A 224,908-nucleotide genomic window follows, 5' to 3' on the forward strand; every position below is an offset into this window, starting at 1 on the left:
CCGCAGCCCCCACCCCCCGCCGTCCCCCAGACCGGCAACGGCTACGAGCCCCTCACCAGCGGACTCGCACCCCAGCCTCCCGCCCCCAAGGGCAAGAACGTGGTCCGCTCCAGCCTCCTCATGGGCGCCGGATCGCTCGTCAGCCGCGTCACCGGATTCGGGCGCACCGTCGTCATCTCCGCCGCCATCGGCGCCGGCCTGCTCGGCAACTCCTACACGACCGCGCAGTACTTCCCCCAGATGATCTACGAACTCGTCCTCGGCGGCGTGTTCGCGAGCATCATCCTGCCGCTGTTCGTCAAGGCCCACAAGAACGACGCCGACGGCGGGAACGCGTTCGCGCAGCGGCTGCTGACCCTCGCGACCCTCATCCTCGGCGGCGCCGCGATCCTCGTCACCGCCTGCGCGCCGCTCATCGCCGCCGCCATCGCCGAACCCGAGCAGCGGGACCTGGTCACCCGGTTCTCCTACCTCATGCTCCCGGCACTGCTCTTCTACGGGCTCTTCGCGATCCTCTCGGGCGTGCTCAACTCCCGCGAGCGCTTCGGCGCCCCCATGTGGGTGCCGATCATCAACAACCTCGTCGTCATCGCCGTCGGCGCGATCTTCTTCGCCGTCTACACCTCCGACGCCGAAGGCGGCGACCGCCTGTTCGCCTCCGCCGACCAGGTCTCGACCGGCATGGTCCTGCTGCTCGGCGGCGGCACCACCGCCGGCGTGGTCATCCAGGTCCTGTGCCTCGCCCCCGCGCTGCGCCGGGCCGGGTTCCGCTGGCGCCCGCGCTTCGACTTCCGGCACCTGCCGCTGGGCCAGATCCGCCGCATGGCCGGATGGACCCTCCTGTTCGTGGCCGCCAACCAGATCGCGGTCATGGCCGTGCTCAAGGTCGCCAACACCGCCGCCGGCAACGGCGACGGCCAGTTCGTGCCCGGCACCACCGTCTACAACAACGCCTACCTCATGATGATGATGGCGCACGGCATCGTCGCCGTCTCCGTCATCACCGCGCTCATGCCCCGCATGACCCGCGCCGCCGACGACCGGCGCTGGCCCGAGCTCGCCGGCCACCTCTCCAGCGGCATCCGCCTCGCGAGCTTCCTGCTGGTGCCGATCGCCGCGGCGTTCATCGCCCTGCACGAGCCGATCGCCATGGCGATCTTCCAGTGGGGCGTCTACGACAACACGATGGCCCTCGCCACCGGGAACGCCCTCGCCTGGGCCGGGATCGTGCTGCTGGCCTTCTCCATCAGCCAGCTCCAGATCTACGCGTTCTACGCCCAGACCGACACCCGCACCCCCGCGATCTTCAACCTCCCCGTCATCGCCTTCCGCATCGGCGGCTACCTGCTCGCCTTCGCGTTCCTCCCTCCCGAGTGGGTGGTCGTGGGGCTCTTCGCCGCCAACGGCGTCTCCTACCTCGTGAGCCTGCTGCTGTCGATGAGCCTGCTGCGCAAGCGCATCGGTCTGCTCGACATGCGCCGGACCGCGAACGGCCTGGTGCGCACCGGCGCCGCGGCCCTCATCGCCGGCGCCGCCGCCTACGGCGGCTGGCTCGCCTGGCCCGACGTGTCCGGCTCGAAACTCGGCCAGCTCGGCGCCTCGCTCGTCCTCGGAACCGCCCTCCTGGGCGTGTATCTGGCGGCCTGCCTGGTATTGCGCGTCACGGAAATGGCGTCGCTCCAGGCAACGGTGCGGGCAAAGCTGCGACGATGAGACAAGTACCATCCATACGTGCACTCTGGTCGGACCGAACCCGTCCGGACCGCGAAACGGCCTGCCCGGCCCGCAAGGGCCGCGATCGCCGAGAGGCCCTCCACGGGGTCGCTTTGAGAGGGGAGGACCCCGCATCATGAGTTCCGCAGAAGTGCCGTCCGTGGGCGACCTGCTCGCGGAGCGGTACCGCCTCGAAGAGCACGTCGGAGGCGCGAACGGCCACCGCCAGCTCTGGCGGGGCGTCGACGTCCTCCTGCACCGCTCCGTCGCGGTCGTGCTCCGCTCCCCCGGCGGCGAGGACGCCGCCCCCACCATGACCGCCGCCGTCGCCGCCTCCCGCGCCCACGTCGACTCCATGGTCGACGTCTACGACGCGGTCGACGAGGGCCGCTTCGCCTACGTCGTGCGCGAATGGGTCAACGGCTCCTCGCTGCGCGGCGTCCTCGAACGCCAGACCCTCGACAGCACCCACGCGCTCGAACTGGTCGCCTCCGTCGCCGACTCCGTCGCCGCCCTCCACGACGGCGGCGTCACCCACGCCGACCTCCACCCCGGCACGATCCTCCTCTCCGAGGACGACCGCGTCATGGTCACCGAGCCGCGCAACGAACCGGGCAACACCGCCGTCGAGGACGTCCGCGCCCTCGGCGCGACCCTCTACGCCTGCCTCACCGGGACCTGGCCGCGCGTCGTCCCCGCCGAGAACACCGGCCTGCCCGACGCCGCCACCGACGAATGGGGCCGCGTCCTCGACGCCGCCGACGTCGTCCCCCGCGTCCCCGCCGCCCTCTCCACCCTCACCGCCGACCTGCTCGACCACACCCAGCCCCCGCCGTCCGCGGCGGAACTGGCCGTCGAACTGCGCCGCCTGAACGAGCCCGGCGCCGTCGAACCGGCCGCCGAGAGCCACACCCCCACCAGCGTCCTCAGCTCCATGAACCTCGGCCGGTTCAAACCCGAGACGCCCCCCGCCGGCATGAAGCGCCTCGCCGTCATCGCCGCGGTGATCGCCGGCGTCCTCCTCGCCAGCGTCATCACCAGCGCCGTCGTCCTCGGCGGCGGCGACGACCCCGCCGGAGCCGAGGAGCAGATCACCGGCTCCGACACCGGCGCCGACACCACCGACGAGGAACCCGAGGTCACCGCGCCCACCGAGGTCGAGCTCACCGCCGACTCCATCCGCGTGGTCGACCCGCCCACCGGCAGCCGCAACAACACCGAGGGCATCGAGACCGTCGTCGACGGCAACGCCTCCACCGGATGGTCCACCAGCACCTACTACAACGACCCGAAGTTCGGCAACCTCAAGCCGGGCATGGGCATCCTCATCGACCTCGGCGAAGCCCGCGAGGTCACCTCCGTCCGCGTCCAGATGACCAGCGCCGGCGCCACCGTCGGCCTGCTCGCCGGCGACGAGGACCCCGGCGACTCCTCGGACGGCGACCAGGCCATCGTCGACAACTTCACGGTCCTGGCCGAGCCGGTCACCGACGCCGACACCAACATCGAACTCCAGGTCGGCGGCGAGACCACCCGCTACATCGTGGTCTGGGTGACCGAGCTGCCGCCTTCCTCGGGCGGCTACAAGCTCACCGTCTCCGACATCAACGTCTTCGTCCGGTAGCGAAGCCGTGCCCGCCCCCCTCCCGCCCCGGACGGGCCCCGAACCGGACGGGGCCTTCCCCGGCCTCGCCGACGCCGAACTGCTGCGCCGCCACGTCGGCGGCGACCGGGAGGCCTTCGGTGAGCTCTTCCGCCGCCACCGCGGCCGACTCTGGGCCGTCGCGGTGCGCACCCTCGCCGACCCCGAGGACGCCGCCGAAGCCCTCCAGGACGCGATGATCAAGGCCTACCAGGCCGCGGGCTCCTTCCGCGGGGCCTCGGCGGTCACCACCTGGCTGCACCGCATCGTCGTCAACGCCTGCCTCGACCGCATCCGCGCCGCCGGCCGCCGCCCCACCGTCCCGCTCCCCGAAGAGGACGACCGCCTCGGCGAACGCGACCCGCGCCCGGACACGCCCGCCGACCCCCAGCACGCCGCACTCCGCTTGAGCGTCCACCAGGCCCTCGCGGAGCTGCCCTTCGACCAGCGCGCCGTGCTCGTCTACATCGACATGCTCGGCTACCCGGTCGAAGAGGTCGCCGCGATCCTCAAGGTGCGGCCGGGGACGGTCAAGTCCCGGGCCTCGCGCGCGCGCAAACGCCTCGCCCCGATGCTCGCCGAGTTCGGACCGGGCGAAGGCGGCCCCGGGAACCCGCCGGGGCAGCGGGGCGTCGAACCAGGAGCGGCGCACCGGACCGCGACCGGCCGAGAGGAGGGGAACCGATGAGCCAGCAGCGCCCAGAAGCGACAGGCCCGGGCGGCGAGAGCACCGAGAACGCCGTCAGCCGCGTCCTGTGGCAGGCCTCGCACGGCTACGACGACCTCCCCGACCCCGTAGCCGGCCGCCTCGACCGCGTCCTGGATTCCCTTCCCGCCGCCGACACCCTCCACAGCGCAGCCGACCCCGCCGCGCACCCGGCCCGCGAGAACCGCTTCGAACGCTGGGCCGAGCGCCTGCGCCCCAAGCGGGTCCGCTACGCCGTCCTGAGCGCCACCGCCGCCGTGGCGATCACCGTCGTCGCCGTCGCCGTCGCCCTCCAGTTCGTCACCGCCTCCGACCGGGACGCGACGGGCGCGGTCGAACAGGCCCAGTCCGAGGAGTACGGCGGGGCCGAGAAGGAACCCGCGCCCGGGGCCGCGCCCGAGACCGACATGGACGGCCAGGCGCTGGAGGACGACGGCGACGCGGGCGTCGGCGGGATCACCGGCATCGAGACCTTCGCGACGGGCGCCGACTACGAGGCGGGCGCCGACCTGCTCGCGGCCCTGCGCGGACTCGGCGACGGGGCCGCGACCGGCCCGGTCCCGGACGAGCTGGCGGTGCTGGCCGCCGGCGGCGACTTCTGGCGGGCCTGCGAGCGGGCGATCGCCGCCGAGTACGAGGGCGTGCTCATCGCGGTGGACTTCGCCCGGTACGAGTCGCAGCCGGCGATCATGGCGCTCCTGGTCTCCGACGGGGGCGACATGGCCGTGGCGCTGAGCCCGGCCTGCGCCGAGGGGATCATCGAGGCCCTGGCCGTCCAGCCCTGAGCGGGGCCCTTCGGCCCCGGCGGCGGGCTTCGCGCGCGTGAGCTTGCCCACGATCGGCGTCCTCGCCTGTCACACGCCCGCCACAGCGCACCGCGGCGGAATTTCGGGTCAATAGGATGGCGTTGTAGCAGTCAGTCCCAGGGGGCAGTCCCTGGAGCGCCGAACCATCTCAGGAGCGAACCCGGTGAGCGAAATCCGCGACGTCATCATCATCGGCTCGGGCCCGGCGGGGTACACCGCCGCGCTGTACACCGCCCGCGCCGACCTGCGCCCGCTCGTGTTCGAGGGCTTCCAGTTCGGCGGGGCGCTCATGCAGACCACCGAGGTCGAGAACTACCCCGGGTTCCCCGAGGGCATCATGGGCCCCGAGCTCATGGACCAGTGGCGCAAGCAGGCCGAGCGGTTCGGCGCCGAGCTCGTCTCCGACGACGTCACCCGCGTGGACTTCTCCGGCGACGTCAAGAAGGTCTGGGTCGGCGAGGACGAGTTCCAGGCCAGGGCCGTGATCCTCGCGACCGGGTCGGCGTTCCGCCCGCTGAACGTGCCCGGCGAGAACGAGCTCATGGGCCGCGGCGTCTCGGCGTGCGCCACCTGCGACGGATTCTTCTTCCGCGACCAGGAGATCGCGGTCGTCGGCGGCGGCGACTCGGCGATGGAGGAGGCCACGTTCCTCACCAAGTTCGCCTCGAAGGTGACCATCGTGCACCGGCGCGAGGAGTTCCGCGCCTCGAAGATCATGGCCGAGCGGGCCCTGGCGAACCCGAAGATCGAGGTCGCCTGGAACTCGGCGGTCGAGAAGATCAACGGCGAGGGCGGCAAGGTCGCGAGCGTCGGCCTGGTCGACACGGTCACGGGCGAGGCCCGCGAGCTGGCGGCGACGGGCCTGTTCATCGCGATCGGCCACGACCCGCGCTCGGAGCTGTTCAAGGGCCAGGTCGAGCTCGACGAGTCCGGGTACGTGAAGGTGGACGCGCCGTCGACGCGCACCAACGTCGCGGGCGTCTTCGCCGCGGGCGACCTCGTGGACCACACCTACCAGCAGGCGGTGACCGCGGCCGGGACCGGCTGCGCGGCCGCGCTCGACGCCGAGCGCTACCTCGCCGACCTCGACGACTGACTTCCCCGCACGCACATACACACACAGGAGGAACGCCCATGGGCGCCATCAAAGCAGTGAGCAGCGAAGCCGAGTTCCAGGCCGAGGTGCTGGAGTCCGACAAGCCCGTGCTCGTGGACTTCTGGGCCGAGTGGTGCGGCCCTTGCAAGAAGGTCGCCCCGGTCCTCGAAGAGCTGGCCGCCGAGATCGACGCGATCGAGATCCGCAAGCTCGACACGGACGCGAACCCGGAGATCACCCGCAAGTACCAGGTGATGAGCGTGCCGACCATGATCCTGTTCAAGGACGGTCAGCCCGCCGACCAGCTCATCGGCGCCCAGCCCAAGGCCGCCATCCGCAAGTTCTTGGGCCAGTAGCGACTGGGCCAGTAGCGCTTGGACCGGTAGCGCCGGGCCGGTAACGCCCGAAGTCGCGCTCCGCGCGTCAACGCCCGGGCCGGTGAGCGCCCGCGCAGGCAGGGAACGCGAACAAGTTTCACGGATCGGGGGACCGAGCTTCAGGCTCGGTCCCCCGATTCTTGTCGTACCCCCGCGCTACGTTGAAAACAAGGGGTCCCCCGGGCGGACAAATCGGGAATATCCGCTTTCACATTTCGCGGGCGCCGGTCAAGGGCGGTCGCAGGTCGACCGGCACGCTTGGGCGCCGCCGCCGTGGACGGCGCTGTCGGTCCCGTCGAAGATCTCGCCGCCGCGCTGCGTTCCGGGCCGTTCGATGCGGTTGCGGCTCGTGGTCGGCTCGCCGAAGAACTGCTCCAGTTCGAGGTCGTCGAGCTTGAACCACTCGACCGGGTCCTGGAACTCCATGGACTCCTCGGCCTCCACGCTCCGGTCGATCGCCGAGCGCAGGTCCAGGCGCAGCCGCGGATAGCGCGGGTCGAACCGCACCGTCTTGAACCCCACCGAGCGATAGAAGTCGGCCGGGACGAGGCACGCGTTGGACTCCCCGCGCGCGTCCCCGAAGGTCTCGATCGCGTAGATCCCCCGCCGCGCCACGTCGGCCGCGACGGTCTGCACGAGTTGGCGCCCCAGACCAGTCCCCGCGTAGGCGGGGCTGACATACGCGGTCATGAGCAGCGCCGCGTCCGGGGAGACCGGGCCGGAGGGGAACTCCACCGAGCGTGGCACGAACTTCGGCGAGGCGAAGGTGACGTACCCGGCGACGGCGTCGCCCTCGTAGGCGATCCGCCCGCACCCGCCCCATTCCAGCAGCGTGTGCGACAGCCACGCCTCCTTCTCCAAGGCGGGCTCGCCGACCTCGCGGGCCGCTTCGGCGCGCAGCGGGGACAGCTCCCAGAACACGCAGGCGCGGCAGCGCCCCGGAACGTCTTCCAAGGAGTCGAGTGTGAGGTTGACCATGCGCCGATGCACGGTTCCACACTACGTCGGCGAAGCGTCCACATGACGGAAAACACGCGCGGGCCGATGCCGGTGTGCTAGTAGAGTGGGTCGATCACGCCACAGGTCCCGTAGGCTGGTCGAGCGCCCTCCGCGCTCCCGGGCAACCGCGGCCCGCGGCCGGGCGTGGTACCTACGAGATCCCAGCGCGAGCTGAGACGCCGACGGCGCGGTGTCCCGACGACACGGCGCCTCCGGCGATCTGAGCCGCACGACCCGCGAGCACGGATCGCGGGCGACGAGGACCATCAGAGGAGGTCTCCGCGTGTCCGGTACAACACTCGACGATTACACCGGTCGCTACGCATCCCGGGTCTACGGGATGGCACAGTCGGAGATCCGCGCACTGTTCTCGGTCGCAGCCCGCCCCGAGGTCGTCTCGCTCGCAGGCGGGAACCCCTACACCGCCGCGCTCCCGATGGACGAGCTCGGCGAGATGTTCACCCGCCTGCTCTCCCAGGTCGGCGCCGAGGCGCTCGGCTACTGCCCCGGCCAGGGCAGCGTGGCGCTGCGCGAGGTCCTGTGCGGGGTCCTGGAGCTGTCGGGCATCCGCGCCTCGGCCGACGACCTCGTGCTGACCACCGGCGCGCAGCAGGGACTCGACCTGCTCGCCCGCACCTTCCTCGACCCCGGCGACATCGTCCTGGCCGAGGGCCCGACCTACGTCGGCGCGCTCGGCGCCTTCCAGGCCGCGCAGGCCGACGTGCGCCACCTCCCGATGGACGACGACGGGCTCATCCCCGCGGGACTCGAAGAGGGCCTGGCCGCGCTCGAACGCGAAGGCCGCCAGGCGAAGTTCCTGTACACGATCCCGACCTACCAGAACCCGGCCGGCGTGACGCTGACCGAGGGCCGCCGCGAGGAGATCCTCGCGATCGCCGAGCGGCACGGCCTGCTCATCATCGAGGACGACCCGTACTCGATGATCAGCTTCGACGGCGCCCCGCCCGCCCCGCTGCGGGCCCGCGCCGAGCGCGGCGTGATCTACCTCGGCACGGTCTCCAAGATCTTCGCCGCGGGCCTGCGCCTCGGCTGGGTCCTGGCCCCGCCGGCGGTGCGCGACAAGCTGCTGCTGGCGATCGAGGCGTCCATCCTGTGCCCCTCCGGGCTCGCCCAGGCGGCGACGCTGCGGTTCCTCACCGAGATGGAGTGGCGCCAGCAGGTGAAGGTCTTCACAACCCTCTACCGGGACCGGCGCGACGCGCTCCTGACGGCCCTGGGCGACTACATGCCCGAGGGCATGACGTGGACGGTGCCGGGCGGCGGCCTGTTCATCTGGGCGACCCTCCCCGAGGGGCTCGACTCGAAGGCGATGCTGCCGCGCGCGCTGCAAGAGCGCGTGGCGTACGTCCCGGGCACCGGTTTCTACGCCGACGGCAACGGCCGCAGGGAGATGCGCTTGAACTTCTCGACTCAGAAGGCGGAGGCGATCCGCGAGGGCGTGCGCCGCCTCGCGGGCGTCGTCGCCAGCGACATCGAACTGCGCGACACGTTCGCCGGAGGCGGCGCATGAGGGACGGCGCCGCGGCCGCGGACATCCGGGTCCTCATCCTCGCCGGGGGCATGTCCTACGAGCACGAGGTGTCCCTGAAGTCGGGCCGCCGCGCCGCGGACGCGCTCCAGCGTCTCGGTTACGCCTGCGAGGTCCGCGATCTCGACGGTGAGCTGCTGCCCGCGCTCCAGGAGTTCCCGCCCGACGTGGTGCTGCCGCTCGTGCACGGCTCCCCGGGCGAGGACGGCTCGCTTCAGGCGGTGCTGGAGCTCTCGGACATCCCGATCGTGGGCACCGGTTCGATCGGCGCTCGCCGCGCGTGGAACAAGATCACCGCGAAGGACCTGCTGCGGTCGGCGGGGATTCCCACCCCGGACTGGACTTCGATGCCGCGCCAGGCGTTCTCGGACTTCGGGGCGCGCAAGCTCCTGGACCGGATCGCCGCGAAGATGGGCCTGCCGCTGGTGGTCAAGCCGAACCAGGGCGGTTCGGGCCTGGGCGTGCACGCGGTGCACAAGGAGGACGACTTCCCCTCGGCGATGATGGGCTGCTTCTCGTACAGCGACGAGGCGCTCATCGAGTCGTTCGTGGAGGGCCGGGACATCGCGGTCGGCGTGGTCGACCTCGGCGACGGGCCGACGGCGCTGCCGCCGGTCGAGATCGCGCCGCTCCACGGCGACTACGACTACGCGGCCCGCTACAACCCGGGGGCGACCCGCTGGACGGTGCCGGCCAAGCTCGACGAAGCGGCCGCCGCGCGGGCGGCGGCGCTCGCGGTGGAGGTCCACCGGACGCTCGGCCTGGGCGACATGTCGCGGGTGGACCTCATCGTGGACGACGCGGGCGAGATCCAGGTCCTGGAGGCGAACGTGGCCCCGGGGACGACCGAGACCTCCCTGTTGCCCATGGCGATCGAGGCCGCGGGCCTCGACTTCGGCGAGGTGCTGGCGACCCTGGTCCGCAGGGCCAAGGCCCGGGCCTGACCGAGCCGAGAACCACGCAACACAAACGACTGAGGGTGCCGATGTTTCACGTGAAACATCGGCACCCTCAGTCGTCGCGGTCTTCGGTCAGTCGTCGCTGAGCCAGGCCGAGATGTACTCCAGGTTCATCTGCCATTCGTGCTCTTCGACCGGCGGCAGGATCTCGTCCCACATGGTCATGAACGGCCCGCGCAGTTGCAGGTAGCCGTGCGGTCGGGCCAGGAACCACTGCTGGAGGTGCGCGGTCCCGTCCCCCCAGCGGTTCACGTGGACCTGCGCGACCGATTCGAGGGACCGGATCGCCCGCTCCAGGCGCACGGTGAGCACGCCGAGTTCGGCCGCGTGCATCGTCGAGAGGTCGCCGAGGTCGAGGTGCGCCCGCGGCTCCAGGATCACGACCACCGGCAGCCCGCTCGGCGCCGGGGGGCTCTTGAGCCGCCACCGCTCGTTCGACCACAGGTAGGCCGAGTCGGGCGTGTGGCAGGCCGCGCACTGCTCCTGTCGGTCCCCGCGGCGGGGCGGCTCGGAGGCGACCGGGTCCTGCAACGGCTTGATGCGCAGGTCCCCTTCGAAGGGGAAGGCGGGCCAATCGACGAATGCGGGAAGCGCCGGCCGCGCGTCGTTCGCGCGCCGGTTCAGGTGATGTCGGCTTGGATTCGTCAGGTCGGGCTTTGGACTCGGGCCGGGGGTACTCGCTGCTGCCACCATCGAAAAATACCCCATGTGAGCGAGCCTGGAAACCACCGGAATCGACCTTTTGACAGATTTCACCTGGGTTACGGAGACCTCTCCTCGCCACACCTCCGACATTGGACGGCGCATAGGCCGCGAACCAGGCGAATCGTTACCGGACAAGAGGTTTGCGTGCTCTTAGTGACATGCGCCCATATGGCGGGAAGCCCCTGTCGGCAGGGGCCGTCGGTAGGGCAAGCTGGAAGGCGTGCAAGCAACAGTGACTGACAGTTCCACGCCGGAGGCGACGCCCGCTACGGGCGAGGCGATCGCCGTCCTGATGGACCCACCGGTCACCGCCGCGCTCGTTGACGAACTCAGCCACCTCTGGGTGAGAGTGACGAACGCCGGCGGTTCCGTCGGGTTCGTCCCGCCGGTCGACATCGAAGAGGTTCGCCCTCACACCGTTTCCATTCTCGCGCGAGTGATCGACCAGACTGACACGCTGGTCGCTCTAAAGGAAGGAGCCGCCATTGTCGCTTGGTGTGTTCTCACATCAAACGACAGCCCGCCGCGGCAGGGCTGGCGGACCATGCGCCACGTCCAGGTCGACCCCGCCAGGCAAGGCGGCGGTCTCGGCGGCAAGCTCCTGGCGGCAGTCGATCAGGTCGCTCGCGAAGAGCTGAAGCTCGAGGCGCTGAGCCTCAAGGTTCGCTCGGGCACGGGCGCCGACGCCTTCTATCGGCGACACGGATTCACTGAGGTCGGCCGTCTGCCGCGCGCGGTGCGCATGGCGGACAACGACTACCGGGACGACATCATCATGTGGCGCGAGCTCTCCTAGCGGACCGCTCGGCTCGCCCGCGAGGGCGGGCCGCCACGACACCTGAAGATCTGTAGGCCTGACAAAGCAAAGCAGCGGGGCGATGTTTCACGTGAAACATCGCCCCGCTGCTTTGTCATTTCGGCGCTTGATTCACTCGTTCGAGTGAGGCCTGAGGCCCGGTTTCTGTCGTACCCCCGCGCTACTTTTAAGCCAAGGGGTCCCCCGGGGGGACAAATCGGGAATATCCGCTTTCATGTTCGGTGGAGCATTGGGTCGAGGCTCGGGTTTCGTTGGGGCGCAAGGGTTTTCGAGGGTGCCGTTAGGTGGGCCTCGGTTCGCGTCTTGTTGTCGGTCGTGGTGGTTGGGATCTTGGCCGAAGGGTCGACCTTGTGGGGTGCCGAGGCCTCGTGGGCGGCGTTCGGCCGACGGGCGTTCGGCCGCCTGGGCGGTCGCTGCGACTATCGCGGGCGCGGTGGCCGGTCCGGGCTAGTCGATGCCGATCTGCTCGACTATGCGGTCGAGGTCGGCCAGCGAGCCGAACTCGATCACGATCTTTCCCTTCTTGCGACCCCACGAGATCGACACCTGCGTCTCGAAGTGGTCCGACAGCCGCTCCTTCAACTCCTCCAGGCCCGGCGCCTTGATCCGGTCCTTCGGGGCCCGCGAGGACGATCCGCGGGGCTCGTCGAGCTCCGGCTTCTCCTCCAGGCGGTTCGCCGTCACCAACTCCTCGGTGCTCCGCACCGACAGGCCCTCGCTGATGATCCGCTCGGCGATGTGCTCCTGGGTGTCAGAGCTGTCGAGCCCGAGGAGCGCGCGGGCGTGGCCCGCCGTCAGCACGCCGGCGGCCACCTTCGTCTGCACCGTCGGCGGCAGGCTCAAGAGCCGGATCGTGTTCGAGATCTGCGGGCGGCTGCGGCCGATCTTCTTGGCCAGCTCCTCCTGCGTCACGTTGAACTCTTCGAGCAGTTGCTGATAGGCCGCGCCCTCTTCGAGCGGGTTCAGCTGCACGCGGTGAATGTTCTCCAGGAGCGCCTCCCGGAGCAGCTCCTCGTCGGCCGTACGGCGCACGATCGCCGGGACGCTCTCCCAGCCGAGCGCCGTGGCGGCCCGGAGCCGCCGCTCTCCCATCACGAGTTCGAAGCGGGCGCCGTCCTCGCGCGGCTCCTCGACGCTGCGCTCGCGCACCGCGATCGGCTGGAGCATCCCGACCTCCGTAAGAGAGGTCTGGAGTTCGAGCAGATGGTCGTCGTCGAAGATCTGGCGCGGCTGCTTCGGGTTCGTGCCGATGTCGCCGATCGGGATCAGCTGGAAGCTCGCCCCGGGCACCGGCACGAGTTCCGGGCCGGTCGATGTTTCACGTGAAACCTCCGCCACCGCGACCGCCGATGTTTCACGTGAAACATCGCGCTCGACCGGAGCCTTCTGGCGCGGGGCCGCCGCCTTGACCGCGGAGGGGGCGGGGGTCTCCTCACCCTCGTCCTCATCCGTGGTCGTGGTCTCGGCCAGACCGGTCGGGATGAGCGCGCCCAGTCCGCGACCGAGGCCTCCACGTTTCGCCGCCGCCATCGACTAGTTCCCGCCCTTCTGGTTCTTGCCGCGTCGCGGTGAGAGCTTCGCGCCGCGAAGCGCGATCTCCTCGGCCGCTTCGAAATAACTCGTCGCACCCCGCGAACCGGGGTCGTACGTCATGATCGACTGCCCGTAGCCGGGAGCCTCGGAGACGCGGACGCTGCGCGGGACCACCGCGTCGAGCACGATCTCGCTGAAGTGCCCGCGCACCTCCTGCTCGACCTGGTCGGCCAGCTTGGTCCGCTTGTCGTACATCGTCAGCAGGATGGTCGAGACCCGCAGGCGCGAGTTCAGGTGCGCCTTGATCAGCTCGATGTTCCGCAGCAGCTGCCCCAGCCCTTCGAGCGCGTAGTACTCGCACTGGATCGGGATCAGCACCTCCTCGGCGGCCACGAGGGCGTTCACGGTGAGCAGACCGAGCGAGGGCGGGCAGTCGATGAGGATGTAGTCGAGCTCGCCGCTGAAGGTGTCGATGCTCTTCTGGAGCCGCGCCTCGCGGGCGACCACGTTGACGAGTTCGACCTCCGCGCCGGCCAGATCGATCGTCGCCGGGATGCAGTAGAGCGAGGGAATGCCGTCCACCTTCGTGGCGATCTCGTCGAGCGACATGCCCTCCACGACGGCCTCGTACACGCTCGGCGTGCCGGCGCCGTGCTCGACGCCCAGACCGGTCGAGGCGTTCCCCTGCGGGTCGAGGTCGATGACCATCACCCGGTTCCCGTGGAGCGCCAACGCCACCGCGAGATTCACGGTGCTGGTGGTCTTGCCGACCCCGCCCTTCTGGTTGGCGACGGCGATGACCCTGCGCCGCGGCGGGCGCGGCATGGTGACCGACCCGGAGGGATTGAGCACCCGCACCGCCCGCTGCGCCTCGCGCGCCAGCGGCAGGTCGTCGTCGAGCGGCTCCGGTTGCTGCGGCACCGAACCGGTCTTCTCGCTCGGCTGCTTCGCCGATCCCGCCTTCGTGGCGTCCGGCGCCAGATGCCGCCCGGACCTACCTCGCTGCGATGTGGATCTCGCCATGCCGCCCCGTTCCCCGCCGTTGTCCGATCGTCCCTCGGGCAGCCGGCTCGGCGCGTCCGCGCTCGCACCCGACTCCCTCGCAACCGATTCTGGCCCAACCTGAGCAGTGCCCGGGGCTGCGCCACCCGGCGCCGGGGAAGTTTCTCGATAACGGTGCCGCCGGGCAGGGGGCGCCTCCTCGCTCACCGCGGCGTCGAGGAGATTCCTGATGCGCCGTTCGGCAGGGGTATCGCCGCCAAGGGAGTTCGAGTGTTCACGATCTTCGGAGGGAAGGGGGTCGCGCACGTTCACCGCCACAGACTACGGGCCGAATGTTTCACGTGAAACATCGCCCTGCTCGGAGAAGCTTACGAGCCTTACACTATCCGACCCCCGCGCAGTCCGCCGAATGCAAAGTGCCGCGATGAGGTCCTCATCGCGGCTCTGCTTGGGGTACAAGGCTATTCGTCTATGAACTTCCGATTGCTGTTGGGAGGCTTGGTCAGTGGATGCGCTCGACCTTGACCACCGTTGCGGGAACGGTGAACACGGGGTCGACGAGTTTCGACTCGCCGCAGACCAGGATCTCGGCCTTGCCGCCGCCGGCCCACTTGAGGAAGTCCTTGTCCCGCTTGACCTCTTCGGCGGCGCTCTGACCCTTGATCGCCAGCATCGCCCCGCCCAGGCGCGCCAGCGGCAGGCACCAGCCCGCGAGCTTGCCCAGCGGCGCCACCGCCCGCGAGACCACCACGTCGGCCTGCCCCTGCGGGTCGACCTCCTCGGCGCGCGACCGCAGCACCTCCACGTTCGGGATGCCGAGGGCCTCGATCACCTCGTTGAGGAAGTCCACCCGCCGCTGCATGGGCTCCACGAGGGTCACCCAGAGGTCGGGGCGGGCGATCGCCAGCGGGATGCCCGGCAGTCCCCCGCCGGAGCCGACGTCGAGCACGTCGGCCTTCTCGGGGATGAGCTCCTCGACCACGGCGCTGGAGAGCACGTGCCGCCCCCACAGCCGCGGCACCTCGCGCGGCCCGATGAGGCCGCGCTCGATGCCGATGGTCGAGAGCAGTCCGACATAGCCCTCGGCCAGGTCGATGCGCTCCGCTTCGGTTCCGAACACAGAGGCCAATGTTTCACGTGAAACATTGGCCTCGGCGGTGTCAGAGCTCTGGGGCTCTTCAGTCACGTACCACTCCGTCTTGCATCGCTCTTCGGACTTGCGGAAGCGCTGCGCCTCCGCTCGGGCCTGTGGAGCTACTCGGGCTTCACCACGACCCGGCGGCGCGGCTCGGCGCCCTCCGACTCGCTCTGCACGCCGTCGGTGGCGTTGATGACGTCGTGAACGCACTTGCGCTCGAAGGCGCTCATCGGGTCGAGCTTGGCCACGTTCCCGGATTCGATGACCTGCTTGGCGGTCTTCTCGGCCAGTTCCGCGAGCTTCTTGCGACGCCCGGCGCGGTAGCCCCCGATGTCGAGCATCAGACGCGAGTGGTCACCGGTCTTGCGGTACACCGCCAACCGGGCCAGTTCCTGAAGGGCTTCCAAGGTCTGGCCCTTCGGGCCGACCAGACCGCCGAGGTCCTCGCCGACGATCTCGACCTGGGGCCGGTCGCCGACCACGAGTTCGTCGATGTCCCCGTCAAGGTCGAGGATGTCGAGCAGGCCTTCCAAGTAGTCGGCCGCCACTTCGCTCTGCTCAAAGAGGTCGTCTTCGGAGGCCACCTCGTCCTCCCGCACCGTTGCTCCCATAATTGCCAACTCGTCCTATCGCTCGTTATAAGCCTAGTTTGCACCATTGTGGCTGATCCGGCGGCGCCTGCGCAGCCCCGGACCGTCCCCCTAGCCTTTTTTCTTCTTAGAGGCCTGCTGGGCACCGCTGACCTTCTTGGCCCGCGCGATGCGTTCCGCCCGTGAGAGGTTCTTGCCCGAGCCCGGTCCCGCGGGCTTCGCGCCGGCGGAGCCGTTCACCGCGCCGCCGTCGACCTCCGTGCCGTTGACGGGCTTCTTCGGGGCCTCCGCCGCGGGCTTGGGCCGCTTGCCCGGCTTGGGGGCCAGGTCCTTGCGGCGCTGCTCGGCCTCGCGCTGCTCCTCGAGCATCTTCTCGTGCGCCTTGCTGCCGGGCTTGGGCGGCTTGTTCGCCGAGTTCTGCTGGGGCGGCGGATATTTTCGGAGCACGAACTGCTGCTGCGCGAGCGAGAAGAGGTTGTTGATCGTCCAGTAGATGACCACGCCGATCGGGAAGGCGCCGGCGGAGAAGATCATGATCACCGGGATGCCGTAGAGCATCACCTTCTGGATCATCCGCTGGTTCGGGTCCTCGTTCCAGCCGGTCTTGAGGATCATCTGACGGGTCGTCAGGAAGGTCGTGACGATCATCGCGGCGCCGAGGACGGCGGCGGCGATCTTGACGGGCACCGGGGAGGCGTTGACCTGTTCGAGCTGGTCCGAGCCGGTCATGAACGAGGCCCAGAACGGGGCGCCGAACAGCTTCGCGTGGACGTAGGTGTTCCAGTCCGAGAACTCCCCGGCCAGGGCGCCGGACCATCCGTAGAGGTTGGTGTTCAGCGTCTGCTCGGGGTCGGGGCGGCGGAGCACGTGGAACAGCGCCAGGAACACCGGCATCTGGATGAGGATGGGAAGGCAGCCCATGAGCGGGTTGGCCTTCTCCTTGCGGTACAGCTCCATCGTCTCTTTTTGGAGCGTCTCGCGGTCGCCCTTGTAGCGCGCCTGGAGCGCCTTGAGCTCAGGGGCGATCTTCTGCATCGCGCGCTGGGACTGGATCTGCTTGACGAACAGCGGGAAGAGGAGGAGCCGCAGGGTCAGCACGACGCCGAGGATGGCGAGCACCCACGCCCAGTCGGTCTGTAGGAAGCCGTTCTCGTGGCCGAAGACCCTCGCCCAGAGGTCATGCCAGAACAGCAGTACCCACGACACGCCGTTGTAGGCCCACTCCATCACTTGCGGACTCCAGTCATCTCGGTCTCCGAATTCATCACGTGCTCATGCCGTGGGGGTACGGGGTCATGACCCCCCGGATGAAAGGGGTGGCATCGTCCCAGCCGTCGCAGGCTCAACCATATGCCACGGACGGCACCGTGCTCGGACAGCGCCTCAAGGGTATATGCGCTGCAACTGGGGTAGAAGCGGCAGCGAGCCGGCAGGGCCGGGCTTATCCATCGACGGTACGCGATCACGGGGGCGGCGACCACTCGGACCAGCGGCCCCTCGCCCGCTCCCGCAAGGGTTTCGGCGACGGCTCCAGCGGGATGCGCCGACTCGGCGGCCGGACGGCTCATGCCGGGCTCCGGCGCTCGCGGGAGCGTCCGCTCCTGCCGCCCGTCGCGCTGCGGGCCGCCTGCACGGCCTCGGTAAGGTCTCGCCGCAGTTCGGCGAAGTCGCGCTCGGCGGCGCGGGGGGTGGCCCGCACGACCACGTCCGTCCCGGCGGGCCAGTGCGGCAGTTCGGCGGCGGCGGCGTGGCGGAGGCGGCGCTTGACCTTGTTGCGCACCACCGCGTTCCCGACGGCCTTGGAGACGACGAAACCCGCCCGCGCCGTGCGGTTCGCTCCGGCTTCGGACGGTGTCGCCGGCGCTGCCTGCGCCGGAGGTGATTCGGTGTGCCGCTCGGGTGCCCAGTGCACGACGACGCCGCCGCGTGCGGCGCGGCGGCCCCGCTTGAGCGCCGAACCGAAGTCCCGGCTGCTGCGAATGCGCGCGTCGGCTGGTAGCACCTGGATCACGTCCTCATCGGGGCCCCTGGGTCACGGCGTCGGACGCTGAGCGACCGGGACGCCGTCCTCGCGGGCCCGCGTGCCCCCTGTCCGGGGACGGGAGGCGAGCGCTCAGACGGTCAGCTTCTTGCGACCCTTGTTGCGGCGCGCGTTGACGATGGCGCGCCCGGCACGGGTGCGCATGCGCAGCCGGAAACCGTGGGTGCGGTGACGACGGCGGTTGTTCGGCTGGTAGGTGCGCTTGCTCACGACGGATGTCTCCCATTACGAATCAAAATGCCTTTGCGCCGCCCGGTCTCGGAGGCTCCTGCCCCGGCCCGAAGGCTCCAGGGACGCGGAGAACAGCCTAGCAGGGCATTCATGCGGCGCCCCGGCCGCGGACGGCGGGTGTGGCATGCCCCTCCGGTTCGAGCGGGCAACTCGCTCATGTTACTCGCCGCCTCGGCCGAGCCGCCACCGCGGCGGGCTCGCGCGCGGGCCCCGGAGGGTTCGCGACCGTCCTCCTCAGAACCGCCCGAGGGCCGCGGACCGCGCCTGTGCAGGGCGGCCGCGCCCGGTGCGGGCGGCCTGTGGATAACTTCGCCCGAATGGTGGACGAGTTCGTCGGCCCTGAAACGACATCGTCATCGGACTCACATGAAAGTCCAGGTCATGACCGTGATTCAGGAAACATTGTCACAAGGCGCGCATGTGCACAGGCCAACTGTAGGCCTGTGGATAACCTGTGGAAAACTTGCTGGGACGCACTGGGGACGACCGGGTGCGGCGGTGCGAATCGCCAGTATCGGAGCCTACCTGGTGCGGCCTCTGAACTTCGCGAAACGGCCCGTTCGAGGACACAGCACACGAATGCAGAGGGATGGCGAAGGTGACCGACCAAGATCTGTCGGCAGTCTGGTCGGCGGTGACCGCCGAACTGGCCGACGCGTCGGCGCTGACCCGCCAGCAGCAGGCGTGGATGCGGCTGACCCGGCCGGTCCTGGCGGTGGGCGGCACGTTCATCATCGCCGCTCCCGACAAGTTCGCCCGCTCGGCGTTCGAGTCGAAGCTGCGCCTGCCGATCAGCGAGGCGCTGACCCGCCTCATGGGCCAGCCGACCCAGATCGCCGTCACCTTGCAGGAGAAGCAGGCCGAGCCCTCGGGCCAGGAGCAGGCGACGCCTCCGGCCGCCGAACCGGCCGCCCCCGCAGCGGACGCGACCATCGTCTTCGAGCGGCCGGCCTCTTTCGAAGGGGCTCAGTCTTTCGAGGGAACGCAGTCGTTCGAAAGCACACAGCCGTTTGAGACACAGTCGTTTGACGGGGAGTCTTCCTTCGACGGGGCCTCGCAGGCCGAGCCGCCGCCGTTCGAGCAGCCTTCCGTGCTCGACCAGGCGCCCCCGTTCGAACCCGAGCCCTCTCCCCCGGCCCGCAATCCGGTCCCCTCGCAGAACCCGCCGAGCCTGTTCGACACCGCGGCGTTCCGCCGCGGGGCCGCCGAGGGCCGCCGCGTCTCCGAGCAGTCCGAGGCCCCGGCGCCGGAGGCCGACCGCGCCGAGCCCGCGGAGCGGTCCACCGAGATCCCGCACCAGCCGAACCGCCCTGCCGAGCCGCCCGCCGACGAACTCGAACGGGTGCTCTCCGAGACCGCGGCCCATCGCGGCGCGATCGACCGGACCGCGCACGACCGCCCGGCGAACGAGCGCGCCCACCACGACCACGGCTCCAAGGACAACGGGGCCTCGCCGCCGGTCGCGCCGCCGCCCTCCGACGACCCCGACCCCGCGCGGCGCGGCGGGATCACCAAGCCCGGCCGGGACGCCGCGCCGGTGAAGGCGATCGACGGGGTCGGCCGTCTCAACCCGCGCTACAACTTCGACACCTTCGTCATCGGCTCCTCCAACCGCTTCGCCCACGCGGCCGCGTTCGCCGTGGCCGAGGCGCCCGCGAAGGCCTACAACCCGCTGTTCATCTACGGCGGCTCGGGGCTCGGCAAGACCCACCTGCTCCACGCCGTCGGGCACTACGCCCACGACCTGGGCACGGCCCACTCGGTGCGCTACGTGACCACCGAGGAGTTCACGAACGACTTCATCAACTCGCTGTCGGACCGGCGCCAGCAGGCCTTCCAGCGCCGCTACCGGGACGTCGACATCCTCCTCATCGACGACATCCAGTTCCTCATGGACCGCGAGCGCACGCAGGAGGAGTTCTTCCACACCTTCAACGCGCTGCACAACGCCAACAAGCAGCTGGTGATCTCCTCCGACCGCTCGCCCAAGCAGCTCCAGACCCTGGAGGACCGCCTCCGCACCCGCTTCGAGTGGGGCCTGCTCGCCGACATCCAGCCGCCGGACCTGGAGACGCGGATCGCGATCCTGCGCAAGAAGGCCGTCCAGGACGAGCTGAACATCCCCACCGACGCGGTGGAGTTCATCGCCTCGCAGATCCACCACTCGATCCGCGAGCTCGAAGGCGCGCTCATCCGCGTCACCGCCTACGCGAGCCTCAACCGCAAACCGGTGGACCTGGGCCTGGCCGAGGAGGTGCTGCACGACATCATCCCCGAGGCCGGCAAGAACACCGAGGTCACGGTGGACCAGATCATGCAGGCCACCGCCGACTACTTCGGGGTGCAGGCGGCCGACCTCAAGGGGAACTCGCGCTCGCGGGTGCTCGTGAACGCCCGCCAGGTCGCCATGTACCTGTGCCGGGAGCTGACGGACATGTCGCTGCCGCGGATCGGTCAGGCATTCGGCGGCCGCGACCACACGACGGTCATGCACGCGAACAAGAAGATCCGAAAGCAGATGGCCGAGCGCCGGGCCCTTTACAACCAGATAGCGGAATTGACGAACCGTTTGAAACACACGGACGCATGAGCGGGCCTGTGGACAAGGTTGTGGAAAAGCTGTGGATAAGCCGGGATTTCTGTGGAAAGCCTGTGGACGGACTGTGGATAACAGGCGGGAACGCGAAATCGGATCGCGTATTTCCTGTGCACAACCCTGTGCATAACCTGTGGAAAAGCTGTGGACAAGCCTGTGGATGAGATGTGGAAAACTCGGCGTGTGTCGGAGGCTGTGGATAAGCTCCTGATTCATCCACAGGTTATGCACAGTCCGTCCACAACCCGAAACCCCGGGCGAGCTGCGAAAAGGCGGGTTTTCCACAGTATCCACAGCACCGACGACTACGACGACAGTTATATCTATAGAGAGATCATTAGTAATAGCGCTGTGCACAACCCAGAACAGCCGCGAAGGAGCGACCATGAAGTTCCAAGTTGATCGAGACACGTTCGCGGACGCCGTCTCCTGGACCGCAAAGAGCCTCCCGGCCCGCCCGTCGGTTCCCGTCCTCGCGGGCGCGCGCCTGTCGGTCGACGAGGGCGAGTTGACGATCTCGGGGTTCGACTACGAGATCTCGACCCGCGTCACCGTGGACGTCACCGGCGAGTCCGCCGGCACCGCCCTGGTCTCCGGCAAGCTCCTGTCCGAGATCGTCAAGGCCCTCCCGAACAAGCCCGTCGACTTCGTCGTCGACGGCCCCCACGCCGAACTCACCTGCGGGTCGGCGCGCTTCACCCTGCCGACCATGCCCCTGGAGGACTACCCGAGCCTGCCGCAGATGCCCGAGGCGATCGGCACCATCGACGCCGACGAGTTCGCCAAGGCCGTCGCCCAGACCGCCGTCGCCGCGGGCAAGGACGAGACCCTGCCGACGATGACCGGCGTGCAGCTCGAACTGACCGGCGGCGGCATCGGGATGCTCGCCACCGACCGCTACCGCATGGCCATCCGCGACTCCTCCTGGGAGCCGGGGGCCTCCGACGTGGCCGTCACGGTCCTGGTGCCCGCCAAGGCCCTCGCCGACACCGCCCGCACCTTCGGATCCCACTCGGGCCCGGTGACCATCGCGGTCCCGGCCGGCACCGAGGGCGCGCCGGGCATGATCGGGTTCATCTCCGGCGGGCGCCAGACCACCTCGCGGGTGCTCGACGGCCAGCTGCCGCCGTTGCGCAGCCTCCTGGCCACCTCGTACGCGACCACGCTGCGGGTCAAGACCTCCGAGCTCATCGAGGTGGCGCGCCGCGTCGCCCTGGTGGGCGACCGCAACTCGCCGATCCGCCTCTCGTTCGACGAGGACGGCCTCGTGGTCGAGGCCGGCGGCGCCGAGGACGCCAAGGCCTCCGAGGGCATGGACTGCTCGCTCGACGGCGAGCCGGGCAAGATCGCGTTCAACCCGACCTACCTGCTCGACGGCCTGGCCGCCATGGACGCCCCCTACAGCGCGTTCAAGATGAACGAGCTCGGGAAGCCGGTCGTGATGACCGGGCAGGGCGCGCCCGAAGATGAGGATTCCGACACAAACCACGACGGCTACCTGTACATGCTGCAACCATTGCGTTGGGACGCCTGACCGCACAACGACGTGAGTGATCCTGGCGCGATCACCGATGACCGTCGGTGAGCTGGACGCATTGCTGAAAGGGGGCGCGACATGCAACTGGGCATGATCGGGCTCGGCAAGATGGGCGGCAACATGAAGTTGCGGCTCGAGAAGGCGGGACACCAGGTCGTCGGCTACGACCGCGACCCGTCCGTGGCCGACGTGGGGTCGCTCGCCGAACTGGTGGCGGCCCTCGACGGCCCGCGGGCGGTGTGGGCCATGGTCCCCGCGGGCGAGGCCACCCGGTCCACCGTGGCCGAACTGGCCGGCCTCCTGTCCGAAGGCGACATCGTCGTCGACGGCGGCAACTCGCGGTTCAGCGACGACGCGGTCAACGCCGCACTCCTGGCCGAGCACGGCATCGGCTACGTCGACGCCGGCGTCTCCGGCGGCGTCTGGGGCCTCACCGAGGGCTACGCGCTCATGGTCGGCGGCGCCGCGGCCGACGTCGAGCGGCTCGGCCCGATCTTCGACGCGCTCAAGCCCGAGGGCGAGTTCGGCTTCGTCCACGCCGGCGGCGTCGGCGCGGGCCACTACGCCAAGATGGTCCACAACGGCATCGAGTACGCCATGATGCAGGCCTACGCCGAGGGCTACGAGCTGCTCGAGGCGAGCGAGTACGTCGACAACGTGCCGGAGGTCTTCAAGTCCTGGCGCTCGGGCACGGTCGTCCGCTCCTGGCTGCTCGACCTGCTCGACCGGGCCCTGGACGAGGACCCGGACCTCTCGCGGCTCAAGGGCTACGTCGAGGACTCCGGCGAGGGCCGCTGGACGGTGGACGAGGGCATCCGCCTGCGCGTCCCGCTCCCGGCGATCACCGAGTCGCTGTTCGCCCGCTTCACCTCCCGCCAGGACGACTCCCCCGCGATGAAGGCGGTCGCGGCCCTGCGCAACCAGTTCGGCGGCCACGCCGTGAAACCAGAGTAGCGGTGGCCGCGGGCCGCGAAGCGACCGGTGACGCGAGGGCCTCGCGTCACCGCGCCGAGCCGGCGTCGCGGCGCCCGCCGGCCGGGACGGCGATCGCATCACGTCATCCGGTGCGACCCGAGCGAACCCGAGCGGCACAATAGAGGCGTGCGTGTACGACAGCTTCACCTGAGCGACTTCCGTTCCTACGCGCACGCCCAGGTCATGTTCGACGAGGGCCCATCGATCCTGGTGGGCCCCAACGGACACGGTAAGACCAACCTGGTCGAGGCGCTGGTCTACCTGGCGAACCTCCGCTCCCACCGCGTCTCCTCCGACGCGCCCCTGGTCCGCCAGGGCTGCGAGCAGGCGATCATCCGGGCCGAGATCCTCCACGACTCCCGCCGCCTCCTGGCCGAGCTGGCGATCATCCCCGGCCGGTCGAACAAGGCCCGGCTCAACAAGACCCAGCTCTCGCGCCCGCGCGAGATCGTCGGCGCGCTCAAGGCCATCGCCTTCGCCCCCGAGGACCTCGCCCTGGTGCGCGGCGAGCCGGCGACCCGGCGCCGCTACCTCGACGAGCTGCTGTGCGCGCGCTTCCCGCGCTTCGCGGGGGTCCGCGCCGACTACGAGCGGGTCCTCAAGCAGCGCAACACGCTCCTGCGCACGGCCTACCTCGCGAAGAAGACCGGCGGGCGCGGTCCCGGCGGCGCCGAGATGGCCACGCTCGACGCCTGGGACGCCCACCTCGCCTCGCACGGCGCCGAGCTCCTGGCCGGGCGCCTGGCGCTCCTGGAGGACCTGGCCGAGCCGGTCGCCAAGGCCCATTCGCGCATCGCCGACGGCCGCTCGGAGGTCCAGCTCGCCTACGAGTCCGAGCTCGGCGACGATCTGACCCCCGACCAGGACGTGCTCACCGCGCGCCTGGCCGCCGCGCTCGCCGGCGCCCGGTCCAAGGAGGTCGAGCGCGGCTCGACCCTCGTCGGGCCCCACCGCGACGACCTCGACCTCGTGCTCGGTTCGCTCCCGGTCAAGGGCTACGCCTCCCACGGCGAGACCTGGTCGGTCGCGCTCGCGCTGCGCCTGGGCGCGTTCGAGCTGCTGCGCTCGGACGGGACGGCCCCGATCCTCATCCTCGACGACGTCTTCGCCGAGCTCGACACCACGCGGCGCGAGCGGCTGGCCGAGTACGCTGAAGCGGCACCGCAGACGCTCATCACCTGCGCCGTGGCGGGGGACGTCCCCGAGCGGCTCACCGGCGCCCGCTACGACGTGTGGGAAGGGGAGGTCAAACGTGTCCTATAGCGGCTCAGGCGGTTTCGACTACCGGCCCCGCCCCAGACAGCGCCGCGGGGGCAAGTCCGACGACCCGCGCTTCCGCAAGGAGTGGTCCGGCCCCGGGCCCGACAAGCGCGACCCCGAACTGCTCGCCAGCCTGCTCCCCCAGGTCGTCCGCAAGAACGGGTGGACCCGCAAGGTCGCCGATGCCTCGGTCTTCGGCCGCTGGGAGGCCATCGTCGGCCCCGAGATCGCCGGCCACTGCCGGCCCGAGCAGCTCGAGCACGGGGAGCTGCTCGTCGTCGCCGAGTCCACCGCCTGGGCCACCCAGCTGCGGTTGTTCTCGCGCCAGATCCACGGCAAGCTCGCCGCGGCGCTCGGTCCCAGCGTCGTCAAACGCCTGAAGATCGTCGGCCCCAAGCAGCCGACTCGTTCCTTCGGCCCGCGGCGAGTACGGTTTAATGGCTCCCGTGACACGTTCTGAAGCCACGCACCCCTAGGTCCGTAGGGGGGTTCATGTCCTCCGCTCCCGATGCGACTGTGACGACAACGGGACGTACAGACGCGGACTGCGAGGCGTGGTCGCAGTAGACTTGGAGCATGTTGCGGCGGTGCTGCGCGAAGCGCGTGAACCGCCGCCACCGGTGAGAGGGCGGCGTTCCGGCAGGGGCGCCGCGGGCGAAGCCGCTTCCAGCGGGTGCGCGCACGGGCACCGACGGGCGCGGCGGCGCAGCGGGCGCGGGGGTCGAAACGGTCATCCGGAGCGACCGCGGCCAGACGGCTGCAAGTGTCACACCCATGGACTAGCTTTCTCACTACTGACCGTGTACGACGACAGAAGGAGTTGCCGGTGGCGGCGAAGCAGCAGGACGACTACAGCGCCAGTTCGCTGCAGGTCCTCGAAGGCCTTGAGGCCGTCAGGAAGCGTCCGGGCATGTACATCGGTTCGACCGGTGAGCGCGGCCTGCACCACCTCATCCAGGAGGTCGTCGACAACTCGGTCGACGAGGCCATGGCCGGCCACGCCACGGACATCCTGGTGACCCTCACCGACGACGGCGGCGTGAGCGTCCGCGACGACGGCCGCGGCTTCCCCGTCGACCTCCACCCCAAGCTCAAGAAGCCCGGCGTCGAGGTGGCCCTCACCGTCCTCCACGCGGGCGGCAAGTTCAACTCCGACTCCTACGCCGTCTCCGGCGGCCTCCACGGCGTCGGCGTCTCGGTCGTCAACGCCCTGTCCACGCGCGTGTCGGTCGAGATCCGCCGCGACGGCTTCGTATGGCGCCAGGACTACAAGCACGCCCAGCCCGGGCCGCTGGAGAAGGGCGAGACGGCCGACACCACCGGCACGATCCTCACCTTCTGGCCCGACGGGGAGATCTTCGAGACCCTCGAGTTCGACTACAAGACGATCTACCGCCGCCTCCAGGAGATGGCCTTCCTCAACAAGGGCCTGGCGATCACGCTGCGCGACGAGCGCCCCGACCACCTCGACGAGGAGGGCGCGGTCCGGCAGGTCACCTTCAAGTACGACGAGGGCATCGCCGACTTCGTGCGCCACCTCAACGCCTCCAAGAGCGCCATCCACCCCACGGTCATCGCCTTCTCCGCCGAGGAGGACAGCCAGGCCATCGAGGTCGCGATGCAGTGGAACGAGTCCTACGGCGAGTCGGTCTACACGTTCGCGAACACCATCAACACCCACGAGGGCGGCACCCACGAGGAGGGCTTCAGGTCGGCGCTGACCAACGCGGTCAACAAGTACGGCCTGGAGAAGAAGATCATCAAGTCCGAGAAGGACCGCCTCTCCGGCGACGACATCCGCGAGGGCCTGGCCGCGATCATCTCCGTGAAGCTGCGCGAGCCCCAGTTCGAGGGCCAGACCAAGACCAAGCTCGGCAACACCGAGGTCAAGGGCTTCGTCCAGCGCGTGTGCAACGAGTGGCTGCCCGACTGGCTCGACCGCCACCCCAAAGAGGCGCGCGTCATCGTCCAGAAGGCCTCCAGCGCCGCGAACGCCCGCAAGGCCGCCGCGCAGGCCCGCAAGCTCGCCCGCCGCAAGAGCCTGCTCGAGAGCTCCTCGATGCCCGGCAAGCTGGCCGACTGCCAGTCGACCAACCCCGAGGAGTGCGAGATCTTCGTGGTCGAGGGCGACTCGGCCGGCGGCTCGGCCAAGCAGGGCCGCAACCCGCGCACGCAGGCGATCATGCCCATCCGCGGCAAGATCCTCAACGTGGAGAAGGCTCGTCTCGACAAGATCCTCAAGAACAACGAGGTCCAGGGCATGATCACCGCCCTGGGCACCGGCATCCACGAGGAGTTCGACGCCGAGAAGCTCCGCTACCACAAGGTCATCCTGATGTCGGACGCCGACGTCGACGGCCACCACATCAACACCCTGCTCTTGACGCTGCTGTTCCGCTTCATGCGCCCGCTGGTCGAGCTCGGCCACGTGTACATGAGCCAGCCGCCGCTGTACAAGATCAAGTGGAACAAGAAGGGCGACCTGGTCGACTACGCCTACTCCGACGCCGAGCGCGACCGGATCATCGAGGCGGGCCTCGCCTCGGGCAAGTCCGACCCGCGCCGCTCCGACGGCGTCCAGCGCTACAAGGGTCTCGGTGAGATGAACTACACCGAGCTGTGGGAGACGACCATGGACCCCGCCCAGCGCAACCTGCTCCAGGTTCAACTCGACGACGCGGCAACCGCGGACGAGCTGTTCAGCGTCCTGATGGGTGAGGACGTGGAGAGCCGCCGCCGCTTCATCCAGGAGAACGCCAAGGATGTCCGGTTCCTGGACATCTAAGGCCCGCCGACCACGATCCGACTGACAGAGCAAGGAAGCACTGGTGCCTGAGAACAACCAAGACCAGCTTGAGATCCCGGAGGGCCACGGCCGCATCGAGCCGGTCGGCATCGAAGTGGAGATGTCGCGCTCCTACCTCGACTACGCCATGAGCGTCATCGTCGGGCGCGCGCTGCCCGACGTGCGCGACGGCCTCAAGCCGGTCCACCGCAAGATCCTCTACGCCATGTACGACGGCGGCTACCGCCCCGACCGCGGCTACGTCAAGTGCTCGCGCGTCATCGGCGACGTCATGGGCCAGTTCCACCCGCACGGCGACGGCGCGATCTACGACTCGCTGGTGCGCATGGCCCAGCCGTGGAGCCTGCGCTACCCGCTCATCGACGGCCAGGGCAACTTCGGCTCCCCGGGCAACGACCCGGCCGCAGCGCACCGCTACACCGAGTCGCGCCTCGAGCCGCTCGCGATGGAGATGCTGCGCGACATCGACGAGGAGTCGGTCGACTTCGAGCCGAACTACGACGGCAAGACCACCGAGCCGATGATCCTGCCCTCGCGGATCCCGAACCTGCTCGTCAACGGCTCCGAGGGCATCGCGGTCGGCATGGCCACCAAGATCCCGCCGCACAACCTCCGCGAGGTCGCCGCGGCGGTCGACTGGTGCCTGGACCACCCCGAGTCCGAGGAGGCCGAGGCCCTGGAGGCGATCCTCGGGATCATCACCGGCCCCGACTTCCCGACCGGCGCCACCATCCTCGGGCGCGCCGCGATCGAGGACGCCTACCGGACCGGCCGCGGCTCGATCAAGATGCGCGCGGTCATCGAGGTCGAGGAGGACGCCAAGGGCCGCGCCTGCCTCGTCGTCACCGAACTGCCCTACCAGGTCAACCCCGACAACCTGGCCGAGCGCATCGCCGACCTCGTCAAGGAGGGCAAGCTCGGCGGCATCGCCGACATCCGCGACGAGTCCTCCGGGCGCACCGGGATGCGGATCGTCGTCGTCCTCAAACGCGACGCCGTCCCCAAGGTCGTGCTCAACAACCTCTACAAGCACACCCAGCTCCAGGACACCTTCGGCGCGAACATGCTCGCCCTGGTCGACGGGGTGCCGCGGACGCTGAACATCGCGCAGATGGTCCGCTACTACGTGGCCCACCAGATCGACGTGATCGTGCGGCGCACCCAGTACCGGATGCGCAAGGCCGAGGAGCGCGCCCACATCCTCCGCGGCCTCGCCAAGGCCCTCGACCTGCTCGACGAGACGATCGCGCTCATCCGCCGCTCGCCCTCGGCCGAGGAGTCGAAGCAGGGCCTGATGACCCTCCTGGACGTCGACGAGATCCAGGCCGTGGCGATCCTCGACATGCAGCTGCGCCGCCTCGCGGCCCTGGAGCGCCAGCGGATCATCGACGAGCTGACCGAGATCGAGGCGAAGATCGCCGACCTGGCCGACATCCTCGCCAGGCCCGAGCGCCAGCGCCAGATCGTGCGCGACGAGCTCGGCGCGGTCGTGGCCCGCTGGGGCGACGAGCGCCGCACGCAGATCATGCCCGACGCCGGCGAGGTGTCCATGGAGGACCTCATCGCCCGCGAGGACGTGGTCGTCACCATCACCCGCGGCGGCTACGTCAAGCGCACCAAGACCGACTCCTTCCGCTCCCAGAAGCGCGGCGGCAAGGGCGTCCAGGGCGCGCAGCTCAAGCAGGACGACATCGTCAGCCACTTCTTCGTGTGCACCACGCACGACTGGATCCTGTTCTTCACCAACAAGGGCCGCGTCTACCGCGCGAAGGCCTACGAGCTGCCCGAGGCCAGCCGCACCGCCCGCGGCCAGCATGTGGCGAACATCCTGGCGTTCACGCCCGACGAGACGATCGCCCAGGTCATCCAGCTCGCCCACTACGAGGTCGCGCCGTACCTGGTGCTCGCCACGCGCGGCGGCCTGGTCAAGAAGTCGAAGCTCACCGACTTCGACTCCCCGCGCACCGGCGGCATCGTCGGGATCAACCTGCGCGACGGCGACGAACTGGTCGGCGCCGCGCTGGTCGAGCCCAGCGACGACCTGCTGCTGGTCTCGCGCAAGGCGCAGTCGATCCGGTTCGAGGCCACCGACGAGGCGCTGCGGCCGATGGGCCGGGCGACCAGCGGCGTGATCGGGATGCGGTTCGTCGGCGACGATGAATTGCTCACCATGATCGTGCTGCGCGATAATATGGACATCCTCGTGGCCACCAGCCGCGGCTACGCTAAGCGGACTCCGGTCGACGCGTACCCGCCGCAGGGCCGCGGCGGCAAGGGCGTCCTGACCGCGAAGATCACGGAACGGCGCGGCGACTTGGTGGGTGCGCTGTCGGTGACGCCGGACGACGAGCTGTTCGCGATCACCTCGGAGGGAGGCGTCATCAGGACACCGGTGCAGCCGGTCCGCAAGACTTCGGACCGCAACACCATGGGCGTCAAGCTGATCGACCTGCCCGACGAGGTCTCGCTGCTCGCCATCACCAGGAGCGCCGAGGAACCGGAACCCGATGAGGGGCAGGACGAGTAAATGACCGACGCGAAGGCTACCGCTGCGGAGACCGAGCGCGAAAACGACGTCCCCGAGTTCTCGGAGACGCCTGAGGCGGACGAGCGGCCGAAGCCCGACGACACGGTGTCGGCGGGCGCATCGACGGCGGGCTCCTCGGCGGCGTCCACCGCCCCCGCTCAGGACCAGACGCTCACGCTGCGCAGACCGCCGGGCATGACCCCGCCGCCGGTGACGCCCGAGGCGATTCCTCCGCTCTCGACGGGCAACACCGCCGCCCAGCAGGCCGCGGGCGTGGCCTCCTCGGCCCGCGTGGCCGACGCCGTGCGCGCCGCCCGCGCCGCCGTGAGCCAGGCGACCGCGCGCGGTCCGCGCCGGGCCCGGCTGCGGCTCAAGCGGATCGACCCGTGGTCGGTGATGAAGTTCGCGTTCGCCGTCTCGATCGTGCTGTTCATCGTGATGGTGGTGGCCACCACCGTGCTCTACATCGCGCTCGACGCGATGGGCGTGTTCGACACCGTCAACGACATGCTCCAGATGCTCATGGGCACCAACGCCGACTCCGGGGCGGCCACGGCCGACTTCCGGATCACCGCCAAGGGCGTCATCGGGGCCGCGGCCCTGCTCGGCGTGGTGAACATGGTCCTGTTCACCGCCCTGGCGACGTTGGGCTCCTTCATCTACAACGTGTGCGCCGACCTCGTCGGCGGCGTCGAGGTCACCCTCGCCGAGCGCGACTAGCGACCACGAGTCGAGTGCCCGCGGCCGACGCCGCGGGCACTCGCGCGTTTCCGCCTCGACTTCCCGCGCGGGCACCGGAAACGACCGTGACGGCCGTCCCTTCGGGAAGGGGGCCGGTTTCGCGGATCGGCCGGTGGTGGGGTAACCTTTCTCAGCGCTGGCGATCTTCCGTCGCGAACCTGGCAAGGGCGTATAGCTCAGGTGGTTAGAGCGTTGAGCTGATAACTCAAAGGTCCCAAGTTCGAGTCTTGGTACGCCCACCAGTAAAATCCCAGCTCAGGCCATGTGCCGAGCTGGGATTTCTGTCTGCTCAGGACCTTGAGAGCCTGGATTTGAGGCAGATATGAGGCATCTCCCCGAGGAAAATCCCAGGTCACGAATATCCTCGTGCTCCAAGGAAGAACAACTCCAAAGTCACAGGATTTACAACCATCTCCCGTATGCCGGGAGGGCCTGGGCATTAATGTCTCGAATACTGGGATGGTCGGGGCGTGACAGGTTTCTCTTTCGTTCGGACTCGTGGGATTCTTCTGCTGGTGACCCTGGCTCGAAGCACTGATCCAGGTTTGCGGCTGGCATAGCGGTCGATGGAGCGCTAGGACGGCAGGGTCGCTGAGAGGGTTGTGCTGGCGACGGCTATTACGGTGTTGTCCCCGACGGAATCCGTCGGCTGGCGGATTTGTAGGTCGCTGGGAGTGCTGTGGGGTGGGTTAGTGGATTCGGGACGGCTTGCCCTAGCGAAGGCCGGCCCTGCGGCGCACGGCCCCTGCCAGACGGTCTACTGGATGATTCGCACTTGGTAGCTGCTTGACGTCAGGCTCTGATGGCCAAGATGATCCTTGACCGCCGAGGCCGCTTGACTTGGACGGTCAGTGTCGGTTCCGTCCGCGTCTGCCAGACTGCTGACAGAGTTGCTCGCTGCAGCTCGCTCCGGTGCTGCCCCCCGAGTCGGGTCGGGAAGAGTCTTGGCCGACGATGCCCTATGCGAGCCGGGACAACCGTGCCCACCGAACCGCAGTGGCATCCAGTCCGTGATTTACGTGAAGAACGACCACAGCGTCGGTTCGCCAAGGCCGCTCCGGCGGGCGGGCTCCCTCGCTTGACTGTGAGGCCACAAAGTGCGTAACACCGTCGAGTGGATCATTGACTGGCTTAATTGTTACGATACAAGACTATCCCGACTAAATACAACAAGCCCGTCATCCGAACGCGAAGCCGCCATGCAGGTCGTGATCCTGCTCGACCGAACCCAGCATTCTTGAACGTGTCCTGGTGATCGATAGTATCGAACAAATGTTCTATATGGCTAATTTCGCACAAGTTGCAGTTTGCAAAGGCCTTCCGCTTCTCCGGGTCGAACCGTTTCAGCGGCATCAACCTAAACACGTAGGAGGGAGGGGCAAGTCCACGATCCCCGCGACGGCTGAAGATACGATAGCCTAATCAAGCTTCTCTGCCGAGCCGCTAAGCAAAATATAGATCGAATAGCCCCTTATGTCCCAATAGACGACTGCCTAAAGTATGCTGGCGACTGGATTAAGGTCCAAATCTGAAATGAATGGCTCGACGGCCAAATGGGCCGCTTCGGGTTATCGAAATAAAGACTAAACTTCGTATTCCTATATGGGAAATGTCGGAAAGGAGAATATGCATTGGCCGTACAAGATGATTCTCGAGAGAAGCAGATGCGCGACCGATTCAACTTGAAGATCGCGAACGATCGTACGAGAGACGAAATAGATGCATTCCTCAAGATTGATGGCAAGATTGTCAATTTCGAGCTGAAGTCCACTACAAGTGGGAGTGTTTCAACCGTTCGCGACTTCGGAGTTTCCCACATCGAAAAATGGCGAGATTTGCATTGGATTATTGCAATTTATGACAAGAATGGGGATTCAATAATTAGGTGTCACTACGCTTCGCCCGTAGATATGGCACCATGGATTGAGAGCAAGCATCAGTACATCCTTCCCGACATAGTTCTTGGAAACGAAGTTGCGGCAAAGGTGACATCGGATACGGTTATAAGAATATTCGGAGGAAGATCAGGCCCATACTCGCGGGAGGACGCAAAATGGGTAATGAAGAAACAGTGGATAAATGCTCAGTATCAGGACCAAATGGATCTTCCGGGAAAGTATTCTCTTGAGCGGATGACAGAGATACTCCAACATCGCTGTGCATACGTTATGGCCCGTGGGTCGACTCTGAATAATCCGCACATTGAGAACAGTTTTGTCAAAGCACTCCCTGTTCTCGATGAAGAAGAACCAGCAATCAGCCTGCGGCAGTATGTAAGAAGTTACTTGATGAGCGCAGCCGCGACGGAAGAGGCTACTTTGTAGGCGAGCGGCGGGGGAACTGCGTTTCCAATTTGCCCCAACTTCATGTATGTCGCGCCTGCAAATGGCCAGTCTTCGGGAAAACCCTGGATTAGGGAGACATCAGGAACTGATAGCCGGAAATGCTGGTTTTTCGCAACGAATGCTCTGGCGGCTTCACGGTTAGGGGCGACGCCGTTTGGCCAGATTTCCATGTACTCGAACTTTTTCTGAGCCGCAACACTGTTCAGAATTGAAGTAGTGTGGCGTGGGCCCGTAAGGCTACTGCGAATTGTTGGAGACAGGTCATCTTTACCGATGTCCGGCAAGCCTAGCGCTTCGCGCAAGCCAACGCACCGTAGAAGGGCTTTCGAAAGCGTTGCGTCTCCCCATGAATGCGTAGGCTCTGGCCGCTTCCAGCGATTAGCGTTCTTCTTGTTCCTAAAGCCCACAAAGAAGATTCGACGTCGCACTTGCGGAATGCCAAAGTCACTTGCTTGCAAGACAATTTGTGAGATGTGGTAGTGCCTGGAGAGGGGCTTGGTGATATTCTCTGAAACGTACTCCGAAAACTTCGTGCTCCCTAGTGCCGGAACGTTTTCGCCAATGAAGGCCATTGGTTTGATTTCCTTCACAGCTCTAACGAACTCAGGCCACATATCGCGTTCGTCAAGATGACCTTTCTGTCGACCTGCATTCGAAAATGGTTGGCATGGCGGACCTCCATGGACTACGTCTATGAGACCGCGCCATTCCTTAAAATCTATGTTTCGGACGTCGCCTTTTTCGCCTCCATAGACCTTGCATTCCGGAAATGCTTGACTCAAGGTTAGTCCGGCTTCTTCCATGATTTCATAAGAGGCGACATGAGCAAACCCGGCTCGCTCAAATCCGAGATCAAGCCCTCCTCCACCACTGAAAAGCGATAGTGTGCGCAACCCCGTCGAGTCGAGTTGAGGCATCAAAGCTATCGGATCAAAATTCGGTACATTGATCTCATGGATCGGCGCAGGTCCATTTCCTTCCAGGGCTGATCGTCGAGCATTGCGAGATTCCGTCGCAATTAGTCGAAATCGATCACGTTCAGCGGTGGTGAGTGAACGTGGTTGGTGGAAAGGCGAGGTCGAAGGAATCCGGCTCGCCACTACGGCATCATCTTCGGGGGCCCCATCCACGGGAATCATCTGGTGTGTGTTGCGGTTTGCCATGCTTGGTAGTCTACTGGATTCTCCTGAGCGCTTTCAACTGGGAAGCCTTGCACTCGCTGCTCCTGGGATTCATTGCGATCGTTGTATTGTCCGGCGCCTGACGGACCGGTTTGAACCCTGATCACTGCGAGTATGCGAGGTTTGCCACCTCGGTTGACGGATAGTGACATAGGAGATCTGAAGCTGTGTCCTTATCCCGGCTGTTTGCCGCTTCCTAAGAGATTCTTGGAGTTCCTGAGTTTGCGCGTCAGAGCATGTATGTCTATAGTGGTCTGATATCGCGGCAGATTTGAGGCAACTGCCTGTACTGGTATGTCGCAGCATGCTCTGTGCTGAGCGATGCCTTCGGATGCAAAGCCCGTTCACGGGTGTTTGACCTGGTAGCGGAACGTAAGATTTTAGTTCTGATAACTCAAAGGTCCCAAGTTCGAGTCTTGGTACGCCCACCAAACACCCGCCGCGAGTCGGCGGGTTTTTTCTTGCCCGGGTCCGCGAGGCCCTTTCGCGGCCGCCGGCGGCCGCGCCCGGGTAGGGCGCGGACCGCCGCCCGACCGGTTCGGGCCCGCACAGTTCGCTATGCTGAGGCGCATCGTGCGGTGCCGATCTCGGCATCGCTGTACACGGCAATCTCTGATATGGGGGGCCTGGGTCCATGTGGAAGAAGATCTTGGTGGTCGCCGGAGTGGCGACGATCGCGTTCGTGGTCGCCAAGAAGGTCAAGTCGATCAACGACGACCGCACCCTGTGGCACGAGGCCACCACCTCAGCGGAGGACGTGCGCTGACGCATCGCGTTAGCCAACTCACTGCGCTCCGGGTATCCTCGCTGTTGCGATGAGCACGGCGGGGATACTCGTACCGTCGCGTCGATCGCGATCGACCGAGGGGCCATAGCTCAATTGGCAGAGCACCGCCTTTGCAAGGCGGGGGTTAGGAGTTCGATTCTCCTTGGCTCCACAGATCCACATGGAACCGCAGTTCAAGCGGTACATAGAAAGCATAGCGGCCGGGCGTTCGCCCGGCCGTTGCTGTTTCTCGTACTCCCCGACTGGTCGCCGGCCCTGCGTCAGCGGCCGGCGAGGCCTCTGTGGAGGAGGTCGGTGAGGGTGTCGATCACCGTCTCGTCGTCGAAGTCGCGTCCCTGCGCTGAGTTGACCGCGTAGCCGAGCATGGACAGCATCGCGCCCATGGCGGCGGCGACCAGCTCCGGCTCGCCGGGGAGGTCGCGGCCCTGCTCGGCGCTGTACTCCAGGTGACTGCGCAGGTAGGCCGTGTCCTTCACGAGCGCCTCCCAGGCCCGCCCGGAGCCCGGCTCGGCCGCGACCATCGCCTGGAAGAGCGCCGAGACGACGGGGGCGTGCTCGCGGAAGACCGTCCAGGAGACCTCGAGGTGGTGCCGCAGCTGCGCGCGGTCGGTGAGGTCGTGCTCCCTGGGGTGGACGGTGGTGGTGTCGACGAGTTCGTCGGCGCGGTCCTCCATGCCCTGGAGCAGAGACTGGAGGAGTTCTTCCTTGTCGGCGAAGTGCTCGTAGAACGAGCCGGTCGCGCGTCCGGCCGCTTTGGTGATGTCGGTGATCTTGGTGTTCAGGTAGCCGCGCTCGGCGAAGACCCGCCGGGCCGCGTCGAGCAGCGCGGCCCGGGTCTCGGCCGCTCTGGCCTTGCGTACGCCCACGTCGTCCTTCTTTCGGCGGCACGGTTGACAAAGCGCCAGTGTACCGAATATAGTTTCACTGAATTAAAGTTCAGTGAATCTATGTTCAGGGAGTTTGCGATGCGCATCATCGTCATCGGCGGCGGCGTCGCCGGAGCGGCCTCAGCACTGGCATTGCGGCGCATCGGCGCCGAGGTCGCGGTCTACGAGGCCTACCCGGACCCGGCCGGGGACGTCGGCTCCTTCGTGAGCCTCGCCGCGAACGGCCTGCGCGGCCTGGAGCTCCTGGGGTGCCTGCCCGCCGTCCAGGAAGCGGGCCTGCGCGTGCCCCGGCTGCGGATGTGGTCGGCGGGCGGCCACCTCCTCGGCGACGTCGCCCGAGGGCGGCGATCGGAGGACCCGCTGCACTCGGTCACCCTCCTGCGCGGGAGCCTGGTCGAGACCCTGCGCGCCGCGGCCGTCGCGGCCGGAGCCGAACTGCGCCTCGGCGAGCGCATGACCGGCGCGACCCCGACCGAGCGGGGAGCGCGCGTCGAGTTCGCGAGCGGACGCACCGACAGCGCCGACCTGGTCGTCGCCGCCGACGGCATCTGGTCCTCCCTGCGAGGCGCGGTCGACCCGGCCGCGGGCCGACCCGAGTACGCCGGCCTCTACACCGTCTCCGGTGTCTCCCACGGCATCGAGGTCGAGCCGGGGACGTTCAACCTCACCTTCGCGCGCCGCGGCGCGTTCTTCCACCTCGCCGCAGAGAACGGCGAAGTGTGGTGGGGCGCCCAGATCGACGAACCGGTCGCGCCCGAACGCGACGGCGTCGAGGACGCCGCATGGCTGCGCCGCGTCGCCGAGGCCTACCGGCGCGAGGCCGAGCCCTCCCGCGTCATCGCCGCGACCGCGCGGCTGCACCACCCGGTGCTCATGCACGTCCTCGAACCCGTCCGGACCTGGCACCGGGGGCGCATCGTCCTCACCGGCGACGCCGCGCACCCCGTCGGCGCCGGCCAGGGCGCCTCGATGGCGATCGAGGACGCGATCGCCCTCGCCGAAGCGCTCCGCACCGCCGCGACTCCCAAAGCGGCACTGGAAACCTATGCCGCGCAAAGGAACCCGCGCATCGCGAAGGTGCTCGAGACGGCCGAGGACAACCGCGACGCGAAACGCGCCGGACCGGTCGCCCGCCGCGCGAAGGCCGTCATGATGCGGCTCTTCATCCCCCTGATGTACGAGAAGGCCTCCGGCTGGCTCTACGACTACCGCCCGGAACTGGGCGCCTCGGACGCGCAGGTCCACTGAGGCGACCGGGCCCGAAAACCGCGCGACCGCCGCGGGAACCGCTCGGTACCCTTCGGCGGTGACCTCCCCCGACCCCTCCCTCGCCGCCGGGACCGCCGCGATCGCCCGCGCCTACGGGCTCGGGGAGATCCGCTCGACCCGGTACCTCGAATCCGGGGTCCTCAACCGCAACTGGCGCCTCGACACCGCACACGGGCGGTACGCGTTGAAGGAACTCGACGCGCTCGCCCCCGACGAGGCCCGCCGCAGCCTCGGCCTGCTGCCGGTCCTCGCCGCCGCGGGCGTGCCGGTGGCCGAGGCGGTCCCGTCCCCCTCCGGCGAAGCGGTCGTCCAGATCGGCGGGCACCACTACTACCTCACCGCCTGGATCGACGGGACCCATCCGAGAGGCGCCGAGATGGACCGCGACCGGTCCTTCCACCTGGGGACCGTCCTCGGCCGCGTCCACCGCGCGCTCGCCGACCCCGCGACCGGCCTGGCCGTGCCCGCGCGGCCCGAACTCAAGGTGACGACCTTCGCGGCGGCCCGGGAGCGGATCGGCCACCACCTCGGGCGGATCGCTGTGCGGGAGGAACCCGACGCGTTCGACCGGGCCGTCGAGCCGATGCTCCGCGAACGCCCCGAACTCCTCGCCGCGCACGAGCACCGGCGGCCCTCCGAGGACGATTCGCCCGAGCCGTTCGGGTGGATCCACGGCGACTGCCAGAACTGGAACCTGCTGTGGCGCGGGGACCGGATCGCGGCGGTGATCGATTGGGACCGGTTGCGCGTCAACCCGTACGGCGAGGAGATCGTGCGCGCCGCCATGTACCAGTTCGCTCTGCCGGACGGCAGTGTGGACTCCGGCAACGTGGCCGCGCTCGTCGCCGGGTACCGCACCGAGGCCGCGATCGGCCCGCTCGCCTTGGCGGTCGCCGCCCGGCACCGGTGGCGCCGGCTGCTCACCAGCGTGTGGCACCTGAAGCACCACTACGATCGGGGCGACGGTGCCAGTGACGGGTTGTTCTTCGCCGACGAGCGCCTGCTGCGCTGGTGGACCGCGCACCTGGACGAGGTCGAGGCCGCCTTCGCGGCCTGAAGGCCTCAGCCCGCCCCGCGACGGGCGGCGTCCTGGCGGGACACGGGCAGAATGGGAGGCCCCATTCGCCCCGGGAGGCCCGTATGAGCGCACCGACTTCCGCGTCCTCGCCCGCCGTGGCCTGGGCCCGCGAACGGCCGAAACGGCGCGGCGTCTCCTGGGAGACCCTCGAAGCGCACCTCTTCTGCGCCCACCCGGAAGTGCAACTGCTGCTTCGCATCCGCGGCCGGGTGCTGCCGCACAAGGGCGTCTGGTTCCGCACCGCCTGGGTCGTGGTGCTCGCCGCCGTCCTGCCCGTGCTCTGGTGGGGCCCTTCGCGCCCGATGCTCGGCTGGGCGGTCGCGGGCGCAATGCTGCTCGCGGCCGCCGTCTGCGAGCTGATCGGCCTGGCGCGCGCGGCACGCGGCTACGGCACCACCGAGGACGCCCATTGGAGCGTCGCGGTCATGGTCACCAGCCTGGCGCCGATCGTCGGCGTCGGGGTCCTGGAAAGCCGCATCGGCGCCTTGGACGAACCGTCGGTCCTGTTCCTGGGTTCCTTGGCGGCGTTCGCGTTCGGCGTCCTCGGGCTGGCCTGCCCGACGCTGACGCCGAGGCGGATGAGCGCCCGGTACTACCGCACGCTCGAAACGGTTGCCGCCCTGCCCGAAGAGGAGCGGGAGCGGATTCGGCGCGACCTCACGGCGGCCCTCGACGTGCTCCTCGAACGCGGACTGATCCGAACGAGGGAGCTGAAGTACTCGAAGGCGGCGCCGCTGGGAGGCCTCACCGCCTGCCACCACAACCTCTCGCCGACCTGAAACACCGGTCTAACCGGAGGACGGCCTTCTGGAGCGACTCGGCCGGGCCGTTCGCGAAGCGCCGCAACCACAGCCGCGACCCGGCGAGCAGCACCGCGCTGATCGCAAGCCACAGTCCCGCGACGAACCACGGGTCGGCGCCGAACCTCGCGGCCAGGCCCAGGCCCCAGCCGTAGCAGACCGCCGAGGCGAGCAGGTTCTGGAGAATGTAGCCGCTCAATGCGGTGCGGCCCAGGCTCTCCAGTGCGGCGGTGAGCGGGCCGCGGCGGACGCGTTCGACGATGAGGCCGGTGAGCCCGAGGTAGCCGAGCATGACGACCGGCGCGGCCGCGTACCGCTCCAGGAAGAACAACGCGTCCGGCCCGAACATGAGCGCCAGGTTCAGCGGCAGGCCGATCCCCAAGCCCCACAACAGGAGACGGCTCCGAATCCGGGCGCCGTGCTCGTCGCCGCCGAAGGCCCCGGCGCGAAACAGCCTGACGCCCAGCAGGAACAGGAACACCAGCAGCGGGAAGGTCACGATCGGTTCGATCCGCAGCATCAAGGCGTTGTCGAGGCGGAACTGGACCTGCTCGATCCACGAACCGGAGGCGTAGAGCGCCTCGATCGCGGGGTCGGACTCGTCCCCGCCGACAGGGCCGAGGAACAGCGCGGCGGTGATCAGTCCCATGAGCGCCAAGTGCAATCCCCCGCTGGCCCACATGACCGCGTGCTGCGCCCGCCGCGAGCGGGTGAGCAGCCAGGCCACGACGACCGCCGTCACCGCGTAGCCCATGAGCACGTCCCAGGCGAACACGAGCGTGAAGTGGATCGTGCCTTCGGCGAACAGGAACAGCGCCCGCCAGTGGTAGCGGCCGGGCCAGCGGCGGCCGCGCTTCTCGCTGGAGCGGAACTGGATGGCGAGGCCCACGCCGAACAGGACGGTGAGCATCGACAGGAACTTGCCGTTGGTGAGCAGCTCGAAGACCGCGCCGATCACGGTGTCGTCGGTGGTCGCGCCCGAACTGCCCAGCAGCGGGCCCGCTTCGCCCGCAGGGGAGGCGAAGATCCAGATGTTGGTGCCGAGCGTCCCGAGGATGGCGACGCCGCGGAGGACATCGAGCAGCGGCAGTCGCTTCGACGGCGCCGCCTCGGCGGGCCGGTCGGCGGCGCGCTCTCGCGCGGAGGTGGTGTCCATGCACCCAGCTTCACCGGCATCGGCCGGGCGAACCTCATGCTGCGGCACGGGTTTTCGCCTCGATCGGGCGCGACCGTCGGTGGAGCGGGGCGTGCGGCGAAGGTGGCATCCGCTTTGGCCCCGTGCGACTTTGGTGGCAGGCCGAGACAGCGGGCAGCAGGCGGGCGTGGTGCCCCAGCGCCCGCCCGGTCCGACTCAGGCCGCCGTCGTGTTCTCCTCGATCCGCTTGCGGGGCTGCGCGTTCCGGCGCTTCGGCCGGCGGTCGAGCCACCACTGGGCGATCATGAGGTTGACGATCCAGCTGAGCCAGATCGAGGCCACGGCGACGTCCTCGATCATGGCGTCGAAGTCCCCGCCGTAGTAGCCCTCCTCGAACGGCATCAGGATGAGCATCAGGACCACGATCCACACCCGGTTGACCACGATCGACCAGCAGAGGGCGAAGCTGCGGATCATCCAGCGGCGGTGGAGCTTGAAGTCCCGCCGCAGGGCCGCGCGGAACCCGAAGAACGTGGTCGCCAGCCACAGCACCGTGAGGAGCACGTTCCCGATGCGCCCGGCCGGGTCCTGGACGGCGATCACGCCGACCACCCCGGCGAGCAGGCCCGAGGGCAGCACGCCCGCGAACACGTAGAGCCGCCCGCTGGCCCGGTGGATCCGCGGGTGGTGCTTGACCAGCCACGGCCACACCTGGAGCGAGCAGGTGATCAGCGCGACCGACCCGAAGAGGATGTGGCCGGTCAAGAGCAGGAAGTGCAGCTCCGGGTAGCCCTCCTGGAGCGGCAGGAGCGCGTTCCCGGTGTCGAAGCTGAGGTAGGCGGGGAGTCTGAAGAGGACGAACAGGACCGCGACCGCCAGGAGCGGGACGATCCACGGGCGGCGGTACCAGGGGCGCCCGGCGGTGCGGGCCGCCGCGGGTTCGATGCGGTCGAGGGTCTCGGGGCGGGTCACGGCGGTCTCCGATCGCGTTGGGGAACAGCGGCTTCAGATTATGCGTATGAGATACGCTAATTAGCGTATCTCATACGCACGATTGGCGGGGGAAGCCGCCGCGCCGCACGCCGTAACCTGCACACCGAGGCCGGATCGAAAGGAGCGCCCATGAGCGGGGACGCGTACGCACTGCTGTGGGAGGACGGACCGCACACCGGACGGACCCGGCGCGGCCCCGGACGCCCCTCCGGACTCAGCCGCGAACGGATCGTCGCCGAAGCCGTCGCCATCGCCGACGCCGAAGGCCTCCAACACGTCTCTATGAAACGCGTAGCCGAACGACTCGACAGCGGCGCCATGTCCCTCTACCGCCACGTCCCCGGCAAGGACGAACTCGTCGCCCTCATGTACGACGCGACCATGACCGAACCGCCGCACCTGCCCGAAAGCGAAGGCTGGCGCGCCGCCATGATCGCCTGGTCCCGGCAGGTGCGCGCCCTCTTCCGCGCCCACCCGTGGGCGCTGGCCCTCGCCACCCGCAACCACGCGATCGGCCCCGGCGAGGCCGGCTGGCTCGACGCCGCGCTCGGCGTCTTCCTCCGCGAAGGCCTCGCCGCCGACGTGAGCCTCGCGGCAGTGCTCGCCGTCAACGGCTACATCGGCGGCGCGCTGCGCCCCGAACTCCAGGGCCAGAACGACCCGCAGTGGTTCCGATTCCTCGAACACGACCTCGCACCCCTCAAGTACCCCAACGCGTTCCGACTGGCCTCCGCAGGCGGGCTCGCCGGGTCGGCGATCCTGCGCGACACCTTCGAGTTCGGCCTCCAACGGGTCCTCGACGGCCTGGAGCAGTACATCGACGACCAGCGCTGAACCGCCGATCCGCCTCCCGCCGTTCATGACCGGACGCGAAACAGGGGGCCGACCCTGACCGGCCGGCCCCCCGTCTTTCAGGAGAGAGGAAAGTAACGAACCCCCAAGGGGATCAAGCGGGTTGAAGCGCGGGCTCCCCCTTGCCCGAAGCGGCCTCGGGCTCCGAGTCGAACGCGGACTCGGCGTCGAACGGCTGCGGCGGCGCGTCATAGGCCTCGCGGTTGAGGATCTTCTCCGACTTCGCCACGATCACCGGCACCACCATCTGCCCCGTCACGTTCGCGGCCGTGCGGATCATGTCCATGATCGGGTCGATCGCCAGCAGCAGGCCCACGCCCTCCAGCGGCAGGCCCAGCGTCGACAGCGTCAAGGTCAGCATCACCGTCGCGCCGGTCAGGCCCGCCGTCGCCGCCGAACCGATCACCGACACGAACGCGATCAGCAGGTAGTCCTGCACGCCCAGACTCACCCCGTACACCTGCGCCACGAAGATCGCGGCGATCGCCGGGTAGATCGCGGCGCAACCGTCCATCTTGGTCGTCGCCCCGAACGGCGACGCGAACGACGCGTAGTCGCGCGGCACCCCCAGCCGGTCGGTCACGATCTTCTGCGCCAACGGCAACGTGCCCACCGACGAACGCGACACGAACGCGAACTGGATCGCCGGCCACGCCTTGCGGAAGAACTGCACCGGCGACACCTTCGCGACGAAGCGCAGCAGCACCGGGTAGACCACCAGCATCACCACGAGCGCGCCCGCGTAGATGTCGATGCTGAAGACCGCCAACGGCTCCAGCAGATCCCAGCCGTACGCGTACACCGACTTCCCGATCAGCGCCGCGGTACCGATCGGCGCCAGGCGGATCACCCACCACAGGGCCTTCTGGATCAGCGCCAGCGCCGAGGCGTTGAACCTCAGGAACGGATCGGCCTTCGGGCCGATCTTCGCCGCCGCCGCGCCGACCACGATCGCGACGAACACGATCTGGAGCACGTTGACGTTCACGAACGCGTCCGCCACGTTCGTCGGGACGATCCCGGTGAGGAAGTCCGTCCACGAACCGGTCTTCTCCGGCGCGGCGGCCGCGCTCGTGAGGCTCACCCCTTCGCCGGGGTTCGTCGTCAGGCCGATCGCCAGGCCGATCGCCACGGCGATGAGCGAGGTGATCGCGAACCAGCCGAGGGTCTTGGCGACCAGGCGCCCGGCGTTGGCGAGGCCCTTGAGGTTCGCGATCGAGGCGACGATCGCGGTGAACACCAGGAACGGGACGATGAGGAACAGCAGCTGCACGAACAGCGTCCCGACCGTCTCGAGGGTGGTGCCGAGCCAGCCGACCGACCATTGGCGGGCGGCGAAGCCGAGGACGAGGCCGAGCACGAGGCCGATGAGCAATTGCGCGGCGAACGGGATCTTCTTGAGGCGACGGCGCGGTTCGGCGTCGGTCGCGGTGGTTTCGGGGGCACTGGTCATGGTGAACCTCTGCGAAATCGGGTGCACGGCAGCGCGCGGTGGCGCGCGGCCGCGTCGAGAAAGGGAGGTCGCCGAGTCGGACTCGAACTCGGCGGGGAGGCGATACGTCGGCGAGTCGCCGGTGGGACGATCGGGGCTAACGACAGAGCACGGTCGACACGCGGCAGAAGTCGAGGTGACGCCTGCGTGTCAGGTACTGGTTCGTGACTGTGTAGCTCATCGCCCGTCAACGGTAATACTTTTCGCATATCCGGCGCAAGTGCCGTGAGCGAACGCATACCGTCACCGCTTCCGGCGGTCCTTCCGTATGCAGCGGCCCGGCACGCCCGCCCCGAGACGGGCCGGCTCCCCGCGTCCCTCCAAACCCGACACGCCTCCGGCCGGGCAGGCAAATGCGCGGTTCCGCCGCCGCGATGCCCCACGATCGAGGTCCTGCCATAGCCGCCGGCCAGGGCCGCTCGGCCACTCGCGCGACCCCGGCCGGCACGAGCCGAAGGGACCCCGATGCCGGCCTTCTGCGCGCTCCCGCGCCCCAATCCGAACCGCCGAGCCGCGCCGACCGCCGACAGCGCCGCCGCGCGGCGACCTCGGCCCGGCCGCGAGCGATGGCGGCCCGCCGCCTGGCTCGCCGCCGCGCTGGCGCTGCCGCTCCTCGCCTCCTCCTCCCCTGCCGCCCAGGCGAATCCTGACGACGGGCCCACGCAGGTCTGGCTGGTCGAACTCGTGGACGGCGCGGGCGTTTCGGGACTCAACGCGGCGGGTCACGATCTCGACTTCACCGTCCGGCACGATTTCGCGCGCGTCTGGACCGGCGTCTCGGTCGAGGCCGACCCGGCCACGGCCCGCCGGATCGAACGCCTCGACCTGGTCGAGCGGGTCTGGTCCGACGTGGTCTTCACCGGCCCCGTGCGGGTCGGCGCGGACCCGGGCGCCCCACTGGAGTCAGGCGGTGTCCCGGAATCGCAGCCTGAGCTGGCCCAGGCGATCGCGACGACCCGCGCCTCTGGCGCGCACGACCGCGGGATCACCGGCGAGGGCGTCAAGGTCGGGGTCATCGACACTGGCATCGACTACACCCACCCCGACCTCGGCGGGTGCTTCGGGCCCGGCTGCCGCGTCGTGGCCGGCACCGATTTCGTCGGCGACGAGTTCGACTCCGACGACCCCGATCACGCCGAACCCGTCCCCGACGAGGACCCAACGGACTGCGGCGGGCACGGCACGCACGTCGCCGGGATCGTCGGCGCCAGTGGCGAGGTCACCGGGGTCGCCCCCGACGTGACCTTCGGCGCCTACAAGGTCTTCGGCTGCGAGGGCTCGACCAGCGCCGAGGTGATCTTGCAGGCCCTGGAGGCCGCGCTGGACGACGGCATGGACATCGTGAACCTCTCGCTCGGCCAGTCGTTCCAGTGGCCCGGCTACCCGACGGCGAAGGCCGCCGACCGGCTCACCGAGGAAGGCGTCGTCGTCGTGGCGTCGATGGGCAACGACGGCGAAGCCGGGGTCTTCTCCGGCTCGGCCCCCGGCATCGGCGAGGACGTGATCGCCGTGGCCTCCACCGACAATCCGTCCCAGCGGATGGACGCCGCGTTCGTCCCGGCGCTCGACCGCCACATCGGCTACCGGGCGATCGGCGACACGGTCGAACCCGAAGCCGGCACTGTCACCGACCCGCTGGTGTGGTTCGGCCGGGCCTGCGCCGACGACCCCGCCGAAGGGGACATCGAAGGCAAGGCGGCCTTGATCGTCCGCGGCACCTGCACGTTCAAGGAGAAGTACGAGCGGGCCGTCGAGGAGGGCGCCACGGCGGTCGTGGTCTACAACGACCGGTCGGGGCCGTTCGGCGGGGCCGGGGTCGACGACCTCGGGGTCCCGATGGTCGGCGTGACCGACGCCGACGGCGAGGACCTGCGCGACCTGGCCGCGATCGGCAGGGAGACGGTCCTGGAGTTCGGCGGCCGCACGGTCCTGGTCGAGCTGCCGCGCGGCGGGTTCGCCTCCTCGTTCACCGCCTACGGCCCCGCCCCCGACCTGGCGTTCAAACCGGACCTGACCGCGCCCGGCGGCGGGATCTGGTCGACGGTGCCGGTGGCGGACGGCTCGTACGAGTCGCTGTCGGGCACGTCGATGTCCTCCCCGCATGTCGCGGGGGCGGCCGCGCTCCTGCTCCAGGCCGAGCCGAGGCTGGGTCCCGGCGAGGTCCGCACCCGGCTCGCGAACTCCGCAAAGCCGGTCGCGTGGGGCGACAACCCCGACCTCGGCGAGTCCGAAGCGGCCCACCGGCAGGGCACGGGCGTCATCGACGTCCTGGCCGCGCTCGACGCCCGGGCGAGCCTGCAACCCACGGGCGTCAACGTCGGCGACGGCACGGGCCCGCGCACGTTCGCGCTGACCCTGACCTCGCACGACACCACCACGCGCGTGTACGACCTGACCCACAGGGCCACGATCGCCACCACCGGGGACGTGCGCGACCCGGGCTTCCACGCGGCCGAGCCCGCGGTGACGTTCGAGCCGCAGCAGCTCAGGCTCTACCCGGGCCAGTCGGCGACCGTGCAGGTCACCGTCGAGCCCAGCGGTGAACTCCCCGAAGGCAGCGTCTTCGGCGGGCACATCAGCGCGACCCCCGCGGGCGGCGGGGAGCCGCTGACGGCCGCGTACTCCGGCTACCAGGGCGACTACCTGGCGATCCCGGTGCTCGACCACCCGGAGTATCCGCGGCTCGCCGCGGTGGTGGGGCAGGACCCGGACACGCGCGAGTTCGACTACCGCGATCTGGAGCCCGGCGAGACGTTCAGCCTCGCCGACGGCCCGGACCTGGCGGCCCTGGTCTACCTCGGGCACCAGGTCGCGGCGTTGGAGGTCCGCGTTGCGAACGTGGGCACCGGCGAAGTGGTGGAGTGGGAGCGGGAGGTGTTCCTACAGCGCTCGCCCGGGCCGGACGACGCTTTGAGCATCCACTTGGCAGACCTCGCCGCCCAGCGGCCCGGGGCGCTGGCCCCGGGGGAGTGGACTCTGGAGGTGCGGGTGCTCAAGGCCCTCGGCGACGAGGCGAACCCCGAGCATTGGGAGCAGTGGACCTCGCCGGTGTTCACGCTCTCGGACTGAGGGCCCTCCGGCGTGCTGCGCGGGCGGCCGGACTGGTTGTCCGGCCGCCCGCGATTGCCGCGGAGCGAATGGTGCTGCGGGGACCACGCGCGGGTGGGTCCCGCGCGTGGTCTCGGTATGGTGACTTTCGCGAATCCCCCTCTTACAGCCACCATCCCGCAGTCTTGGATGGTTTTTTGTCTCAACCGTGACACACCTTTCGGCGAATCGGCGAGCACTATTTTCCAGCCTGTGGATAACTTCTGCATCGGTGATTTCGGTGCAGGTCGGGGGCATGTTCGTGGTGGTCTTGTTGGTGTTGACGGCTGCTACTCGGCTGTTTTTTCGGCGCATGGGACAACCGTGGCACGAGTCCGTGCGCATCGGCGAATGCGATTGTTCTTCTTGTGGATAACCGCTTTTCCACGCCGAATGCCGGCGCTATTTCCGGCGGTGGACCAGTTGCGCGCCGGCCTGGTCCCTCGGCGTGATGGTGATCTGGTCGATGTTCACATGCGCCGGGCGTGTGGCGACCCACGCGATCGTCTCGGCGATGTCCTCGGCGACCAAAGGGGTCATGCCCGCGTACACCGCGTCGGCCCGCTCCCGGTCCCCCTCGAACCGCACCAGGCTGAACTCGGTCTCGACCAGGCCCGGGTCGATCTCGCACACCCGCACCGGCTCGCCCAGCAACTCCATCCGCAGCACCCGGGTCAGCGCCGCCTCCGCGTGCTTCGCCGCGTTGTAGCCGCCCCCGCCCGGATACGGCTGGTGCCCGGCGATCGAGCCGATCACCACCACCTGCCCGTCCCCCGAGGCGACCAGGTTCGGCAGGAGCGCCTTGGTGACCCTCACCGTGCCGAGCACGTTCACGTCGTACATCCGCTGCCACAGGTCGAGGTCGGCGCCCGCGATCGAGTCGAGCCCGAGCGCTCCGCCGGCGTTGTTCACCAGGAGGTCGCAGCGTCCGACCTGCTCGGTGAAGGCGTTCACCGAGTCCTCGTCGGTGACGTCGAGCGGCAGCGCCGTCCCCCCGATCGCGGCGGCGACCTCGGCGAGCCGGTCGGTCCGGCGCGCCCCCAGCACCACGTCGAAGCCGGCCTCGGCGAGGGCTCGCGCGGCCGCGGCCCCGATCCCGCTGCTCGCTCCCGTGACGACGGCGGTCTTCCTGCTCATGGCGATTCCCCTCCGAAGCGCTGCTGCTGCCGCTCGGACCCTACTCGCCGGGCGGCCGAGCGCCCCTGCGGGTTCTCACACTCTGGCCGCGCGGCCCGCCGCGCCCGGCCGCGCCCGTACCATCGCAGGCGACGTTGGTTCCGAGGCGGTGCCTGCTCTGCTGGACACAGCCGCCTCGGCTAAGAGGGAATCTGGTGCGAATCCAGGACTGCCCCGCAGCGGTGAGAGGGAACGAAACCCGCCATGAGCACTGGACTCCGGTCTGGGAAGCGGCGAGGACTAGGGGCCGGAGACGGCGCGCCCTCGAGTCCGAATACCTGCCCGCGTACCGCGCGCGACCGCGCGCGGTCCCGTTGTCGCAAGTTCGAGGGAACTGACACATGAACACGACCACCGGCGTGCGCTCGACCGCACTCCAATCCACCGCGCTCGGGTACCCGCGCATCGGATCCAACCGCGAGCTCAAGCGCGCGCTCGAATCCCACTGGGCCGGGCGGACCGACGCCGCCGCGCTCGAGGCGGCCGCCGCGGCCGTCCGCGCCGAGATGCTCGACGACCTCTCGGTCCTCGATGCGGTCCCGACCGGCACCTTCTCGCTCTACGACCACGTGCTGGACGCGCTCGCGGCCGTCGACGCGCTCGCGCCGCGCCACCGCCGCGACAGCGACCTCGCCTCCTATTTCGCCGCCGCCCGCGGCGACGACGCGGCCGCGCCGCTGGAGATGACGAAGTGGTTCGACACCAACTACCACTACCTCGTCCCCGAGATCGGCCCCGACACCGCGTTCGCCGCCCGGCCCGCCAAGGCCGTCGCCGAGTTCCGCGAAGCGAAGGACCGCGGCCTCGACGCCCGGCCCGTGCTGCTCGGCCCGGTCTCGTTCCTGCTGCTCGCCAAGCCCGCCGAAGGCGCGCCCGAAGGCTTCGCGCCGCTCGACCGGCTTGGTGACCTCGTAGAGGTGTACGTGGACCTGCTCGCCGCGCTCGCCGAGGCCGGGGCCGGACCGGTGCAGATCGACGAGCCCGCGCTGGCCGCCGACCGCACCCCCGCCGAGCTGGAGGCGACCGCCGCCGCCTACCGGCGGCTCGCCGCCGAGACCGAGATCATCGTCGCCGGCGGCTACGGCCCGTTCGGCGAGGCGATCGGGACCCTGCTCGACGCCGGCGTCGCGGGCCTCGCCCTCGACCTGGTGCGCGGCCGCGGTGACCTCGAAACACTTGAGGCCCTGAATGTTTCACGTGAAACATTCCTGATCGCGGGCGTGATCGACGGGCGCAACATCTGGAAGGCCGACCTCGCGAAGGCCGCCGCCGACATCGCGCGGCTCCAGGCCATCACCGACCGGGTCGGGGTCGCCTCCTCCTCCACGCTCCTGCACGTCCCCGTCGACCTCGCCCCCGAGCTCCACGCCGAGCACGGCCTTCCCGAGGAGCTGACCGCGCGGCTCGCGTTCGCGCGCCAGAAGCTCCGCGAGATCGTCGCCCTCGCCGACCCCTCCGGGTCCCGTGCCACCCGGCCCGAGACCCCCGGCGCCTGGCGCGACGAGGCCGTGCGCGAACGCCTCGCCGGGCTCGGGGCGGACGCCGACCGCCGCGCCCCCTACCCCGAGCGCCGCGCGGCCCAGGCCGAGCGCGTCCCGCTCCCGCCGCTCCCGACCACGACCATCGGCTCCTTCCCGCAGACCGCCGAGCTGCGCAAGGCCCGCGCCGCCCACCGCCAGGGCCTCATGATCGAGGCCGACTACCACGCCCGTATGCGCGCCGAGGTCGTCGCGGTCATCGCCGAGCAGGAGAAGCTCGGCCTCGACGTGCTCGTCCACGGCGAGCCCGAGCGCAACGACATGGTCCAGTACTTCGCCGAGCAGCTCACCGGCTTCGCGACCACCGCCGCCGGCTGGGTCCAGTCCTACGGCTCGCGCTGCGTGCGCCCGCCGATCCTCTACGGCGACGTCGCCCGCACCGCGCCGATCACCGTCGACTGGATCGCCTACGCGCAGTCGCTCACCGAGAAGCCCGTCAAGGGGATGCTCACCGGGCCCGTGACGATCCTGGCCTGGTCCTTCGTGCGCGACGACCAGCCCTTGGCCGACACCGCCGACCAGGTGGCGCTGGCCCTGCGGGACGAGGTGGCCGACCTGGAGGCGGCCGGGACCGCGATCATCCAGGTCGACGAGCCCGCCCTGCGCGAGCTCCTGCCCGTGCGCGCCGCCAGCCGCGCGGCCTACCGCGACTGGGCCACCCGCTCCTTCCGCCTCGCCACCTCCGGCGCCCGGCCGGACACCGCGATCCACACCCACCTGTGCTACTCGGAGTTCGGCGAGGTCATCGACGCGATCGCGGCCCTCGACGCCGACGTCACCTCGATCGAGGCCTCCCGCTCGAAGATGGAGGTCCTCGCCGACCTCGACCGCGCCGAGTACCGCAGCGCCGTCGGCCCGGGCGTGTGGGACATCCACTCCCCGCGCGTGCCCGCCGCCGACGAGATGGCCGCGGCCCTGCGCCTCGCCGTCGCCGCCCTCGGGCCCGACCGCGTCTGGGCCAACCCCGACTGCGGGCTCAAGACCCGCCGCTACGAAGAGGTCCGCCCCTCGCTGGCGAACCTCGTCGAAGCGGCCGGCGCCGTGCGCGCCGAAGTCCAGCGCCCGTAGATCCCGCTCGCCGCCGCGCCCGCCGGACCGCCGCTCCCCGCACCCACGGGGCCGGCGGACCGGCGGGCGCCGACGCACCAGAAGTGCGTCGGCGCGGACGGTGACCGGCCCGCCGGGCACGTACCCTTGCACTTGTGGCGATGGACAACTACCGCATCCTGACCGACCCCGTGAACGGCGGCATGTCCGGCCTGGCCAAGGCCAGCGCGGACTGGCGACGGCTCGCGCACAACGTCGAGGCGCTGGGCGCGGTCGCGGGCGTGCCGATGATGGCGATGGTCAAGGCCGACGCGTACGGGCACGGCATGGTCCCGGCCGCGCGCGTGGCCGTCGAGGCCGGGGTCGCGGGGCTGGGCGTGGTGACGCTCCGGGAGGCCTGGCAGCTCAAGCGCCTGCCGGATCTGGCGGGGGCGCGGGTGATGGCGTTCTTCTCAGCCCCCGGTCAGGCGGGCATGGCCGAGGTGGTCGGGGCCGGGGTGGAGCTGGGGGTGTCCTCGCTCGTGCAGCTCGATTCGGTCGCGGCGGCGGCCGAGGCGGCCGGTCGGCCCGCGCGGGTGCATCTCAAGGGCGATACGGGGATGTCGCGCGGGGGCGTGCCCGAGCACGAGTGGGCGCCGTTCGCGGAGGCGGCGGCGAAGTACCAGGCGGCGGGTGCGGTCGCGGTGGTCGGGGCGTGGAGCCATCTGGCCTGCGCCGACGAGCCGGGGCATCCGGCGAACGCGTCGCAGAAGGCGGCGTTCGAGCGGTTCCTGGAGGCGGTGGCCGCGGCGGGGCTGGAGCCGGAGGTGCGGCATCTGGCGAATTCGGCGGCGTTGATCGCCGATCCGCAGACGCGGTACGACATGGTGCGTCCGGGGATCGCGCTGTATGGGTACAACCCGGTGCCGGAGTTCGCGGTGGATCTGAAGCCGGTGCTGGAGTTGCGGTCGACGGTGATGTCGGTCAAGCGGCTTCCGGCGGGTGCGGGGATCTCGTACGGGCACACGGTGCATCTGGAGCGGGACGCGAATGTGGCGCTGGTGCCGCTGGGGTACGCCGACGGGGTGCCGCGGGCGGCTTCGGGCCGGGCCGAGGTGTACCTGGCGGGGCGGCGGCGGCGGGTGCTGGGCCGGATCTGCATGGACCAGTTCGTGGTGGACTGCGGGGACGACGCGGTGAAGCCGGGTGAGCCGGTGGTGCTCATCGGTGCGGGGGAGCAGCATCCGGACGCGGACGACTGGGCGGCGTGGGCGGGGACGATTCCGAACGACGTCTTGACGGGTCTGGGGGCGCGGGTGCCGCGGCTGTGGAATCGCGGTCTGAGCGGCCTGCCGGGCGAGTCCGGGGCCGGCGACGGTGCCTCGGGCCGGTAGCGGCGTCCGCGGCTTCGTTGTGAGCGCCGTTCCTCTTCGCGAGGTCCTTTCGGGCACAATGTCCGTTGGGCGCTTCGGTGTCGCGGGCAGGGTTGTTCCAGAACGCAGTCGTCCCAAAACGCAGTCGTCCCAGAGAGCAGTTTTCCTAGAGCGCAGGTTTTCCTAGAGCACTGTGAGGCCGCATGAGTGAGAAGCGTTCCCGCCGCCTGCGCGGTCTGGCGGTCGCCGGTGGCGTGACCGGGGGCGTCGCCTTGGGGGCGGCGCTGGCGTGGGGGGTGCCGCGGTACCTGGCGCGGCGGACGCGGGCGTCCTCGGCCGATCCGTACGCGCACGAGCCGTTCGAGCTGCCGCCGCAGAGTTCGGTGCGGACGGTGCAGACGCGCGACGGGGTCGCGGTGCACGTGGAGACGGCCGGTCCGGCGGACGCGGACTTGACGGTGGTGTTCGCGCACGGGTACATGCAGGACATGGGGACGTTCTACTTCCTGCGGAAGGCGATCGTGAACGCGGGGAGGGACGTGTCGCTGCGGGCGGTGCTGTACGACCAGCCGGGGCACGGGCGTTCGGGTCCGGTGCCGCGCACCGAGTACGGGATCGACGACCTGGCCGAGGTGCTGCACGACGTGCTGGCGGCGGTGGCGCCGAGCGGTCCGCTGGTGCTGGTGGGGCATTCGATGGGCGGGATGACCATCCAGACGTACGCGCGGGTGCACGCCGAGGCGTTCCACGAGCGGGTCAAGGGCGTGGCGTTCCTGTCGAGCAGCGCGGCGGGTCTGGACACGGTGGAGACGAAGCCGATGCGGGCGCTGCGGCGGCTGCGCCGGACGGTGCTGCCGATGTTGCAGCAGGTGGCGGGGTGGACGCCGGACCTGATCGACCGGTCGCGGCTGCTGGCGGGGGACCTGGGCTGGCTGCTGACGCGGCGGGCGGCGTTCGGGCACACCGACCCTCCGGCGTCGCTGGTGAGCCTGGTGGAGGCGATGAACCGGCGGGCGTCGATCCAGAGCATCGTCGGTTACGCGCGCGCTATTCTCGATCACGACGAGACGGCGACGCTGCCGCAGTTCAAGGGGCTTCCGGCGTTGATCGTGGTCGGTGACGCGGATCTGCTGACGCCGCCGGAGCATTCGCGGCGGCTCGCGGCGGCGCTCGCGGGGTCGCGTTTCGTGCTCATTCCCGAGGCGGCCCATTCTCCGCAGCTGGAGTATCCTGGTGAAATCTCACAACTGTTGTTGGAGATGATCGACAAAGTCGCGGCTGAGATCGGCGATGACGCCGTCGCGGGCGACGCTTCGCCGCCGGAGGACGAGGGCGTTCGCGCCCGCAGGTGGACGCCGTTCTCCCGCGCCGACCGGTCGCGTCTCGAACCGTGACGGCTGCGGGACGGCATGATTTCGGCGGCTCCGCGGGCCGCGCCGAGGGCGCGGCGGCGGGCCCTACGCTCTTGGAGGAGTGAAACGTGAGGCTGACGCTCCAGACGGCCGCAGACACCCACGAGTTCGGTCTGCGCCTGGCCGCGCTGCTGCGCGCGGGCGACCTGGTGATCCTCACCGGTCCGCTCGGGGCCGGGAAGACCGCTCTTACGCAGGGGATCGGCGCCGGGCTCGGCGTCGAGGGGCGCATCACGAGCCCGACGTTCGTGATCGCCCGTTCGCACCGCGCCGGCGAGGCGGGGGTGCCGCTGGTCCATGTCGACGCCTACCGGCTCGAGCACTTGGACGAGTTGGACGACCTCGACCTGGACGCCGACGTGGAGGCGGCCGTGACGGTCGTCGAGTGGGGCGCCGGCCTGGCCGAGCGCCTCGCCGAGTCGCACCTGGAGATCGCGATCGAAAGGCGCTCGGCCGGTGATGAGGGCGGGGAGTCCCGCGAGGCGGTGCTGCACGCGCGCGGCGGCGACTGGGCCGTTCGATTGGCCTCGCTCGGGTTGCCGGTGGGTGCGGCCGCATGAGGGTCCTCGCGCTCGACACCTCCACCAGCGCCGTCCAGGCCGCACTGGTCGACCTCGACGACGACGAGCTGTTCCTGACCTCGTTCCGCCGGGAGATCGACGGGCGCGGGCACGTGGAGAAGCTCGCGCCGTTCATCGAGGGCTGCCTGGCCGATGCCGGGAAGACCGCCGGGGACGTCGAAGCGGTGGTCGCGGGGATCGGGCCGGGTCCGTTCACGGGCCTGCGCGTCGGGATGGTGACCGCGGCGGCGTTCGCCGACGGGGCGGGAATCCCGGTGTACGGGGTCTGCTCGCTCGACGGCATCGGCGGCAACACGCGGGGCCGGGCGCTGGCGGCGACCGACGCGCGGCGCAAGGAGATCTACTGGGCCGTGTACGAAGACGGCGTGCGCGAGGGCGAGCCGCAGGTGTCCAAGCCCGCGGAGCTGCCCGAGTGGGTCTCGGGCAGCGGCGGCGCCGACTACGCGATCGGCGAGGGCGCGAGCAGGTACGCCGAACAGCTCTCGGTGCCCGCCGAGACCGTGCCGGTGTACCCGGACCTGGTCAAACTCGTCGAGCTGGCCGCGCCGCGGCTGCTGTCTGGGGCGCCGAGCGAGCAGTTGACGCCGTTGTACCTGCGTCGCCCTGACGCACAGCCGGCCGCGCCTCGGGACTGATCGCCCCCGCGGCGTGCTACAGCTTGAAGCGATGAACGAGCACTTGCGGATCGACCGGCTGCGCTGGTGGCACCTGCCCGAGGTCGCGCGGATGGAGACGGCGATCTTCGGCCCCGAGGCCTGGAGCGAGGGCATCCTGTGGACCGAGCTCTCGGCCGGGAACGACTACCGGGCCGTCTTCGACGACGACACCGGCCGCGACGACGCCGCGATCGCCGGTTACATGGGGATCGCGCTGGGCGACACCGAGGCGTGGATCAACAACATCGCCGTCGACGCGGCGTACCGTCGCCGGGGGATCGCCCGGATGCTCATGGACGACGCCCTGGCGCGCTCGCGCGCCGCCGGCGCCAAGGCCGTGTACCTGGAGGTCGCGGTCGACAACGTTCCGGCGCAGCGCCTGTACGACGCCTACGGCTTCTACGGCATCGGGGTGCGCAAGAACTACTACCAGCACACCGGCACCGACGCCGCCGTGATGAGGATGGACCTTTGAAGAACGACAGCGCCCGCCTGAGCGAACCCGTGGTGATGGGGATCGAGACCTCCTGCGACGAGACCGGGGTCGGGATCGTGCGCGGCACCGAGCTCCTCGCCGACGCAGTGGCCTCCTCTGTGGACGAGCACGCCCGCTTCGGCGGCGTCGTGCCCGAAGTGGCCAGCCGCGCCCACCTCGAAGCGATGGTGCCCACCGTGCAGCGGGCCCTCGACGACGCCGACCTGACCCTCGCCGACCTCGACGGCATCGCCGTCACCGCCGGTCCCGGCCTGGCCGGGGCGCTCATGGTCGGCGTCGGCGCCGCGAAGGCCTACTCGATCGCCACCGGCGTCCCCCTCTACGGCGTCAACCACCTCAGCGCCCACATCGCCGTCGACACCTTGGAGAACGGGCCGATCCCCGAGCCCGCCATCGGCCTGCTCGTCTCCGGCGGCCACTCCTCGATCATGATGGTCGAAGACCTCGCCGGGAAGGTCACGCAACTGGGCGCGAGCATCGACGACGCCGCGGGCGAGGCCTTCGACAAGGTCGCGCGCCTCCTCGGCCTGCCCTTCCCCGGCGGCCCCTACATCGACAGGGCCGCAAAGGAGGGCGACCGCGCCTACGTGCGGTTCCCGCGCGGGCTCACCGCCGCGAAGGACATGGAGCGCCACCGCTACGACTTCTCGTTCTCGGGGCTGAAGACCGCCGTCGCCCGCTGGATCGAGGCCCGCCGGGCCGAAGGCGAGGACGTGCCGGTGAACGACGTGGCCGCCGCGTTCCAGGAGGCGGTGTGCGACGTGCTCACCCGCAAGGCGATCCTCGCCGCGAAGGAGCACGGCGTCGACACGATCCTCCTCGGCGGCGGCGTCGCCGCGAACTCGCGCCTGCGGACCCTGGCCGCCGAACGCGCCGAGGAAGCCGGCATCACCCTGCGCCACCCGAGGCCGAAGCTGTGCACCGACAACGGCGCGATGGTCGCCGCCCTCGGCTCGCACCTCGTCGCCGCCGGGGTCGCCCCCTCCCGCATCGACTTCCCCGCGAACTCCTCTATGGACATCGAAGTGGTCAGCCTCGCCGACCGCCTCTGACGAACGGCGCTCCTCCCACGCGCCACACGCGTACGATTGCGCGGCAACGACCACACGCGCAAAGGAAGGGGACCGGCATGGCCGACAAGCCCAAGGGACCGACCTCGTACTTCCCGTCGATCGAGGAGCGGTACGGCCGCCCGATCGCCGACTGGCTCAAGGACCTCGACGCGAGCGGCCTCACCGGCCACAAGGCCCTCGTGGACTGGCTCAAGTCCGAGCACGGGCTCGGGCACGGCCACGCCAACGCCCTCGTCGCCTACCGCGCCGACCCCGGCAAGTACGCCGAGTACCCCGGCGCGGCATGACGACCGGCCGAACCGCCTTCGCGCCCGCCTCCCGGCGGCGGCGAACGCGGCCCGGCAGGATTTTACCGAGTCGTTATTGCGGTGATGGGTTCGGAAATGTGGCAGAAGTGTCGAGTTTCCGACATCCCGACGCCACACGAGGATCTTCCGACCCAACGGACACAATGGTATTCACCAGTTACGGCATGTGTTGCGTTGCGCCCGAGCGGGGTACCGATACCTTGAGGCAATGTCGAAGCTGGAGAGGCAAGGACGCCCCGATTCGAAGCCCCGCCGCCGCGGCGGTGCCATTTTTTTCGGCACCGCCCTGGCGGTCCTGGCCCTCACCGCGGTGGTGGCATGGCAGTCCGAGCTCTTCGGGCTCGTGAACCGGGAACCGCAGTGGGAGGTCCTCTACACCGAGCGGAGCCTGACGCTCGAACCCACCGGCGCGAACCTCGACGGTGGCCGCGACTGCTGGTGGGAGGCGATCGACCTCGACGCCTCCGGCGAGATCAGCGTCCAGCCGTCCTTCGAGGGCGACCCCGGCGCGGGAGCCCGGACCGACCTCGCCTGGTGGTACTGCATCGACGAGGAGCTCCAGCAGCCCCAGATCCGGTTCCTCACCGGCAGGGACGCCGACGGCGTCTGGATGCGCGGCGCGGGGCTGTACACCATCGACACCTGCACCAGGAGCCTCGAAGGCGACAACTCCGAGCAGATCCTCGAAGCCCCCCTCGCCGACCTGAACGACCAGGGCGTCAGGACCGGCTCGGCCGTGTGCGTGCGCACCACCGCGGGCAACGTGGCGCGGGTGATGCTGACCGACATCAGCGTCAGCGACACCGAGGTCGACCGGCGGTTCTCCTTCCTGGTCACCCTGTGGCAGCGCACCGACTGACCCGAGCGCCGGAGGGCGGGCCGCATCGGCACGGGCCCAAGGCGATCGAGGAGCGATGACGCGGCCGCGGGCCGGGCCGATCGGCCGCGTCCGCGTCCTCAGCACCGGCACGGTCGCGATCCGTCCCGAGCAGATCGGCCCCACCCGCAAGCCGGTCCTGTGGTGGCTGCTCACCTCCACCGAGTGGACCGCGCCCAAGCCGGTCAACGTCTTCGTCGTCGAGCACCGGGAAGGCCTGGTGCTCTTCGACACCGGCCAGGACCGCGCCTCGGTCACCGACCCCGGCTACTTCCCCTCCGGCCCCGCCGGCCTGATCTACTCCCGCATCGCCAAGCCGCGCATGGACACCGGCGACACCCTCCCCGCCCGGCTCGCCGAACTCGGCCACGACACCGGCGACGTGCGGCGCGTCGTCCTCTCCCACCTCCACCACGACCACATCGGCGGCCTCCCCCACCTCGGCCACGCCCAGATCCACGCGGCCCGAGCCGAACTCGACTCCCTGGCCCGGCCCTTCCCGCGGGCCCGAGGCCTGCTGCCCGATCGCATCGACCTGCCGGGGCTGCAATGGAAACCGATCGACTTCGCGCCGATCGACGATCCAGGGGCGGCCCCGTTCACCACCGGACTCGACCTCTACGGCGACGGCTCGATCCTCCTGCTGCCCACCCCGGGCCACACCCCCGGATCGACGTCGATGCTCGTGCGCCGACCCGGTCGCCGCCCGCTCCTGATGGTCGGCGACCTCACCTTCGACGCCGCGCGCCTCGCCGCCGGGATTCCCACCGGTACCGGCGACAAGCGCCGGTCGGCCCGCACCGCCGCGAACGTGGCCGCGCTCCGGGCCCGCCTCCCCGGACTGACCGTTCTCGCCGCGCACGACCCGGACGCGGCCGCCCTCCTGGAACAGGCCGAGCAGCCCTATAGAGATTGAGGATGCCAAGCGGCCCTGAACGATGCGCCCGATCGAAAGCGGACTTTCCCGCTCCCGGAAGGACCGTCCGAGCCGAACGCCCGCTATCGCCGCGATGCCACCGGCCATCTTGGTATCTACTGTGGAGTCCCGAGGGACTCCAAACTCTTCTTGCAGTAGTCCATCCTGCACTTCGGAACGGAGACGAATTGATCATTTTCGTTGCGGGTGAGATGAAAACGCAGGTCAAGCGGGTCTTCAGGGCGCTGAAAAACCGGGCCGCACCCCAAAACGATCATGCTTTTGCAGGCCGGGGGTTGCGAAGTCCTCACCGAAACGGTTAACTGTGCGTACGAGTTCACACCACGCAATATCGTGTAATACCGCCGCAGACCGGGTCGACCCTCCCGGTGCGGCACCTTAAGGCCCTCATGGCGGCCTACGTCACACACCTCATATCGAAGCCCTTACGCCCGATGTCTGCTGATCCGATGTGAGCTGCGAAAGGCATATGAATCCACCCCGAGAAAACCCGTACGGCACCCCTGCGGGCGACGACCACAATGCCGCCAGGCCCCGCAGGGACCCCCAGGCGGCGAACATGCCGACGTTCGAACTCACCGACGAACTCGTCCTCTGCTGCCTCGACCAGGTGTCGTGGCGGCCGATCGTGCGCCCGAGGATCATCGGACTCGGCCTCGCCGCCTGCGTGATCGGCCAGCTCGTCGCCTTCGGCAAAGTGGAGCTGGTCGAGCGCAAGCTCCACCTCTCCTACGTCGCCCAGCCCCCCACCACCGTGCTCATGCTCGAAGTGTGGGAGGCGATCAAGGGCGAGTACACCCCGCAGCCGCTCAAGACCTGGCTTCAGTACCTCTCCGAGCACGGCGCCGGCACCGGCGAACTCTTCCAGCGCGTCATCGGGCGCATGGCCTCCCGGGGCCTGATCACCATCGAGCGGCAAGGAGTCCTCAACCGCCGCACCGCGTACATGCCCCTCAACCCCACCGCCGCCGCATGGCCCTACGTGCGACTCCGCCAGCGGCTCAACCGCCACGACCTCGACCTCCCCAGTGGACGCGACGCGTTCATGATCGGGCTGCTGTCGCGCATGGGTTTCGGCGACCGTTTCGTCGATGCCGCACAAGGGCGCTCGCGCCTGGACGCGGTGGTCGGAGAGCTCGATCCCCCGGTACTGGAGATCCTCGACAACCTCGACGTCCTCGTCGCCAAAGCCGCCATGACACAGCGCCCCTGAGAATCCCGAAGAACCCTATCCAAGAAGGGGATACCCCTGTGTCCATCACCCAACAACAACCGAGGGTCGGCTCCATCGCCGATCAGCTCGCGGCCGACAAGCTAGGGGTCATGGGCCTCTTGCACTTCTCCCTGACGGCCGCCACCCCCCTCACCGTGATCGCCGGCGTCACCGTCACCGGCTGGGCGCTCACCGGTCAGATCGGCATCCCGGTCGCCTTCGCCGCCATCGGCGCCATCCTGGTCCTGTTCTCCGTCGGCTACACCACCATGGCCCGCCACATCTCCAACGCCGGCGCCTTCTACGCCTTCGCCGCCCGCGGCGGCTCCCCCGCCGTCGGCGTCGCCGCCGCCTTGGTCGCACTCGTCGCCTACGCCGCACTCTCCTTGGGCCTGTACGGACTCGTCGGCGTCGCCGCCGCGCCGCTCATCGAGACCTGGACCGGCTGGGCCGCGCCCTGGTGGGTGCCGGCGGCCGCGATGTGGCTGCTCGTCAGCATCCTCGGCACCCGCGCGGTGGACCTGAACAGCAAGTTCCTCGCGGTCCTGCTCGCCCTCGAAATGGCCCTCATCGTCGTCTTCAGCATCTCGAACCTCGGCAACCCGTTCGAGGGGACCTACCACTTCGAGGCCCTCGACCCGACCCTGCTGTTCACGTCCATATCGGGTGCGCTGCTGGTCCTGGGCTTCCTCGGCATGATCGGCGTCGAGATGCCGACGGTGTACGCCGAGGAGAGCAAGAACCCCAAGCGGACCGTGCGCATCGCGACCGTCCTCGCCATCGTGATCCTTGCGGTCATGTACACGATCGCCTCCTGGTCGATGACCGTCGCCGTCGGCCCCGACAACATCGTCGCCGCCGCGAGGGAACTCGACCTCGGCGTGTTCTTCGGCCTCATCGAGACCCAGATGGGCGCCTCGGTGGCGACCGCCGCCGAAGTGCTGCTGGTGACCAGCGTGGTCGCGGCCGCGATCTCCTTCCACAACACGGTGTCGCGCTACGCGTTCGCGCTCGGGCGCGAGAACGTGCTCCCGACCGCGCTGGGCCGCACCTCCCCCCGCACCGGCGCCCCCATGCGCGCCTCCCTGGTGCAGTCCGCGCTCGCCCTCGTGGTGCTCGTGGTCTACGCCGTCGCCGGGCTCGACCCGATGATCGACTTGTTCTACCTGTTCGGCACCTCCGGCGGCGTCGGCATCCTCATCCTCATCACCGTCGTCTCCGCGGCCGTGGTCAAGTACTTCGCGCGCGACCTGCGCGGCGAGTCCTCCTGGAGCGCCCGCTGGGCGCCGGCGCTGTCGACGGTGCTGCTCGTCGCCGTCACCGTGGCCGCCATCGCGTCCTTCGCCGACCTGCTCGGCGTCGGACCGGACTCGCCGCTGCCGACCGTGGTCCTGGTCGTCTACGCGGTCGTCGCGGTCATCGGCGTCCTGTGGGGCCTGGTGCTGCGGTCGAGCCGGCCCGAGCAGTACCGGCGCATCGGCTCCGGCCCGAGCACCGAGGTCGAGGAGGAGGCCCCAGTGGGTGGTCGGCCGTGAACGGCGTGATCGTCGAGACCGACCACACCGGCCCGAGCGGGCCGATCGCGGCGCGGATCGCCGACTCGTTCAAGGACCTCGCGGTCGCCGAATGGCTCGTGCCCGGCAACGTGGACGAGCGCCGCCGGATCATGGCCGGCCAGTTCGAGATGCTCGTCGGCCCGGCCCTGGACGGGTACGGCCACGTCGACGTCGCGGTGGACCTCACCGGGAGCCTGCTCGGCGTGACCGTCTGGCTCGACTTCAACGGCGGCCACTTCCCGGCGCCGGTGTTCTACGAGGAGCGGCTGGCGGAATTGTGCGGCGCCCACCTGCCGCGCTTCCAGGCCCTGGACGAGGCCTTCGGGCGCCACCACCCCGACCCGGCCGAGCGGCCCCACCTGCATCTGGCGTTCTGCGCGGTCGATCCGGAGCGCCAGTCGAAGGGGATCGGGACGCTGCTGCTCCAGCGGGGGATCGAGCGGCTCGACAAGCTCGGCGGCGCCGCCTATGTGGAGGCGGCGAACAAGGAGCTGACCGAATGGTACGGCCAGTACGGCTTCGCGAGCCGCGAACCGCTGGACCTGCCCGGCGGCCCGCAGATGTATCCGATGTGGAGGGACAAGCGCTAGGCGCCGTCCCGTGATGAACGAACCCCTCGGCGGGCGCCTGAAGGCGCCCGCCGAGGCCGTCACGAAGCCAGTTGAGCGAACACCATCGGCCACCAGGCCTCGTCGTCGAACGCGTTCGGATCGATGCCCCGGAGCGTGGCCTTGAGCGCCTCGGCGCGCTCGGCCCGGCCCTGCTTGCCCTCGTCCTGCTCGACGAAGACCGCGAAGCGGTAGAGGAACTCGACGAACGACCGGTAGTCGGAGTTCACGCCCTGGATGTCGTTGTCGACCAGGTCGAACTGGAGGATCTCGCCCGAAGCGGGGTCGAGGACGTAGAGCAGGTCCTTGTTCTCGGCCACCGCGCCCACGACGACGAGCCGGACGTCGAGCTTGCCGTTCTCGGTGGTCAGCTGGATGGTGTCGAACAGCTTGATCTCACCGGTCAGGTAGCCGGTGTACACGATGGCGACGTCGAGGGGGACCTCGTCCCCCGGCGGCAGGCTCGGTGCCGTGATCCCGTCGGCGAGCCAGCGGTCACGTGGGTAGGGGACCATTTCGTCTTCGTCCCAAAGCGAACGAAATCGCGGGTCGGCCGCCATTGCGCATTCCTCTCCCAGGCTTCACGGAACTTAACACATTCGCCGTTGACCTGCGGGTACGGGTTTCCGAGGCGAGCGGCCTCAGGTGATCCGCCCCAGCAGGTCACGCCATTCATCGGTCTGGTCCGGCGCCGCGGCGCTCTCGAATCCGATGACCCGATCGATCAGTTCGGGGTACTTCGGCCCGAACACGTACTCGTCGAAGAAGCCGAACGGGTCGCGCGTGGTGAACACGGGTTCGAGCTCGTCCTCGTCGTCGTCCTCGTCGGCGAACATCAGGTCGTCGCCGTCCCAAATGGACAACTCCTCGGTCGCGACGTCGAGCCGGACGGGGAACGAGTAGCAGATGATCCCCAGCCGGAGCTCCTCTGTGCGCCGAGTCTCGCTGAGGCCCTTGACGAGCTCCTCGTACGGGTGGAACCACAGCAGCCGGGTGGTCAGCCCGTCGCACAGGCGCTGCACCCGGGCCAGCGACTCGGGGTACCAGGAGAGCGGGCTCCGCTCCAGCGGCGGGCCGATCAAGTGCGCCCACCCGTCGCGGTCGAGGACGTCGGTGTGCTCGCGGCACCACTGAACACGCTCGGGAAACTGCATGGTCAATCGACGATCCTGACTATCACGGGCGTCCCGTACTCGACGCCTGCCTGGTCCATGGCGTACTTGAGGTCCTTACCGATCTTCCGTTGAGTATAAGCGTCCTCCCAGCTCAGGTTCGACGCATTGTCGGGGCCGCCGAGCTGGAGCTCGTGGATGTGGTCGGGGTCCTGCCCCATCCCCTTGCTGCCCTCGCTGCCCTTGGGCGGGTCCATGACCGCGTATTTGCGCCGGACCTCCGCCTGGGCCGCGGGATCGCCGGTGTGCTTCGCGGTCTCGCGGTTGATCGTCTCCTCGCGGTGCTTGCTGGTGACGCTGCGGTCCCGGGGGTTGACGTAGTCCCCGTCCTGGCCCTTGCGCTTGGGCACCTTGTGCCGCACCAGCTTGCCCTCCGACCCGAGCTTCTCGAGCGCCCTGGCCTTCCGGTCGAACGTGCGCTTCGACATCCCGCGGGTGCGGCGCAGCTCGATGACCACCGGGTCCTTGCCGTTGTTCTTCGCCCCGCCCTTGGCGGTGCGGAACACCTTGACGTCGTCGAGGGTCGCTGCCACGACCCTCGCGCACCTCTGGTTGTGCGCCTTGCGGTTCCGCGCCTTCCGTGCCCTAGCCATTGAGCACCATGTCGATCGCCATGCCGATGAGTTGGTCGACGATCATCCCGGTGATGATCTTGAAGATCGGGATCTGCGCGAGCGAGGCGCCGAAGGTCACCGCCGCGGTCGCGATGGCCTGCGCGATCTGGAAGGCGAGGATCACCAGCTGCACGATGACCTGGACCTTCAACGCGAGCACCACGCCCGCGGCGATCGTCAGGCCGATGTTGATGAGGTTGGTGGGGTTCGCGGCGTCGGCGATGTTCCGCACGGCCGACTCCGCGTCGTCCCACTCGGAGCGGAAAGCGTCGATCTCCGCACCGAAGTTGTTGTCCAGCAGCGTGCTCGCCGCCGCGTTCAGCGACTCGACCCGGCCGGAGATCTGGTCGGCCATGCCCGTCCACTCGCCGGCGAGGTTGAAGATCGACTCCTCGTCCGACTCCGGCCAGTTGTAGCCGAGCATGTTCAGCAGTCCGGCGAGTTCCGAGGGCAGTTGCAGGCCCATCAGGGAGGTACCTCCTCAGTTCCGGGGGCGGGGCGCGATCAGGTTCCGAGCTCCCCGAGCAGCTCGTTGAAGACTTGGGCCACCTCGTCGTCGGCGGCCTGGTGGTTCTCGGCCATCTCCCGGACCGACTGCGCGTAGTCGGCGAGCTCCTCGATGTTCGTCGAGAAGCACTCGGTCAGCGCCTCGGTGCACGCCTGGTGCGCGATGCCGACGAGCATGCCGATCTCGTCGCCGCCGAAGGCGTCCGCGAACTGGTCGAGCGCGCCGGTGAACTGGTCGAGGAGGCCCTGGACCTCGTCCTTCGCGGCGTCGAGCCGGTCGGCGGCCTGGTGGAAGGAGTCGGGATCGATGTCGAAGCTCGCCATGGCTATCGGCTCCCGTGGAGCTTGCTCATGACGTCGCTGATCGAGGCGCTCATCGCCTGGAACTGGCGCAGGGACCGGTCCTGGATCTCCGCCATCGACTCGTTGATCGCCTCGAGGTCGGGCGGCGGTTCGTCGCCGCCCATCGCCTGGGCCCGTTCGTCCAAGGCGGCGTTAACGACCCGCTTGACCTCCTCGAACACGAACTGCGACCCCGAGCGCATGATGCTCGGGTCGGCCTCGAGTTCGTCGATGCGGCCCTCGGGGCCGACCGTCACGCGCAGGAGCCCGTCGGCGCCCTCGACCGTCACCGGTTCGACCTGGTTCGCCTCGGGGGATTCGACCGCGTCGCGCAGCGCCGCCCGAGCGTCCGACAACTGCTGCGCGATGGCTTCCTCACCGAACATGCGTTCTCCGATCACGTTGAGCGATTTGAGATGACCCCATAATATGACAGCCTCTCGCATGTTGCTGTCCACCGAATTGCCTCGTGCGCAATGGGTCTCATGTGAGACGGGGTACGCGGGGGGCCGGTGTGGACGCGGGGCCGTAGCCTTCCTGTTCATGACCGACGCCGAAGTGGTCTCCGCCGCGCACGATGCGACCGACGCCTCGCCGCGCCGGCCTTGGCACCGGTCGCGCCCGCTGCGGTTCCTCTCCTGGGCCGGGACCGCCGGAGTCGTCGTCTATACCTTGGTTCGGCTTTTCGGACTCGAGACCGGCTGGCTCTTGTCGACTACCGTCGCCTTCGTGCCCTACTTCGTCATTGCCGCCCTCGTCGGCGCGGGACTGCAAGCGGCCCTGCGGCACTGGCTCGCCGCCGCGGTGACCGGCGTCGCCGTCCTCGCCCTGGCCGCGGTGCTCGTCCCGCGCGTCCTCGCCGACGAGCAGCCCGCCGCCGCGGGCACCGCGATCACGGTGATGTCGGTGAACCTCTATGTGGGCCAGACGGACCTGGCGAAGGTCGTCGCACTCGTCGAGGAGCACCGGCCCGACCTCCTCAGCGTCCAGGAGCTCACTCCCGGTGCGGCCGAAGGGCTCGCCGAACTCGGACTCGAAGACCTGCTGCCCCACACCGTGCTCGAACCCGACGAGCTCGCCGTCGGCACCGGCCTGTACTCCGCGCACCCCCTCGTACGCCTCGAATCGGTGGGCCGGAACGGCATCTTCCACCAGATCGGCGCCGAGGTCGACCTCGGCGCCGACCGCGTGCGCATCATGGCCGTCCACACCGCCGCGCCAGTCTCCCCCGACCGGATGCCCTTGTGGGAAGCGGACTTCGCCGCCCTGCCGCTGCCCGACGGCGGCATCCCGTGGATCCTCGCCGGGGACTTCAACGCCACCCTCGACCACGACAACATGCGCGACCTCCTGGCCGCCGGCTACGTCGACGCCGCCGAGGCCACCGGCAAAGGGCTCCAAGCCACCTGGCGCCCCACCGAAGGCGGCCGCCTGTGGGGACTGCTGCGCCCGCCCGCGATCGCGCTCGACCACGTGATCGCCGAGGAGGGCATTGCCGTCCTCGACTGGCAGGTCCTCGACAAGTCCGGCAGCGACCACGCCCCGGTCCTCGCGCACCTGCGCCTGCCGTGACCGCCGCCGCTGATCCTATAGGATTCACCGCGTCGCGGACGATCCGGCGAATGCGATGAATCCTGTCGGGCCCGGTCGTCATAGTGGAGGAAGCACCCGCATCCCCGCTACCGAAAGGCCCGCCATGCGCAAGCTCATCGTCACCGCGTTCGTCTCCGTCGACGGCGTCATGGAAGCGCCCGGCGGCGAGCCCGGGTACCGCAACACCGGCTGGACGTTCAAGGACATCGAATTCGTCCCCGAGGCCTACGAGCTGAAGACCCGCGAGCAGGACGAGGCCGGCGCGCTCCTCATCGGCCGCGTCTCCTACGAGGCCTTCGCCCCCGTGTGGCCCACCATGACCGAGGAGTTCGCCGGCTACAACGCCATGCCCCGCTACGTCGTCTCCACCACCTTGAAGGAGCAGGACGAGCGCTGGCCGGCCACGATCCTGCGCTCGGTCGAGGAGGTCGCGGCGCTCAAGGAGACCGAGGGCGGCCCGATCAGCGTCCACGGCAGCGCCACCCTCGGCAAGAGCCTCGCCGACGCCGGACTGGTCGACCAGTACAACCTGCTGGTCTTCCCCAAGCTCCTCGGCGCGGGCAGGCGCCTGTTCAGCGACGCCGACAAGGACGCCGCGAAGCTGTCGCTCGTCGAGCACGAGGTCTACCGCAACGGCATCCAGAAGCAGGTCTTCGCGGTCGTGCGCTGACCTCCGGGCGAGGGCCCGGGCCGGACCCGCTCCGGCCGGGCCTCAGCCGAAGTCCGGCGCGAGGCGGTCCTTCGGCAGGCTCAACCGCTCCAGCGGGTAGGCGCGCCCGCCCAGTTCCAGCTCCGCGGTCTCGCCGTCCGCGGTGAACCCGTAGCGCTCGTAGAAGCCGCGCCCGATCGTGTTGCCGACCAGTTCCCACACCCGGATCGGCGCGAGGCCGCGCTCGCCCAGCCAGCGGTGGCCCTCGCGCAGGAGCGCGTAGCCGGCGCCGCGTCCCCAATGGTCGGGCTGGACGTAGATCGCCCACACCTCGCCGGGCTCGCCGGGGCCGGCGGCCTCCTCGGTGCACTCGCGGCGGTCCCAGCCGAAGGTGGCGAAACCGATCACGTTGGGGCCCTTTTCGGCCACCAGGGTCAGCACGTGCTCGCGCCGGGCGGCGAGGGAGCGCACGAACGAGTCGCCGGGCTCTTCGGGCAGTCCTGCCAGGAACTCTGCGGCGACGATGCCGGAGTAGGCGGCACGCCAGGAGGCGTTCTTGGCCTGCACGATCTCATCGGCGTCTGCGGGGCCTCCGGTTCGGATCCTCATGTCTACCAACCGTGCCCGAAGGTCCACAAGAAAGCAACCGCTAAGGCGGTAAGAATTGCGTCGGCAACCCGTTCGTGCAGAAAACGTCTAGGCGACCGGTGACTCGAGGAGCCGCAGCTCCCGCGCGGTGGCGTCCACGGCGGCCAGCGTGCCGATCGGCATGGGCAGGTTCGGCCCGGTATGTCCGAAGTCGACTCCGGCGAGGACGGGGAGGTCGCGGCCCTCCAGCACGTCGAGCACGATCTCCTTGACGCCCACCAGGGTCCCGTCGGGGAGGTCCCGGTCGGAGATCCCGATGGGAATGCCCACGACCATCGCGCCGATCCGGTCGAAGACCCCCTGCATCCGCAGGACGTGCAGCTGGTTCCACACGTGGCCGAGGTTGCGGCCCACGTCCTCCCAGAAGAACACCGCGCCGTCCCAGGTCTCGGGGGCGAGGGCGTACGGGGAGGCCTGCACGTTGATGAGCCGGTCGAGCAGCCCGCCGACCAGTCGCCCGGTGGCCGAGCCGGGTTTCCAGGTCTCCCAAGTGTTGTGGGCCGGGAGGGCGACCTCGTCGATCTCGCCGGTGAGCAGCCCGCGGACCAGGTCGCGGACGACGGCGTGGCGCTCGGGGCCGGCGTCCCAGAAGTGCGCGCTCAGGCCCGGCGCGAAGTCGGCGTGCATCCCGACCAGGCCCGTCTGGGAGTGGAAGGCGAGGTGGAGCGCGGTGATGTCACTGAAGCCCAGGAGCGGCTTGGGGTCGCGGCGGATCGCGTCGTAGTCGATGCGGTCGAGGTAGGCGGAGGTGGCGTTGCCGCCGTCGAAGGGGATGATCGCCCGCACGTCGGGGTCGGCGAGCAGGGTGTTGAGTTCGGCCGCCTGCGCCTCGGGCGGGGCCGAGCGCCAGAAGTGGTGGCCGCCGGCCTTGGCGAGGTCCGAGACGCGGACGTCGAAGCCCATGCCCTCCAGGGCCGCCACGGAGGCGTCGAGGGATTTGCGCGGGTCCGGCAGGACCGGGCCCGAGGGGGCGGCGATGGCGACCGTGTCGCCGGGGTGGAGTCGTTTGGGGCGCAAGGGTTCCATGCGGGCTGCCTCCATGGGGACGGGTCCGGGGCCGGGACCAGCCTACGGCGGTCCCGACCCCGGCGCAACGCCACTGTGCAAGCGCTATCGGGAGGCGTTCGCGGGCACGCGGGCCTCGACCGCGCCGGGAAGCGGGTCCGCCCTGCGGGCCTTGCGGATCGTGAAGGCGATCCCGGTCGCGGCGACGAGCGCCGAGGCGGCGAACGCGGCGAGGGTGGCCGCGTCGGGGGCGATGAACGACTGGCCGCGCACGGCCTGCCACGCCGTGGTCGCGAAGATCCCCAGGTAGCCGAGGGCGAACCAGCGCACGACCGCGGCGCGGACCTTCTCGTCGCGCAGCCAGGCCCTGCGGGCGGCGAAGTAGCCCAGGAGCATCGCGAGGCCGATGAGCACCTGGATGCCGTGCAGGCCGATGAAGTGGGAGACGCGCATGTCGCCGCCGGTGGTGGACCAGCCGGTGAGGAACATGCCGTTCCCGTCGAGGTCGCCGACGCCGTGCCCGGCGTTGAGCGCGACCTCGTCCCCGTTGCCGTCCAGGACGGTGCGCTCGCCCTGGCCGCCGACGGTGACGATGAAGAACGCCGCGAACATGCCCAGGCTCGACAGGAGCAGCCCCCAGCGGACGACGGCGGTGACGGCCCGGTCGCCGATGCGCTGGAACAGGACGAGGACCGCTATGGCCGCGTTCGCCATGAACATGACCGGCACGAACTGGAACGCCAGCTGCACGACCTGGTTGAACGGGTCCTCGGAGGTGTTGAAGTGGCTGTAGGTGCCGGCCGCGGCGGCGGCGACGATGACGGCGACCTCGGCGGCGCTGATGAGGGCGAAGAGGGTGCCGAAGACCCAGCCGGTGCGCCGCAGCCGCGTCATGTGCGACAGCAGCCAGGCGAGCGAGAGGCAGTAGGCGAAGAAGGAGAACCCGAACTTGAAGGCCTTGATCCACACGCTCTCGCCCATGAGGGTGCGGTCGTCGAAGGGGACGGCGGCGAGCGAGGCGAGGGCGACCAGGCCGCAGGCGATGCCGAGGACGACGAGGGGGCGGTGCCAGCGCCGGTCGCCGGAGGTGAGGGCCAGGCCGGAGGCGGCGGCCCTGTCGTTGAGGGAGGTCCGGCCGGTGCGGCGGTGCCGGGCCGGTGCGGTGGGGGATGCGGTGCTCATGGAGGCAACGCTATGAAGTTTCCCGTTGCCGCACATTGATGCAGACCGCCGAAAACATGGTGGGGCCAGCGGTACCGGCCCCGGTACGCTGCGGCGATGGGAACGGTCTACGTGGTGCAGCACGGTGAGAAGCGGCGTCTGCCGGGAGACCCGGGCCTGACCGGGCGCGGCCGGGAGCAGGCGGAGCGGGCCGGGGTGTGGCTGCGGGACAAGGGCCTTAGGGCGGTCTTCGCGAGCCCGCTGCTGCGGGCCCGGGAGACCGCGTGCGGGCTCCAGGTGCAGGCTGGCCGGGCCGGTGCCTGCGGTGGGAGGATTTCTCGATGGGCATGATCGACAACAGCGGTGCCGACCCGATCCACTACGTGAGGTTCCAAGCGGTGCAACGGAATCAGCGAGGCCACTTCACTGGAGTGTTCGGGCTGGTCAACACTCTCGCGAAAGAGGGGAAATTGACGGAGGAACAGGAGTCGTTCCGCCGCCGGAACAACGACTGGTACAACGAGGCCTACCCCGACCCTTCGACGGTGGACCCGACCGTCTATGACCACGAGGTGAACCCTGGGGCCGCGGCCTGGTTCAAATCCTCGGCCACGCACCTCATCGAGCGGGTGCCCGCTTACCTGGAGATCCTGACCGCCCACGGTGTCGAGTGCCGGACTGTACGTTCTGCCGATCCTGGCCGTGTGGTCTACGAAGACGAAGTACAGATCGTGGTCGTACCGCACGACGGCGCAGCGGGAGCCGTAACTCGCCAGACCTGACGAACTGCTGCCACTCACTACGCGGGTTCAGTGCGGGCTTCTCCTTGCGCGTTCATTCCGGCGTAACGAGGATGTGACGAATGAGCTCTAATCTCAGTCGCATCTTGGACTCCGTCGACCCGTTCATCGGTACCGCTGCTACCGAACTGCCCGCGGCACAGGGGCTGGCCGCCACTTGGTGGTGGCCGAAGGCGCAGGTCGGGAACACGCACCCCGGCGCCTGCCATCCGCTCGGCATGGTCTCGGCCTGCGCCTGCTCGGGCGCCTATCCCACCGGTTACGGCCGCTATGGGATCTCCACCGAGGGCGCCCCCTCGGCGGTCTTCGACGACTATCTCGCCAGCGGCTTCACCCATTTCCAGCAGTCCGGCACCGGCGCGATCCGCAAGTACTACAACTACTTCCGCGTCACCCCGATGATCGAGCCGCTCGACGCCCTCGGCACCCGCTGGCGCCTCCACGAGGAGGTCGCCGAGCCCGGCTACTACGCCGCGACCTTGGACAACGGCATCCGCTGCGAGCTCACCGTCGGCGAGAAAACCGCGGTGCACCGCTACACCTTCCCCGAGGCCTCCTCGGCCCGCGTCGTCCTCGACTTCTCCTACGGCGGCCTGGCGATCGAGCACGGCACGACCGTGCCGCTGCGGGCCGGGCTCGAGAGCCTCGGCCAGGGCTGCGCGCAGGGCACGGTGGTCATGGAGGGCATCCCGCTGTCGGTGTACGTCGACGCGGACGCGCCGGGCTGGCGCCAACTGGTCTGGTACGACCGCCGCCGCGTCGACGGCGGGACCCGGCTGGACTTCGACTACATCCGCCGCACCACGCTGCGGCCCTTCGGCCTGATGTTCATGGGCCCGGCCCGAGCGGGCACGACGGTCGAGATCCGCATGGGCTTCTCGATGCGCGGCACCGACCAGGCCCGCCGCAACCTCGAGCAGGCCCTTCCCGGCGGGGCGGGGTTCGACTACGCCTTCGACCGGACCCGTGAGGCGACGAGCGACGCCTGGTCCTCCTATTTCTCCCAGGTGGAGGTGCAGGGCGGGACGCCCGAGCGGCGCACGGTGTTCGCCACGAGCCTGTACCACTCCCTCATCAAGCCGTGCTTCGCCGAGGACGAGAGCCCGTTCTGGCCTTCGAAGGGGCCGTTCGTGTTCGACATCGCGACGATGTGGGACATGTACAAGACGCAGTTCCCGCTGCTCACGGCCCTGAACCCGGCCAAGGGCGCGGGGATGCTCGAGTCGCTGGTGCGCATCGCGGAGGAGGAGGGCAACCTGCCGATCGGGTACCGGATGGCGCGCGGCTCGGACCGGTTCTTCCGGCAGGCCTCGGCGCTGGCCCACACGGTGCTCGCCGACGGCTTCCAGCTCGGCCTCGAAGGACTCGAATGGGACTGGGCGCTCGTCCACATGCAGGACGACCTGCGCCGCGGCTACGGCGAGGACTTCTCCGAGCGTGGCGTGGTGCATCCGATCAGCCACACGCTCGACCTCGCGACCGGGTACTGGTGCACCGCGATCGTCGCGCGGGGCCTGGGGGATCTGAAGCTCGCCGACGAACTGGAGGCGAAGGCCCGCGCGTGGGTCAACGCGTTCGGTCCCGACGGGCTGCTGCGCGATTCGAGCTTCTACGAGGGCGGGCGGTGGAACTACTCGTTCCGGCTCCTGCACGACATGGCCTCGCGGATCGACCTGGCCGGGGGCGACAAGGAGTTCGTGTCGATGCTCGACCGGTTCTTCGGGTTCGGCGCCGAGCCGGTGACGCAGCTCGGCGTGCCGCCGTTCGGGCCCGAGTTCGCGATCGGCAACGACCTCAACCGCTTCGAGGGCCTGAACAACGAGCCGGACATGGAGGCCCCGTGGGCCTACCACTACGCCGGGCGTCCGGACCGGACCGCCGAGGTTGTGCACGCCGCGCTCGCCTATCAGTTCGGGACGGGCCGGGGCGGCCTGCCGGGCAACGACGACTCCGGGGCGCTCTCGTCGTGGTACGTGTGGGCGTCGCTGGGGCTGTTCCCCGTCGCGGGCCAGAACTTGTTCCTGGTCAACGCGCCGGCGTTCGCCGCCGCGCAGTTGCGCTTCGGCGGCAACGACTTCGAGCTGGAGACCACCGGCCACGTCGAGTCCGGCATCGGCGCGGACGCGGCGGGCGGGAGGCCGCAGTACGTGCAGTCGGCCCGTTTCAACGGCAGGCCGCTGGACCAGAGCTTCATCACCGGCAATCAACTGCACGGCGGCGGGCGCCTGGAGATCGACCTCGGCCCCGAACCGTCCGACTGGGCGACGAAGACGCGCCCGCCGTCCGCCTCCGACCGCCCCGACCCCAGCCGGGGCGGGGCCCGGCACCAGGAGTTCCTACCGTGATCGAGCCTTCCCGCGCCGCACGGCGGCGCCTCGTCATCGTCGTCCGCGCCGACCCGGTCATCTGCGGCCACGCCACCGAGGCCCGCGGCCTCGCCGAGGTGGCCCTCGACCGCGGTTTCGACGACGTGCGCATCGTGACCTGGCCCATCGCGGCGCTCAAGGCCGCGGGGCTGCCGCTCAAACCGCTCGACGAGCTCCTGCCGTATTCGGCGGGGATCACCGTGGAGCGGCCCGAGCCGGTCGGGGACTACCGCGTCCCCGACGGCCGCCACCTCCTGGGCCTGTCGGGGCGGCTGTTCGAGCTGTTCGCCGACGGCGTGCCGACGGTGTGCATGTCGATGTACCTGACCCCGCACGCGAACGCGGTCGTCGACGCGCTCCGGGCGGTCCGCTCGGCCGGGCTCGCCGCCGACGTCACGACCATCGCCGAGGCCGTCGGCTCCGACATCACCAACGTGGTGCGCTCGTGCATCGCCGACGGCGCGCTCGGCGCGGCCGCGTCGCTGTTCACCACCTACCTCGCCAACGACCGGTGCGTCGCGGTCTCGGCTTACACGCGCGAGCTCATCCTCGAATCGGCCCGGCAGGTCGACGCCGCCTGCGGCACCCGTTTCGCCGACGAGGTCGCCGCCCGCGTCCAGGTCTCCTATCCCGCCGTCGACGCCGGCGCTTATGTGGACCTCGACCCGGCCGCGGTGGAGGGCGCGCTCGCCGCGCGCGGGCTCCAGCGCGACGGCTACCTGCTCTTCCTCTCCCGCGTGGCCGCGGCCAAAGGCGCCGACGACCTCATCGCCGCCTACCGCGCCTCCGGCGCGAGCGCCACGCACCGGCTCGTCATCGCCGGCAACGGCCCGGCCCTGGAGGAGACGAAGGCCCTCGCGGCGGGCGACGAGCGGATCGTGTTCCTCACCGACGTCGGCGACGAGGAGAAGCCGCTGCTCATGAACGGCTGCGCCGCCTACGCGCTGCCGTCCAAGCCGCGCCCCGAGTTCGTGGAGACCTTCGGGATCGCCCTGGTCGAGAAGATGCTCGCCGGCGGCGGCCCGGTCATCACCACCCGCACCGGCGGCATTCCCGAAGCGGTGGGGGACACCGCGATCGAGGTCCCGCCCGCCGACCGGGCCGCGCTCGCGGCGGCCCTGGACCGGGCGGTCGCGATGGGCCCGGCCGAACGCGAGGCCGTCGCGGCCCGCGCCCGCGCGTACGCGATGCGCTTCGACCGCGGCGCGGTCTTCGACGGCCTCTTCGCCGACTTCCTGGGCACCCCCGCCGCCATCGGCTGACGGTTCCGCTCCACCGTGGGCCGCGCCGACCTGCGGAAACACCGGCCCAGGAAATCAATCCAAGAAATATTCAAATCCATGGCAACCTTCGGGGCCTCCGCGGCAACCACATGTCGGTGCGACAACCCGGCTCCGTCGCACCCACCATCTTCATACACAGGGCGGGGACGTCAGGTCCCGTCGCGGGGCGAAGGACGCGACGGAACCCGTGCCGCGGCCAGGCGGGCTCTTCCGGACCGCCGGGCCGACAACGACCGGCACGAGCACGGCGTCCCCGCATTCCACGAGAGGTTGACTGAAGGGCTTTCCTGCCATGGCTGTGCTACTGGACGACAGCCGACGGGCGCAGGCACCGGGGGTGCCTGCGCCCGCACATATGCCAGAATGCGAGGGTGCGATGGTTGGGTTGCTAGACTCTCCGCCTCCCCGATATCGACCCGCATCAGAAGGACCCCCGTTGGACGGCCCCGCCAAGCTGGAGGAAGAGGCCTTCCGCGCCTTCTTCGAACGGCATCACGCCGAGCTGGCGCGCTTCGCGTGGCTGCTCATCGGCGAGCGGACCGCCGCGGAGGACCTCGCCTCCGACGCGATGCTCGCCGTCTGGCGCCAATGGGACCAGGCCCGGCGGGCCCGATCGCAGATCGCCTACGCTCGCGGCATCGTCGCCAACCTCGCCAAGTCCCGCATCCGCGCCGCCGTGCGCGAGCGGCGCCGCAACACGCTGTTCTGGCAGCGCCCGGGCGAGGCGGCCGACGGCCCGGACGCCGCCGCGATGGTGGACGTGCGCGCCGCGCTGGCGATGCTGCCGCTGCGACGGAGGGCCTGCGTGATCCTGCGGCACTCCCTCGACCTGTCCGAGCGCGAGACCGCCGAGGCGCTCGGCGTCTCGATCGGCACCGTCAAGAGCCAGACCTCCAGGGGACTCGCCGACCTGCGCCGGATCCTCGGTCCGCAGGGCGGCGAGGGGTCGGCGTGGGCGGCGATACGGAACGGGGTGCAGTGGTGAACGACGACCTGCCCGACCGGCTCCGGGTGACCGCCGAGGAGTTCGAGCCCGACCGCGACCGCATGTGGTCGCGCGTGTCCGACGGGATGCGCGAGACGCGGGCGGGGCGCGCCGAGCCGGTGCGCTCGCGCCTGCGGGTGCCGCTGCTGGCCATGGCCACGGGTGCGGCGGTGGTCCTGTTCGGGGGCATCGTCCTGCTCGGGCAGACCATCGGGCTCGGCCCGGTCGTCGACCCGACCCCTGAGCCGCCCGGCGTCGACCCGCCGACCCGGACCTCCGGAGCGACGACCCCGGACGACGAGGACCCCGAGACCAGCTCGTCAGAGAGCGCTACCTCCACGCCGACCGACGACGCGGAGTCGGAGACGGGCGAGGAGACCGGCTCGGCCGGCACCGACGCGCCCGGCGACCCCGAGGCCGACTGGCTGGAGATCGACGCCTCGGTCGACAAGGGGAGCAACGACTACTGGACGCAGTCGAACCTGGTGCTGGAGAACGAGGACCAGTTGACGGCGGTGACCGTGGAGCTGAAGGTGGCCGTGGGCGCGGGCGTCGTGGACACCGGTTCGTACTCCACGAACAACAGCCGGTTCACCGAGGCCGCGGTCTCCGAGGAGGGCGGCTTCCTGGTGTACCGGTGGAGCCTCCAGGACGGCGCGGTGCTGCCGCCCGGGGAGTACCAGTTCGCGAGCCAGTTCACGCACGACTCGGCGCGGAACGCCGATGGCGACTCGTACACGATCACGGCGACCAATGCCTCCGGCGAGGACGCCGCGTACAACGGCGGCTTCCGGTGACGCCGCGGCTCGGTGACTCAGCGACGCCATGGCGCTGTGACGCCGTGACGACGGAGATGACCCCGCGGCTCGACACGCTGCGGTGACCCCAGGGCGAGAGCGGGGACCGGGCCGAAGGCCCGGTCCCCGCTTCGTTTCCCGGGTCGCTTCGTTTCCCGGGTCGCTTCGTTTCCCGGGTCGCTTCGTTTCGCGGGTCGCTTCGTTTCGCGGGTCGCTTCGTTTCGCGGGTCGCTTCGTTTCGCGGGTCGCTCCGTTTCGCGGGTCGCTCCGTTTCGCGAGTCGGTTCGCGGGCCGCCACACCAGGGCCGCAAAACATGAAACCCATCAGATCACGAATTGTCACCATAAATCCCCCTTAAGGGACCCCTGGTTCGAAAGTACCCGCAGGGTGTGACACTTTCCCAGGCCGCAACCCGGCGACGCATTTTCGCCATACATCGCGCCGCAAATACGCGTACGCGTTCGCGGCCGTGTCAGAAATTGATCAGCTCGAAGGTGGTGGCGTACTTCGTGCCGAAGCGCTCGCCCGAACCCGCCGCGAAGCTGGTGAGGAAACCGCGCACATACGTCTCCGGGTCCTCGTCCGTCAGCGCCGAGATATACGCCCGGTGCTCCAGCAGCGAGGCCACCCCGGCCTCGAGCGTCTCGGTCACGTCGACCGCGTGCGTCGACTCCGGCGAAGCGGCCAGCGCCACCCACCGCACCCCGCCCCACGGCTCCAGGCCCTCGTCGGCGAGGTCGGGGAAGATCCACCGGTTCCCCGCGTCGTTCGCCGCGTCCAGCACCGCCTCGCCCACCGCCCGGTGGTCGGCGCTGTTCCAGTGCCCCGGGTTGAAGTACTCGCGCCGGTTCAGCGTGATCACCAGCTCGGGCCGGTGCCTGCGCATCGCGGCGGCGAGGTCGCGCCGCAGCGCGACCCCGGCCTCGATCACGCCGTCGCGGTGGTCGAGGAACTCGACCGAGGACACGCCGACCACGGCGGCCGAGGCGCGCTGCTCGGCGTCGCGCACCGGCGCGCACTCCTCGGGCGACATCGTGTCGATTCCGGCCTCGCCCCGGCTGACCATGAGGTAGGCGACCTCCTTCCCCGCGCGGGTCCAGCCGGCGACCGCCGCGGCCGCGCCGTACTCCATGTCGTCGGGGTGCGCGACGATCGCCAGCGCCTTGGTCCAGTCTTCGGGCATCGCAAGGAGTTCGCTCATGCCTCGATTATGGCTCCCGGCCCGTCGGTTCTCAGCAGGCGCAGGAGATCCCGCCGACCGGCACGGTGCGCGGGTCGGGTTCGCCGCGTTCGGTCCCGGCGTCGGTGGCGACCGGGAGGCCTTCGCGGATCCAGTACTCCATGCCGCCGATCATCTCTTTGACCTGGTAGCCGAGCTTGGCGAACTCGACGGCGGCGCGGTAGGCGCCGTTGCAGCCGGGGCCCCAGCAGTAGACGACGACGGGCCGGGCGGGGTCGATGAGGCCCGCGGCGCGTTCGGCGATCGCGTCGGTCGGGAGGTGGACGGCGCCGGGGGCGCGGCCCTGGTCCCAGGCGGCCTCGCCGCGCGTGTCGACGAGGGTGAATCCGGGGTCGTCGGCTTCGAGCGCGGAGTGCACGTCGGAGACGTCGGTGCGGAAGGCGAGTTGGGCGGTGAAGTAGGCGAGGGATTCGGCGGGGGAGGCGGGGGGTACGCGCAGGACGGCGTTCTCGTTCGTTTCCATGAGGCGAATCTAATTTCTGGTACAACCGGGCGCGGATCTGACACAAAGGCAGTGGTCGGTCGCGGTCGGTGGACCTGCGGGAACGTTCTGCGCCGCTTCACTTGCGCGCGCAAGACGCTGGGCGGATGCGGCGGTAGGTTGGACGCCGACAGCGTTTTCTCAGCGCGGCGCCCGCCGGGTGCGGCGCTCGCGGACGACGGTGCTTTCAAGCGGCGCCGTCGAGACAGTGCTTTCAAAGAGCAGGGCTTTCGAAGAGAGGTTCCACATGGCATCCACAGCACCTACGGTCACTCTCGCGCACGGCGCGGCGATGCCGCGTCTGGGCCTGGGCACCTGGCCGATGGACGACGCCGAGGCCGAGCGGGTGGTGGCCGAGGCGATCGGCCTCGGCTACCGCCTGGTCGACACCGCCGAGAACTACCGCAACGAGCGCGGCGTTGGCTTGGGGTTGAAGGCGTCCGGGGCGGCCCGCGAGGACTTGTTCGTGACCACGAAGTTCAACCGGGAGTGGCACGGGGTCGCCTTGGCGGCCGAGGCGTGCGAGCGCAGTCTCGACCGGCTGGGCCTGGACTACCTCGATCTGCTGCTCATCCACTGGCCGAACCCGAAGCACGGCCAGTACGTCGAGGCCTGGCAGGGCCTGGCGCGGCTATTGGAGTCGGGGCGGGTGAAGGCGATCGGCACGTCGAACTTCAAGCCTTCGCATCTGGACCGGATCATCTCGGCGACGGGGGTGGTGCCGGACGTGAACCAGATCCAGTTGAGCCCGTTGACGACGCGGGACGAGTCGCGGGAGTACGACGAGGAGCACGGGATCGTCACGCAGTCGTGGTCGCCGATCGGCGGGCAGGGCGGGGCGGTCCGCGAGCACCCGGTGGTGGTCGGTCTTGCCGAGAAGTACGGGAAGACGCCGGTGCAGGTCGTGCTGCGCTGGCACCTCGACCTGGGTCTCGCGGTGGTGCCGAAGTCGAGCAGTGTCGAGCGGTTGAAGCAGAACCTGGACGTCTTCGACTTCTCGCTCGAGGCCGAGGACGTGGCGGCGCTGTCGGCGCTGGATCGCGGTGAGGGCGAGGCGGCCGACTCGGACGAGTTCGGGCACTAGAGGCCCGCGTCAGGGCAGGTCAGCAGGGTCGTCCGACACGAACACATAGATATGCGAGGGCCGGTCGCCGTACGGCGACCGGCCCTCGGCCGTGCTATTCGGTCTCGCCTTATGCGGTCTCGCCGGTCTGGTCGGTCTCGTCGGGCATCCAGCGGAGCACGTCGCCGGGCTGGCATTCGAGGATGCGGCAGATCGCGTCGAGGGTGGTGAACCGCACCGCTTTGGCGCGGCCGTTCTTGAGCACGGCGATGTTGGCCGGGGTGATGCCGACGGCCTCGGCGAACTCGCCGATCGTCATGCCGCGCTTGGCGATGAGGAGGTCGAGGTCGACGATGATCGCCATCAGACGACCTCTGCCATCTCGGCTTGGAGTTCGGTGGCCTTGCGCAGGAGGCCGCGCATGATGAACAGCAGCATCGCGAACGTGGCCCCGGCCGCCGCGCACAGGCCCGTGGCGCCGACCGCGCCGATGAGTTCCATCTCGGGGGCGGGGATGTCGGAGAAGAGCAGGTGGACGGTGACCGAGGCGGCGGTGAGGCTCGCTGCGACGGTGGCGCCGATGATGACGTCGACCCAGCGGAAGGCGCGGGCGCTGAAGATCGCGTCGCGCTCGATCATGCCCAGGAGCACCCAGGCGGCGACGAGCACGACCTGGATGCAGGCGATGCCGACGATTCCGGCGATCGTGTAGGGCACCTGGTAGGGGGCGTAGGCCGGGTTGAGGTCGACCTCGTCGGCCGCGGTGACGGGGACGACGACGATCTGGCCGAAGAGCCCGGCGAGGAACGTGACGGCGAGGACCGCGCGGAGCGCGGCGATGAAGAAGGAGTGCATCTATCGATTATCGATCGACATCTATCGAAAGTCAATAGATGTCGATCGAAAATCAATAGATTCCTGATCGCGTGTCCGCAGGCGCGCCCGGCGGGCGGCAGACGGGGGACATCGGGAGGCCGACGACCACCCCGCCGCACCGGCCCGGGCGCGCATTCGGAGCAGGGGAAACGCCCGCGCAGGTCAGCCCTCGATCAGCGTCAGCGCCCTTCCGCGCAGGTTCTCGGCGTTCGTGATCCCCTCCAAGGCGGTGATCCGGTCGCCCTCGGGCGTGGACTCGACGGTGAACACCAGCATCCGGGTCGGCTGATCGGCGGGAGCGGCGACGACCGCGATCCGCCCGTCCACGAGCATCATCTCCCCCGCCGTGCCCAGAGCGGCGAACGTGATCGCGCTGCCGGCGATCTGCGCCGCCCCGCGCAGGATCGGCCCGACCGTGCCGCCGTCGGTCCGCGCGGTCACCTCCGGGTCGAGCACCGCCACGAGCGCGTCGAAGTTCCCGCCGCGCGCGGCCTCCTGGAACGCCTCGACCACCGCGCGCTGGCGGGAGACGTCCCGGCTCGGCGGCCCGCCGTTCCCGCGGACCCGCGCGCGGGCGCGGCTGGCGAGCTTGCGGGCGGCGACCGGGGTGCGGTCGAGGATGCGGCCGATCTCGTCGAAGGGCACGGCGAACATGTCGTGGAGGACGAACGCGAGCCGCTCGGCCGGCTCCAGGGTCTCCAGCACCACCAGGAGCGCGAGGCCGACCGAGTCGGCCAGGAGCGCGGCCGACTCCGGGTCGGCCTCCGGGGCCGGGTCCGGCAGCGGGACCGGCCCGGACCCGTAGTCGGAGGCGTGCTCGGGCATCGGCTGCTCGGCGCGGGACTTGCGCCGCCGCAACTGGTCGAGGCAGACGCGACCGACCACGGTGGTGAGCCAGCCGCTCAGGTTCGCGATCGCGCCGGTGTCGCTGGAGGCGAGCCGGAACCAGGCCTCCTGGACGGCGTCCTCGGCCTCGCCGGAGGAGCCGAGCATCCGGAACGCCACGGCTTCCAGTCGGGGCCGGTCGGCCTCGAAGCGGCGGGCCAGCCACTGGTCGTCACGGTCTGCGGTCATGAATGCCCCCTCGATCGACGCGTACGACACTATGACGCGCGGGAAGCCGAGAACGTGACCGCGAGGCGCGAACGAGTGCCGAGACGAGGGCGATCGGCCGGGAGACCCCATCGGCGGCTCGGCGTCACCTGCTCGGGCAGCGCAAAGGGGGGCACGGCCGACCGGCCGCGCCCCTCGTCCTGCCGCACCCTTGTCCGGTCGCGTCTCCTCGCCTTCCCGCACCTCTCGCCTTGCCGTGCCCCGTTCCGGCCGCACACCTCTTCGTCCTGCCGCGCCCCTTGTCCGGCCGCGCCCCTCGCCTTGCCGCTCCCGTTGCCGTGCCCCGCAATCCGGCCGCACTCCCCTTCGCCTTGCCGCGCCCCTTCTCGCCTCCCACGGTCAGAAGTCGACCGGGTCGCGGATGATCGGGCAGGTCATGCAGTGGCCGCCGCCCCTCCCGCGCCCCAGCTCGGCGCCGACGATCGTGATGACCTCGATCCCGGCCTTGCGCAGCAGCGTGTTCGTCTGCGTGTTCCGGTCGTACGTCATTACCACGCCCGGCTCCAGCGCCACCGCGTTGTTCCCCGAGTCCCACTGCTGGCGCTCCGAGGCGTACTCGTCGCCGCCGGTCTCGATGATCCGCAGCCCCGAGAGCCCCAGCGCCTCGGCCACCACATCGGTGAACGCCGCCGACCCGTGGTCGGTCAACTCCAGGCCCGGCTCCTTGTCGCCGGGCCGCAGCGAGAATGAGTGCACCGCGTCCATGATCTTCGGGTACAGCGTCACCACGTCCCGGTCGGCGAAGGTGAACACCGTGTCCAGATGCATCGCCGACCGCAGCTTCGGCATCCCCGCCACGATCACCCGCTCGGCCGCCCCGCCCTCGAACAGCGCCCGCGCCACCTGCGTGATCGCCTGCCGCGAGGTCCGCTCGCTCATGCCCATGAGCACCACGCCGTTCCCCACCGGCATGATGTCGCCGCCCTCGAACGTCGCCTGACCCCAATGCCGATCCGGGTCGCCCCACCACACCCGCGAGCCCCGGTAGTCGGGATGGAACGTGTACACCGCCTTCATCAGCAGCGTCTCGTCGTGCCGCGCGGGCCAGTACAGCGGGTTCAACGTCAACCCGCCGTACAGCCAGCACGTGGTGTCCCTCGTGTACAGCGTGTTCGGCACCGGCGGCATCAGGTACTCGCGCGCGCCGCTCGACTCCCGTGCCAGGGCGATGTACGAGGGCCGCAGGTCCTCGGGCAGCTCGGCGGTCGACAGCCCGCCGATGAGGTGCTCGGCCAACTGCGCGGGCGAGAGCGATTCGAGGAACGCGCGGGTCGGCTCGATCAGGCCCAGCCCCACCTCGTTCGCGGTGATCTTGCGGTCGAGCAGCCACGACCGGGCCTCGGCGTCGGCGACCGTCTCGGCGAGCAGGTCGTGCAGCTCCACGACCTCGACGCCCCTGGCCCGCATCTTGTTCACAAAGTCCGCGTGGTCCTTCTGCGCGTTCTCGACCCACATCACGTCGTCGAACAGGAGCCCTTCGGCGTTGGTGGGGGTGAGCCGCCGGTGGGCCAGGCCAGGCCTGCACACCAGCACCTTCCGCAGCTTCCCGACCTCGGAGTGGACCCCGTAGGCGGGCTGGTGTGGATCGGTCATCGTCGTCCTCCTCCGTTGGCGCCGTCGCGCTCGCGGGCGCTTCGGTCGATGGTCGATTGCGGTCGCGTGGTACGGCGTGGCTCGCGGTGGTGGGGCATGGCGGCATGGCATGGCTCAGATGCTGATCCAGCCGGCGGCGAGCGCGACGACGCCGAGCACGGCCCCGGCGATCGACACGGCCAGCAGCACCGCCTCGCCGGGACTGAACAGGCGGCGGCCCTGCTCGCGGCGGGCCATGACGAACAGGATGGTCGCGGGCGCGTAGATGATGAACGAGATGAGCACGAACCGCAGGCCCGCCGCGAACAGCAGGAACGCCGTGTAGAACGTCGCGAGCAGCGCGATCGCCATCTCACCGCCCGTGCCGCGCCCGGTGCCGCTCGCGCCCCGACCGGCACCGGCATCGATGCCAGAGTCGATCCCGCCGCCGCGCCCGGCCGCGACCTTGACCGCGAACAGGGCCGCGAGCAGGAACGGGATGAGCGTCAGCGAACTGGTCAGGTCGAGCGCGAAGTTGAACGCGTCCTCTGAGAAGTAGGTGACGACGAGGACGATCTGGCTCAAGGCCGTGGTCATGACCAGCGCCGGGACCGGCACGTCCGCGTCGGTGGAGCGGGAGAGGAACCGCGGCATGTCCTTGTCCTTCGCGGCCACGAACAGGACTTCGGCGGCCATGAGCGTCCACGCCAGGTACGCGCCGAGCACCGAGACGATCAGGCCGACGCTGACGAAGACCTTCCCCCAGGTCCCGACCGCCTCCTCCAGGACCCCGGCCATGGACGGCTGCCGCAGCTCGGCGATCTCCTCCATGGGCATGACCCCGTAGGACACGATCGTGACCGACGCGAAGATCGCGAACACCGCGAGGAAACCGGTGATCGTGGCGCGCCCGACGTGCTCGCGGCGCTTGGCGTGGCGGGAGTAGACGCTGGCGCCCTCGACGCCGAGGAACACGAACACCGTCACGAGCATCGTGCCGCGGACCTGGCTGAACAGGGAACCGGCGTAGTCGGCGCCGGCGAAGTTCCCGGCGAAGACCTGCGGGTCGAACAGGAACAGCAGGAGGAGCACGAACACGAGGATGGGGATGACCTTGGCGACCGTGACGATCCGGTTGATCGCCGCGGCCTCCTTCACGCCGCGCTTGATGAGCAGGAAGAACGCCCACAAGCCCACTGAGGAGAGCGTGAGCGCCAGGACGGTGTCGCCGTCGCCGAGCGCGGGGAGGACCGCGCCGAGGGTGGACATGATGAGGACCCAGTAGGTCACGTTGCCGACGCAGGCGCTGGCCCAGTAGCCGAACGCGGAGAAGAAGCCGGGGTACTCGCCGAACCCGGCTTTCGCGTAGGCGTAGACGCCGGCGTCGAGGTCGGGGCGGCGCATGGCGAGGCGCTGGAAGACGAAGGCGAGCATGAGCATGCCGGTGCCGGCGATGGCCCAGGAGATGAGGGCGCCGGCGACGCCGGTCTCTTGAGCGAAGCGGCGGGGGAGGGAGAAGACGCCGGCGCCGACCATGGAACCGACCACCATGGAGGTGAGGGTCCAGAAGGCGAGTTTGACGGCGGGCCGGGTCTCGGCCGAGGTCTGCGCCATGGCGTCCTCGCAGGTAGGGGCCGCCGCCAGGCGCGGCCTTAGAGCACTGAAGGCCTGAATATAACGCCGTGTACGCGACTGGAACTCCGTTTCGGAGCATTCGCACGGGCTGCGTACGCTGAGTCGATGCCACTCCTCAAGGCCATGGGCCGGTCGCTGCGCCGGTTGGTGCGCATGACGGTCCGCGCATACCGTTGGGCGCTTCTCAGGGTTCGAGGCCCGATAGTCCACCCCTGGGAATTCCTTGCCTATCGCCGCCGCCGCGCGCTGGAGACGCCGCCCAGGAAACCGTGGCGGCCAAGGCCGATTCCGACGTGGTTCCTGCTGGCGGCGTTCGTACTCATTTTCGCGGGTGGCCTGCTCTATTACTTCTGGCAGCTCGCGGAGATCGAGGCACTGCGAGTCCCTGGGGACTCCGAAAACGATCTTGAGATCACGAAGCTGCGTTTGGACACCATCCGTGGCACGATCGCGATCGCCGCCGGTATCGGTGGTGCTTCAGCATTGATCTTGAACTTTCGGAAGCAGCAGCACTCGGAGTACCACACGACACAGGAGCGGATCACCGAGCTGCGGGTACAGGCAGTGGAGCAGTTGTCTTCGAAGGACCCAGGGGTCAGGATCGGCGGCCTGCACAACCTGGAACGGCTTGGGGACCAGCACGAGGATTTGAGGCAGGGTGTGCTGGACGAGGTTTGCGCGTATCTGCGGAGGCCATTCGTTCCGCCGAGGAACCGCGCGGCGTTGATCGATGACCCGGAATTCAAAGTTCGGCGGCTCGCCCAGGAGATATTGCAGCGCCGACTCAAGCGGAAACTGGGGCGCCGCGAGTACTGGACACATACCCGGCTCGAACTCCGCAAAGCGTTCTTGAATGATATAGATTTCAGCGGATGTCACCTGTACAGCCCGGATTTCCAAGGAGCCACCTTCGCGGGAAAATCCTCGTTCGAAGCGACTTCATTCGGGGGAGAAACAAGCATCGCGAGAGCCAAATTCGAAGGGCTGGCGAATTTCCATAGAGCTTTGATCGATGGAAGCATGGACATATCCAGGGCGACCTTCAAGGACTACGTGGAGTTCAACAGCACCACCTTCCAGCGCGTCGCTCACTTCAACGGCGCGATCTTCCAGCACGTCGCGGACTTCAGGGACACGACCTTCCAGCACGTCGCGGACTTCAGGGACACGACCTTCCAGCACGTCGCGGACTTCAGGGACACGACCTTCCAGCGCGACGCGGTCTTCAGTGGCGCGACCTTCCAGCGCGACGCGGCCTTCAGGGACACGACCTTCCAAGAAAGCGCGGTCTTCAACGGCGTGACTTTCCAGGACGGCGCGGTTTTCTCGCTCGGCACGGACTTCAGCGGCGCGACCTTCCAAGGAAGAGTGGTCTTCAACGGCGCGACCTTCCAGCGCGACGCGGCCTTCAGGGACGCGACCTTCCAAGAAAGCGCGGTCTTCAACGGCGTGACTTTCCAGGACGGCGCGGTTTTCTCGCTCGGCACGGACTTCAGCGGCGCGACCTTCCAGCACGTCGCGCACTTCAACGGCGCGACCTTCCAAGGAAGAGTGGTCTTCAACGGCGCGACCTTCCAGCACGGCGCGGGCTTCAGAGGCGCGACCTTCCAGCACGGCGCGGCCTTCAGAGATGTGCCTTCCGGTTCCGACTTGGATATCGGGTCTGCGAAGTTCCTGCGGCTGCCCGACCTGTCATTGCTGCCGGTTGGGTGGCGGGAATCGAAGAGCCTTCGTCCTGATGGGTATTGGCGGTTGGTTTACCGTGATCCGGATGTGCCGCGATCGGGCCATCCCTCCGACTCGGAAGCTCCTTAGTTCGATGTAGGCGGCGGCCGCTTTCGCAGCCGCCGCCTCACTTCTCGCATGAATGCTCAAGTGGAGCCGCGATTGGACTCCCGAACCGATCACCAGGCCTGCATCCCACTGGATCGCTGGCCCGGTCGCTCAGTCGAGATTCCGGGTAGTGGCCGTCAGTTGTTTCGCTCGGTCGATGGTCTGGTCAGGGTGGGTCTTGATCCACCGATAGCGACTCACTTGGTGTCGAAGCGCGTGCCAGAGCGCTTGGCTTCTTCGATCCTCGTCGAGCGGTGCGAGCAGGTGGCCTTCCCCGTACAGCGAGCGGATCACCGCTTCGATGTCGAGGTAGTTGGGCGGCGGCCCGACACCGTTCCCTTCCGCGCGGACCTCGGCCATGAACTCGGTGAGTTCGTCGTGGTCTACCGGGCCCGCGCCGCTCCCCGCGCCGGGGCCGAATCGATACTCCAGGCAGACGGCCGTGGCCGCGCGTAGAAGCTCGACCGCGTAGGCGCGGTCGCTCTCGTGGAACAGTTCGCGGAGCTTCTCCGCCTCAGCAAGGTCGCCCGTGATCAGTGCCGCGAGGTGGCTGTGTTGCAGCGTTTCAGGCGTCATCGGCGCTCCTTCGGTCGGCGGCGGGTGTGGCCGAGACAGGGGAGGCAAGCAGTGCGATTCCCCGCGCGGCGGCTGCCTCGGCCGCGTCGGCGGCAGTCCGACCTGCAATCGCCTGGTCCGGGGTAGACCGATCGGAAGCGGCTCGGTTCGAAGTGGACCGATCGAAAGCGACTCGGTTCCGCTCGATCGGGTCCTGCGCGGCCTGACCGACCTCCCCGACCATCACGCCTAGAACGGGCCGCCTGGAAGCGGCCTGTCCCGGCATAGCTCGGTCCGGCTTCGCCGGGCCCGCCTCGTGCGGTTTCGTTCGGTCCAGGGTCGCCGGGCCCGCGTCGTGCGGTTTCGTTTGGTCCAGCTCCGCGGGGCCCGCATCATGCGGATTCGTTCGGTCCAGGGCCGCCGCTATCGCGAATTCGGCCATCAAGTTCCCCCGCACCTCCTCGATCTGCTCGAAGCGGCGCTTCAGCTCCTCATCGGTGATGTCGGTGCCGATCAGTTCGTGCATCACCGCCCACGCGTACTCGGCCTGTTCGTCGGCGGGCACCTCGTTCAGCAGCGCCGACTCTCCGCATACCGCCCGCACCATCGCCTCCGCGCGGAGCGCGTTGAACGTCGGGTCGGTCGGGAAGTGCCTCTCGTGCAGGCGTTTCGTGAGGGCCGCGAGGTCGTCCGGATCGGGCCGGTCGCCGTATTCCTGGTGCACGACGCCGGCGAGCAGACAGATCAGGAACAGCAGATGCGTCATCTGCCGCGCCTCCCCGATCTGCGCTGCCAGCCCGGCGGCTTCGACGGCCTCGCCGCGCAGCCGCGCGGTCGCATGTGCCCGGAAAAGAGCGGTGGCTGTTGTTTCGCCCTGCTGATTCATCCGTCGCACTCCCTTTGCGCCGCTTGCCAGATCGCGGTCGCCTCGCGCTTGATGCGAGCGGCGCGGCCGGACTGACGGGCCCATTCGAGGTAGTCGAGTTCGGTGATGTGCAGTTCGGGCCGGTCGGTGTCGAAGCCGGTCAGGAATCCGAGCACGGTCGGCGGGATGCGGTCGCGGGCCGCGAGGTTCTTGGGTTCCGGCGGTGTCTCCTCTCCCTCTGGCACTTCGTCGCCCAAGACCGCCCACATGCGCGGGAGGCTTTCGAGGATCCCGAATTTCAGGCAGCGTCCCGCGATCTCGGCTTCTCCGAGGATGGTGAGCGCACCAGGGTCGATACCGGCGAACGAGCGGACCGGCAGTGGGATTTCGCTGAGCGCCCTCGCGTATTTGGCGCGGACGCGGTGCGGGGCGAGGCGGCCTATGCCCATGCCGCACCCCCGGCGAGGCGACCCCGCAGGTGATCCTGCAACCGCCCCAAGTTGCCCGCCCTCATTCTCGCCGTCTTGGCTTCGGGCGGGGATTGCAAGTGGCCCTGCGAGTGGACCTGCAAGTGGTCCTGCAAGTGGCCCTTCGTGGGACCGGCGAGAGGACCGGCCGAGGGCCCCTCCTGTCGGGCGACCGCACGGCCGGTCGGCCACGACCTGAGCGCGTTTTCAGCCCGACCCCGCTGCCCGCCTCGAACGGCTTGCCCGAACCGCGCGGTCCGCGCGGCCAGGTGCGCGCGCCGGTCCGCCGCGACTTCGAGCTCCGCATTTGTCGCGTGGCCGCGCTGAACGGGGATCAGACCGGCCGTGTCGCGTCCCGGGGCTGGTCGAACTCCCGTGATCGTGCCGCCTCCCCGGACCGATTGCGGGCCGGGCGAGGGCCGCTTCTCTTTGCGCGTCTTCTTCAATCGCGCCGACCAGCGCAGCAGCCTGCCACGCAGCGTCGTGGACCGAGTGGACCGAGTGGACCGAGTGGACCGACTGGTCTCGCCCCCGAGTGCGGTTCGGTTCCCGCGCCCGGTCCGGCCGGTGTTCTGGTCGCCGCCGGTGTGGTGGGCGGCCGCGAGTGGCGCGGACTTGTCGAGGAATCGGTCCCAGGCGTCTTCGCGGAGTTTGGAGAACCTGTGTGGTGCTTCGGTTTCGGAGGCGGGGAAGCCCACTGCGGGCTCGGCGGGTCCACGGCCGGGACGGTCGTGGGCGGGGCTGCTGTCGGCGGGTCCGCAGCCGGGACGGTCGTGGGCTGGGCCGCTGTCGGCGGGTCCGTGGCCGGAGCGGTCGTGGGCTGGGTTGGTGTGGGCCGGGCTGCTGTGGGTCGGGCTGTTGTCGGCGGGTTCGCGGCCGGGGCGGTCGCGGCCCGGGCTGCTGTGGGTCGGGCCGCTGTGGGCAGGACGGTCGTGGGTCGGGCCGCTGTGGGCAGGACGGTCGTGGGTCGGGTCGCCGTGGGCAGGGCTGCTGTGGGTCGGGCTGCTGTCGGCGGGTCCGGGGCCGGGATTGTCGTGGGCCGGGCCGCTGTGGACGGGACTGTTGGGGGCGGGGTCTGGGGCGTGTTCGAATTTCACGCCCGGGGCCATGTCGGTCCCTTGTGGGAGGCTTGAATATCGGGGGACCTCGCATCCCCCTCCCTCCTTGGGGTGCCCGCTGGTCGCGGCAGGTTGAGTAGATGGGGCGTTCCCCGAGGTGATCGGCGGCCTCGCCCGGTCCCGATCGGCGTCGACGCCGCCAGCTCGCCTCTCCGGACTAGGGCGCAGGCGGGCACGGGGGCGGGAGACACCATGATCGCGGTCGTGGTCGTGATCTACGCGGCGGCGGTGTGATTCGCGGTCGCCGGATTCGCCCTCGTGCGGCTCGTGGTGTCGAGCCATGTGTTCGTGGGATTCGCCCTCGCGCGCTTCGCGGTTTCGGGCTTCATGTTCGCAGGTTCCGCTGTTGTGTGCTTCGCGGTGTCGGGCCGTGTTTTCGAGGGTTTCGCCGACACGCGACTTGCGGTTGCGGGCTTCGTGGTCGCCGGTTTCGCCCTTGCGCGGCTCGTGGCCACGGGCCGTGTGTTTGTCGGATTCGCTATCGCGCGTTTCGTGGTGTCGGGCCGAGTGTTCACGGGTTTCACCGTTGCGCGACTTGCGGTCGCGGGTTCCGCCGTCGTGCGCTTCGCGGTCCCAGGCCGTGCGTTCGTGGGTTTCACCGTTACGCGAATTGTGGTCGTGGGCCTCGTGGTCGCGGGTTCTGCCGTCGCGCGCTTCGCTGCCGCGCGATTCATGGTCCCAGGCCCCGTATTCCCTGCATTCCCCGGTTTCGCCGTCTCGCGGCTTGCGGTCTCGGATGTTGCGTCCCCTTGCTTCTCGTTCCCTTGCTTCGCGTTCGCGGGTGATGCGGGTTCGGCGTTCCCAGAGCACTTCGGCGCTCACCGCCCACTCGGCCTTCTCCGGCTCCTCCTCGATCTCCCACCACGGGATCGGATCGGGCAGCTCGTTCCGGCGGTGGCGACCGGTCCGCCGATCGGGGAACCAGCCGGGCGAGCCGAACGGCCCGGGGTCGAGCACGTCATAGGGCCGGTGCTCGTCGATAATCCAGTCATCGCCCGGCTTGTGCCGCAAGTGATCGGGCTCGTAGCGCGGGGAGCGCGGGTCGGAATCCGATGCGTCGAGATCGCACAGGTCCGGCCGGGTCTGGTACCGGTACGCCCCCGGCATCATCGGGTCCGGCGAGCCATCGGCCAGGAACAGACGACGATCGGCCCAGTCATAGAACCCATCGGGCCCGGTGAACAGGCCCGGATTCTTCGGATGCGGATAGGCCGGGTTGTGGCGCGGATCGTCCGAGACCGGACCGGCCTTACCCGGCGTGAACCCGGGAACGTACCGAGCGGCCGACGCCTCCGCCGCATATGCACCGGCGTCTGTCGAGTCGGGGACTGCGCGGTGTCGATTGCCTTCCGCCTTACCGTCAATCGTGGCTCCGGCTCCGGCTCCGGCTCCGGCTCCGGCTCCGGCTCCGGCTCCGGCTCCGGCTCCGGCTCCGGCTCCGGTACTGGGATCGGACCGGGGTCCGGCGTCGATTCTGGTCCCGGCCCCAGATCCGGTCCCGGCACCGGCTTCGGCCGCGACCGCGCGGCGGAAGCGCGCGGTCAGGTCGGACTCGCCGGAGCCGGTTCCCAACCGCGATGCACGGTGGCTCGGACGGATGGCATCGTGGCCGGCATCCCTGGTCGGACCAGCAGATTCGCGACCCATGCCCCTCGTCGGACCAGCCATGTCGCGGCCGGCTCCCGTGGTCGCGATCGAGCCCGTATAGGCGGCGGCATCGGAGTTGAGGTCCCCGGCAGAATCGCGGGAATGGTTGTTTTCAGGTACGCCCGAATAGCGTATCGTCGTAGACGACACGGAAGGTCTCCTTCTGTTGTTGGGCCGCCCGGTGGAACTCAGTTGGTAGCTAGGAGCCACCGGGCGGCGTTTAATATTCTGGCCTATCGATAAAGGCCGATACGAGCTGGATGCCTCGTAAGTTTCTCCGTTCGAGACGTAAGCAATTGGACCACCAGTAGTAAGAATCTGGCGTATGTCCGATGATGACTCAACGATCACGCCACTGTCAACTAACGAGACAAACGTGTCTAGAAGTTTTTCCAAACCCCCTGCGTCACAGCAAGTCTGGGTCGACGCGTGCGGTCACTCGAATAGGGGTAAGGGCCCTGCGGCTTCGCCGCAGGGCCCTTACCCCTATGGCTGTGGTCTACCCTTCCAAGCTTCGGCTCGCGTTGGCGGAAGGGTGTGCTTCGACAGGCTCACTGAGATAGGTCTGAAGTGCTTCATGCCGGAACTCGTAGGTAGCTCCAACCTGACGAAGCACGCCTCGACGACGAGCGTCTTCAAGAAACGCCATAAATCGCCAAGGCACCCGACGACCATTCGGGAACGCAAGAAGAAAATGAGCAAGGCGGTATGAGAACCATGCTCTCTCAATTGTCGCGACGATTATCGCCGTGGTCGATCCAAGTACGGAACCTGCCACGGGCCCGACCACCAGTCCGAATGCCAGTCCGAACCCCAGTCCAGCTGCCAGAGCGGTCGCGGCGAAGGTTGTTCGAGCCTCAGCGAGGACGTTTGCTGGGCTTAGTAGTTTCAGCCGAATAGGGGTCTGCTGATCTAGGAATTCAAGCATCACGATCAGCAACGGCACGGTAAGTCCGAGCGCCAAACCAGCCGCCCATCCGAACACCAGCGTGACTGCCAGACCGGCTACTATTCCGACCCCCAGCGAGGGAATCAGTTCGCCCCATAGCACTTTTCCGAAAGGATTGCGGTTCAGCACCAGGCGATTCGGATTCTCTTGAGGGTCCCAGATTATTGCAGGTAGAGATTTGAGCATCAGTTTGGACATGAGTCCAAACGCGATCATGGTGATCAGACCGACCGCCAGGCCGATCGTTAGCCCAAATTCCAGTGCGACGACCAGGCCGACCATCGTTCCAAGGTTCAGCATGACTATTACCGCGAGAGCTATCATGAAGGTTTGGTGTTCTGTGGATCGAGGGAGCTGCCACCAGGCGAATCCTGGTTGGCCGGTCCTCCTCATGTGGGCGGCAATGAATCCTAGGTAGCGGATAGCCCGTTCCGTCATGGGATCCATGGCATCCTGGTTGGTTTCGATGCCGGTGAAGTCTGGTGCGGCAGGGATGCTGTATACGGTGGGGAGAAAGTGCGCGATCAGGTGCTGTTCAACCGCCGCCTTGTCTGCGAATCCCTCAAATGTTGCGCGGTCTGGTGTCTGCCTTTGGTACACCTCACGGCATAGAAACACCATGAGCGGCGTCGTGAGTGCTTGTGCGACCGGGCTGTCGTCGACTGCAAGCTGTTCGAACACCGCTGCCCAATGCTCACTAGTCCCATTTTTCCTTAGATAGTGGCGTGCCTTGCTACGGCTGACCGGCTGCAACATAACCTCCGACATGCGCTCTATCCGGCGGTCGTCGGCCGCTTGCGCGGCCTCGAATTCGGCGATTCGGGAGGTCACCACCATATGGATGTCGCTGGCGTCCATCGCTTCGCGGAGACGCGCGAGGGCGGCGACATGGCGGGGTTCGGCGATCTCATCGAATCCGTCGAGCACCAGCAAGAGGTCGCCCCGGCCGGCCAGGTGCACCGCGGTGTCGACACTGCCCGGCCCGTTTGAGCGAGACAGCCCGTATTGGACCGCAAGCTGCTTGGAGACCCATTCCAGCAGGGGAATCGCAGGGTCCCAGCCCTTGACATGCAACAACACCGGGACTGGAGTCGAGGTGCTGTTCGAGCCACGCTGTTCAAGCAGTTGGTGTGTGAGCAGGAGCGCGGTAGCTGACTTTCCGGCACCTTTGGTGCCGAGGATGACGGTCAGGCGTGGACGGTGCCGCAACCAGTCTGCGCCGATAGTCGCGATGTCGCCGACGAGACCGCGCTTCACCGTTACGGCCTCGGTGGTGACGGTCGCGGCATTGTGTCTCCATTCGACCTGGATGTAATCCGATCCGGAGAGCTTCAGAGCGTGTTTCCCCGCTGCGGCCATCCCTCGCACCTCAACCGCAAGTGCTTCGAGCTGCTGCTCCACCGAAGGAGCTGCGGCAGTCCCGGATCGCGGGAACCACCAAGTCATCGTGGAGACTACGAGCGCGAGGGCGGAAACGCCAAAACCCATCGAGGCGATCAGCTTCTCGCGGTCGGAACCGCTTGCGAGCCACCAAACGAACGCGCCTACAAGAACGACCGAGAGACCAAGAGCGACAAGTACGCGCCTCCATGAGCGCTGACCAGGGGGTGTCGGCATTCACTCATGTTAGGAGGTGCCGCCGCCGAGTGGTGTGCTCGAACTGCCTCCTATTCGGGTGGACAAGAACTCGCAGCCTCGGTTTCGTCCAGGGTTCGGGGGAAAGCCGGTGATATGGGATGTGCGGTGAGCACGCAGCCGGTTGCTCTCCTTGAACTTCGCCGACCGGTTTTGAGCAGGGCGGCGAGCGGTGTCGGTCGATGGTGGGACCATCGGGGGGAGCACGCGAGGAGAAGCGACGGTGAAGAGCGCGACCGAGGATCAGAACCGGCGGCTCCTTCGCGCCCGCGATGCGATGGACCGGGGCTTCACCAGGCCGCTCGATGTGCCCGCGCTCGCCCGCATCGCTCTCATGTCTCCGGCGCATTTCAGCCGGCAGTTCCGCGCGACTTTCGGGGAGACCCCGCATCGGTATCTTCAGCGTCGTCGGATCGAGCGGGCATGTGCGAAGCTGCGGGACACGGATGCGTCGGTCACCGAGATCGCGCTCGAAGTCGGCTTCGACAGCCTCGGCACCTTCAGCCGGACCTTCACCTCTCTTATCGGCCGCTCGCCCACCCGTTATCGGGCCGAGGCGACTCCGCTGCGCGCTCCGGTCTGCTTCGTCAAGGCCTGGACCCGCCCCACCGACGCGGTCTGAGGCTTGAAGACGGCCCTCCTCGTGGCCGGAGGAAAGCATTTTTGGATAAGCGCCCTGGCCATCGCGACCATAGGCTGGACGCATGTTCACAGGAATCAGCATCCACACCGTGTTCGTCCTCGACCAGGAAGAGGCGATCGACTTCTACGTCGGCAAGCTCGGGTTCGAGGTCGTCGAAGACGTCGACCTCGGCTTCATGCGCTGGTTGACCGTCAGCGCGCCCGGCAAGCCCGACCGGCGCATCCACCTCGAAGTGCCCGGCCCGCCCTCCCACAGCGACGAGACCGCCGCCGCCGTCCGCGACCTGCTCACCAAGGGCGCCCTCGGCGCGACCATCTTCACCACCGACGACTGCCGCGGCACCTTCAAGCGCCTCTCCGACCTAGGCGTCGAGTTCACCGAGGAGCCCACCGAGCAGCCCTACGGCATCGACTGCGCCCTGCGCGACCCGTTCGGCAACCACATCCGGATCACCCAGCCCACCGCCTAGACCGCAGGCCGAACGCCCGGGCGCCCCGCGTCCGGGCGTTCGCCGCGTCCGGCCGCGGTGCGGATGGTTCGAAAATCGCCGATCGGGTACCCCTGAGCCTGAACCCGGCAAGACAATGCGACAGCGAGACCTTCCAACAGCACAACGCTTCAACGCAATGTTGTTCGGCAAGGTTTTCAGCGTTGTTCGGCAAGGTCTTCAGCCGGTGTTCACAGGCAACGCTTCACGCAATGCTTCAGGACGGAGAGCGCTCATGGACGCGACAGCACAGGGATCCGAACGCATCGTCGTCGGCGTCGACGGCTCCCCGGCCTCGGTCCGGGCCCTCGAATGGGCCCTGCACCAGGCCGAACGGACCGGCGCCTCGGTCGAGGCCGTCCACGCCTGGGAGGTGCCCGCGATGTACGGCACCGGCATGATGGTGCTCCCCAGCGGCGAGGACTTCGACAAGGCCGCCAAGCAGTCGCTTGAACGCGCCGTCGCGCAGGCCACCGGCGGCCGCGCCACCGTGCCGATCGAGCTGCGGACCGTCTCGGGCCACGCCGCGAAGATCCTCGTCGAGATGGCCGAGAACGCCGACCTCCTCGTGGTCGGCTCCCGCGGTCACGGCGGCTTCGTCGGGACGCTGGTCGGCTCGGTCAGCCAGAGCGCCGTCCAGCACGCCACCTGCCCGGTAGTCGTCGTTCGCGACAAGTAGAGCTTCCAGTCGGCGTACCGAGACCGGAGCGGCCCCCACGTGAACCCCGGGGGCCGCTCCGCTTATCTGTCCGCCTGTCGCCTGCCTGTTGTCCGCCTGCTCGGCGGCGTCACTCCTCGCCGGTCCGCTCCGGGCGATAGGCGACCGAGTGCAGGCGCGACGATCCACCGACCGCGCCGACGCCGAGCGTCCGGCCGGTGAAACCGGTCGCGACCTCGGTCGACAGGTAGCGGCCGTCCAGGTGTCCGAGCACGGTCGCGCCGTTCTCGCCACCTTCGCCGTCATTGCCGTCACTGCCGTCCTCGCCGACCACGGACAGCACGATGTCGTCGGGCCCGATCGCGGTCAAGGTCTCGGCGTCTGACGCGACCGACGCGATCCGCAGGACCACGGCCCCGCCCCCGCCCTCGCTCTTGCCTTTGCCTTCGAACCGGGCCGAACCGAGTTCGGCCGTGACGCCGCCGATGCGCGCGAGCGCGCGGACCAGGCCGTCCTCGAACACCAGGCCGTACCAGTGCCGGTCGTCCATCCACAGCGTGAACCGGCCCGAGCCGGTGAACGCGGCCTCGGCGGTCCAAGCGAGGTCCCGCACCCGCGCGGCCAGCAGCCCGGGCGAGCCGTCGCCCGGATCGCGCAGCTCCAGGCCGCCCTCGGGATGCGGGGCGGCGATCGCCTCGGGCTCGCTCGACGGCGCGACCCAGCGCGGGTCCAGCTCTCCCAGACCTGAAGCGGCCGAGCCGAAATCGTCATAGAAGGAGGTGTCCGGCGGGGTGAAAGCGTACCGGCCCTCGTCGAACACCGGCCAGCCGTCGACCCAGTCGACGCCTGCGAGGAACGTCTCGCGGCCGAGCACGTGGAACTGCGGCGTGAACCCCCGCGGGCGCACGGCCAGGTAGACCGCCGCCCACTCGCCCGAGGCGGTCTCGACCAGGTCGGCGTGCCCGGTGTTCTGCACCGGCAGCGCCGTCGACCGGTGCGAGAAGACCGGGTTCGAAGGGCACGCCTCGTACGGGCCCTCGATGCGCTCGGACCGCGCGATCGTCACGGTGTGGCCGCGCTCGGTCCCGCCCTCGGCGAGCAGCAGGTACCAGTACCCGCCGATGCGGTACAGGTGCGGCGCTTCGGAGGCGGCGAGCCCGATGCCCTGCCACACCGGGTACGGCTCGCCCTTGAAACGACCGGTCTCCAGGTCGAGCCGGCCCTGGAAGATCCCGTCGCCCTCCCCGTTGAAGACGGTGCCCTTCCAGGTCAGGTAGCACTCGCCGTCCTCGTCCCAGCACAGGTCCGGGTCGATGCCGACCGCCTCGCGCACGAACACTGGCTTGCTCCAAGGACCGGCAGGGTCCTCGGCGGTGACGATGGTCTGGCCCGAGCCGGCGTCGCCCACGTTGGTGGTCACGAAGTAGAAGCGGCCGTCGTGGTGGCGCAGGGTCGAGCCGTAGATCCCGCCGGAGGGACGCCCGTCGCCGCGCAGGAACTGGCTCCGGCGATCAAGGATGTTCCCGATCTGCTTCCACGACACCAGGTCGCGGCTGTGGAAGATCGGCGCGCCGGGGAAGTACTCGAAGCTCGAATGGGCCAGGTAGTAGTCCTCGCCGACGCGGCAGATGGTCGGGTCCGGGTAGAAGCCCGGCACGATCGGTCGCACGGCGGCCGACACGGTTTCGGGCGCCTTCTCGCCCTCGATCGAACTGCCCAAGACGGTTCCTCCTCGCAGTGGCGCGCCGCCCGGCCCGGCGGCGGGCCAACCTTAAGTTGTGTCGATAAACTTTGTCAACCGGCTTCGGCCGTGACTAGGAGCGCCGCGCCGCCGGGAGCACGCCTTCGCGCCTCCGGGACGCGGGAGCCCGGCCGATTCGTGTTGCCGCCGGAACTGCTCCTCCGCCATCGGGGACCACGAGGCCCAACGTGAACCGGGACCCGTCACGCCGCCGCGTGCTGCACGCCCCACGTCGACGCGTAGCGGCCCGAGCGGGCCAGCAGCTCCTCGTGCGTCCCCTGCTCGGTGATCCGGCCGCCTTCGAGGACCACGATCCTGTCGGCGCTGCGGATCGTGCTCAACCGGTGCGCCACGACCAGCGTCGTCCGCCCCTCCATGAGCGTCTCCAGCGCGCCCTGGATATGGCGCTCGGACTCCGAGTCGAGCGCGCTCGTGGCCTCGTCCAGGAACAGGATCCGCGGGTCCCGCATGAGCGCCCGCGCGATCGACAGCCGCTGGCGCTGGCCCCCCGACAGCCGCGCGCCGCGCTCCCCGACCACCGTGTCCCAGCCCTCCGGCAGGGACTCGACGAAGTCGAGCGCGTTCGCGTCCCGCAGCGCCGCGCGCATCTTCTCGTCCTCGACCGGCCCGAGGCCGTAGGTGATGTTGTCGCGGATCGAGCCCTCGAACAGGACCGAGTCCTGCGGCACCACCGAGACGCGGCGGCGCACCGAGCGCATGTCGAGCGCCTCCATGTCCGCCCCGTCCAGGGACACCGAGCCGGCCGCTGGGCGGATCAGGCCGAGCACCGTGTTCATGAGCGTGGACTTGCCCGAACCGGAGGGGCCGACGAACGCGACGGTCTGGCCCGGCTCGACGACGAGGTCGATCCCGTCCAGCGCGGGCGTGCCGCTGTCGGGGTAGCGCACGGTGACCCCGCGCAGCTCCACCCGGCCGGCCAGATTGTCCACAGTGGGCTTTCCCTCGTTGCGCTCGATGTCCGGGTCCTGGAGGACCTCCGCGATCGACCGCACCGACTCGGTGCCGCGCGCGGTGATCGGCACCAGGTTGAGCACCGCGCCGACCGAGCCGGTGAGCATCGAGAAGTAGGTGCCGAGCACCACGACCTGCCCGGCCGTGATCGGCGCCCACGCCATGAGCGCCACCGTCGCCGCCAGCAGCAGGCACCCGACGGACAAGAGCTGCATGGTCACCCAGCTCGCCGCGCCGAAGCGGCCGTTCACGACGTCCAGGCGCAGCCCGCGGTGGCGCACCTCCTCGGCGACCTCGGCGACCCGCTCGGCCGCGACGTGCTCGAGCCCGTGCGCGCGCGTGATCGGCATGAGCGCCGCCATCTCGCCCACCCGCGAGGAGAAGGCCTCCACCTCGCGGCGGAACTCCTGGTTGCGTGCCTGCGTGCGGCGGCGGGTGAACCACCAGACGCCGAAACCGCACGGCAGGGACAGCGCGAACACCGGCAGGAACTGCGGCACCGTCAACGCGGTCATGGTGATCGCCCCGGCGAACACGAACACCGCCGACAGGAACGGCCCGCCCGACTGCGCGAGCATCAGCTCGACGTTCTCGACGTCGCGCACGACCTTGCTCTGGATGATCGAGGCGTTCGAGCGCGAGTGGAACCCGATGGACAGCAACTGGAGCCGCGCGGCGAGGGCGTTGCGGAAGTCCGCGCCGAGGGCGCGCACGACGCCCATGTAGAGGCGGGTGAACCACACGTGGGTGAAGAAGTTCTGGAGGACCAGCACGGCCGCGCCGACGGCGAGCCAGCCGAGGGTCGAGACCGGGCCGCCGTCCACGACCGCGTCGACCGCGGCCCCGGTGATCACCGGCATCAGCCAGATCGGGCTGTCCTTGACCACAAATATGACGGTGGCGGCGACGAGGCGCCAGCGTCGCGGTCTGAGCGTGCGCGCGACCGACTTGAGCGGGTGCTTCCCGTCGAGGGTGATGGTCTCCATGGCAGCGGTGGCCCCGTATTCGTTCGGAGGGTCGGTCGTTCGGTCGCGGGGGTGGGCGGCGGGTTCGGGAGGGCGCTCGCCGTGGCGGGCCCGGGTCGCGACGGGTCGTGCGCGGGCGGTCGCCGCGGGCAATCGTAGTCCGCGTTCGGGCTCTCCGCCCGTTCGTTTCGGGCCCGGTCCGGGGGCGGGTCGGTGGGGGCCGTTCGTCCGGATTTCACCTGAGGTTGGTGGAACCGCACCGTAGCGGCGCATAGCTTCCACAACAGGTGAGAACACAAGACCGCGATTCCCTCGCGCATTCATATCGGACCGAATTGGAGCCGTGATGCAATCCCCATCCGATCGCCGTCGTCTGCCGCTGTTCGCCCCCCACGGGGGCGGACGCTCGGCGATGACCTGCGCCTTCCGCTGCGGCAACGCCTGTAGCCACCCGGTGCCGAACACCTCGGAGAACCCCTACCTCGGCGACCTCATCGCGCAGGCCGTCTCCCGCCGCTCCCTGCTGCGCAGCGGCGTGGTCGTCTCGGCGGCCGTCGGCGCCGCCGGGATCTTCGCGGCTCCCGCCGTCGCCGGTGACGTCGAGTCCCCCGCCGGTTCGGCGCACCGCAACCGGGCCCCGAAGGGCCTGGACTTCGACGTGGTCGCGCCGAACCGCGACGACAAGGTGACCATTCCCAAGGGCTACGAGCAGCATGTGGTCATCGCCTGGGGCGACCCGGTCCTGAAGGGCGCGCCGAAGTTCGACGCCGACGCGCAGACCGCTGCGGCGCAGGCGAAGCAGTTCGGTTACAACAACGACTACGTCGCGCTGCTGCCGCACCCGAAGAGCCGCCGCAAGCGGGTGCTCGTGGTCAACCACGAGTACACCGACGAGCCGCTGATGTTCCCTGGATACGACGGTGCCGCGCCAACGCGCGAGCAGGTCGAGATCGCTTGGGCCGCACACGGGCTCACCGTGATCGCGGTGGACGAGAACAGCCGCACCGGCGCCCTCGTGCCTGACGTCAAGGACAAGTTGAACCGGCGCATCACCGTCTCCACGCCGTTCACGGTGACCGGGCCGGCGGCCGGGTCGGACCTGTTGAAGACCAGTGCGGACCGCAAGGGCACCAAGGTGCTCGGGACGCTGAACAACTGCGCCGGCGGCACCACCCCTTGGGGGACGGTGCTTTCGGGCGAGGAGAACTTCAACCAGTACTTCGCGAACGCCGCGAACGTCACGGACCCGACCGTGCAGGCCCGCTTGGCGCGCTACGGTTTCGTCGGCGAGGCGAGCCAGCGCCGGTGGGAGGAGTTCGACCCGCGCTTCGACCTCGTGCAGGAGCCCAACGAGCCGAACCGTCACGGCTGGATCGTGGAGGTCGACCCGAACGACCCGGATTGGGCGCCGCGCAAGCGGACCGCGTTGGGGCGCTTCAAGCATGAGGGCGCGAACGTGCGCTTGTCGCGCGACGGTCGGGCCGTGGCGTACATGGGCGACGACGAGCGGTTCGACTACCTGTACAAGTTCGTGTCGGACAAGAAGATGAAGACCGGCAGCGGCAAGAAGGCGCGCGACCACAACCGGACGCTGCTCGACGAGGGCACGCTGTACGTCGCGAAGTTCACCGGCGACAGCCCGGCCGAGGAGATCGACGGGACCGGGAAGCTGCCGAAGGACGGGAAGTTCGACGGGTCCGGCGAGTGGATCAAGCTGGCCAAGGGCAAGAAGTCGTACGTGCCGGGTATGACCGCCGACGAGGTGTACGTGTTCACGCGCCTCGCGGGCGACAAGGTCGGGGCCACGAAGCTGGACCGGCCCGAGGATGTGGAGACGAGTCCGAAGAGCGGCAAGCTGTACATCGCGCTGACCAACAACACCGCGCGCGGCACCGGCTCGAACCCCGGGGCCGATGAGATGAACCCGCGCAACGAGAACAAGCACGGGCACGTCATCGAGCTGACCGAGAAGCACGACGACCCGACCGCGCTGAAGTTCGGCTGGAACGTGCTGCTGGTCTGCGGCGACCCGGAGGACGAGGGGACCTACTTCGGCGGGTTCCCCAAGGACCAGGTCAGCCCGATCTCGTGCCCGGACAACGTGGCGTTCGACCCGTACGGGAACCTGTGGATCTCGACGGACGGGAACGCGTTGGGCACCAACGACGGTCTGTTCGCGGTGCCGCTGGAGGGCTCGAACCGCGGCCAGGTGAAGCAGTTCCTGACGGTGCCGATCGGCGCGGAGACCTGCGGGCCGGTGGTGGAGGAGCGGCACGTCCTGGTGGCGGCGCAGCACCCGGGCGAGCTGGAGGGCGCGAGCTTCGAGAACCCGCTGTCGGAGTGGCCCGACGGGCCGGGGAGCATCCCGCGTCCGGCCGTGGTCAACGTGACCCGCAAGGGCTTCGGCCGCATCGGCCGCTGAGGGCATTCCTGAGGGAGCGGGGCGAGGGGGGACCCTCGTCCCGCTTTACGCTTCCGTTGACCGTGCCGACGTGCCGACCCGTTTCCGAGCGGCCTTGCGGCTCAACGCGTCCGGGGGACCAGGCGCTGGAGCTGCGTCACGTGGGCGGGTTCGAGTTCCTCGAGCGAGGCGACGCCGAGCAGCTTCATGGTGCGCACGACCTCTTCGCGCAGGATCGCGATCGTCCGGTCGACGCCTTGGCGCCCGCCCGCCATGAGCCCGTAGAGGTAGGCGCGGCCGATCATCGTGAACCGGGCGCCGAGGGCCACGGCCGCAACCACATCGGCCCCGGACATGATCCCGGTGTCGAGGTGCACTTCGGTGTCGCGCCCGACCTCCCGCACCACTTCGGGGAGGAGGTGGAACGGGATCGGAGCGCGGTCGAGTTGGCGCCCACCGTGGTTCGAGAGGGTGATGCCGTCCACGCCCAGGTCGGCGAGGCGCTTGGCGTCGGCGACGGTCTGGACGCCCTTGACCACGAGCTTGCCGGGCCACTGCTCCTTGATCCAGGCGAGGTCGGCGTAGTTCACCGTGGGGTCGAACATCGACTCCAGGAGTTCGGCGACGGTGCCGGGCCAGCGGCTCAGCGAGGCGAACGCGAGCGGCTCGGTGGTGAGCATGTCGAACCACCAGTTCGGGTGCCGCGCCATGTCGAACAGCGTCTTGGCCGTCAGCTGCGGCGGGATGGCGAAGCCGTTGCGCTTGTCCCGCAGGCGGGCTCCGGCCACCGGAACGTCCACAGTGACCAGAAGCGTGTCGAACCCGGCCGCGGCGGCGCGGTCGACCAGGGCCATGGACCGGTCGCGGTCCTTCCACATGTACAACTGGAACCAGTTGCGCCCCTTGGGGCCTCCCGCTTCGGCCACGTCCTCGATCGGGGTGGTGCCCATCGTCGAGAGCGCGAACGGGATGCCCGCCGCGGCGGCGGCCGCGGCACCGGCCCGCTCGCCTTCGGTGTGCATCATCCGCGTGAACCCGGTGGGGGCGATGCCGAACGGCAGTTCGGTGTGGCGGCCGAGCACGTCCCAACCAGTGTCTATTTTAGAGACATCGCGCAGGATCGCGGGATGGAACTCGACGTCCTGGAACGCCTGGCGGGCGCGGGCGAGGGAGAGCTCGGCCTCGGCCGCGCCCTCGACGTAGTCGAACGCCGCGCGGGGGGTGCGGCGCTTCGCGATGGTGCGGAGGTCGGCGACGGTGAGCGCGGCGGCGAGGCGGCGGCGCTTGGCGTTCCACTCGGGCCGCTTGAACCGCACGAGCGGCAGCACGTCCTTGGGTCGCGGGAACTGGCGGCGGGTCATGTGGTCCTCCAACGGGAAGCGAGCGAACCGCGGGTCGCGGCGACCGCCGGGCCGATCCGCTGGACGGAACGGTACCCCGGAGGACGACCCCGCCTCTACGAGGCGTCTGTAAACGCTTGCTAGTCTCGGAGGCCAGTATGCCATCGCTTTCGAGGAGGCGGCCATGACCCGAAGGTTCGTCCGCCATGAACGGCGCCCGGTCACCGCGCTCGACGGGATCTGGGACTTCGCGTTCCTCGGCGACGCCGACCCCGACCGGATCACGCGCGCCTCCCTGGTCTTCGACGAGGTCATGGCCGTGCCCGGCAGCTTCGACGCGACCCCCGCCCACGCGGGGCGCCGCGGCCTGGCCGCCTACCGCACCCGCGTCGCGGTCGAGCGGCCGGGACGCCACCGGCTCGTCTTCGAAGCGGTCCACCACTGGTGCCGCGTGCTCTGGAACGGGCGGCCCTTGCGCGACCACGCCGGGGGCTTCACCCGCTTCAGCGCTGACATCGAGCACGCCGAAGCCGGGACCGCCGAGGTGATCGTGCTGGTCGACAACCGGTTCGACGACGCGCGCACGCTCCTGCACCAGGAGCACTTCGACTGGTACCACTTCGGCGGCATCACCCGCAGCGTCGAACTGCACCGCCTGGGGGACCTGTGGATCGACCGGTTGCAAATCTCCACTGAGGACATCGAGGAGCGGCGGGTCGCGCTGCGCCTCGACGTCGGGGCGACCGCGCTGGCCGAGGGCGTGCCGCTCACGGTCGAGTGGCGGGGCCGCCCGGTGCTGACCGACACCGTGGACGTCATCCCGGGTGAGCGGATCGAGCGGACCGTGACGCTGCCGGGGGCCAGGCTCTGGTCGCCCGATGACCCTGCGCTGCAAGAGGTCTCGGTGCGCCTCGGCGACGACGACGTGCGCGAGCGGATCGGCCTGCGCGAGATCACCACAGGCGGCGGGCGCCTCGCGGTCAACGGCGAGGCGGTGACGCTGCTGGGCTTCAACCGGCACGAGTCGCACCCGCAGTTCGGGCACGCGCAGCCCGAGGCGCTGCTGGTCGCCGACGTGCAGCAGATCCGCGACCTCGGCTGCAACTTCATCCGCGGCAGCCACTACCCGCAGGACCCGCTGTTCCTCGACCTGTGCGACGAGGCGGGCATCCTCGTGTGGAGCGAGTCGGTCGGGTGGCAGTACCCGGTCGAGCGGATGACCGACCCGGCGTTCGTCGCCGAGCAGCTCGACCACATCGACGAGATGGTCGACGCCGCCGTGAACCACCCTTCGGTGGTGATGTGGGGCGTGCTCAACGAATGCCCCAGCGAGGTGCCCGAATGCCGCCCGGTCTACGAGCGGCTGCTGGGGCGGCTCAAGGAGAGCGACGCGAGTCGGCCGGTGACGTACGCGTCCTTCAAGATCTATGAGGATCTGTGCCTGGACCTGGTGGACGTGGTCGCCGTGAACACGTATCCGGGCTGGTACTTCGGCGGCGTCGAGGACATCCCGGCAGAGCTCGACCGCATCGCCGCGCACGTGGACGCGGCCGGGCACGCCGAGAAGCCGCTGATCATCTCGGAGATCGGCGCGGGGGCGGTGCCGGGGTGGAACGACGCCAATAACGGGCACTGGACCGAGGAGTACCAGACGGCGCTGCTGGAGAAGGTGGTGCGGCATGTTCTTGAGGGGCAGGACCGGATCACGGGCCTGGGGATCTGGGTGCTGGGCGACTTCCGCAGTACCGAGTACAGGGAGATGCTGCTCAAGCGGCCGCGGAGCATCAACGACAAGGGAGTGGTGGACGAGTACCGCCGCCCGAAGCAGGCGTATGCGGCGGTGAGGAGCTTGTTCGGTGAGGCTGGTAGGAGGGCGCGGCAGAGCAGGCGATAGGAACCTTCGCCGATGCCCGATGCCCGATGCCCGATGCCCGATGCCCGATGCCCGATGCCCGATGGCTGGCGGTGGACCCCGACCGCGCTAACGGCCGATGGCTGACGCCCGACCCCGCCCCCAACCGCACTGACGGCGGATCCCCGACCCCGCTAACGGCCGATGGCCGGCGGTGGGCCCCTTCCTCCCGACCGCGCTTACTGCGGACCGCGGACTGCGGACGGCTGGGCTGACGGTCGGCGACTGACCCTTGACCCCGACCGCGCTGACGGCCGGTGGCCGACCTCCGACCTTGACCGCGCTGACGACTGACGGCTTACCCCCGCTCCGACCGCCGACCGCCGACCGTCGACTGCCGGCGGCTGCCCCTGACCGCGTTGACGGTCGACGGTCGGCTGCTGACCTCTGCCCCCCGACCGCGCTGACCGCTGACCGCGGACGGCTGGGCTGGCGGCCGGCGGCTGCCGCCCGACCCCGCCCCCCGATCGTGCTGACGGCGGACCGCCGACTGCGCTAACGGCCGATGGCCGGCGGCCGACCTCCGACTCTGGCCGCGCTGGCGACTGCTCCGACCGCGCGAACTGCTGACTGCCGACCGCGCTAACGGTCGGCGATGGCCGACGGCTGGCGGCGGACCCCTGGCCGCGCTTACGGCCGATGGTTGGCTACTGACCTCCGACTCTGACCACGCCGACGGCTGACGGCTTACCCCGACCCTGACCGCACTGGCACCCGACCTCGCTGACGGCTGGCGGCTTACTCCTGCTCCGATCGTGCCAACTGCCGATCGCCGATCGCGGACTGCTGGCGGCTGCCTCGACCGCGCTGACGGCCGTCGGCCGGCGGCTGACCGCTGCCCCGACCGCGCTAACTGCGGACCGCCGACTGACGGCAGCCGCCCCGACCGCGTTAACGGCCGATGGTCGGCGGCTGACCTCTGCACCCCTACCGCGCTAGCTGCTGACCGCGGACCGCGACCGGTTGGGCTGACGGCCGGTGGCTGACGCCCGACCTTGACCTCGTTGACACCCGACCGCGCTGACGGCGGAGCCCTGACCGCGCTGACAGCCGGCGGGCAGCGGCTTGCCCCTGCCCGACCGCGCCGACCGCCGACCGCCAGCGGCTGCCCCGACCGCGCCGACCGTTGATCGCTGACGGCTGACCTCTGTCCCCAGGTCGCGCTAACTGCGGACTGCGGACGGCTGAGCTGACGGCCGGCGGCTGACCTCTGTCCCCCGACCGGGCTTACCGCGGACCGCGGACGGCTGGGCCGACGGCTGACGGCTGACTTCCGACCCCGCCCCGACCGCGCTAACAGCCGGCGGGCAGCGGCTTGCCCCTGCCCCGACTGCGCTGACCGCTGAGCCCCGACTCCGACAGAGCTGACCGCTGCGCGTTCGCGCTCGCTTCGGCTTCGGCTCGGTTTCGGCTTCGGGCTTGCAACCGGCTTTGCGACGAGCAATACTTAGCCTCATGGCTAAGTATCTGGAGGAGCTCGACGGCGTCTTCGTCGCGCTCGCCGACCCCACCCGGCGCGAGGTCGTCCGCCGCCTCGGGCGCGGCCCGCAGAGCGTCGGCGACCTCGCCCGCGAGTTCCCGATGGCCCTCCCCTCGTTCATGAAACACGTGCGGACCCTGGAGGCGAACGGCCTCATCCGCACCGTCAAGACCGGCCGGGTGCGCACCTGCGTGCTCCACCGCGACCGCCTCGCCGTCCTCGACGACTGGCTCGCCGAGCAGCGGCGCATCTGGGAAGAGCGGACCGACCGGCTCGAACGTTTCGTCACCGAATCTACGGAGGAACCATGAAACCCGACCTCGACCTGGCCCTGGAACGGGTCATCCGCGCGCCGCGCGACCTCGTGTGGCGGGCCTGGACCGACCCCTCCCGCTTCGCGCAGTGGTGGCTCCCGGCGCCGATGTCCTGCCGCGTCGACCGCCTGGAGGTCCGGCCCGGCGGCGCCATGGTGACGCGCATGAGCGAGGACGGCGAGCTGTTCGTCCCGCACATGGACGCCGCCTTCCTCGTCGTGGATGAACTCGAGCGGATCGTGTTCACCAACGCGATTGACGGCGACTGGCGCCCGTCCAGCCCTCAGCCGGTCGCGATGACCGCCGAGATCACCATGGCCGACCACCCGGACGGCACCGCCTACCGGGCCCTCGTGCGCCACGGCGACCCGGCCTCGCGCGACCGCCACGAGGAGCTCGGCTTCTTCGACGGCTGGGGCACGGTCACCGCCCAACTCGCCGGGATAGCCGAACGGGAGGCGGCGCGATGAGACTCGCACTCACCGAGTTCACGACCCTGGACGGGGTCTGCCAGGGGCCCGGCTCGCCCACGGAGGACACGAGCGACGGCTTCACCCGCGGCGGTTGGCTCGTGCCGCACATCGACGAACTGTTCGTGCAACGCCTCCGAATGGCTCGACCTCGCCGACGGCCTGCTGCTCGGACGGCGCACCTACGAGGCGTTCGCCCGCGACTGGCCGCAGATCACCGACCCGGACGACCCGTTCACCGAGCGGATGAACTCGCTGCCGAAGTACGTCGTCACCAACACGCTCACCGAAGGGACCTGGAACCCCACGACCGTCCTGGCCGGAGACCCGGTCGAGACGGTCGCCGCGCTCAAGGCACGGCCGGGGCGGGAACTTCAGATCCACGGCAGTGCGCGCCTGGGCAACGCGCTGCTGGCCGCGGGGCTGGTCGACACGCTCCGGCTCGTCGTGGCCCCGACTGTGGCAGGTGAAGGCAGGCGCTTGCTGGAACACCCGGGCGACCTGGTCGGACTCCGGCTCGCGCACTACGAAGCGACTCCGAGCGGCCTGCTCCTGCTCCAATACGAAACGACCGGAGCCGCACCGGTGGCGGCCTACGAAGGCGTCACCGACTTCGTCTAGCGGACCGGCGGCAACTGGCGGCCAGCGCCGCCTGGCGATTGACTTTGCCTGACGGCCTGACGGCCTGACGGCCTGACGGCCTGACGGCCTGACGGCCTCGACCGTGAACCGGCCCCGCCGGATGACCGACTGCCGGGTGACGGACTCCGACTGAGGACCGGCTCTGCCTGCGAAGGCGACGGAACTCCTTCACTGTCCGACCCGTCCATCGATGCGTTCGCGCAGAAGGTCGGCATGGCCGTTGTGCCGCGCGTACTCCTCGATCATGTGGAAGGCGACCCAACGCAGCGTCAGGCGGCCGGCCCTGTGCCGGTTGGGCATCGACACCGCTTCGAGGCTCGGCGCTTCGGCGATCAGTCGGTCGGCGAACTCGGTCTCGGCCTCCCAGGCCTGCCACGCCTCGGCGACGCAGGCCGGATCGGCGACCGCACCGTCGAAGTCGGCATCGGGCTCGACCTCCGAGCAGTACAGGTAGGGGGCGTCCATTCCGGCCAGTCCCCGCCGGAACCAGCCGTGCTCGACCTCGGCCAGGTGCCGCACCAGCCCGAGCAGGGACATCGTTGACGGCGGAACCGCGCGGGAAGCGAGCTGCTCGGGTTCGAGCCCCGAGCACTTGAGCCGCAGGGTCTCCCGTTGCCAGCGCAGGAATCCGAGCAGGGTGGCCCTCTCGTCGCCCTCGCCGGGCGCCATGATGCGCGGATCGAGTTCGGGTTCGGTGAACTTGTTGGTCATACGGCGATCCTTCCGGTGTCGGCGAGCGAACACAACGCCGTTTTGGTGTCCGAAGGCGGCGGTAGGTGACATCTGCTGAAAGCTCTGGAGCGTTCCGACAACGATGGTCGTGCCGGAGTCCGTGCAGCAACCGAATTCGGAAAGGACACCGGCACTTCCCGGCGAGTCGCAGCGCCCACGAGTACCCATTACCCGGAAGGGCCAGCGGCGGCACCGGTGGGCTCCGTGGCACTTCCCGGGCGAGTCGCATCGCCTACATGCGGTTCCGACCATCCCGCAGGGCGGCGGCACCCGAGGGAACCGAGGTACTTCTCGGTGAGTCGCGCCGCCCGCGCAGTTCCGACCGCCTCGCAGGGCTGGCGGCGGTACTGGTGGGCTCCAAGCATTTCCTAGGCGAGTCACACCGCCCACGCAGCACCGCAGTTCCAACCACCCCCCCCGCAGGGGCGGCATCGGCACCGATGGGCTCCGATAGCGTGGCGGTCTTCGTTCGTTGTCGAGAGGAGCCCTCATGCCCGTTCGGTTCGTACTCGACTGCGACACAGGGTCGGACGACGCGATCGCGATCTTCGCCGCCACTGCGCATCCCGACCTGGAGCTGGTCGCCGTCACCACGGTGAACGGCAATGTCGCGCTCGAACACGTCACCGACAACACGCTGCGGGTCCTCGACCACGTCGGTGCCTCGGTACCCGTGCACGCGGGTGCCGCCCGGCCCTTCATGCGGCCGGACTTCCCCGTGCCGCGCGCGGTCCTCAACGGGGACAGCGACTTCCAGAAGGACAGTCTCGACTTCCCCGCGGCGGTGTCCGCCGCGGAAACGCAGTCTGCGGTCTCCTTTCTCATCGAGGCCTATATGGATGAGGCGTTCGCCGATGTGACCCTGGTGGCGACCGGGCCGCTCACCAATATCGCCCTCGCGCTCGCGACGGAGCCGCGCCTCGCCGCGCGCATTCCGAGGCTCGTCGTGATGGGCGGCGCCCACGCGAACGGGAACGTAACGGCCGCAGCCGAGTTCAACTTCTGGGTCGACCCGGAGGCCGCCGAAGCGGTGCTCGGCGCGGGACTCCGCGAGGTCGTGATCGTTCCCCTCGACGCCACGCACTCCGCCCCGCTCACGGCGGCCGACTGCGACGAGTACGAGAAGATCGGCACCCCCGCGGCCCAAGGAGCCGCGAAGCTCATCCGGCACCGCCTTGCCCACGACCAGGCGGCCTCAGGACAGGCCGCGGTGTCCACTCCAGTTCACGACCCGATGTGCGTCGCCTACCTGGCACGGCCCGACCTCTTCACAGAGGCCGTCGAGGCCTTCGTGAGCGTCGAGACCACCGGAAGCCGGACCCTCGGCGAACTCCTAGTCGACACCCGGCCTTGGTGCCCGCAGCCGCCGAACGCGGCCGTCGCGCTCCGCGCGTCCGGCGAGGTTTACCGCGAATTCCTAAGAACCGCGTTCCTCGCCGGTCAGCGGTGAGCGGCGGCTGCGATTCCCGGTGCCCAAACGGGGCTGTCGGTATTCGGAGCGGGACGGCCGTTCGCATTGCCCGCATGAGATCGCACCCGGCGTCGTCCGCTGTTTGCCGCCTGCCATCCGCCGCGTGGGTGAGCTGCTCGGTCGGGATCGGGGTGGGCTTTTGCGTGGCCTTGGTGGCGATGCGCGGGGTCGCTTCGGAACCGCAGCGCAGCCGCGCAGTACTGTTCGCGCTTCTTGCCTCCCGATCATGAGCGGTGGCGGCGGTTCGTGAGGTCCGTCCCGGATTTGTCGCGCTCCTCGCCGGTCGGCGGTGAGCGACTGCTTCGATTTGCGGTGCCCACATGGGGTTTTCGGTGTTTGGCGCTGGACGGCCGTTCGCATTTCCCGCGCGGGGTCGCACCCGGCTCCGCCGTCCGACGTCTGCCGTTTGCCGCCCGCCTCGTGGGCGGGCCGCTCTTCTGGGATCGGAGTGGGCTTTTGCTTTGCCTCGGTGGCGATGTTTTGGGCCCTTGCGCCTTGGTTTTCCTTTGGTCCTCAGGTCTTGAGCAGCTCCTCGCTCAGGGTCCAGAGTCGCTCTGCCGACTTCGGGTCGATCGAGTGCGAGGCGACCTCCGCTGGGATCTGGTCTGCCGTCAACTCCCTCGGCTCGTCGTCCAGCCTTGAGATGTCGTTGTCCTTCAGGTAGACCCCGCCGATTCCCTCCAGCAGCGGGCTCGCCGCCCCGAACACGATCGTGCTCGCTCCCTGCTCCGGCGTCTTCTTTCCGACCTCGGGGTCAATGACCGGCTCTCCGTTCTCATCGATCAGCCCCATCTCCAGCAGGACCTCCGCGGGCATCCCGCGGTTGAGGTTCGTGCCGACCACCACTCCGGGATGCACCGCGTAGCCGCGAATCCCGTCCTCGGCCCACCGCCTGTCCAGCTCCACGGCGTGCAGCACGTTCGCGGTCTTGGACTGCGCGTACGCGGCGTGTCCGTCGTAGCCGTTCGCGAAATGCGGGTCCTCCCAGCGGATGTCGCCCATCCGCTGGGCCCCCGACGTCACGTTGACCACCCGGGCGCCCCCGGCCGCGCGCAGCGCCGGCAGCAGCGCGTTCGTCAACTGGAAGTGGCCGAGGTGGTTCGTCGCGAACTGGATCTCGTAGCCCCGCGCATCCTGGACCAGCTCCGCCGGGCCCGGCGGAGCCGCGCCGTTGACGAGGATGTGGAGCGGTCGCCCCGAATCGATCCAGCGCTCGGCGAAGGCCTCGATCGAGGCCGGGTCGAGCAGGTCGAGCCGGCTGACCTCGACGTGGTCGATCCCGGTCAGCCTCGTCGCGGCCGCCCCCGGGTACCGGGAGGCCACCGTGACCGCCGCGCCCACCTTGGACAGCGCGCGGGCCGCCTCCAGCCCGAGACCGTTGTGGCCGCCGGTGATGACGACGTTCTTGCCGGACAGGTCGAGTCCCGCGAGCACGTCGTCCGCGGTGGAGGCGGGGGTGAAACCGGTGCCCAGCGGGTGCTGCTTGTGCGTCATGATCGTGGTCCTTTCGTAGCGGGTTCAGACGGCGGCGCGGTCGCCCGCGGGGCGGCGGCGCAGGCGCGAGTGCTCGATCGCCGGGGGATGGAAGGCCTGGTCGAGAGGGCCGACATCGGTCCCCGGCGGGACGATCGCGTCGATCCGGTCGAGGATCTCGTCGGAGAGCACGACATCGAGGCCGGCCAGGAGGTCGTCGAGGTGCTCCATCGTGCGCGGGCCCAGCAGCGCGCTGGAGACGCCCGGATGGGCGATCGCGAAGGCCATCGCCAGGTGCGTCATCGGCAGGCCCGCCTCCTCGGCGAGCTGCACGAGCCGCTCGACCACGTCGAGCCGACGCTCGTCGTCGAACACGGTGAAGAAGGGGAGCGAGGCGCGCACCAGGTCGTTCTCGCGGCCCTTGCGGACGCGCCCGGTGAGCATCCCCTGGCCCAGCGGCCCCCACACGAGCGTGCCCATGCCGTAGCGCTGCGCCGTCGGCAGCACCTCGCTCTCGATGCCGCGGTTGAGGATCGAGTACGGCGGCTGCTCGGTGCGGAACCGCTCCAGGCCGCGCCGCTCGGCGACCCACTGGGCCTCGACCATGTCCGAGGCCGGTGTGGTGGACGAGCCGATCGCGCGGACCTTGCCGCTGCGGATCAGATCGGTGAGCGCCGACAGCGTCTCCTCGACGTCCGTGTCGGGATCGGGCCGATGGACCTGGTAGAGGTCGATGTGATCGGTCTGGAGGCGGCGCAGCGAGTCCTCCACCGCGGTGAGGATCCAGCGCCGTGAGCCGCCGCGCCGATTGGGGGCCTCGCCCATCGGGAGGCCCAGTTTGGTCGCGAGGACGACCTCGTCGCGGCGCCCCTTGAGGGCCTTGCCCACGAGCTCCTCGGACGCGCCCTGCCCGTACGCGTCGGCGGTGTCGACGAGGTTGATCCCCGAGTCGAGGGCCTTGTGGACGATCTTGATCGAGTCCTCGTGGTCGGCGTTCCCGAAGGGCGTGCCGAGCATCAGCGTGCCGAGGGCGTAGGGACTGACCTTGATGCCGGTTCGGCCGAGGTTGCGGTACTGCATCGGGTGCTCCTGGAATGGTGGAGAGGTGGCGACCGCTGGCGCGGTGTCGTATCCTGGATGTAAGCGGAACGTCTTTCCACAATTATACGGAAAGGCGTTCCGGTTGCCAAATGAAAGAGGAGATGTGACGGAAGACACAGTGTGGGCCAAGGGCGAGATCGTCTACGAGCCCGCCGAACGCCCGCGGCGCCTGCGCGCCGACGCGCAGCGCAACGTCGACGCCCTGCTCGAAGCCTCGAAGCGCGTCTTCGCCTCCGCAGGCGTGGACGCGCCCGCGAAGGAGATCGCCGACCTCGCCGGCGTCGGCGTCGGCACCCTCTACCGGCACTTCCCTCAGCGCTCCGACCTCGTCAAAGCCGTGTTCCAGCGCGAGGTCGACGCCTGCGCCGACGCGGCCCCGGCGCTGGCCGCCGAGCACGAACCCGGTGCGGCCCTTGAGCAGTGGCTTCTGCGGTACACCGAGTACCTCGCGACCAAGCGCGGGCTCGCCTCGGCTCTCCACTCGGGCGACCCGGCCTTCGACGCGCTGCCCGGGTACTTCCTGGGGCGGCTCGGCCCCGCCCTCGCCTCGCTGCTCGAAGCGGCGTCCGAAGCGGGCGAGATCCGCGCCGACATCAGCGCCGAGGACCTGCTCTACGCCGTGGCCAACCTGTGCATGTCCGCCGCGGGCGACGGCGTCGCCTACAGCCGGCGCATGGTCGCCCTCCTCGTCGACGGGCTGCGCTACGGAGCCGATCCGGCTCGGGGTTGACAAGAAAGGGTTGACAAGAAGTCGATAGTGAGTGTTAACTATCAACCATGGCAGAGCAGAGGCGGCCGCGCGTAGGCGCGGAGCAGCGACGGGCGCAGATCCTCGCCGCCGCGCTGAAGGAGTTCAGCCACAAAGGGCTGCACGGCGGTTCGACCGTGACCATCGCCAAGGACGTCGAGATCTCCCACCCGAACCTGTTCCGCCTCTTCTCGACCAAGAAGGAGCTCTTCATCGCCGTGCTGGAGCGGACCTTCGCCACGGTCGGGCGCGAGATGCTCATCGCCGGCGAGGCCGCCGAGGCCGACCCGCTCCAGACGATGTCGGACCGCTGGGGCGTGCTCATGGAGAACCGCGAGCTCATGCTCATGATGCTCCAGGGCTACGCGGCCTGCGAGGACCCCGACATCCGCGACCTCATGCACCGCTCGACCCAGGAGATCTTCGAGCGCATCGAGGCCCTCCGGGGCGTCGACGAGGACCAGGCGCACGACTTCATCGCCGCGGGCCTGCTGTACATGGTCGCGGCCTCGATGGACCTGCCCGCCAGGGCCGCAGGCGACCCGTGGGCCGAAAGGTTCCTCGCCTCGGGATCTTTATTTTTTGACCAATTGATAGTGAGTACTCACTATCAAAGAAGGGAAGCCATGACCCCCGTGCCGAAGCCCCGCCACCGGGCGCGCCGAGGCCCGACGCACCCGTCCCCCACCACTTCGAACACCCCGGCCCGCCTCCAGCGGCGCCGCACGACCGCGCCCCTCGGCGCGTGAGGAGACCGATCATGAAACGACGCAGCGCACTCAAATGGACCCTCATCGGCGTCGGCGGCAGCCTCGGCGCCCTGACCCTCGGCACCGTCGGCGTCTTCGGATACGCCTACGCCCGCGGAAAACTCGACACCGTCGGCAAGGTCGACTTCGACTCGCCGCTGGCGGTGCCGCCGCTCGCCGAGTCCCACACGGACGCCTCCGGAGCGCGGGTCTTCGACCTCGACCTCCAAGCGGGGCAGACGCAGTTCCTCGACGGACCTGCCACCGCCACCTGGGGCGTCAACGGCGCCTTCCTCGGCCCCACCATCCGCGCCTCGCGCGGCGAGGAGATCGCGTTCGCCATCCGCAACGACCTCGACCAGGAGACCTCGATCCACTGGCACGGGATGCACCTGCCCGCCGTGATGGACGGCGGCCCGCACCAGTCGGTCGCCCCCGGGGACACCTGGGCGCCGCAGTGGACCGTCGACCAGCCCGCCGCGACCCTCTGGTACCACCCGCACCCGCACGGGCGGACCGCCGACCACGTCCACCGCGGCCTGGCCGGGATGTTCATCGTCGACGACGAGGAATCCGGCGCCCTCGACCTTCCCTCCGAGTACGGCGTGGACGACCTGCCGATGATCGTCCAGGACCGCAAGTTCGACGACGACAACCAGTTCGACGACTCCGCCCCCCTCCTCAGCAGCGGCGGCGTGTTCGGCGACGAGATCATCGTCAACGGCACCCGCGGCCCCTACGTCGAGGTCACGACCCGCCTGGTGCGCCTGCGCCTGCTCAACGGCTCCAACTCGCGGCTCTACAACTTCGGCTTCGGCGACGACCGGGCCTTCCAGCTCATCGCCACCGACGGCGGGCTCCTCGCCGAGCCCTGGGAGACCGACCGGCTCCACCTCTCCCCGGGCGAGCGCGCCGAGATCGTGGTCGCCTTCGCGCCCGGCGAGACCGTCGAACTGCGCTCCTACCCCGCCGAGTACGGCTTCAACGGGACCGGCGCGCGCACCAACGGCGCCGACGACCGGCTCGACCTCGTCCAGTTCCGCGCCGCCGACACGCTCGCCGAGTCCCCGGCGATCCCGACCGCACTCGCCGCCGCGCCCGACCTGGACACCGCCGAAGCGGCCGAGACCCGCACCTTCACGCTCGAAGGGCGCAACATCAACGACCGGCGGATGGACATGGGCCGCATCGACTTCGCCGTCCGCGAAGGCACCACCGAAGTGTGGGAGGTCGTCAACACCAACGGCTACATGCACAACTTCCACGTCCACGACGTGCAGTTCCATGTCCTCACCGTCGACGGCGACGCGCCCCCGCCGGACCTGTCCGGCTGGAAGGACACGATCCTGCTCGTGCCCGACCGCCGCTACCGGCTCGCGATGCGCTTCACCGACCACACCGACCCGAACCTGCCGTACATGTACCACTGCCACCTGCTCGCCCACGAGGACGAGGGCATGATGGGCCAGTTCGTGGTCCTCGGCGAAGGCGAGACGATCGGCGAGGTCCCGCAGTCGGCGCACGCGCACGATTGACGCGAGACGGCGCCGGGGACAGCCCTGCAAGGACTGTCCCCGGCGCCGTTCGGTCCGCTCAGGCCGCGATCTCGTCGGTCTTGCGCGACCAGATCCGGTGACCGGCGATCGCCTCGGCGAACGCGTCGAAGAACGCGTCCGGCACGTCCCCGCCGTGCGCGGCCGTGGTGACCACGCCGCCGTCCTCCACCGGCTCGACGCCGTCGGCGAACGCCGCGTCCACATGGGCGGCGGGCAGCAGTCCGAGGCCGGCCCCGAAGGCCGCCACGGGCTTGGCGTGCTTGAACGCCTCGGTCACGAAGTGCACCGCGCGCCCGTCCCGGCTCAAAGCGGCCACGCTGTCGGGCCCGCACGGCACCGCTACCGCGTCGTACAGCACCGACGTCGTCGTCGGCAGGGCCCGGTCGGTCTCCACGTCCTCGCCGCTCGCCGACCGGATCCTCCCGCCGGTGAGCCCGACGACCTCGGGGACCGCGCCCCTGCGGTGCAGGTCGGCGACGAGCCGGGTCAGCCCCGTCCCGTCCACGCCGTCGGCCACGAGGATCGCCACCTTCCGGGTCGCGACCCCGCGCACCGGGTCGGTGAGTTGCGACAGCGCCGCCGAGGACCGGCCGTGGTTGGGCGATCCCTCCTCGGGCGCCTCCACCCCGATCCCCTCGGCGACCCGGACGGCCAGGTCCAGGTCGACGTGGCGCAGCTGGTCGACCACGCGGACCCGGATGTCCTGGTCGTCGACCTTGCCCAGCTCGAAGCGGAACGCGGCCACCACGTGTTCGGCCTCGACCTCCGTCATCGAGTTCCAGAACAGCGTCGCCTGTCCGTAGAAGTCCTTGAAGCTCTCCGAGCGCTCGCGGATCGTCGCGCCCTCCACCTTCTCCGTGTAGTGCCGGTAGGAGCCCTCGGCCCCCGGCGTCGGCGCGTCCTGCGAGATCGTGTTCTTGTTGTACGAGGTCGCCGAGGTGTGCACCCGGTGCTGGCCGTAGCCGTCGCGCTGGTCGTTGTGGACCTCGGCGACGGGCCGGTTGACCGGCAGGTGCGCGAAGTTCGGCCCGCCGAGCCGGATGAGCTGCGTGTCCAGGTACGAGAAGTTCCGGGCCTGGAGCAGCGGGTCGTTCGTGAAGTCGATGCCCGGCACCACGTTCGCGGTGTGGAACGCGATCTGCTCGGTCTCGGCGAAGAAGTTGTCCGGGTTGCGGTTGAGCGTCATCCTCCCCACCGGCCGCACCGGCACCCGCTCCTCGGGGATGAGCTTGGTCGCGTCGAGCAGGTCGAAGTCGAAGGCGAACTCGTCCTCCTCCGGCACCAGCTGCACCCCCAGCTCCCACTCCGGGTAGTCCCCGGCCTCGATCGCGTCCCACAGGTCGCGCCGGTTGAAGTCCGCGTCGGCGCCGGCGATCTTCTGGGCCTCGTCCCACACCAGCGAGTGCGTGCCGAGCACGGGCGTCCAGTGGAACTTGACGAAGACGCCGTGCCCGGCCGCGTCGACCAGGCGGAAGGTGTGGACGCCGAAGCCCTGCATCATGCGGTAGCTGCGCGGCAGCGCCCGGTCGGACATGAGCCACATGATCGCGTGGAGCGTCTCGGGCTGGAGCGAGACGAAGTCCCACAGCGTGTCGTGCGCCGAGGCCGCCTGCGGGATCTCGTTGCGCGGCTCGGGCTTGACCGCGTGCACGAAGTCGGGGAACTTGGCCCCGTCCTGGATGAAGAACACCGGGAAGTTGTTGCCGACCAGGTCGTAGTTGCCCTCGCCGGTGTAGAACTTCGTCGCGAAGCCGCGCACGTCGCGCACGGTGTCGGCCGAGCCGCGCGAGCCGGCCACGGTGGAGAACCGCACGAACACCGGCGTGACGCGGCCCGGATCGGTGAGGAACGGCGCGGCCGTGTGCTCGGCGAGCCACGAGTCGTACACCCGGAACTCGCCGTAGGCGCCCGCCCCCCGCGCGTGGACCACCCGCTCGGGGATCCGCTCGTGGTCGAAGTGCGTGATCTTCTCCCTGACGTGGAAGTCCTCCATCAGGGTGGGGCCGCGGCCCCCGGCCTTCAGCGAATCGTCGGTGTGGTTCACCCGGACGCCCTGCTGCGTGGTCAGGGCCTCGTCCCCGTCGCCCACCCTGTCGCGGTCGAGCTGCCGGTCCTTGTCGTCGCGCACGTTGTCCTGCGCCATGGTGCAAGCCTCCTCATCGCGGTCCGAAAGTCGGACCGTACCCCGAGGGGAGGGGCACAAACGGCGTCTCGGCAGGATCGCCCGGCTCAGTTCCCGAGCGCGTCCAGCCGCTCCCGGGCCGGGCCCGCGGCGGCCGCGTGCTCGTCGATGCCCGCCCACGGGTCGGCCTTCTGCGCCAGGCGCCTGCGGATCGTCGCGGCCGTGTGGCCGCCGGGGGTCGAGCGCCCGAGCTCGCCCCAGTCCAGCGGGGTCGCGACCGCGGCGCCGGGCCGGGCGCGCAGCGAGTACGGGGCGATGAACGTCTGCCCGTAGGCGTTGCGGCCGGTGTCGAGGAAGATCCGGTCCCCGCGGCGCTCCTTGCGCTGCGCGGTGGTCAGCAGGTCCGGGTCGTCCGCGGCGAGGCGCTCGGCGATGCCGGCGGCGAGTTCGCGCACCGCGTCGAAGTCCTCGGAGCGGTCCAGCGGGGCGACCACGTGGTAGCCGCGACCGCCGGTGGCCTGCACGAACGCGGTCAACCCGATCGCCTCGCAGCACTCGCGCAGGCGGCGCGCGACGCCGTGGAGTGTGGCCGCCTCGGTCCCGCCGGGCGGGTCGATGTCGATCACGAGCCGGTCGGGGCGCTCCAGGTCCGCGACGGTGGAGAGCCAGACGTGGAACTCGACGGTGGCCTGGTTCGCCAGGTAGACGAGGACGGCCGGCTCGTCGGCGAGCACGTGGCGGACGGCGCCGCCGCCGCGCAGGGCGACTTCGACGGTCGGGATCCAGTCGGGGAAGTGGTCGGAGGCGTCCTTCTGGAAGAACCCGTCCGCGCCGATCCCGTCGGGGAAGCGCCGCATGGTCAGCGGGCGCCCGGCCAGGTGCGGGACCATCGCGTCGGCGACCGCCCTGTAGTGCTCGATGAGGTCGCCCTTGGTGAGGCCGTCGCCGGGGAACAGCTCCTTGCCGAGCCGCGACACTTCGATGTCGTGCCCGCCGACGCCGATCGTCTGCGATGCCATCCGAATCCCCCTCGTCCGCGCGGCCGGGCCGCGCCTCAGTGTGCGCCGAGCGGCCGCGCCCCGTCCGGCGAACGGACGCGCGCACCCGCTCGCAGGTGTGCCCTGAAACCTCGCGGGTAACCGGTCACCGACAGGCGATGCGCAGACCGTGCGCGTTCCGCGATCGAAGGAGGCTCCGCCTTGAGCACCATCATCGAGTCAGTAGACGTGCAAGTCCCGGTCACCACGGCCTACAACCAGTGGACGCAGTTCGAGGACTTCCCGGCGTTCATGGAGGGCGTGGAGGCCGTCCACCAGATCGACGACACCCACATGCACTGGGTGACCAAGGTCGGCGGCGTCACCCGCGAGTTCGACGCCACCGTCACCGAGCAGCACCCCGACGAGCGGGTGGCCTGGAAGTCCGACAACGGGCCCACGCACGCCGGCGTGATCACCTTCCACCGGCTCAACGACGCCACCACGCGGGTCACGGCGCAGATGGACATCGACCCCGACGGCTTCGCCGAGCAGGCGGCCGACAAGCTCGGCTTCCTCGGGCGGCGCGTGAAGGGCGACATGCGCCGGTTCAAGGACTTCATCGAGTTCCAGGGCCGCGAGACCGGCTCGTGGCGCGGCGACATCGACCCTCCGGCCTCCGTGGTCTGAGACGGGGCCGGGAGCGACCGGTCCGGCGGCGGTCCTGCTCAGAGGATAAGCAGGACCGCGCCGACCGCTGAGAGGACGAGGGTCGCCAGTTCGAACTGGCGCTGGTTCACCCGGTGCACGACGGCCCGCCCGGTGAAGGCGCCCAGCGCGACCGCGGGCACCAGGATCAGCGCCGCCAGCAGCGAGGTCCACGTGATGAGTCCGAGGCCGGCGCTGATGGGGACCTTGAACAGGTTGACCGCGAAGAAGAACCACGCCATCGTGCCGAGGAACCGCAGCTTCGGGAAGCCCGAGAGCATCAGGTAGAGCACCATGACCGGCCCGGCCGCGTTGGCGAGCATCGTGGCCGCGCCCGCCGCGACCCCGGTCCCGGCCGCCGCGCCCCTGCGCAGCAGCCCGCGGGGAGGTCCCGGGTCCACCGACGGCGCGTCCGCTTCGGGCCGGGGCTTCTCCGCGGCCGGTCGCAGCCGCGACCAGACCTGCAGCGCGAGCATCGACAGCAGGATCGCGCCGATGACGACCCGCATGGCGGCGTCGTCGGCGAACCACAGCGCGACCGCGCCCGTCCCGACCCCGACCACCACCCACGGCGCGAGCTTCGCGAGCACCGGCCACGCGACGTGCCGCGAGTAGAAGCGGATCGCGAACAGGTCGCCGATGATCAGGACCGGCAGCAGCGCCCCGGTCGACTCCCTGGCCGGGAGCACGGTCGCGAACAGCAGGATCGACAGCGAAGCGGTGCCGTTGATGCCGGTCTTGGAGAAGCCGACCAGCGCGGCGGCGAGCGCCAGGGCCGCCCAGGCGAGCGCGCCGTCGGGCAGGGCGGCGGGGAGCGCCGCCGAGGAGAGTTCGCCCATGGGAGCACATCATTCACTCCCCACACATTCCCCGGACGGGTGGGCCGCGCCGCGCTTACGCTGCGGGACGGCGGGCCTTCGGCCGAAGCGGGCCGATACGGGGTTTCGGGGCGGGGGAATCAGGGGTTCTTCGTCCCCCTTTGCCTCCAGTATGTATCACGGGGCGCGCACCCCGGTTGGAACCGGGTCACGGCTATGACCTGCGGTGTAGTGCAGAATTGCCGTCCTGATCCGGGAGATTTCCCGAGAAGGAGAGGGCTGGGGCATGAGGGTGCTGCTGTCGACCTACGGGTCGAGAGGGGACGTGGAGCCGCTCGTGGGGCTCGCCGCGCGACTGCGGGAGCTCGGCGCCGAGGTGCGGGTGAGCGCGCCGCCGGACGCGGAGTTCACGAAGCTGATCGAGGGGGCCGGCGCGGTGCACGTGCCGGTCGGGCGGAACGCGCAGGACATGGTCAAGGGCGTGACGATCGGGGCGGCGAAGGACGCGCGGCAGCTCGCGGCCGAGGTCGTCGCGATGCGCCTGGACATGCTGGACGCCGCCTCGGACTGCGACGCGCTGCTGGCGACGGGCCTGCTCCCGGCCGGGGCGCGGGAGGTCGCCGAGCGGGTCGGCATCCCGTACGTGTTCGCGGCGTTCGCGCCGAGGACGCTGCCTTCGCCGCACCACCGGCCGCACCGGCGTCCGGGCCGGCCCTTCCCGCCCGGCGAGACCGACAACCGGGTGCTGTGGGACATCGACGCGGCGAACGTGCAGGACATGTACGGCGAGCCGCTCAATGCGCACCGCGCCTCGGTCGGGCTGGCGCCGGTGGCGAACGTGCGCGACCACGTCTACACCGACCGGCCGTGGCTCGCCGCCGACCCGGTCCTGGGGCCGTGGCCCGAGACGCCGGAGCTCGACGTGGTGCGGACCGGCGCGTGGTTCCTGCCCGACGAGCGCCCGTTGCCGGCCGACCTGGAGGCGTTCCTGGACGCGGGCGAGCCGCCGGTGTACGTGGGCTTCGGGAGCATGCCCAGGCACGTCCTGGAGGACACCGCCGAGGTGACGATCGCGGCGGTGCGGGGCCTGGGCCGCCGGGCCCTCGTCTCCCGCGGCTGGGCCGAGCTGGCCGTGGTGGAGGCGGCCGGGGACTGCTTCGCGGTGGGGGAGGCGAACCACGGGGCGCTGTTCCCGCGCGTCGCGGCGGTGGTGCACCACGGCGGCGCGGGCACGACCGCGAAGGCCGCGCGGGCCGGTGCGCCGCAGGTGGTGGTGCCGCAGATGGCCGACCAGCCGTACTGGGCGGCGCGGGTCGCCGAGGTCGGTATCGGTGCGGCCCATGAGGAGCCGACGCCCACCGTCGAGACCCTCTCGGCCGCGCTCGAAACGGCCCTCGACCCGCGCACTCGCGAGAAGGCCGCGGCCTTCGCCGCGCAGATGCCCGTGGACGGCGCGGCGGTGGCCGCGCGGCTCCTGACCGACCTGATCCGGTGAGGTGGACCCCATGACCCCCAGCGCGTTCCGGCTTCCCGAGCGCCTCGCCGCCAAAGCCGACCCGGCCCTCATCGCCGAGGACGAGCGGCACTTCGCGGCCATCGCGGCGAGCCTGGAGGCGACGATCGCCGAACTGGACGAGCGGCTCGAAGCCGCCCGCCGCTCGCCCGGCGGCAGCGGTCAGGCCGCGGCCGACCGGGACCGGGAGATCCACCGGCTCACCGGCCGCCTGCGCACCCTGCGCCGCTTCGGCCTGGACCTGTGCCTCGGCAGGACCGTCGCCGAGAGCGGCGAGACGGTCTACATCGGACGACTCGGCCTCACCGACAACGAGGGTCAGCGCCTGCTCCTGGACTGGCGCTCCCCCGCCGCCGAGCCGTTCTTCGGTGCGACCCACGCGAACCCGATGGGGCTGGTCAGCCGCCGCCGGTACCGGTGGACCCGCGGCCGCGTCAACGACTACTGGGACGAGGTGTTCACTTCCGAAGGCCTGGAAGGGAACGCCGCGCTCGACGACCAGTCCGCGTTCATCGCCACCCTGGGCGGCAGCCGGTCCGAGCGGATGCGGGACGTGCTCGGCACGATCCAGGCCGACCAGGACGCGGTGATCCGCGCGGGCTCGCGCGGCGCCCTGGTGGTCGACGGCGGGCCGGGCACCGGCAAGACCGTCGTCGCGCTCCACCGCGCCGCCTACCTGCTCTACTCCGATCCGCGCCTTGGACACCACCGCGGCGGGGTCCTGTTCGTCGGCCCCCACCAGCCGTACCTGGCCTACGTCGCCGATGTGCTCCCCAGCCTCGGCGAGGAGGGCGTGCAGACCTGCACGCTGCGCGACCTCCTGCCCGAAGGCGGGGCCGCGGCGGTGGAGGAGGACCCGGAGGCGGCCCGCCTCAAGGACGCCGCCGAGATGTCCAAGGCGGTCGAGCCGGCCGTCCGGCTCTACGAGCGGCCGCCGAAGCAGGGCATGACCGTCGAGACGCACTGGTCCGAGGTCTGGCTCAGCGCCGCCGACTGGGCCGACGCGTTCGACGCGGTCGAACTCGGCACGCCGCACAACGAAGCGCGCGAACAGATCTGGGACGAGCTGGTCGAGATCATCCGCGACAAGCACGAGGACGAGGAGATCGCCGAGGGCCTGCTGCGGCAGTCGCTGCGGCGCAACCGGGAGCTCGTCACGGCCCTGAACCGGGCCTGGCCGCTCATCGAGGCGGCCGACATCGTCGGCGACCTGTGGACGGTGCCCGACTACCTGCGCATGTGCGCGCCGTGGCTGGACGAGGACGAGGTGGCGCGGCTCCAGCGGCCGGACCCCAAGGCGTGGACGGTGTCCGACCTGCCGCTGCTGGACGCGGCCCGGCGCCGGATGGGCGACCCGGAGGCGTCGCGGCGCCTGCGCCGCCAGGAGGCCGAGGTCGCCTCGCAGCGCGAGACCATCGAGCGGGTGGTGGAGGACCTGCTGGAGGCGGAGTACGACAACGAGGGCGCGATGATCATGCTCCACGGGCAGGACCTCCAGGCCGCGTTGATCGACGAGGACGCGCTGCCCACCGCCGACCCGGACCTGCTCGGCGGGCCGTTCGCGCACGTCATCGTGGACGAGGCCCAGGAGTTGACCGACGCGCAGTGGCAGATGCTGATGCGCCGGTGCCCGTCCCGGAGCTTCACGATCGTGGGCGACCGCGCCCAGGCCCGGCACGGGTTCACCGAGTCCTGGGAGGAGCGCCTGGAGCGGATCGGCTTCGACCGGATCCGCTTGGCGTCGTTGACGATCAACTACCGGACGCCGGAGGAGGTCATGGCCGAGGCCGAGCGGGTGATCCGGGAGGCGATCCCGGACGCGAACGTGCCCACCTCGGTGCGAAGCAGCGGAGTCCCGGTCGAGCACCGGTCCACTTCGGAACTGGAGGCGATCCTCGAAGCCTGGCTGGCCGAGCACGAGGAGGGGACCGCCTGCGTCATCGCGGCGGACCCGGAGACCGTCGCGCTCCCGGACGACCCGCGAGTCCGCTCGCTCACCCCGGAGCTGTCGAAGGGCCTGGAGTTCGACCTGGTGGCGCTCATCGACCCCGAGGGCTTCGGGGAGGGCATCGAGGCCGCGGTCGACAGGTACGTCGCGATGACCAGGGCGACCCAGCGACTGGTGGTCCTCAGGACTTGAGGAACTCCCGCACCGCGTCGTGGTAGCCGGCGGGTTCGAGCAGGAACGAGTCGTGGCCGTACGGCGAGGCGATCTCGGTGTGCGCCACCGCGACCCCTCGGGCCGCGAGCGATGCGCGGAGGCGCAGCGAGTGCGCGGTGGCGAAGCGCCAGTCGGAGTCGAAGGACAGCAGGCGGAATCGCGTGTCGGTCGCCGCCAGCGCCGCGTCCGTCGCCTTCGCGTGCTCGGGTCCGAACGGGTCGAAGTAGTCCATCGGGCGGGTCAGGTAGAGGTAGGAGAGGGCGTCGAAGCGGTCCAGGAACTTGTCGCCCTGGTGCTGGAGGTAATGCTCGACGGCGAAGTCCGGTCCGAGTCGCTGGTCGGGGCCGGAGGTGTCCCGCTCGTGCCCGAACTTCGCGGTGAGGGAGCGGTCCGAGACGTAGGTGACGTGCGCGAGCATCCGGGCGACCTTCAGTCCGTGCGCGGGCACGACGCCGTGTTCGCCGTAGCGTCCGCCGTGGAAGTCGGGGTCGGCGAGGATCGCGTGGCGCGCGACGCTGGAGAGGGCGATGTTCTCGGGCGTCAGCCGCGCGGAGGCGGCGACCACGAGCGCCCGTTCGATGCGGTCGGGTTCGTCCAGGACCCATTGCAGCACTTGCATTCCGCCGAGCGATCCGCCGATGGCCGCGTGGAGGCGGGGGATGCCGAGGCGGTCGAGCAGGCGGCGGTGCGCGGTGACGAGGTCGGTGATGTGGAGCGGCGGGAAGTCCAGGCCGTGGGCCCGCCCGGTCTCGGGGTCTATTGAGGACGGTCCGGTGGTGCCGCTGCATCCGCCCAGGAGGTTGGGGCAGACCACGAAGTACTCGTCGGTGTCCACGGCCTTGCCGGGCCCGATGAGGTTGTCCCACCAGCCGAGCCGGCCGGTGCCTTCTTCCCTTCCGGCGGCGTGGGCGTCGCCGGTGAGGGCGTGCGCCACGAACACCGCGTTGTCGCGGGCCGCGTTGAGCTCGCCGTAGGTCTCGAAGGCGACCTCGACCCGCTTCAGCTCCCGGCCCGCGGTGAGCCGCAACGGGTCGTCCGCGTCGGCCACCGTCGCGGTCCGGGTCCGGGTCTCGTACAGGGATGCGGCTGCTCCGACAGGCGTTCCCTCCGCGGGGCCGCGGGGCGAGAATGTTGTCTCACATGCTGGATTGCTCAACCTATCCGGCCGATCTGTGCGTAAAGATGTAGTCGATAGCCTACTACTCCGAGGGGAAAAGTGGTGAACTTCCTCGACAGGACCGTCTTCCCTTGCGCTGCTTGCGATGACGCCGCCCTTGAGCTGACGATCGGCGGTGGTCCGCTTGCCGGATCGTGAATACGGCTTCCGCACGCGGGCCATCCACGCGGGCAACATCCCCGACGCGGTGAGCGGCGCGCGAGCGCTGCCGATCTACCAGTCCGCCTCGTTCGTCTTCGACGACACCGCCGACGCGGCGGCCCGCTTCGCCCTCCAGAAGTACGGCAACATCTACTCGCGGGTCGCCAACCCCACGGTCGCGAGCTTCGAGGAGCGCGTGGCCAGCCTCGAAGGCGGCCTCGGGGCCGTCGCCACCGCCACCGGGCTCTCGGCCGAGTTCATCACCTTCGCCTCCCTGGCCGGGGCCGGCGACCACATCGTCGCCAGCGCCCAGCTCTACGGCGGCTCGGTCACCCAGCTCGACCTCACCTTGCGCCGCTTCGGGGTCGAGACCACGTTCGTGAACTCCTCCGACCCGAAGGCCTACGCCGAGGTGATCACCGACCGCACGAAGCTGGTGTTCGCCGAGACCGTCGCGAACCCCTCGGGCGAGATCGCCGACATCGAGGGCCTGGCCGAGGTCGCCCACGCCGAGGGCGTGCCGCTGGTCGTCGACTCGACCATCCCCACGCCGTACCTGAACCGCCCGTTCGACTGGGGCGCCGACATCGTGATCCACTCGGCCACGAAGTTCCTCGGGGGCCACGGGACCACACTGGGCGGGGTCGTGGTCGAGTCCGGCCGCTTCGACTGGAACAACCCGCGCTTCCCGCTGTTCGACGAGCCGGTCCCGCATTACAGCGGGCTCACCTGGAACGGGAACTTCGGCGAGTACGCCTTCCTCACGCGGCTGCGCACCGAGCAGCTGCGCAACATCGGCCCGGCGCTGTCGCCGCAGTCGGCGTGGCTGCTGGCGCTCGGGATCGAGACGCTGCCGCTGCGCGTGCAGAGCCACGTCGACAACGCCCGCGCCGTCGCCGAATGGCTGGAGGCCGATCCGCGGATCGAGTTCGTGAACTGGGCCGGGCTTCCCGGCCACCCGCACCACGAGCGTGCGGCCAAGTACCTCCCGGCCGGCCCCGGAAGCGTGTTCAGCTTCGGCATCCGGGGCGGCCGGGAGGCCGGCCAGCGCTTCATCGAGTCGGTCGACCTCGCCAGCCACCTGGCGAACATCGGCGACGCCAAGACCCTCGTCATCCACCCCGCGTCGACCACGCATGCGCAGCTGAGCGAGCAGCGGCTGGCCGAGGCGGGGGTCGAGCCGGGGCTGGTGCGCATCAGCGTCGGGATCGAGGACGTCGAGGACATCGTCTACGACATCGACCAGGCGCTCGACGCCGCAGTGAAGGAGGCGTGATGGCCGCCGATCTCGTGCAGACGCATCTGGCGAACGGCCTGACGTGCCCGCTGCCCGCGAGCTCGCCGCTCGCCCGGCAGCTGCGCAGCGAGCGGACCTGGCTGGGCCCCAGCGCGAAGGAGCGCCTCGGCATCCTGCGCCGCGCGAAGTCCGTGGCGGTGGTGGGCTTCTCGACCAAGCCGTCCCGCGCGAGCTACTTCGTGGGCACCTATCTGGTGCAGTCCACCGACTACACCGTCTACTTCGTCAATCCCAACGCCGCGGGGCAGACGGTGCTCGGGCAGAAGATCTACGCCTCGCTCGCGGACCTGCCCGAGGTCCCCGACATCGTGGACGTCTTCCGCAAGCCGAGCGACATCCCCGGCGTGGTCGACGAAGTCGCGAGTTTGACCACAGTGGACGGCACGCCTCCGGTGCTCTGGGTGCAGCTCGGCATCTGGAACGAGGCGGCGGCCTACGACGCGCAGAAGCGCGGGCTCACGGTGGTGATGGACCGCTGCCTGAAGATCGAGCACGCCCGCTTCCACGGCGGCCTGCACCTGCTCGGCTTCGACACCGGGCAGATCACCGCCCGCAAGACCATCCGCTGAACCGCGGCAGAGACCATTTCGTCCGGCAGGCCCGGGTCCGGTGGCGAGCACGCACCGGAACCGGGATTCGAGAATCAACCATTCCGCCTAGGAGGCAAGCAATGACCGACACCGCTCCCGCCGTCGACAACGGCGTCAACGTCGACGCCCTGTTCGGGGCCCGCAGCGCCCTGTCCGACTCCCCGGAGATCGCCAAGTTCGAATGGCGCTCGACGGTGAGCTGGGTCAAGGGCACCCACAGCCTCTCGGAGGTCGAGACCTTCTACGGTCTGGGCGGCGAGCAGGCCCACACCAAGAAGTTCACCTTCGACGCCGACCACCCGCCGCAGTTCGCCGCGGAGGACCACGGCATCACGCCGGTGGAGTACGTGCTCGTCGCGCTCGGCAGCTGCCTGACCGCCGGCATCGCGTCGGTGGCCCAGGTGCGCCAGGTGAAGCTGAACTCGGTCAAGGCCACGGTCGCGGCCGACTTCGACCTGCACGGCATCCTCGGCGCGGACCCGAACGTGCGCAACGGCTTCTCGAACGTCACGGTGAACTACGAGATCGACGCCGACGCCTCCCAGGAGGACATCGAGGCGATCGTGGCGCAGTCGCAGAAGCGCTCGGCGGTCTACGACGCGCTCACGAACCCGACCAACGTCAGCGTGAACGTGAACGCCTCCTCCTGATGCCCACCGCGACCACCGTCGTCATCGGCGCCGGGCACAGCGGGCTCGCCGTCAGCCGCCACCTGGCCGAACGCTCGATCGACCATGTCGTCGTCGAGCGCGGCCAGGTGGCGCACTCGTGGCGGACCCAGCGCTGGGACTCGCTGCGCCTGCTCACGCCGAACTGGATGACCCGCCTGCCGGGGCACCGGTACGAGGGCGACGACCCCGACGGGTACCTGACCGCGGCCGAGGTTGCCCGGTTCGTCGGCGACTACGCCGAGGCCTCGGCCGCGCCGGTGCGCACGGAGACCACCGTGACCGCCGTGCGGGCCGGCGACGACGGGTTCACGGTGGCGACCGACCAGGGCGAGTGGCGCTGCGCCACAGTCGTGCTCGCCGCGGGCATCACCACCGCGCCGCTCCCGGCCCTCGCCGAGGCGCTCCCGCCCGGGATCGAGTCCGTTGCGGCCCTTGACTACCGCAACCCCGAGCGGCTTCCCGAAGGCGGCGTGCTCGTCGTCGGCGGGGCGGCGAGCGGCGTCCAGATCGCCGAGGAGATCCACCGCTCCGGGCGGCCGGTCACCCTCGCCACGGGCGAGCACGTGCGGGTCCCCCGCCGCTACCGGGGCCGCGACATCCTCTGGTGGCTCGACGCCGCCGGGGTCCTCGACCAGCGCTGGGACGAGATGGACGACGTGGTGCGGGCGCGCAACCTCGCCTCGTTCCAACTCGTCGGCGGCGAGCGCACCGTGGACTTCAACGCCTTGCAGCGCCAGGGCGTCCACCTGGTCGGCAAGCTCGCGGGCATCCGCGACGGCACCGCCCAGTTCTCCGGATCGCTGCGCAACGTCACCTCCCTGGCCGACCTCAAGCTCAACCGCCTCTTGCACTCGATCGACGAGTTCGCCGGCGGCACAGGGGAGCGGCCCGAACCGACCGTCGTGCCGAACGACCCGACCCTGCTGCTCGACCTCCGGTCGGGCGCGATCCGGACGGTCGTGTGGGCCACCGGGATCAAACCGGACTTCTCCTGGCTGGAGCTGCCGGTGTTCGACCACCGGGGACGGCTCCGGCACGAAGGCGGCGTGGTCGACTGGCCCGGCCTCTACGTCACCGGCCTGCCGGTGCTGCGGCGGCGCCGCTCCACCTTCATCGACGGGGCCGCCGCCGACGCGGCCGACCTCGTGGACCACCTCGACGGCTACCTCAGCGGCCGCGCGGCGCAGGCGTCGCAGACGAGCGGATAGTCCGTCCCGCAACGCCTCCTGTCGCGAAGGCCTCCTCGGCGAACGCTTCGACCGCGTTGACGACGGCCTCGAACCGCGGCGAGTGGAACTTGTCGAAGCCGTGCTGGCCGCCGGGCAGCTCCGCGTAGACCACCTTCTGCTCGCTGACCGCGCGCAGGCCCTCGGCGAAGCGGCGGGCGTCGGCCGCCGAGGCCGCCGTGTCGTGGTCGCCGTGCACGATGAGGAACGGCGGCGCGTCCGGGCGGACACGGGCCAGCGGCGAGGTCTGCTCGTCGCGGTCGAAGTAGGGGCCGAAGTAGCCGCCCAGGCCGACCACGGCGCTCACGGAGGTGTCGACCTCCTCGAAACCCGGCTGGAACGCCGGATCATCGGCGGTGAGCGCGGCCAGCGCCGACATGTGGGCCCCCGCAGAGGAACCGGTCAGCACGATCCGGTCGGGATCAGCGCCCCACGCGCGGCCGTGCGCGCGGACCCACGCGACCACGCGCTTGGCGTCGACCACATGGTCCTCGAAGCCCGCGTCGGGGCGCAGCCGGTAGTTGGCGCTGACGCACACCCAGCCCTGCGCGGCGAGGCGGTGGAGCATCGGCAGCGACTGCGAGTTCTTGCGCCCCATGGCGTAGTAGCCGCCGTGGAAGTGGATCAGGACCGGGGCGCCGGTCGGCCGGGAGCGGTGGCGGTACAGGTCGAGAAGGTTGCGCTCGCCCGCCGGACCGTAGGAGAGGTCCGCGACGCGCTCGACCGACCCGGGACGGAACGCGAAGGGGCACAAGAGTATCCGCCAGTACGGCAGGCGGGTCGGGACCGGCGTGTCGCCCATGGCGACTTGGAGGACCCGGCCGGTCCTCATGCCGCGCCAGGCCGTCAGTGCCAGACACGCGGCCGCGAGCGCGGCGGCGCCGATCGCCACGGGGGAGTCGAGGTCGCCCTCGGCGAACGCGAGGCCGGTGCTGGCCGCGAACGCGGCGACGGCGATGAACGGCAGCTCGATCACCGCGATAGTGACGAGGAAGACCGCCGTCCCCGGCAGGATCGGCAGGCGCGGCAGCCGCAGCACCGGGAGCACGAGGACGATCAAACCGATCAGGTAGCCGTACGGGAGGCTCATCGCCGCACCAGCCCGCCGATGAGGACGCCGCCGACGACGAGGTGCTCGCCCATCAGGACGAGGGTCGCCGCGCCGCCGACGGCGCCGAGCGTGCCCAGCAGGGACACGGCGAGCACCGCCGCCGCAATGACCATCCATATGCGACCGGCGCGGGCGGTGGCGCGCTCCAAAGCCGCCAGGAGCCCCCACGCGGCGAACCCGGCGACCAGGCCCGCGAAGACGACCATGACCGGCCCGACCTCCTGATCGGCCCCGCCCTGCCGGACGGTCAGGTCGACCCCGGCCACGGGGACGGCGATAGCCCAGAGGAGGAGCGCGGCGGCGGAGGCGGCGATCACGACGAGGAATCTGCGAATGCGCTTGTTCATGCCGCCCAGTCTCATCGGATCGGCGCGGCGCCGCATCGGCCGCGCGGCCGCGCCCGCCCCTGCCGCCGAAGGAGGAGCCTCCTACTTTCGTAGGTGATCGCGGCGGCGATCCGGTGGCTAGCATGACCAGGTGATCCCGCGCCGCGCTCCCCGACCCGCCGAACTCGTCGGCATGCTCGCGGGCGTCGGGCTGCTGACCGCCCTCTCGCTGTGGACGCGGCCCTCCCCCGGCCCGCTGGACTTCGCGGTCGCGGCCCTGAGCGTGGCCGCCGCGCTCCTCCAACTGTGGCGCCCGGTCGCCGGAGCGCTCGCCGCGACCGTCCTCGCGGTGCTCTCCCCTGTCGCCACCCCGGCCGCGACCGTCGGTGCGCTGCAAGCGGCCTGGCGCGCGCGGTTCCGCACCGCCCTGGCCGTCGCCGCCGCCGGGATCGGCGCGCACCTGCTCCAATGGGCGTGGCACCCGCACCCGACGCTCGACTTCGACTGGTGGACGATCCTGGTCGTCATCGCCTACGGCGCCCTGCTCGGCTGGGGCGCCCTCGCCCGCTCCCACCGCGAACTCGTCATGTCCCTGCGCCAACGCGCCCGCCGCGCCGAGACCGAGCAGGGCCGCCGCGTCGCCGAGGCCCGCGCGGCCGAACGCCGCGGCCTCGCCCGCGAGATGCACGACGTGCTCGCCAACCGCCTGTCGCTCATCGCCACCCACGCGGGCGCGCTCGAATTTCGCCCCGACGCCCCGCCCGAGAAGGTGGCGATGGCCGCCGGGGTCGTGCGCGACGGCGTGCACCAGGCCCTCGAAGAACTGCGCCAGGTCATCACGCTCCTGCGCGAGGACGAGGCGACCGCGGCGAGCGGCCCGCCGCCGACCCTCGCGGACCTGCACGGCCTCATCGAGGCGACCCGCCAGACCGGCCAGCCCGTGCGGCTCGAACTCGACATCCCCGGCGAGGCCCTGCCGCCCTCGATCGCCCGCACCGCCTACCGCGTCCTCCAAGAGGGACTGACGAACGCCAGGAAGCACGCCGCCGGACACCAGGTCGACGTCGCTCTCACCGGCGGGCCTGGAACGGGACTGACGATCGAGCTGGGCAATCCGCTCCCCGCACCCGGCACCGCCCCGGCCGTCCCGGGCAGCGGCCTCGGCCTGGTCGGCCTCACCGAACGGGTCCGGCTCGCCGGCGGCGAACTCGACCACCACGGCGGCGAGGGCCGGTTCCGCCTGCGCGCCCGACTACCATGGCCCACGTGATCCGCGTGCTCCTGGTCGACGACGACGCCCTGGTCCGCGCCGGACTGTCGATGATGCTCGACGGCGTCGGCGACATCGCCGTGGTCGCCGAAGCCGGCGACGGGCGCGAGGCGATCACCGCCGCCGACGCCCACCGCCCCGACGTCGTCCTCATGGACCTCCAGATGCCGCACGTGGACGGCATCACCGCCACCCGCAGGCTGCGCGAACGCCCCCGCCCGCCGGAGGTGATCGTGCTGACCACCTTCGACACCGACGAGAACGTCCTCCACGCGCTCCGCGCCGGCGCGAGCGGCTTCCTGCTCAAGGACACCCCGCCCGCGCAGATCGCCGAGGCCGTCGCCCGGGTCGCCGCGGGCAACCCGATCCTCTCGCCCGAGATCACCAGGCGGCTCATGGACCGCACCGTCGCCCAGTCCGGCGCGTACGAGCGGGCCCGGGCCGCGCTGGCGGGGCTCACCCCGCGCGAGCGGGACGTGGCGGTCGCGGTCGCCGACGGCCGCTCGAACGCCGAGATCGCGGCCGAACTGGCCATGAGCGTCACGACCGTCAAATCGCACGTGTCGAGCATCCTCACCAAGCTCGACCTCGGCAACCGCACGCAGATCGCGCTGCTGGTCCACGACGCCGACCTGGTCTGAGGCTCAGCGCGACGCGAGCAGGCCGCGCACGTAGGCGGCCTGGCCGGTGTGCTGCTGGTTGTCGTTGACGACGCTCACCAGCCGCACCCCGAGGGTCACCGGCGGGTCCCAGCCCTCGTCCACGACCCGGTCGAGATCGGCGGCCGAGACGGTGGCGACGTAGTCGAGCGTGGCCGCGTGGACCGCGTCGTAGTAGTCGCGGAGCGCGCCCGCGGCGATGCCGCTGACCTGCGCGACCTGCTCGCTCGAATGCCCGTACCCGAGGTCTTCGGGATCGAGCGGCAGCCCGAACCGCTCGTGCCAGCCGCCGGCGGTCCAGGTCTGCTCGCGCCCGGCGACGCCGGCGACGTGGTCGTCCTGGACCCGCGCGATGTGCCACACGAGCCACCCGATCGGATTCGCCTCGGGCCCGGGCCTGGCGTCCAGATCCTCCTGGGAGAGCCCGTCCAGCACGGCGTGGACCTCCTCTTGGACCCGCCCGAACGCGTCCGCGAAAACCTCGCCTACCTCCATGGAAACCCCGCTCACCCGCCCCGGCGCCGCCGGAGCGATCGATCCGCCCGCCGCGAAGGCGGCCTACAGCAAGCACGGTAGACCACCTCGCCGGGCCGGGCCGGGCGGAACGACTACGGTTCGGCGCGGCCTTCGAGGCCGATGACGGCGCGGGTGCTGCGGAGGAAGGACTCGGCGATCGCCCCGGGTTCGTCGAGGTAGCCGGCGACCATCGCGCCGTCGCGGATGAGCATGAGGTCCTCGCCCGCCTCGTGCGGCCGTTCGAGGGCGAGCGGCGCGAGGAGCCGCCCGAACGCGGTCCGGTACCACTGCCGGTGCGCCTCGACCGTCCGGCGGACGGCGCTCTCGGGGTCGGGGTACTCGGCGGCGGCGTTGATGAACGGGCAGCCGCGGAAGCCGGGGGTGCACGCCAGGATGCCGACCTGCTCGGCGATGAGGCCGAGCGTGGCGCCGACGTCGCCGGCGCCGTGCGCGATCGCCGCGTCGATCCCGTCGCGCTCGAGCTGGGCGCGGCGTTCGAGGTAGGCGACGATCAGGTCGTCTTTGCTCTTGAAGTGGCGGTAGAAGGTGACCTTCGTCGTCGCCGCCTTCTCGATGACCTTCTCGACGCTCACCGCGCGCAGGCCCCGCGCGTAGAACAACTCGGCCGCGGCCTCGAGCAAGCGTTCGCGCATCGGATTGTTCACGGAGGTCATGCTACGTCCCTTGCCGGATGGTTGGCGGATCGTGTGCCGGTGGTCTATGCTGACCACAGGTAGAGTTACTAGTCATTCTACTTCGCGATTCCAGCCGGACCGAGTTTCCAGGTCCCGACCGAGAGAAGACCGACATGAGCACCGCCGTCATGCCCGCCACCACCACCGCCGGCGCCCTGCGCAGGCTGTATTTCGTCCGCTTCGGCTTCGCGATCGCCTGGGCGATCGCGCTCGCCCTGACCGCCGCGTCGCTGACGCCGATCAGCATCGCCCTGCTGGTGGTCTACCCGCTGTTCGACGCCGCCGCCGCGGTCGTCGACTTCCGGACCTCCGACCCGACCGGGCCGCGCGCGGCCCTGCGCGTCAACCTGACGTTGAGCCTGGCCACGGCGGTCGCGCTCGCGGTCGCCGTCACCTCGGGCATTCCCGCCGCGCTCGTCGCCTGGGGCGTCTGGGCGATCACGGCCGGGGTCGTGCAGCTGGTCGTCGCGATCCGCCGCCGCCGGCTCGGCGGCCAGTGGGCGATGATCTTCTCGGGCGGGCTCTCCACCTTCGCCGGCACCGGCTTCATCCTGATGGCCTCCGGGCCGGAGCCCTCGCTGACCGGGCTCGCCGGATACGCGACCGTCGGCGGCGTCTTCTTCCTCGTCTCCGCGATCCGCCTCGGCCGCAACACGAAAGCACCCGAGTAACAACTGAGGCCGCGGTCCCCCGCGAGTGGGACGGCGATCACGCGTTTGGGGGACATGATCTTGAGTGAACGCCGTTAACGTGGATTTACCACCTCGATTCCGGGGAGCGCCGCCACAGCGGAGCGCCCCGGATCGGACACACCCCGCGGTGATCCACAACCGCAGATCGCCGCGCACACCCACTCGCGGAGCACCACATGGCGAACCAGAACAGGACCTTCGACCCCGACGCCGTCGACGAGTTCATCTCGTACCTCGAATCCGAGGCCGAGGCGCTCAAGTCGAAGATCATCGAACACCACTTCAAGAACGACGGCGCGCTGGGCAGGATGCCCGCCTTCGGCGTCGGCGGCGGCAGCGACCGGCTCCGCTCCGACTACACCGCGTTCCACGCGAGCACCTGGGCCAACCTCCAGGGCGTCGTCGCCGCCTACACCGGGTTCATCGAGACCCTTGAGGCGATCAAGGACTCCTACGCCGCGGCCGACGCCGCCGGCGCCGCCGAACTCGACCAGCAGATGTAAGGGGGAGCGATGAACCAGTACGGAAGCGAACCGCCCCCCGGGCTCGAGAACGAACGTGGGCAGCGCGAGACGACGCTGCTGATGACCGGCACTTCCACTTCTGACAGCGCGATCCGACGCGATCCTTGCTCGAACGCCGAATGCCCGAACTACGACCCGGCGCCCATGGAGGCGGTCTGGACCGAGTTCATGTCGCCGGTCGCCTACGGAGGACAGGTCATCCACAAGGGACCGGCCCCCGGCACCACGCAGCCCGACGAGAGCCGGTTCGAGGAGATCATCCTCGCGCTGCGCCCGGACGGCATCGGCGCCCACGCGGTCGAGACGATCCGCAAGACCTGGTCTGCGGTCGTCGAGGACCGGCTCGAGTCGATGCCCGGCCGCCTCATGAGCGCGCTCGCCGAGCTCTCCGGATTCTGGGTGGGCGAGGACTTCGACCGCTTCGCCGAGGAGGTCGAGCAGGTCCGCGACAGCCTCTACGACACCATCGACGAGATCGACACCGCCGCCAACGAACTCAAGGTCTTCGAGGACCGCGTCCGCGCCCTCCAGGGCTCCGGCGCCGGGGTCCCGTTCCCGGCGGCCCGCGTCTGGAAGGCCTCCTCGGGGGTCGTGCAGGGACCGAAGATCCACGTCCGTCCGGTGTGGTCCTCCGGCGGCGACTGCGACAAGAGCCGCAGCGAAGGGGACAACTGGGAGGCCCTGGGCCTGCCCAGGGACAGCGGCGACGAGCTGCGCGCCCTTGTGTACGAGCGGTTCGGCTACTACACCGAACGCGGGATGGACGGGAGCGCCGCATGGGACCAGGCGGTGTCGGACTACTCGGCCGTGCAGTTGCCGCTCGTCGGGCATTGGAGCACCACGATGTCGGCGGTCGCCGAGAACCACAACCTCGGGATCGTCGACCTGCGCGACCAACTCGTGGACGCCCAGGAGGCGCCCTCTCTCGAAGCCGGGCCCAGGCCGCTACCGGAGAGCGCCGCGGACGCGATCCTCGAACCGCTCCCCGAGCTGGATCCCGGCCCGCTCCCGCAGATGCCGCCGCTCGACGGCCTGGACCGGTTCACGCCGCCCACGCAGCAGGCCGTGCCCGAGTTCCCTTCGCCCCGTGCGGATTGGAGCGCCGCGGACTACGGCTCGACCGGCGGGTACGACGGCGGCAACGCGGCCGACTGGGACCGGTCCGCAATGGACTCGAGTTCATGGAACCGTCCCGCTTCGGACGACCTGAGCGGCGGACTCGCCTCGGGCGGCCTACCCTCCGGCGGCGGTCTCGCTTCGGGCGGGTTCGGCGGCGCGACGGGCGGTTCCGGCGGTTTCGGACCGCCTTCCGGCGCGGGCTCGCAGGCCGGGGGCATGGGAGGCGCGTTCGGCGCGACTCCGGGCGCGGCTGGCAACGGACGCGGCGGTGCCACCGCTCGGCCGGCCAACGCCAGGCCCGGGTCCGCGCGCCCCGGCGGCGCGGGCGCACCGGGCGCCAGGGGCGCCGGTTCCGATGAGGGCGAACATGATCGGGAGACCTGGCTGACGGAGGACTCGGACGTCTGGGGCATCGTCGCGGAGGACGACGACCCGTACGCCTAAGGCCCGCAACGATGCCGCCCGCCGCGCCCCGAGCGCGGCGGGCGGTTCAGCGGAGGGCGACCTCCAGGCCGTGCTGCATGGTCGCGAGCGTGCGGTCGAGCAGGGAGCCGAGCGGCTCGGCGTAGTCCTCGGCGTGCCAGTGCCGCATCGCCGCGAGCATGCCCCCCGCGAAGGCGCCGCAGGCCACGCGGACCTCCAGATCGTCCGGGGAGCGACCGGTGCGCGCGGCGACGAACGCGGCCAGTGTCGGTGTCTCCGTGAAGAAGCGCCTCGCCACCGCGTCCTGCACCGAGGGCACCTCCATGAGGTACTTCGCCCGCCGCCGGTCCACGACCTCGTCCCCGTGCTCGGACAGGAAGCCCATGACCGTCCGGTGCAGCACTTCGGCGAACGGGACCCCCTCGTCCGCCGACGCGATCGGCGCTTCCAGGGCGATCTCGTTGGGGTCGTAGAGGACGATGCCCTCCTTGGTCGCGAAGTAGCGGTACACCGAGCTGGGCGAGACCTCGGCGGCGGCCGCGATCTGCTCGATCGTCACGGCCTCGAAGCCGTGCTCGTCGAACAGCCCCAGCGCGGCGTCCTGGACGCGGCGCATCGCCGCCCGCCGCTTCTGCTCCCGCAAACCCTGCCGTTCTCGCATGTCGGGAGCCTAACAGCTTCAGAAGTGATAGTGACTGTCAATTGAGAGTCAGTGCTGATATCGTGAAAACTGACAGTCACTCTCAGATTGGGGACGTTCATGCAGGACTTCGCGAACCGGCACGTGTTCATCACCGGTGCCGCCCAGGGCATCGGCCTCGGCATCGCCCGCGCCTTCGCCGCCGAGGGCGCGCGCGTCACGCTCGCCGATCTCGACCGCGAACGGCTCGCCGCCGCCGAGGAGGAGGTGGCCGCTTTGGCGGCCGATACGGCCGCGTTCACCCTGGACGTGCGCGACCGGGAGGCCTTCGACGCGGTGGTCGGGGCCGCCGAAGCCCGGCTCGGGCCGATCGAGGTGCTCTGCAACAACGCCGGACTCGGGTCGGCGACCACCTCGATCGCCGACCTCGACTACCGGCAGTGGGACCACGTCCTCGGCGTCAACCTCGGCGGCGTCGTCAACGGCGTCCAGACCGTGCTGCCGCGGATGCTCGCGCGCGGCGGACCGGGCCACATCGTCAACACCGCCTCCGGCGCGGGCCTGGTGGCAACTACGAACTTGACTTACGTGACCAGCAAGTTCGCCGTCGTCGGGCTCACCGAGTCCCTGCGCCTCCAGCCCGAACTGGTGGCGAGCGGCATCGGCGCCAGCGTGCTGTGCCCGGGGTTGGTGCGCACCGAAGTCGTGCGCAACAGCGCCCGCGCCGAGGGGCGCGAGGTGGACGACCTCATCGAGAAAGGCCACGCGCTGCTACAACAGGGCGGGCTCGACCCCGACACCGTCGGCGGGCAGGTCGTCGCGGCCGTGCGCGAGGGGCGGCTCCACATCCACACCGACCGCTATGTGGCGCCGCTCATCGAGCAGCGGATGCGGCTGCAACTCGACGCGCTTCCGCCCGAGACCGACCGCGACCGGCTCCTGGCCGCCCAGCTCCGGGAGCGCCAGCCCACACTCACGCCGCCGATCGCCGGCCGCGAGTGAGCCGCTCAACGCAGCGGCGCGGCGGCCGACATGGCGCGGTCGAGGATCGCCGAAAGCGCCTGCGGCCGAGGGGTCGCCGTCCATGAGGTCAGCGCGGCTTCGACGCAGCCGAGGGCGGCGCCGATCACCGCGACGCCGCGCGGGTCCGACGCGTCGGCGGGGTCGGCGCCGAGGCGCCGCGCGATCTCCGGGCGGAGCAGTTCCTGTCACCGGGAGTTCTTCTCCCGGTGCTGGGCGGCGAGCGTCGGCGTGTTGACGATCAGCCAGGTGAGACGGCGGGTGCGCTCGTCGTGGGCGTTGTACTGCTCGATCAGCGGGTCGAGCGCGTGCCGCGTGGCGGGCCAGGCCGCCTCGTCCGGCGGCCGGGCCGCGAGCGTGTCGCCCAGACACGCGCCGTCGCCGCCGACTTCACCCGGCTGGACGAGGCCGAACGGCTCGCCGACCGGCTCCGGGCCGCGTACCCGCGGATCGACGTGCGCGCCAACAACGCCGGCCGCGTGCTCGGCACCCGCACCAAAACCGTGCGCCAACGCCATTACGGCGCAAGCGGACTCGCGGCGGCCTCCTTCTACCCGGGCAACGTGGCGACGAACTTCGCCTCCGACACCACCAGCCCGATCATGCGCTTCGTCCGCCTTCTCTCCTCCAAACCGCCGATCCGGCGCGTCCTGCTGTCCACTCCGGACGAATGCGCGGACCAGATCGTGGGGCTCGCCGAAGGCGGGCGTGCCGCGCAACGCGCAGGCGCTCTACGCCGAACTCGCTCGCGCCCAGTGGGAACGCTCGGAGGAACTGCTCGAAGGGACGTCTGCCCGAAGCGGCATGACCGGCCTCGGAACGCGGGCCGCTCGCGCGCTCGGCGATGACCTCGTGGGAGGTACGGCAGACGGCGGCCTTACCTCTCGGGGAGTACGCCGATTGACCTCTCCGGGCCGATGCCCGAGAGCCGGGACGGCACCAGACTCGGCCGCATGCAACCGCGAAGAGCCATAGGTCCAGGCGCCGCGACCGCCGCCGCGCGAGACGCGGGGTGTCGGCGGTGAAGCTGTTCTTCCTGGGGTGGACGCGCTTCGTCGTCGCCCTCCTCGTCCTCCAAGTCGGCCTCGCCGGATGGGGCGCGGTCTCGGACGGCGGGGACCGCGTCATGCGCTTCATCGCCCACGTCGGCAACGGCGGCATGCTCATCTTCTGGCTCATGCTGTCGATCGTCTTCGCGCTCATCGCCAGGTCCGGGTGGAGGACCGTGCTCCTGACCGCGTTGTCGGCCTTCATGATCCTGATGCAGGGCGGGTTCGCCTACGGCTTCGGCACCGACGGCGCGAGCGGCGGCGTCGGCATCGCCCTCCACGCGCTCAACGGCCTCGGCATCCTCGTCGTGCAGGTGGTCGTGGCCCGCCGGGCCAAGCAGGCGGTCGACGCGAAACGCGCCCTGCGCGCGGAAGGAAGCGAGGTCCCGGCGTGAACCGCGTCTTCGGCACAATCCTGCGGATCTGGATGATGCTCCTGCTGGCGCTGCTGGTCGTCCAGTTCGCGTTGGCCGGGTTCGGCGTCGGCTTCGGCGGCGCGCTGGAGGAGGGCTTCGAGATGCACTTCCTGAACGGCAACATCCTGCTGTACCTCTACGCGGCCGCGATCGTGCTCGCGCTCGCGGCGCGGGCCGGAGCGAAGATCGTGTGGCTGACCGCCTTGGGGGCCTTCCTCGTGCTGCTCCAGCACGGCATGGCGATCGTCAACGTCCCCGGAACGCTCTGGGGCGAATCGCTGTTCATGGTGCACGCCCTCAACGGGCTGGCCCTGATCTTCCTGGCCTTCCGGACCGGGGTCCTGGTCCGCAACCGCCTTCGGCGGCGGGCCGATCCCGCGCGGGAGCGTTCGAGCGTCGCTTAGGTAGGCCGCCCGTCCTGTGTCGGGTGCGGCGGCGGTCGCGTCGCCCGCGCGGGTCGCCTCCCCCGGGCGTGCTTCGGCTTCCCTGCTCATGGCGTCGATCCCGACCCGTTCCCGCGGCCGGGTGAGCCGCCCGTGCCGAATCCGTGCAGATTCCGTGCGTCCGTACGACACGGTTGGCGGACCTTCCGGGTCTTCCCCCGGGCCGCCCGCGAACGTACGGAGGGACCATGTCCGACGCGGGACTCGCGATCGACACCGCCCCGGTGCGGGACACCCGCGTCCGGCACAAGGCGCTGCCCGCCGAATTCGACGAGGTCCATCGAGACGCCTCTGACGCCGACCCCGAGCCGTGGTTTTGGGGCGCACCGGGACTCGCCTCCGGGATGCGGTTCGAGCTGATCGTGCTCGCACTCCCGGCGGTGGCGCGGGCGATGACGGCGTTTCGGTCCACATTCGAAGGTTCCACGCCGCCGTCGACCCGGATGGCCGAAGCTCCGCGCTGAACCCCTTGCGCCTGAAAGGAACCAATCCCTTGTCCTATTTCCCTCAATCCCCGCAGCCGCCGCAGCGCCCGCACGGTCAAGGCAGTCTGCCGCCCTCGCAGGGTCCGTTCAGTCAGAACCCTTATGGCCAGGGTGTTCACAGCCAGGGCGGGTCGCCGCCTGCGCGGCCTCCGCAGCCGCCGCGTCCTCCGCAAAGTCCTTACGGCCCAGGCGGTCCGCCGCAGTACCAGCCGGGTCAGCCCGGTCAGCAGCACTCGCCGGGTGGGCCGCCTCCCGGCGGGCCGCTGCCTCCAGGGATGTTCCCGCCACCGCAGCCGCAGCAGCCCCGGTCGCGCGGGCCCCTGCTGTTCGGCGTGGCCGCTGCGGCGGCCGTCGTGATCGCGGCGGTGGTCCTGGTGGTCTCGGGGGTCTTCTCGGGCGACGAGGAGCCGACCGCGATCGCGACCGACACCTCCGAGGAGTCCGAGCCGGAGCCGACCACGCAGCCCGAAGAGTCACCGACCGAGGAGGAGCCCGCCTCGGGCGGGGCTTACACGCCAGTGGAGGACATCTGCGCGATCATGGAGCCGATCGTGGCCGGGTACATGACGATCGACGCCGCCGAGACCGAGGTCAGCCAGCTCGGCAGCGCGGTGACGTGCTCCATGGCGGGGGAGTTCGTGGACACCTTCGACCGGCCCTGGATCGACGTGAAGCAGGACATCGAGCCCGACAAGGCCGACCTCGGCCTAGAGGAGTACGGATACCACGAAGGCATCCGTTCCGGCTGCGCGATCGAGGAGGACCCGCTTCCGGACTTCGAGGAGTCGGCGTACTTTCACGGCGACGCCTCCAGCGGCTGCGTCATCCTCGGCCACAGCTACGGGCTGCACGCCGCCGACGGCAACATGTTCCTTTCGGCCAGCGTCTACTTCAGCTCCGAAAGCTCGTCGCTCGGCGGTGAGGAGCAGCTCCTGATCGACCTCATCGAGGCGGTGGCCGCGGCGTCCTGACCGGTACCGAAGGGCCCAAGTCGAGTCCGGCCGCGCGGCTCATCTCGCGGTCGACAGGATCGTCACGGCCGCAAGGGCCGCGACGAGGATCGAGAGTGTCGCCCAGGCCCACCGGTCGGTACCGCTGCCCCGGCCGACTGCGCCAGGCCCACACCGCCAGCAACGCGATCGGGCCGGCGTGGAACACCGGGCCGAGCCAGAATTCAAGGCGCAGCGCGCACCTCATCGGCGAGGCACCCGCCCGGAGGCTGATCCGACGGCCTACCTCGGCGGACTGATCGGAGAAGCCACGGGACCGGCCGTCAAACCGCCTCGGCTGCGGTGATCGCGAGTTCGCGGTGGGATCGCGCCATGGCGGTGAGGTCCGCCCGCAGGTCCGCCATCCACTCGGGTTCGTCGTCGCCGACCGTGCCGAGGGCGTTGTCGATGCGGATGAGCGAGCAGGCCGCGTGCGCGCCGGCGAACAATCGCAGGTCCGCCAGTTCGGTATCGCCGAGTGGACGGACACTGCGGTATCCGGCGATGAACTCGTCGAACGACCGACGGTGCTCCGCCGTGGGAAGTCCGGCCGGACCGATCAGGTCCCTTACCGCATAAGCGATGTCAGCGGCATACCACGAGTGGGCGGCCTCGTCGAAGTCGAACGCGGTCGCCTTTCCCGCGTCCCAGGCCAGGTTGTCGAGTTCGAAATCGCCGTGGACGATTCCGAACTGTGCGCTGTCGCGAGGCAGGCCAGCGATACGGGCGGCCAAGCGCGAGGCGGCCTTTACAAATTCCGGGTCGTGGGCGAACCGGTCGGGGATCGCGGCCAATTCGGTGAACGCCTCGGGCAGTGCGGCATCGATCGCGGCCGTGCTCTCGTGGAGGGCCGCAAGGGCGGCACCCCAGGCGCGGGCGCGGTTCTCGTCCAAGTCCTCGGCGTCGAGCTGCTCGCCGGGCGCGGCCTCGACCACCATGGCGTGCATCGGTCCCAACGCGGTTGGGACCGTTACGGTCAGGGTCCCGGCTCGGGCGGGGACCGGACGCACCACCGCCGCGCCTTCCGTGGCGAGCCGGTCCATCAGCGAACTCATCGCCGCGACCGGCCCGGCGCAGAGGTAGGCGTCGGGCACGAACCGCAAGTAGCGCTTCCCGTCCGGGTCGGGCAGGACGAACACGTGCGCGGCGCTGGAGCGCCACCACTTCGCGGTTCCGGCCGGGTAGCCCCATGCGGCGGCGACCTGGTCGGCGACCGGGCTCTCCCACGCAGGCGTCACGGTCCGCTTCAGGCGATCGATCTCAATCAATGGCATCATCGTCGGTCAGTTTCGCCACATGAGACCACCTGCGCAACTTCATTCCCAATCAGGGTCCGCAGAAGGTCCGGGGTCAGGAAACCGGCGATGCCCGAAAGCCTTGGGAGACATCGGGAACGAACCGCTTGAGGGCGCGAGGGCCCACGTCGATCGTCACCCGGTAGACCACGCTGTTCGCGACGACGACCAGATCGGCCATCCCTCCCAGGTCGAAGACACCCGAGGCGGGGACGTAGACGCGGGTGTCCGCCATCGGGAACTGCGACCAGACGACCGTCGCGTGCGATCGCGGTGCCAGCGGCTCATGATGCGGGGTGACGCCGTCGCGGGGAACGGGCAGCGCCGTGCGCGTACCGTCGGCCGCGACGTAGACCGTGCGCCGTCCTTCGATGCGAACATTGCGGGCGACCTCGCGGAAGCGACTGCCCGGGATGTTGTCGTCGGGAGTGCGGCCGATCGCCCACAGGTCGGTGAGCCTCCGGTCGTCGGGGAGGTAGATGTCGGTCAACCGCCCGCCGACCTCGTCCACGAGGGCGCGCTCGACGGCGGATCGAAAGTCGGGGTGGATGCGGGCTCCGGTCACCCCTCTACTATCGCCGCGATATCCGCGTCCTGCCCGCCCCGCCGCGGAACTTTTCCCACGGCAGGGCGGGCACGAACCGTCTCGTCAGACCGCGAGCAGCGCTTCGATCTCGCCGACCTGCGCCTTGGTGAGCGGCCCCTTCTCAAGGGCCCCGGCGTTGTCCTCGACCTGCGCGACTGTGCGGCAGCCGGGGATCGGGATCGTCGCGTCGCTGACCGCCCACAGCCAGCCCAGGGCGCCCTGAGCGAGGGTGCGGCCATTGCTGGTCAGGATCTCGCGCACCGACTCGATGCGGGTGAGGTCCTCAGGTGAAGGGCGGCCGTCCTTGCCGAACAGGGTCATCCAGCCGACGCCCGAGGCGCGCACGTCCTTCGGACCGACCTGAGTGGACGCGTCGTACTTGCCGGTCAAGAGGCCCATGGCGAGCGGGCCGCGGTTGATCGAGGCGAGGCCGTAGCGCTCGCAGACCTCGAGGACCCCGTGGCGCGAGCCGCGGATGACCGAGAAGTCGTGCTGGATCGCGGCGCAGTGGGCCCCGTCGCGGCCCCAGGCCTCGGCCCGCTCCGGGGAGTCGGTGCTCCAGCCGTAGGCGCGGATCTTGCCTTCGGCGACCAGCTCCTCCAGCGTCCCAAGGAGCTCCGCGGCGCGGTCGATCGCGAGGTTGCCCATGTGGAGCTGGTACAGGTCGATGTAGTCGGTGCCGAGCCGGTCGAGCGAGGCCGTGACCGCTTGGCGCACATACGCGGCGGAGTCGTCGCCGCCGTCGGCGTACTTCGTCTCCTCGTCGAACTTCCAGCCCCACTTGGTGGCGATCGCGACCTGGTCGCGGCGGCCCGCGAGGGCGCGGCCGAGCACGCGCTCACTGTGCCCGGCCCCGTACACGTCGGCCGTGTCGAAGAAGTCGACGCCGAGTTCGAGCGCCCGGTGAACGGTGCGGGTCGACTCGTCGTCGTCGACCTCGCCCCACCCGCTCGGACCGTTGTCGTTGTGGAACGGACCGCCGATGGCCCAGCAGCCCATGCCGATCCCACTGACTTCGATTCCACTGTCTCCAAGATTTCGTCGCATCATGCCCTCGACGCTATGACCTGGAGTGCACTCCAACACAAACCCGCAGTTCAGGACCCATCGGACTCCCGAGTTCGAAACGGGTAACCCGTATCGCGTACAGTTCTGACCATGCGGTCAAATTTTCGTACGAGTGGTCAGTCCGACGACGAACCGACCATCACCGAGGCCGCCCGCAGGGCGCAGATCCTCCAGCACGCGATCGACGTCGTCGCCGATCTCGGCTACGCGGGCGCGTCCCTCAACCGCATCGCCGAACACGCGGGGATAAGCAAGGGGCTCATCTCCTACCACTTCGCGGGGAAGTCCGACCTGCTCAAGGCGATCGTCCAGGAGGTGTACCGACGCGGGATCGGTTTCCTGTACGAGCGCGCCGAAGCGGGGGAGCCCGCGACGGCCGGCGCCGCCCTCAAGTCCTATCTGGAGGGACATCTCGCCTTCATCGGCTCCCATGCCCGCGAGGTGGGAGCAGTGGTGGAGGTCGTCAGGAACCTCCGGGACGCCGAGGGGCGCCTCGTCTACAACAACGCCTGGGACGCGGAGAGCTACGGCGAACTGATGCGGATCTTCGAGGCCGGGCAGGCCTCCGGGGAGTTCCGCGAGTTCGACCCGCGGGTCATGGCGATCTCCGTCCGCCGCGTCATCGACGGCTTCACCTTCCAGGTCATGGGCTTCCCCGACATCGACGTCGCGGCGTTCACCGCCGAAGTCGTCGCCCTGTTCGATCACGCCACCACACCCAGGGAGCGATCATGAACACCACCACCACGACCACCACCCCGACACCACTGGCGACGTCGCCTCCCAAGGCGCGGCTGCACTACCTCGACAACCTCCGCGTCTACCTCACATTCCTCGTCGTCGCCCACCACGTGGCGATCGTCTACGGCAACATCCCTGCCTGGCCCAACTGGGAGGGACCGGCCGACCCGGCCACGGGACTCCCGCTCGACGTGTTCGTCGTGCTCAACCAGCTCTACTTCATGGGCTTCTTCTTCCTGCTGTCCGGGCACTTCACGCCCGGTTCGATCGACCGCCGCGGAAGCCGGTCCTTCGCCCTGGAGCGGCTGCGGCGGCTCGGGATCCCGTTCCTGGCGTTCGTGATCCTGCTCCGCCCGCTCTACACGCTGCCGACTTACCTGGGCCTGGAGGACCGGCCGCCCTACTGGCACTTCTACCTCACCGAGTCGAACAACGGTCCGATGTGGTTCCTCGAGGTGCTGCTGGCGTTCTCGCTGCTGTACGCGTGGTTCCGCTCGCGCCGGCCCGAGACGCCGGAACCGGTGGAGCCGATGCGGTTGCGCGCCTGGCAGATCCTCGCCTTCGCGCTGGCCCTCGCAGTCGTGTCCTATGTGTGGCGCATCGCCGTGCCGCTGGTGATGTACGTGCCGATCCTCGGACTGCCGAGCGCGGCCTACATGCCGCAGTACGCGGCGCTGTTCTTCCTCGGGATCGTCGCCTACCGGCGCGGCTGGCTGCGGACGCTGCCCAAGCGCGCCGGGCTGCTCGGCGTCGCGTTCATCGTCGGGTCCCTCGTGCCGATCGCGTTGGGCGGCTACGCGGTGCTCGATCTCGAGAATCCGCCGCCCGGCAGCGATCTCGCCCACCTGGGCTTCGCGCTGTGCGACTCCATGTTCGCCGTCGGCGCGGTCCTGCTGCTGCTGAGCGTGTTCCAACGCCACTTCAACGGCACGGGACCCGTCAGCCGGTTCCTCTCGGCGAACGCCTTCGCGGTGTTCCTGCTGCACGCCCCGATCATCGTGGGCGTCGTGGCCGTGCTCGAACCCGTCGCACTGACGCCGGTCCTGAAGTTCGCGCTCGGATTCGCTCTCGCGGCCCCGCTCAGTTGGGGCGCCGCCGCGGCGATCCGCAAGATCAAGGCCGTACGCGCGGTGCTGTGACCACCCGGGAGCCCGCGCCCTAAGGACGGGCGCGGGCGGCCTCCTTGCGGATCGCGTCCAGACCGTACGCGATGGCGGGCAGCTCGGCGCTGCCGCGCCGCACCGCGGTGAACAGCGGCCGGGTCGGCACCGGGTGGCCGAGGATCGGCACCCGCACCACGTCGTGCTCGGCCGGGACCGGCACCAGCCGGGAGTACAGGCCCACACCGAAACCGGTGCACACGAGCCCGGACATGCTCGTCCACGAGTCGGCCCGGTGCGCGAGGTCGGGGGTGAATCCGGCCGCCGCGGCGGAGCTGAGGAGCAGCTGATGCTGGTCGAGGCACGCGGGCATGCCGACCCACTCCTCGTCGGCGGTCTCGGCCAGCGTCACGCCCTCGCGCCCGGCCAGCGGGTGGTCGACCGACACCAGCAGGTCCTCGACGTCGTCCACCAGGAAATGCTGCTCGAACCGCGCGTCGCCGGGCTGCGGCGTGGCGTCGTGCGGGGTGACGACGGCGATGTCGGCGTCACCGGATTCGAGCATCCGGAACGCCTCGGCCGCCTCGACCGCGGCCAGACGCAGCCGCACCCCAGGGTGCTCCTCGCGCAGCCGCTTGGCGGCGGGGGCGACGAAGGCCGAGATCGTGCTGGACAGGCCGCACAGCCGCAGATCCCCGATGCGGCCCGCCTCCAGCGCGGCGAGGTCGACCTTGGCCCGTTCCCATTGCGCGTACAGCAGATCGGCGTGTTCGAGGAGCTTCTCCGCGGCCGGGGTGAGCCGGACGCGGCGGCCGTTCGGCTCCAGCAGGCGGATGCCGGTGTCGTGGGCGAGCTGTTTGAGCTGCTGCGAGACGGTGGACGGCGTGAGGTGCAGGGCGAGGGCCGTAGCGGTGACCGTGCCGTGCGACCGCAGGACCCGAAGCGACTGCAACCGGGGATCGATCATTCGGAAACCTCGCAAGATCCGGTGCGAAAACTTTCGTTGTTCCCGAACGATTCTAGGCGAAGACTGGACCCATGAGCAACGAGAAGCACGCCGAGGACCGCTGCCCGCTCTGCGACCTGCGCATGAGCGAGGCCCTGACCGTCGTGTCGCGCCACCGCACCTCGACCGGCACCGTCGTCTACGCCCGCTGCGCATGCGGACGGCTGTCCATGTGGTTCGAGGCGCTCAAGACGATGCCGGCGCAACTGCGCGCCATGGCCTGGTGACGCGGTTCCGGAATACCGGTCGCGGAGCGGACGTTGGCCCGCACATGTGGAACAGCGAGGAACTCGACCTTGACGCCTATCTCGCCCACCTGCGGTACGAGGGCGGCCGCGCCCCCACCCTGGAGACGCTTCGCGCCCTGCAACGCGCGCATGTGCTGACCGTGCGATGGGACACCCTCGACAGCTTCCTGTACCGCGAGGTGCGACTCGACGTGCCCTCCTTGCAGGACAAGCTGATCCGCCGCGGCCGAGGCGGTTACTGCTTCGAGCACGTCGCGCTCTTCGCCGCCGCGCTGGAGAAGCTCGGATTCCACTTCACCGCCGTCTCGGGCAGAGTGCAGCTGGGCGCGGACTCCCGCAGGCCCCGGCCGGCGACGCACGCGATGCTCCTGGTGGAGCTGGAGGGCGCGCGCTGGCTGAGCGACGTCGGCTTCGGCGCCAGTCCGTTGGAGCCCATCGAGCTGGTCGACGGCGCCCGGAGCGACGCGGGGCCCTGGCCGTACCTGTTGCGGTGGCAGGAGATCACCCAAAGATCGCCGGGCTGGGCCGTGCACCAGCTCGGGGAGGGGACCGACGGGCCGGATGGCTGGCAGGTGCGGCAGGTCTTCACCGAGAACCCGCAGTACCCGATCGACTTCGCGGTCGGGAACCACTTCGTCGCCTCGAACGACCGCTCCCCCTTCGTGATCCGCCCGTTCGTCCAGCGGCTGCGCACCGACCGGCACGACTCGCTCGACGCGCTCGCCTGGACGACCGAGTACCCAGACGGCGTCCTGAAGAAGGAGACCGTGCCGCCGCACGAGGTCCCCGAACTCCTCGAAGAGGTCTTCGGCATCCGCACCGACCCCAAGGAAGCCGACCTGCTGGTACGCCGCCTGAAGGACCTGACCGACTAGCGCCGAGACAGACGCCGAGCGGTGTGTTGTGGGATACATGTCGCTGAAATTCATAGGCAGTCACTGCCATTTGTCAGTGACTGCCTATATGCTTTTCGTATGACCGAGCATCGCGGTGAGCCCCTGGGGCTGCGCGCCCGCAAGAAGATCGCCGCGATGGAGCGGATCCAGGACGCGGCCCTCGACCTGTTCGAGGCCCGCGGCTTCGACGCGGTCACCATCGAGGCGGTCGCCGAGGCCGCGGAGGTCTCCCCGCGAACGGTCTACCGCTACTTCGGCACCAAGGAGATGCTCGTCATCTGGGACGAGTTCGACGAGGTCGAACTCTCGCCGCTCGTCGACGCATTCGCGAGCAGCGACCCGATCGACGGGCTGCGGCAAGGGCTCCACCTCGGCTTCGTGAACCTCGAAGGCGAACAGCTCCGCAGGTCCAAGCGCCGCCTGCGCCTCGTCTACGGCGTCCCCGCCGTCGAAGCGACCCTCGCGCTGCACGCGGCCGCCTTCTCGCGCCGCATCGCCGCGCACGTCGCCCCCGTCCACGGCGAACTCAGATCCCACGTCCTCGTCCACGCCCTCGTCGCCGGCATCCTCGGCGCGATGCGGCACTGGACCCTCAACGACTTCAAGGAATCCCCGATCGACCTCCTCGACCAGGCCCTCGACGTGCTCCAGCACGGGACCGGCACCCCGCCCGACGAAAGCGAGCGACACGAATGACCGCGGTAGACAACGTCCTCATCTCTGGAGCGAGCATCGCCGGACCGGCCCTCGCCCACTGGCTCGAACGCCACGGCATCCGCGCCGCCGTGGTCGAGAAGGCCCCGGCCCTGCGCGACGGCGGCTACGCGATCGACCTGCGCGGCAAGGCCATCAACGTGGCCGAGCGGATGGGCATCCTCGACGCGGTCCACGAGAGGACCACCCAGATCGCCCGAATCTCCATGGTGGACGCGGACGGCCGCCGCAAGGCCGGAATCGACCCGGGGGCGACCTCCTCGCCCGACCGCTCCCTGGAGATCCTCAGAGGCGACCTCGTGGACCTGATCCACAAGACGACCACCGGCACCGAATACCGCTTCGGCGACACCATCACCGGACTCGACCAGACCGGCGACGGCGTCCGCGCGACCTTCGCCGAGGCCGACCCGCAGACCTTCGACCTCGTCGTCGGCGCCGACGGCCTCCACTCCAACGTCCGCGGCATCGCCTTCGGCCCCGAAGCGCCCTACCGCCGCTTCCTCAACTCCTACATCAGCATCTTCACGATCCCGAACCACCTCGGACTCGACCGCGAGGTGCGCGCCCACAACACCCCGGGCCGCTTCAGCGCCGTCTACCACTCCCCGCGCGCCGAAGGCGCCAAAGGCCTGCTCCTCCAACGCATCGACGAGGAGTCGGACATCGACCGCCGCCCCCGCGAGGAGCAGATGGCCTACCTGCGCGAGGCCTTCGGCGACATGGGCTGGGAGACCGGCCGCATCCTCGACGAGATGGAGGACGCCCCCGACTTCTACTTCGACTCGGTCACCCAGATCAAAATGGACACCTGGTCCAAGGGCCGGGTCACCCTCCTCGGCGACGCGGGCTACGGACCCTCCCCCATGTCGGGCCAGGGCACGAGCCTCGCGATGGTCGGCGCCTACCTCCTCGCCGAAGCGCTCGCCCAACACGACGACCCCGCGACCGCTTTGGCCGCCTACGAGACCCGTATGCGCCCGTACGCGGTCGCCAACCAGGCCATCGCCGACCCGGGCCTGGCCTTCCTGGCCCCGCGCACGGCGTTCGGCATCGGCGCCCGCAACCTCCTGCTGAAGGCCGGGCCGCTGCTCTCGGCGCTCGGCAGGTTCGACACCAAGCTCCTCAAGGCCTCCGAAGCGGTCGACCTCGACGCGGGCAAGTGATCGCCTTGAGCACCTGGGCGATTCAGGCCTGTTTCCCGACAGCATCCACTTTGGTGTCCTCGTCTGCGGGCGTGCTCACCGGTCCTCTCAGGACGATGAAGAGCACGAGCGCCGCCATGACGGCCACGCCGACCCACATGGCCTGCTGCCATCCGGCGATGAACGCCTCCCTTGCGGCGGTGAGGATTTGCTCGCCGTGCCCGTCCGCGTGCCGACTGGCGGCGGTGGCGTTCGCGATGCCCTCGCTCGCGGTCGCGGCGAGGTCGGCCGGCACCCCGTCGAGACGGTCGCCGATGGCGTTCCTGTAACCGGCCACGAGCAGTCCGCCGAGCAGGGCGATGCCGAGGGCGGCGCCGAGCTCCCTGGTGAGGTCGTTGAGCGCGGAGGCCACGCCCTGCTGCTCCCGCGGCAGTGAGGAGGTGATCGCCTCGGTCGAGGGCGTCATCGCCAGTCCCGCCCCCAGCCCCATGGCGATGAGACCCGGCAGGACGCTGCGATAGCCGCCCGAGACCGAGACGAGCGAAGCCATCAGCGCGAGCCCGCCGCCGGCGACGACCAGTCCGGTGACCATCGCCGCCCGCACGCCGACCCGCGCGGCCAGGCGGGGGGCGAGGCCGGAGGCGAGCATCATCAGCAGCGCCATGGGCATCAGGCCGAGGGTGGCGAGCAGGCCGCTCCAACCGAGCACGACCTGGAAGAACGGGTACAGGACCAGCGAGACCCCGCCCTGCACGCCGAACAGGACCAGCAGCAGCGTGGTGCCGCTGGAGAGCCCGCGGGTGCGGAAGTGCCCGAGGTCCAGCAGCGGGAACGGCGCGCGCAGCTCCCGCACGATGAACGCGGCCGTCGCGATCACGGCGACCGCGAGCGTGAGGACGATGACGGGGTCGCCCCAGCCGAGCGCGGGCGCCTCGTGCAGCGCGTAGGTGAACCCGACGGCCGCGACGACCGAGGTCAGCGCGCCGACGGCGTCGAACCGGCCGGGCGCGGCCTCGCGGGAGTTCGGGACGGCGCGGACGCCGATCAGGACTGAGGCGAGCGTGAGGGCGATCGGCAGGGCGAACAGCCACCGCCAGGACGCCACGTCCACCAGCAGCGCGGACAGGTACATGCCGAGGATGCCCCCGCCGCCGGCGACCGCGGTCCACATGCCGATCGCCTTCGAGCGCTCCTCGCCGGGGAAGGACGAGGTGATGACCGAGAGCGTGACGGGCATGATCATGGCCGCGCCGACCCCGCTGAGTAGGCGCGCGCCGAGCATCAGCTCCGCGGTCTGCGCTGCCGCGGCGGCGAGGTTGGCGACCCCGAACACCGCCAGACCGGCGATCAGGACGGGCTTGCGCCCCCAGCGGTCGCCCGCCGCGCCCAAGGGGAGCAGCAGGGCCGCGAGGGTGAGGGTGTAGGTGTTGATGATCCACAGCACCTGCCCCTGGGAGGCGTCGAAGGTCGCGGCCAACTGCGGTTGGGCGACGTTCAGCCCGGAGACGGACGCGACGACGGCCATCAGCGCGACGCACACGGCCCACAGGATCGCCCGGCGGCGGCGCGGATCGGCGATCACGGATTCGTCCTCGGCGGAGACGGCGGTGGAAGACATGGCTCTGGGGTCCTTTCGTGGAGCTCGTGGGGCCTGCACCAGGATCACCGGAGCTCGTCAAAGTGGCAAACATTCTTGCCGAATGGCAATATCGGAGATGTGAACACTGCGAACGAAGCGACTCTCGACGCCGTCGGCCCCCGGCTCAAGCACCTGCGGCTGCGGCGCGACATCACCTTGACCGACCTCGCCGCGGCGACCGGGATCTCCGCGAGCACCCTGTCCCGCCTGGAGGCCGGGCTGCGCCGGCCGACCCTGGAGCAGCTCCTGCCGCTGGCCCGCTACCACGGCGTCACCATCGACTCCCTCGTCGACGCCCCGCGCACCGCCGACCCCCGCGTGGATCTGCGGCCCCTGTCCTGCGACGACGGGTCGATCATCATCCCGCTCACCCGCCGGCCGGGCGGCATCCAGGCGTACAAGTTCGTCATCCCCGCCGGACGCGACGACGCCCTCCCCGATCTGCGCTCGCACGAGGGGTACGACTGGGCCTACGTCCTCAACGGGACCCTGCGGCTGGTCCTCGGCGACCAGGACCTCCGGCTCCGCGCCGGCGAGGCGGCGGAGTTCGACACCCGCACGCCGCACTGGTTCGGGGCCACCGCCTCGGGGCCCGTCGAATACCTCAGTCTCGTAGGGCGGCGAGGCGAACGCGCCCACATCCGCGTCTCCACCGGCCCTCGGTGACGACGAAGTCCGAAGCGGCATAGGGTCGCGGCGGTGCCGAACGATCGGAGAGGGCCCAGGGGCAGAGGCGATATGCTGAACGCTCATGTCCAGGTAAGGCCCGCGACGCGGTTCGCGAAGGGGAGAGCATGCGCATCGGAGAACTGGCGAAACGGACCGGCGTCACCGTCCGCGCCCTGCGCTACTACGAGGAGCAGGGACTGCTCGCCCCCACGCGCAGCGCGAGCGGTCAACGGCACTATCCCGAGGACGCGGTCAGGCGGATCGAGAAGCTGCAACTGTGCTACGGGGCGGGCATGTCCAGCCGCACCATCTTCGAGCTCATGCCGTGCCTCGACTCGCCCAGCCCGGAGCGGGCGCAGGACGCGGTGCGGCGCTTGGAATCCGAGTACACCCGCATCCTCGGGTCCATTAAGGACTTGGACATCATCCGGCAGCGGTTCGAGGACGTGCTGGCGACCACCCGTGGCCACGCCGGGGAAGGCCCGCTGCCGGTGGAGGACTCCCGGCAATCGGGATGAACTGACTCCCCGAACGCCACTGGTGCCGCGTGCCGAGGGCGAATTTTGGGCCGCTTCGCATCGGCGCGGGCCCGCCCAGATCCCGCTCGACATCACACCGGCCCGACGGTGACGGTGCGTCATTCACCAAGGGCCCCTTGTGCATCACGCGCGTGAACCGTGCCACATCGCTTGCCCCTCACGCTGACGTGAGGTTTTAACGTAGGGCTGCCGATCAGGTTCCGGAACCACTTCCGACCGCTCGCGGCCGTCCGGTTTGCCATTTGGCAAGGATATTTGCTCCTGCCGTGAGGTCGGGTCGATCGTGGTCCGGGCGGCCCGAGCGGCCCCTGGCGGCGCAGACCCGCCCCGCCGAAGACAGGAGGACTCAGATGATCGACGCGCTCACGTCAGCGGCCGATGCGGTGATCCACCGGACCGTCGCCTCCGCACCGGGCGTGCCGGGCGTCGTCGCGGGCATCACCGACAAGGACCGGACGGTGTACCTGCGCGCGGCGGGAGTCCGCCGCAGCGGCGGACCGGAGCCGCTCGGCGTCGAATCGCCGGTCGCGATGATGTCCACGACGAAGGCGGTCACGGCGACCGCCGCGCTCCAACTGGTGGAACGCGGCCGCCTCGACCTCGACGCCCCGGCCCGGAGATACGCCTCGGACATCGGTGTGCTGCAAGTGCTCACCGGCTTCGACGAGGACGGCGAGCCGGTGCTCCGCCCGCCCGCCGCCGACATCACCACGCGCCAACTGCTCACGCACACGGCCGGACTGGGCTACGAGTTCTTCAACGCCGACTACGCCCGTCTCGTCTACGAGCAGCGCCAGCCCTCCATCAACAGCTGCACTCGCGCGGCCCTGCGCACGCCGCTGTCGTTCGACCCCGGAACCCGATGGGAGTACGGGTCCAATGTCGACTGGGTCGGCCAGGTCATCGAAGGCGTCACCGGAGAGCGCCTCGGCGAGGTGCTCTCCCGCGAGGTCTTCCAGCCCTTGGGCATCACCACGATGTCGTTCACTCTGGACGAGGCGCGCCAGCGAAAACTCGCCGACATGCATCTGCGCACCCCCGACGGCGGCATCGCGCCGCTGGACACCGGACCGCCGCCCCCGCCCGAGATCGACGCCGGAGGGCACGGACTCTACGGCACCGTGGGCGACTACCTCGCCTTCATCCGCATGTGGCTCAACGACGGCATGGGCGACCGCGGCCGCGTGCTGCGACCGGAGACGGTGCGCGAGGCGGTTCGCCCGCACCTGCCTGACGGCGTGAAGGTCACCGCGCTCCGCAGCGCGATCCCCTGGGTCTCCAACGACGTCGAGTTCTTCCCCGGCATCGGCAAGTCCTGGTCACTGGCGTTCATGGTCAACGAGGAGACCGCGCCCACCGGACGATCCGCGGGCGCCCAGGGCTGGGCGGGACTGGCGAACCTCTACTACTGGATCGACCGGGAGCAGGGCATCGGCGGCTACTGGGCCACCCAACTGCTGCCGTTCATGGACGCCGCGTCCTACGGCGGCTACCTCGAATTCGAACGAGTCGCCTACGACCACATGACCTGAACACCCTGAGTCCACTTCAGGGCAATCGGATCGACGCACACCCAAGGAAGGAACACCCATGATCTACCACTGCATCCGCTTCACCATCCGACCCGAGGTCCCCGAGGAGGTCGTGAACGCGGTCGTCGCGGGCATGACCGGGCAGGTCGACGCGAACGACACCGGCCTGTTCGGCCGCGACTTCGGCGGCGACTACGAGTACGGCGCCGTCAACGCGGTGAAGGACCTGGACGAGTACGAGGCGATGATGAACGCCCCGGAGCACCTCGAGATCGACCGGGCCGGGCTCCCGCTCATCGCCAGGTTCGCCTCGTTCGACATCTCCGACGACCCGGACCCGGAACTGGCGGCGAAGATCGCCGCGATCCACCAGCGCCGCTTCGACGCCCACCCCGACCTCGTCGAGCTCATCGACGGCCTCGACGAGTACCTCGGCAGTGCCGCCCCCGGCAGGCACGCGAAGCCCTGACCGACCGCGGGGGTGCCCGCCGCCGCGGACACCCCCAGGCCCCCTTAAGGAAACGTCCATGACGGATCAATTCGACGCCGACGCGGTCATCGTCGGCAGCGGGTTCGGCGGCGCGGTCGCCGCGGCCCGCCTCGCCCAAGCGGGCTTCTCGGTCATCGTCCTCGAACGCGGCCGACGCTGGAACCCCGGCGAGTTCCCCCGGCGGCCGCGCCTCGACGACGGCTGGCTCTGGGAGGTCGACCGCGGCCTGTTCGACATCCGCTGGCTCGACACCATGGGCAGCGTCCAGGCGGCCGGCTGGGGAGGCGGGTCGCTGGCGTACGCGAACGTCTTCGCCCGCCCTTTCGAAGGGGCGCAGGACGAGCGCTGGCCCGCGCACCTGCGGCGCGGGCGGCTCGACCCGTACTACGACCTGGCCGCGCACATGATGGGCGTCGCCCCGGTGGGCGAGGACCCGCGCGACGGGAGGCCGCCGCCGCGCACCGAGCTCATGGAGCGGCTCCTGGCGGGCACGGACAAGTCCGAGGCGACCGTGCGGCCGAACCTGGCGGTGACCTTCGGCGACCCGGACACGTGGCGCACGAACCTCCACGGGGCCGAGCGCCGCGGGTGCGCCTTCGTCGGCGAATGCGTCATCGGCTGCAACCACGGCGCCAAGAACACCCTCGACCACACCTATCTCGCCGCCGCCGAGCGCGCCGGGGCCGAGGCGGTCACCGACGCGCAGGTCGACCGCGTCGAACCCTGGGGGAGCGGCTACCGCGTGTCCGCCTCGACCCCTTCCGATCCCGAAGCCGCGCATCGCACCTGGACCGCGCCGCGGGTGGTCCTCGCCGCCGGGGCGGTCGCCACCAACGAACTGCTGCTGCGGTCCCGCGATCTCCACCGGACCCTCCCCGGCCTCTCGGATGCGCTCGGCCGCGGTTTCTCGGGCAACGGCGACTTCCTCACCTTCGCCGAGCTCCGCGGCGAGCGCGAGGACATGACGACCGGCCCGACCATCACCACCAGCACCGTCCTGGACGTGCCCGAAGGCGGGCGGCCGGTGTGGTACCAGGTGCAGGACGGCGCGTTCCCGCCGCCGCTGCACGCCCTGCTCGACGCGCTGCTGCCGGCGCGGCGCGTCCGCGGATGGTGGCGGCGGCGCGTGCGCAGGACCAGGCCGCGCCAGCGGTTCACGGTGCTCGCGATGGGCTACGACTCTGGGCAGGGGCGGCTGCGCCTGGACGGCAAGGGCCGCGCGACCCTCGCGTGGCGCAACCGGTGGCAGCGCCGGCTCTACCGGTCGCAGGTGCGCGTGGGGCCCGCGGTCGCGAAGCTCCTGGACGCGCGCCTGTACAACCCCTTCACCTGGTCGGTCATGCGCCGCACCGTGACCGTCCACGCGCTGGGCGGCGTGCGCCCCGGGCCCGACGCCGCCGCAGCGGTGGTCGACGAGGCCGGGGAGGTGCACGGCTACCCCGGTCTGTACATCATGGACGGCTCGGTCCTCCCGGCCGCGACCGGCGTCAACCCCTCCGCCACCATCCTCGCCACCGCCGAGCAGGCGATCGAGACCGTCATCCGCCGCTCCGGGCGGCCCGGTTGGCGCGCACCGGAATGGGACTCGGTGACCGCCGCCGAGGTGCCCGAGGACGCCGCGTCCCGGTCGCAGTCCCGGCTGCGCATCGCCACCGAAGGGGACGGCGTGGTGTTCCGGGAGCGGATGGCCACGCGCCGCCGCGCACCCGTGAGCGTCGTGCTGAAACTGGAGGCGACGATTCCGGGCATGGACCCGTTCCTCGCCGACGAGGCGCACACCGTGCTCATGCGCGGCCGGATCGACGTCGAAGGACTCGCCACGCGCGCCGAGGTCTCGGGGACGCTCTCCCTGTTCCCCAGGGGCCGTTCGGAGGCGATGTCGTACGCGCTGGGCTTCGAGGACGACGAAGGCAGGTCGTGGCGGCTCACCGGCGCCAAGACCGTGCGGTCCCGCAACCCGGTCGCACTGCTGACGGGGTTGACGAACCTCCGCTCCGAGATCACGCCGGTGGACGCCGGAACCGTTGAGCGCCAACGGTTCACGGTCGTCATCGGCGCGATCGACCTGCTGCGGCTGGGCATGTCGATCTCGGGCCAGGGATTCACCTTCGCCCGCCGAACGCGCGCGGCCGCACGGTTCGCGGCCTTCTTCGCGGACGCCGCGCTGCGGCGACCGGCCGCGCGCCGCTGACCTCGCACCAACCGAATCTCGTTGGGCGCGTGAGCGTCCGCGAGGCTGACGACTCGGCCTCGGAACCGCTACGACCGGAGAGACCACCATGACCGAGACCATCGTCATCGCCGAAGCGACGGCGAGCGAACCCGGCCGCCTCGACAGCCGGTTCTCCTACGCGGCCTTCGCCTTCGCGTTCGTGTTCGGGCACGGCGCCTTCGCGGTGTCGAAAGGCCCCGACCCGCTGCTGGACCTGCCGCCGTGGCTTCCGTTCGTGCTCCTCGGGATCGGGGTCGTGCCCGGCGTGGCCCTCGCGTTCATCGCCGGGAACCGGGCCCAGCGCGGGGCCGGACCGGACCGGATCAAGGCCGAGAAGCTCCTGGGCACCGCCTGGGCCACCGGCTTCGTCGCTCTCGCCTTGGGCGTCACCGGATTGACGACGACCTTCGACGTCCCCGAGGCGGGGGACGTGCTGTGGCCCGTCGGCGCTGTGTTCGTCGTCGGCATGATCAACATCGCCGAGGGCGCCGTCCGCCGCAACACCCTGCACTACAACCTCGGCAGCTGGCTCACCCTGGTTTCCGCGGCGGCGCTCTTCCTCGACACGCCGGGACCGTTCTGGGTCCTCGCCCTCGCCGGAGGCGGCGCCTACCTCCTGGCGGCCCTCCTCGAACCCCGCCGCCTCGCGGCCCTCGACTGAATCTCCGTCCGCGGCTTCTCGCAGACGTGTTGCGCGCCTTGACGGTCGCGTCAGCTAGGCCAGGAGTCGGGGTATCGGGCGGCGACCTTGCGGTGCCGGCGGCGCAGGTCGCGGCGCTCGGCGGCGGTGAGGTGGTCCTCCATCACGACGCCGCCCAGGTGGTCGGTCTCGTGCTGGAGGCAGCGGGCGAGGACGCCGGTCCCGGCGACCTTGACCGGTTGCCCGAACTGGTCCTGCCCGTGGCAGATCGCGAAGTCCGGCCGCGGAACCGGGAGGTACGCGCCGGGCAGCGACAGGCAGCCTTCCAGATCGGTGTCGTCCAGCGGCTCGGCGGCCAGTTCGATGCGGGGATTGCAGACCAGGCCCCGGCGGCGCCTGCCGTAGGCGTCGGGGCAGTCGTAGACGAACACGGCCAGGTCGACACCGATCTGCGGGGCCGCCAGGCCCGCGCCGTCGGCCGCGGCATTGGTCGCGAACATGTCGCACAGCAGGTTCCACAGGTCGGGGCCGAACTCGTCGACCGGTCGGCAGGGCCGGTGCAGCACCGGCTCGCCCCACCGTGTGATCGGCCTCGGCGACCCCAGCGTCATCAGCGCTTCCAACGGCATCGGCGTCCGCTCCTCTCAGTCCGAGAGCCCATCGTATGCGGTCGCCTCAGGGGCGGGCGGTGATGAGGATGAGGGAGCCCTCGAAGCGCGAGGCGGTGCGCAGACGGCCGTGGCGCCGGTCCCAGGTGCCGTCTTCGAGGTCGGTGCGCAGGTGCTCGACCGCGCAAGCGGCGGTCTCCTCGGAGACGAAGCTCCACGCGGAGTTGGCTTTGCGGGCGCCGGGGTCGAGGAACGTCTCGGGCCTGCCGTAGTAGGCCTCGCCGAACCCGTCGACGCAGCCGAAGGGAATCGGCAGGGACGCCGTCTCGACGGTGCCGCCGAGCGCGGCGGCGATGCGGTCGACGCCGGGGTAGCGGCGAGCCTCGGTGGCGAGCACTTCGGGAGCGTAGTCGTTCAGCCAGAACCGCTCGACCAGGTCGGGGTCGCAGGTCATGATCACGACCGGGCCGGTCGCGACGCGTCGCATCTCGGCCAGGCCCGCTTCGAGATCGCTCCACTGGTGGACCGAGAAGGTGCTCATCGCCGCGTCGAAGGCGTTGTCGCCGAACGGGAGCGACTCGGCGGTCGCGTCGATCGCGGCGGCGAGGCGGGACGGCCGCTGCGCGCGCATGGAGGCCGAGGGCTCGACCGGAGTGACCTGGCGGTCGACGGGCTCGTACGAGCCCGCACCGGCCCCGACGTTGACGACGCTCCGCGCCGGCCCCAGGGCGGCGAGGATCGCCTTCTCGAAGGCCGGTTCAGGGAGCCGGTAGGTGCGGTATCCCTGGCCGATGCGGCCGTAGTCGGCGTCCCCGGCCGACCCGTCCGGTGCGTGTGATCCCATGCCTCTCACCCTATCCCCGCATCCCAGCCCCCGGAAAACCGTGCTCGCGACACCCGGCCGGGAGTTAAGTTCGGGTCCTGCCAACCCACTTGCGAAAGGCACGGGCCCATGTCCAGCCCCGACCCCCATACCGCGCCGCACTTCGCGACCTCGGCGCTGGTCACGATCGATGTGCAGCGCGATTTCCTCTCCGAGGCCCCGTACGGGGTGCCCGGGACGAGCGAGATCCTGCCCGCGCTGCGCGAGACCGCGGCGGCGTTCCGGGCCGCGGGCCGCCCGGTGATCCACGTGGTCCGCCTCTATGAGGAGGGCGGATCGAACGCCGACCTCGTGCGGCGCAGGCTCCTCCAGTCGGGGGTGCGGATCGCCGCGCCCGGCACGAGCGGAAGCGCGCTCGCGGAGGGCCTCGCCCCGGAAGGCGCTCCCGAACTGGACCCCGGCCTGCTGCTTTCGGGTGCGGCGCAGCGGCTCGGCCCCTCGGAGTGGGCGGTGTTCAAGCCGCGGTGGGGCGCGTTCTACCGCACCTGCCTTGAGGAACTGCTGCGCGAGTCGGGTGTGGACACGGTCGTGTTCGCCGGTTGCAACCTGCCGAACTGCCCGCGGGCCAGCATCATCGAAGCCTCCGAGCGCGACTTCCGCGTCGCGCTGGTGACCGACGCGGTCTCCCGCACCACCTCCTCGGCCCTGGCGGAACTGGCCGGGATCGGCGTGGCGCTCATGGCGACCGGGGATCTCGAGGGCCACCTGACGGCCGCCGCGCAGGCTCCGGAACCTGGGGACGACGGTGAGCCTGCCAGGTCATGATGCGCGGATTCCCCGCAGCATCCCTGGCACCTCCGTGAACCCGCGAAAGCTCCGGCTGGAAGCATCGCAGTCGATCCGGACTCGAACGCACCGACCCGAACTGGGAGCCCGTATGCCCGACCATCTGGTGTTCTCCTACGGCACACTGCAACTGCCGCAGGTCCAACGCGCGCGTTTCGGACGCGAACTCCCGGGGGCGCCCGACGCGCTCCCCGGTTTCCGTCTCGACACCTTGCGCATCACCGATCCCGCCGTCATCGCGGACCCCGGCAGCAGCGAACACCCGGTCGCCGTCCACACCGGCGACGACGCCGACGAGATCCCCGGCCGGGTGCTCACTCTGACCGACGCCGAACTGCGGGCCGCCGACGACTATGAGGTCGAGGACTACCGCCGCGTCGAAATGGTCCTGCGGTCGGGGGCGAAGGCGTGGGTCTACGTCGAGGGTTCGACAGCCGCCTGATCAAAGCCGCTCATTCGAAACGGCGCGGCCCGCGAACGAATTGCCCACAGACATGATCGACCTGTCGGCATTCCGTTCGGCTGCGCCGCTCGCTCCTCAGGCGATCTGGAGACTGGTGAGGCAGGTCAGGTCCTCGTCGCCCGTCGACACGGTCGCCGACCCCTCGCCGTCGCTAGTGGTCACGGTGACCGTGGTGGTGCGATCGGCGGGCAGCCAGAACCCGATGAACCCGTTGTCGTGCAACGCACCGGACTCGTCCACATAGACCTCGCCGGTCTCGTCGTCGACGATGCGGACGGACACGTCCTGGCCGCCGAGCTCACCGGTGCACGTGGTCAGCGAGTGGAAGAAGCACTCGTGCGTGCTCGACACGTACGGCGCGATGGACAGGTAGTGCTGATCCTCGGGGATCGGCACCGCGATCTCCCGGTCGCCGGCGGAGAGCAGCACACGGTCGGGCTCGATCGACGCCCGCAGATCGGTGCGGCGCTGCTCGATCGGCGTGGCCTCCAGGGCCGCGATGAGGTCGCGCGCGCCGAGCTCGGCCAGCTCGTCGAGGTCGGCGTCGGCAATGGTCGATGCGGAATCGGGTTCCGGGGTAGTCGAGTCCGTTGCGGTGCAAGCGGAGACGGCCAGCGCCAGAGCGATGGCCGATGCGGCGGAAAGGGCGAAGCGCAGAGTAGTGGTCATGCGAGCCAGGGTAAGCAGGACCGCCGCGAAGCGCCCAGGGCCGGAGGTCCCGACCACGGCGGGCAGCCCGCGCCGTCGTGACGCTCGCCCGTTCTCCCGCGTCGTCCCGGGCCCCCGGCCGTGAAGCCGAGGACCCGGAGCCAGGTCAGGAGCGCCACCAGGGGTCGGTCCCGGACTGGTCGCGCACGGTGTTGGTGAGGCAGTGGATCTCCCCGCCCACGGTGCCGACCGCGTGGCCGTAGTCCCAGGCCTCGACCCAGGCGATCCGGCCGCCCACCGCGGCGAAGGCCGCCTCGGCGGCGCTCGCGAGCACGTCCCGCCCGTCCGCGTCGAGCGGCCCGTGGGGTCGGATGGCCAGGAAGTCGCCGGTGCCGGTCTCGACGCCGTTGACGATGGCGGGCATGTGGTTCGCCACGATCTCCTGGCGCGGGTAGCCCTCCACCACGAGATGGGTGAACACCGCCGGGACGCGCACGATCTCGTCCTCGTCCAGATCGAGCTCGGCGATCAGGCCCGCGAGTGCGGCGTCGATGCGCTCCGCGGCGATCCGGTTGCCTTCCAGGAGTTCCGGTGCCTCCAGTGACTCCGCGACGGTCATGTCGAAGTCCTCGGTCCGGTCGGTGCCGATGCCCTGCACGAGGGTCTGGTCCCCGAGTCCGTCTTCGACGAGCCGCTCCAGCAGCCGCGTCCCCAGTCCGGGGTCGGCGACGACCGCTGCCCAGCCGCGGGCGTTGTCGGCGGGGACGAACGACAGGAACTCGTCGATGTGGCCGACGCCGAGCCAACTCGTGTCGACGGCGAGAGGTCCCTGATCGCCTTGCGCTTCAAGGAGCCTCACGAACGCCGGGTCGGGCGCGGCCTCGCCGCCGTCGGAGCCGTACAGGACGCGGCCGACCGGCCAGGAACCGTCCTCAGTGGTGTGAGGCGGCGCGACGATGACGTTCCCGGTGGAGCTGAACGAGCCCCACAGCGTGTTGTACTCGTCGTCGCCGACCCGCTCGGGACTGTAGGTCTGCGCCGCCGCGGTGTCGGCCCCGCGCAGCAGCGAGAACACGGGGCGTCCGGCGTCGCGCAGCGGGAACTCGGCGGTGCTGCCCTCGGGGTCGACCACCGCCGAGCGCAGCAGCACCGTCATCAGGTGCGGTTCGCCGCCGGGGCCGGGCATCGAGGCGTAGCCGGTGATGAACTGGTCGCGCATCCACCGGTCGTCGCCGGTGGGGTACATCGTCAGCCGCCCGTCGAGCCCCGCGGACTCCAGTCCCGCGACCAGGTCCGCCCGGAAGGCCGCCTCGCCGTCGTGGACCGGGGCCGCCTCGGCGCCCGGGTCGTATCCGTCCCGTTCCGCCGCTTCGACACCGGTGCCGTTGTCGGACACGATCAGGCGGTCGATCGGCGCCAGGTCGTGGCTCAGCAGCAGCGGCGCGACGCGCACTCGCACCCGGTCGGACTCGACGGCCCGCCCGTCCCGGACGGTGAGCGTCACGTCGATGAACCCGTCCCAGACCTCGGCGTCCCTGGCGAAGTCGGTGGCCTCGAGCGCCAGGTCCACGCCGCTTCGCAGCCGGTCGGCCGCGATGCGGTCATCGGGTCCCAGCACGTCGTGGCCCCCGTCGCCGTCGCTCACGAACAGCCGGGCCATCGCCTTCGACGTGGCGTCCACGGTGACGGTCGCGCTCGCGGCGGAGCCGAGGCCGCGCATCGGCTCGATCCGCAGCGCGGCCATGTCGAGCAGGTCGGCCGCGCCGTTGACCACCTCGTCGGCGCCGTCCGAGCAGGCGGCCAGGGCGTCGTCGCCGAGCCGCTCCCCGTCGGAGCCGAGGGCCGGGCAGGCTTCGCGGTCGTCATCGAGGTTCGGCACCACGATCGCGCCCCGGTCGGCCGTCCACTCGGCCCTGCCCGCCGCGTCGGCGGCGCTGACGGCGCCGTCACGGTTCGCGTCGGCCAACAGCAGCGCCTGAGCGGGACGAGCGGCGGCGTGCCAGGCCACCGCGCCCGCGGCGAACGCCAGCAGTGAGGCGGCTGCGATTGCGGGCCATCGGTATCGGTGTCGTCTACGTGCATCGGTCATGCCTTCGACTCTGGCCGGGACGAACCGCGGCCGGTATCCCCGAGAGGCCGAACTCGCCGCCGCCGGGGCGCGCTTTCTCTGTCTTTCGGCCGAGGTCGACGCCGCCCGCCGCTCCTAGACTTGGCCCCCATGCAGCAGTGGATCGCGCCGGCGGCGCGCTGGTCGGCCGCGGCGGCGGTCCTCGGCCTCGCGATCACCGACGCGTTCACCATCGGTCCGGTGGCGACCGCGCCCGCGGCGACGGCCGCAGTCGCCCTCGCCGCCTGGCCGAATCTGCGGAACTGGCTGCCGCACTGGGGACTCCTACTGCCGGCGGTCGTGTCGCTCGCGGCGACCGCCGACCACGGCGCGAACACGTCGAACCGCGCCGCCGCCTGGTGGATCGCCGAGACCCTCGCGCTCTTGGCGCTCGTCGCCCTGGGCGCGCGAGCGGCCGGAACCGGGTTCGCGACGACCGCGGTCACGCTCGCGGGTCTGGCGGCAGGGCTCTCGCCCCTGCGCCTCGGCCTGCGCATGGAACCGCCCGCCGCACCGGAGGAACTCGCGGTGCTGGTCCTCCTGTGGACCGCCGCGGCGGCAGCAGCCGCGATGGTCGGCCGGTTCCTGCGCCGCCAGCGGCGCGAACGCGAACGCGCCGTCAACGAGGCCAGGCGCTCACAGCGGCTGTCACTGGCGCGAGACCTCCACGACTACGTCGCCCACGACGTGACCGGAATCGTCGTCCAAGCCCAAGCGGCGCAAGTGGTCGGCGAACCCGCCCAGGCGCTGGCCGCCCTCGCCCGCATCGAGACCGCCGGCCTGCACGCCCTCTCCTCACTCGACCGGACCGTGCTCCTCCTGCGCGAACACGACGCCCTCCTCCGCCACCCCGGCGAAGGCTTCGCCGACATCACCGCCCTGGCAAGGCGATTCGAGGAAACCGGGGGAGCGACGGCGAGCGTCCACATCGATCCCGCACTTGCGGACCTGCCCGTCCCCGAGGCGATCAGCGCACTCGCGCACCGCATCGTGACCGAGGCCCTGACGAACCTGCGTAGACATGCGCCCGATGCAACCGAGGTCCGCATCGCCGTGACCAGGCTGCCGAACGCGCTGGCGGTCGAAGTCGCCAACGGACCGCCTGGACCGACCGGAGCGCCCGCGGCCCGCATCGCAGGCGGACAAGGGCTGCAACAACTCGCGGTCGCCGTGACCGGCCTCGGCGGGACCTTCGAAGCCGGACCTGGCGACCACGACGGCTGGCGCGTATCGGCGGTGCTGCCGCTGTGACGACCCGAGTCCTCATCGCCGACGACCACGACCTTGTCCGCCACGGCTTCCGCATGATCCTCGACGCCCAACCGGACATGCGGGTGGTCGGTGAGGCCGCCGACGGCGAGGCGGCGCTGGCCGCAGCCCGGCGACTGCGCCCCGACGTGGTGCTCGCCGACATCCGCATGCCCAGGCTCGACGGAATCGAAGTCCTCAAGCGCCTCAACGACACCGAAGATTCCAACCCGCCGAGGGTCATCGTCGTGACCACCTTCGACGACGACGATTACGTTCGCGCCGCCCTGACCGCGGGCGCCTCAGGGTTCGTTCTCAAACGCTCGGGCCCGACCCTGCTCGTGGAGGCCGTCCGCGCCGCGGTCGCGGGCGACACCCTCGTCAGCCCTTCCCTCACCGTGCGGCTCCTGAGAGGGCTCGCTGCGCCTGAGCCGACGACCGGTCCCGAACTGTCGGAACGCGAGCGGCAGGTGGTGAAGCTCGTCGCCGAGGGCAAGTCCAACGCCGAGGTGGCCGCCGAGCTGTACATCTCGACGGGAACGGTGAAGACGCACCTCGCCAACGCCCAGCGCAAGACCGGGTCCCGCAACCGCGTCGGCATGGCCGCATGGGCCTGGAGAACCGGTCTGGCCGCACCATGACGGCCGCCACCGGCATCGCTCACTTCCGCCAATTGGCCGCGTGGGCGATCAGGACGGCCACGACAACGACGACCACGACGAAGCACACGCACACGAACAGGCCGCCATCGAACACCGCACGCCACCTCCGTCCCGGCAACACTAGCTCCAAGCTGGAATGCAGTGGGAGGCTGGAAATCCCGGTTTCCAGAACAGCGCCAACAGCACCGTGCCGAGGTCGCCAAACAGACTCGGATCGTGTTGCACCGCAGGTAGATCAGGCGGGCGCTCGACAAATCGATGAAGAATTCCGAAGGCAGCGAGTGCCGTCGAAATCGCGCGCCAGGTTTGCCCGAAACATATATGGTGTGCTCCGGCCTCATCCCGGGTGAACGCGTTCCGGCGAGTCGCCGCAGCCGGTGCAACCTCAACCGCCCCGCCCCATCCGTCGTTCCTGTTAGGAGCACTGTGTCCGCAGAGCAGGCCAGCGTCAGAGGGCACGCCGACTTCAACAGGCTCTGGACCGGGCGTGCCATCAGCCAGTTCGGGTCCGACATCGGCGCCGTGGCCATCCCGCTGGTGGCCGTCACCGTCCTCGACGCTTCGACTCTGGAACTGTCGATCCTCGCCGCGGTCAGCGCGATCGCGGTGGCGGCGTTCGCATTCCCGCTCGGCACCTACGTCGAGTTCCGGGCTAAGCGCCCGATGATGATCGCGACCGACGTCATCCGGTTCGCCACCGTCATCACGATTCCGGCGGCGGCCCTGTTCGACCTTCTGACCTTCGCGCAGCTGTGCGCGGTCGCCGTGCTCAACGCCGTCTGCCAGATCGCGTTCGCCTCGGCCTCCCAGGCGCATCTGCGGGCGCTGGTGGGCACCGATCAACTCGTGGACGCGATCGGCCGGCTCGAGTCGACGACCTGGGCCAGCCTGACCGTCGGCCGATCCCTCGGCGGCGTCATCATCGCGGCCGTCACCGCGACCGGCGCGCTCGTCTTCAATGCCTGCTCGTTCCTGCTCAGCGCGTTCGCCATCAGCAGGATCCGCACCCCCGAGCCCGCGCCTCCGCAGCGCCGGCCGAAGGAGCCGAAGCTGCGGCAAGTCCTCGGCGGTCTCGACTTCGTCAGGCACGACCGGCCGCTGCGTCGCATCCTGCTCAACTGGATCGTGTTCGCCGGCGCCTCGGGCATGGCCTTCCCGATCTCCACCGCCTTCTACCTGCGCGACCTCGGGTTCAGCGCTTGGGAGTACGGGCTGCTCATGGGCGTCCCCTCCATCGGGGGATTCATCGGCGCCCGCCTGGTCCGCCGCGCCGTCGGCCGATTCGGACCCATCCGCACTCTCTGGATCACCGGCGTTCTCCGCGGACCGTGGTACTTCCTCATCGCCGCATCCATGCCGGGAACCCTCGGCCTGGTGCTCTGCGGCCTCGCTTTCGGCGCGATGCTGTTCTTCACCTCGATCGCGAACTCCGCGATGACCTCCTACCGGCAATTGCGGACACCGGAGAGCCTCCAGGCGCGAGTGGCGACCCTCTGGTCCTTCGCGACAACGGTCAGCCAACCGGTCTTCATGCTCATCGGCGGCGTCGTCGCCACCTGGACGGGCAACCGCGCAGCACTGGTCATCGCAGCAGCGGTCATGACCCTCGCGGTGCTGCTACTCCCAAGAACGTCCGATCTCCACGGCAGCGTGAACGACCGAGAGGATTGCGGCCGCGAGCACCGGATGAAATAGGCTCCCGCTCATGACAGGCCTCGACTGGAGGGAAGGCGAGTTCAGGCGAAGCCGGCCTTCGGTGGAGACGCTCGCCTGGGTCGCGGCATCGATGGGTCGGGGCGGCCGCGTCGTCGACTGTCGCCGAATGACCGGCGGCGTCTCCTCCGCAGTGCATCGGTTGACCGTCGAACGACGCGGGGTACGAACTCACGTCGTACTCCGGCAGTACCCAGGCGGGCTCGGCCTGGAGGCGAGCTTGCAAGAGGAGATCGCCAATCTCGGTGTGGTGGCGGGCAGCGGGCTCCCCGTCCCGACCATCCTGGCCGCTGACACCGACGGTGCCTCGACAGGAGATGCGCCGACGCTGCTGATGTCACGGTTGCCGGGACACATCGACCTCAACCCGGCGGCGCCTCGGTCGTGGATGACGAGGATCGCGGAGCTGGCCGCGCTGCTCCACTCCCTGGACCTCCCCGCAACGACGTTCAGACCTTGGACCGACTCGTGGATCGCCCCTTTGGACGAGCTCCAGGTCCCGGCCGGCGCGCAGAACCCCGCTGTGTGGAGGGCCGCCTTCGAGGTCATGGCGGCACCGCCGCCGGATGACGGTGCAGTCTTCCTGCACGGCGATTTCCTGCCCGTGAACATGCTGTGGTCACGTGGGAGGATCACCGGTCTGCTCGACTGGAACGCCGTCCATCGCGGGTCACGCGCGATCGACGTCGGGCACTGCCGACGATACTTGGCGGCGCTCTACTCGCCAGAGTGGTCGGAGCAGCTTCGGACACGCTACGAATCGATCGCCGGAGCACGGCTCGACCCGTGGTGGGACCTGTACGCCCTGCTGCACCATGACGAAAGCCAGCCGAAGTGGATCAGTCGCCAGGTCGCCGGGCGCCGTCCCGTCGACATGGCCGACATGACGTCCCGAGTCGAGGTCGCTGTCGAGAAGGCGCTCTCGCGGATCGGATAGCTCCCGGCTCACACTGCGCCGAACGCGTCCACGGTCGCCTGCGCGATCCGTTCGTAGACGGAGAGGACGACATCGCGGGACGCGCCGAGGAGGTTGAAGCCGTGTCCGACATCGGGGAGGTCCAGATGCTCGACGAGCGCGCCCGCCTCCCGCAACCGTGCGGCGTACCGCGCGCCCTCGTCGCGGAGGATGTCCCGCTGAGCGGTGACGACGAGGGCCGGCGCGATGCCGGTGAGCGGCGCGGTGTCCTCTTTCCCGGCGGGCGAGACGAGTCGCTCGCGGCGTCGACTCTGGTCGGGGCAATAGACGGTGTCGAAGATCGGTCCCATCCTGACAAGGAAGGTCTCCTTGCCCGGCGCCTTCTTGCTCGCGGCGGGGACGGTGAGGTCCAGCGGCGGGTACATCAGCACCTGCAACGCGATATCGGGGGCGCCGTCGTCCAGCGCGAGGCGTGCCGCACCGGCGGCGAGGGCGCCTCCGGCGGACTGCCCGCCGATGGCGAGTTTGCCGCCGTCCCAAGGGCGCTCGGCGGCCGCCGCCCAGACGGCGACGTCGTACGCCTGCTCGACCGGGCCCGGGTACCGCGACTGCGGGGCGGGCGTGTAGTCGACGTTCAGCACGGTCACCTCGGCGTTGGCCGCGAGGTAGCGGCAGATCGCGTCGTCCTGCTCCGGGTGGCGGAGCACGAACCCGCCGCCGTGTAGGTTGATGTACACGCCTCTGCCCGCGGCGTCGCCCGCCGGGGAGTACCGCACGGCCCGGATCTCGCCGTGGCGGGTGGGGACCATGATCTCCTCGGTGATCGCCGGGAACTCCGTGAACGCGATCTCGGCCGCCAGGCGGGGACCGCCGGGAGCTCGCTGCGCGAGCCGGGCGACGCCGTCAGCGAGCCGACGAGGAATCGCCATGGTGGCTCCTTCCGTGGGGTGACAGGCCGAGGCGCTCGAGTGTGGACTCGATGTGAGGGCAGTTCGGTCTCCGATCGTAGTAATTCACGTTCGTGAAATCAAGCCGTTCGGCATAGAGTGGCTGCATGCCAGGGAAGAACGTGCGGGAGGCTGCCGGACGCCGGGGTCGAGGCAATCGAGCCGGTCTCACGGTGGCCCGGATCGCCGAAGCGGCACGCGCGCTACCCACTCAGGGCATCACCATCAAAGCGGTCGCCGACCGACTCGGCGTCGACCGCGCCGCCATCCACCACTACGTCTCCGACCTCGACGGACTCCGGGAACTGGTCGCGTGCGACGCCTTCTCGGTACATCTCGCTCCGGTGACGATCCCCTCGGGCGCGCACTGGCGCGAGGCCTGCCGGCTCCTCGCCCTCTCCATGCACGACGCCGTCCTCGCCGCGAGGGGACTCGGCGCGTACGTGCGGCTCGACGGCACCGATATCGCCTTGCTGGAGCCGGTCGAGGAGACGCTGCGCATCATGATCGACGCGGGACTCGACGACGAGACCGCCGCTCGCGGCCTCGCCGCGCTCGCGACGCTCGCGGGCGGCATCGCCCGAGAACGCGTCCTCGCCCAGCGCCCCACCGGGCACCCCCAAGTGCCGGAGATACAACAGGCCCTCAGCGACAGCGGCGGATCCGACCTGCCCGTGCTCAAACGACTGACGGACACCGGCATCGTCGGCTTCGACCGAAGGCAACTGGACACGAGCATCGAGCTGCTCCTCGACGGCATCGAAGCCCGCCTCGAGCGGATCACCGCGGACGAGCCCTGAGCCACGATCCGCGGCCGCGGTTTCAGGTCTTTGAGGGCTGGTGGTCCGAATCCTGGCCGAGGGTGTGCGAGGCGTGTGAGAGGACTTGTTCCAGCAGCGGTTTGATGTGGTGGTCGGCCGCGGTGTAGTAGACGAAGGTGCCCTCGCGGCGGGTGTTGACGAGGCCGGCGAGGCGGAGCTTGGCGAGGTGCTGACTCACGGCGGTGGGTCGGGCGCCGGTGAGCTCGGCGAGGCAGGCGACGTTCTCCTCGCCCTGGAGCAGCGCCCACATCAGTTTGAGGCGGGTCGGATCGGCGAGCATCCGCAGCGCGTCGGCCGCGACGCGCGCCTGCTCGTCATCAGGCATGGTGAAGTCCGGCAGCCCCTCGTGCATGCGGCCGAGCCTACCCCATCTTGATATCTGCGTAATTGCGAATATACGATGATTCGCATGTTCGCTTCCATGTTCCGGCTGCCCGACGTCCGCTGGGCCACCACCGCGTTCGCCTTCTTCGCCGCGGGCGCCGTCGCTCAGTTCACCGGCTCCCCGATGTGGCTGTGGCTGCCCGCCTATCTCGCCTGCTACGCCGCGGGCGGCTGGGGCCCGGCCTGGGAGGGCCTGACCGCACTGCGCAAGCCGCGCTTCGAGGTCGACCTGCTCATGGTCATCGCCGCCGTGGCCGCCGCCGCGATCGGGCAGTGGTTCGACGGGGCCCTGCTCATCGTCATCTTCGCGACCTCCGGCGCCCTCGAAGCGGTCCTGACCGAACGCACCGCAGACGCCGTCCGATCCCTGCTCGAACACGCCCCCGACCGGGCGGTCCGGCTCGACGGCGGGCGTGAGGAGACCGTGGACGCCGCCGAGCTGGCCCCCGGAGACCTGGTGCTGGTGCGCCCCGGCGACCGCGTCCCAGCCGACGGGACCGTCACCGCAGGCGAATCCGAAGTGGACGAGTCGACCCTCACCGGCGAGGCCCTGCCCGGCCGCAAAGCGGTCGGCTCCCCGGTTCTGGCCGGGACGGTCAACGGCACCGGCGCCCTGGAGGTCCGCTTGGCCCGCTCCAGCGCGGACTCGGTGCTCGCCCGGGTCGCCCGGCAGGTCGAGGAGGCCTCCGAAGCCAAGTCGAAGACCCAGCTCACCATCGAGCGGGTCGAGCAGCCCTATTCGCTGGCCGTCGTCGCCGCGACGCTCGCGCTCATCGCGATCCCCTTGGCCACCGGCGCGGCGTTCGAGCCGACCCTGTTGCGCGCCATGACCTTCATGATCGTGGCCAGTCCTTGCGCGATCGTCCTGGCGACCATGCCCCCGCTCCTGGCCGCCGTCGCCCTCGCCGGGAGGCGCGGCGTGCTCGTCAAGAGCGCCTTGATGATGGAACGCCTCGGCGAGGTCGACCGGGCCGCGTTCGACAAGACCGGCACCCTCACCAACGGCACCCCGCACGTCGAGCGGATCGCCGTCCTCGAAGGGACCGAGGCCGATCTGCGCCGCCTGGTCGCGACCGCCGAGGCCCGCTCCGAGCACCCCATCGGCCGCGTCCTCGCCAGGATCGGCGACTCTGGTGCGGCGGAGTCCTTCCAGGCGATCCCCGGCCGCGGCGTGAGCGCCCGCATCGACGGCGTCGAGGTCCAGGTAGGCCACCCGATCCTCCTCGACGACGCCGCGAACGACACCGCCGCACGTACCGCGGTGGCCGCGTTGGAGACCGCAGGGCTGACGGTGGCCGTCGTGGTCGCGGACAAGCGCCCGATCGGCGTCATCGGCCTGACCGACACCATCCGACCCGAAGCCGCTCAGGCGATCACCGCGCTCGGGGCACGACTCGACGGCGAGGCCCGCCTGCTCACCGGCGACCACGCCGCCGCCGCACAACGGGTCGCGGGCGTCGTCGGTATCCGCCACGTCGAGGCCGCGCTCCTGCCCGGCGACAAGGCCGACCGACTCGCCGGCACCAGGACCCTCTACTGCGGCGACGGCATCAACGACGCCCCCGCGCTCGCGGCCTCGCACGTCGGCGCCGCCATGGGCGGCACCGCCTCCGATCTCGCACTCCAGTCCGCTGACGTCATCCTGGCCAACCAGCGCCTGACCGCCCTGCCCGCCCTGATCGACCTCGCCCGCAAGGCCAGGCGCATCGCGCACGTCAACCTGGCCTTCGCCGCCACCGTGATCGCCGTCCTCACCGCCTGGGACCTCCTGGGCCACCTCCCGCTGATCATCGGCGTCGCCGGACACGAACTCTCCACCGTCGTCGTCGGCCTCAATGGACTCCGACTCCTCCACCACCGCAATTGGAACGAACCGAACACCCGCAGCGCGGCCAGGTCGTCCACATCGGCTTGACCGGGTCCAGGTTTCGGTGGGCAGCGGCGCAGCGCCGGACCGAGGAACACGCCCAGGGACGACAGTGTGGAAGGCCCGGCGATTGCGCCGACGAGGTTTCCCGGTAACGCCAGTACCTCCCTCGCGTGCGGCAGCGGTCGTACGGTGGAGGCATGGACCGAAGCCGAGACGTCACCGAGTTCCTCAAATCGCGACGCGACCGCCTCACCCCGGACCGGGCCGGGGTCTTCGGGTCGTCCCGCCGTCGGGTCCCCGGGCTGCGCCGCGAGGAAGTGGCGTTCCTTGCCGGGGTGAGCGTGGACTACTACGTGCGCATGGAACGCGGCGACCTGCGCGGGGTCTCCCCAGAGGTCCTCGACGCGCTCGCCCGCGCCCTTCAACTGGACGAGGCCGAGACCGCCTACCTCCACGACCTCGCCGCAGCCGCCGGCCCCGGAGCGCGCCGACGCCGCGAGAAGCCCGCCGAAGGCCCGCTCCGCCCGGGATTGCAGCAGTTCATCGACGCCGTCGGCGGCGCGGCCGTGACCGTGCAGAACCAACCCGGCGACATCGTCGCCGCCAACGCGCTCGGCCGGGCCCTGTACGCGCCCGTCTTCGACAGTCCCGCAGGCCGGGGCAACACCGCCCGGTTCCTCTACCTCGACCCGGCGGCCCGGCACTTCTGGTCCGACTGGGAGCTGATCGCCGACCAGAACGTGGCCTCCCTGCGCTCCATCGCGGGCCACCACCCGCACGACAAGGCACTGACCGACCTCATCGGCGAACTCGTCACCCGCTCCGACGCCTTCCGCGTCCGCTGGGCCGCCCACGACGTGCGCTTCCACCGCACCGGCGTCAAGCACCTCCGCCACCCCGACGTCGGCGACCTGGAGTTGGCCTACGAGGCGATGGACCTGCCCGCGAGCCCTGAACTGCGGCTGACGGCGTACACGGCCGCGCCGGGGACGCCGAGCGCCGAGCGACTCGCGCTGCTGGGCAGCCTGGCCGCCAGCGTCGACCGAGCCGATCCCGACAGGGCGGGCCGCGCCGGCGAACGTGAACGGTAAGGGAGTAACAACAGTCCCTCCCGGGCACTGCGAATCGCCCGTAGCGTCGATTCCATGAGCGAGCACCACGCGGACACGGAACTGAACAACGGCGTGCGGATGCCCCTGCTGGGCTTCGGGGTCTTCCAGACCCCGCCCGAGGAGACCCGCGCCGCGGTCGCCGAAGCGCTGAAGACCGGCTACCGGCTCATCGACACCGCCGCCGCGTACGGCAACGAGCGCGAGGTCGGCCAGGCCATCGCCGAATCCGGAATCGACCGGGACGAGGTGTTCATCGAGACGAAGGTCTGGATCTCCGACTACGGCCACGACCAGACCCTCCACGCCTTCGACAAATCGGCCGGCAAGCTCGGCGTCGCGACCCTCGACCTGCTCCTCCTCCACCAGGCGCTCCCGACCGCGTTCGACACGACCATCGAGGCCTACCGTGCCCTGGAGACCCTGCTCGCCGACGGGAAGGTCCGCGCGATCGGCGTCTCCAACTTCATGCCCGACCACCTCGAACGGCTCATGGAGCACGCGAGCGTCGTCCCGGCCGTGAACCAGGTCGAGGTCCATCCTTACTTCTCCCAACCCGACGTCCAGCGAGCGGACGCCGACCGCGGCATCCTCACCCAGGCTTGGTCACCGATCGGCGGCATCACCGCCTACCGCGACACCGGCACCGGCTCGGTCTTCGACGACCGGACGATCAACGGCATCGCCGAGGCGCACGGCAAGACCCCGGCGCAGGTCATGCTGCGCTGGCACCTCCAAGAAGGCCGCTCGGCGATCCCGAAGTCGGTGAAGGCGCACCGCATCGCCGAGAACTTCGACGTCTTCGACTTCACGCTCACCGCCGAGCAGATCAAGACCATCGACGGGCTCGACACCGGTGTGCGCGGCGGCCCCGACCCGGCCGACGTCACGCTCGAAGCGTTCGGCCGCGCCATCCCCGAAGCCTGACCCGACCCGGCACCGGCCTCGCCGGTGCCAAGGGGTTCACGAAAGGACTCGACACCATGCACGTGCTGGTCATCGGCGCCACCGGCAGCATCGGCCGCCATGTGGTCACCCAGAGCCTCGAAGCGGGACACCCGACCACCGCGCTCGTACGCAACGCCGACCGCGCCCGGAAGATCCTGCCCGAGGCGGCCGCGCTCGCCGTCGGCGACGGGACCGACCCCGCGGTGCTCGCCGCCGCGCTGGAGTCGGTGGACGCGGTCGTGTTCACGCACGGCTCCCACGGCGGTCCCGGCGAGGCCGAGAGGATCGACTACGGCATCGTCCGCGACACGCTCGCCGCGACCGGCCGCCGGCCGGTGCGGATCGCTTTGATGACCGCGATCGGCGTGACCGTCCACGACGGCGCCTACAACCGATCCTCCCAGGTCCACGACTGGAAGCGCCGCTCCGAGCGGCTTGTGCGCCGCAGCGGGAACGCCTACACGATCGTGCGCCCGGCCTGGTTCGACTACAACGAGCCCGACCAGCACCGCCTGGTGTTCCTCCAAGGCGACACTCGCCGCACGGGTTCGCCCGCCGACGGCGCGATCGCCCGCGACCAGATCGCCCGCGTCCTTGTCGAAAGCCTGACATCTCGTGGGGCCGAACGTAAAACACTCGAGCTGATTGCCGAGACCGGCCCCGCGCAAGACGACCTCGAGCCGCTCTTCGCCGCGCTCGAGGCCGATCCGGAAGGCGCCTTCGACGGCGCCCGGGACCCCGACACGCTGCCGCTCGCCTACGAGCCCGCGCAGGTCGCCGACGAGCTCGACGCCATCACCAGGTCCTGAACCACCGCAAGCAAGAAGGAGCCCACTCATGAAGGCCACACTCATGTACGCCGCCGGGGACGTCCGGGTCGAAGACCGCCCCGACCCCGTGCTCAGCGAGCCGACCGACGCCATCGTGCGTGTGGTGCGCTCGTGCATCTGCGGGTCCGACCTGCACCCCTACCACTCGCTGGCCGACACGCCGGCCGGCACGACCATGGGCCACGAGTTCATCGGCGTCGTCGAGGACACCGGTAGCGAGGTCACCGGCATCCGCAAGGGCGACTTCGTGATCGGGCCGTTCGCCTGGTCGGACGGCACCTGCGAGTTCTGCCGCGAGGGCCTGCACACCTCCTGCCTGCACGGCGGCTTCTGGAACGACCCGCGTGCTGGGACGCAAGGGGCCCAGGCCGAAGCCATCCGGGTACCGCAGGCCGACGGCACGCTCGTCGCCGTCCCCGGCATCACCGAGGACTCGCCGCTCCTGCCTTCCCTGCTGACACTCTCGGACGTGTACGGCACCGGCTGGCACGCCGCCCGCAGCGCCCGCGTGGGCGAAGGCGATGCGGTCGCGGTCATCGGCGACGGCGCGGTCGGCCTCATGGCTGTCCTCGCCGCGAAACAGCTCGGCGCCGAGCAGATCATCCTCATGGGACGCCACAAGGCCCGCACCGACCTGGGCCGCGAATACGGCGCCACCGACGTCGTCGCCGAACGCGGCGAAGAGGGCATCGCGAAAGTCCGCGACCTCGCAGGCGGCCGGGGCGTCCGCAAGGTCCTCGAAGCGGTCGGGCACATGCCCGCGTATGAGCAGGCCCTCGGCGTTGTCCGCGACGGCGGCACGATTGCCAGAGTCGGCGTTCCCCAGTACACCGAAGGCGAGATCGGCTGGCCGTTCTTCGGCCGCAACCTCACGCTCACCGGCGGCCCCGCGCCCGCGCGCGCCTACATCGAACCGCTCCTGCCGGGCGTCCTCGACGGCACCGTCGACCCCGGCAAGGTCTTCGACCGCACCATCGGCATCGACCAGACCCCCGAAGGCTACGCGGCCATGGACAACCGCGAAGCCCTCAAGGTCATGATCGAGTTCTAGAGGAGCAGGCCATGGAGTGCATCGAGCCCCGACCCACCGCCACCCGGGCCCGCCGACTGGTTCACCGGCTCGGTCCATATCAGCCCGATCTGCGCGAACCGGGAGCCGTCACGGCTGCGCGCGAGCCTGGTCAGGTTCACACCCGGCGCCCGCACGCACTGGCACCGCAACAGCCTCGGCCAGAACCTCCACATCGTCTCCGGGACCGCCCTGGTCGCCATGGCCGCCGTGTTCCTCCTCGGCGGCGACGCCGGCTTCATCACCGGAACCGACCTGCTCATCGACCGCGGTGTGACCACAGCTCTCAAGACGGGAGACTTGACCACCTGAAGTCCGCAACACCTCTATGCCGGTATCAGATCTTCCTCGAAAGGGCGAACATGCAACAACGCGAACTCGGCAACGGCCTCACCGTTTCGGCGATCGGCCTGGGCTGCATGGGCATGAGTCAGTCATACGGCCCCTCCACAAGCAGCCGCGGCGACCACATCGACCTCATCCGCTCGGCCGTCGACCAGGGCGTCACCTTCTTCGACACCGCTGAGGTCTACGGCCCCTACGTCAACGAGGAACTCGTCGGCGAGGCCCTCGCGCCCGTCCGCGACCAGGTCGTCATCGCCACCAAGTTCGGCTTCGACATCAAACCCGAAGACCAGCAGAACGGCCTCGACAGCCGGCCCGAGCACATCCGCGAGGTCGTCGAGGCATCCCTGCGGCGCTTGGGCACCGACCGGATCGACCTGTACTACCAGCACCGCGTCGACCCCGACGTCCCCATCGAGGACGTCGCCGGCGCCGTGGGGGACCTCATCGCCGAAGGCAAGGTGCTGCACTTCGGGCTCTCCGAAGCCGCCGCCGCGACCGTCCGCCGCGCCCACGCCGTCCAACCCGTCACCGCCCTCCAGAACGAGTACTCCCTCTGGTGGCGGCGCCCCGAGGAGGAGATCCTGCCGGTCCTCGAAGAACTCGGCATCGGCCTCGTCCCCTACAGCCCGCTCGGCCGAGGCTTCCTGACCGGGGCCATCACCGCCGACACCGTGTTCGCCGAGGGCGACTTCCGCAACGCCATGCCGCGCTTCGCGGCCGAGGCCCGCGAGGCCAACGGGGCGGTGGTCGACCTGCTGAAGACGATCGCGGCCCGAAAGGACGCCACGCCCGCGCAGATCGCCCTCGCCTGGCTTCTCGCACAGCGACCGTGGATCGCGCCGATCCCCGGCACCCGCCGGCCCGAGCGCCTCGCCGAGAACCTCGGCGCAGTCGAAGTCGAACTCACCGCGGCCGACCTGGCCGAGATCGGCGAGGCCGCCGACCGGATCACCGTGCTCGGAGCCCGCTACCCCGACCACCTCGAAAAACTCACCGACCGCTAACCGCCCTCTGCTGCCGGTGGGTTGAGAGGCCAGATGATTCGACCCCACCGCCATCTTCGGTAACGATCATGTCGCCCCTGCAATGACATGCGTCGCAAAGCAAGAAACAAGGGATCATCTACATGATGATCCCTCAAATTCCGTACGTCCGCTCGTGGAGCTTAGGGGATTCGAACCTCTGACCTTTTCATGTCTTTCCTCTTGTAATCTATTGACCTGGGGAAACGCACTTGGAGTGCCGGTGTCGACTCCCAAAATATCCAGCTGATCTACCAACCTGTATCGGTCGACACATGGGCGATTTCATGAGCATTCTGTCTACTAGGGAACTTGATTTGTTGAGGAAAAGGTCGGTCCTACGGATGTCGCCAGCGAGCCTGTGATACCTGGAACGGCGGCGTATTGATCTCAGCTTTGTCGGTAACAGGGGCCGTGGATGATGAGTGCGAGTTGTTCTCCGGGGGCGTCGTATCGGAGCGTTGCCCGCATGTCGGTGGAGTCGAGTTCGTAGTGCAGGGATTGAGGCCGGGGCCCTTCGGCTCCCCCTTCGATGTACGCGCCGATTTCGGCGGTGACCTCTTCGACCGTCGCTTCCCGGGTGTGGGCGAACCCCGCATTTGACAGTGCCATGTCGGTGATCAGCAGCAGTTCGAGAACGGGCTGTTCCGGACTGCTGAAGTACGTCGTGGAGGTGATGCTGAATCCGTGTGCGATCAGGCTGATTCCGCAACTCACGTCTTCGGTCGATGAGGAAGGGCCCTCGACCAGATCTTTTCGGGTCGCATAGTCGATCTCGGGTCGGGAGTTGAGCGGAGCGCGGGCTTGGATGTCCTCGATGATCGGATCGCGGAGACGCTCGACTTCCTCGGTGGCGTCGGCAACGGTGGACTTGGGTGGGATTGGGTTGACGGAGGATCCGCTCATCCAGCCCAGGACGAGGGCAGGGACCAGCACGAGCAATCCGCAGACGGCAGTCAGCGTGATGACCAGGACGAGGAGTCGACGGCCCGACGGTCGTGCCTCGGATACTGATTCGGTCATGGGATCCTTGCCTACTGGTGCGGGGTCGCATTCTGGGCGTTGCCAGTGATGACCTCGACGAGGTTTCCGAACGCATCGCTTTGAGGGTCGAAGTAGCTCATGTGCTGTCCTTCCCCGGCATCCAGCCGGGTCGCCCCGAACGAGGGATCGGTGACATCGCTACCGTGGATCCCGGCGATACCTGCGGCATTGATCGGGTCCTCATCGGTGTTGAGCACATAGACATTGTCCTCGCCGACGCGGAAGTCGTTCGCATGGTCGATGCCCTCGCCGGGGCCCGGTGCGCCGATCAGGACAACCGAGTCGGCAGAGCTCCCCGAGCCGTACTGGTCGGCCTGCGCCACCGCTACGGCGCCGTAGCGGTGGCCAATGTTGGTGATGTTGGGTGCATCCTGGTTAGTGGCTTCGAGACCAGTGGTGAAATCGGCGAGCCCTTCGGCACCGCGTGCCGCGAATCCGGGGCCTGAAGCGTAGGCGAGGTTATTCGGCGCATCGTAGCCGAGGTACATGACCGCGACCGTGTCGCTGCCGGGATTAGCGCTGTTGGCTGCATTCGCCAGCGTGCTGGCGAAGTCGATGTAGTAATTGGTGCCCTCCTTCGCGAGTTCGCCGCCGTAGACCTGGTCCCACGCGGCGTCGGCACCGGTGCCGGTCGTCGCCGCCCACTACGCCACCATCGCGCTGGGGGCCGATGAGGTCGCGCGGACCGGGCAGGACTCGAACGTGTCGCCAGCACCGATGAGCGGACCGCGCAGTCGTTGCGGCGCGACCTCAAACGCCAACGCGCCCGCCAGGACGCTCTCGAAGACCAGATCCTCGAACTGCTCGGGCACCCCGACTGGCCGACCGAGAAACTCACCGCGAAGATCCGCGATATCGCGAGTCAGCGCGCCGCGATTGACGCTCAACTTGCTGAGACCGGTCGACCGCGACTCGACCAGGCCGCCGAGTTGATCGCGCCGTTCCTGGAGATGTTGGCGGACCCGCGCGGGCTCTACGAGTCGCTGGTCGAGGAAGACCGGCAGACGCTCAACGCGATCTGCTTCACCCGGCTGCACGTCGACACCGACGCCGACCAGCGCGCCACGAACGCCCAAAGCGCGACCACCGGCAGCATCACTCCCTTGCGTGACTACCCGGACCGGGAACGCGAGAACGGCACCTGCCCGAAGGCCGGTGCCGTGAACGATCATTCAAAGGGTCAGGGTTCAAGTACTGACCTTATGGTGGAGCTTAGGGGATTCGAACCCCTGACCTTTTCCATGCCATGGAAACGCGCTACCAACTGCGCCAAAGCCCCTTGATTGGCGTTCCAGAGGCCGAAGACCTTGGAACCGGGACTAGTTTACACAGGGTCGGGCTCTTGCTCCCGGGAGGGGCTGGAGACCGTCGTCACGCTGGTGAGCTGGGGTTTTCCGGGTGGAAGACCGGGGCCCCTCGCGCCATCGGCGCGAGGGGCCCCGACTGGCAGGGTGTCAGGTCAATCCCAGCTCAGGCCGGGGGCGTAGCGGCGGGGGCGGAGCTTCGCGACCAGTTGGGCCGCGACGTCGAAGAGCCGTCCGGTGGACCCGGGCGGGCCCACGAGTTGGACGGTCGCCGGCGCGCCGTCCGAGCGCATCCCCACCGGCACGACGAGCGCCGGGAGCCCGGTCAGGCCGAACGGCGCCGTGAACGCGGCGGCCCCGGCCAGGTGGGTCACGTTGGCGCGCAGCGTCTCGGTGGACCACTCCTTGGCCGCCGGCGGCGGCCCCGGCAGACCCGGGGTGATGAGCAGGTCGTAGTCCTCCAGGTCGAACCAGTCCTCGACGTGGCGGCGGACCCTGTTGCCGTCGCCCAGGACGCCGCCGAACAGTCCGCCCAGGTAGGTGCGCTCTCCCAGCGCCGCAAGGCGTCTGGTGCGCCTCTGGAGGCCGTCGGGGCCGCACTTGAGGCTGCGCAGGTACGCCGCGCAGGTCCACGCCCCGGAGGAGGCCGGGGTCAGCCGCGCGCCGAAGCGCGGTTTCGCCCGGAACGTGTCGTGCCCCAGGTCGGTCAGGGACCGCACCGCTTTGAGCAGCCACTTCGTGGCGTCCTCGTCGACGCGGGCGGGCAGCGGCGCGGTGTTCGTCGCCGCGATCCGCAGCCGCCCGGGGTCGCCGGTCGTCCGCGTCGCGCGGTGCGTGAGCGCCGCATACGCGAGCGCCGCATCCTCGACCGTGGTCGCCATGACCCCGACGCTGCCCCCGAGCCAGTGCTCGGGGTCGATGTTGATGTCCGCCGGCACGTGCTCGGGGCTGAACGCGACGATGCCGCACGCAGCGGCGGCCGTGCGCACCCCGCCCGCCGAACCGGGCCCGTCCGGCCCGATGCCGATCGGCGCGGCCCCGGTCGCCACCGCGAGCGCGGTGCCGCCGCTCGGCCCGCCGACGCCCCTGTCGGGCCGCCACGGGTTCGCCGGGACGTTCCCGTCGTCGTCGGTCGCCGGCCACAGCCCGAGCTCCGAGGAGCGCCCGAAGGCCACGACCACCGCGCCGGCCCCGCGGATGCGCTGCACCGCTTGATGGTCGGTGTCGGCGATCGGCAGGACGGCGGCGTTCGAGCCCAGGCGCGGGGCGTGCCCGGTGACCGGGAGCTGCTCGCATACGGCCACCGGAACGCCGGCCGCGGGCAGGGAGTCGCGGTTGTCGATCTCGTCGACGGCGGCGGCCTCGGCGAGCGACTCGATCTTGCGGACGCCGGTGAGGGCGCCCTCGGTCTCGCGGTGGTCCTCGATGCGGCGGAGGTGGTGGTCGACGACGACGGCGGCATCGGCGTCGCCGCGCCGCACCGCCTTGGCTATCTGCTGCGCGGTGGTACCCGACCAGCTCACGGCTCGTCCTTCTTTCTCGCGGGGGACTGGGGTGCGCCTAGCCGAGGGCCCGGCGCAAATCGGCCAGGAGGTCGTCGGCGTCCTCGATGCCGACCGAGAGCCGCACGAGGTCCGAGGGGACCTCGAGGGCCGAGCCGGCGACGGAGGCGTGGGTCATGCGGCCGGGGTGCTCGATGAGGGACTCGACGCCGCCGAGCGACTCGCCGAGGGTGAACACCTCGGTGCGCGCGCACACGTCCACGGCGGCCTGCTCGCCGTCCTTGTGGCGGAAGGAGACCATGCCGCCGTAGCGCTTCATCTGCTTGCCCGCCACGTCGTGCCCGGGGTGGTCGGCCAGGCCCGGGTAGCGGACCTCGGCGACCTTCTCGTGCCCGGCGAGGAATTCGGCGACGCGCTCGGCGTTGTCGCAGTGCCGGTCCATGCGCACCCCGAGGGTCTTGATGCCGCGCAGGGTGAGGAACGCGTCGAAGGGGCCGGCGACGGCGCCCATCGAGTTGTGGTGGAAGGCGATCGCGTCGGCCAGTTCGGCGTCGTCGACGACGACCGCGCCGCCGATCACGTCGGAGTGCCCGCCGATGTACTTGGTGGTCGAGTGGACCACGACGTCGGCGCCGAGCGCGAGCGGCTGCTGGAGGTAGGGGCTCGCGAAGGTGTTGTCCACCACCACGATCGCGCCGTGGCGGTGCGCGAGGTCGGCGAGCTGCTCGATGTCGGCGATGTTGAGCAGCGGGTTGGTGGGCGTCTCGACCCACACCATCTTGGTGCCCTCGCTCATGACCGCGGCGACGGCGGCGAGGTCGGTGATCGGGGCGGGCGTGTACCGCAGACCCCAACGCGCGGCGACCTTGTCGAACAGGCGGAACGTGCCGCCGTAGGCGTCGTCGGGGATGACCACGTGGTCGCCCGGCGCCAGCAGCGCGCGCAGGATCGTGTCCTCGGCCGCGAGCCCGGAGGCGAACGCGAAGCCGCGGGTGCCGCCCTCGATGGCGGCCAGGCAGGTCTCCAGCGCGGTGCGGGTCGGGTTGCCCGACCGCGAGTACTCGTAGCCGCCGCGCAGGCCGCCGACCCCGTCCTGCTTGTAAGTGGAGGTCGCGTAGATCGGCGGGACGACCGAGCCCGTAAGCGGATCGGGCTCCTGTCCGGCGTGGATGGCGCGTGTGGAAAACCCCTGACCTTCATGCATGGCCCTACGCTAACCGACGCGAGTGCCTCAGCCGTCGGATAGGCACGCTATCGTGCAGACAACACCGCCCCGCTTTCGCCGCGATCCCCGCTCTTCGACCTCGGTTCCATCACGCGGCGGCACCGGAGGGCGCGGTGCACATCGACGGCGCCGCAGGCACCTATGACTGGAGGAGACGCCTCATGGGCTTCGAAGAAGTACACAAGATTGACGTTGACGGCGACGGCAGCGACGACACGGTCGGCGTGCGCCGCAACGAGGACGGCTCGGTCGAGTACCACGTGGACCTCGACGACGACGGCGTCGCGGACATCCTCGCCGTGGACAGGGACGGCGACGGGGTCATCGACCACGTGCTCCTCGACAACGACGGCGACGGCAAGTACGACGAGGCTGTGGTGGACGTCGACGGCGACGGGGTGGGCGACGCCTCGACCCGGCAGTAGACAGACCGCTCCGGCCTCCGAGGCCGGACAGCACCGCGGGCGCCCGTCTCGGGCGCCCGCGGTCGTGCGTTCAGGGACCGAGGAGTGCGCCGGTTCAGTTCTCGCCGCGTTCGGCGTCGGAGCGCTCGATGCAGAACTCGTTGCCCTCGGGGTCGGCCAGGACCACCCAGCCGGCGCCGTCCTCCTTGCGATGGTCGGCGACGAGGGTCGCGCCGATGCCGAGGAGCCGGTCGACCTCCTCGTCGCGGGTCGTGTCGGGGGAGAGGTCGAGGTGCAGGCGGTTCTTGACCGTCTTCGGCTCGGGGACGTTGATGAACAGCAGGCCGGGCAGGGCCTCGCCGGGCCCGATGTAGTTCTCCTCCTCATCGGGGCTGTTCGGGTACTTCGGGTTCTCGGTGTAGCCGGTGACCTGCGTCCAGAACTTCGCGAGCGCGTAGGAGTCCCGGCAGTCGAAGGTGAATTGATTGATTCTCGCGACCATGCGCACACCGTAGCGTCCGTCCCGAGTCCTGGCGATCGTTATTCGCGCGTGACAGACTTGTCTGATGAGCATCACGCATCCGGTCCTCCACCATCCCATCGAAGGCACCCCCGGGCCCGGCGCCGAGATCGCCTACTTCGGCATGGGCTGCTTCTGGGGCGCCGAGCGGCTGTTCTGGCGCGCGCCGGGCGTGTGGACCACGTCCGCGGGCTACATGGGCGGCAACACCGAGAAGCCCTCCTACGAGGAGGTGTGCACGGGCCTGACCGGCCACGCCGAGGTCGTGCGCGTGGTCTTCGAGCCCGAGAAGGGCTCCTACGAGCAGCTGCTCAAGGTCTTCTGGGAGAACCACGACCCGACGCAGGGGATGCGCCAGGGCAACGACATCGGCAGCCAGTACCGGTCGGTGATCTACACCACCACGCCCGAGCAGCAGGCCGCCGCCGAAGCGAGCAAGGAGGCGTTCGCGCCGGTCGTGACCGCGGCCGGGCTGGGCGCGATCACCACCGCGATCCTCCCCGCCGGCGCCTACTGGCTCGCCGAGCCCTATCACCAGCAGTACCTCCACCACAATCCGAACGGCTACTGCAACCACGGCCCCAACGGCCTCACCTGCCCCGTCGGCATCGTCCCGGCGCAGGTCGAGGTCGCGCCCCCGGGCACCGACTGACCACCGGCGCGAAAAAGCACCCGCCCCGGCCCATCCGCTCCCCGTGCGGCTCCGAAGTCATATCGAGAACGCCGATCTTCCGCCGGGAGCGCGATGATGTTTGACAAGGGCGCCGAAGCCCACCGCCAGGACCAGCCGCGGCTGTCGGTCGTGGCCGGGGCCGGGCCCGACACGGCCGAGGCGCTGCTGCACCGCACCGCGCTGGGCGAGGACGACGCCTTCGCCGCCCTCTACGACCTGATGTCCGGGCGCGTCTACGGCCTGTGCCTGCGCATCGTCCGCGACCCGGCGCAGGCCGAGGAGGTCGCCCAGGAGGTCCTGGTCGAGGTGTGGCGCACGGCGACCCGCTTCGACGAGCACCGCGGCTCGGCCGCCGCCTGGATCACCACGATCGCCCACCGGCGGGCGGTCGACCGGGTCCGGTCGGCGCAGGCCGCGGGCGACCGCGAGCGCCGCGCCGCCGCCGAGTCCGCCGAACCCGAGTACGACTCGGTCGCCGAGACCGCGGCCGGGCGGCTGGAGCACCGGCAGGTCCGCCGGTGCCTGAAGACGCTCACCGAGCTCCAGCGGCAGGCGGTCACCCTCGCCTACTACGGCGGCCACACCTACCGGCAGGTCGCGAGTCTGCTGGACGCGGCCGTCCCCACCGTCAAGTCCCGCATCCGCGACGGCCTCATCAAGCTGCGCGACTGCCTGGAGGTGTCGCGATGAGCGAAGACGTCCACACCCTCGTCGGCGCCTGGGCGCTCGACGCGGTCGACGCGGACGAGCGCGCCCGCGTCGAACGCCACCTCGACGCCTGCGCCTCGTGCGCACAAGAGGCCGCCGAACTGCGCGAGACCGTTGCCCGCCTAGCTGACGTGACCGTCGCCGAGCCGCCCGCGCGGCTGCGCGAGAACGTCCTCGCCCAGGTGCGACGCACCCGGCAGGAGGCCCCGGCCGCCCGGCCGGGGGAGGCCCCCGCGCCCGGGCCGGTCGCCGATCTGCGCCGCGGCCCGCACCGCTCCCGACGCTCGCCGCGGCTGCGGCTGGCCCTCGGGGCCGCCGCGCTCGCCGTGGCCGCGGCCTTCGCGGGGGTCTTCGCCACCTGGGCGGTCATGCAGCAGCCGGCCGGCGAGGGCGAGCGGATCGCGGCCGTGCTCGAAGCCGCCGACGCAGAGGTCTCCTACCAGGAGGCCGAAGGCGGCGGCCGCGTCACCGTGATCACCTCGGAGGCGCTCGACCAGGGCGTCGTGGTCGTCGCCGACCTCGCCGCGCCCGGACCGGACCGCTCCTACCAGGTGTGGCTGGTCGAGGAGGCGGGCCAGGTCTCGGCCGGGGTCATGGACCCCGGCGACTCCTCCGCGACCATGCTCGTCGAAGGTCTCGGGGACACCCTGCTCGTGGGGGTCACCAATGAGCCGGCGGGCGGTTCGGCGGAACCGACCCTGCCGATGGTCGCCGACGTGGCTCTGCCCGCGTAGGCGACCGCAGCGGCGCGGACCGGGGCGAAAGCCCAGGTCCGCGCCGTGTTTCGCATCGTGCGCGAAATTGCTCCCGATTTATTTCGCGCCCGGACCCATCCGGGGGCCGACCGGCCCCGAATCCAGGGCATGAACGGCAAACCGATCGCAGCCCTGGCGGGCATCGCCTGCGCGGGGGCGGCCCTCGCAGCGGCGCAGCTCGCCGCAGCGGCGGTGGCCCCTGGCAGCGCCCCCGTGGCCGCGGTCGGGGCCGCGGTGGTCGACGCCGTGCCCGAGCCGGTCAAGGACTTCGCGATCCGGACCTTCGGGGTCCACGACAAGCTGGTCCTGCTGGGGACCATCGGCGCCGTGCTCCTGGTCGCCGCCGCGGTCGTGGGCGTCCTCGCCGTCCGCCGCATCGCGATCGGCTACACCGCCCTCGCCCTCCTCGGCGCCGTCGGGGCCTGGGCCGCGCTGACCCGCCCGGCCGCCGGTGCGACCTGGGCGCTGCCCTCGATCGCCGGCGCCGCCTGCGGCGCGGTCGTCCTGTGGCTGCTGGTGCGGCGCCCCGCCGCCGCCGAGCCGCCCGTGCCCGGCAGGGTCGTCGACCGCCGCGGCGTCCTGTTCGCCCTCACCGGCGCCGGGCTCGCCGGCGCGGTCGGGTGGCGCCTGGGCGGCACCGGCGAGATCGACGCCGCCCGCGAGGCCGTCCGCCTTCCCGAGCCGGTCTCGGTCGGCCCCGCGGGGACCGGACTCGACGTCGAGGGCCTCACCCGCTACCTGACCCCGAACGCCGACTTCTACCGCGTGGACACCGCTTTGGTGCTTCCCCGGGTCCTCCCCGAGGACTACGTCCTGCGCGTCACCGGCCGCGTCGCGAACCCGATCGAGCTGACCTTCGCCGACCTCCTCGAACGCGAGCTGGTCGAACGCGAGATCACCCTCTCCTGCGTCTCCAACGAGGTCGGCGGGAACCTCGCCGGGAACGCCCGCTGGCTCGGCGCGCCCCTGGCCGACCTGCTCGCCGAGGCCGGGCCCGAGTCCGGCGCCGACCAGGTCGTCTCCCGCTCCGCGGACGGCTGGACCGCCGGGACCCCGACCGAGATCTGCATGGACGGGCGCGACGCCCTCGTCGCCGTCGGCATGAACGGCGAGCCGTTGCCGCTCGAACACGGCTTCCCGGTGCGCATGATCGTGCCCGGCCTGTACGGCTACGTCTCGGCCACCAAGTGGCTCGTGGAGATCGAGCTCTCCTCCTTCGCCGACTTCGACGCCTACTGGGTCCGCCGCGACTGGTCGGCCGAGGGCCCGGTCAAGACCTTCTCGCGCATCGACACGCCCAAGCCGCTCAAGCGCGTCGCGACCGGGCCGACCGCCGTCGCCGGGGTCGCCTGGGCCCAGCACCGCGGCATCGACCACGTCGAGGTCCGCGTCGACGAAGGCCCCTGGAACGAGGCCGAACTCGCCCCCGTCATCGGCGAGGACACCTGGCGCCAGTGGCAGTGGACGTGGAACGCCGAGCCCGGCCGCCACAAGTTGGAGGTCCGCGCGACCGACGCGGAGGGCGACACGCAGACCCAGGAGCGGACACCACCGTTCCCCGACGGCGCCACCGGCTGGCACTCGGTCGTCGTCACCGCCGAATGAACGCCGGGGCGAACCCCGGCACCGAAGAGAGAGGCAAGACCGATGAGCAATCGACTTCTGACCCGCACTGGAGCACTGGTGGTGGCCGCCGGATTCGCGTTCGCGCTGACCGCCTGCGGCTCGGACGGCGACGACACCTCCACCGAGGACGCCACGTCCAACGAAGCGCCCATGACCGAGGACGAGGCCACCGAGGAGGACATGGCCTCCGGCGAGTTCGGCGCGGCGTGTTCGGCCGTGCCGGCCGACGGCGAAGGCAGCTTCTCGGGGATGGCCGACGACCCGGTCGCCACCGCCGCGAGCAACAACCCGGTGCTGTCCACGCTGGTCACCGCCGTGACCGAGGCCGATCTGGTCGACACGCTCAACTCGGCCGAGGACATCACCGTGTTCGCGCCGACCGACGACGCGTTCGCGAAGATCCCCGAGGCCGACCTGGAGTCGGTGCTGGCCGACCAGGACATGCTGACGAGCGTGCTGACCTACCACGTGGTGGGCGGGCGACTCGCGCCCGAGGACCTCGCCGGGGAGCACGAGACGCTCCAGGGCGGGACGCTCGAGGTGAGCGGCTCGGGTGAGGACTTCACCGTCAACGGCGAGTCCGCCGTGGTCTGCGGCAACGTCCAGACCGCCAACGCCACCGTCTACATCGTCGACACGGTCCTGATGCCCACTTCCTAAGGGCCCGGTGTCCGGGGCCGTCCGCGATCCGCGGGCGGCCCCGACGCGCTACCCGGGATCGGCCGGGGGGCGCTCGCGCCCGACCGACTGCATCGCCGCGGTGCTCACCGCCAGGAACCGGGCCACGACCTCGCGCTCGGCGGGCCCGAACTCGGCCCAGGACTGGGCGAACGCCCGCGCCAGCGGCACGAACATGCGCCCGCCCTCGACCAGGGCCGCCTCGGGCACGGTCAGGGCCACGCGGCGCCGGTCGCCGGCCGGTCGCGTGCGCTCCACGTGCCCGAGCGCCTCGAGCCGGTCCACGAGCGCCGTGGTCGCCGACGGGCTCAACCCCAGCTCCCTCGCCAGGCCCGAGGGCGACATCGGGTCGCCGCCGCGGGCCGCGTCGAGGATGAGGCCGAGCGCGTTGACGTCGGTGCGGTGGAGGCCGTGGCGGGCCCCGAACCGCTCGGCGTACCGGTCGGACTCCACCGTCAGCGTCTGGAGCAGCCGGGTGAGGTCGAGGTCGGAGAGCCCGCCTCCGGTATCGGCGGTGTCGCGGGTCATAGGTGTCGTCCTGTCCGTGTCCGAGGTCGAACTGTAGTTTACTGTTTCGATCATCGAAATATCCATCGATGGAACCACCGGCGTATTGCGCTCCGAAGACGAGGAGACCCGACCATGGCCCCCGAACGACCGAAGCGCGCGGTCGCGCGACTGCGCTGGCTCCTCCCGGCGCTGCTGGCGCTGGCCTGGCTCGCCGTGGGCGCCTTCGCGGGGCCCTTCGCCGGGAAGCTCAGCCAGGTCGCCGTCAACGACGGCTCGGCGTTCCTGCCCTCCACGGCCGAGTCCACCGAGGTGATCGAGCTGCGGGCGGCCTTCGAGGACACCGACGCCACCGTCGCCCAGGTCGTGGCCGAACGTCCCGGCGGGCTCGAAGGCGGCGACTTCGCCTACCTCGCCGCGGCCGGGGAGGCGATCGCGGCCCTGCCGTTCAACGCCGGGCCGGCGCCCGAGCCGATCCCCTCCGGCGAGGCCGCGCCCGAAGCGGCCATGATGATCGTCCTCATCGACGCCTCCGAGGAAGCCGGCGTCGACGAGTCGGACGCGGTCGCCGAGATCCGCGCGCTCCTCGCAGACGACCGCCCCGAAGGGCTCGAAGTGCTCGTCGCCGGCCAGGCCGCGCTCGGCGCCGACCTCGGCGAGGCCTTCGGCGGCGTCGACGGCCTGCTCCTGCTCGTGGCCGCGGCCGTCGTCGCGGTGATCCTCGTGCTCGTCTACCGCTCCCCGCTGCTGCCGATCCTGGTGCTCCTGTCCTGCGGCTTCGCGCTCGCCGCCGCCAGCGCGGCCGTCTACGCCCTGGCCGACGCGGGCGTGATCGATCTCAACGGCCAGAGCCAGGGCATCCTGTTCATCCTCGTCTTCGGCGCGGCCACTGACTACGCGCTGCTGCTCGTGGCCCGATTCCGGGAGGAGCTGAGCGGCGGCGCCGACCGGTTCGCGGCCGTCCGCAAGGCGCTGCGCGCCACGATCGAGCCCATCGCCGCCTCGGCCGGGACCGTGATCCTCGGCGTGCTGTGCCTGCTGTTCAGCCAGTTGGAGTCGAACCGGGGGCTCGGGCCGGTCGCGGCGATCGGCATCGGCGCCTCGTTCCTGGCGGCCACGACGTTCCTCCCGGCGGTGCTGGCCCTGTTCGGGCGGTCCGCGTTCTGGCCGCGCCGCATGGCCTCCGGCGCCGCGCCGCGCCGTTCGCGCCTGTGGTCGGGCGTGGCCGGGCTCGTCGCCCGCCGGCCCCGGGCGGTCTGGTTGACCGTGGCCGCGGGACTGGTGGTCGCGGCGGCGTTCATGACCCAGCTCAAGGCCGACGGGACGACGCAGACGGACGTGTTCCTCACCGAGGTCGACTCGGTCGCGGGCCAGGAGCTGCTCGCCGAGCACTTCGCGGCGGGCTCGGGCGCGCCGGCGGTCATCATCGCGAACGCCGACCAGGCCGAGGCGGTCGCCTCGGCCGCGGAGGTCGACGGGGTCGCCGAGGTCGCCTTGGCGGTGGACGAGACCGGCGAGGTCCGCGAAGTGGACGGCCTGGTCGAGATCGAAGCGGTCCTGGAGGACGCGCCCGACAGCGACGCCGCGATGGACACTGTGGAGCGGCTGCGGGAGTCGGTGCACGCCGTCTCCGGCGCGGACGCCAAAGTGGGCGGACCGACCGCGATCCAGCTCGACACCCTCAACGTCTCCGAGCGCGACCGCGCGTTGATCATCCCGATCGTGCTCGTGGTGATCCTGCTGGTGCTCATGCTGCTGCTGCGGTCGATCCTGGCGCCGCTGCTGCTGGTCGCGACCGTCGTGGTCTCCTTCGGGGCCACCATGGGCGTCTCGGCGCTGGTGTTCAACCACCTCCTCGGGTTCCCCGGCGCCGATCCCACAGTGGTCCTGTTCGGGTTCGTCTTCCTGGTGGCCTTGGGGATCGACTACAACATCTTCCTGATGACGCGCGTGCGCGAGGAGTCGGCGCGGCTGGGGACCCGCGCCGGGACGCTCCGCGGCCTGGTCGCCACCGGCGGGGTCATCACCTCCGCCGGGGTGGTCCTCGCCGCGACGTTCTCGGCGCTCGCGGTCCTGCCGATCCTGTTCCTGGCGCAGATCGCGTTCGTGGTCGCCTTCGGTGTCCTCCTCGACGCGGTCATCGTCCGCTCCCTGCTGGTGCCCGCGCTCACGTTCGACATCGGCCGCGCGGTCTGGTGGCCCTCGAAGCTCGCTCGCCGAGTAAGGCCCGACCGCCGCGAGTAAGGGATTCTGAGGGGATCGGGTCCGGAACTAAGGCGGGTAAGGGGTGCATCGACGCGGAATGCTGATGCACCCCGGCGGGCCTCAGCCGGAGCATTGGTGTCAGGCCGGAGACACCGGCCCCGACACCGAAGGACCGAAGATGAACGACTTCGATTTCCACTACACGCACTACGTCCGACACGAGGAGCTCATCAAGGACGCCGAGAACGAGCGCCTCGCCCGCAGCCTCATCAAGGCCGCCAAGCAGACCCGCCGCAGCGGTCGCACCGTCCCGCACGACGGCGTCGCCCGCCGGGTCGCCCGCGCCCTCGGCCGCGGCGACGCGGACCGGCGAAATGAACAAGCCGCCGCGTCATAGGGCCATGTCATGATTGCTGACATGCCGCGCCTTGGTTCCGATCTCCCCCTCTTCGCCCGCGACGCCGAACTCGCGACACTGCGCGAGGCACTCGCCGCCGCGAAGACCGGGAGGCCCGCCACGGTGCTCGTCTCCGGCGACGCCGGAGTCGGCAAGACCAGGCTGCTCCACGAATTCACCGACAGCGCCGGTGACGGTGTCCGCACCGTCACCGGCCACTGCCTCGACACCGCCGACTCGGCCCTCCCGTACCTGCCCTTCGCCGAGATCATCGGCTCCCTCGCCCGCGACAACCCCGACCTCGTCGCCGCCCACCCCGGCCTCGGCCCGCTCCTGCCCGGCCACCCCGCCGCCGCCGAAGGCGACTTCGGGCGACTCGGCCTCTTCGAAGCCCTCCACGCCGCGCTCGCCGACCTCGCCGCCGCCCAACCGGTCGTCCTCACCGTCGAAGACCTGCACTGGGCCGACCGCTCCAGCCGCGACCTCCTCGCCTTCCTCACCTCGCGCCTCACCGGCCAGCGCCTGCTCATCCTCGGCTCCTACCGCGCCGACGCCCTCCACCGCGGCCACCCCCTGCGCCCCCTCCTGGCCGAACTGGTGCGACTGCCGGCCGTCCAGCGCCTCCACCTCGACCCGTTCGACCCGCAGCACGCCGCCGACTTCGTGCGCGAACTCAACGCCGGGCTCGACGACGCCTCCGTCTCCAAGATCGCCGCCGCCTCCGAGGGCAACGCGTTCCTCGCCGAGGAGCTCGCCGCCGCCGAGACCCACACGGTCACCCTCGAACTCGCCGAAGTCCTCCTCTCCCGGCTCGAGCGCCTCCCCGACGCCGCCAAGCAGGTCGTCCAGCTCGCCTCCGTCATGGGCCGCCGCTTCACCTACCGGCGCCTCAACGCCGCCGCATGGACCCTCCTCGACGAGACCGGCCTGCGCCACGAACGCGAACTCGACGAAGCCCTCAGGGCCGCGATCTCCCACGGCATCATCGTGCAGAAGAGCGCCGACACCTACGCCTTCCGCCACGCCCTGCTCGGCGAGGCCGTCTACTCCGATCTCCTCCCGGGCGAACGCATCCGCTACCACCAGAAGATCGCCGAGTCGCTGGCCGACGACCACGGCAAGGGCGCCGAGGCCGAACTCGCCCACCACGCCCACGAGTCCGGCGACCTGCCCTGCGCGCTCTCCGCCTCGGTGCGCGCCGCCGACGAGGCCGTCGAACTCGCCGCCCCCGCCGAAGCCCTCCTCCACCTCGAACGCGCCCTGACCCTGTTCGACCGCGTCCCCGCCGCCCGCCGGCCCGAGGGCGTCACCGAACTGCGGCTGACCCTCCGCGCCGCCTCCAACGCCGAGGCCTCGGGCGAGATCAAACGCGCCCAGTCCTACTCGGCCGCGGCCGTGCGCCTCGCCGACGCCTCCGGCGACCCCCTCACCGGCGCCTCCACCCGCCGCAAGTACGCCAAGCACCTCCTCACCGTCGAAGGCTACGAACCGGACGCCCACCGGGTCGCCTGGGAGGCCTGGGAACTGGTCAAGGACGACAAGCCGCACGCGATCAAGGCCTGGGCCCAGGCCGTCCTCGCCCGCACCTGCTACGCCAACCGCCAGTACGAGGAGGCCGCCACCTGGTCGGCGCAGGCGATCGCCACCGCCGACGCGGTCGACCACGACCCGGACCACGGCCACCTCGCGGCGAAGGCCGACGCGATCCTCACCGACAACTTCGCCGCCTTCCGCGGCGGCGTCCAGACCGTGGACCAGACCATCGCCCGCAACCGGGAGGCCGTCGACCTCGTGCGTGGCAAAGGCTGGCCCGAGGTCGAGCTGCGCGCCCACTTCAACGACGGCCTCGCCCTGATCGAGGCGGCCCGCATCGCCGAGTCCCTCGTCCACTTCGACCGTGGCGCCCACCTCGCCCGGCGCACCGGCGACAAGTGGAGCGGCTTCGGCCTGGAGATCGCCGTCCGCCAGGTCATCTGCAACTACATGCTCGGCCGCTGGGACGAGGTCGACGCCAACGGCGAGATGGCCTCCAGCGTCCTGCCCGGGGTCGTCCTCACCCGCCTCGCCGCCGCCGTGCTCCTCGTCGACGTCGCCCGCGGCCGCTTCGAGGCCGCCGACCGGCGCCTGGACTACCTCGCCGACCGCTGGCAGATCGACGGCCAGGTCCTCGCCCTTTCCTCGCTGTGCGGCGCCGAACTCGACCGCTGGCGCGGCCGACCGGCCGACGCCCTGGCACGCGTCGAGCAGGCCACCGAGTGGATGAGCCGCCGCCGCGGCTACTACCTCGCCGGCCTGTCGGTGTGCTCCGCCGGGATCGGCGCCGCCGCCGACCTCGCCCAGCAGCACCGCCAGAACGGCGACCAGACCGCGGCTGACGAAGCGGTCGCGAACGGCAAGCGCCTGGCCGAACGCGCCCAGTTCTTCCTCGAACACGGCCGACCCCTCTCGGGCACCCTCGGACCCGAAGGACATGCCTGGCTCGCCCAGATCGACGCCGAACGCTCCCGCCTCGACGGCATCGGCGACGCCCGGCTCTGGCGCGTGGCCGCCGAAGCCTTCGACTACCGCACCACCGAGCGGTCCGTCAACGGCGGAACGTCCGAAGCCGTTCCACAGCGATCCGCCGTGAGACTCGGCGAGCAGGAACGCCTCGACCTGGCTCTCAACGACCCGGTCGCCTCCGAGACCCTCGCCCTCCTCGACGCCGCCGACGATGCTCCGGGAGTCGGCGCGCAGGAGGGGAACTGGGCCGAGCCGTACCGCCAGACCTACGCCCGCTGGCGCCTGGCCGAGGCACTGCTCGCCGAGAGCAGCGCCGAATCCCGAGCCGAAGCCGCCGAGATCCTCACCGAGGCGAAGGCCACCGCGATCCGCCTGGGCGCGAAGCCGCTGTCCGAGGAGCTGTGCGCGCTGGCCGAACGCGCCCGCCTCGACACACCGCTGCCGACCTCGACGCCGCTGACGCCGAGGGAGCTGGCGGTGCTGCGGTTGGTGGCGCGCGGGCTGACGAACCGCCAGATCGGCACCGAGCTGTACATCTCGGAGAAGACGGTGAGCGTGCACCTGTCGAGAGCAATGGCAAAACTCGAAGTCGCGGGCCGGGCGGCCGCAGTGAACGCCGCCCACCTCCGCGGCTACCTGACCGAAGACTGAAGCGGCCCAGCCCGAGGGAAGTACGGCGGGAAGCGACCGGAAAGACGCGACCTGAAATGACCCGGCCGGAAGTGGTGCGCCCAGAAGCGACCCGACCTGGCGGGGAGGGGACCGAAGCAGCCGAAGTGCTCCGCCGTGCGCGGAGACGTTGGACAGAGGACACCGGCCTCGCGCTGAGCTTCGGTGAGGCGGACCGAGGTGGAGGAAGGAGGTGGAAGAAGAAGGTGACCGAACCCCGCAACCAAGCCGCTGCGAACCGGCGGATGCCGAGGCGAAGGAAAGCACCGAACAAGGGCGACGGCTACCGCGCGGCACGGCCGGAAACGTCGGCGATCGCGGAGACTGCCGAAGGGGCGGGTGCGCTGGTGCGAACCAGGACGGGCCCAGACGCTGTGCTCGGAGGGCTGGGATCGGGTCGCGGAAACCGCTGAAGGGCGCGGCTGTGCTAGCGCGAATCCGGTCGAGCCCGGATCCCGTGATCGGGCGACGGAGGAACGGATCGCAGCGACTGCTGAAGAGAGTGGATGCGGCAGAACGAGCCGTGGCGGTCAAGGATGCCGCGATGCGGCGAATTGGATTGAGTCGCGGCAACGCCTGGTTCCGCTTGCGCCGGTGTGAACCGGTGGAAGCGGGGATGCTGTTATCGGCCTACAGGCAACGGATCCGATGAGCCTCGACGACTCCGGGTACGAGCCGGGGCAGGCGCGGATCCTGCGGTCAGGCGGCCGGAAGCGGGCCGCGGCGAGTGTTGGAGGGCTCGAGTGTGCCAGCGTGAACCGGTGCGAGTGGGGATGTCGTGATCGGGTGACGGGAACGGATTCGGTGAGCGCCGACAAGCTCGGGTGTGAGCCGAATTGGGTGCCGATCCCGTGGTTGGGCGGCTGGAACCGGATCGCGGCGATTGTTGAAGGGCCTGGGCGTGTCGGTGTGAACCTGGGCGAGCTGTGGCGGATGCGGATGCCATGATGCGACGGCCGAGATCGGATTGCGGCGAGTACTGGCGGGCTTGGTTGCGCCGGCGCGGACCGGTGCAAGCGGGGATGCTGCGATCGGCCTACGGGCAACCGAACCGGCGGCCGCCGATGAACTCGGTTGTGGGACAAGGTGAGCGCGGATCCTGTGGTCGAGTTGCTGGGGTCGGGTCGCGGTGACTACTGGAGGGTTCGGTCGCGCTGGCGTGATCCGGTGCGGGCGTGGATGTCGTGGTTGGGAGACCGGAACGGAACCGGCGGCCGCCGATGAGTTCAGGCGCGGGCCGAGACAAACGCGGATTCCGCGGTCGGACGGTCTGGGTCGGATCGCGGCGAATATTGAAAGGCCTGGGCGTGTCGGTGTGAACCGGGGTGAGCCGTGGCGGATGCGGGTGTCGTGATGCGGCGATTCGGATCGGATCGTGGCAAGCTCTGGAGCGCTCGGTTGCGCACTCGGGCGCTGTGATCGGGTGACGTGATTGGCGCCGGTGAGCGCCGATGAGTCCGGGTGCGAGCTGAGGTGAGCACGGATCCCGCGGCCGGTCAGATGGGATTGGATCGCGGTGGCTGCTGAAGGGCTCCGGTGTGCCAATTCGAGCCTGTGCGAGGCGTGGCGAGCGCCGATCCTGCGGAAGGGCGGTCGGACGGCCGGGGTCGGGTTGCGGCGAGTGCTGGAGCGCTTGGGTTCGCCAATGTGAACCTGGGTGAATTGTGGCGAATGCGGTTGCTGTGATCGGGCGGCGGGAAACGGCTCCGGTAAGCGCCGATGTGTTCGGGTGCGGGTGCGAGCTGAGGTGCGCGGATCCTGTGGTTGGGCGTCTGGAATCGGACCGCGGGGACTGCTGGCGCGTGTGAGCACGGATGCGGCTGAGCGAGCCGCGGTGGATGCCGTGATGCGGCGAATTGGATCGGGTCGCGGCGAGTACTGGGGTGCTCTGGCAACCAGCGCGAACCGGTGTGAGCGTAGTTGCCGCGATCGGGGGACCGGAACGGAACCGGCGGCCGCCGACGAGCTCGGGGTGAGCTGTGGCGAATGTGGCTGCCGTGATGCGACCGCCGGGATCGGGTTGCGCGAGTACTGGAGCGCTCGGGTGCGCCAATGCGAACCCGGGCGAGTCATGGCGAATTCGGATGCCATGATCCGGCGGCTGAGATCCGCTCGTTGCGACCGCTGACGGGTTCGGGTGCGTCGGCGTGAATCGGGGCGAGCTCGGGTGCGCGGTGCCGACTGCCGCCGACACCTCTGGTTGGATCCGTTGCGGTCTCATGGGGGCCCGTTCGCGCTGGCTGGGCCGGGTATCGTTCCCTGCGATCTGGGACTGTGGTCGACGTCGCAATGCTTTCGGCGGAACCACGGGTGCGGCTTCAGGCCTTGTTCGGTGGCCTTCGGTGTTTGCTGTGGCTTGCGTCCCGCCTTCTTCGGCGCTGTCACCTGCGCTTTCTCTCTTCACTGCGCCTCGCACCGCTACCCGAGGTTGACACCGCCCTGCCGTGTAGTCCCCCGGTGGTACGTCGAATGCCTTCCCAGGCCCGATGTACGCGGCGGGCCCGCGCACGAACATTGCAGCCATGAAGCGGCGTAAAGCACTCAAGTGGACCCTCGTCGGCGTTGGCGGCGTCGGCGCCGTCACCCTCGGCGGGGTCGGATACGTCGGCTACCTCTGGGCCGACGCCAAGCTCGACACCGTCGGGAAGGTCGACTTCACCAACCCTCTCGCCGTCCCCCCGCTCGCCGAATCGACCCAGGACTCCTCGGGCACGCGGATCTTCGACCTGGAGATCCAGTCGGGCACCGTGCCGTTCAAGAACGGCCGCGAGACCGACACCTGGGGGATCAACGGCGCCTTCCTCGGCCCCACCATCCGCGCCAAGCGCGGCGAGGAAGTCGCCTTCGCGGTGCGCAACAGACTTGATGAGGGCACCTCGATCCACTGGCACGGGATGCACCTGCCCGCGGTCATGGACGGCGGCCCCCACCAGGAGGTCGCCTCCGGCGGCGACTGGGCCCCGCAGTGGACCCTCAACCAGCCCGCCGCGACCCTCTGGTACCACCCGCACCCCCACGGCCGCACCGCCAAGCATGTCTACAACGGACTCGCCGGGATGTTCATCATCGACGACGACACCTCTGAAGGCCTCAGTCTGCCTTCCGAATACGGCGTCGATGACCTGCCGATGATCGTGCAGGACCGGAAGTTCGACGACGCCAACCAGTTCGACGACCAGGCCGCCTTCCTGAGCATGCAGGGCTTCTTCGGCGACTCGATCATGGTCAACGGCACCCTCGGCCCCTACTTCGACGTCTCCACCCGCCTGGTGCGCCTGCGCCTGCTCAACGGCTCGCTCTCGCGCCTGTACAACTTCGGATTCAGCGACGACCGGCCCTTCTCCCTGGTCGCCACCGACGGCGGCCTGCTGCCGAGCGCATGGGAGACCGACCGCCTCCAGCTCTCACCCGGCGAACGCGCCGAGATCGTCGTGGCCTTCGAACCCGGTGAGACCGTCCAACTGCGCTCCTACCCGGCCTCCCACGGCTACACGGGCCCGCTCGGGCGCGTCAACGGCGCTGACGACCTGCTCGACGTCTGCGAGTTCCGGGCCGCCGGGACCCTCACGGACGAGACAGCGATCCCCGCGGTCATTGGGGAGGCCCCGGACCTCGAAAGCGCCGAGGTCGCCGAGGAGCGCTCGTTCGCACTGTCGGGCTTCAACCAGATCAACGGCGAGTCGATGGACATGGAGCGCATCGACTTCGGGGTCCGCGAGGGCTCCGTCGAGGTATGGGAAGTGACCAATGGGGACGGTTACATGCACAACTTCCATGTGCACGACGTCCAGTTCCAGGTCCTCAGCGTCAACGGCGAGGAGCCGTCCGAGCACCTGCGCGGCTGGAAGGACACCATCCAGCTCGCCCCGCAGTGGAAGTACCGGATCGCCATGCGGTTCACCGACTACACCGACCCGAACCTGCCGTACATGTACCACTGCCACATCCTGTCCCATGAGGACTCCGGCATGATGGGCCAGTTCGTGGTCCTCGGTGAGGGCGAGGAGATCGGTCAGGTCCCGGTCGTCGAGACCGCCCACAGCCACGGCTGAGCCGCCTTCCGCGCCGACAGAACGATTGGGCTGCTTGGTGATCGGGTCGCTGAACGACCAGGTCGTTGAACAATCTGGTTATAGGACGACCCCGGTCGGCACCGGCCGGGGGCGGCGGCACCGGGAGGACCGGCCGTAGGCACAACGACGGTCCTTCCGGTGCCGCACTTGAAATCAGAGCGAGTTCGCGGCGATGTGCTTGGCGATCGCGGGCAGGTCCACGTTCCCCTTGAACTCGAAGCGGACGCGGCCGAGGTCGCCGCTGAACCACAGGTCCAGCTCGCCGTCGTTGTCGAACAGGCCGGTGGTCTCGACCGAGTAAGCCTGGATCTTGTTGAAGGGCAAGGAGGTGTAGTCGCGCTTCTTGCCGGTCATGCCCTGGACGTTCACGGCGATGACCCGCTTGTTGGTGAAGACCACGAAGTCGCGGACGCCCTCGAAGGCCAGGGCCACCTCTTCGCCGTCGATCAGCAGGGGCTGGACCTCGTCGCGGAAACCGGGCTTTTCGGTGAACTTGAGCTTGAAAACCGAGCCGTTCTTGAAATCGATCATGCGGGCAGGATATCGGTCCCGGCCCACCGGTGCGGTACCGCTAATACCGTTCGGCCGCAAGGGCAGTGGCCTGGGCGATCACCACTTTGAGCGGACGGTCGAGCGCCGCGGCCGCCGCGGCGGCGTCCTCGTACTCGACCGAGGCGTTCACCACCTCGCCGTTCTCCAGCGCGATCTTCACCCCGATGTCGTGTCCGTCCACATCGATGTGGGTGTAGCGGCGTTCCAACGCGTACTTGTCGATCGGGTACGAGCGCATCCCGATGGTCGTGGTGTGCCTGACCAGCGCCGAGCGCACTGCGGCGACCGCCTCTGCCCGGCACAGCACATGCACAGTGTGCGCCGGGCGGCCCTTCTTCATGAGGATCGGCGTCAACCAGGCGTCCGAGGCGCCCGCGTCGAGCAGCGCCGCCAGCGCCGGAGGCCACAGCCGCGGATCAAGATCATCCACATTGGTCTCGATCACGACCGGCTTTCCCGAGGTGTCACCATGGGGTGCAGGCGAGTCCAGTTCGGTTCTGGATTCCGAATCGTGCGCATGTGGGTGCGGGACCGAGTCAGCCCCGTGGTCATGCGGCGCAGGGTCTTTCGGTGTCTCGTGTGCGTCGGGATGATGCGTCTGATCGGTGATCTGATGGCGGTGCGCGTGCGCACCGCGGCCCGCGGTGCGGACCTCGTTCCCGATGACGAGGCGCAGCAGGTTCGCCCGCTCCTTCGGGTCCCGGCCGCCCGCGCCGACGCCGACCCGGTCGACCACCATCTCCGGCAGCGGCCCGTAATCGGAGGCCGCCGCCGCGAGGATCGCCGCGCCCGTCGGCGTGCACGCCTCATAAGGCACCGCGCCCACCACGGGCGCACCGGCGTCCGCCAGCACCCGCAGCACCGCCGGGGCCGGCAGCGGGATCGACCCGTGCGAACCCCGCGTCGAACCGCCCCCGACGGTCACCGTCGAGACCGTCAACCGCTCGATCCCCAAGGACGCCAGGCCCGCCGCGGCCCCCACGATGTCCGCGATCGAATCGAGCGCCCCCACCTCGTGGAAGTGCACCTCCTCGACGTCGATCCCGTGCGCGGCCGACTCCGCGGCCGCCAGGCGCGCGAACGCCCCCAGCGCGAGCTTCCGGACCGCCTCCTCCAGCTCCGCGCCCTCGATCATCGCCCGGATCGACGACCAGCGCCGGTCCGTCTCCACCTCCGGCACCACCACGTCCATCTTCACCGCCGCCAGGCCGTGCCGGGCCACCCGCTTGGGGCGCAACCGGATCGGCTCGGTCCCGAGCGCGTCCACCGCCGCCTGCATGAGCGCCGGATCGACCCCCGCATCGGCCAGGGCCCCGAGGAACATGTCCCCGCTCGCACCCGCCGAGCAGTCCAACCACGCGATCTTCACCACTGCGCCCCCACCGTTCCGTGCCCGCCGCCCCGGCTCCGCCGATCAGCACTCACAGCGCCCCCTTGACGCCGAGCATCCGGACCGCGGCCATCGCCGCCCCGAACCCGTTGTCGATGTTCACCACGCACACCCCCGGCGAACAGGAGTTCAGCATCGTCAGCAGCGGCGCCAGCCCACCGAACGCCGCGCCGTAGCCCACCGAGGTCGGCACCGCCACGACCGGCGCGCTCACCAGGCCCGCCACCACACTCGGCAGCGCCCCGTCCATGCCCGCCACCACGATCACGCACGCCGCCTCCCGCAACTGCGGGACGCGGTCGAGCAGCCGGTGCAGCCCCGCCACGCCCACGTCCGCGACCAACCGCGCCTCGACCCCGTTCGCCCGCGCGACGAACTCCGCCTCCCGCGCCACCGGCAGATCCGACGTCCCCGCGCACACCACCGCGAGCGGACCCACTTCGGCATCAGGGAACGCCCCGACCGCGCACACCCCCGACTCGACCAGCACCTCGGCGCCGAACGCCTCCCGGACCGCCGCCGTGGACGCCGCATCGCAGCGCGTCGCGACCGCCACCCGCCCCGGATGCGCCTCCCGCAAAGCCCGCAGCGCACCGACCACCTGCTCAGGGGTCTTGCCCGCCGCGTACACCGCCTCAGCCGCACCCGTGCGCTCCGGCCGGCCCGTGTCGATCTTCGCCCAACCCAGATCGCGGTAGGACCCCCCACCGCCATCACCACCGCGAGCCGCTGAACGGCGCTCATCCTGCACGCCCCCATCCTCCCTCCCACCCGTCACCGGCCGCCACCCGAATCAGATCCGTCCCAGCGACAGAGAGCCCCGCCAGCGAGAGCACTGCGGCACCGGCCGAGCACCGCCTGCACGGCTTTCGCGGCCGCCAGACGCGAGCGTTCACCCCGCCGACACGAGTCCTTCGCACGCGCGGCCGTGCGCGTCACCCCCACCGACTATCGTCAAGGGGTGTCGCATCCGCTGATCGCCGCCCACCGCGGCGCGAACGAGTTCCTCCCGGAACATTCCCTCGCCGCCTTCCGCCAGGCGATCGTCGAGGGCGCTGATGCCTTCGAGTTCGACCTCCGCCTCACCGCAGACGGCCACCTCGTCCTCCACCACGACCGCACCGTCAAACGCACCTCCGGCGCCAAAGGCGCCGTCGCCGACCTCACCCTCGCCCAACTGCGCGAACTCGACTTCTCCCACCAGCACCCCGAATGCTCCGGCAACCCCGAGGCCGAGCGCATCCCCACCCTCGAAGACCTCCTCGGCCTCGTCGTCGACTCCGGCAAGGACCTCAAACTCCTCATCGAGGCCAAACACCCCTCCAAGTTCGGGCCCCGCCTCGAACTGCGCCTCTGGGAGACCCTCCGCCGCTGGCCCGGACTCGACTTCACCGTCATGTCCTTCTCCCGCGCCGCCCTCAAGACCTGGCGCGGCCTCGACACCGACACCCCGCTCGTGTGGATCTTCGAATACCCCTTCCGACGCCCGCCCGAAGGCGTCCAGATCCTCAGCTCCCGCGTCGACTACCTCGAATCCACCCCCGAATTCGTCGAACGCAGCCACGAGGCCGGCTACGAGGTGTACACCTGGACCGTCAACGACCCCGAGACCGCCCGCAAGGTTGCCGCGCTCGGCGTCGACCTCGTCGTCACCGACCGGCCCGCCGCCATCCGGCAGACCTTCGCCGGCTGACCCGACGCGCGCCCCGAGACGGACCGGGGGTCCGCCTGTAATGCTGGCGTCATAGCGCAGCAACAGGTAGGTTGCTGTATAGCCTCCGACCGGCACCCAGGGAAGGAAGGGGACGCGATGCCCGCTGCGATACCGGCACCAGAGCGACTGCGCGTCCCCCACCAGTCGGGGGCGCCCGGCCAGGTCCGGCGCTGGCTGCGCGAGGCCCTCCCCGACCTTCCCGACGAGGCCCGCGACGACCTCCTCGTGTGCGCCACCGAACTCGTCTCCAACGCCGTCCGCCACGCGCGCCCGCTCCCCGGCGGCGACCTCTGCGTCGCCTACACGCTCGGTCCCGGCGACGTCGAGGTCCGCGTCCTCGACGGCGGATCGCGGACCCAGCCGCACGTGTGCGCGGTGAACCTCGACTCGGCGCACGGCCGCGGCATGTTCATCGTGTCCAAACTGTCCACCGACTGGGGCGCCCGCACCCACAACGACGGCAGCCAGGAAGTCTGGGCCCGCATCCCGCTGCGGTGAACAGACCGCCGTCCCACGATCCGGACGCGACCGCTCTGGATTGTCGGACCCCGATGTCACCCTGAATGCAAGGGGCGCTGCGGATCGGCGTCCCGACCGCTTCGGGCTGCCCTCAGGCCCCGCGAGACGCGTCCCCGTACGCTGTCCGGGTGTCCAACCGACCACTCGCCATCGACCTCGCCTTCTACTCCCTGGCCGCACTCTTCGCGGGCGCCACCGCACTGTGGACCACCCTCGACCCGCACGCCCAGTGGGGCGCGATCGCCTTCGGCGGCTACCTCCCCGCCGCGGTGTGCATCGCGATCCTCCTCACCCAGCTCGGCGCCCAGTGGCGGCTGCGCGCCCTCATCGCCCTCGGCACCGCGCTCGCCGTCACCGCGATCCCGTTGGTGCTCATGGCGGTCGAACGCGCGGGCGGCGCCACCGACCGCGCCCAGGAGGAAGTCCACGTCGTCGAGGCCTCCGCCGCGCGACTCCTCGACACCGGCAGCCCCTACCTCCACGCCGACGCGATCGCCGCCCTCCCCGAACCGCTCCTCGGCTACAACCCCTACCAACCCGGCATGGCCCTCTTCGGCTTCCCCGCCGCGCTCTTCGGCGCGCACTGGTGGACCGACGCCCGCGTCTGGTTCCTCCTCGCCGCCGTCGCCTGCGCCGCCGCGGCCGCCCGCCTCCTCCTCGGCGGCGGCGGCGCAGGACAGTCGGCTTCGGGACACGGGGCCGGTAAGGGCCCGCTGCTGCGCGCCCTCCAGGCGACCTTCGTCTTCCCGGTGTGCGCCTTGACGTTCGCGACCGGAGGCGACGACATGCCCGTCGTCGCCCTCATGGTCCTCGCGCTGGCGTTCGCCCACCGCGAGCGCGCCTTCGCCGCGGGACTGGCGATCGGCGCGGCCGCCGCGCTGAAGCTGTTCGCCTGGCCCGTGGCGGTCGTGCTCGCGTTCTTGGTGTGGCGCGGCGGGGGACTGCGCCGCTACCTCGGCGGGTTCGCCCTCCCGGTGGCGGCGACGATGCTGCCGGTCCTGGCCGTGGACGCCCGCGGCTTCTTCGACAACGTGATCGCCTTCGGGCTCGGCCACGGCGTGGTCGAGTCGCCCGCGCAGTCGCCGCTGCCCGGATTCCTCGTCGCCCGGCACCTGCCGAGCGGGGAGCTCATCGCCCCGGCGCTGCTGGGTCTTGCGGCGGTGATCATCGCCGCGCTGCTGTGGACGCGCCCGCCGGTGACGGCCGCTTCGGCGGCGCTGTGGTGCACCGCCGGGCTGACGGCGGCGTTCCTGCTCATGCCCTCGACCCGGTTCGGGTACCTGCTGTACCCGGTGGTCTTGCTCGGCTGGTGGCTGCCGCTGCGCGACGCGATCGCGGGCACGGCCACGAGCGCGCTGTTCACCGGCGTGCCGTCCGAGGACGCGGCCTCGGACGGCCTCGAGTTCGGCGACAACGCGGTGGACGAGTTGGAGGACGAGACCGGACCCGGTCCGTCGATGGCCGTCGAATGGTGGCGCTGAGCCCCGCCGCCGTTCGGACCGTAACCCCCGAGGCAGTGTCGGACCCCCGGGCAACGATTGAAATGGGGGGTCCCCAGGTGTCCGTTTTGAAGGCAAGTGCCGGATTTGCGAAGTGAGGCTCGCCGGATTGTTCCGGTGGGGCGCTCGTGTCGGGACGCTCTAGACGGCCATGTCGACGAAGCGCGAGAGGTGCAGCTGGGCGGCGACGGTGATCGTGTCCGTCGCGCCGTTGCGGTGCTTGGCGACGATGAAGTCGGCCTCGCCGGCGCGCGGGGACTCCTTGTCGTAGTAGTCCTCGCGGTGCAGCAGGATCACCACGTCCGCGTCCTGCTCCAGCGAACCCGACTCGCGAAGGTCCGAGAGCTGCGGGCGCTTGTCGGTGCGCTGCTCGGGCCCGCGGTTGAGCTGGGCGACCGCGATCACCGGGCACTGCACCTCCTTGGCGAGGAGCTTGAGCCCGCGGCTGATCTCCGAGACCTCCTGCTGGCGCGACTCGGTCTTCTTCGGCGAGGTCATGAGCTGGAGGTAGTCGACCACGATGAGCTTGAGGTCGTGGCGCTGCTTGAGGCGCCGGGCCTTCGCCCGGATCTCCATCATGGTCATCGAGGCGGTGTCGTCGACGAACAGCGGCGCCTCGGAGATGTCGCCCATGCGCTTGGCCAGGCGCGTCCAGTCGTCGTCGGACAGGTCGCCCGAGCGCAGGACATGCATCGGCACCCGGGTCTCGGCGCTGAGCAGGCGCATCACGATCTCGAGCTTGCTCATCTCGAGGCTGAACAGGGCCGCGGCGTGGCGGTGGTGGAGCGAGGCGTGGCGCATGAAGTCCATCGCGGCGGTGGACTTGCCCGCGCCGGGACGCCCGGCGACGATGATGAGTTGCCCGGCCTGGAGTCCCGACAGGAGCCGGTCGAGGTCGGCGAAGCCGGTCGGGATGCCGGTCATGAGGCCCTGGCTCGCGCCGATCGCCTCGATCTCGTCCATCGCCGGCTGGAGGAGGTCGGACAGGACCGCGAAGTCCTCGCTCTGGCGGTTGTCGGTGACCTCGTAGACGGCCTGCTGGGCGAGGTCGACCAGGTCGTCGATGTCCCGACCGCCCTGGCCGCCGCCGTAGCCGTACTGGACCACGCGCGTCCCGGCCTCGATGAGGCGGCGCAGGATCGCCTTCTCCTTGACGATCTTCGCGTAGTAGCCGGCGTTCGCGGCCGTGGGCACGGCGTTGAGGAGGTCGTGCAGGTACGGGCCGCCGCCGATCTTGGCGAGGTCGCCCGAGTCGGCGAGGGCCGCGGCGATCGTGACGGCGTCGGCGGGCTCGCCGTTGCCGAACTTGTCGATGACCGCGTCGAAGATCATGCCGTGGGAGGGCTTGTAGAAGTCGCCGGGGCCGAGCACCTCGATGACGTCCGCGATCGCGTCCTTGCTCATGAGCATGCCGCCGAGGACCGACATCTCGGCCTGGAGGTCTTGGGGCGGGGTGCGCTCGTAGGTGCGCGCGCCGCCGCCTCCGCCGCCGCTGAACGGATCCTCCGGGGGAGTGTCGAAATAGGAGCCGTTCGCGCCGTTCGCGCCCCGCGAATGGACGCCACCCGTCGACACGTCGGTCATGCCGCCCACCCCCTCGGTCACCGTGCGTTCATGGAGAATGTACCGCCCGCATATGACACGGGGGCGGCGTCAACGACGCTATGTCGCGCCGCGCACGGTTGCAAACCGGCCTGTGGACAACCTGTGGACAAAGCTGTGGACAACCTGTGGATAACTGGGTCCGGGCCTGTGGACAACCTGTGGACAAGTAGCCGAAGGAGGTTCGGATCGGGGGTGCTACCTGTGGCGACGCCGTCCACCGCCTGTGGACGGAAATTCGTTCGTGCCAACTTGCCACTAGAGTGGAGGGGACCCCGGCACGGCATCAGAGGAGAGCACGGCTCATGACCGCTCCCAAGCGCTCCGAGCGCAGACCCCGGCTCGACCCCGACGGCGACGACCGCCCCGGTGAGCGGGCGTTCACCCCGACGTTGCTGGTGACCCTGGCCTGGTACGCGGTGCCCGTGGCGGTCTACCTCGCGTGGGTGCTCGCACTGCCGCCGGTGGACGCGACGTGCGCGGCGACCGGCTGCTCCCCGGCGGCCCGGGTGGCCGAGGCCGCGGCGGGCGGCTGGGCGTGGACCCTGTCCTCGCTGACGGCGAGTCTGCTGGTGGCGGTGCTGCTGCGGCTGCCGCGCGCGGGCTGGAGGGCGGGCGTGGCCGGATCGGCGGCGGCGATCCTCGGCGCGGGGCTCGTGACGGTCGTGCTGCGCACCGCCGGCTGGGTGATCTGAGCGCCGCGGTTCATCCGAAAGAGCGAACGGACGTGAAGAGGGCCCGCGACCGGAAACGGTCGCGGGCCCTCAACGCTTGCTGGACCTACTTCTTGCGGCGCTTGGCCGGGGTCACCTGAAGCTTGAACTTCGCGGTCACCTCCGGGTGCAGCTTCACCGCGACGTCGTAGGTGCCGATGGTCTTGATCGCCGAGGTCAGCTCGACGCGGCGGCGGTCGATCTTCGGACCCCCGGCCTCGTCGACGGCCTTGACGACGTCGGCCGCGCTGATCGAACCGAACAGCCGGTCGCCGTCGCCGGTGCGGGCGACGATGTGGGCGTCGGTCTTCTTCAGCTGCTCGGCGACCGAGCGGGCCTTGTCCAGGTCGTGGATCTGGCGGGCCGCGCGGGCGCGCTGGATCGCGTCGACCTCCTTCTGACCGCCCTTGGTCCAGGCGATCGCCAGGCCCTGCGGCAGGAGGTAGTTGCGCCCGTAACCGGGCTTGACCTCGACCACGTCACCGGCCGAGCCGAGGTTGGGCACCTCATGAGTCAGGATGATCTTCATAAGAGCGCTCCTTCCTATCGGGTCTGGCTGGTGTACGGGAGCAGGGCCATCTCGCGGGCGTTCTTGACGGCCGCGGCGATCTGGCGCTGCTGCTGGGTGGTCACGCCGGTCACTCGGCGGGCACGGATCTTGCCGCGGTCGGAGATGAACTTCCGAAGCAGCGCCGTGTCCTTGTAGTCGACGTACTCGATGCCCTCTTTTTCAAGCGGGTTGGGCTTCTTCTTCGGCTTCCGCAGGGGAGCCGATTTCGGGTTGGCCATGTGGTGTCTTGCCTCTTACTCGAGATCGTGCCGGGCTGCGCCGCGTGAGCGGCACCCGGTTAGAACGGAGGGTCCTCGTCGAAGCCCGCGTTGCCGGCGCTCGCGCCGGCCGGGGCGGCCGAGGCCCAGGGATCGTCGGGTGCGGAACCTCCGGTGTTGCCGCTGCCGCCCCCGAAGGAGCGACCGCCGCCGCCACCGGCGCCGCCGCCGGACTTGTTCAGCTTCGCAGTGGCGAAACGCAGCGCGGGGCCGACTTCCTCGACGTCCAGCTCGTACACAGTGCGCTTCTCGCCCTCGCGGGTCTCGTAGCTGCGCTGCTTGAGCTTGCCCTGCACGATCACGCGGGTACCGCGCGAAAGCGACTCGGCGACGTTCTCGGCGTACTGGCGCCAGACGCTACAGGTGAGGAACAGGGCCTCACCGTCTTTCCACTGGTTCGACTCGCGGTCGAACGTGCGCGGGGTCGATGCGATACGGAACTTCGCGACGGCGGCACCGGACGGCGTGTAACGCAGTTCGGGGTCGTCGACGAGGTTGCCGATAACCGTGATGACTGTTTCTCCTGCCATGACCTCTTCTCCCTAAGGTCTCGCAGTTGCAAAGGTCGGGTTACCGAAGCTCCGGTCGCAGCACCTTGGCCCGCAGCACCGACTCGCTGAGCCGAAGCTGACGGTCCATCTCCGCGACGGGACCGGGCTCGGACTGCAGGTCGACGATGGCGTAGATGCCCTCGTTGCTCTTGTTGATCTCGTAGGCGAGACGGCGCCGGCCCCAGACGTCGATCTTGTCGACGGCTCCCCCGGCGTCCTTGACGCCCTTCAGGAACTTCTCCAGCGTCGGGCTGACCTGGCTCTCCTCGAGATTCGGTTCGAGGATCACCATGAGTTCGTAGTGCCGCAAGATCGCTCCACCTCCTTCGGTCTCAATCGGCTGCGGTCGTTCCGCAGCAGGAGGAATCGCTTGCGCGCGCCCACTCCGGCCCGTGGGGCCGGTGCGGACAACCGCGCAATCGTACCTGCTTACGGGTGGTGCGGCGAGGCCGCTCCACCCGAATGTGACGCTACCTTCCGGCGCCGACAATCCGGGCCCGACACCGCTTCGAACACCCGATCCGGATGAGGATCGCCTCACCACGGGCCCCGGCGCCCTCCGCGCTAAGTTGGGAGGCGTGACATCGGAGTTCCAGTACACCGACCTGCTGCCGACGGGTGCGGACACGACCGAATACCGCCTCCTCACCGCAGAGGGGGTGAGCACCTTCGAAGCCGCGGGGCGGCGGTTCCTCACCGTCGAGCCCGAGGCCCTCTCCCTCCTCGCGGCCGAGGCGATCAAGGACATCTCGCACTTCCTGCGCCCCGCGCACCTCGCCCAGCTCCGCTCGATCCTCGACGACCCCGAGGCCAGCGGCAACGACCGGTTCGTGGCGATGGACCTGCTCAAGAACGCGAACATCGCCTCGGGCATGGTCCTGCCGATGTGCCAGGACACCGGCACCGCGATCGTCATGGGCAAGCGGGGGCGCCACGTCCTGACCGACGGGCGCGACGAGGAGCACCTCTCCCGCGGCATCTGGCAGGCCTACCGCGACCTGAACCTGCGCTACAGCCAGATGGCGCCGGTCTCGATGTGGGACGAGAAGAACACCGGCTCGAACCTGCCGGCGCAGATCGAGCTGTACGCCGACGGCGACGACGCCTACAAGCTCATGTTCATCGCCAAGGGCGGCGGCAGCGCCAACAAGTCCTTCCTGTTCCAGGAGACCAAGGCGATCCTCAACCCCGACGCGATGATGCGGTTCCTGGAGGAGAAGCTCCGCCAGATCGGCACCGCCGCGTGCCCGCCCTACCACCTGGCGATCGTCATCGGCGGCACGAGCGCCGAGTACGCGCTCAAGACCGCGAAGTACGCCTCCACGAAGTACCTCGACTCGATGCCCACGGCCGGCTCGGCGCTCGGGCACGGCTTCCGCGACGTCGAGCTCGAACAGGAGGTGCTCGGCCTGACCCGCCAGTTCGGGATCGGCGCCCAGTTCGGCGGCAAGTACTTCTGCCACGATGTGCGCGTGGTGCGCCTGCCGCGCCACGGCGCCTCGCTGCCGGTCGCCATCGCCGTCTCGTGCTCGGCCGACCGCCAGGCGATGGCCAAGATCACCGCCGAGGGCGTGTTCCTGGAGCAGCTGGAGACCGACCCGAGCAAGTACGTGCCGGACGTCCGCGAGGACGACCTGGAGGACGATGTGGTCCGCATCGACCTCGACCGGCCGATGAGCGAGATCCGCGAGGAGCTGTCGAAGTACCCGGTGAAGACCCGCGTGTCCCTCACCGGCACGCTCGTGGTCGCCCGCGACATCGCCCACGCCAAGATCAAGGAGCGCCTCGACGCGGGCGAGCCGATGCCGCAGTACCTGAAGGACCACGCGGTCTACTACGCCGGGCCCGCCAAGACCCCCGAGGGCTACGCCTCGGGCTCGTTCGGACCGACCACGGCCGGGCGCATGGACTCCTACGTCGACCAGTTCCAGGCGGCGGGCGGGTCGTTCGTGATGCTCGCGAAGGGGAACCGCTCGCAGCGCGTCACCGACGCGTGCAAGGCCCACGGGGGCTTCTACCTCGGCTCCATCGGCGGCCCGGCCGCCAAGCTCGCCGAGGAGAACATCAAGGCCATGGAGGTCCTGGAGTACCCCGAGCTGGGCATGGAGGCGGTCTGGAAGATCGAGGTCGAGGACTTCCCGGCCTTCATCGTCGTGGACGACAAGGGCAACGACTTCTACGAGGCCACCCGCAAGCCCGTCCTCACCCTCGGGCGCAGGCCCAAGATCAGCATCGGCTGAGCGCCGCACCGAGCGAAGCGCCGCAGGAACCCGGCTTCCCGCGGCGCTTCGCCGCGTCCGGGGACCGGGACGCGATCGGCGCGCTCACCCGATCGGGTGGAACGAGTGGCCGTCCGATTCGAGCCGATCGGTCGGATTTCGCCGTCGCACGGCCAGAGATGGCGTGCGCTACCGCCCGGTAACGAATGGTTTCGGTTTGTTTCGACGGAACCCGATCGGTCCGTCAGGTGCCCCATCGTTGCAGGCAGAGGACAAATCCGGTGAAGTGAGCGGACACCGCCGGGAGGGTTTCGCGGATACGCTTCGAGCGGTTGCCCCGCCCGTCCTCGCAGCCGTCCCGACACCCCGATCCCCCGGAAAAAACACCATGATCGAACATTTCTCTCACGGTTACATCACCCTCCCGCTCGCGTTCCTGGTCTCCATGACCGGCTCGACCCTCGGCCTGCTGGTCGCGCGGCACGCCCGCCGCCACGACCGCCCCGGCAAGCGCGCCCTGTGGCTGTCCATCGCCGCGTTCGCCATCGGCGGCACCGGCATCTGGGTCATGCACTTCGTGGCGATGCTCGGTTTCAACATCCAGAACGCCACGCTGCTCTACGACCCGCTGGAGACCGCACTCAGCGCGGTCGTCGCCATCGCCGTGGTCGCCTGCGGCCTGCTCATCATCGGCCTGGGCCAGTACTCGCGGCTGAAGCTCGCTCTGGCGGGGCTGTTCACCGGTGTCGGCGTGGCCGCCATGCACTACATGGGCATGGCCGCAGTCAGCGCCGACGTGGTCCTGACCCACAACCGCGGGTACGTGGTCGCGGCCGTCCTGATCGCCATCGTCGCCGCCACGACCGCGCTGTGGCTCTCGTGGACGCTCGAGCGCACCTCGATGATGTGGCTGGCCGCGATCGTGATGGCCCTGGCGGTCAACCTCATGCACTACACGGCGATGTTCGGCGTCGAGGTCGGCGGCGAGTCGGGCCTGGACGCGCACGGCGCCCACTCGATCGACCTCATCTTCCCGATGGCGACGCTCACCGCGATCGTCCTGCTCGTCCTCATCTACACGGTCGTCACCGTGCCCTCCGAGGAGGAGCTGCGCACCGAGGCGCGCATGGCCTCGATCGAGGAGGGCTTCCGGTCCGCCGACCGCGCCGCGAAGTGAACCGACGACGCGAAAGGGCCCGGCCGAGCACGGCCGGGCCCTTCGTTCGCCTCGGCCGGGACCTTCGGGCTCGTGGCCTTCGGGTCCCCGCCGGGGCGGCGCCGGGCGGACCCGGCTCCTCGTTACTGCGGCAGCGAGGGGAAGTGCCCCGCGACCGTGTTGGCGAAGCTGTAGTTGTTCGTCGCGTCCCAGTTGATCGACCAGGTCATGGCCCCGCCGATGCCCGGGTAGGCCCGGTCGGGGGTGAAGTCGCCGCAGTTGGCGAGCTTGGTGAGGCAGTCGAGCGCGTCGTTGACCATGGACGGGCTGACGTAGCCCGACCCGGCCGCGCTGGAGACGGCCGGCAGGCCCAGGCCCACCTGGCTCGGGGCGAGCCCGGCTTCGAGCTGGATGCACGCCTGCGCGGTCAGGAAGTCGATGTCGCCCTGCGCGTAGACCTGGCCGTCGCACCCGAGCATCGAGCCGGAGTTGTAGTACTGCATGTTGACGATCGTGAGGATGTCCTTGGTGCTGGTCGCCAACTGGTAGTACCCGGCCGAGGTGGACTGGAAGTCGATGGTCTGCGGGGCCATCGTGTAGATCAGGTCGGGCCCGACCGAGGCGCGGATGGTGCGCAGCGCGGTCTCGATGGCCGCGGCGTTGATGCCGTGCTCCAGGTCGATGTCGACCCCGTCGAAGCCGTACTCGTCGATGAGGGCCAGGACCGAGGAGGCGAAGGTCGCCGCGGTGCCCTGGTCGATGGTGACGTTGCCGCGCTCGCCGCCGACGGAGATGATGACGCTGCGGCCCTGGGCCTGGATCGCGGCGATGTCGGCCTTGAACTCGGCCTCGGTGTAGCCGATGCCGGTCAGGCTCGAGTCGAGCGCGAAGTCGACCTCGCCGGGGGTGGCGGTCTGCTCGGCGAAGGCCACCGCGACGATGTCGTAGGCGGCGGGGACCTCGTTGAGCTCCAGCACGGTCGAGCCGTTGTCGAAGTTGTGCCAGTAGCCGGTCAGGAGCGCCTCGCCGCCGCCCGGCTCGCCGGTGGGCTCGTCGGTCGGTTCGTCCGTGGGCTCGTCCGTCGGGTCGTCGGTGGGCTCCTCGGTCGGCGGGGTGGTCGGCTCGGCGCCGTCGCAGGGGCCGAGGTCCTCCCAGACGCCCCACTCGCCGGTGGTGCCGGGGGTCTCGCCGGTGGTCCACCACTTGGCGCGGTACTCGCGGTCCTGGTGGCTGACCAGGTCGCCGCCGACGTAGACGGCGCCGGTGTCCCAGGGCGCGCCCTGGCAGGCGGCCTCGGCGGAGGCGACGTGGGCGAAGGTGAGCGGTATCGCGACCGCGGCGCCCGCCGTCACGAGGGTGGAGACGGCGATGATCGCCGCTTTGCGGATGGGTCGCAAGGGGCCTCCAAGATATTTAAAGATTCCTAAATGTATGCCTCTCATCGTGTCGGCAGGAGGTTCGGTTGTCAAGGCCGCGCGGCACGAAAAAATCCGACTCGTCCGAAATGAGGGCCGCCTTCGCAAGCCCCGCAAACGAACGAGCCGGAAACTTTCCCATTGGGAACGCGCCTAACGCCGCACCGTGGCGGCGTCTCGCGGCGCTCTGCGGCCGCTCGGCGGCCTGCTTCGCGGCGAGTCGCCGCTCGCGCTTGCCGCGGGCGAGTTCGGTCTCCAGCGCGTCCAGCGGTCCGGCGAAGCCGTCCGCGAAGCGCGCCAGCCAGTCCTGGACGGCCGCGAGACCGCGCTCGTCTACGCCGTAGATGCGCCTGGTGCCCTCGGCCCTGACGGTGACGAGGCCGGCCTCGCGCAGGACCTTGAGGTGCTGGGAGACCGCGGGCTGGGAGATCCCCCCGCGCCGGCCCCCGGGGGCCGGCAGCGCGCCGAGCGCTTCGGCGACCGCCCCGGCGGGCCGCTCGCCTTCGCCGAGGAGCTCCATGATCCGGCGGCGCACCGGGTCGCCGAGCGCGTCGAAGGCGGCCTCGGCGGGCGGGACGCCGGCGTTCTCGCCGGTCACGCTTCCGGAGACTCCGGCGGCACGGTGTAGAAGGCGACGACCGCGTCCACGGCGGCCTTCGCCTCGGCGGGGTCGTCGCCGTCGGCGATCGCCGCCTTGCCCCAGGCGTCGCCCAGGAGGCGGGCGTACGCGAGGCCTTCGGGGCCGGTCATCCACTGCTCCCATTCCTGCGCGTCGAGCGATTCGGCGGTCGCGAGGTAGTAGCCGAGGCTGTGCAGCAGCCCGTCCCAGCCGATGCCGACCGCGCCGGGCCCGTACTGGCGCCACAACTCCGGCTCCACCGGCGCCTCGTGGACGAGTTCGAGCACGGTCCCGCCCTCGCCGGCGCTCAGGCGCACTTCGAGCCAGGACATGCCGCCGCCGAACTCCCAGGTCACCGCCAGCAGATCGGGGGCGTCGCAGCGTTCGATCACGCCGCCGGCCTGGGCCTCGAACTGGTAGCGGCCGCCGACCTCCAGGTCGCCGCTCACCGGCTGGAACCAGCGCGGAAGCCGCTCGGCGCTGGTGACCGCGTCCCAGACGTCGGCCTGCTCGGCGCGGTAGGCGCGCCTGGCGACGAGCACCTTCGTGGGCGAGCCGTTGCGCTCGCCGGTGCGGATCTCGCGCGCCACCAGTCCGGCGGACGCGATCGGGTCATCGGGATCGGGCATGACGCCTCCTTATATAAGTTGGAACTTATATAAGGAGGGTACACCCGCAGCGGCGGCCGCGGGAGCGAAACCTACCGTTCGACGTACCCGAGCAGGTCCTGCCTGGTGAGCACCCCGACCGGCTTGCCCTCGGCGAACACCATGAGCGCGTCGCGGTCGCGCAGCGCCGCGACCGCCCGCTCCACCTGCTCGCCCGAACCGATCGTCGGCAGCGACTCCCCGACGTGCCGCTCGATCGGGTCGTGCAGCGTCGCCTTCCCGCTGAACAGCGCGTCCATCAGGTCCCGCTCGGCCACCGCGCCCGCGACCTCGCCGCTGGTCACCGGCGGCTCGGCCTTGAGCACCGGCATCTGGCTCACCCCGTACTGGCGCATGATGTCGATCGCCTCGCGCACCGTGTCCTGCGGATGCACGTGGACGAGCTCGGGGATGTCCCCGCCCTTGCCGGACAGGACCTCCCCGACCGTGGTCTCGCCCGAACCGCCCAGGAAGCCGTACTCGGTCATCCACGAGTCGTTGAAGATCTTCGAGAGGTAGCCGCGCCCCCCGTCGGGCAGGATCACCACGACCACGTCGCCCGGGTCGGCGTCGCGGGCCACCGCCACCGCCCCGACCACGGCCATCCCGGCCGAACCGCCGACGAGCAGGCCCTCTTCGCGCGCGAGGCGCCGCGTCATCGCGAACGACTCCGCGTCGGTGACCTCCACGATCCGGTCGGCCAGCTCCCGGTCGTAGTTCTGCGGCCAGAAGTCCTCGCCCACGCCCTCGACCAGGTACGGGCGGCCCGTCCCGCCCGAATAGACCGAACCCTCCGGGTCGGCCCCCACGACCTGCACCTTCCCACCCGAGACCTCCTTGAGGTACCGGCCGATCCCGGTGATCGTCCCGCCCGTCCCGACCCCCGCGACCAGGTGCGTGATCCGCCCGGCCGTCTGCTTCCACAGCTCCGGCCCGGTCTGGTGGTAATGCGAGGCCGGGTTCGCCGGATTCGAGTACTGGTCGGGCTTCCACGCCCCGTCGATCTCGCTCACCAGCCGGTCGGAGACCTTGTAGTACGAGCGCGGGTCCTCGGGGTCCACCGCCGTCGGGCACACCACGACCTCCGCGCCGTACGCCTGCAACACGTTCCGCTTGTCCTCGGAGACCTTGTCGGGACACACGAACACGCACCGGTAGCCGCGCTGCTGCGCCACCATCGCCAGCCCCACCCCCGTGTTCCCGCTGGTCGGCTCCACAATGGTGCCGCCGGGGCGGAGCGCCCCCGACGCCTCGGCGTCGTCGATCATGCGCTGGGCGATGCGGTCCTTGATGGAACCGCCCGGGTTGAGGTACTCGACCTTCGCGAGGACGGTCGCCGCCGCGCCGTCGGTGACCGAGTTGAGCTTCACCAATGGGGTGTCGCCGATGAGGTCCAGGACCGATTCGAAGTACTGCATCCCCACAGCCTAGGCCCGGTCCCGCTGCGCCCGAGACAGTCCGCCGCCCGTGTCCGCCCGCCTTCCCCCGCACCGTTCCCACATCGACGGGCGCGAGTCCCGCAGCGTGGATACGATCAGCGGTGGTGCCCGCCACGCCGCACCGCTCGGCGAGAATCGGCACACAGAACCTCTTACGCAACGCTAGGGAGACACAGGCATGAGCACCGCTGACATCGGCGTGGTCGGGCTGGCCGTCATGGGCTCCAACCTCGCCAGGAACTTCGCCCGCCACGGCTTCACCGTCGCCGTCTACAACCGCACCCACGCCAAGACGACCGAACTCGTCGAAGCCCACGGCGACGAGGGCGACTTCGTGCCCTCCGAGCAGATCAAGGACTTCGTCGCCTCCCTCAAACGCCCCCGCAAGGCCATGATCATGGTCCAGGCCGGCCCCGCCACCGACGCCGTCATCGACCAGCTCGCCGCCCTCATGGAACCGGGCGACATGATCATCGACGGCGGCAACGCCCACTTCGAGAACACCCGCCGCCGCGAAGCCGCCCTGCGCGAAAAGGACCTCCACTTCGTCGGCACCGGCGTCTCCGGCGGCGAAGAGGGCGCCCTCCTGGGCCCCGCGATCATGCCCGGCGGATCGGCCGAGTCCTACGAGAGCCTCGGCCCCATCCTCGAAGCGATCGCCGCCAAGGCCCCCGACGGCACCCCCTGCTGCACCCGCCTTGGCCCCGACGGCGCCGGCCACTTCGTCAAGATGGTGCACAACGGCATCGAGTACTCCGACATGCAGCTCATCGGCGAGGCCTACGACCTTCTGCGCCGCGGCGTCGGCATCGAACCGGCCGACCTCGCCAAGACCTTCGCCGAATGGAACGCCGGCGAACTCGACTCCTACCTCATCGAGGTCACCGCCGAAGTCCTCGGCCACACCGACGCCGCCACCGGCAAGCCCCTCGTCGACGTCATCGTCGACCAGGCCGGCCAGAAGGGCACCGGACGCTGGACCGTCCAGAACGCCCTCGACCTCGGCGTCCCCGTCACCGGCATCGCCGAAGCCACCTTCGCCCGCGCCCTCTCCTCGGGCGTCAAGCAGCGCGAAGGCGCCGTCGACCTGCTCACCGGCCCCACCGAGCAGACCGCCTTCCCCGAGACCTTCGTCGAGGACGTCCGCCAGGCCCTCTACGCCTCCAAGATCGTCGCCTACGCCCAGGGCTTCGACCAGATCGCCGCCGCCAGCGCCGAATACGACTGGGGCATCGACCTCGGCTCCTGCTCGGCCCTGTGGCGCGCCGGCTGCATCATCCGCGCCCGCTTCCTCGACCGGATCACCGAGGCCTGGCGCTCCGACCCCGACCTGCCGACGCTCCTGGCCGCGCCCGAGTTCACCAAGATCGTGACGGACGCGCAGGACTCGTGGCGGCGAGTCGTGGCCACGGCCGCCCTGGCGGGGATCCCGACGCCGGGCTTCTCGTCGGCGCTGGCGTACTACGACGGGCTGCGCTCGCGCCGGCTCCCGGCGGCGCTGATCCAGGGCCAGCGGGACTTCTTCGGCGCGCACACGTACAAGCGGGTGGACCGCGAGGGCACGTTCCACACCGACTGGTCGGGCGACCGCGCCGAGCACCAGCAGTAAGCGGCTTTACCGGCGCCGCCTCCGCTCAGCGGAGGCGGCGCCGTTTCGTCTCCGGCTGCGGCGATCGCGCCGACGTTCGACCGGACGTGCTTCAGGGGAGCCGACGATCGACGAGGGCGCTCGCGACGGGCTGCGCCCCTACGTGGCTCAGTCGCCGAATCGAGGGCAGTAGGAGCCGCCGATGCTGAACGGCTCGGTCGGGACATCGCCGTCGCGCAGCCGTTTGACGAGGCTGATCAGCAGGTCGGGGAGCAGGGCGCCGTCGGTGGCGCCGCACTGCTCGATGGGGAGCCACTTGAATCCGAGCCGCTGCTCGTAGCCGATGTCGCTGGAGACCTTTGGTTCGAACCGGTCGGTGCGGTGGAAGAACAGCCAGTTCTTCTGGACCAGCAGCCGCCGATGCGGGAAGGCGGTGAGCACGCCGTGTCCGACCGGGCCGATGAGCGCGTCGGGTTCGATCGCGTGCCCGGTCTCCTCGGCGAACTCGCGGACCGCGGCGGCCTTGAGGTCTTCGCCGGGTTCGATGCCGCCGCCGGGGAGGAACCAGCGGGTGACGCCGTCCAGGCACTTGTCGCCGCCGATGTGGAGCACGGCGTCGTGCTGGTCGAGGAGGATGACGCGGGCGGCGATGCGGAGGGTCGCGCCGGTCTCGGCTTCGATGCCGGTCATCGGCCGGCGGCCTCGCCCGCGCACGGTCCCGCGGGCTCCAGTTGCACCGGCGCGGTCGGGACGTCGCGGTCGATGAGGCGCTTCACCAGGTGCAGCAGCGATTCGACGGGGTGGTCGAAGCCGTCGGTGGTCGCGAAGGCGGCCTCGGAGACCCAGCGGAACTCGAAGTCGGCCTCGTACTCGTCCCCGCCCGAGACGTGCGGTTCGAACCGCTCGACCCTGACCAGGAAGAGGTGGTTCTCCTGCGTGAACGGGACCCCTTGGCGACGTCCGTGGTAGAGCTGGCGGGCGACGGGGCCGACCAGGTCGTCCGGTCCGACGCGCAGGCCGGTCTCCTCGAACAGCTCGCGCGCGGCGGCGTCGTTGCGGGTCTCCCCGGGGTCGATGCCGCCTCCTGGCAGGAACCAGCGTGCGGGCCGGTCGGCGGTGGCCGACCGGCCGATGAACAGGACGCTGTCCTGTTCGTCGATCACGATGCAGCGTGCGCCGTGCCGGTCGATTCGGGTGGTTTCGTTCGTCGCGCTCACCGGTCAAGTATGGAGGCACGCTCGGTAGGCGTCCAGTCTCTATCCGCGTTCCACAGCCAGGCGCCCCACGGGAGGCGAACGGGCGCAACGGGTCTCACGCCGGCTAGCAGGGCTTTGAGCAGGTCGGCGACGGCGGCGGGGAACACGAGCGCGTCCTCGGCGGCGACCTCGTCGGGGGTGAGCCAGCGCGAGGAGGTGAACTCGGCCTGCTCGACCGCCTCCAGGCGGTCGCGGACGGGTTCGAAGTGCGGGACGCGCAGGAAGAAGTAGGCGTCCTCGGAGTGGATTACGAGGTCGGGCCCGTCGGACCAGGCTCCGGCGGTCTCGGCGACGACGGGTCCGAGCGCTTCGGCGTCGATGCGCAGGCCGGTCTCTTCGAAGACCTCGCGGACCGCGGCCCGCCGGAGGCTCTCGCCGGGGTCGAGGCCGCCGCCGGGGGTGACGTAGTACTCGACGCCGGGGCCCATGTAGTCGCGGCTGTGGAACAGGAGCACGCGGTCTGCGGGGTCGACGAGGAGCACCCGCGCGCACCGTCGCCTGATCGAGGTCGGTTCGGGTTCGGCACTCATCCAAGAAGTATGTGCGCCGAATCCGGCATCGGCAATCCGTAGGCGGCACCAGCCGTCATGAAGCTCCGGTGGCCGTCCGCGTGGAGCATCTACGTGCAAACGAAGTCGATGCGCCCGGGCTCGCGGCCGGTCAGCTAGCGCTCTGGTCGATCCAGGGGAGTTCGATCGTCTCGGGGACCGGGCCGGCGAGGGCGCGTTCGACGACGCCGGGCAGGCCCGCCGGGAGGACGATCGCGTCGGTCGACTCCAGGTCCTCGCGCGTCAGCCAGGCGTGGTGGCTGATCTCCTTCTCCTCGCCCTCCTCCAGGCCGCTGAGGTCGGGTTCGAAGTGTGGGACGCGCAGGAAGAAGAAGTGGTCGTCCGAGTAGAACCTGACACCCTCGTGGGTCGTCCACGGTCCCTCCGTGTGCGCCACCGTCGTCCCCAAATCCTCGGGGTCCACCCGCAGGCCGGTCTCCTCGAGCACTTCGCGGGCCGCGGCCGCCGCCAGCGCCTCGCCCTCCTCGACCCCGCCGCCCACGGTGAAGTAGTAGTCCGCGTCCTGGCGGACCAGGCCCGCGCCGAAGAACAGCAGGACCCGGTCCTGCTCGTCCGCGATGATCACGCGCGCCGCGCGCCGGTAGGTGAGTCCGTCAGGGGTGATCGCCATGGCCCCAGCCTAGACACCGCCGCCCGGGACCCGCCGGACCGGAGCCGCCCTCGCATTCGGCGCGCGGGCCGAAAATGTCGGCGGGGGATGCGACGCTGGCGGTACGCAACGGCACTCGTGAGAAAGGACGCCAATGGCAGTCGACGGCAAGCAGGCCCTAGAGGCCGAACAGGTCACCCGGCTCGTGGCCGAGCGCTTCAATTCGGGCGACATCGACGGGATCGGCGAGCTCTACGAAGACGACGCCGTACTGGCCTTCCCGCCCGACCGGCCCACCGAGGGCGTCGCGGCGATCAAGGAGGTCTACCGTGCGATCGCCGCGCAAGGGGGCGCCTTCTCCACCGACGAGGAACAGCTCCCAACCGTGCACTTCGGCGACCTCGCCCTGGCCTCGACGGTCGCCGCCGACGGCAAGGGCACCCGCACGCAGGTGCTGCGCCGCCAAGCCGACGGCACCTGGAAGCGCATCATCGACCGACCCGAGGCCGCCTGAACGCAGGAAGGCCCGCGGCGGTGCGCCGCCGCGGGCCCGGTTCCCTCGCATCAAGCGGGCTGGGCCACCGGCTCCGGCGTCGCGCGCTCGGCGATGAGCCGCCTGGCGAGCCGACCCGAGGCCTCGACCACGCCCATGATCATCAGCGCGTTGATCGCGTGGAAGCCGAAGATGATCTGCCCCGGCACCGTCCCCGCCACGCTCACCAGAGCGATCAGCGACTGGAGCACCACCAGGCCGAACGCGCCCGCCATGAGGCCGACGAGCTTCCCGCCCGACCGCGCCAGCGCCGCGAACAGGATTCCCAGCAGCGCCACCACCGCGATCGCGCGGCCGTTCATGATGTGCAGCGAGAACGCCTCGTCGGGCGCTCCGGCCGCGATGGCCCCGTACCCGGCCAGGAAGAACTGGACCCCGATCAGCAGTTGCAGCAGGATCGTCCAGACCCGATAGAACCTAAGCATCGACATTCCTCGTCTCGATCTCGTCTTGAACGGCGTCGACCGCGGTCATCGCCCCGTACGCCAGCAGGTGCACCACGCAGTGGTCGGTGAACACGTCCCCCCGCCACTCCTCCACGTCCGCCCCGGACACCGCGCCCGGCGCCAGCGCCGCCGACACCGCCAGCCACGCCCCCAGCGCCGCCTGCGAGGGCAGCTCCTTCCCGCCCGCCAACGCCGGCGTCCACGCCCCCACCTCGGTCCCGGCCGCGCCGACCGTCCGCGCCACCGCGTCCGCCGCCTGGTCGCTCAGCAGCATCGACCCGTACGCGGCCATCGCCCGCACCGCCCCGTACGCCCGGCCCACCGGCGAACCCGCCGCCCAGAGCGGCTCGCGGATCTCGACCTCCCGCGCCCAGTCCGGCCACCGCTCCAGCAGCGGCAGGCTCAGCCCCGGCTCCAGGTCCGCGGCCACCGCCTCCCGCACCAGCCGCGACGCCACCGACCGGCCCAGCTTCGTCGTCGTCACCGGGCTCGGGGACTCGTTCGACGCCAGCGCCCTCACCAACCGCGTGATCAGCTCGAAGACCAGCACCGTGCCGATGAACCGCGGCGCCGCCTCCGCCGGGAACGGCCCCTCCGGGCCCGGCTCCAACGCCCAGTCGGCCAGCGCCGCCCACTCCCGCGGCGGCCGACCGGCCCGGACGGCCTCCGCCAGCTCCGACTCGCCCGCCGCGTGCAGCATCATCGTGTGCGCGTCGGTGCAGAACCGGCACTCGTTGCGCACCGCGATCACCGTCGCGACCACTTCCTTCGCCTTGCGCTCCTCAGGCCCGCCCACCAGCAGCGACTCGCGCAGCAGCGCCCACACCGGCGCCAGCAGCTCCGGCGCCGGCGACAGCATCGTGATCGCCGGCCCGACCACGCCCAGCTCCGCCCTCACCTGCCGGTACACCTCCGCCACCAGGCCCTCGGCCCGCCTCGGATCGACGGGGACGACATGCCTCACCTCAGGACCCGTGCTTCTCAACGACATGCGGCCTCTCCTCGATTCGATTCCGCCGACCGGCGGCCGAGGCCGCCGCACGCCTCCAGACTCCCGGCCCGCGGCCCCGATGTCGTCGTCCCGGCGCGGGCATTCGCGGCGGCGCCGAGCGCAGCACCGCACCCGGGCGCGTACACCCTGCGCCGTACGCCTCCCCTGCACCGCGGGCCGACGCCGCGGCCGCCGACCCGCCCTAGGATTGGGCCATGCCCTCCGAAACCCGCCTCTCGGGACGGCGGCTCGACCTGGTCGTCGCCGCCCTCCTGCTGGTCGACTGCCTCATACCCGGGTTCGTGAGGCTCGCGGGCGGCGACTTCCCCTGGTACGGGTGGGTCCTGCTCGCCATCGGCCCGGCGGCCTTCCCGTTCTGGCGCCGCCACCCCCGCACCGTCATGTTCGTCAGCGTCGCCGCGGTCGGCGCCACCGGCCACCTCGCCCTCGGCCCGCTCACCTGGCTCCCCGCGTTCGTCGCCATCGCCGTCACGATGTACTCCGGGCACCGGCGCACCACCATCGCCACCGTCATCGTCCTGTCCTCCTTCGTCGCCTGGGGCAACTGGCAGCACGCCGAATTCCAGATCACCGGCGAGATGCTCCAGCGGTCCCTGCTCGTCATCGGCTGGCTCCACGTCGCCCTCATCACCGGCGAATCGCGCCGCCAGCGGGACGCCTACATGGCCGAGGCCGAGCACACCCGCGAAGAGGCCGTCAAACGCAAGGCCGCCGACGAACGGGTGCGGATCGCCCGCGAACTGCACGACTCCCTGACCCACTCGATCTCCGTCATCCGCGTCCAGGCCGGCGTCGCGCTCCACCTCGCGCGCAAACGAGGCGAGGCCCCGCCGCCCGCGCTCGTCGCCGTCGAAGAGGCCGCCAAGGACGCGACCCGCGAACTGCGCGAGACCCTCACGATGCTCCGCGACGACGACGGCCACCGCCTCTCCCGCGTCAAGTCCCTCGCCGACCGCTACCGCGACCTCGGCTTCGCCATCGAACTCGAATGCGCCCTCCCCCTCGACGACACCGCCGACCTCGACGAAGAGGTCGACCACGCCGCCTACCGGATCGTCCAGGAGGCCCTGACGAACGCCGTGCGTCACTCCGAAGGCGACCGGATCCGCGTCCGGGTCCGCCGACGCGAGGACGCGATCGTCGTCGAGGTCGCCGACAACGGCGCCGCCGTCCGCGCCGTGCCCGGCCGCGGCATCACCGGCATGAGAGAACGCGTCGACGCCCTCGGCGGCACCCTCCACGTCGGACCCGGCGAATACGGCTTCACCGTCCGCGCCGAACTCCCCGCCGCCGACACGACAGCCGACACCGCCGCCGACCGCGAAGTGCGTCCGCAGCCGGCCGCCGCCGAACCGGGGAGGACCCAGTGATCCGCGTCCTGCTCGCCGACGACCAGCCGCTCATGCGCGGCGGCTTCCGCGCCCTCATCGACGCCGAAGACGACATGACCGTCGTCGCCGAAGCCGCCGACGGCCCCACCGCGGTCCGCCTCGCCGCCGACGTCCGCCCCGACGTGGCCCTCCTCGACGTCGAGATGCCAGGCGGCGACGGCATCAGCGCCGTCCGCGCCATCGCCGCCGACGACCGCCTCGCCGACCTGCGCGTCGTCATGCTCACCAACTACTCCTTCGACGCCTACGTCTTCGACGCCCTCCGCGCCGGCGCCGCCGGCTACCTCGTCAAGGACACCGAACCGGAGGAACTCCTGCGATGCGTGCGGGCCGCCGCGGCCGGAGAGACCCTCCTGTCACCGCAGATCGCCGCGAAGCTCGTCGCCGAATACGTCGCCCACCCGCCCGCGCGACTCGCCGGCCAAGTGGAGGGCCTGACCTCGCGCGAGACCGAGATCGTCGCCCTCGTGGCCCGCGGCCTCACCAACGGCGAGATCGCCGACCGGCTCTTCATCAGCCCGGCGACGGCCAAGACCCACGTGCACCGCGCCATGATGAAACTCGCCGTCCGCGACCGCGCCGGCCTCGTCGTCTTCGCCTACGAATCAGGCCTCGTGCAGCCCAAGGGATCCGCCTGAGCAGAGCAGGACACCGGGAACGGTGTCCGCGACGCGGGCACCGCACCGAGACCCGACCCGTAACGGGCCACCCCGAAGCGCGCCCAACGAAATGTCACACCCGCCAGGCACCCTCGTATCAGGGAGCCCGAAACACGGCCGCAAACGGCGCTGGCGGCTGCCCTCGAACCGGGGCTCACCCTGCCGCGCCGCGGCGGCCGATCATCGTCGAGCGTCGGTCGCGTCGGTCGCGTCGGTCGCGTCGTCCCTCGGCCCGACCTCGCCCGAAGCTTCCCTGTCCGCGTTCGCGGATTGCGCCCCCGGGTCGGCGCTGGCGTTGTACTCCGAGCCGAACAGCAAGGCCATGTTGGTGATCCACAGCCAGACCAGGAACACGATCACACCGCCGAGGGCCCCGTACGTCTTGTCGTAATTCCCGAACGTCGCCGCGTACAGCCCGAACCCGGCCGAGGCCACCAGCCACAGCAGCACGGCCAGCACCGCGCCCGGCGCCCGCTCGCGGAAACTCGAGTGCTTCGCCGGCGCGAGCCAGTACAGCAGCGCCACGATCACGATGACCAGCACCACGATCACTGGCCAGCGGATCCAGTCCCACACCGCCGCCGCCGCGTCGCCGGCTCCCACGGCCTGGCCGACCGCCCGCACCACCGCGCCGCCGGAGGCGGCGACCACCGCGCAGGCGGCCGTCAGCGCGCCCACCACGACGGTGAGCACGACCCGCACCACCAGGACCTTCCACCACTTGCGAGTCTCGCCGGTCCCGTTGACCGCGTTGAGCGCCCGCGAGAACGCCGCGATGTAGTTCGAGGCCGCCCACAGGGCCGCGGCCAGGCCCGCCAGCGCCAGGAATCCCGCCGCGCGCGGGTTCACCTGGAGCCGGGCCACGGCGTCCTCGATGATCGTCATGCTGTCGGCGGGCGCGAGGGAGGCGATCCCCTTGAGCAGCGCCTCGGTCGCGTCGGGGTCGAGCAGGCCGATGAGGGAGGTGCCCACCAGGAGTGCGGGGAACAGCGACAGCACCGAGTAGTAGGTGAGCGCGGCCGCGTTGTCGGCACGGTTCTCGGCGCCGTACCGCTTGCCGGCTCTGACCAGTGATCGTGTGCCCATCATCCAACCGTGCCAGGCGGTGCGGGCGGGTGGGGCCGTTCGGGGGAACCTGTCACGCGGACCGATCGTCCGATGTGGCGGCAGGGGCGGGTGTCACCTGTCGATGCGGTCGTGGCCTTCGCAGGCGCCGGGGCGGGGCCGGGTGGCGAGGGCCCAGACGAGGAGCACGTCCAGCACGATCACCAGGGTCGCGAAGATCGGGTACTGCGGGGCGAGGAAGACCTGGCTCATCGCCGAGACCGCCGCGACCACCAGTGCGGGGGTCGGGTGCCGCCGCAGCTTCGCGAGCCGCCGTCCGCGGCCGAACCTGCCGAGGCCGATCACGATGGCCGCCAAGCCGACCGCGAGGTTCACCCAGCCCCAGCCGGCGTTGTCCGCGCGGTACCAGTAGCCGCCGCCCGCGAAGACGAAGACCGCGCCGCTGGTGACGGCGTTGCCGATGAACACCTGCGCGGCACCGACCAGCAGGAGCAGCACGCCGGTGTACACGGAGCCGCCGGGCTTGCGTGGAGGATCCCAGTCCTCTCGAGTCATGCGCGGTCCCTCGGGGTGCTCGGCGGCGCCGACGGCGCTTGCGCACACAGCTTAGGCGACGACGCACAGCGCACGCGCTTTCCACACCCGCCGCCGGGAGCCCTGCGGACGGACACCGCCCGTGTACGCACCGCAAATGGGGTCCGGGCCCTCACCGGTCCTCGTGGGCCTTGACGCGCCGCAACCAGTTCCCGAGGAGGGCGCTGCCGTCCTCGGTGAGGATCGACTCGGGATGGAACTGCACCCCTTCGACGTCGATCTCGCGGTGGCGCAGTCCCATGACCGTGCCGTCCTCGCTCGTGGCGCTCACCTCGAGCGGGTCTCGCACGGTCGCGGGCTCGACGGCGAGGGAGTGGTACCGGGTGGCCGTGAACGGGTTCTCCAGCCCGGCGAACACGCCCGCGCCGTCGTGGCGGATCGGGGAGGTCTCGCCGTGCCGCAGCTCGGCGGCGCGCGAGACGACCGCGCCCCAGTGCTCGGCGATCACCTGGTGGCCCAGGCAGACGCCGAGGACGGGGACCGCCCCGGCGAAGCGGTCGAGCAGCTCGTGGCCGAGCCGGGCCTCGTCGGGCCGGCCGGGCCCGGGGGAGAGCAGCACCCCGGCCGGGCGCAGCCGCGCGGCCTCGTCGGCGTCGATCCGGTCCGAGCCGCGGACCTCGACTCCCGCGCCGAGGGCCCGCAGGTAGGAGACGATGGTGTGGACGAACGAGTCGCGGAAGTCGACGACCAGCACGCTACCCATCAGCGCCGTCCATCACTGCGTCCCACGGTCGCTCAATCCTCGGACTCCGTGGGGGACTGCGCGGTCTCCCAGTCCTCGGGGTTGAAGCCGGTGCCCTGGCAGTCCACGCCGGGCGTGCACGTCTGGACCTCTTCGCCGTCGGTCTCGGTCTGCTCGACATTGACGCCGCCGGCGGGGTCGACGTTGCTCCAGGGCATGTGCGGTCGCACGGCCGGGAAGAGCACGAACCACAGCAGGGCCAGGGCGCCCGCGCTCAGCGCGAGGGAGCCGGTGATCTTGCCCGGCAGTCCGCCGGGGAGCTTGCTCCAGATCCACGAGTACATGTCAGGCCTCCGCGTCGACGGCCGCGTCGGGCAGGTCGTTCTCAGGGTCGCGTTCGATGGTCTCCACCAACTGGCCGTAGACGACGTACCGCTCGTAGTTGTCCCACAGCGGGTGGCAGGTGAACAGGGTCAGCCAGTAGTCCTCGTCGCCCGGTTCGGCGCCGGGCTCGCCGGGCACGGGCGCGGTGATGTCCACTTGGGTCTCGTCGACGACCTCGTGCTCGCGGACCTCGTAGACGTAGAAGTACTCCTTCGTCTCGATCACGACCTTGTCGCCGGGGTCGAGGTCGCGGATCTTCTGGAAGATCGCGGGCACGTTGTGTCCGGCGAGGGTGAAGTTCCCCTGCTCGCCGGGATAGGCGCCCTCGAGGTAGCGGCCGGGGGCGTACTCGATGTCGGAGGGCTCGGTGCCCTCGACGAGGGTCCAGGACTCGGCGCGGATGTCGGGCGCCCACATGCGCGCGAACGCGTCACCGAGCTCGGGGATCGGCGCGCCGTCGACGCCCTCGCCCTCGATGCCGCCCTGCCAGATCGAGTCGAGGTCGCTGGAGAGGACGGACTGCTCGTTGTTGATCTCGGCGGTGACGCCGAAGATCTCGTAGGCGGCGTACAGCAGGACGACCACGCCGAGGGTGATGAGGGCCTCGCCGAGGCCGCGGACGGTGCCGCGCATGCCCTCGCCGCGGTGGCGTTTGACCGAGCGCTTCTTGCGGGTCTCGCTGTCGGCGCCGGGGGGTGCGGGGACGGCGTCGTCGGCGGGGATGACCGGGAGGATCGCGGTCCCGTCGGGTTCGGGCACGAGCGAGGCGTGGGAGGCGCGGGCGAGCCCGGGCGGGCGCAGCGCGGTGGTGGTGTCGAAGTCCGGTTCCGCGTCCTGAGCGGGCGGGGTGGGCCCGGGCGGGGCGTAGGCCTGTTC

At 70.2% G+C, this 224,908-nt stretch carries 214 protein-coding genes, 3 tRNA genes, 2 pseudogenes and 1 riboswitch (1 of these 220 cut by a window edge); of the genes and pseudogenes, 123 read left to right on the plus strand and 96 right to left on the minus strand.

The features are described from left to right. From murJ to trxA, 6 genes are all read left to right on the plus strand, one after another. The coding region (gene murJ / locus IF12_RS0116475; RefSeq protein WP_051704502.1) for a murein biosynthesis integral membrane protein MurJ at window positions 1–1,713 on the plus strand (1,713 nt) is incomplete at its 5' end. A gap of 136 nt (window positions 1,714–1,849) precedes the next feature. Then, complete coding sequence (locus IF12_RS0116480) at window positions 1,850–3,337, plus strand: protein kinase family protein (protein WP_081913677.1); 1,488 nt, start codon at window positions 1,850–1,852, stop codon at window positions 3,335–3,337. A gap of 7 nt (window positions 3,338–3,344) precedes the next feature. After that, window positions 3,345–4,043, plus strand: a complete 699-nt coding sequence (gene sigM / locus IF12_RS0116485) for an RNA polymerase sigma factor SigM (protein WP_051704504.1) — start codon at window positions 3,345–3,347, stop codon at window positions 4,041–4,043. Continuing rightward, a complete protein-coding gene (locus IF12_RS0116490) occupies window positions 4,040–4,846 on the plus strand; it encodes a hypothetical protein (RefSeq protein ID WP_030160303.1) in 807 nt (268 codons plus the stop codon). Before sigM ends, IF12_RS0116490 begins: the two co-directional genes overlap by 4 nt. 184 nt (window positions 4,847–5,030) lie before the next feature. Next, window positions 5,031–5,963 carry a thioredoxin-disulfide reductase gene (trxB, locus tag IF12_RS0116495; RefSeq protein ID WP_030160305.1) on the plus strand — a complete coding sequence of 311 codons (933 nt, stop codon included), beginning with the start codon at window positions 5,031–5,033 and terminating at the stop codon, window positions 5,961–5,963. 38 nt (window positions 5,964–6,001) lie between these two features. Next, entirely contained in the window at window positions 6,002–6,319 is a 318-nt protein-coding gene (trxA, locus tag IF12_RS0116500) for a thioredoxin (protein ID WP_030160307.1), read from the plus strand. Window positions 6,320–6,760: 441 nt separating this feature from the next. Here trxA and IF12_RS0116505 read toward each other — a convergent pair. Next, window positions 6,761–7,318 (minus strand): annotated as a pseudogene (locus IF12_RS0116505) (GNAT family N-acetyltransferase); the annotation flags it as partial. A gap of 304 nt (window positions 7,319–7,622) precedes the next feature. Between IF12_RS0116505 and IF12_RS0116510 the strand changes: the two are divergent. Continuing rightward, a complete protein-coding gene (locus IF12_RS0116510) occupies window positions 7,623–8,870 on the plus strand; it encodes a PLP-dependent aminotransferase family protein (RefSeq protein WP_035749388.1) in 1,248 nt (415 codons plus the stop codon). Next, a complete protein-coding gene (locus IF12_RS0116515; RefSeq protein WP_030160313.1) occupies window positions 8,867–9,832 on the plus strand; it encodes a D-alanine--D-alanine ligase in 966 nt (321 codons plus the stop codon). Before IF12_RS0116510 ends, IF12_RS0116515 begins: the two co-directional genes overlap by 4 nt. Before the next feature lie 87 nt (window positions 9,833–9,919). On the opposite strand, the gene IF12_RS0116520 is transcribed toward IF12_RS0116515, so the two are convergent. Next, entirely contained in the window at window positions 9,920–10,537 is a 618-nt protein-coding gene (locus tag IF12_RS0116520; RefSeq protein ID WP_231492627.1) for a hypothetical protein, read from the minus strand. A gap of 247 nt (window positions 10,538–10,784) precedes the next feature. Here IF12_RS0116520 and IF12_RS0116525 point away from each other — a divergent pair, with 247 nt between their 5' ends. Further along, window positions 10,785–11,348, plus strand: a complete 564-nt coding sequence (locus IF12_RS0116525) for a GNAT family N-acetyltransferase (protein WP_081913679.1) — start codon at window positions 10,785–10,787, stop codon at window positions 11,346–11,348. 468 nt (window positions 11,349–11,816) lie between these two features. Here IF12_RS0116525 and IF12_RS0116530 read toward each other — a convergent pair whose 3' ends face one another. The 8 genes from IF12_RS0116530 to rpmH all read right to left on the minus strand — a co-directional run bounded on the left by IF12_RS0116530 (window position 11,817) and on the right by rpmH (window position 17,883). After that, window positions 11,817–12,899 (minus strand): ParB/RepB/Spo0J family partition protein, encoded by a 1,083-nt coding sequence (locus IF12_RS0116530; RefSeq protein WP_030160319.1) that lies wholly within the window; start codon window positions 12,897–12,899, stop codon window positions 11,817–11,819. Between the two features lie 3 nt (window positions 12,900–12,902). Continuing rightward, window positions 12,903–13,925, minus strand: coding sequence for a ParA family protein (locus IF12_RS0116535; RefSeq protein ID WP_081913680.1), 1,023 nt, complete (start codon window positions 13,923–13,925; stop codon window positions 12,903–12,905). 481 nt (window positions 13,926–14,406) lie between these two features. Next, window positions 14,407–15,033, minus strand: a complete 627-nt coding sequence (gene rsmG / locus IF12_RS0116540) for a 16S rRNA (guanine(527)-N(7))-methyltransferase RsmG (RefSeq protein ID WP_030160323.1) — start codon at window positions 15,031–15,033, stop codon at window positions 14,407–14,409. Between the two features lie 125 nt (window positions 15,034–15,158). After that, window positions 15,159–15,653, minus strand: a complete 495-nt coding sequence (locus tag IF12_RS0116545) for a R3H domain-containing nucleic acid-binding protein (protein ID WP_030160325.1) — start codon at window positions 15,651–15,653, stop codon at window positions 15,159–15,161. Between the two features lie 90 nt (window positions 15,654–15,743). Beyond that, window positions 15,744–16,859 carry a membrane protein insertase YidC gene (yidC, locus tag IF12_RS0116550; protein WP_051704506.1) on the minus strand — a complete coding sequence of 372 codons (1,116 nt, stop codon included), beginning with the start codon at window positions 16,857–16,859 and terminating at the stop codon, window positions 15,744–15,746. Beyond that, the gene (yidD, locus tag IF12_RS25125) at window positions 16,859–17,200 is read right to left on the minus strand and encodes a membrane protein insertion efficiency factor YidD (protein ID WP_081913682.1); all 342 of its coding nucleotides are present in this window, start codon (window positions 17,198–17,200) and stop codon (window positions 16,859–16,861) included. The genes yidC and yidD overlap by 1 nt, the downstream gene beginning before the upstream one ends. After that, window positions 17,197–17,634: a ribonuclease P protein component gene (rnpA, locus tag IF12_RS0116555; protein ID WP_030160329.1), complete on the minus strand. Its 438-nt coding sequence runs from the start codon at window positions 17,632–17,634 to the stop codon at window positions 17,197–17,199. The genes yidD and rnpA overlap by 4 nt, the downstream gene beginning before the upstream one ends. 111 nt (window positions 17,635–17,745) lie before the next feature. Then, complete coding sequence (gene rpmH, locus IF12_RS0116560) at window positions 17,746–17,883, minus strand: 50S ribosomal protein L34 (RefSeq protein ID WP_030160331.1); 138 nt, start codon at window positions 17,881–17,883, stop codon at window positions 17,746–17,748. Window positions 17,884–18,502: 619 nt separating this feature from the next. Between rpmH and dnaA the strand changes: the two genes are divergently transcribed. The 10 genes from dnaA (at window position 18,503) to IF12_RS25790 (ending at window position 32,670) form a co-directional block, all read left to right on the plus strand. Then, the gene (gene dnaA, locus IF12_RS0116565; RefSeq protein WP_197034766.1) at window positions 18,503–20,494 is read left to right on the plus strand and encodes a chromosomal replication initiator protein DnaA; all 1,992 of its coding nucleotides are present in this window, start codon (window positions 18,503–18,505) and stop codon (window positions 20,492–20,494) included. A gap of 391 nt (window positions 20,495–20,885) precedes the next feature. Next, window positions 20,886–22,034 (plus strand): DNA polymerase III subunit beta, encoded by a 1,149-nt coding sequence (dnaN, locus tag IF12_RS0116570; RefSeq protein WP_030160335.1) that lies wholly within the window; start codon window positions 20,886–20,888, stop codon window positions 22,032–22,034. 81 nt (window positions 22,035–22,115) lie between these two features. Continuing rightward, entirely contained in the window at window positions 22,116–22,991 is an 876-nt protein-coding gene (gnd, locus tag IF12_RS0116575) for a phosphogluconate dehydrogenase (NAD(+)-dependent, decarboxylating) (protein WP_030160337.1), read from the plus strand. Between the two features lie 204 nt (window positions 22,992–23,195). Further along, complete coding sequence (gene recF, locus IF12_RS0116580; protein ID WP_369807732.1) at window positions 23,196–24,275, plus strand: DNA replication/repair protein RecF; 1,080 nt, start codon at window positions 23,196–23,198, stop codon at window positions 24,273–24,275. After that, a complete protein-coding gene (locus IF12_RS0116585) occupies window positions 24,265–24,732 on the plus strand; it encodes a DciA family protein (protein WP_051704507.1) in 468 nt (155 codons plus the stop codon). Before recF ends, IF12_RS0116585 begins: the two co-directional genes overlap by 11 nt. 366 nt (window positions 24,733–25,098) lie before the next feature. Then, window positions 25,099–27,057, plus strand: coding sequence for a DNA topoisomerase (ATP-hydrolyzing) subunit B (gene gyrB, locus IF12_RS0116590; RefSeq protein ID WP_030160348.1), 1,959 nt, complete (start codon window positions 25,099–25,101; stop codon window positions 27,055–27,057). 43 nt (window positions 27,058–27,100) lie between these two features. Continuing rightward, entirely contained in the window at window positions 27,101–29,605 is a 2,505-nt protein-coding gene (gene gyrA, locus IF12_RS0116595; protein WP_030160350.1) for a DNA gyrase subunit A, read from the plus strand. Further along, entirely contained in the window at window positions 29,606–30,325 is a 720-nt protein-coding gene (locus IF12_RS0116600) for a DUF3566 domain-containing protein (protein WP_081913684.1), read from the plus strand. A gap of 186 nt (window positions 30,326–30,511) precedes the next feature. Further along, window positions 30,512–30,588, plus strand: a tRNA-Ile gene (locus IF12_RS0116605). Window positions 30,589–31,977: 1,389 nt separating this feature from the next. Further along, complete coding sequence (locus IF12_RS25790; RefSeq protein WP_133884088.1) at window positions 31,978–32,670, plus strand: hypothetical protein; 693 nt, start codon at window positions 31,978–31,980, stop codon at window positions 32,668–32,670. Here IF12_RS25790 and IF12_RS25130 read toward each other — a convergent pair. After that, window positions 32,628–33,854: a DNA cytosine methyltransferase gene (locus IF12_RS25130; protein ID WP_197034767.1), complete on the minus strand. Its 1,227-nt coding sequence runs from the start codon at window positions 33,852–33,854 to the stop codon at window positions 32,628–32,630. The two genes, IF12_RS25790 and IF12_RS25130, sit on opposite strands and share 43 nt — an antisense overlap. A 652-nt stretch (window positions 33,855–34,506) precedes the next feature. Here IF12_RS25130 and IF12_RS26705 point away from each other — a divergent pair. Further along, entirely contained in the window at window positions 34,507–34,638 is a 132-nt protein-coding gene (locus IF12_RS26705) for a DLW-39 family protein (RefSeq protein ID WP_231492631.1), read from the plus strand. 99 nt (window positions 34,639–34,737) lie between these two features. After that, window positions 34,738–34,810, plus strand: a tRNA-Ala gene (locus IF12_RS0116625). A 109-nt stretch (window positions 34,811–34,919) separates the two neighbouring features. On the opposite strand, the gene IF12_RS0116630 is transcribed toward IF12_RS0116625, so the two are convergent. Beyond that, entirely contained in the window at window positions 34,920–35,525 is a 606-nt protein-coding gene (locus tag IF12_RS0116630; RefSeq protein ID WP_030160352.1) for a TetR/AcrR family transcriptional regulator, read from the minus strand. Window positions 35,526–35,624: 99 nt separating this feature from the next. Here IF12_RS0116630 and IF12_RS0116635 point away from each other — a divergent pair, with 99 nt between their 5' ends. The 3 genes from IF12_RS0116635 (at window position 35,625) to IF12_RS0116645 (ending at window position 38,672) form a co-directional block, all read left to right on the plus strand. Then, complete coding sequence (locus tag IF12_RS0116635; protein WP_030160353.1) at window positions 35,625–36,794, plus strand: FAD-dependent oxidoreductase; 1,170 nt, start codon at window positions 35,625–35,627, stop codon at window positions 36,792–36,794. A 58-nt stretch (window positions 36,795–36,852) separates the two neighbouring features. Then, window positions 36,853–37,872 carry a phosphotransferase gene (locus tag IF12_RS0116640; RefSeq protein ID WP_035749396.1) on the plus strand — a complete coding sequence of 340 codons (1,020 nt, stop codon included), beginning with the start codon at window positions 36,853–36,855 and terminating at the stop codon, window positions 37,870–37,872. Window positions 37,873–37,955: 83 nt separating this feature from the next. Next, window positions 37,956–38,672, plus strand: coding sequence for a hypothetical protein (locus IF12_RS0116645; protein ID WP_133884087.1), 717 nt, complete (start codon window positions 37,956–37,958; stop codon window positions 38,670–38,672). Here IF12_RS0116645 and IF12_RS0116650 read toward each other — a convergent pair. Together IF12_RS0116650 and IF12_RS0116655 are read right to left on the minus strand one after the other, a co-directional pair. Next, window positions 38,638–39,849 (minus strand): DUF418 domain-containing protein, encoded by a 1,212-nt coding sequence (locus tag IF12_RS0116650; RefSeq protein WP_051704508.1) that lies wholly within the window; start codon window positions 39,847–39,849, stop codon window positions 38,638–38,640. The two genes, IF12_RS0116645 and IF12_RS0116650, sit on opposite strands and share 35 nt — an antisense overlap. Before the next feature lie 195 nt (window positions 39,850–40,044). After that, window positions 40,045–40,800 carry a DUF2306 domain-containing protein gene (locus tag IF12_RS0116655; protein ID WP_051704509.1) on the minus strand — a complete coding sequence of 252 codons (756 nt, stop codon included), beginning with the start codon at window positions 40,798–40,800 and terminating at the stop codon, window positions 40,045–40,047. Between the two features lie 150 nt (window positions 40,801–40,950). Between IF12_RS0116655 and IF12_RS0116660 the strand changes: the two genes are divergently transcribed. Further along, complete coding sequence (locus IF12_RS0116660; RefSeq protein ID WP_051704510.1) at window positions 40,951–41,655, plus strand: TetR/AcrR family transcriptional regulator; 705 nt, start codon at window positions 40,951–40,953, stop codon at window positions 41,653–41,655. 112 nt (window positions 41,656–41,767) lie between these two features. On the opposite strand, the gene IF12_RS0116665 is transcribed toward IF12_RS0116660, so the two are convergent. Continuing rightward, window positions 41,768–43,126, minus strand: a complete 1,359-nt coding sequence (locus tag IF12_RS0116665) for a dicarboxylate/amino acid:cation symporter (protein ID WP_051704511.1) — start codon at window positions 43,124–43,126, stop codon at window positions 41,768–41,770. Window positions 43,127–43,630: 504 nt separating this feature from the next. Here IF12_RS0116665 and IF12_RS0116670 point away from each other — a divergent pair. Then, window positions 43,631–46,234 (plus strand): S8 family serine peptidase, encoded by a 2,604-nt coding sequence (locus IF12_RS0116670; protein ID WP_081913685.1) that lies wholly within the window; start codon window positions 43,631–43,633, stop codon window positions 46,232–46,234. A gap of 420 nt (window positions 46,235–46,654) precedes the next feature. Here the strand turns inward: IF12_RS0116670 and IF12_RS0116675 are convergent, their stop codons facing one another. Then, complete coding sequence (locus IF12_RS0116675; RefSeq protein WP_030160370.1) at window positions 46,655–47,389, minus strand: SDR family NAD(P)-dependent oxidoreductase; 735 nt, start codon at window positions 47,387–47,389, stop codon at window positions 46,655–46,657. 118 nt (window positions 47,390–47,507) lie between these two features. Continuing rightward, a riboswitch (cobalamin riboswitch) is annotated at window positions 47,508–47,729 on the plus strand. Between the two features lie 40 nt (window positions 47,730–47,769). Between IF12_RS0116675 and metE the strand changes: the two genes are divergently transcribed. The 13 genes from metE to IF12_RS0116740 all read left to right on the plus strand — a co-directional run bounded on the left by metE (window position 47,770) and on the right by IF12_RS0116740 (window position 61,064). Next, window positions 47,770–50,034 carry a 5-methyltetrahydropteroyltriglutamate--homocysteine S-methyltransferase gene (gene metE, locus IF12_RS0116680; RefSeq protein ID WP_030160372.1) on the plus strand — a complete coding sequence of 755 codons (2,265 nt, stop codon included), beginning with the start codon at window positions 47,770–47,772 and terminating at the stop codon, window positions 50,032–50,034. A 140-nt stretch (window positions 50,035–50,174) separates the two neighbouring features. Next, complete coding sequence (gene alr / locus IF12_RS0116685; protein ID WP_166659639.1) at window positions 50,175–51,386, plus strand: alanine racemase; 1,212 nt, start codon at window positions 50,175–50,177, stop codon at window positions 51,384–51,386. 182 nt (window positions 51,387–51,568) lie between these two features. Next, a complete protein-coding gene (locus tag IF12_RS0116690; protein WP_051704512.1) occupies window positions 51,569–52,759 on the plus strand; it encodes an alpha/beta fold hydrolase in 1,191 nt (396 codons plus the stop codon). Window positions 52,760–52,845: 86 nt separating this feature from the next. Next, complete coding sequence (tsaE, locus tag IF12_RS0116695; protein WP_030160378.1) at window positions 52,846–53,337, plus strand: tRNA (adenosine(37)-N6)-threonylcarbamoyltransferase complex ATPase subunit type 1 TsaE; 492 nt, start codon at window positions 52,846–52,848, stop codon at window positions 53,335–53,337. After that, complete coding sequence (gene tsaB / locus IF12_RS0116700; protein ID WP_030160380.1) at window positions 53,334–53,993, plus strand: tRNA (adenosine(37)-N6)-threonylcarbamoyltransferase complex dimerization subunit type 1 TsaB; 660 nt, start codon at window positions 53,334–53,336, stop codon at window positions 53,991–53,993. The genes tsaE and tsaB overlap by 4 nt, the downstream gene beginning before the upstream one ends. Before the next feature lie 31 nt (window positions 53,994–54,024). Beyond that, window positions 54,025–54,489: a ribosomal protein S18-alanine N-acetyltransferase gene (rimI, locus tag IF12_RS0116705; RefSeq protein WP_030160383.1), complete on the plus strand. Its 465-nt coding sequence runs from the start codon at window positions 54,025–54,027 to the stop codon at window positions 54,487–54,489. Between the two features lie 35 nt (window positions 54,490–54,524). Continuing rightward, window positions 54,525–55,562, plus strand: a complete 1,038-nt coding sequence (gene tsaD, locus IF12_RS0116710) for a tRNA (adenosine(37)-N6)-threonylcarbamoyltransferase complex transferase subunit TsaD (protein WP_030160385.1) — start codon at window positions 54,525–54,527, stop codon at window positions 55,560–55,562. A 77-nt stretch (window positions 55,563–55,639) separates the two neighbouring features. After that, window positions 55,640–55,870, plus strand: a complete 231-nt coding sequence (locus tag IF12_RS0116715) for a DUF4287 domain-containing protein (RefSeq protein WP_030160386.1) — start codon at window positions 55,640–55,642, stop codon at window positions 55,868–55,870. A 229-nt stretch (window positions 55,871–56,099) separates the two neighbouring features. Further along, complete coding sequence (locus tag IF12_RS0116720; RefSeq protein WP_030160388.1) at window positions 56,100–56,750, plus strand: hypothetical protein; 651 nt, start codon at window positions 56,100–56,102, stop codon at window positions 56,748–56,750. A gap of 55 nt (window positions 56,751–56,805) precedes the next feature. Continuing rightward, window positions 56,806–57,684 carry an N-acyl homoserine lactonase family protein gene (locus IF12_RS0116725; RefSeq protein WP_030160390.1) on the plus strand — a complete coding sequence of 293 codons (879 nt, stop codon included), beginning with the start codon at window positions 56,806–56,808 and terminating at the stop codon, window positions 57,682–57,684. 580 nt (window positions 57,685–58,264) lie between these two features. Continuing rightward, a complete protein-coding gene (locus tag IF12_RS0116730) occupies window positions 58,265–58,918 on the plus strand; it encodes a GPP34 family phosphoprotein (RefSeq protein WP_030160392.1) in 654 nt (217 codons plus the stop codon). Window positions 58,919–58,956: 38 nt separating this feature from the next. Further along, the gene (locus IF12_RS0116735) at window positions 58,957–60,453 is read left to right on the plus strand and encodes an APC family permease (RefSeq protein WP_051704513.1); all 1,497 of its coding nucleotides are present in this window, start codon (window positions 58,957–58,959) and stop codon (window positions 60,451–60,453) included. Continuing rightward, on the plus strand, window positions 60,450–61,064 hold the full coding sequence (locus tag IF12_RS0116740) for a GNAT family N-acetyltransferase (protein ID WP_051704514.1): 615 nt from the start codon (window positions 60,450–60,452) through the stop codon (window positions 61,062–61,064). The genes IF12_RS0116735 and IF12_RS0116740 overlap by 4 nt, the downstream gene beginning before the upstream one ends. A 59-nt stretch (window positions 61,065–61,123) precedes the next feature. Here the strand turns inward: IF12_RS0116740 and IF12_RS0116745 are convergent, their stop codons facing one another. The 6 genes from IF12_RS0116745 to IF12_RS0116770 all read right to left on the minus strand — a co-directional run bounded on the left by IF12_RS0116745 (window position 61,124) and on the right by IF12_RS0116770 (window position 64,103). Next, entirely contained in the window at window positions 61,124–61,597 is a 474-nt protein-coding gene (locus IF12_RS0116745; protein ID WP_030160398.1) for an SUKH-4 family immunity protein, read from the minus strand. Between the two features lie 126 nt (window positions 61,598–61,723). Beyond that, window positions 61,724–62,242: a hypothetical protein gene (locus IF12_RS0116750; RefSeq protein ID WP_133884085.1), complete on the minus strand. Its 519-nt coding sequence runs from the start codon at window positions 62,240–62,242 to the stop codon at window positions 61,724–61,726. Next, a complete protein-coding gene (locus IF12_RS0116755) occupies window positions 62,239–62,787 on the minus strand; it encodes a hypothetical protein (RefSeq protein ID WP_030160402.1) in 549 nt (182 codons plus the stop codon). Before IF12_RS0116755 ends, IF12_RS0116750 begins: the two co-directional genes overlap by 4 nt. 52 nt (window positions 62,788–62,839) lie before the next feature. Then, window positions 62,840–63,334, minus strand: a complete 495-nt coding sequence (locus tag IF12_RS0116760) for a hypothetical protein (protein ID WP_030160404.1) — start codon at window positions 63,332–63,334, stop codon at window positions 62,840–62,842. Between the two features lie 38 nt (window positions 63,335–63,372). Further along, window positions 63,373–63,699 carry a WXG100 family type VII secretion target gene (locus IF12_RS0116765; protein ID WP_030160406.1) on the minus strand — a complete coding sequence of 109 codons (327 nt, stop codon included), beginning with the start codon at window positions 63,697–63,699 and terminating at the stop codon, window positions 63,373–63,375. Between the two features lie 2 nt (window positions 63,700–63,701). Continuing rightward, window positions 63,702–64,103 (minus strand): hypothetical protein, encoded by a 402-nt coding sequence (locus IF12_RS0116770; protein ID WP_030160408.1) that lies wholly within the window; start codon window positions 64,101–64,103, stop codon window positions 63,702–63,704. A gap of 157 nt (window positions 64,104–64,260) precedes the next feature. Here IF12_RS0116770 and IF12_RS0116775 point away from each other — a divergent pair, with 157 nt between their 5' ends. Beyond that, on the plus strand, window positions 64,261–65,289 hold the full coding sequence (locus IF12_RS0116775) for an endonuclease/exonuclease/phosphatase family protein (RefSeq protein ID WP_051704515.1): 1,029 nt from the start codon (window positions 64,261–64,263) through the stop codon (window positions 65,287–65,289). Between the two features lie 124 nt (window positions 65,290–65,413). Then, window positions 65,414–65,980, plus strand: coding sequence for a dihydrofolate reductase family protein (locus IF12_RS0116780; protein WP_030160412.1), 567 nt, complete (start codon window positions 65,414–65,416; stop codon window positions 65,978–65,980). A 42-nt stretch (window positions 65,981–66,022) separates the two neighbouring features. Here the strand turns inward: IF12_RS0116780 and IF12_RS0116785 are convergent, their stop codons facing one another. The 3 genes from IF12_RS0116785 to IF12_RS0116795 all read right to left on the minus strand — a co-directional run bounded on the left by IF12_RS0116785 (window position 66,023) and on the right by IF12_RS0116795 (window position 68,794). Continuing rightward, window positions 66,023–66,568 (minus strand): GNAT family N-acetyltransferase, encoded by a 546-nt coding sequence (locus IF12_RS0116785; RefSeq protein WP_081913689.1) that lies wholly within the window; start codon window positions 66,566–66,568, stop codon window positions 66,023–66,025. 87 nt (window positions 66,569–66,655) lie between these two features. Beyond that, window positions 66,656–67,633: an LD-carboxypeptidase gene (locus IF12_RS0116790; RefSeq protein ID WP_197034768.1), complete on the minus strand. Its 978-nt coding sequence runs from the start codon at window positions 67,631–67,633 to the stop codon at window positions 66,656–66,658. A gap of 84 nt (window positions 67,634–67,717) precedes the next feature. Continuing rightward, a complete protein-coding gene (locus IF12_RS0116795; protein ID WP_081913690.1) occupies window positions 67,718–68,794 on the minus strand; it encodes a hypothetical protein in 1,077 nt (358 codons plus the stop codon). A gap of 96 nt (window positions 68,795–68,890) precedes the next feature. Between IF12_RS0116795 and IF12_RS27295 the strand changes: the two genes are divergently transcribed. The 6 genes from IF12_RS27295 to IF12_RS0116825 all read left to right on the plus strand — a co-directional run bounded on the left by IF12_RS27295 (window position 68,891) and on the right by IF12_RS0116825 (window position 75,004). Beyond that, window positions 68,891–69,124: a histidine phosphatase family protein gene (locus tag IF12_RS27295; RefSeq protein ID WP_030160419.1), complete on the plus strand. Its 234-nt coding sequence runs from the start codon at window positions 68,891–68,893 to the stop codon at window positions 69,122–69,124. Then, on the plus strand, window positions 69,115–69,555 hold the full coding sequence (locus tag IF12_RS0116805) for a hypothetical protein (RefSeq protein ID WP_035749400.1): 441 nt from the start codon (window positions 69,115–69,117) through the stop codon (window positions 69,553–69,555). Before IF12_RS27295 ends, IF12_RS0116805 begins: the two co-directional genes overlap by 10 nt. 80 nt (window positions 69,556–69,635) lie before the next feature. Further along, window positions 69,636–71,918 carry a glycoside hydrolase domain-containing protein gene (locus IF12_RS0116810; protein WP_081913691.1) on the plus strand — a complete coding sequence of 761 codons (2,283 nt, stop codon included), beginning with the start codon at window positions 69,636–69,638 and terminating at the stop codon, window positions 71,916–71,918. Beyond that, window positions 71,915–73,201 carry a glycosyltransferase gene (locus IF12_RS0116815; protein WP_133884084.1) on the plus strand — a complete coding sequence of 429 codons (1,287 nt, stop codon included), beginning with the start codon at window positions 71,915–71,917 and terminating at the stop codon, window positions 73,199–73,201. Before IF12_RS0116810 ends, IF12_RS0116815 begins: the two co-directional genes overlap by 4 nt. A gap of 457 nt (window positions 73,202–73,658) precedes the next feature. After that, window positions 73,659–74,207 (plus strand): SigE family RNA polymerase sigma factor, encoded by a 549-nt coding sequence (locus IF12_RS0116820; RefSeq protein ID WP_231492633.1) that lies wholly within the window; start codon window positions 73,659–73,661, stop codon window positions 74,205–74,207. Then, the gene (locus tag IF12_RS0116825; RefSeq protein WP_133884083.1) at window positions 74,204–75,004 is read left to right on the plus strand and encodes a hypothetical protein; all 801 of its coding nucleotides are present in this window, start codon (window positions 74,204–74,206) and stop codon (window positions 75,002–75,004) included. The genes IF12_RS0116820 and IF12_RS0116825 overlap by 4 nt, the downstream gene beginning before the upstream one ends. 473 nt (window positions 75,005–75,477) lie before the next feature. On the opposite strand, the gene IF12_RS0116830 is transcribed toward IF12_RS0116825, so the two are convergent. Together IF12_RS0116830 and IF12_RS0116835 are read right to left on the minus strand one after the other, a co-directional pair. Further along, window positions 75,478–76,206, minus strand: a complete 729-nt coding sequence (locus tag IF12_RS0116830) for a PIG-L deacetylase family protein (protein WP_030160427.1) — start codon at window positions 76,204–76,206, stop codon at window positions 75,478–75,480. A 31-nt stretch (window positions 76,207–76,237) separates the two neighbouring features. Then, on the minus strand, window positions 76,238–76,708 hold the full coding sequence (locus IF12_RS0116835; protein WP_030160428.1) for a rhodanese-like domain-containing protein: 471 nt from the start codon (window positions 76,706–76,708) through the stop codon (window positions 76,238–76,240). A 265-nt stretch (window positions 76,709–76,973) separates the two neighbouring features. Here IF12_RS0116835 and IF12_RS0116840 point away from each other — a divergent pair, with 265 nt between their 5' ends. Next, complete coding sequence (locus tag IF12_RS0116840) at window positions 76,974–77,810, plus strand: aldo/keto reductase (RefSeq protein ID WP_030160429.1); 837 nt, start codon at window positions 76,974–76,976, stop codon at window positions 77,808–77,810. Between the two features lie 109 nt (window positions 77,811–77,919). On the opposite strand, the gene IF12_RS0116845 is transcribed toward IF12_RS0116840, so the two are convergent. The 5 genes from IF12_RS0116845 to IF12_RS0116865 form a co-directional block, all read right to left on the minus strand. Then, complete coding sequence (locus tag IF12_RS0116845) at window positions 77,920–78,153, minus strand: helix-turn-helix transcriptional regulator (RefSeq protein ID WP_030160430.1); 234 nt, start codon at window positions 78,151–78,153, stop codon at window positions 77,920–77,922. Next, the gene (locus IF12_RS0116850) at window positions 78,153–78,644 is read right to left on the minus strand and encodes a DUF2975 domain-containing protein (RefSeq protein ID WP_030160431.1); all 492 of its coding nucleotides are present in this window, start codon (window positions 78,642–78,644) and stop codon (window positions 78,153–78,155) included. The genes IF12_RS0116845 and IF12_RS0116850 overlap by 1 nt, the downstream gene beginning before the upstream one ends. A gap of 183 nt (window positions 78,645–78,827) precedes the next feature. Next, complete coding sequence (locus IF12_RS0116855) at window positions 78,828–79,739, minus strand: sigma-70 family RNA polymerase sigma factor (RefSeq protein ID WP_030160433.1); 912 nt, start codon at window positions 79,737–79,739, stop codon at window positions 78,828–78,830. A gap of 378 nt (window positions 79,740–80,117) precedes the next feature. Beyond that, entirely contained in the window at window positions 80,118–81,371 is a 1,254-nt protein-coding gene (locus IF12_RS0116860; RefSeq protein ID WP_030160435.1) for an arginine deiminase, read from the minus strand. A 114-nt stretch (window positions 81,372–81,485) separates the two neighbouring features. After that, window positions 81,486–82,964, minus strand: coding sequence for a basic amino acid/polyamine antiporter (locus IF12_RS0116865; RefSeq protein WP_030160437.1), 1,479 nt, complete (start codon window positions 82,962–82,964; stop codon window positions 81,486–81,488). A 126-nt stretch (window positions 82,965–83,090) separates the two neighbouring features. Here IF12_RS0116865 and IF12_RS0116870 point away from each other — a divergent pair, with 126 nt between their 5' ends. Continuing rightward, on the plus strand, window positions 83,091–84,800 hold the full coding sequence (locus tag IF12_RS0116870; protein ID WP_030160438.1) for a pentapeptide repeat-containing protein: 1,710 nt from the start codon (window positions 83,091–83,093) through the stop codon (window positions 84,798–84,800). 129 nt (window positions 84,801–84,929) lie between these two features. On the opposite strand, the gene IF12_RS0116875 is transcribed toward IF12_RS0116870, so the two are convergent. The 5 genes from IF12_RS0116875 to IF12_RS25800 all read right to left on the minus strand — a co-directional run bounded on the left by IF12_RS0116875 (window position 84,930) and on the right by IF12_RS25800 (window position 91,820). Continuing rightward, window positions 84,930–85,394 carry a hypothetical protein gene (locus IF12_RS0116875; protein ID WP_030160440.1) on the minus strand — a complete coding sequence of 155 codons (465 nt, stop codon included), beginning with the start codon at window positions 85,392–85,394 and terminating at the stop codon, window positions 84,930–84,932. Further along, on the minus strand, window positions 85,384–86,259 hold the full coding sequence (locus IF12_RS0116880; RefSeq protein ID WP_030160442.1) for a hypothetical protein: 876 nt from the start codon (window positions 86,257–86,259) through the stop codon (window positions 85,384–85,386). Before IF12_RS0116880 ends, IF12_RS0116875 begins: the two co-directional genes overlap by 11 nt. Then, on the minus strand, window positions 86,256–86,687 hold the full coding sequence (locus IF12_RS0116885; RefSeq protein ID WP_030160444.1) for a hypothetical protein: 432 nt from the start codon (window positions 86,685–86,687) through the stop codon (window positions 86,256–86,258). Before IF12_RS0116885 ends, IF12_RS0116880 begins: the two co-directional genes overlap by 4 nt. Next, window positions 86,678–89,620 (minus strand): hypothetical protein, encoded by a 2,943-nt coding sequence (locus IF12_RS25795; protein ID WP_156036847.1) that lies wholly within the window; start codon window positions 89,618–89,620, stop codon window positions 86,678–86,680. Before IF12_RS25795 ends, IF12_RS0116885 begins: the two co-directional genes overlap by 10 nt. Window positions 89,621–89,969: 349 nt before the next feature. Beyond that, a complete protein-coding gene (locus tag IF12_RS25800) occupies window positions 89,970–91,820 on the minus strand; it encodes an NACHT domain-containing NTPase (RefSeq protein ID WP_133884081.1) in 1,851 nt (616 codons plus the stop codon). Window positions 91,821–92,331: 511 nt separating this feature from the next. Between IF12_RS25800 and IF12_RS0116900 the strand changes: the two genes are divergently transcribed. The 3 genes from IF12_RS0116900 to IF12_RS0116910 all read left to right on the plus strand — a co-directional run bounded on the left by IF12_RS0116900 (window position 92,332) and on the right by IF12_RS0116910 (window position 93,863). Next, the gene (locus IF12_RS0116900; RefSeq protein WP_081913709.1) at window positions 92,332–92,676 is read left to right on the plus strand and encodes a helix-turn-helix transcriptional regulator; all 345 of its coding nucleotides are present in this window, start codon (window positions 92,332–92,334) and stop codon (window positions 92,674–92,676) included. Window positions 92,677–92,758: 82 nt separating this feature from the next. After that, a complete protein-coding gene (locus IF12_RS0116905; RefSeq protein ID WP_030160451.1) occupies window positions 92,759–93,166 on the plus strand; it encodes a VOC family protein in 408 nt (135 codons plus the stop codon). A gap of 253 nt (window positions 93,167–93,419) precedes the next feature. Further along, window positions 93,420–93,863 (plus strand): universal stress protein, encoded by a 444-nt coding sequence (locus tag IF12_RS0116910; protein ID WP_030160453.1) that lies wholly within the window; start codon window positions 93,420–93,422, stop codon window positions 93,861–93,863. A 109-nt stretch (window positions 93,864–93,972) separates the two neighbouring features. Here the strand turns inward: IF12_RS0116910 and IF12_RS0116915 are convergent, their stop codons facing one another. Both IF12_RS0116915 and IF12_RS0116920 read right to left on the minus strand, forming a co-directional pair. Then, window positions 93,973–95,562, minus strand: coding sequence for a glycoside hydrolase family 43 protein (locus IF12_RS0116915; protein WP_197034769.1), 1,590 nt, complete (start codon window positions 95,560–95,562; stop codon window positions 93,973–93,975). Window positions 95,563–95,786: 224 nt separating this feature from the next. Continuing rightward, window positions 95,787–97,541 carry an ABC transporter ATP-binding protein gene (locus tag IF12_RS0116920; protein WP_030160457.1) on the minus strand — a complete coding sequence of 585 codons (1,755 nt, stop codon included), beginning with the start codon at window positions 97,539–97,541 and terminating at the stop codon, window positions 95,787–95,789. 325 nt (window positions 97,542–97,866) lie between these two features. On the opposite strand from IF12_RS0116920, the gene IF12_RS0116925 reads away from it, so the two are divergent. Beyond that, window positions 97,867–99,942 carry a PhoX family phosphatase gene (locus IF12_RS0116925; RefSeq protein ID WP_030160459.1) on the plus strand — a complete coding sequence of 692 codons (2,076 nt, stop codon included), beginning with the start codon at window positions 97,867–97,869 and terminating at the stop codon, window positions 99,940–99,942. A gap of 101 nt (window positions 99,943–100,043) precedes the next feature. On the opposite strand, the gene IF12_RS0116930 is transcribed toward IF12_RS0116925, so the two are convergent. Then, complete coding sequence (locus IF12_RS0116930; RefSeq protein ID WP_030160460.1) at window positions 100,044–101,282, minus strand: alpha-hydroxy acid oxidase; 1,239 nt, start codon at window positions 101,280–101,282, stop codon at window positions 100,044–100,046. A 163-nt stretch (window positions 101,283–101,445) separates the two neighbouring features. On the opposite strand from IF12_RS0116930, the gene IF12_RS0116935 reads away from it, so the two are divergent. From IF12_RS0116935 to IF12_RS23235, 4 genes and pseudogenes are all read left to right on the plus strand, one after another. Beyond that, entirely contained in the window at window positions 101,446–103,155 is a 1,710-nt protein-coding gene (locus tag IF12_RS0116935) for a glycoside hydrolase family 2 protein (RefSeq protein ID WP_030160462.1), read from the plus strand. A gap of 1,473 nt (window positions 103,156–104,628) precedes the next feature. Next, a complete protein-coding gene (locus tag IF12_RS0116940) occupies window positions 104,629–104,964 on the plus strand; it encodes a helix-turn-helix transcriptional regulator (protein ID WP_030160464.1) in 336 nt (111 codons plus the stop codon). Then, the gene (locus IF12_RS0116945) at window positions 104,961–105,437 is read left to right on the plus strand and encodes an SRPBCC domain-containing protein (protein ID WP_030160466.1); all 477 of its coding nucleotides are present in this window, start codon (window positions 104,961–104,963) and stop codon (window positions 105,435–105,437) included. The genes IF12_RS0116940 and IF12_RS0116945 overlap by 4 nt, the downstream gene beginning before the upstream one ends. Next, window positions 105,434–106,058, plus strand: a pseudogene (locus IF12_RS23235) (dihydrofolate reductase family protein). The gene IF12_RS0116945 and the pseudogene IF12_RS23235 overlap by 4 nt, the downstream one beginning before the upstream one ends. Window positions 106,059–106,247: 189 nt before the next feature. Here IF12_RS23235 and IF12_RS0116955 read toward each other — a convergent pair. After that, entirely contained in the window at window positions 106,248–106,790 is a 543-nt protein-coding gene (locus tag IF12_RS0116955) for a DinB family protein (RefSeq protein ID WP_030160468.1), read from the minus strand. Window positions 106,791–107,301: 511 nt separating this feature from the next. Here IF12_RS0116955 and IF12_RS0116960 point away from each other — a divergent pair. Then, on the plus strand, window positions 107,302–108,261 hold the full coding sequence (locus IF12_RS0116960; RefSeq protein WP_030160470.1) for a nucleoside hydrolase: 960 nt from the start codon (window positions 107,302–107,304) through the stop codon (window positions 108,259–108,261). Between the two features lie 534 nt (window positions 108,262–108,795). Here the strand turns inward: IF12_RS0116960 and IF12_RS0116965 are convergent. After that, window positions 108,796–109,776, minus strand: a complete 981-nt coding sequence (locus tag IF12_RS0116965) for an SDR family NAD(P)-dependent oxidoreductase (RefSeq protein WP_030160472.1) — start codon at window positions 109,774–109,776, stop codon at window positions 108,796–108,798. Between the two features lie 24 nt (window positions 109,777–109,800). Beyond that, window positions 109,801–110,835, minus strand: coding sequence for an aldo/keto reductase (locus IF12_RS0116970; RefSeq protein ID WP_030160474.1), 1,035 nt, complete (start codon window positions 110,833–110,835; stop codon window positions 109,801–109,803). A 124-nt stretch (window positions 110,836–110,959) separates the two neighbouring features. Between IF12_RS0116970 and IF12_RS0116975 the strand changes: the two genes are divergently transcribed. The 3 genes from IF12_RS0116975 to IF12_RS0116985 are packed head-to-tail and all read left to right on the plus strand — an operon-like array spanning window position 110,960 to window position 113,888. After that, window positions 110,960–111,586 (plus strand): TetR/AcrR family transcriptional regulator, encoded by a 627-nt coding sequence (locus IF12_RS0116975; RefSeq protein ID WP_035749406.1) that lies wholly within the window; start codon window positions 110,960–110,962, stop codon window positions 111,584–111,586. Between the two features lie 47 nt (window positions 111,587–111,633). After that, on the plus strand, window positions 111,634–112,353 hold the full coding sequence (locus IF12_RS0116980; RefSeq protein WP_051704517.1) for a TetR/AcrR family transcriptional regulator: 720 nt from the start codon (window positions 111,634–111,636) through the stop codon (window positions 112,351–112,353). Window positions 112,354–112,364: 11 nt separating this feature from the next. Then, window positions 112,365–113,888, plus strand: a complete 1,524-nt coding sequence (locus IF12_RS0116985; RefSeq protein ID WP_030160479.1) for a multicopper oxidase family protein — start codon at window positions 112,365–112,367, stop codon at window positions 113,886–113,888. 58 nt (window positions 113,889–113,946) lie between these two features. Here the strand turns inward: IF12_RS0116985 and IF12_RS0116990 are convergent, their stop codons facing one another. After that, window positions 113,947–116,052, minus strand: a complete 2,106-nt coding sequence (locus IF12_RS0116990) for a catalase (protein ID WP_030160481.1) — start codon at window positions 116,050–116,052, stop codon at window positions 113,947–113,949. Between the two features lie 86 nt (window positions 116,053–116,138). Beyond that, window positions 116,139–117,050 carry a non-homologous end-joining DNA ligase gene (ligD, locus tag IF12_RS0116995; RefSeq protein WP_051704518.1) on the minus strand — a complete coding sequence of 304 codons (912 nt, stop codon included), beginning with the start codon at window positions 117,048–117,050 and terminating at the stop codon, window positions 116,139–116,141. A 180-nt stretch (window positions 117,051–117,230) separates the two neighbouring features. On the opposite strand from ligD, the gene IF12_RS0117000 reads away from it, so the two are divergent. Next, entirely contained in the window at window positions 117,231–117,698 is a 468-nt protein-coding gene (locus tag IF12_RS0117000; RefSeq protein WP_030160484.1) for an SRPBCC family protein, read from the plus strand. A 38-nt stretch (window positions 117,699–117,736) separates the two neighbouring features. Here IF12_RS0117000 and IF12_RS0117005 read toward each other — a convergent pair whose 3' ends face one another. Further along, window positions 117,737–118,555: a sulfite exporter TauE/SafE family protein gene (locus tag IF12_RS0117005; RefSeq protein WP_051704519.1), complete on the minus strand. Its 819-nt coding sequence runs from the start codon at window positions 118,553–118,555 to the stop codon at window positions 117,737–117,739. Window positions 118,556–118,820: 265 nt separating this feature from the next. On the opposite strand from IF12_RS0117005, the gene IF12_RS0117010 reads away from it, so the two are divergent. Then, window positions 118,821–120,029, plus strand: coding sequence for a glycosyltransferase (locus tag IF12_RS0117010; protein WP_030160488.1), 1,209 nt, complete (start codon window positions 118,821–118,823; stop codon window positions 120,027–120,029). Between the two features lie 10 nt (window positions 120,030–120,039). Further along, window positions 120,040–122,187 (plus strand): RNA polymerase recycling motor ATPase HelR, encoded by a 2,148-nt coding sequence (helR, locus tag IF12_RS0117015; RefSeq protein ID WP_197034770.1) that lies wholly within the window; start codon window positions 120,040–120,042, stop codon window positions 122,185–122,187. Here the strand turns inward: helR and IF12_RS0117020 are convergent. Further along, a complete protein-coding gene (locus IF12_RS0117020; protein WP_197034771.1) occupies window positions 122,177–123,256 on the minus strand; it encodes a homoserine O-acetyltransferase in 1,080 nt (359 codons plus the stop codon). The two genes, helR and IF12_RS0117020, sit on opposite strands and share 11 nt — an antisense overlap. Window positions 123,257–123,509: 253 nt before the next feature. Here IF12_RS0117020 and IF12_RS0117025 point away from each other — a divergent pair, with 253 nt between their 5' ends. The 4 genes from IF12_RS0117025 to IF12_RS0117040 all read left to right on the plus strand — a co-directional run bounded on the left by IF12_RS0117025 (window position 123,510) and on the right by IF12_RS0117040 (window position 127,292). After that, window positions 123,510–124,802, plus strand: a complete 1,293-nt coding sequence (locus IF12_RS0117025) for an O-acetylhomoserine aminocarboxypropyltransferase/cysteine synthase family protein (protein ID WP_030160493.1) — start codon at window positions 123,510–123,512, stop codon at window positions 124,800–124,802. Next, window positions 124,802–125,392 (plus strand): CoA-binding protein, encoded by a 591-nt coding sequence (locus IF12_RS0117030; RefSeq protein ID WP_030160495.1) that lies wholly within the window; start codon window positions 124,802–124,804, stop codon window positions 125,390–125,392. The genes IF12_RS0117025 and IF12_RS0117030 overlap by 1 nt, the downstream gene beginning before the upstream one ends. A gap of 101 nt (window positions 125,393–125,493) precedes the next feature. Next, window positions 125,494–126,063 carry an OsmC family protein gene (locus IF12_RS0117035; RefSeq protein ID WP_030160497.1) on the plus strand — a complete coding sequence of 190 codons (570 nt, stop codon included), beginning with the start codon at window positions 125,494–125,496 and terminating at the stop codon, window positions 126,061–126,063. Next, entirely contained in the window at window positions 126,063–127,292 is a 1,230-nt protein-coding gene (locus IF12_RS0117040) for an NAD(P)-binding domain-containing protein (protein ID WP_035749409.1), read from the plus strand. The genes IF12_RS0117035 and IF12_RS0117040 overlap by 1 nt, the downstream gene beginning before the upstream one ends. Here IF12_RS0117040 and IF12_RS0117045 read toward each other — a convergent pair. Further along, window positions 127,252–128,400 (minus strand): alpha/beta hydrolase, encoded by a 1,149-nt coding sequence (locus IF12_RS0117045; protein WP_081913693.1) that lies wholly within the window; start codon window positions 128,398–128,400, stop codon window positions 127,252–127,254. The genes IF12_RS0117040 and IF12_RS0117045 overlap by 41 nt on opposite strands. Continuing rightward, window positions 128,397–128,768 (minus strand): DUF6069 family protein, encoded by a 372-nt coding sequence (locus tag IF12_RS0117050; protein WP_197034772.1) that lies wholly within the window; start codon window positions 128,766–128,768, stop codon window positions 128,397–128,399. Before IF12_RS0117050 ends, IF12_RS0117045 begins: the two co-directional genes overlap by 4 nt. Before the next feature lie 130 nt (window positions 128,769–128,898). Between IF12_RS0117050 and IF12_RS0117055 the strand changes: the two genes are divergently transcribed. Continuing rightward, window positions 128,899–130,017: a sensor histidine kinase gene (locus IF12_RS0117055; protein WP_030160505.1), complete on the plus strand. Its 1,119-nt coding sequence runs from the start codon at window positions 128,899–128,901 to the stop codon at window positions 130,015–130,017. Next, window positions 130,005–130,658 (plus strand): response regulator transcription factor, encoded by a 654-nt coding sequence (locus tag IF12_RS0117060; RefSeq protein WP_030160507.1) that lies wholly within the window; start codon window positions 130,005–130,007, stop codon window positions 130,656–130,658. Before IF12_RS0117055 ends, IF12_RS0117060 begins: the two co-directional genes overlap by 13 nt. Window positions 130,659–130,661: 3 nt before the next feature. On the opposite strand, the gene IF12_RS0117065 is transcribed toward IF12_RS0117060, so the two are convergent. Both IF12_RS0117065 and IF12_RS0117070 read right to left on the minus strand, forming a co-directional pair. Further along, window positions 130,662–131,171 (minus strand): DinB family protein, encoded by a 510-nt coding sequence (locus IF12_RS0117065; protein ID WP_030160509.1) that lies wholly within the window; start codon window positions 131,169–131,171, stop codon window positions 130,662–130,664. A gap of 113 nt (window positions 131,172–131,284) precedes the next feature. After that, complete coding sequence (locus tag IF12_RS0117070; RefSeq protein ID WP_030160510.1) at window positions 131,285–131,866, minus strand: TetR/AcrR family transcriptional regulator; 582 nt, start codon at window positions 131,864–131,866, stop codon at window positions 131,285–131,287. Window positions 131,867–132,000: 134 nt separating this feature from the next. Here IF12_RS0117070 and IF12_RS0117075 point away from each other — a divergent pair, with 134 nt between their 5' ends. From IF12_RS0117075 to IF12_RS0117085, 3 genes are all read left to right on the plus strand, one after another. After that, the gene (locus tag IF12_RS0117075; protein WP_030160512.1) at window positions 132,001–132,558 is read left to right on the plus strand and encodes a membrane protein; all 558 of its coding nucleotides are present in this window, start codon (window positions 132,001–132,003) and stop codon (window positions 132,556–132,558) included. 197 nt (window positions 132,559–132,755) lie between these two features. After that, window positions 132,756–133,082, plus strand: coding sequence for a hypothetical protein (locus IF12_RS0117080; protein WP_030160513.1), 327 nt, complete (start codon window positions 132,756–132,758; stop codon window positions 133,080–133,082). A 9-nt stretch (window positions 133,083–133,091) separates the two neighbouring features. After that, a complete protein-coding gene (locus IF12_RS0117085) occupies window positions 133,092–134,666 on the plus strand; it encodes a WXG100 family type VII secretion target (protein WP_030160515.1) in 1,575 nt (524 codons plus the stop codon). 46 nt (window positions 134,667–134,712) lie between these two features. Here IF12_RS0117085 and IF12_RS0117090 read toward each other — a convergent pair whose 3' ends face one another. Further along, a complete protein-coding gene (locus IF12_RS0117090) occupies window positions 134,713–135,306 on the minus strand; it encodes a TetR family transcriptional regulator (protein WP_030160517.1) in 594 nt (197 codons plus the stop codon). Window positions 135,307–135,405: 99 nt separating this feature from the next. Here IF12_RS0117090 and IF12_RS0117095 point away from each other — a divergent pair, with 99 nt between their 5' ends. Beyond that, window positions 135,406–136,287, plus strand: coding sequence for an SDR family oxidoreductase (locus IF12_RS0117095; RefSeq protein WP_051704521.1), 882 nt, complete (start codon window positions 135,406–135,408; stop codon window positions 136,285–136,287). 5 nt (window positions 136,288–136,292) lie between these two features. Here IF12_RS0117095 and IF12_RS27300 read toward each other — a convergent pair whose 3' ends face one another. Both IF12_RS27300 and IF12_RS24315 read right to left on the minus strand, forming a co-directional pair. Next, window positions 136,293–136,487, minus strand: coding sequence for a hypothetical protein (locus IF12_RS27300; RefSeq protein WP_166659638.1), 195 nt, complete (start codon window positions 136,485–136,487; stop codon window positions 136,293–136,295). Between the two features lie 6 nt (window positions 136,488–136,493). Beyond that, window positions 136,494–136,823, minus strand: a complete 330-nt coding sequence (locus IF12_RS24315; protein ID WP_051704522.1) for a hypothetical protein — start codon at window positions 136,821–136,823, stop codon at window positions 136,494–136,496. A 503-nt stretch (window positions 136,824–137,326) separates the two neighbouring features. On the opposite strand from IF12_RS24315, the gene IF12_RS0117110 reads away from it, so the two are divergent. The 4 genes from IF12_RS0117110 to IF12_RS0117125 all read left to right on the plus strand — a co-directional run bounded on the left by IF12_RS0117110 (window position 137,327) and on the right by IF12_RS0117125 (window position 139,669). Continuing rightward, window positions 137,327–137,749 carry a hypothetical protein gene (locus tag IF12_RS0117110; RefSeq protein WP_133884080.1) on the plus strand — a complete coding sequence of 141 codons (423 nt, stop codon included), beginning with the start codon at window positions 137,327–137,329 and terminating at the stop codon, window positions 137,747–137,749. Beyond that, entirely contained in the window at window positions 137,746–138,174 is a 429-nt protein-coding gene (locus IF12_RS0117115) for a DUF6220 domain-containing protein (protein WP_030160526.1), read from the plus strand. The genes IF12_RS0117110 and IF12_RS0117115 overlap by 4 nt, the downstream gene beginning before the upstream one ends. Before the next feature lie 227 nt (window positions 138,175–138,401). Further along, complete coding sequence (locus IF12_RS0117120) at window positions 138,402–138,677, plus strand: hypothetical protein (protein ID WP_030160528.1); 276 nt, start codon at window positions 138,402–138,404, stop codon at window positions 138,675–138,677. Between the two features lie 296 nt (window positions 138,678–138,973). Beyond that, window positions 138,974–139,669, plus strand: coding sequence for a hypothetical protein (locus IF12_RS0117125; RefSeq protein ID WP_030160530.1), 696 nt, complete (start codon window positions 138,974–138,976; stop codon window positions 139,667–139,669). 302 nt (window positions 139,670–139,971) lie between these two features. On the opposite strand, the gene IF12_RS0117130 is transcribed toward IF12_RS0117125, so the two are convergent. From IF12_RS0117130 to IF12_RS0117140, 3 genes are all read right to left on the minus strand, one after another. Beyond that, entirely contained in the window at window positions 139,972–140,961 is a 990-nt protein-coding gene (locus tag IF12_RS0117130) for a phosphotransferase enzyme family protein (RefSeq protein WP_369807733.1), read from the minus strand. Window positions 140,962–141,037: 76 nt separating this feature from the next. After that, window positions 141,038–141,547, minus strand: coding sequence for a hypothetical protein (locus IF12_RS0117135; RefSeq protein WP_030160533.1), 510 nt, complete (start codon window positions 141,545–141,547; stop codon window positions 141,038–141,040). 84 nt (window positions 141,548–141,631) lie between these two features. Further along, window positions 141,632–142,618: an aldo/keto reductase gene (locus IF12_RS0117140; RefSeq protein WP_030160534.1), complete on the minus strand. Its 987-nt coding sequence runs from the start codon at window positions 142,616–142,618 to the stop codon at window positions 141,632–141,634. Between the two features lie 108 nt (window positions 142,619–142,726). On the opposite strand from IF12_RS0117140, the gene IF12_RS0117145 reads away from it, so the two are divergent. Then, a complete protein-coding gene (locus tag IF12_RS0117145) occupies window positions 142,727–143,371 on the plus strand; it encodes a TetR/AcrR family transcriptional regulator (RefSeq protein WP_030160536.1) in 645 nt (214 codons plus the stop codon). Next, window positions 143,368–144,516, plus strand: a complete 1,149-nt coding sequence (locus IF12_RS0117150) for an acyltransferase family protein (protein ID WP_035749413.1) — start codon at window positions 143,368–143,370, stop codon at window positions 144,514–144,516. Before IF12_RS0117145 ends, IF12_RS0117150 begins: the two co-directional genes overlap by 4 nt. A gap of 19 nt (window positions 144,517–144,535) precedes the next feature. Here IF12_RS0117150 and IF12_RS0117155 read toward each other — a convergent pair whose 3' ends face one another. Then, window positions 144,536–145,444 (minus strand): LysR substrate-binding domain-containing protein, encoded by a 909-nt coding sequence (locus IF12_RS0117155; RefSeq protein ID WP_030160539.1) that lies wholly within the window; start codon window positions 145,442–145,444, stop codon window positions 144,536–144,538. Window positions 145,445–145,515: 71 nt separating this feature from the next. Between IF12_RS0117155 and IF12_RS0117160 the strand changes: the two genes are divergently transcribed. The 4 genes from IF12_RS0117160 to IF12_RS0117175 all read left to right on the plus strand — a co-directional run bounded on the left by IF12_RS0117160 (window position 145,516) and on the right by IF12_RS0117175 (window position 148,507). After that, entirely contained in the window at window positions 145,516–145,710 is a 195-nt protein-coding gene (locus tag IF12_RS0117160) for a hypothetical protein (RefSeq protein WP_030160541.1), read from the plus strand. 44 nt (window positions 145,711–145,754) lie between these two features. Further along, the gene (locus tag IF12_RS0117165; RefSeq protein ID WP_030160542.1) at window positions 145,755–146,606 is read left to right on the plus strand and encodes an arylamine N-acetyltransferase; all 852 of its coding nucleotides are present in this window, start codon (window positions 145,755–145,757) and stop codon (window positions 146,604–146,606) included. A 99-nt stretch (window positions 146,607–146,705) separates the two neighbouring features. Beyond that, complete coding sequence (locus tag IF12_RS0117170; RefSeq protein WP_051704524.1) at window positions 146,706–147,323, plus strand: TetR family transcriptional regulator; 618 nt, start codon at window positions 146,706–146,708, stop codon at window positions 147,321–147,323. After that, window positions 147,320–148,507, plus strand: coding sequence for an FAD-dependent monooxygenase (locus IF12_RS0117175; protein ID WP_030160546.1), 1,188 nt, complete (start codon window positions 147,320–147,322; stop codon window positions 148,505–148,507). The genes IF12_RS0117170 and IF12_RS0117175 overlap by 4 nt, the downstream gene beginning before the upstream one ends. A 22-nt stretch (window positions 148,508–148,529) precedes the next feature. On the opposite strand, the gene IF12_RS0117180 is transcribed toward IF12_RS0117175, so the two are convergent. After that, window positions 148,530–150,104, minus strand: coding sequence for an MFS transporter (locus IF12_RS0117180; protein WP_051704525.1), 1,575 nt, complete (start codon window positions 150,102–150,104; stop codon window positions 148,530–148,532). A 99-nt stretch (window positions 150,105–150,203) separates the two neighbouring features. On the opposite strand from IF12_RS0117180, the gene IF12_RS0117185 reads away from it, so the two are divergent. The 6 genes from IF12_RS0117185 to IF12_RS0117210 all read left to right on the plus strand — a co-directional run bounded on the left by IF12_RS0117185 (window position 150,204) and on the right by IF12_RS0117210 (window position 156,228). After that, on the plus strand, window positions 150,204–150,791 hold the full coding sequence (locus tag IF12_RS0117185; RefSeq protein ID WP_030160549.1) for a helix-turn-helix domain-containing protein: 588 nt from the start codon (window positions 150,204–150,206) through the stop codon (window positions 150,789–150,791). A 128-nt stretch (window positions 150,792–150,919) separates the two neighbouring features. Beyond that, window positions 150,920–151,312 carry a MerR family transcriptional regulator gene (locus IF12_RS0117190; protein ID WP_051704526.1) on the plus strand — a complete coding sequence of 131 codons (393 nt, stop codon included), beginning with the start codon at window positions 150,920–150,922 and terminating at the stop codon, window positions 151,310–151,312. A 371-nt stretch (window positions 151,313–151,683) separates the two neighbouring features. Beyond that, window positions 151,684–152,865, plus strand: a complete 1,182-nt coding sequence (locus tag IF12_RS0117195; protein ID WP_030160552.1) for a serine hydrolase — start codon at window positions 151,684–151,686, stop codon at window positions 152,863–152,865. Window positions 152,866–152,923: 58 nt separating this feature from the next. Then, the gene (locus IF12_RS0117200; RefSeq protein ID WP_030160554.1) at window positions 152,924–153,334 is read left to right on the plus strand and encodes a Dabb family protein; all 411 of its coding nucleotides are present in this window, start codon (window positions 152,924–152,926) and stop codon (window positions 153,332–153,334) included. A gap of 58 nt (window positions 153,335–153,392) precedes the next feature. Continuing rightward, window positions 153,393–155,546, plus strand: coding sequence for a GMC oxidoreductase (locus IF12_RS0117205; protein WP_051704527.1), 2,154 nt, complete (start codon window positions 153,393–153,395; stop codon window positions 155,544–155,546). 88 nt (window positions 155,547–155,634) lie between these two features. After that, complete coding sequence (locus IF12_RS0117210) at window positions 155,635–156,228, plus strand: hypothetical protein (RefSeq protein ID WP_035749416.1); 594 nt, start codon at window positions 155,635–155,637, stop codon at window positions 156,226–156,228. A 50-nt stretch (window positions 156,229–156,278) separates the two neighbouring features. Here IF12_RS0117210 and IF12_RS0117215 read toward each other — a convergent pair whose 3' ends face one another. Next, window positions 156,279–156,836 (minus strand): peptide deformylase, encoded by a 558-nt coding sequence (locus IF12_RS0117215; protein ID WP_030160559.1) that lies wholly within the window; start codon window positions 156,834–156,836, stop codon window positions 156,279–156,281. Window positions 156,837–156,882: 46 nt separating this feature from the next. After that, complete coding sequence (locus IF12_RS0117220; RefSeq protein WP_030160560.1) at window positions 156,883–157,659, minus strand: class I SAM-dependent methyltransferase; 777 nt, start codon at window positions 157,657–157,659, stop codon at window positions 156,883–156,885. A 108-nt stretch (window positions 157,660–157,767) separates the two neighbouring features. Here IF12_RS0117220 and IF12_RS0117225 point away from each other — a divergent pair, with 108 nt between their 5' ends. Together IF12_RS0117225 and IF12_RS0117230 are read left to right on the plus strand one after the other, a co-directional pair. After that, entirely contained in the window at window positions 157,768–158,463 is a 696-nt protein-coding gene (locus tag IF12_RS0117225) for a cysteine hydrolase family protein (RefSeq protein WP_030160562.1), read from the plus strand. 112 nt (window positions 158,464–158,575) lie between these two features. Beyond that, window positions 158,576–158,926 (plus strand): gamma-glutamylcyclotransferase family protein, encoded by a 351-nt coding sequence (locus IF12_RS0117230; RefSeq protein WP_030160564.1) that lies wholly within the window; start codon window positions 158,576–158,578, stop codon window positions 158,924–158,926. Between the two features lie 96 nt (window positions 158,927–159,022). On the opposite strand, the gene IF12_RS0117235 is transcribed toward IF12_RS0117230, so the two are convergent. Together IF12_RS0117235 and IF12_RS0117240 are read right to left on the minus strand one after the other, a co-directional pair. Then, window positions 159,023–159,616, minus strand: coding sequence for a CueP family metal-binding protein (locus IF12_RS0117235; RefSeq protein WP_030160566.1), 594 nt, complete (start codon window positions 159,614–159,616; stop codon window positions 159,023–159,025). A gap of 145 nt (window positions 159,617–159,761) precedes the next feature. Further along, a complete protein-coding gene (locus IF12_RS0117240) occupies window positions 159,762–161,684 on the minus strand; it encodes a protein-arginine deiminase family protein (protein WP_133884079.1) in 1,923 nt (640 codons plus the stop codon). Between the two features lie 129 nt (window positions 161,685–161,813). Between IF12_RS0117240 and IF12_RS0117245 the strand changes: the two genes are divergently transcribed. The 4 genes from IF12_RS0117245 to IF12_RS0117265 all read left to right on the plus strand — a co-directional run bounded on the left by IF12_RS0117245 (window position 161,814) and on the right by IF12_RS0117265 (window position 166,262). Beyond that, window positions 161,814–162,953: a sensor histidine kinase gene (locus tag IF12_RS0117245; RefSeq protein ID WP_051704528.1), complete on the plus strand. Its 1,140-nt coding sequence runs from the start codon at window positions 161,814–161,816 to the stop codon at window positions 162,951–162,953. Then, on the plus strand, window positions 162,950–163,591 hold the full coding sequence (locus tag IF12_RS0117250; protein WP_030160572.1) for a response regulator transcription factor: 642 nt from the start codon (window positions 162,950–162,952) through the stop codon (window positions 163,589–163,591). Before IF12_RS0117245 ends, IF12_RS0117250 begins: the two co-directional genes overlap by 4 nt. A 447-nt stretch (window positions 163,592–164,038) precedes the next feature. After that, window positions 164,039–165,307, plus strand: coding sequence for an MFS transporter (locus IF12_RS0117260; RefSeq protein WP_197034774.1), 1,269 nt, complete (start codon window positions 164,039–164,041; stop codon window positions 165,305–165,307). 10 nt (window positions 165,308–165,317) lie between these two features. After that, entirely contained in the window at window positions 165,318–166,262 is a 945-nt protein-coding gene (locus IF12_RS0117265) for a phosphotransferase family protein (protein ID WP_030160575.1), read from the plus strand. A gap of 8 nt (window positions 166,263–166,270) precedes the next feature. On the opposite strand, the gene IF12_RS0117270 is transcribed toward IF12_RS0117265, so the two are convergent. After that, window positions 166,271–167,170 carry an alpha/beta hydrolase gene (locus IF12_RS0117270; RefSeq protein ID WP_030160577.1) on the minus strand — a complete coding sequence of 300 codons (900 nt, stop codon included), beginning with the start codon at window positions 167,168–167,170 and terminating at the stop codon, window positions 166,271–166,273. 125 nt (window positions 167,171–167,295) lie between these two features. Between IF12_RS0117270 and IF12_RS24320 the strand changes: the two genes are divergently transcribed. After that, window positions 167,296–167,988, plus strand: coding sequence for a TetR/AcrR family transcriptional regulator C-terminal domain-containing protein (locus tag IF12_RS24320; RefSeq protein ID WP_081913695.1), 693 nt, complete (start codon window positions 167,296–167,298; stop codon window positions 167,986–167,988). A gap of 22 nt (window positions 167,989–168,010) precedes the next feature. On the opposite strand, the gene IF12_RS0117280 is transcribed toward IF12_RS24320, so the two are convergent. Further along, window positions 168,011–168,361, minus strand: a complete 351-nt coding sequence (locus IF12_RS0117280) for a metalloregulator ArsR/SmtB family transcription factor (protein ID WP_030160580.1) — start codon at window positions 168,359–168,361, stop codon at window positions 168,011–168,013. A 57-nt stretch (window positions 168,362–168,418) separates the two neighbouring features. Between IF12_RS0117280 and IF12_RS0117285 the strand changes: the two genes are divergently transcribed. The 6 genes from IF12_RS0117285 (at window position 168,419) to IF12_RS0117320 (ending at window position 175,571) form a co-directional block, all read left to right on the plus strand. Continuing rightward, a complete protein-coding gene (locus IF12_RS0117285) occupies window positions 168,419–170,308 on the plus strand; it encodes a heavy metal translocating P-type ATPase (RefSeq protein WP_051704530.1) in 1,890 nt (629 codons plus the stop codon). Between the two features lie 152 nt (window positions 170,309–170,460). Next, entirely contained in the window at window positions 170,461–171,354 is an 894-nt protein-coding gene (locus IF12_RS0117290; protein WP_030160583.1) for a helix-turn-helix domain-containing protein, read from the plus strand. A 54-nt stretch (window positions 171,355–171,408) separates the two neighbouring features. Continuing rightward, window positions 171,409–172,299: an aldo/keto reductase gene (locus IF12_RS0117295; protein ID WP_030160585.1), complete on the plus strand. Its 891-nt coding sequence runs from the start codon at window positions 171,409–171,411 to the stop codon at window positions 172,297–172,299. Window positions 172,300–172,355: 56 nt separating this feature from the next. Then, window positions 172,356–173,129: an SDR family oxidoreductase gene (locus tag IF12_RS0117300; protein ID WP_030160586.1), complete on the plus strand. Its 774-nt coding sequence runs from the start codon at window positions 172,356–172,358 to the stop codon at window positions 173,127–173,129. Between the two features lie 28 nt (window positions 173,130–173,157). Then, window positions 173,158–174,201, plus strand: coding sequence for an alcohol dehydrogenase catalytic domain-containing protein (locus IF12_RS0117305; RefSeq protein WP_030160588.1), 1,044 nt, complete (start codon window positions 173,158–173,160; stop codon window positions 174,199–174,201). A 380-nt stretch (window positions 174,202–174,581) separates the two neighbouring features. Beyond that, window positions 174,582–175,571, plus strand: coding sequence for an aldo/keto reductase (locus IF12_RS0117320; protein ID WP_030160592.1), 990 nt, complete (start codon window positions 174,582–174,584; stop codon window positions 175,569–175,571). A gap of 408 nt (window positions 175,572–175,979) precedes the next feature. On the opposite strand, the gene IF12_RS0117325 is transcribed toward IF12_RS0117320, so the two are convergent. The 6 genes from IF12_RS0117325 to IF12_RS0117350 form a co-directional block, all read right to left on the minus strand. Next, window positions 175,980–176,612, minus strand: a complete 633-nt coding sequence (locus IF12_RS0117325) for a hypothetical protein (RefSeq protein WP_030160593.1) — start codon at window positions 176,610–176,612, stop codon at window positions 175,980–175,982. Between the two features lie 11 nt (window positions 176,613–176,623). Then, entirely contained in the window at window positions 176,624–177,190 is a 567-nt protein-coding gene (locus IF12_RS0117330; RefSeq protein WP_081913696.1) for an alpha/beta hydrolase, read from the minus strand. An 87-nt stretch (window positions 177,191–177,277) separates the two neighbouring features. Beyond that, window positions 177,278–177,805 carry a hypothetical protein gene (locus IF12_RS0117335; protein WP_133884078.1) on the minus strand — a complete coding sequence of 176 codons (528 nt, stop codon included), beginning with the start codon at window positions 177,803–177,805 and terminating at the stop codon, window positions 177,278–177,280. Between the two features lie 31 nt (window positions 177,806–177,836). Further along, a tRNA-Ala gene (locus tag IF12_RS0117340) sits at window positions 177,837–177,912 on the minus strand. A gap of 180 nt (window positions 177,913–178,092) precedes the next feature. Next, the gene (locus IF12_RS0117345) at window positions 178,093–179,460 is read right to left on the minus strand and encodes an amidase (protein ID WP_030160598.1); all 1,368 of its coding nucleotides are present in this window, start codon (window positions 179,458–179,460) and stop codon (window positions 178,093–178,095) included. Between the two features lie 37 nt (window positions 179,461–179,497). Beyond that, on the minus strand, window positions 179,498–180,643 hold the full coding sequence (locus IF12_RS0117350) for a cystathionine gamma-synthase (protein WP_030160605.1): 1,146 nt from the start codon (window positions 180,641–180,643) through the stop codon (window positions 179,498–179,500). A gap of 134 nt (window positions 180,644–180,777) precedes the next feature. Between IF12_RS0117350 and IF12_RS0117355 the strand changes: the two genes are divergently transcribed. After that, window positions 180,778–181,089 carry a hypothetical protein gene (locus IF12_RS0117355; RefSeq protein WP_133884077.1) on the plus strand — a complete coding sequence of 104 codons (312 nt, stop codon included), beginning with the start codon at window positions 180,778–180,780 and terminating at the stop codon, window positions 181,087–181,089. Between the two features lie 94 nt (window positions 181,090–181,183). On the opposite strand, the gene IF12_RS0117360 is transcribed toward IF12_RS0117355, so the two are convergent. Further along, on the minus strand, window positions 181,184–181,570 hold the full coding sequence (locus IF12_RS0117360) for a VOC family protein (RefSeq protein ID WP_030160609.1): 387 nt from the start codon (window positions 181,568–181,570) through the stop codon (window positions 181,184–181,186). A 64-nt stretch (window positions 181,571–181,634) separates the two neighbouring features. Here IF12_RS0117360 and msrA point away from each other — a divergent pair, with 64 nt between their 5' ends. The 5 genes from msrA to IF12_RS0117385 all read left to right on the plus strand — a co-directional run bounded on the left by msrA (window position 181,635) and on the right by IF12_RS0117385 (window position 186,010). Beyond that, window positions 181,635–182,240, plus strand: a complete 606-nt coding sequence (gene msrA / locus IF12_RS0117365) for a peptide-methionine (S)-S-oxide reductase MsrA (RefSeq protein ID WP_081913698.1) — start codon at window positions 181,635–181,637, stop codon at window positions 182,238–182,240. A gap of 96 nt (window positions 182,241–182,336) precedes the next feature. Then, entirely contained in the window at window positions 182,337–182,951 is a 615-nt protein-coding gene (gene sigK / locus IF12_RS0117370) for an ECF RNA polymerase sigma factor SigK (protein ID WP_051704545.1), read from the plus strand. After that, complete coding sequence (locus IF12_RS0117375; protein ID WP_030160613.1) at window positions 182,948–183,703, plus strand: anti-sigma factor domain-containing protein; 756 nt, start codon at window positions 182,948–182,950, stop codon at window positions 183,701–183,703. The genes sigK and IF12_RS0117375 overlap by 4 nt, the downstream gene beginning before the upstream one ends. Window positions 183,704–183,832: 129 nt before the next feature. Further along, on the plus strand, window positions 183,833–185,329 hold the full coding sequence (locus IF12_RS0117380; RefSeq protein ID WP_030160614.1) for a molybdopterin-dependent oxidoreductase: 1,497 nt from the start codon (window positions 183,833–183,835) through the stop codon (window positions 185,327–185,329). A 42-nt stretch (window positions 185,330–185,371) separates the two neighbouring features. Further along, window positions 185,372–186,010, plus strand: coding sequence for a fasciclin domain-containing protein (locus tag IF12_RS0117385; RefSeq protein WP_030160615.1), 639 nt, complete (start codon window positions 185,372–185,374; stop codon window positions 186,008–186,010). A gap of 48 nt (window positions 186,011–186,058) precedes the next feature. Here IF12_RS0117385 and IF12_RS0117390 read toward each other — a convergent pair whose 3' ends face one another. Next, complete coding sequence (locus IF12_RS0117390; protein WP_030160616.1) at window positions 186,059–186,556, minus strand: MarR family winged helix-turn-helix transcriptional regulator; 498 nt, start codon at window positions 186,554–186,556, stop codon at window positions 186,059–186,061. A gap of 114 nt (window positions 186,557–186,670) precedes the next feature. Between IF12_RS0117390 and IF12_RS0117395 the strand changes: the two genes are divergently transcribed. The 4 genes from IF12_RS0117395 to IF12_RS0117410 all read left to right on the plus strand — a co-directional run bounded on the left by IF12_RS0117395 (window position 186,671) and on the right by IF12_RS0117410 (window position 196,360). Then, a complete protein-coding gene (locus IF12_RS0117395; RefSeq protein ID WP_030160617.1) occupies window positions 186,671–188,779 on the plus strand; it encodes an efflux RND transporter permease subunit in 2,109 nt (702 codons plus the stop codon). A 139-nt stretch (window positions 188,780–188,918) separates the two neighbouring features. Beyond that, window positions 188,919–189,137 (plus strand): hypothetical protein, encoded by a 219-nt coding sequence (locus IF12_RS0117400; RefSeq protein ID WP_030160619.1) that lies wholly within the window; start codon window positions 188,919–188,921, stop codon window positions 189,135–189,137. Window positions 189,138–189,158: 21 nt separating this feature from the next. Next, complete coding sequence (locus IF12_RS27050) at window positions 189,159–192,290, plus strand: LuxR family transcriptional regulator (RefSeq protein WP_030160621.1); 3,132 nt, start codon at window positions 189,159–189,161, stop codon at window positions 192,288–192,290. A 2,540-nt stretch (window positions 192,291–194,830) separates the two neighbouring features. After that, window positions 194,831–196,360, plus strand: coding sequence for a multicopper oxidase family protein (locus IF12_RS0117410; protein WP_030160622.1), 1,530 nt, complete (start codon window positions 194,831–194,833; stop codon window positions 196,358–196,360). A 174-nt stretch (window positions 196,361–196,534) separates the two neighbouring features. On the opposite strand, the gene IF12_RS0117415 is transcribed toward IF12_RS0117410, so the two are convergent. The 3 genes from IF12_RS0117415 to larB are packed head-to-tail and all read right to left on the minus strand — an operon-like array spanning window position 196,535 to window position 199,074. Beyond that, entirely contained in the window at window positions 196,535–196,912 is a 378-nt protein-coding gene (locus IF12_RS0117415) for a PH domain-containing protein (protein WP_030160624.1), read from the minus strand. A gap of 40 nt (window positions 196,913–196,952) precedes the next feature. Further along, a complete protein-coding gene (gene larC / locus IF12_RS0117420; RefSeq protein WP_231492635.1) occupies window positions 196,953–198,305 on the minus strand; it encodes a nickel pincer cofactor biosynthesis protein LarC in 1,353 nt (450 codons plus the stop codon). Window positions 198,306–198,354: 49 nt separating this feature from the next. Further along, window positions 198,355–199,074, minus strand: coding sequence for a nickel pincer cofactor biosynthesis protein LarB (larB, locus tag IF12_RS0117425; RefSeq protein WP_051704532.1), 720 nt, complete (start codon window positions 199,072–199,074; stop codon window positions 198,355–198,357). Window positions 199,075–199,284: 210 nt separating this feature from the next. Between larB and IF12_RS0117430 the strand changes: the two genes are divergently transcribed. The 3 genes from IF12_RS0117430 to IF12_RS0117440 all read left to right on the plus strand — a co-directional run bounded on the left by IF12_RS0117430 (window position 199,285) and on the right by IF12_RS0117440 (window position 202,037). Then, complete coding sequence (locus IF12_RS0117430; protein ID WP_030160633.1) at window positions 199,285–200,016, plus strand: glycerophosphodiester phosphodiesterase family protein; 732 nt, start codon at window positions 199,285–199,287, stop codon at window positions 200,014–200,016. A 117-nt stretch (window positions 200,017–200,133) separates the two neighbouring features. Then, the gene (locus IF12_RS0117435; RefSeq protein WP_035749422.1) at window positions 200,134–200,535 is read left to right on the plus strand and encodes an ATP-binding protein; all 402 of its coding nucleotides are present in this window, start codon (window positions 200,134–200,136) and stop codon (window positions 200,533–200,535) included. Window positions 200,536–200,684: 149 nt separating this feature from the next. Continuing rightward, window positions 200,685–202,037, plus strand: coding sequence for a glycosyltransferase 87 family protein (locus IF12_RS0117440; RefSeq protein ID WP_166659545.1), 1,353 nt, complete (start codon window positions 200,685–200,687; stop codon window positions 202,035–202,037). 159 nt (window positions 202,038–202,196) lie between these two features. Here IF12_RS0117440 and dnaB read toward each other — a convergent pair whose 3' ends face one another. Next, on the minus strand, window positions 202,197–203,639 hold the full coding sequence (gene dnaB / locus IF12_RS0117445; protein WP_081913712.1) for a replicative DNA helicase: 1,443 nt from the start codon (window positions 203,637–203,639) through the stop codon (window positions 202,197–202,199). A gap of 323 nt (window positions 203,640–203,962) precedes the next feature. Between dnaB and IF12_RS0117450 the strand changes: the two genes are divergently transcribed. Beyond that, entirely contained in the window at window positions 203,963–204,352 is a 390-nt protein-coding gene (locus IF12_RS0117450; protein ID WP_030160639.1) for a hypothetical protein, read from the plus strand. Window positions 204,353–204,437: 85 nt separating this feature from the next. On the opposite strand, the gene rplI is transcribed toward IF12_RS0117450, so the two are convergent. From rplI to rpsF, 4 genes are read right to left on the minus strand one after another with little or no spacing between them, the layout of a single operon-like run. Next, on the minus strand, window positions 204,438–204,899 hold the full coding sequence (gene rplI, locus IF12_RS0117455) for a 50S ribosomal protein L9 (RefSeq protein WP_030160641.1): 462 nt from the start codon (window positions 204,897–204,899) through the stop codon (window positions 204,438–204,440). Window positions 204,900–204,913: 14 nt separating this feature from the next. Then, window positions 204,914–205,159: a 30S ribosomal protein S18 gene (gene rpsR, locus IF12_RS0117460; RefSeq protein ID WP_030160643.1), complete on the minus strand. Its 246-nt coding sequence runs from the start codon at window positions 205,157–205,159 to the stop codon at window positions 204,914–204,916. Window positions 205,160–205,218: 59 nt separating this feature from the next. Then, window positions 205,219–205,728 carry a single-stranded DNA-binding protein gene (locus tag IF12_RS0117465; RefSeq protein WP_030160645.1) on the minus strand — a complete coding sequence of 170 codons (510 nt, stop codon included), beginning with the start codon at window positions 205,726–205,728 and terminating at the stop codon, window positions 205,219–205,221. 40 nt (window positions 205,729–205,768) lie between these two features. Beyond that, window positions 205,769–206,059 carry a 30S ribosomal protein S6 gene (gene rpsF / locus IF12_RS0117470; protein WP_030160647.1) on the minus strand — a complete coding sequence of 97 codons (291 nt, stop codon included), beginning with the start codon at window positions 206,057–206,059 and terminating at the stop codon, window positions 205,769–205,771. 268 nt (window positions 206,060–206,327) lie between these two features. Between rpsF and IF12_RS0117475 the strand changes: the two genes are divergently transcribed. Both IF12_RS0117475 and IF12_RS0117480 read left to right on the plus strand, forming a co-directional pair. Next, the gene (locus tag IF12_RS0117475) at window positions 206,328–207,989 is read left to right on the plus strand and encodes a fumarate hydratase (protein WP_030160648.1); all 1,662 of its coding nucleotides are present in this window, start codon (window positions 206,328–206,330) and stop codon (window positions 207,987–207,989) included. A 367-nt stretch (window positions 207,990–208,356) separates the two neighbouring features. Next, complete coding sequence (locus IF12_RS0117480; protein WP_035749425.1) at window positions 208,357–209,145, plus strand: MHYT domain-containing protein; 789 nt, start codon at window positions 208,357–208,359, stop codon at window positions 209,143–209,145. 122 nt (window positions 209,146–209,267) lie between these two features. Here the strand turns inward: IF12_RS0117480 and IF12_RS0117485 are convergent, their stop codons facing one another. From IF12_RS0117485 to IF12_RS0117500, 4 genes are all read right to left on the minus strand, one after another. Further along, window positions 209,268–210,521: a glycosyl hydrolase family 18 protein gene (locus IF12_RS0117485; protein WP_197034776.1), complete on the minus strand. Its 1,254-nt coding sequence runs from the start codon at window positions 210,519–210,521 to the stop codon at window positions 209,268–209,270. 16 nt (window positions 210,522–210,537) lie between these two features. Beyond that, window positions 210,538–211,137, minus strand: a complete 600-nt coding sequence (locus IF12_RS25140) for a helix-turn-helix transcriptional regulator (RefSeq protein ID WP_231492636.1) — start codon at window positions 211,135–211,137, stop codon at window positions 210,538–210,540. Beyond that, window positions 211,134–211,787, minus strand: coding sequence for an SRPBCC family protein (locus IF12_RS26720; RefSeq protein ID WP_030160656.1), 654 nt, complete (start codon window positions 211,785–211,787; stop codon window positions 211,134–211,136). Before IF12_RS26720 ends, IF12_RS25140 begins: the two co-directional genes overlap by 4 nt. Window positions 211,788–211,858: 71 nt before the next feature. Beyond that, entirely contained in the window at window positions 211,859–213,223 is a 1,365-nt protein-coding gene (locus IF12_RS0117500; RefSeq protein ID WP_030160657.1) for a cystathionine beta-synthase, read from the minus strand. Window positions 213,224–213,422: 199 nt separating this feature from the next. Between IF12_RS0117500 and gndA the strand changes: the two genes are divergently transcribed. Continuing rightward, complete coding sequence (gene gndA, locus IF12_RS0117505) at window positions 213,423–214,853, plus strand: NADP-dependent phosphogluconate dehydrogenase (RefSeq protein ID WP_030160659.1); 1,431 nt, start codon at window positions 213,423–213,425, stop codon at window positions 214,851–214,853. 147 nt (window positions 214,854–215,000) lie between these two features. Here gndA and IF12_RS23245 read toward each other — a convergent pair whose 3' ends face one another. The 4 genes from IF12_RS23245 to IF12_RS0117525 all read right to left on the minus strand — a co-directional run bounded on the left by IF12_RS23245 (window position 215,001) and on the right by IF12_RS0117525 (window position 217,267). Next, window positions 215,001–215,522, minus strand: coding sequence for an NUDIX domain-containing protein (locus IF12_RS23245; RefSeq protein WP_133884076.1), 522 nt, complete (start codon window positions 215,520–215,522; stop codon window positions 215,001–215,003). Continuing rightward, window positions 215,519–216,049: an NUDIX domain-containing protein gene (locus tag IF12_RS24325; protein ID WP_051704534.1), complete on the minus strand. Its 531-nt coding sequence runs from the start codon at window positions 216,047–216,049 to the stop codon at window positions 215,519–215,521. The genes IF12_RS23245 and IF12_RS24325 overlap by 4 nt, the downstream gene beginning before the upstream one ends. After that, window positions 216,046–216,618: an NUDIX hydrolase gene (locus tag IF12_RS0117520; protein WP_051704535.1), complete on the minus strand. Its 573-nt coding sequence runs from the start codon at window positions 216,616–216,618 to the stop codon at window positions 216,046–216,048. Before IF12_RS0117520 ends, IF12_RS24325 begins: the two co-directional genes overlap by 4 nt. A 130-nt stretch (window positions 216,619–216,748) precedes the next feature. Then, entirely contained in the window at window positions 216,749–217,267 is a 519-nt protein-coding gene (locus tag IF12_RS0117525; protein ID WP_030160667.1) for an NUDIX domain-containing protein, read from the minus strand. 133 nt (window positions 217,268–217,400) lie between these two features. Between IF12_RS0117525 and IF12_RS0117530 the strand changes: the two genes are divergently transcribed. Beyond that, window positions 217,401–217,760: a nuclear transport factor 2 family protein gene (locus IF12_RS0117530; protein WP_030160669.1), complete on the plus strand. Its 360-nt coding sequence runs from the start codon at window positions 217,401–217,403 to the stop codon at window positions 217,758–217,760. Between the two features lie 50 nt (window positions 217,761–217,810). Here IF12_RS0117530 and IF12_RS0117535 read toward each other — a convergent pair whose 3' ends face one another. Together IF12_RS0117535 and IF12_RS0117540 are read right to left on the minus strand one after the other, a co-directional pair. Beyond that, window positions 217,811–218,224 carry a DUF6220 domain-containing protein gene (locus IF12_RS0117535; RefSeq protein WP_133884075.1) on the minus strand — a complete coding sequence of 138 codons (414 nt, stop codon included), beginning with the start codon at window positions 218,222–218,224 and terminating at the stop codon, window positions 217,811–217,813. Then, on the minus strand, window positions 218,217–219,236 hold the full coding sequence (locus IF12_RS0117540; protein WP_030160672.1) for a carboxymuconolactone decarboxylase family protein: 1,020 nt from the start codon (window positions 219,234–219,236) through the stop codon (window positions 218,217–218,219). Before IF12_RS0117540 ends, IF12_RS0117535 begins: the two co-directional genes overlap by 8 nt. Before the next feature lie 215 nt (window positions 219,237–219,451). On the opposite strand from IF12_RS0117540, the gene IF12_RS0117545 reads away from it, so the two are divergent. Together IF12_RS0117545 and IF12_RS0117550 are read left to right on the plus strand one after the other, a co-directional pair. After that, window positions 219,452–220,627, plus strand: a complete 1,176-nt coding sequence (locus IF12_RS0117545) for a sensor histidine kinase (protein WP_051704537.1) — start codon at window positions 219,452–219,454, stop codon at window positions 220,625–220,627. Continuing rightward, window positions 220,624–221,286: a response regulator transcription factor gene (locus IF12_RS0117550; protein WP_030160676.1), complete on the plus strand. Its 663-nt coding sequence runs from the start codon at window positions 220,624–220,626 to the stop codon at window positions 221,284–221,286. Before IF12_RS0117545 ends, IF12_RS0117550 begins: the two co-directional genes overlap by 4 nt. 201 nt (window positions 221,287–221,487) lie before the next feature. Here IF12_RS0117550 and IF12_RS0117555 read toward each other — a convergent pair whose 3' ends face one another. The 5 genes from IF12_RS0117555 to IF12_RS0117575 form a co-directional block, all read right to left on the minus strand. After that, window positions 221,488–222,393, minus strand: coding sequence for a YihY/virulence factor BrkB family protein (locus tag IF12_RS0117555; protein ID WP_051704538.1), 906 nt, complete (start codon window positions 222,391–222,393; stop codon window positions 221,488–221,490). A 93-nt stretch (window positions 222,394–222,486) separates the two neighbouring features. Then, complete coding sequence (locus tag IF12_RS0117560) at window positions 222,487–222,927, minus strand: hypothetical protein (protein ID WP_133884074.1); 441 nt, start codon at window positions 222,925–222,927, stop codon at window positions 222,487–222,489. 151 nt (window positions 222,928–223,078) lie between these two features. Next, the gene (locus tag IF12_RS0117565) at window positions 223,079–223,669 is read right to left on the minus strand and encodes an aminodeoxychorismate/anthranilate synthase component II (RefSeq protein ID WP_030160681.1); all 591 of its coding nucleotides are present in this window, start codon (window positions 223,667–223,669) and stop codon (window positions 223,079–223,081) included. A gap of 32 nt (window positions 223,670–223,701) precedes the next feature. Beyond that, window positions 223,702–223,992 carry a hypothetical protein gene (locus IF12_RS23250; protein ID WP_035749428.1) on the minus strand — a complete coding sequence of 97 codons (291 nt, stop codon included), beginning with the start codon at window positions 223,990–223,992 and terminating at the stop codon, window positions 223,702–223,704. A 1-nt stretch (window position 223,993) separates the two neighbouring features. After that, window positions 223,994–224,908 carry the 3' portion of a class E sortase gene (locus IF12_RS0117575; RefSeq protein WP_133884073.1) on the minus strand. The gene runs 243 nt beyond the window's last position, so 915 of the gene's 1,158 nt are visible here — the last part of the coding sequence; its start codon lies beyond the right edge, outside the window; it ends in the stop codon at window positions 223,994–223,996.

Source organism: Glycomyces sp. NRRL B-16210 (genome assembly GCF_000719515.1).
GTDB lineage: Bacteria > Actinomycetota > Actinomycetes > Mycobacteriales > Micromonosporaceae > Glycomyces.

What these genes read in the sequence shown, in the direction of transcription:
- IF12_RS0116480 (WP_081913677.1), top strand. Translation starts at nt 1,850, where the DNA reads ATGAGTTCCGCAGAAGTGCCGTCCGTGGGCGACCTGCTCGCGGAGCGG.
- IF12_RS0116490 (WP_030160303.1), top strand. Translation starts at nt 4,040, where the DNA reads ATGAGCCAGCAGCGCCCAGAAGCGACAGGCCCGGGCGGCGAGAGCACC.
- trxA (WP_030160307.1), top strand. Translation starts at nt 6,002, where the DNA reads ATGGGCGCCATCAAAGCAGTGAGCAGCGAAGCCGAGTTCCAGGCCGAG.
- IF12_RS0116515 (WP_030160313.1), top strand. Translation starts at nt 8,867, where the DNA reads ATGAGGGACGGCGCCGCGGCCGCGGACATCCGGGTCCTCATCCTCGCC.
- IF12_RS0116530 (WP_030160319.1), bottom strand. Translation starts at nt 12,899, where the DNA reads ATGGCGGCGGCGAAACGTGGAGGCCTCGGTCGCGGACTGGGCGCGCTC.
- IF12_RS0116535 (WP_081913680.1), bottom strand. Translation starts at nt 13,925, where the DNA reads ATGGCGAGATCCACATCGCAGCGAGGTAGGTCCGGGCGGCATCTGGCG.
- IF12_RS0116545 (WP_030160325.1), bottom strand. Translation starts at nt 15,653, where the DNA reads ATGGGAGCAACGGTGCGGGAGGACGAGGTGGCCTCCGAAGACGACCTC.
- yidC (WP_051704506.1), bottom strand. Translation starts at nt 16,859, where the DNA reads ATGGAGTGGGCCTACAACGGCGTGTCGTGGGTACTGCTGTTCTGGCAT.
- yidD (WP_081913682.1), bottom strand. Translation starts at nt 17,200, where the DNA reads ATGAGCCGTCCGGCCGCCGAGTCGGCGCATCCCGCTGGAGCCGTCGCC.
- dnaN (WP_030160335.1), top strand. Translation starts at nt 20,886, where the DNA reads ATGAAGTTCCAAGTTGATCGAGACACGTTCGCGGACGCCGTCTCCTGG.
- gnd (WP_030160337.1), top strand. Translation starts at nt 22,116, where the DNA reads ATGCAACTGGGCATGATCGGGCTCGGCAAGATGGGCGGCAACATGAAG.
- recF (WP_369807732.1), top strand. Translation starts at nt 23,196, where the DNA reads ATGTTCGACGAGGGCCCATCGATCCTGGTGGGCCCCAACGGACACGGT.
- IF12_RS0116600 (WP_081913684.1), top strand. Translation starts at nt 29,606, where the DNA reads ATGACCGACGCGAAGGCTACCGCTGCGGAGACCGAGCGCGAAAACGAC.
- IF12_RS25130 (WP_197034767.1), bottom strand. Translation starts at nt 33,854, where the DNA reads ATGGCAAACCGCAACACACACCAGATGATTCCCGTGGATGGGGCCCCC.
- IF12_RS26705 (WP_231492631.1), top strand. Translation starts at nt 34,507, where the DNA reads ATGTGGAAGAAGATCTTGGTGGTCGCCGGAGTGGCGACGATCGCGTTC.
- IF12_RS0116635 (WP_030160353.1), top strand. Translation starts at nt 35,625, where the DNA reads ATGCGCATCATCGTCATCGGCGGCGGCGTCGCCGGAGCGGCCTCAGCA.
- IF12_RS0116645 (WP_133884087.1), top strand. Translation starts at nt 37,956, where the DNA reads ATGAGCGCACCGACTTCCGCGTCCTCGCCCGCCGTGGCCTGGGCCCGC.
- IF12_RS0116650 (WP_051704508.1), bottom strand. Translation starts at nt 39,849, where the DNA reads ATGGACACCACCTCCGCGCGAGAGCGCGCCGCCGACCGGCCCGCCGAG.
- IF12_RS0116660 (WP_051704510.1), top strand. Translation starts at nt 40,951, where the DNA reads ATGAGCGGGGACGCGTACGCACTGCTGTGGGAGGACGGACCGCACACC.
- IF12_RS0116665 (WP_051704511.1), bottom strand. Translation starts at nt 43,126, where the DNA reads ATGACCAGTGCCCCCGAAACCACCGCGACCGACGCCGAACCGCGCCGT.
- IF12_RS0116670 (WP_081913685.1), top strand. Translation starts at nt 43,631, where the DNA reads ATGCCGGCCTTCTGCGCGCTCCCGCGCCCCAATCCGAACCGCCGAGCC.
- IF12_RS0116675 (WP_030160370.1), bottom strand. Translation starts at nt 47,389, where the DNA reads ATGAGCAGGAAGACCGCCGTCGTCACGGGAGCGAGCAGCGGGATCGGG.
- metE (WP_030160372.1), top strand. Translation starts at nt 47,770, where the DNA reads ATGAACACGACCACCGGCGTGCGCTCGACCGCACTCCAATCCACCGCG.
- alr (WP_166659639.1), top strand. Translation starts at nt 50,175, where the DNA reads ATGGACAACTACCGCATCCTGACCGACCCCGTGAACGGCGGCATGTCC.
- IF12_RS0116690 (WP_051704512.1), top strand. Translation starts at nt 51,569, where the DNA reads ATGAGTGAGAAGCGTTCCCGCCGCCTGCGCGGTCTGGCGGTCGCCGGT.
- tsaB (WP_030160380.1), top strand. Translation starts at nt 53,334, where the DNA reads ATGAGGGTCCTCGCGCTCGACACCTCCACCAGCGCCGTCCAGGCCGCA.
- rimI (WP_030160383.1), top strand. Translation starts at nt 54,025, where the DNA reads ATGAACGAGCACTTGCGGATCGACCGGCTGCGCTGGTGGCACCTGCCC.
- tsaD (WP_030160385.1), top strand. Translation starts at nt 54,525, where the DNA reads ATGGGGATCGAGACCTCCTGCGACGAGACCGGGGTCGGGATCGTGCGC.
- IF12_RS0116715 (WP_030160386.1), top strand. Translation starts at nt 55,640, where the DNA reads ATGGCCGACAAGCCCAAGGGACCGACCTCGTACTTCCCGTCGATCGAG.
- IF12_RS0116720 (WP_030160388.1), top strand. Translation starts at nt 56,100, where the DNA reads ATGTCGAAGCTGGAGAGGCAAGGACGCCCCGATTCGAAGCCCCGCCGC.
- IF12_RS0116725 (WP_030160390.1), top strand. Translation starts at nt 56,806, where the DNA reads ATGACGCGGCCGCGGGCCGGGCCGATCGGCCGCGTCCGCGTCCTCAGC.
- IF12_RS0116730 (WP_030160392.1), top strand. Translation starts at nt 58,265, where the DNA reads ATGCCGACGTTCGAACTCACCGACGAACTCGTCCTCTGCTGCCTCGAC.
- IF12_RS0116745 (WP_030160398.1), bottom strand. Translation starts at nt 61,597, where the DNA reads ATGGTCCCCTACCCACGTGACCGCTGGCTCGCCGACGGGATCACGGCA.
- IF12_RS0116760 (WP_030160404.1), bottom strand. Translation starts at nt 63,334, where the DNA reads ATGGGCCTGCAACTGCCCTCGGAACTCGCCGGACTGCTGAACATGCTC.
- IF12_RS0116765 (WP_030160406.1), bottom strand. Translation starts at nt 63,699, where the DNA reads ATGGCGAGCTTCGACATCGATCCCGACTCCTTCCACCAGGCCGCCGAC.
- IF12_RS0116770 (WP_030160408.1), bottom strand. Translation starts at nt 64,103, where the DNA reads ATGTTCGGTGAGGAAGCCATCGCGCAGCAGTTGTCGGACGCTCGGGCG.
- IF12_RS0116775 (WP_051704515.1), top strand. Translation starts at nt 64,261, where the DNA reads ATGACCGACGCCGAAGTGGTCTCCGCCGCGCACGATGCGACCGACGCC.
- IF12_RS0116780 (WP_030160412.1), top strand. Translation starts at nt 65,414, where the DNA reads ATGCGCAAGCTCATCGTCACCGCGTTCGTCTCCGTCGACGGCGTCATG.
- IF12_RS0116785 (WP_081913689.1), bottom strand. Translation starts at nt 66,568, where the DNA reads ATGAGGATCCGAACCGGAGGCCCCGCAGACGCCGATGAGATCGTGCAG.
- IF12_RS0116790 (WP_197034768.1), bottom strand. Translation starts at nt 67,633, where the DNA reads ATGGAACCCTTGCGCCCCAAACGACTCCACCCCGGCGACACGGTCGCC.
- IF12_RS0116795 (WP_081913690.1), bottom strand. Translation starts at nt 68,794, where the DNA reads ATGAGCACCGCATCCCCCACCGCACCGGCCCGGCACCGCCGCACCGGC.
- IF12_RS27295 (WP_030160419.1), top strand. Translation starts at nt 68,891, where the DNA reads ATGGGAACGGTCTACGTGGTGCAGCACGGTGAGAAGCGGCGTCTGCCG.
- IF12_RS0116805 (WP_035749400.1), top strand. Translation starts at nt 69,115, where the DNA reads ATGGGCATGATCGACAACAGCGGTGCCGACCCGATCCACTACGTGAGG.
- IF12_RS0116810 (WP_081913691.1), top strand. Translation starts at nt 69,636, where the DNA reads ATGAGCTCTAATCTCAGTCGCATCTTGGACTCCGTCGACCCGTTCATC.
- IF12_RS0116830 (WP_030160427.1), bottom strand. Translation starts at nt 76,206, where the DNA reads ATGAGCGAACTCCTTGCGATGCCCGAAGACTGGACCAAGGCGCTGGCG.
- IF12_RS0116835 (WP_030160428.1), bottom strand. Translation starts at nt 76,708, where the DNA reads ATGGAAACGAACGAGAACGCCGTCCTGCGCGTACCCCCCGCCTCCCCC.
- IF12_RS0116840 (WP_030160429.1), top strand. Translation starts at nt 76,974, where the DNA reads ATGGCATCCACAGCACCTACGGTCACTCTCGCGCACGGCGCGGCGATG.
- IF12_RS0116845 (WP_030160430.1), bottom strand. Translation starts at nt 78,153, where the DNA reads ATGGCGATCATCGTCGACCTCGACCTCCTCATCGCCAAGCGCGGCATG.
- IF12_RS0116850 (WP_030160431.1), bottom strand. Translation starts at nt 78,644, where the DNA reads ATGCACTCCTTCTTCATCGCCGCGCTCCGCGCGGTCCTCGCCGTCACG.
- IF12_RS0116855 (WP_030160433.1), bottom strand. Translation starts at nt 79,739, where the DNA reads ATGACCGCAGACCGTGACGACCAGTGGCTGGCCCGCCGCTTCGAGGCC.
- IF12_RS0116860 (WP_030160435.1), bottom strand. Translation starts at nt 81,371, where the DNA reads ATGACCGATCCACACCAGCCCGCCTACGGGGTCCACTCCGAGGTCGGG.
- IF12_RS0116865 (WP_030160437.1), bottom strand. Translation starts at nt 82,964, where the DNA reads ATGGCGCAGACCTCGGCCGAGACCCGGCCCGCCGTCAAACTCGCCTTC.
- IF12_RS0116870 (WP_030160438.1), top strand. Translation starts at nt 83,091, where the DNA reads ATGCCACTCCTCAAGGCCATGGGCCGGTCGCTGCGCCGGTTGGTGCGC.
- IF12_RS0116875 (WP_030160440.1), bottom strand. Translation starts at nt 85,394, where the DNA reads ATGACGCCTGAAACGCTGCAACACAGCCACCTCGCGGCACTGATCACG.
- IF12_RS0116880 (WP_030160442.1), bottom strand. Translation starts at nt 86,259, where the DNA reads ATGAATCAGCAGGGCGAAACAACAGCCACCGCTCTTTTCCGGGCACAT.
- IF12_RS0116885 (WP_030160444.1), bottom strand. Translation starts at nt 86,687, where the DNA reads ATGGGCATAGGCCGCCTCGCCCCGCACCGCGTCCGCGCCAAATACGCG.
- IF12_RS0116900 (WP_081913709.1), top strand. Translation starts at nt 92,332, where the DNA reads ATGGACCGGGGCTTCACCAGGCCGCTCGATGTGCCCGCGCTCGCCCGC.
- IF12_RS0116905 (WP_030160451.1), top strand. Translation starts at nt 92,759, where the DNA reads ATGTTCACAGGAATCAGCATCCACACCGTGTTCGTCCTCGACCAGGAA.
- IF12_RS0116910 (WP_030160453.1), top strand. Translation starts at nt 93,420, where the DNA reads ATGGACGCGACAGCACAGGGATCCGAACGCATCGTCGTCGGCGTCGAC.
- IF12_RS0116920 (WP_030160457.1), bottom strand. Translation starts at nt 97,541, where the DNA reads ATGGAGACCATCACCCTCGACGGGAAGCACCCGCTCAAGTCGGTCGCG.
- IF12_RS0116925 (WP_030160459.1), top strand. Translation starts at nt 97,867, where the DNA reads ATGCAATCCCCATCCGATCGCCGTCGTCTGCCGCTGTTCGCCCCCCAC.
- IF12_RS0116930 (WP_030160460.1), bottom strand. Translation starts at nt 101,282, where the DNA reads ATGACCCGCCGCCAGTTCCCGCGACCCAAGGACGTGCTGCCGCTCGTG.
- IF12_RS0116935 (WP_030160462.1), top strand. Translation starts at nt 101,446, where the DNA reads ATGACCCGAAGGTTCGTCCGCCATGAACGGCGCCCGGTCACCGCGCTC.
- IF12_RS0116940 (WP_030160464.1), top strand. Translation starts at nt 104,629, where the DNA reads ATGGCTAAGTATCTGGAGGAGCTCGACGGCGTCTTCGTCGCGCTCGCC.
- IF12_RS0116945 (WP_030160466.1), top strand. Translation starts at nt 104,961, where the DNA reads ATGAAACCCGACCTCGACCTGGCCCTGGAACGGGTCATCCGCGCGCCG.
- IF12_RS0116955 (WP_030160468.1), bottom strand. Translation starts at nt 106,790, where the DNA reads ATGACCAACAAGTTCACCGAACCCGAACTCGATCCGCGCATCATGGCG.
- IF12_RS0116960 (WP_030160470.1), top strand. Translation starts at nt 107,302, where the DNA reads ATGCCCGTTCGGTTCGTACTCGACTGCGACACAGGGTCGGACGACGCG.
- IF12_RS0116965 (WP_030160472.1), bottom strand. Translation starts at nt 109,776, where the DNA reads ATGACGCACAAGCAGCACCCGCTGGGCACCGGTTTCACCCCCGCCTCC.
- IF12_RS0116970 (WP_030160474.1), bottom strand. Translation starts at nt 110,835, where the DNA reads ATGCAGTACCGCAACCTCGGCCGAACCGGCATCAAGGTCAGTCCCTAC.
- IF12_RS0116980 (WP_051704517.1), top strand. Translation starts at nt 111,634, where the DNA reads ATGGCAGAGCAGAGGCGGCCGCGCGTAGGCGCGGAGCAGCGACGGGCG.
- IF12_RS0116985 (WP_030160479.1), top strand. Translation starts at nt 112,365, where the DNA reads ATGAAACGACGCAGCGCACTCAAATGGACCCTCATCGGCGTCGGCGGC.
- IF12_RS0116990 (WP_030160481.1), bottom strand. Translation starts at nt 116,052, where the DNA reads ATGGCGCAGGACAACGTGCGCGACGACAAGGACCGGCAGCTCGACCGC.
- ligD (WP_051704518.1), bottom strand. Translation starts at nt 117,050, where the DNA reads ATGGCATCGCAGACGATCGGCGTCGGCGGGCACGACATCGAAGTGTCG.
- IF12_RS0117005 (WP_051704519.1), bottom strand. Translation starts at nt 118,555, where the DNA reads ATGGGCGAACTCTCCTCGGCGGCGCTCCCCGCCGCCCTGCCCGACGGC.
- IF12_RS0117010 (WP_030160488.1), top strand. Translation starts at nt 118,821, where the DNA reads ATGAGGGTGCTGCTGTCGACCTACGGGTCGAGAGGGGACGTGGAGCCG.
- helR (WP_197034770.1), top strand. Translation starts at nt 120,040, where the DNA reads ATGACCCCCAGCGCGTTCCGGCTTCCCGAGCGCCTCGCCGCCAAAGCC.
- IF12_RS0117030 (WP_030160495.1), top strand. Translation starts at nt 124,802, where the DNA reads ATGGCCGCCGATCTCGTGCAGACGCATCTGGCGAACGGCCTGACGTGC.
- IF12_RS0117035 (WP_030160497.1), top strand. Translation starts at nt 125,494, where the DNA reads ATGACCGACACCGCTCCCGCCGTCGACAACGGCGTCAACGTCGACGCC.
- IF12_RS0117040 (WP_035749409.1), top strand. Translation starts at nt 126,063, where the DNA reads ATGCCCACCGCGACCACCGTCGTCATCGGCGCCGGGCACAGCGGGCTC.
- IF12_RS0117045 (WP_081913693.1), bottom strand. Translation starts at nt 128,400, where the DNA reads ATGAGCCTCCCGTACGGCTACCTGATCGGTTTGATCGTCCTCGTGCTC.
- IF12_RS0117050 (WP_197034772.1), bottom strand. Translation starts at nt 128,768, where the DNA reads ATGAACAAGCGCATTCGCAGATTCCTCGTCGTGATCGCCGCCTCCGCC.
- IF12_RS0117060 (WP_030160507.1), top strand. Translation starts at nt 130,005, where the DNA reads ATGGCCCACGTGATCCGCGTGCTCCTGGTCGACGACGACGCCCTGGTC.
- IF12_RS0117065 (WP_030160509.1), bottom strand. Translation starts at nt 131,171, where the DNA reads ATGGAGGTAGGCGAGGTTTTCGCGGACGCGTTCGGGCGGGTCCAAGAG.
- IF12_RS0117070 (WP_030160510.1), bottom strand. Translation starts at nt 131,866, where the DNA reads ATGACCTCCGTGAACAATCCGATGCGCGAACGCTTGCTCGAGGCCGCG.
- IF12_RS0117075 (WP_030160512.1), top strand. Translation starts at nt 132,001, where the DNA reads ATGAGCACCGCCGTCATGCCCGCCACCACCACCGCCGGCGCCCTGCGC.
- IF12_RS0117080 (WP_030160513.1), top strand. Translation starts at nt 132,756, where the DNA reads ATGGCGAACCAGAACAGGACCTTCGACCCCGACGCCGTCGACGAGTTC.
- IF12_RS0117085 (WP_030160515.1), top strand. Translation starts at nt 133,092, where the DNA reads ATGAACCAGTACGGAAGCGAACCGCCCCCCGGGCTCGAGAACGAACGT.
- IF12_RS0117090 (WP_030160517.1), bottom strand. Translation starts at nt 135,306, where the DNA reads ATGCGAGAACGGCAGGGTTTGCGGGAGCAGAAGCGGCGGGCGGCGATG.
- IF12_RS0117095 (WP_051704521.1), top strand. Translation starts at nt 135,406, where the DNA reads ATGCAGGACTTCGCGAACCGGCACGTGTTCATCACCGGTGCCGCCCAG.
- IF12_RS24315 (WP_051704522.1), bottom strand. Translation starts at nt 136,823, where the DNA reads ATGGCGTTGGCGCACGGTTTTGGTGCGGGTGCCGAGCACGCGGCCGGC.
- IF12_RS0117120 (WP_030160528.1), top strand. Translation starts at nt 138,402, where the DNA reads ATGTCCGACGCGGGACTCGCGATCGACACCGCCCCGGTGCGGGACACC.
- IF12_RS0117125 (WP_030160530.1), top strand. Translation starts at nt 138,974, where the DNA reads ATGTTCCCGCCACCGCAGCCGCAGCAGCCCCGGTCGCGCGGGCCCCTG.
- IF12_RS0117130 (WP_369807733.1), bottom strand. Translation starts at nt 140,961, where the DNA reads ATGCCATTGATTGAGATCGATCGCCTGAAGCGGACCGTGACGCCTGCG.
- IF12_RS0117140 (WP_030160534.1), bottom strand. Translation starts at nt 142,618, where the DNA reads ATGATGCGACGAAATCTTGGAGACAGTGGAATCGAAGTCAGTGGGATC.
- IF12_RS0117145 (WP_030160536.1), top strand. Translation starts at nt 142,727, where the DNA reads ATGCGGTCAAATTTTCGTACGAGTGGTCAGTCCGACGACGAACCGACC.
- IF12_RS0117150 (WP_035749413.1), top strand. Translation starts at nt 143,368, where the DNA reads ATGAACACCACCACCACGACCACCACCCCGACACCACTGGCGACGTCG.
- IF12_RS0117155 (WP_030160539.1), bottom strand. Translation starts at nt 145,444, where the DNA reads ATGATCGATCCCCGGTTGCAGTCGCTTCGGGTCCTGCGGTCGCACGGC.
- IF12_RS0117160 (WP_030160541.1), top strand. Translation starts at nt 145,516, where the DNA reads ATGAGCAACGAGAAGCACGCCGAGGACCGCTGCCCGCTCTGCGACCTG.
- IF12_RS0117165 (WP_030160542.1), top strand. Translation starts at nt 145,755, where the DNA reads ATGTGGAACAGCGAGGAACTCGACCTTGACGCCTATCTCGCCCACCTG.
- IF12_RS0117170 (WP_051704524.1), top strand. Translation starts at nt 146,706, where the DNA reads ATGACCGAGCATCGCGGTGAGCCCCTGGGGCTGCGCGCCCGCAAGAAG.
- IF12_RS0117175 (WP_030160546.1), top strand. Translation starts at nt 147,320, where the DNA reads ATGACCGCGGTAGACAACGTCCTCATCTCTGGAGCGAGCATCGCCGGA.
- IF12_RS0117180 (WP_051704525.1), bottom strand. Translation starts at nt 150,104, where the DNA reads ATGTCTTCCACCGCCGTCTCCGCCGAGGACGAATCCGTGATCGCCGAT.
- IF12_RS0117190 (WP_051704526.1), top strand. Translation starts at nt 150,920, where the DNA reads ATGCGCATCGGAGAACTGGCGAAACGGACCGGCGTCACCGTCCGCGCC.
- IF12_RS0117195 (WP_030160552.1), top strand. Translation starts at nt 151,684, where the DNA reads ATGATCGACGCGCTCACGTCAGCGGCCGATGCGGTGATCCACCGGACC.
- IF12_RS0117200 (WP_030160554.1), top strand. Translation starts at nt 152,924, where the DNA reads ATGATCTACCACTGCATCCGCTTCACCATCCGACCCGAGGTCCCCGAG.
- IF12_RS0117205 (WP_051704527.1), top strand. Translation starts at nt 153,393, where the DNA reads ATGACGGATCAATTCGACGCCGACGCGGTCATCGTCGGCAGCGGGTTC.
- IF12_RS0117210 (WP_035749416.1), top strand. Translation starts at nt 155,635, where the DNA reads ATGACCGAGACCATCGTCATCGCCGAAGCGACGGCGAGCGAACCCGGC.
- IF12_RS0117215 (WP_030160559.1), bottom strand. Translation starts at nt 156,836, where the DNA reads ATGCCGTTGGAAGCGCTGATGACGCTGGGGTCGCCGAGGCCGATCACA.
- IF12_RS0117220 (WP_030160560.1), bottom strand. Translation starts at nt 157,659, where the DNA reads ATGGGATCACACGCACCGGACGGGTCGGCCGGGGACGCCGACTACGGC.
- IF12_RS0117225 (WP_030160562.1), top strand. Translation starts at nt 157,768, where the DNA reads ATGTCCAGCCCCGACCCCCATACCGCGCCGCACTTCGCGACCTCGGCG.
- IF12_RS0117230 (WP_030160564.1), top strand. Translation starts at nt 158,576, where the DNA reads ATGCCCGACCATCTGGTGTTCTCCTACGGCACACTGCAACTGCCGCAG.
- IF12_RS0117235 (WP_030160566.1), bottom strand. Translation starts at nt 159,616, where the DNA reads ATGACCACTACTCTGCGCTTCGCCCTTTCCGCCGCATCGGCCATCGCT.
- IF12_RS0117240 (WP_133884079.1), bottom strand. Translation starts at nt 161,684, where the DNA reads ATGACCGATGCACGTAGACGACACCGATACCGATGGCCCGCAATCGCA.
- IF12_RS0117245 (WP_051704528.1), top strand. Translation starts at nt 161,814, where the DNA reads ATGCAGCAGTGGATCGCGCCGGCGGCGCGCTGGTCGGCCGCGGCGGCG.
- IF12_RS0117265 (WP_030160575.1), top strand. Translation starts at nt 165,318, where the DNA reads ATGACAGGCCTCGACTGGAGGGAAGGCGAGTTCAGGCGAAGCCGGCCT.
- IF12_RS0117270 (WP_030160577.1), bottom strand. Translation starts at nt 167,170, where the DNA reads ATGGCGATTCCTCGTCGGCTCGCTGACGGCGTCGCCCGGCTCGCGCAG.
- IF12_RS24320 (WP_081913695.1), top strand. Translation starts at nt 167,296, where the DNA reads ATGCCAGGGAAGAACGTGCGGGAGGCTGCCGGACGCCGGGGTCGAGGC.
- IF12_RS0117280 (WP_030160580.1), bottom strand. Translation starts at nt 168,361, where the DNA reads ATGCACGAGGGGCTGCCGGACTTCACCATGCCTGATGACGAGCAGGCG.
- IF12_RS0117285 (WP_051704530.1), top strand. Translation starts at nt 168,419, where the DNA reads ATGTTCGCTTCCATGTTCCGGCTGCCCGACGTCCGCTGGGCCACCACC.
- IF12_RS0117290 (WP_030160583.1), top strand. Translation starts at nt 170,461, where the DNA reads ATGGACCGAAGCCGAGACGTCACCGAGTTCCTCAAATCGCGACGCGAC.
- IF12_RS0117295 (WP_030160585.1), top strand. Translation starts at nt 171,409, where the DNA reads ATGAGCGAGCACCACGCGGACACGGAACTGAACAACGGCGTGCGGATG.
- IF12_RS0117300 (WP_030160586.1), top strand. Translation starts at nt 172,356, where the DNA reads ATGCACGTGCTGGTCATCGGCGCCACCGGCAGCATCGGCCGCCATGTG.
- IF12_RS0117305 (WP_030160588.1), top strand. Translation starts at nt 173,158, where the DNA reads ATGAAGGCCACACTCATGTACGCCGCCGGGGACGTCCGGGTCGAAGAC.
- IF12_RS0117320 (WP_030160592.1), top strand. Translation starts at nt 174,582, where the DNA reads ATGCAACAACGCGAACTCGGCAACGGCCTCACCGTTTCGGCGATCGGC.
- IF12_RS0117325 (WP_030160593.1), bottom strand. Translation starts at nt 176,612, where the DNA reads ATGACCGAATCAGTATCCGAGGCACGACCGTCGGGCCGTCGACTCCTC.
- IF12_RS0117335 (WP_133884078.1), bottom strand. Translation starts at nt 177,805, where the DNA reads ATGATCGTTCACGGCACCGGCCTTCGGGCAGGTGCCGTTCTCGCGTTC.
- IF12_RS0117350 (WP_030160605.1), bottom strand. Translation starts at nt 180,643, where the DNA reads ATGCATGAAGGTCAGGGGTTTTCCACACGCGCCATCCACGCCGGACAG.
- IF12_RS0117360 (WP_030160609.1), bottom strand. Translation starts at nt 181,570, where the DNA reads ATGGTCGCGAGAATCAATCAATTCACCTTCGACTGCCGGGACTCCTAC.
- msrA (WP_081913698.1), top strand. Translation starts at nt 181,635, where the DNA reads ATGAGCATCACGCATCCGGTCCTCCACCATCCCATCGAAGGCACCCCC.
- sigK (WP_051704545.1), top strand. Translation starts at nt 182,337, where the DNA reads ATGTTTGACAAGGGCGCCGAAGCCCACCGCCAGGACCAGCCGCGGCTG.
- IF12_RS0117375 (WP_030160613.1), top strand. Translation starts at nt 182,948, where the DNA reads ATGAGCGAAGACGTCCACACCCTCGTCGGCGCCTGGGCGCTCGACGCG.
- IF12_RS0117380 (WP_030160614.1), top strand. Translation starts at nt 183,833, where the DNA reads ATGAACGGCAAACCGATCGCAGCCCTGGCGGGCATCGCCTGCGCGGGG.
- IF12_RS0117385 (WP_030160615.1), top strand. Translation starts at nt 185,372, where the DNA reads ATGAGCAATCGACTTCTGACCCGCACTGGAGCACTGGTGGTGGCCGCC.
- IF12_RS0117390 (WP_030160616.1), bottom strand. Translation starts at nt 186,556, where the DNA reads ATGACCCGCGACACCGCCGATACCGGAGGCGGGCTCTCCGACCTCGAC.
- IF12_RS0117395 (WP_030160617.1), top strand. Translation starts at nt 186,671, where the DNA reads ATGGCCCCCGAACGACCGAAGCGCGCGGTCGCGCGACTGCGCTGGCTC.
- IF12_RS0117400 (WP_030160619.1), top strand. Translation starts at nt 188,919, where the DNA reads ATGAACGACTTCGATTTCCACTACACGCACTACGTCCGACACGAGGAG.
- IF12_RS27050 (WP_030160621.1), top strand. Translation starts at nt 189,159, where the DNA reads ATGCCGCGCCTTGGTTCCGATCTCCCCCTCTTCGCCCGCGACGCCGAA.
- IF12_RS0117410 (WP_030160622.1), top strand. Translation starts at nt 194,831, where the DNA reads ATGAAGCGGCGTAAAGCACTCAAGTGGACCCTCGTCGGCGTTGGCGGC.
- IF12_RS0117415 (WP_030160624.1), bottom strand. Translation starts at nt 196,912, where the DNA reads ATGATCGATTTCAAGAACGGCTCGGTTTTCAAGCTCAAGTTCACCGAA.
- IF12_RS0117435 (WP_035749422.1), top strand. Translation starts at nt 200,134, where the DNA reads ATGCCCGCTGCGATACCGGCACCAGAGCGACTGCGCGTCCCCCACCAG.
- dnaB (WP_081913712.1), bottom strand. Translation starts at nt 203,639, where the DNA reads ATGACCGACGTGTCGACGGGTGGCGTCCATTCGCGGGGCGCGAACGGC.
- IF12_RS0117450 (WP_030160639.1), top strand. Translation starts at nt 203,963, where the DNA reads ATGACCGCTCCCAAGCGCTCCGAGCGCAGACCCCGGCTCGACCCCGAC.
- rplI (WP_030160641.1), bottom strand. Translation starts at nt 204,899, where the DNA reads ATGAAGATCATCCTGACTCATGAGGTGCCCAACCTCGGCTCGGCCGGT.
- rpsR (WP_030160643.1), bottom strand. Translation starts at nt 205,159, where the DNA reads ATGGCCAACCCGAAATCGGCTCCCCTGCGGAAGCCGAAGAAGAAGCCC.
- IF12_RS0117465 (WP_030160645.1), bottom strand. Translation starts at nt 205,728, where the DNA reads ATGGCAGGAGAAACAGTCATCACGGTTATCGGCAACCTCGTCGACGAC.
- IF12_RS0117480 (WP_035749425.1), top strand. Translation starts at nt 208,357, where the DNA reads ATGATCGAACATTTCTCTCACGGTTACATCACCCTCCCGCTCGCGTTC.
- IF12_RS26720 (WP_030160656.1), bottom strand. Translation starts at nt 211,787, where the DNA reads ATGCCCGATCCCGATGACCCGATCGCGTCCGCCGGACTGGTGGCGCGC.
- IF12_RS0117500 (WP_030160657.1), bottom strand. Translation starts at nt 213,223, where the DNA reads ATGCAGTACTTCGAATCGGTCCTGGACCTCATCGGCGACACCCCATTG.
- gndA (WP_030160659.1), top strand. Translation starts at nt 213,423, where the DNA reads ATGAGCACCGCTGACATCGGCGTGGTCGGGCTGGCCGTCATGGGCTCC.
- IF12_RS23245 (WP_133884076.1), bottom strand. Translation starts at nt 215,522, where the DNA reads ATGACCGGCATCGAAGCCGAGACCGGCGCGACCCTCCGCATCGCCGCC.
- IF12_RS0117520 (WP_051704535.1), bottom strand. Translation starts at nt 216,618, where the DNA reads ATGAGTGCCGAACCCGAACCGACCTCGATCAGGCGACGGTGCGCGCGG.
- IF12_RS0117525 (WP_030160667.1), bottom strand. Translation starts at nt 217,267, where the DNA reads ATGGCGATCACCCCTGACGGACTCACCTACCGGCGCGCGGCGCGCGTG.
- IF12_RS0117530 (WP_030160669.1), top strand. Translation starts at nt 217,401, where the DNA reads ATGGCAGTCGACGGCAAGCAGGCCCTAGAGGCCGAACAGGTCACCCGG.
- IF12_RS0117535 (WP_133884075.1), bottom strand. Translation starts at nt 218,224, where the DNA reads ATGCTTAGGTTCTATCGGGTCTGGACGATCCTGCTGCAACTGCTGATC.
- IF12_RS0117540 (WP_030160672.1), bottom strand. Translation starts at nt 219,236, where the DNA reads ATGTCGTTGAGAAGCACGGGTCCTGAGGTGAGGCATGTCGTCCCCGTC.
- IF12_RS0117545 (WP_051704537.1), top strand. Translation starts at nt 219,452, where the DNA reads ATGCCCTCCGAAACCCGCCTCTCGGGACGGCGGCTCGACCTGGTCGTC.
- IF12_RS0117555 (WP_051704538.1), bottom strand. Translation starts at nt 222,393, where the DNA reads ATGGGCACACGATCACTGGTCAGAGCCGGCAAGCGGTACGGCGCCGAG.
- IF12_RS0117560 (WP_133884074.1), bottom strand. Translation starts at nt 222,927, where the DNA reads ATGACTCGAGAGGACTGGGATCCTCCACGCAAGCCCGGCGGCTCCGTG.
- IF12_RS0117565 (WP_030160681.1), bottom strand. Translation starts at nt 223,669, where the DNA reads ATGGGTAGCGTGCTGGTCGTCGACTTCCGCGACTCGTTCGTCCACACC.
- IF12_RS23250 (WP_035749428.1), bottom strand. Translation starts at nt 223,992, where the DNA reads ATGTACTCGTGGATCTGGAGCAAGCTCCCCGGCGGACTGCCGGGCAAG.